The 225,022-nt window shown below is 70.4% G+C and carries 208 protein-coding genes, 1 other RNA gene and 3 pseudogenes; 90 read left to right on the top strand and 122 right to left on the bottom strand.

The genetic code is table 11. From position 1 onward, the window contains the following. Positions 1 to 176 precede the first annotated feature (176 nt). Positions 177 to 845 carry a hypothetical protein gene (locus ABD355_RS41990; RefSeq protein ID WP_344406534.1) on the top strand — a complete coding sequence of 223 codons (669 nt, stop codon included), beginning with the start codon at positions 177 to 179 and terminating at the stop codon, positions 843 to 845. A 5-nt stretch (positions 846 to 850) separates the two neighbouring features. Beyond that, positions 851 to 1,300 carry a hypothetical protein gene (locus ABD355_RS41985; protein WP_344406532.1) on the top strand — a complete coding sequence of 150 codons (450 nt, stop codon included), beginning with the start codon at positions 851 to 853 and terminating at the stop codon, positions 1,298 to 1,300. On the opposite strand, the gene ABD355_RS41980 is transcribed toward ABD355_RS41985, so the two are convergent. Next, entirely contained in the window at positions 1,289 to 1,759 is a 471-nt protein-coding gene (locus tag ABD355_RS41980) for a DnaJ family domain-containing protein (protein ID WP_344406531.1), read from the bottom strand. The two genes, ABD355_RS41985 and ABD355_RS41980, sit on opposite strands and share 12 nt — an antisense overlap. Before the next feature lie 81 nt (positions 1,760 to 1,840). On the opposite strand from ABD355_RS41980, the gene ABD355_RS41975 reads away from it, so the two are divergent. Beyond that, a complete protein-coding gene (locus ABD355_RS41975) occupies positions 1,841 to 2,233 on the top strand; it encodes a hypothetical protein (protein WP_344406529.1) in 393 nt (130 codons plus the stop codon). Positions 2,234 to 2,255: 22 nt separating this feature from the next. Here ABD355_RS41975 and ABD355_RS41970 read toward each other — a convergent pair whose 3' ends face one another. After that, the gene (locus ABD355_RS41970; protein ID WP_344406528.1) at positions 2,256 to 2,927 is read right to left on the bottom strand and encodes an O-methyltransferase; all 672 of its coding nucleotides are present in this window, start codon (positions 2,925 to 2,927) and stop codon (positions 2,256 to 2,258) included. Between the two features lie 101 nt (positions 2,928 to 3,028). Then, positions 3,029 to 4,162, bottom strand: a complete 1,134-nt coding sequence (locus ABD355_RS41965; protein WP_344406527.1) for a DUF2330 domain-containing protein — start codon at positions 4,160 to 4,162, stop codon at positions 3,029 to 3,031. 160 nt (positions 4,163 to 4,322) lie between these two features. Between ABD355_RS41965 and ABD355_RS41960 the strand changes: the two genes are divergently transcribed. Continuing rightward, positions 4,323 to 6,305: a bifunctional glycosyltransferase 87/phosphatase PAP2 family protein gene (locus tag ABD355_RS41960; RefSeq protein WP_344406525.1), complete on the top strand. Its 1,983-nt coding sequence runs from the start codon at positions 4,323 to 4,325 to the stop codon at positions 6,303 to 6,305. Here ABD355_RS41960 and ABD355_RS41955 read toward each other — a convergent pair. Further along, positions 6,287 to 7,522 carry a cytochrome P450 gene (locus tag ABD355_RS41955; RefSeq protein ID WP_344406524.1) on the bottom strand — a complete coding sequence of 412 codons (1,236 nt, stop codon included), beginning with the start codon at positions 7,520 to 7,522 and terminating at the stop codon, positions 6,287 to 6,289. The two genes, ABD355_RS41960 and ABD355_RS41955, sit on opposite strands and share 19 nt — an antisense overlap. Before the next feature lie 249 nt (positions 7,523 to 7,771). Here ABD355_RS41955 and ABD355_RS41950 point away from each other — a divergent pair, with 249 nt between their 5' ends. The 5 genes from ABD355_RS41950 (at position 7,772) to ABD355_RS41930 (ending at position 10,717) form a co-directional block, all read left to right on the top strand. Then, a complete protein-coding gene (locus tag ABD355_RS41950; protein WP_344406523.1) occupies positions 7,772 to 8,941 on the top strand; it encodes a steroid 3-ketoacyl-CoA thiolase in 1,170 nt (389 codons plus the stop codon). Positions 8,942 to 8,987: 46 nt separating this feature from the next. After that, positions 8,988 to 9,227, top strand: a complete 240-nt coding sequence (locus ABD355_RS41945) for a hypothetical protein (RefSeq protein ID WP_344406522.1) — start codon at positions 8,988 to 8,990, stop codon at positions 9,225 to 9,227. Between the two features lie 98 nt (positions 9,228 to 9,325). Further along, entirely contained in the window at positions 9,326 to 9,868 is a 543-nt protein-coding gene (locus ABD355_RS41940) for a GNAT family N-acetyltransferase (RefSeq protein WP_344406521.1), read from the top strand. A 55-nt stretch (positions 9,869 to 9,923) separates the two neighbouring features. Continuing rightward, positions 9,924 to 10,382 carry a hypothetical protein gene (locus ABD355_RS41935; protein ID WP_344406519.1) on the top strand — a complete coding sequence of 153 codons (459 nt, stop codon included), beginning with the start codon at positions 9,924 to 9,926 and terminating at the stop codon, positions 10,380 to 10,382. Beyond that, positions 10,379 to 10,717: a pyridoxamine 5'-phosphate oxidase family protein gene (locus ABD355_RS41930; RefSeq protein ID WP_344406518.1), complete on the top strand. Its 339-nt coding sequence runs from the start codon at positions 10,379 to 10,381 to the stop codon at positions 10,715 to 10,717. Before ABD355_RS41935 ends, ABD355_RS41930 begins: the two co-directional genes overlap by 4 nt. Positions 10,718 to 10,748: 31 nt before the next feature. On the opposite strand, the gene ABD355_RS41925 is transcribed toward ABD355_RS41930, so the two are convergent. Then, positions 10,749 to 13,028 (bottom strand): ATP-binding protein, encoded by a 2,280-nt coding sequence (locus ABD355_RS41925; RefSeq protein WP_344406517.1) that lies wholly within the window; start codon positions 13,026 to 13,028, stop codon positions 10,749 to 10,751. Between the two features lie 163 nt (positions 13,029 to 13,191). Between ABD355_RS41925 and ABD355_RS41920 the strand changes: the two genes are divergently transcribed. Beyond that, positions 13,192 to 14,025: an alpha/beta fold hydrolase gene (locus tag ABD355_RS41920; protein WP_344406516.1), complete on the top strand. Its 834-nt coding sequence runs from the start codon at positions 13,192 to 13,194 to the stop codon at positions 14,023 to 14,025. 19 nt (positions 14,026 to 14,044) lie between these two features. Here the strand turns inward: ABD355_RS41920 and ABD355_RS41915 are convergent, their stop codons facing one another. Next, positions 14,045 to 14,725: a YoaK family protein gene (locus ABD355_RS41915; protein WP_344406515.1), complete on the bottom strand. Its 681-nt coding sequence runs from the start codon at positions 14,723 to 14,725 to the stop codon at positions 14,045 to 14,047. 109 nt (positions 14,726 to 14,834) lie between these two features. Here ABD355_RS41915 and ABD355_RS41910 point away from each other — a divergent pair, with 109 nt between their 5' ends. Beyond that, on the top strand, positions 14,835 to 16,091 hold the full coding sequence (locus ABD355_RS41910) for an alpha/beta hydrolase family protein (RefSeq protein WP_344406514.1): 1,257 nt from the start codon (positions 14,835 to 14,837) through the stop codon (positions 16,089 to 16,091). A 15-nt stretch (positions 16,092 to 16,106) separates the two neighbouring features. Here the strand turns inward: ABD355_RS41910 and ABD355_RS41905 are convergent, their stop codons facing one another. The 6 genes from ABD355_RS41905 to ABD355_RS41880 all read right to left on the bottom strand — a co-directional run bounded on the left by ABD355_RS41905 (position 16,107) and on the right by ABD355_RS41880 (position 22,366). Further along, complete coding sequence (locus tag ABD355_RS41905; protein ID WP_344406512.1) at positions 16,107 to 16,526, bottom strand: aggregation-promoting factor C-terminal-like domain-containing protein; 420 nt, start codon at positions 16,524 to 16,526, stop codon at positions 16,107 to 16,109. Between the two features lie 307 nt (positions 16,527 to 16,833). Beyond that, complete coding sequence (locus ABD355_RS41900; RefSeq protein WP_344406510.1) at positions 16,834 to 17,646, bottom strand: ECF transporter S component; 813 nt, start codon at positions 17,644 to 17,646, stop codon at positions 16,834 to 16,836. Continuing rightward, the gene (locus ABD355_RS41895; RefSeq protein WP_344406509.1) at positions 17,643 to 19,370 is read right to left on the bottom strand and encodes an ABC transporter ATP-binding protein; all 1,728 of its coding nucleotides are present in this window, start codon (positions 19,368 to 19,370) and stop codon (positions 17,643 to 17,645) included. The genes ABD355_RS41900 and ABD355_RS41895 overlap by 4 nt, the downstream gene beginning before the upstream one ends. Beyond that, positions 19,367 to 20,548 carry a CbiQ family ECF transporter T component gene (locus ABD355_RS41890; RefSeq protein WP_425585856.1) on the bottom strand — a complete coding sequence of 394 codons (1,182 nt, stop codon included), beginning with the start codon at positions 20,546 to 20,548 and terminating at the stop codon, positions 19,367 to 19,369. The genes ABD355_RS41895 and ABD355_RS41890 overlap by 4 nt, the downstream gene beginning before the upstream one ends. Beyond that, on the bottom strand, positions 20,541 to 21,176 hold the full coding sequence (locus tag ABD355_RS41885; RefSeq protein WP_344406508.1) for an SCO2322 family protein: 636 nt from the start codon (positions 21,174 to 21,176) through the stop codon (positions 20,541 to 20,543). Before ABD355_RS41885 ends, ABD355_RS41890 begins: the two co-directional genes overlap by 8 nt. Beyond that, positions 21,173 to 22,366: an SCO2321 family membrane protein gene (locus ABD355_RS41880; protein ID WP_344406506.1), complete on the bottom strand. Its 1,194-nt coding sequence runs from the start codon at positions 22,364 to 22,366 to the stop codon at positions 21,173 to 21,175. Before ABD355_RS41880 ends, ABD355_RS41885 begins: the two co-directional genes overlap by 4 nt. A 292-nt stretch (positions 22,367 to 22,658) precedes the next feature. Here ABD355_RS41880 and ABD355_RS41875 point away from each other — a divergent pair, with 292 nt between their 5' ends. Next, positions 22,659 to 23,306, top strand: coding sequence for a phosphotransferase (locus ABD355_RS41875; RefSeq protein WP_344406505.1), 648 nt, complete (start codon positions 22,659 to 22,661; stop codon positions 23,304 to 23,306). A gap of 9 nt (positions 23,307 to 23,315) precedes the next feature. Here ABD355_RS41875 and ABD355_RS41870 read toward each other — a convergent pair whose 3' ends face one another. The 3 genes and pseudogenes from ABD355_RS41870 to ABD355_RS41860 all read right to left on the bottom strand — a co-directional run bounded on the left by ABD355_RS41870 (position 23,316) and on the right by ABD355_RS41860 (position 25,241). Beyond that, a complete protein-coding gene (locus ABD355_RS41870; protein ID WP_344406719.1) occupies positions 23,316 to 23,651 on the bottom strand; it encodes a RidA family protein in 336 nt (111 codons plus the stop codon). A gap of 72 nt (positions 23,652 to 23,723) precedes the next feature. After that, positions 23,724 to 24,170, bottom strand: a pseudogene (locus ABD355_RS41865) (nuclear transport factor 2 family protein); the annotation flags it as partial. 42 nt (positions 24,171 to 24,212) lie between these two features. Beyond that, entirely contained in the window at positions 24,213 to 25,241 is a 1,029-nt protein-coding gene (locus ABD355_RS41860) for a Strvi_7410 family MBL fold metallo-hydrolase (RefSeq protein WP_344406504.1), read from the bottom strand. A gap of 190 nt (positions 25,242 to 25,431) precedes the next feature. Between ABD355_RS41860 and ABD355_RS41855 the strand changes: the two genes are divergently transcribed. From ABD355_RS41855 to ABD355_RS41845, 3 genes are all read left to right on the top strand, one after another. After that, positions 25,432 to 26,889, top strand: coding sequence for an aldehyde dehydrogenase (locus ABD355_RS41855; RefSeq protein ID WP_344406503.1), 1,458 nt, complete (start codon positions 25,432 to 25,434; stop codon positions 26,887 to 26,889). A 4-nt stretch (positions 26,890 to 26,893) separates the two neighbouring features. After that, positions 26,894 to 27,166, top strand: a complete 273-nt coding sequence (locus ABD355_RS41850) for a ferredoxin (RefSeq protein WP_344406502.1) — start codon at positions 26,894 to 26,896, stop codon at positions 27,164 to 27,166. 312 nt (positions 27,167 to 27,478) lie between these two features. Then, on the top strand, positions 27,479 to 28,342 hold the full coding sequence (locus ABD355_RS41845) for a tetratricopeptide repeat protein (protein ID WP_344406501.1): 864 nt from the start codon (positions 27,479 to 27,481) through the stop codon (positions 28,340 to 28,342). A gap of 203 nt (positions 28,343 to 28,545) precedes the next feature. Here ABD355_RS41845 and ABD355_RS41840 read toward each other — a convergent pair whose 3' ends face one another. Next, positions 28,546 to 29,196, bottom strand: a complete 651-nt coding sequence (locus ABD355_RS41840) for a TetR family transcriptional regulator (protein ID WP_344406500.1) — start codon at positions 29,194 to 29,196, stop codon at positions 28,546 to 28,548. Positions 29,197 to 29,405: 209 nt separating this feature from the next. Between ABD355_RS41840 and ABD355_RS41835 the strand changes: the two genes are divergently transcribed. Genes ABD355_RS41835 through ABD355_RS41825 form a run of 3 tightly spaced genes read left to right on the top strand, consistent with a single transcriptional unit; the run spans position 29,406 to position 32,607 of the window. Next, positions 29,406 to 30,812: a glycosyltransferase family 4 protein gene (locus ABD355_RS41835; protein WP_344406499.1), complete on the top strand. Its 1,407-nt coding sequence runs from the start codon at positions 29,406 to 29,408 to the stop codon at positions 30,810 to 30,812. Next, the gene (locus ABD355_RS41830; RefSeq protein ID WP_115908450.1) at positions 30,806 to 31,540 is read left to right on the top strand and encodes a class I SAM-dependent methyltransferase; all 735 of its coding nucleotides are present in this window, start codon (positions 30,806 to 30,808) and stop codon (positions 31,538 to 31,540) included. Before ABD355_RS41835 ends, ABD355_RS41830 begins: the two co-directional genes overlap by 7 nt. After that, positions 31,537 to 32,607, top strand: coding sequence for a prenyltransferase/squalene oxidase repeat-containing protein (locus ABD355_RS41825; protein ID WP_344406498.1), 1,071 nt, complete (start codon positions 31,537 to 31,539; stop codon positions 32,605 to 32,607). The genes ABD355_RS41830 and ABD355_RS41825 overlap by 4 nt, the downstream gene beginning before the upstream one ends. Before the next feature lie 25 nt (positions 32,608 to 32,632). On the opposite strand, the gene ABD355_RS41820 is transcribed toward ABD355_RS41825, so the two are convergent. The 4 genes from ABD355_RS41820 to ABD355_RS41805 all read right to left on the bottom strand — a co-directional run bounded on the left by ABD355_RS41820 (position 32,633) and on the right by ABD355_RS41805 (position 35,932). Then, entirely contained in the window at positions 32,633 to 32,920 is a 288-nt protein-coding gene (locus ABD355_RS41820; RefSeq protein ID WP_344406496.1) for a hypothetical protein, read from the bottom strand. A gap of 48 nt (positions 32,921 to 32,968) precedes the next feature. Then, positions 32,969 to 33,979, bottom strand: a complete 1,011-nt coding sequence (locus ABD355_RS41815; RefSeq protein ID WP_344406495.1) for an LLM class F420-dependent oxidoreductase — start codon at positions 33,977 to 33,979, stop codon at positions 32,969 to 32,971. Between the two features lie 118 nt (positions 33,980 to 34,097). Further along, positions 34,098 to 34,877 carry a DUF5336 domain-containing protein gene (locus tag ABD355_RS41810; RefSeq protein WP_344406494.1) on the bottom strand — a complete coding sequence of 260 codons (780 nt, stop codon included), beginning with the start codon at positions 34,875 to 34,877 and terminating at the stop codon, positions 34,098 to 34,100. Positions 34,878 to 34,960: 83 nt separating this feature from the next. Next, positions 34,961 to 35,932, bottom strand: a complete 972-nt coding sequence (locus ABD355_RS41805) for an N-acetylmuramoyl-L-alanine amidase (protein WP_344406493.1) — start codon at positions 35,930 to 35,932, stop codon at positions 34,961 to 34,963. Between the two features lie 74 nt (positions 35,933 to 36,006). Between ABD355_RS41805 and ABD355_RS41800 the strand changes: the two genes are divergently transcribed. Together ABD355_RS41800 and ABD355_RS41795 are read left to right on the top strand one after the other, a co-directional pair. Then, positions 36,007 to 36,282: a type II toxin-antitoxin system Phd/YefM family antitoxin gene (locus ABD355_RS41800; RefSeq protein WP_344406492.1), complete on the top strand. Its 276-nt coding sequence runs from the start codon at positions 36,007 to 36,009 to the stop codon at positions 36,280 to 36,282. Then, complete coding sequence (locus tag ABD355_RS41795; protein ID WP_344406491.1) at positions 36,279 to 36,539, top strand: Txe/YoeB family addiction module toxin; 261 nt, start codon at positions 36,279 to 36,281, stop codon at positions 36,537 to 36,539. The genes ABD355_RS41800 and ABD355_RS41795 overlap by 4 nt, the downstream gene beginning before the upstream one ends. 13 nt (positions 36,540 to 36,552) lie before the next feature. Here the strand turns inward: ABD355_RS41795 and ABD355_RS41790 are convergent, their stop codons facing one another. Beyond that, complete coding sequence (locus tag ABD355_RS41790; RefSeq protein WP_344406490.1) at positions 36,553 to 37,203, bottom strand: class I SAM-dependent methyltransferase; 651 nt, start codon at positions 37,201 to 37,203, stop codon at positions 36,553 to 36,555. A 183-nt stretch (positions 37,204 to 37,386) separates the two neighbouring features. Beyond that, the gene (locus ABD355_RS41785; protein ID WP_344406489.1) at positions 37,387 to 39,120 is read right to left on the bottom strand and encodes an MFS transporter; all 1,734 of its coding nucleotides are present in this window, start codon (positions 39,118 to 39,120) and stop codon (positions 37,387 to 37,389) included. Positions 39,121 to 39,335: 215 nt separating this feature from the next. Here ABD355_RS41785 and ABD355_RS41780 point away from each other — a divergent pair, with 215 nt between their 5' ends. The 4 genes from ABD355_RS41780 (at position 39,336) to ABD355_RS41765 (ending at position 43,451) form a co-directional block, all read left to right on the top strand. Then, positions 39,336 to 40,526, top strand: a complete 1,191-nt coding sequence (locus ABD355_RS41780) for a lipid-transfer protein (protein ID WP_344406488.1) — start codon at positions 39,336 to 39,338, stop codon at positions 40,524 to 40,526. 64 nt (positions 40,527 to 40,590) lie between these two features. Next, positions 40,591 to 42,030 carry an MFS transporter gene (locus ABD355_RS41775; protein ID WP_344406486.1) on the top strand — a complete coding sequence of 480 codons (1,440 nt, stop codon included), beginning with the start codon at positions 40,591 to 40,593 and terminating at the stop codon, positions 42,028 to 42,030. A 51-nt stretch (positions 42,031 to 42,081) separates the two neighbouring features. Beyond that, positions 42,082 to 42,624: a SigE family RNA polymerase sigma factor gene (locus ABD355_RS41770; RefSeq protein WP_115908458.1), complete on the top strand. Its 543-nt coding sequence runs from the start codon at positions 42,082 to 42,084 to the stop codon at positions 42,622 to 42,624. Next, on the top strand, positions 42,624 to 43,451 hold the full coding sequence (locus ABD355_RS41765; protein WP_344406485.1) for a hypothetical protein: 828 nt from the start codon (positions 42,624 to 42,626) through the stop codon (positions 43,449 to 43,451). Before ABD355_RS41770 ends, ABD355_RS41765 begins: the two co-directional genes overlap by 1 nt. 19 nt (positions 43,452 to 43,470) lie before the next feature. On the opposite strand, the gene ABD355_RS41760 is transcribed toward ABD355_RS41765, so the two are convergent. Next, a complete protein-coding gene (locus ABD355_RS41760; protein WP_344406718.1) occupies positions 43,471 to 44,103 on the bottom strand; it encodes a response regulator in 633 nt (210 codons plus the stop codon). A 261-nt stretch (positions 44,104 to 44,364) separates the two neighbouring features. Here ABD355_RS41760 and ABD355_RS41755 point away from each other — a divergent pair, with 261 nt between their 5' ends. Then, positions 44,365 to 45,912, top strand: a complete 1,548-nt coding sequence (locus ABD355_RS41755; RefSeq protein WP_425585855.1) for an alpha-L-arabinofuranosidase B — start codon at positions 44,365 to 44,367, stop codon at positions 45,910 to 45,912. Here ABD355_RS41755 and ABD355_RS41750 read toward each other — a convergent pair. From ABD355_RS41750 to ABD355_RS41740, 3 genes are read right to left on the bottom strand one after another with little or no spacing between them, the layout of a single operon-like run. Continuing rightward, entirely contained in the window at positions 45,890 to 47,173 is a 1,284-nt protein-coding gene (locus ABD355_RS41750; protein ID WP_344406484.1) for a sensor histidine kinase, read from the bottom strand. The genes ABD355_RS41755 and ABD355_RS41750 overlap by 23 nt on opposite strands. A gap of 17 nt (positions 47,174 to 47,190) precedes the next feature. Then, positions 47,191 to 47,907, bottom strand: a complete 717-nt coding sequence (locus ABD355_RS41745) for an ABC transporter permease (RefSeq protein ID WP_344406483.1) — start codon at positions 47,905 to 47,907, stop codon at positions 47,191 to 47,193. Next, positions 47,907 to 48,842, bottom strand: coding sequence for an ABC transporter ATP-binding protein (locus ABD355_RS41740; protein WP_344406482.1), 936 nt, complete (start codon positions 48,840 to 48,842; stop codon positions 47,907 to 47,909). The genes ABD355_RS41745 and ABD355_RS41740 overlap by 1 nt, the downstream gene beginning before the upstream one ends. Before the next feature lie 255 nt (positions 48,843 to 49,097). Here ABD355_RS41740 and ABD355_RS41735 point away from each other — a divergent pair, with 255 nt between their 5' ends. Genes ABD355_RS41735 through ABD355_RS41725 form a run of 3 tightly spaced genes read left to right on the top strand, consistent with a single transcriptional unit; the run spans position 49,098 to position 52,035 of the window. After that, positions 49,098 to 49,955: a MaoC/PaaZ C-terminal domain-containing protein gene (locus ABD355_RS41735; RefSeq protein ID WP_344406481.1), complete on the top strand. Its 858-nt coding sequence runs from the start codon at positions 49,098 to 49,100 to the stop codon at positions 49,953 to 49,955. 29 nt (positions 49,956 to 49,984) lie between these two features. Beyond that, positions 49,985 to 51,061, top strand: coding sequence for a Zn-dependent alcohol dehydrogenase (locus ABD355_RS41730; protein WP_344406479.1), 1,077 nt, complete (start codon positions 49,985 to 49,987; stop codon positions 51,059 to 51,061). After that, positions 51,046 to 52,035, top strand: a complete 990-nt coding sequence (locus tag ABD355_RS41725) for a 3-oxoacyl-ACP reductase (RefSeq protein WP_425585854.1) — start codon at positions 51,046 to 51,048, stop codon at positions 52,033 to 52,035. The genes ABD355_RS41730 and ABD355_RS41725 overlap by 16 nt, the downstream gene beginning before the upstream one ends. Positions 52,036 to 52,091: 56 nt before the next feature. Here ABD355_RS41725 and ABD355_RS41720 read toward each other — a convergent pair whose 3' ends face one another. Both ABD355_RS41720 and ABD355_RS41715 read right to left on the bottom strand, forming a co-directional pair. Further along, on the bottom strand, positions 52,092 to 52,247 hold the full coding sequence (locus tag ABD355_RS41720) for a hypothetical protein (RefSeq protein WP_099928441.1): 156 nt from the start codon (positions 52,245 to 52,247) through the stop codon (positions 52,092 to 52,094). A gap of 96 nt (positions 52,248 to 52,343) precedes the next feature. Then, the gene (locus ABD355_RS41715; RefSeq protein ID WP_344406477.1) at positions 52,344 to 53,522 is read right to left on the bottom strand and encodes a hypothetical protein; all 1,179 of its coding nucleotides are present in this window, start codon (positions 53,520 to 53,522) and stop codon (positions 52,344 to 52,346) included. Positions 53,523 to 53,743: 221 nt separating this feature from the next. Here ABD355_RS41715 and ABD355_RS41710 point away from each other — a divergent pair, with 221 nt between their 5' ends. From ABD355_RS41710 to ABD355_RS41700, 3 genes are read left to right on the top strand one after another with little or no spacing between them, the layout of a single operon-like run. Then, entirely contained in the window at positions 53,744 to 54,595 is an 852-nt protein-coding gene (locus ABD355_RS41710) for a Nif3-like dinuclear metal center hexameric protein (RefSeq protein ID WP_344406476.1), read from the top strand. Further along, the gene (locus ABD355_RS41705; protein WP_344406716.1) at positions 54,592 to 55,335 is read left to right on the top strand and encodes a zinc ribbon domain-containing protein; all 744 of its coding nucleotides are present in this window, start codon (positions 54,592 to 54,594) and stop codon (positions 55,333 to 55,335) included. The genes ABD355_RS41710 and ABD355_RS41705 overlap by 4 nt, the downstream gene beginning before the upstream one ends. A gap of 11 nt (positions 55,336 to 55,346) precedes the next feature. Further along, a complete protein-coding gene (locus tag ABD355_RS41700; protein WP_344406475.1) occupies positions 55,347 to 56,537 on the top strand; it encodes a bifunctional RNase H/acid phosphatase in 1,191 nt (396 codons plus the stop codon). Here the strand turns inward: ABD355_RS41700 and eda are convergent. Together eda and yaaA are read right to left on the bottom strand one after the other, a co-directional pair. After that, positions 56,512 to 57,147 carry a bifunctional 4-hydroxy-2-oxoglutarate aldolase/2-dehydro-3-deoxy-phosphogluconate aldolase gene (gene eda, locus ABD355_RS41695; RefSeq protein WP_344406474.1) on the bottom strand — a complete coding sequence of 212 codons (636 nt, stop codon included), beginning with the start codon at positions 57,145 to 57,147 and terminating at the stop codon, positions 56,512 to 56,514. The two genes, ABD355_RS41700 and eda, sit on opposite strands and share 26 nt — an antisense overlap. Before the next feature lie 69 nt (positions 57,148 to 57,216). Continuing rightward, the gene (yaaA, locus tag ABD355_RS41690; RefSeq protein WP_344406472.1) at positions 57,217 to 57,999 is read right to left on the bottom strand and encodes a peroxide stress protein YaaA; all 783 of its coding nucleotides are present in this window, start codon (positions 57,997 to 57,999) and stop codon (positions 57,217 to 57,219) included. Positions 58,000 to 58,261: 262 nt separating this feature from the next. Between yaaA and ABD355_RS41685 the strand changes: the two genes are divergently transcribed. Then, the gene (locus ABD355_RS41685) at positions 58,262 to 59,695 is read left to right on the top strand and encodes an RNB domain-containing ribonuclease (RefSeq protein WP_344406471.1); all 1,434 of its coding nucleotides are present in this window, start codon (positions 58,262 to 58,264) and stop codon (positions 59,693 to 59,695) included. On the opposite strand, the gene ABD355_RS41680 is transcribed toward ABD355_RS41685, so the two are convergent. Further along, positions 59,646 to 60,215, bottom strand: a complete 570-nt coding sequence (locus tag ABD355_RS41680) for a hypothetical protein (protein ID WP_344406715.1) — start codon at positions 60,213 to 60,215, stop codon at positions 59,646 to 59,648. The genes ABD355_RS41685 and ABD355_RS41680 overlap by 50 nt on opposite strands. Before the next feature lie 56 nt (positions 60,216 to 60,271). Beyond that, positions 60,272 to 61,027, bottom strand: coding sequence for a MerR family transcriptional regulator (locus tag ABD355_RS41675; RefSeq protein ID WP_344406470.1), 756 nt, complete (start codon positions 61,025 to 61,027; stop codon positions 60,272 to 60,274). A gap of 163 nt (positions 61,028 to 61,190) precedes the next feature. On the opposite strand from ABD355_RS41675, the gene ABD355_RS41670 reads away from it, so the two are divergent. Beyond that, a complete protein-coding gene (locus ABD355_RS41670; RefSeq protein WP_344406469.1) occupies positions 61,191 to 61,769 on the top strand; it encodes a Uma2 family endonuclease in 579 nt (192 codons plus the stop codon). A gap of 65 nt (positions 61,770 to 61,834) precedes the next feature. Here ABD355_RS41670 and ABD355_RS41665 read toward each other — a convergent pair whose 3' ends face one another. Further along, positions 61,835 to 63,424 (bottom strand): FAD-dependent monooxygenase, encoded by a 1,590-nt coding sequence (locus ABD355_RS41665; protein ID WP_344406468.1) that lies wholly within the window; start codon positions 63,422 to 63,424, stop codon positions 61,835 to 61,837. Positions 63,425 to 63,471: 47 nt separating this feature from the next. Between ABD355_RS41665 and ABD355_RS41660 the strand changes: the two genes are divergently transcribed. The 4 genes and pseudogenes from ABD355_RS41660 to rnpB all read left to right on the top strand — a co-directional run bounded on the left by ABD355_RS41660 (position 63,472) and on the right by rnpB (position 66,341). Beyond that, a complete protein-coding gene (locus tag ABD355_RS41660) occupies positions 63,472 to 64,104 on the top strand; it encodes a TetR/AcrR family transcriptional regulator (protein WP_344406466.1) in 633 nt (210 codons plus the stop codon). A 90-nt stretch (positions 64,105 to 64,194) separates the two neighbouring features. Continuing rightward, positions 64,195 to 65,016 (top strand): helix-turn-helix domain-containing protein, encoded by an 822-nt coding sequence (locus tag ABD355_RS41655; protein ID WP_344406465.1) that lies wholly within the window; start codon positions 64,195 to 64,197, stop codon positions 65,014 to 65,016. A 22-nt stretch (positions 65,017 to 65,038) separates the two neighbouring features. Then, a pseudogene (locus ABD355_RS44815) lies at positions 65,039 to 65,821 on the top strand (DMT family transporter); the annotation flags it as partial. Between the two features lie 118 nt (positions 65,822 to 65,939). Then, positions 65,940 to 66,341, top strand: an RNA gene (rnpB, locus tag ABD355_RS41650) — RNase P RNA component class A. A 165-nt stretch (positions 66,342 to 66,506) separates the two neighbouring features. Here the strand turns inward: rnpB and ABD355_RS41645 are convergent. Further along, entirely contained in the window at positions 66,507 to 66,728 is a 222-nt protein-coding gene (locus tag ABD355_RS41645; protein WP_344406463.1) for a DUF397 domain-containing protein, read from the bottom strand. Beyond that, on the bottom strand, positions 66,725 to 67,591 hold the full coding sequence (locus ABD355_RS41640) for a helix-turn-helix domain-containing protein (RefSeq protein WP_344406462.1): 867 nt from the start codon (positions 67,589 to 67,591) through the stop codon (positions 66,725 to 66,727). Before ABD355_RS41640 ends, ABD355_RS41645 begins: the two co-directional genes overlap by 4 nt. Positions 67,592 to 67,740: 149 nt before the next feature. Between ABD355_RS41640 and ABD355_RS41635 the strand changes: the two genes are divergently transcribed. Further along, positions 67,741 to 68,250 (top strand): ATP-binding protein, encoded by a 510-nt coding sequence (locus ABD355_RS41635; protein ID WP_344406461.1) that lies wholly within the window; start codon positions 67,741 to 67,743, stop codon positions 68,248 to 68,250. Positions 68,251 to 68,410: 160 nt separating this feature from the next. On the opposite strand, the gene ABD355_RS41630 is transcribed toward ABD355_RS41635, so the two are convergent. From ABD355_RS41630 to ABD355_RS41620, 3 genes are all read right to left on the bottom strand, one after another. Next, the gene (locus tag ABD355_RS41630; protein WP_344406460.1) at positions 68,411 to 70,303 is read right to left on the bottom strand and encodes a DNA/RNA helicase domain-containing protein; all 1,893 of its coding nucleotides are present in this window, start codon (positions 70,301 to 70,303) and stop codon (positions 68,411 to 68,413) included. A gap of 175 nt (positions 70,304 to 70,478) precedes the next feature. Further along, complete coding sequence (locus ABD355_RS41625) at positions 70,479 to 71,054, bottom strand: HD domain-containing protein (protein ID WP_344406459.1); 576 nt, start codon at positions 71,052 to 71,054, stop codon at positions 70,479 to 70,481. A gap of 13 nt (positions 71,055 to 71,067) precedes the next feature. Beyond that, positions 71,068 to 72,183, bottom strand: coding sequence for a helix-turn-helix domain-containing protein (locus ABD355_RS41620; protein WP_344406457.1), 1,116 nt, complete (start codon positions 72,181 to 72,183; stop codon positions 71,068 to 71,070). A 122-nt stretch (positions 72,184 to 72,305) separates the two neighbouring features. Between ABD355_RS41620 and ABD355_RS41615 the strand changes: the two genes are divergently transcribed. The 4 genes from ABD355_RS41615 (at position 72,306) to ABD355_RS41600 (ending at position 75,606) form a co-directional block, all read left to right on the top strand. Next, complete coding sequence (locus ABD355_RS41615; protein ID WP_344406455.1) at positions 72,306 to 72,938, top strand: hypothetical protein; 633 nt, start codon at positions 72,306 to 72,308, stop codon at positions 72,936 to 72,938. Continuing rightward, positions 72,931 to 73,299, top strand: coding sequence for a DUF6415 family natural product biosynthesis protein (locus tag ABD355_RS41610; protein WP_344406454.1), 369 nt, complete (start codon positions 72,931 to 72,933; stop codon positions 73,297 to 73,299). The genes ABD355_RS41615 and ABD355_RS41610 overlap by 8 nt, the downstream gene beginning before the upstream one ends. Positions 73,300 to 73,380: 81 nt before the next feature. Further along, the gene (locus ABD355_RS41605) at positions 73,381 to 74,499 is read left to right on the top strand and encodes a radical SAM protein (RefSeq protein WP_344406453.1); all 1,119 of its coding nucleotides are present in this window, start codon (positions 73,381 to 73,383) and stop codon (positions 74,497 to 74,499) included. 297 nt (positions 74,500 to 74,796) lie between these two features. Beyond that, on the top strand, positions 74,797 to 75,606 hold the full coding sequence (locus tag ABD355_RS41600) for a phosphotransferase family protein (RefSeq protein WP_344406452.1): 810 nt from the start codon (positions 74,797 to 74,799) through the stop codon (positions 75,604 to 75,606). A 288-nt stretch (positions 75,607 to 75,894) separates the two neighbouring features. Here ABD355_RS41600 and ABD355_RS41595 read toward each other — a convergent pair whose 3' ends face one another. From ABD355_RS41595 to ABD355_RS41535, 13 genes are all read right to left on the bottom strand, one after another. Continuing rightward, entirely contained in the window at positions 75,895 to 76,413 is a 519-nt protein-coding gene (locus tag ABD355_RS41595; RefSeq protein ID WP_344406451.1) for a hypothetical protein, read from the bottom strand. Positions 76,414 to 76,545: 132 nt separating this feature from the next. Beyond that, positions 76,546 to 77,967, bottom strand: a complete 1,422-nt coding sequence (locus ABD355_RS41590) for a DUF6177 family protein (protein ID WP_344406449.1) — start codon at positions 77,965 to 77,967, stop codon at positions 76,546 to 76,548. Next, positions 77,964 to 81,974, bottom strand: a complete 4,011-nt coding sequence (eccCa, locus tag ABD355_RS41585) for a type VII secretion protein EccCa (protein ID WP_344406448.1) — start codon at positions 81,972 to 81,974, stop codon at positions 77,964 to 77,966. Before eccCa ends, ABD355_RS41590 begins: the two co-directional genes overlap by 4 nt. Beyond that, positions 81,971 to 83,404, bottom strand: coding sequence for a CpaE/TadZ family protein (locus ABD355_RS41580; protein ID WP_344406447.1), 1,434 nt, complete (start codon positions 83,402 to 83,404; stop codon positions 81,971 to 81,973). Before ABD355_RS41580 ends, eccCa begins: the two co-directional genes overlap by 4 nt. A gap of 16 nt (positions 83,405 to 83,420) precedes the next feature. Next, positions 83,421 to 84,770, bottom strand: coding sequence for a type VII secretion integral membrane protein EccD (gene eccD / locus ABD355_RS41575; protein ID WP_425585853.1), 1,350 nt, complete (start codon positions 84,768 to 84,770; stop codon positions 83,421 to 83,423). A 13-nt stretch (positions 84,771 to 84,783) separates the two neighbouring features. After that, entirely contained in the window at positions 84,784 to 85,077 is a 294-nt protein-coding gene (locus tag ABD355_RS41570; protein ID WP_344406446.1) for a hypothetical protein, read from the bottom strand. A 121-nt stretch (positions 85,078 to 85,198) separates the two neighbouring features. Beyond that, positions 85,199 to 86,065 (bottom strand): immunity 49 family protein, encoded by an 867-nt coding sequence (locus tag ABD355_RS41565; RefSeq protein WP_344406445.1) that lies wholly within the window; start codon positions 86,063 to 86,065, stop codon positions 85,199 to 85,201. Between the two features lie 3 nt (positions 86,066 to 86,068). Continuing rightward, positions 86,069 to 86,443 (bottom strand): hypothetical protein, encoded by a 375-nt coding sequence (locus ABD355_RS41560; RefSeq protein WP_344406712.1) that lies wholly within the window; start codon positions 86,441 to 86,443, stop codon positions 86,069 to 86,071. 101 nt (positions 86,444 to 86,544) lie between these two features. After that, positions 86,545 to 88,701 (bottom strand): ICP22 family protein, encoded by a 2,157-nt coding sequence (locus ABD355_RS41555; protein WP_344406443.1) that lies wholly within the window; start codon positions 88,699 to 88,701, stop codon positions 86,545 to 86,547. Between the two features lie 83 nt (positions 88,702 to 88,784). Then, complete coding sequence (locus ABD355_RS41550; RefSeq protein ID WP_344406442.1) at positions 88,785 to 89,183, bottom strand: DUF6507 family protein; 399 nt, start codon at positions 89,181 to 89,183, stop codon at positions 88,785 to 88,787. Between the two features lie 60 nt (positions 89,184 to 89,243). After that, entirely contained in the window at positions 89,244 to 89,555 is a 312-nt protein-coding gene (locus tag ABD355_RS41545; protein WP_344406441.1) for a pore-forming ESAT-6 family protein, read from the bottom strand. Positions 89,556 to 89,617: 62 nt separating this feature from the next. Then, a complete protein-coding gene (locus ABD355_RS41540) occupies positions 89,618 to 89,950 on the bottom strand; it encodes a hypothetical protein (protein WP_344406440.1) in 333 nt (110 codons plus the stop codon). A gap of 261 nt (positions 89,951 to 90,211) precedes the next feature. Further along, a complete protein-coding gene (locus ABD355_RS41535; protein ID WP_344406439.1) occupies positions 90,212 to 90,700 on the bottom strand; it encodes a hypothetical protein in 489 nt (162 codons plus the stop codon). A 159-nt stretch (positions 90,701 to 90,859) separates the two neighbouring features. Between ABD355_RS41535 and ABD355_RS41530 the strand changes: the two genes are divergently transcribed. Next, positions 90,860 to 91,894 carry a sulfotransferase gene (locus ABD355_RS41530; protein WP_344406711.1) on the top strand — a complete coding sequence of 345 codons (1,035 nt, stop codon included), beginning with the start codon at positions 90,860 to 90,862 and terminating at the stop codon, positions 91,892 to 91,894. A 56-nt stretch (positions 91,895 to 91,950) separates the two neighbouring features. Here the strand turns inward: ABD355_RS41530 and ABD355_RS41525 are convergent, their stop codons facing one another. Both ABD355_RS41525 and ABD355_RS41520 read right to left on the bottom strand, forming a co-directional pair. Further along, complete coding sequence (locus ABD355_RS41525) at positions 91,951 to 94,569, bottom strand: LamG-like jellyroll fold domain-containing protein (RefSeq protein WP_344406438.1); 2,619 nt, start codon at positions 94,567 to 94,569, stop codon at positions 91,951 to 91,953. Between the two features lie 304 nt (positions 94,570 to 94,873). Then, on the bottom strand, positions 94,874 to 96,370 hold the full coding sequence (locus tag ABD355_RS41520) for an arabinofuranosidase catalytic domain-containing protein (protein WP_344406437.1): 1,497 nt from the start codon (positions 96,368 to 96,370) through the stop codon (positions 94,874 to 94,876). A gap of 568 nt (positions 96,371 to 96,938) precedes the next feature. On the opposite strand from ABD355_RS41520, the gene ABD355_RS41515 reads away from it, so the two are divergent. After that, a complete protein-coding gene (locus tag ABD355_RS41515) occupies positions 96,939 to 97,946 on the top strand; it encodes a LacI family DNA-binding transcriptional regulator (protein ID WP_344406436.1) in 1,008 nt (335 codons plus the stop codon). A 106-nt stretch (positions 97,947 to 98,052) separates the two neighbouring features. Here the strand turns inward: ABD355_RS41515 and ABD355_RS41510 are convergent, their stop codons facing one another. From ABD355_RS41510 to ABD355_RS41500, 3 genes are all read right to left on the bottom strand, one after another. Beyond that, the gene (locus tag ABD355_RS41510; RefSeq protein ID WP_344406434.1) at positions 98,053 to 99,720 is read right to left on the bottom strand and encodes an AMP-binding protein; all 1,668 of its coding nucleotides are present in this window, start codon (positions 99,718 to 99,720) and stop codon (positions 98,053 to 98,055) included. A gap of 67 nt (positions 99,721 to 99,787) precedes the next feature. Then, a complete protein-coding gene (locus ABD355_RS41505) occupies positions 99,788 to 100,144 on the bottom strand; it encodes a MazG-like family protein (RefSeq protein WP_344406433.1) in 357 nt (118 codons plus the stop codon). Positions 100,145 to 100,166: 22 nt separating this feature from the next. Then, complete coding sequence (locus ABD355_RS41500) at positions 100,167 to 100,733, bottom strand: DoxX family membrane protein (RefSeq protein WP_344406431.1); 567 nt, start codon at positions 100,731 to 100,733, stop codon at positions 100,167 to 100,169. Positions 100,734 to 100,903: 170 nt separating this feature from the next. On the opposite strand from ABD355_RS41500, the gene ABD355_RS41495 reads away from it, so the two are divergent. Both ABD355_RS41495 and ABD355_RS41490 read left to right on the top strand, forming a co-directional pair. Continuing rightward, positions 100,904 to 101,230 carry a nuclear transport factor 2-like protein gene (locus ABD355_RS41495; RefSeq protein ID WP_344406430.1) on the top strand — a complete coding sequence of 109 codons (327 nt, stop codon included), beginning with the start codon at positions 100,904 to 100,906 and terminating at the stop codon, positions 101,228 to 101,230. Positions 101,231 to 101,288: 58 nt separating this feature from the next. Further along, the gene (locus tag ABD355_RS41490) at positions 101,289 to 102,269 is read left to right on the top strand and encodes an aldo/keto reductase (protein WP_344406429.1); all 981 of its coding nucleotides are present in this window, start codon (positions 101,289 to 101,291) and stop codon (positions 102,267 to 102,269) included. Between the two features lie 35 nt (positions 102,270 to 102,304). Here ABD355_RS41490 and ABD355_RS41485 read toward each other — a convergent pair whose 3' ends face one another. Continuing rightward, positions 102,305 to 102,445: a hypothetical protein gene (locus tag ABD355_RS41485; RefSeq protein ID WP_344406426.1), complete on the bottom strand. Its 141-nt coding sequence runs from the start codon at positions 102,443 to 102,445 to the stop codon at positions 102,305 to 102,307. A 271-nt stretch (positions 102,446 to 102,716) separates the two neighbouring features. On the opposite strand from ABD355_RS41485, the gene ABD355_RS41480 reads away from it, so the two are divergent. Beyond that, positions 102,717 to 103,865 carry a D-alanyl-D-alanine carboxypeptidase family protein gene (locus ABD355_RS41480; RefSeq protein WP_344406425.1) on the top strand — a complete coding sequence of 383 codons (1,149 nt, stop codon included), beginning with the start codon at positions 102,717 to 102,719 and terminating at the stop codon, positions 103,863 to 103,865. Between the two features lie 281 nt (positions 103,866 to 104,146). Here the strand turns inward: ABD355_RS41480 and ABD355_RS41475 are convergent, their stop codons facing one another. Continuing rightward, the gene (locus ABD355_RS41475; protein WP_344406424.1) at positions 104,147 to 104,932 is read right to left on the bottom strand and encodes an SDR family oxidoreductase; all 786 of its coding nucleotides are present in this window, start codon (positions 104,930 to 104,932) and stop codon (positions 104,147 to 104,149) included. Positions 104,933 to 105,074: 142 nt separating this feature from the next. On the opposite strand from ABD355_RS41475, the gene ABD355_RS41470 reads away from it, so the two are divergent. The 5 genes from ABD355_RS41470 (at position 105,075) to ABD355_RS41450 (ending at position 110,211) form a co-directional block, all read left to right on the top strand. Continuing rightward, positions 105,075 to 106,388, top strand: coding sequence for a multidrug effflux MFS transporter (locus ABD355_RS41470; RefSeq protein WP_344406423.1), 1,314 nt, complete (start codon positions 105,075 to 105,077; stop codon positions 106,386 to 106,388). After that, positions 106,340 to 107,515: a serine hydrolase domain-containing protein gene (locus ABD355_RS41465; protein ID WP_344406422.1), complete on the top strand. Its 1,176-nt coding sequence runs from the start codon at positions 106,340 to 106,342 to the stop codon at positions 107,513 to 107,515. The genes ABD355_RS41470 and ABD355_RS41465 overlap by 49 nt, the downstream gene beginning before the upstream one ends. Positions 107,516 to 107,739: 224 nt before the next feature. Next, a complete protein-coding gene (locus ABD355_RS41460) occupies positions 107,740 to 108,735 on the top strand; it encodes a small ribosomal subunit Rsm22 family protein (protein ID WP_344406420.1) in 996 nt (331 codons plus the stop codon). 39 nt (positions 108,736 to 108,774) lie between these two features. Next, on the top strand, positions 108,775 to 109,437 hold the full coding sequence (locus ABD355_RS41455) for a TetR/AcrR family transcriptional regulator (protein ID WP_344406419.1): 663 nt from the start codon (positions 108,775 to 108,777) through the stop codon (positions 109,435 to 109,437). A gap of 39 nt (positions 109,438 to 109,476) precedes the next feature. Next, a complete protein-coding gene (locus ABD355_RS41450) occupies positions 109,477 to 110,211 on the top strand; it encodes a bifunctional DNA primase/polymerase (RefSeq protein ID WP_344406416.1) in 735 nt (244 codons plus the stop codon). A 30-nt stretch (positions 110,212 to 110,241) separates the two neighbouring features. Here the strand turns inward: ABD355_RS41450 and ABD355_RS41445 are convergent, their stop codons facing one another. The 4 genes from ABD355_RS41445 to efeO are packed head-to-tail and all read right to left on the bottom strand — an operon-like array spanning position 110,242 to position 114,511. Then, a complete protein-coding gene (locus ABD355_RS41445) occupies positions 110,242 to 111,243 on the bottom strand; it encodes an SCO2278 family lipoprotein (protein ID WP_344406415.1) in 1,002 nt (333 codons plus the stop codon). Then, complete coding sequence (gene efeU, locus ABD355_RS41440) at positions 111,203 to 112,075, bottom strand: iron uptake transporter permease EfeU (RefSeq protein WP_344406414.1); 873 nt, start codon at positions 112,073 to 112,075, stop codon at positions 111,203 to 111,205. The genes ABD355_RS41445 and efeU overlap by 41 nt, the downstream gene beginning before the upstream one ends. Before the next feature lie 3 nt (positions 112,076 to 112,078). Next, positions 112,079 to 113,356: an iron uptake transporter deferrochelatase/peroxidase subunit gene (gene efeB, locus ABD355_RS41435; RefSeq protein WP_344406413.1), complete on the bottom strand. Its 1,278-nt coding sequence runs from the start codon at positions 113,354 to 113,356 to the stop codon at positions 112,079 to 112,081. Positions 113,357 to 113,371: 15 nt separating this feature from the next. Continuing rightward, positions 113,372 to 114,511, bottom strand: coding sequence for an iron uptake system protein EfeO (gene efeO / locus ABD355_RS41430; protein WP_344406412.1), 1,140 nt, complete (start codon positions 114,509 to 114,511; stop codon positions 113,372 to 113,374). A gap of 240 nt (positions 114,512 to 114,751) precedes the next feature. Here efeO and ABD355_RS41425 point away from each other — a divergent pair, with 240 nt between their 5' ends. Together ABD355_RS41425 and ABD355_RS41420 are read left to right on the top strand one after the other, a co-directional pair. Then, positions 114,752 to 115,636 carry a hypothetical protein gene (locus ABD355_RS41425; RefSeq protein WP_344406411.1) on the top strand — a complete coding sequence of 295 codons (885 nt, stop codon included), beginning with the start codon at positions 114,752 to 114,754 and terminating at the stop codon, positions 115,634 to 115,636. Next, the gene (locus ABD355_RS41420) at positions 115,629 to 116,285 is read left to right on the top strand and encodes a PhzF family phenazine biosynthesis protein (protein WP_344406410.1); all 657 of its coding nucleotides are present in this window, start codon (positions 115,629 to 115,631) and stop codon (positions 116,283 to 116,285) included. Before ABD355_RS41425 ends, ABD355_RS41420 begins: the two co-directional genes overlap by 8 nt. A 10-nt stretch (positions 116,286 to 116,295) precedes the next feature. On the opposite strand, the gene ABD355_RS41415 is transcribed toward ABD355_RS41420, so the two are convergent. Next, complete coding sequence (locus tag ABD355_RS41415; RefSeq protein ID WP_344406409.1) at positions 116,296 to 116,943, bottom strand: biliverdin-producing heme oxygenase; 648 nt, start codon at positions 116,941 to 116,943, stop codon at positions 116,296 to 116,298. Between the two features lie 91 nt (positions 116,944 to 117,034). After that, a complete protein-coding gene (map, locus tag ABD355_RS41410; protein WP_344406407.1) occupies positions 117,035 to 117,892 on the bottom strand; it encodes a type I methionyl aminopeptidase in 858 nt (285 codons plus the stop codon). A gap of 58 nt (positions 117,893 to 117,950) precedes the next feature. Here map and ABD355_RS41405 point away from each other — a divergent pair, with 58 nt between their 5' ends. Further along, positions 117,951 to 118,181: a hypothetical protein gene (locus ABD355_RS41405; RefSeq protein ID WP_266954613.1), complete on the top strand. Its 231-nt coding sequence runs from the start codon at positions 117,951 to 117,953 to the stop codon at positions 118,179 to 118,181. Here the strand turns inward: ABD355_RS41405 and ABD355_RS41400 are convergent, their stop codons facing one another. After that, positions 118,182 to 119,480: an MFS transporter gene (locus tag ABD355_RS41400; RefSeq protein WP_344406405.1), complete on the bottom strand. Its 1,299-nt coding sequence runs from the start codon at positions 119,478 to 119,480 to the stop codon at positions 118,182 to 118,184. A gap of 247 nt (positions 119,481 to 119,727) precedes the next feature. After that, positions 119,728 to 120,330: a hypothetical protein gene (locus ABD355_RS41395; RefSeq protein ID WP_344406404.1), complete on the bottom strand. Its 603-nt coding sequence runs from the start codon at positions 120,328 to 120,330 to the stop codon at positions 119,728 to 119,730. A 167-nt stretch (positions 120,331 to 120,497) separates the two neighbouring features. Here ABD355_RS41395 and npdG point away from each other — a divergent pair, with 167 nt between their 5' ends. Next, complete coding sequence (gene npdG / locus ABD355_RS41390; RefSeq protein WP_344406402.1) at positions 120,498 to 121,214, top strand: NADPH-dependent F420 reductase; 717 nt, start codon at positions 120,498 to 120,500, stop codon at positions 121,212 to 121,214. Positions 121,215 to 121,277: 63 nt separating this feature from the next. Then, the gene (locus ABD355_RS41385; RefSeq protein ID WP_344406401.1) at positions 121,278 to 121,463 is read left to right on the top strand and encodes a hypothetical protein; all 186 of its coding nucleotides are present in this window, start codon (positions 121,278 to 121,280) and stop codon (positions 121,461 to 121,463) included. Here ABD355_RS41385 and ABD355_RS41380 read toward each other — a convergent pair. Continuing rightward, the gene (locus ABD355_RS41380; protein ID WP_344406399.1) at positions 121,453 to 122,253 is read right to left on the bottom strand and encodes a site-2 protease family protein; all 801 of its coding nucleotides are present in this window, start codon (positions 122,251 to 122,253) and stop codon (positions 121,453 to 121,455) included. The two genes, ABD355_RS41385 and ABD355_RS41380, sit on opposite strands and share 11 nt — an antisense overlap. A gap of 220 nt (positions 122,254 to 122,473) precedes the next feature. On the opposite strand from ABD355_RS41380, the gene ABD355_RS41375 reads away from it, so the two are divergent. Then, complete coding sequence (locus ABD355_RS41375; protein WP_344406398.1) at positions 122,474 to 126,553, top strand: AfsR/SARP family transcriptional regulator; 4,080 nt, start codon at positions 122,474 to 122,476, stop codon at positions 126,551 to 126,553. A gap of 25 nt (positions 126,554 to 126,578) precedes the next feature. Here the strand turns inward: ABD355_RS41375 and ABD355_RS41370 are convergent, their stop codons facing one another. From ABD355_RS41370 to panB, 3 genes are all read right to left on the bottom strand, one after another. Then, positions 126,579 to 127,394 carry an ABC transporter permease gene (locus ABD355_RS41370; RefSeq protein ID WP_344406397.1) on the bottom strand — a complete coding sequence of 272 codons (816 nt, stop codon included), beginning with the start codon at positions 127,392 to 127,394 and terminating at the stop codon, positions 126,579 to 126,581. Then, positions 127,391 to 128,416, bottom strand: a complete 1,026-nt coding sequence (locus ABD355_RS41365) for an ATP-binding cassette domain-containing protein (RefSeq protein ID WP_344406396.1) — start codon at positions 128,414 to 128,416, stop codon at positions 127,391 to 127,393. Before ABD355_RS41365 ends, ABD355_RS41370 begins: the two co-directional genes overlap by 4 nt. A 345-nt stretch (positions 128,417 to 128,761) precedes the next feature. After that, the gene (gene panB, locus ABD355_RS41360) at positions 128,762 to 129,637 is read right to left on the bottom strand and encodes a 3-methyl-2-oxobutanoate hydroxymethyltransferase (RefSeq protein WP_344406395.1); all 876 of its coding nucleotides are present in this window, start codon (positions 129,635 to 129,637) and stop codon (positions 128,762 to 128,764) included. Between the two features lie 201 nt (positions 129,638 to 129,838). Between panB and ABD355_RS41355 the strand changes: the two genes are divergently transcribed. The 4 genes from ABD355_RS41355 (at position 129,839) to ABD355_RS41340 (ending at position 134,692) form a co-directional block, all read left to right on the top strand. Beyond that, a complete protein-coding gene (locus tag ABD355_RS41355; RefSeq protein WP_344406394.1) occupies positions 129,839 to 131,428 on the top strand; it encodes an MFS transporter in 1,590 nt (529 codons plus the stop codon). A gap of 63 nt (positions 131,429 to 131,491) precedes the next feature. After that, complete coding sequence (locus tag ABD355_RS41350; RefSeq protein ID WP_344406393.1) at positions 131,492 to 132,133, top strand: TetR/AcrR family transcriptional regulator; 642 nt, start codon at positions 131,492 to 131,494, stop codon at positions 132,131 to 132,133. 277 nt (positions 132,134 to 132,410) lie between these two features. Then, the gene (locus ABD355_RS41345; protein ID WP_425585863.1) at positions 132,411 to 133,370 is read left to right on the top strand and encodes an endonuclease/exonuclease/phosphatase family protein; all 960 of its coding nucleotides are present in this window, start codon (positions 132,411 to 132,413) and stop codon (positions 133,368 to 133,370) included. A 101-nt stretch (positions 133,371 to 133,471) separates the two neighbouring features. Then, a complete protein-coding gene (locus tag ABD355_RS41340) occupies positions 133,472 to 134,692 on the top strand; it encodes an MFS transporter (RefSeq protein WP_344406391.1) in 1,221 nt (406 codons plus the stop codon). 287 nt (positions 134,693 to 134,979) lie between these two features. Here ABD355_RS41340 and ABD355_RS41335 read toward each other — a convergent pair whose 3' ends face one another. The 4 genes from ABD355_RS41335 to ABD355_RS41320 all read right to left on the bottom strand — a co-directional run bounded on the left by ABD355_RS41335 (position 134,980) and on the right by ABD355_RS41320 (position 141,206). Continuing rightward, positions 134,980 to 135,387: a hypothetical protein gene (locus ABD355_RS41335; protein WP_344406390.1), complete on the bottom strand. Its 408-nt coding sequence runs from the start codon at positions 135,385 to 135,387 to the stop codon at positions 134,980 to 134,982. A 34-nt stretch (positions 135,388 to 135,421) separates the two neighbouring features. Then, the gene (locus tag ABD355_RS41330) at positions 135,422 to 140,188 is read right to left on the bottom strand and encodes an RICIN domain-containing protein (protein WP_425585862.1); all 4,767 of its coding nucleotides are present in this window, start codon (positions 140,186 to 140,188) and stop codon (positions 135,422 to 135,424) included. A 431-nt stretch (positions 140,189 to 140,619) separates the two neighbouring features. Further along, entirely contained in the window at positions 140,620 to 140,979 is a 360-nt protein-coding gene (locus ABD355_RS41325; RefSeq protein ID WP_344406387.1) for an ATP-binding protein, read from the bottom strand. Further along, entirely contained in the window at positions 140,976 to 141,206 is a 231-nt protein-coding gene (locus ABD355_RS41320; protein ID WP_344406386.1) for a hypothetical protein, read from the bottom strand. Before ABD355_RS41320 ends, ABD355_RS41325 begins: the two co-directional genes overlap by 4 nt. A gap of 112 nt (positions 141,207 to 141,318) precedes the next feature. On the opposite strand from ABD355_RS41320, the gene ABD355_RS41315 reads away from it, so the two are divergent. Then, positions 141,319 to 142,182, top strand: a complete 864-nt coding sequence (locus tag ABD355_RS41315) for a helix-turn-helix domain-containing protein (RefSeq protein WP_344406385.1) — start codon at positions 141,319 to 141,321, stop codon at positions 142,180 to 142,182. Continuing rightward, positions 142,175 to 142,354 (top strand): DUF397 domain-containing protein, encoded by a 180-nt coding sequence (locus tag ABD355_RS41310; protein ID WP_425585852.1) that lies wholly within the window; start codon positions 142,175 to 142,177, stop codon positions 142,352 to 142,354. The genes ABD355_RS41315 and ABD355_RS41310 overlap by 8 nt, the downstream gene beginning before the upstream one ends. Before the next feature lie 134 nt (positions 142,355 to 142,488). Here ABD355_RS41310 and ABD355_RS41305 read toward each other — a convergent pair whose 3' ends face one another. The 4 genes from ABD355_RS41305 to ABD355_RS41290 all read right to left on the bottom strand — a co-directional run bounded on the left by ABD355_RS41305 (position 142,489) and on the right by ABD355_RS41290 (position 148,213). Further along, on the bottom strand, positions 142,489 to 144,525 hold the full coding sequence (locus tag ABD355_RS41305; RefSeq protein WP_344406382.1) for an NAD(+) synthase: 2,037 nt from the start codon (positions 144,523 to 144,525) through the stop codon (positions 142,489 to 142,491). Between the two features lie 228 nt (positions 144,526 to 144,753). Further along, positions 144,754 to 146,691 (bottom strand): S53 family peptidase, encoded by a 1,938-nt coding sequence (locus ABD355_RS41300; RefSeq protein ID WP_344406381.1) that lies wholly within the window; start codon positions 146,689 to 146,691, stop codon positions 144,754 to 144,756. Positions 146,692 to 146,904: 213 nt separating this feature from the next. Beyond that, entirely contained in the window at positions 146,905 to 147,537 is a 633-nt protein-coding gene (locus ABD355_RS41295) for a DUF305 domain-containing protein (protein WP_344406379.1), read from the bottom strand. A gap of 1 nt (position 147,538) precedes the next feature. Continuing rightward, on the bottom strand, positions 147,539 to 148,213 hold the full coding sequence (locus ABD355_RS41290) for a thioredoxin-like domain-containing protein (protein ID WP_344406378.1): 675 nt from the start codon (positions 148,211 to 148,213) through the stop codon (positions 147,539 to 147,541). Between the two features lie 353 nt (positions 148,214 to 148,566). Between ABD355_RS41290 and ABD355_RS41285 the strand changes: the two genes are divergently transcribed. Together ABD355_RS41285 and ABD355_RS41280 are read left to right on the top strand one after the other, a co-directional pair. Then, entirely contained in the window at positions 148,567 to 149,928 is a 1,362-nt protein-coding gene (locus ABD355_RS41285) for a glutamine synthetase family protein (protein WP_099934097.1), read from the top strand. Positions 149,929 to 150,190: 262 nt separating this feature from the next. Further along, positions 150,191 to 150,643, top strand: coding sequence for a hypothetical protein (locus ABD355_RS41280; RefSeq protein ID WP_344406377.1), 453 nt, complete (start codon positions 150,191 to 150,193; stop codon positions 150,641 to 150,643). A 62-nt stretch (positions 150,644 to 150,705) separates the two neighbouring features. On the opposite strand, the gene ABD355_RS41275 is transcribed toward ABD355_RS41280, so the two are convergent. Next, positions 150,706 to 151,146: a VOC family protein gene (locus tag ABD355_RS41275; protein WP_344406376.1), complete on the bottom strand. Its 441-nt coding sequence runs from the start codon at positions 151,144 to 151,146 to the stop codon at positions 150,706 to 150,708. Between the two features lie 34 nt (positions 151,147 to 151,180). Then, entirely contained in the window at positions 151,181 to 151,693 is a 513-nt protein-coding gene (locus ABD355_RS41270; RefSeq protein ID WP_344406375.1) for a pyridoxamine 5'-phosphate oxidase family protein, read from the bottom strand. Positions 151,694 to 151,865: 172 nt separating this feature from the next. Between ABD355_RS41270 and ABD355_RS41265 the strand changes: the two genes are divergently transcribed. Further along, positions 151,866 to 154,862: a bifunctional [glutamine synthetase] adenylyltransferase/[glutamine synthetase]-adenylyl-L-tyrosine phosphorylase gene (locus ABD355_RS41265; protein ID WP_344406374.1), complete on the top strand. Its 2,997-nt coding sequence runs from the start codon at positions 151,866 to 151,868 to the stop codon at positions 154,860 to 154,862. Positions 154,863 to 154,918: 56 nt separating this feature from the next. Here ABD355_RS41265 and ABD355_RS41260 read toward each other — a convergent pair whose 3' ends face one another. Next, complete coding sequence (locus ABD355_RS41260) at positions 154,919 to 155,827, bottom strand: phosphatase PAP2 family protein (protein ID WP_344406373.1); 909 nt, start codon at positions 155,825 to 155,827, stop codon at positions 154,919 to 154,921. A gap of 131 nt (positions 155,828 to 155,958) precedes the next feature. After that, positions 155,959 to 156,993 (bottom strand): LacI family DNA-binding transcriptional regulator, encoded by a 1,035-nt coding sequence (locus ABD355_RS41255; RefSeq protein ID WP_344406372.1) that lies wholly within the window; start codon positions 156,991 to 156,993, stop codon positions 155,959 to 155,961. Between the two features lie 429 nt (positions 156,994 to 157,422). Here ABD355_RS41255 and ABD355_RS41250 point away from each other — a divergent pair, with 429 nt between their 5' ends. From ABD355_RS41250 to ABD355_RS41230, 5 genes are all read left to right on the top strand, one after another. Next, complete coding sequence (locus tag ABD355_RS41250; RefSeq protein ID WP_344406371.1) at positions 157,423 to 158,694, top strand: extracellular solute-binding protein; 1,272 nt, start codon at positions 157,423 to 157,425, stop codon at positions 158,692 to 158,694. A gap of 133 nt (positions 158,695 to 158,827) precedes the next feature. Further along, positions 158,828 to 159,832 (top strand): carbohydrate ABC transporter permease, encoded by a 1,005-nt coding sequence (locus ABD355_RS41245; RefSeq protein WP_030932381.1) that lies wholly within the window; start codon positions 158,828 to 158,830, stop codon positions 159,830 to 159,832. Between the two features lie 13 nt (positions 159,833 to 159,845). Next, positions 159,846 to 160,757, top strand: coding sequence for a sugar ABC transporter permease (locus tag ABD355_RS41240; RefSeq protein WP_344406370.1), 912 nt, complete (start codon positions 159,846 to 159,848; stop codon positions 160,755 to 160,757). Between the two features lie 238 nt (positions 160,758 to 160,995). Then, complete coding sequence (locus ABD355_RS41235; protein ID WP_344406368.1) at positions 160,996 to 162,684, top strand: glycoside hydrolase family 13 protein; 1,689 nt, start codon at positions 160,996 to 160,998, stop codon at positions 162,682 to 162,684. 258 nt (positions 162,685 to 162,942) lie between these two features. Then, complete coding sequence (locus ABD355_RS41230) at positions 162,943 to 163,839, top strand: LysR family transcriptional regulator (protein ID WP_344406367.1); 897 nt, start codon at positions 162,943 to 162,945, stop codon at positions 163,837 to 163,839. An 84-nt stretch (positions 163,840 to 163,923) separates the two neighbouring features. Here the strand turns inward: ABD355_RS41230 and ABD355_RS41225 are convergent, their stop codons facing one another. After that, positions 163,924 to 164,700 carry an SDR family oxidoreductase gene (locus tag ABD355_RS41225; RefSeq protein ID WP_344406365.1) on the bottom strand — a complete coding sequence of 259 codons (777 nt, stop codon included), beginning with the start codon at positions 164,698 to 164,700 and terminating at the stop codon, positions 163,924 to 163,926. Positions 164,701 to 165,112: 412 nt separating this feature from the next. Between ABD355_RS41225 and ABD355_RS41220 the strand changes: the two genes are divergently transcribed. Beyond that, positions 165,113 to 166,471, top strand: a complete 1,359-nt coding sequence (locus ABD355_RS41220) for an alpha-amylase (protein ID WP_344406710.1) — start codon at positions 165,113 to 165,115, stop codon at positions 166,469 to 166,471. Between the two features lie 136 nt (positions 166,472 to 166,607). Then, entirely contained in the window at positions 166,608 to 168,008 is a 1,401-nt protein-coding gene (locus ABD355_RS41215; protein WP_344406364.1) for a glycoside hydrolase family 30 protein, read from the top strand. Positions 168,009 to 168,015: 7 nt separating this feature from the next. Here the strand turns inward: ABD355_RS41215 and ABD355_RS41210 are convergent, their stop codons facing one another. Next, the gene (locus tag ABD355_RS41210) at positions 168,016 to 170,088 is read right to left on the bottom strand and encodes a carbohydrate-binding module family 20 domain-containing protein (protein WP_344406363.1); all 2,073 of its coding nucleotides are present in this window, start codon (positions 170,086 to 170,088) and stop codon (positions 168,016 to 168,018) included. A 190-nt stretch (positions 170,089 to 170,278) separates the two neighbouring features. Here ABD355_RS41210 and pulA point away from each other — a divergent pair, with 190 nt between their 5' ends. The 3 genes from pulA to ABD355_RS41195 all read left to right on the top strand — a co-directional run bounded on the left by pulA (position 170,279) and on the right by ABD355_RS41195 (position 177,746). Continuing rightward, positions 170,279 to 175,654: a pullulanase-type alpha-1,6-glucosidase gene (gene pulA / locus ABD355_RS41205; RefSeq protein WP_344406362.1), complete on the top strand. Its 5,376-nt coding sequence runs from the start codon at positions 170,279 to 170,281 to the stop codon at positions 175,652 to 175,654. Positions 175,655 to 175,725: 71 nt separating this feature from the next. Continuing rightward, entirely contained in the window at positions 175,726 to 177,348 is a 1,623-nt protein-coding gene (locus tag ABD355_RS41200; RefSeq protein WP_344406361.1) for a SpoIIE family protein phosphatase, read from the top strand. 38 nt (positions 177,349 to 177,386) lie between these two features. Then, positions 177,387 to 177,746, top strand: coding sequence for a 5-carboxymethyl-2-hydroxymuconate Delta-isomerase (locus tag ABD355_RS41195; protein WP_344406360.1), 360 nt, complete (start codon positions 177,387 to 177,389; stop codon positions 177,744 to 177,746). Positions 177,747 to 177,752: 6 nt separating this feature from the next. Here the strand turns inward: ABD355_RS41195 and ABD355_RS41190 are convergent, their stop codons facing one another. From ABD355_RS41190 to ABD355_RS41170, 5 genes are all read right to left on the bottom strand, one after another. Continuing rightward, on the bottom strand, positions 177,753 to 178,469 hold the full coding sequence (locus tag ABD355_RS41190; protein WP_344406359.1) for a TetR/AcrR family transcriptional regulator: 717 nt from the start codon (positions 178,467 to 178,469) through the stop codon (positions 177,753 to 177,755). Positions 178,470 to 178,525: 56 nt separating this feature from the next. Beyond that, on the bottom strand, positions 178,526 to 179,566 hold the full coding sequence (locus tag ABD355_RS41185) for a PDR/VanB family oxidoreductase (protein WP_344406358.1): 1,041 nt from the start codon (positions 179,564 to 179,566) through the stop codon (positions 178,526 to 178,528). Further along, a complete protein-coding gene (locus ABD355_RS41180) occupies positions 179,566 to 180,459 on the bottom strand; it encodes a metal-dependent hydrolase (protein WP_344406357.1) in 894 nt (297 codons plus the stop codon). The genes ABD355_RS41185 and ABD355_RS41180 overlap by 1 nt, the downstream gene beginning before the upstream one ends. 204 nt (positions 180,460 to 180,663) lie before the next feature. After that, a complete protein-coding gene (locus ABD355_RS41175; RefSeq protein WP_344406356.1) occupies positions 180,664 to 182,583 on the bottom strand; it encodes a hypothetical protein in 1,920 nt (639 codons plus the stop codon). A gap of 49 nt (positions 182,584 to 182,632) precedes the next feature. Next, positions 182,633 to 183,160: a tetratricopeptide repeat protein gene (locus ABD355_RS41170; protein WP_344406355.1), complete on the bottom strand. Its 528-nt coding sequence runs from the start codon at positions 183,158 to 183,160 to the stop codon at positions 182,633 to 182,635. Between the two features lie 163 nt (positions 183,161 to 183,323). Between ABD355_RS41170 and ABD355_RS41165 the strand changes: the two genes are divergently transcribed. Further along, complete coding sequence (locus ABD355_RS41165) at positions 183,324 to 183,740, top strand: hypothetical protein (protein WP_344406354.1); 417 nt, start codon at positions 183,324 to 183,326, stop codon at positions 183,738 to 183,740. 65 nt (positions 183,741 to 183,805) lie between these two features. On the opposite strand, the gene ABD355_RS41160 is transcribed toward ABD355_RS41165, so the two are convergent. From ABD355_RS41160 to ABD355_RS41125, 7 genes are all read right to left on the bottom strand, one after another. After that, entirely contained in the window at positions 183,806 to 185,347 is a 1,542-nt protein-coding gene (locus tag ABD355_RS41160; RefSeq protein WP_344406353.1) for a DUF1996 domain-containing protein, read from the bottom strand. A gap of 189 nt (positions 185,348 to 185,536) precedes the next feature. After that, entirely contained in the window at positions 185,537 to 186,190 is a 654-nt protein-coding gene (locus ABD355_RS41155; RefSeq protein WP_344406352.1) for a LuxR C-terminal-related transcriptional regulator, read from the bottom strand. Further along, positions 186,175 to 187,446: a sensor histidine kinase gene (locus tag ABD355_RS41150; protein ID WP_344406351.1), complete on the bottom strand. Its 1,272-nt coding sequence runs from the start codon at positions 187,444 to 187,446 to the stop codon at positions 186,175 to 186,177. The genes ABD355_RS41155 and ABD355_RS41150 overlap by 16 nt, the downstream gene beginning before the upstream one ends. A gap of 178 nt (positions 187,447 to 187,624) precedes the next feature. Beyond that, on the bottom strand, positions 187,625 to 188,617 hold the full coding sequence (locus ABD355_RS41145) for an SDR family oxidoreductase (RefSeq protein WP_344406350.1): 993 nt from the start codon (positions 188,615 to 188,617) through the stop codon (positions 187,625 to 187,627). 78 nt (positions 188,618 to 188,695) lie between these two features. After that, positions 188,696 to 189,253, bottom strand: a complete 558-nt coding sequence (locus ABD355_RS41140; protein WP_344406348.1) for a winged helix-turn-helix domain-containing protein — start codon at positions 189,251 to 189,253, stop codon at positions 188,696 to 188,698. 316 nt (positions 189,254 to 189,569) lie between these two features. Then, on the bottom strand, positions 189,570 to 190,601 hold the full coding sequence (gene glnII / locus ABD355_RS41130) for a glutamine synthetase (protein ID WP_344406347.1): 1,032 nt from the start codon (positions 190,599 to 190,601) through the stop codon (positions 189,570 to 189,572). A 274-nt stretch (positions 190,602 to 190,875) separates the two neighbouring features. Then, positions 190,876 to 191,304, bottom strand: a complete 429-nt coding sequence (locus tag ABD355_RS41125; protein ID WP_344406708.1) for a MarR family winged helix-turn-helix transcriptional regulator — start codon at positions 191,302 to 191,304, stop codon at positions 190,876 to 190,878. 90 nt (positions 191,305 to 191,394) lie between these two features. Between ABD355_RS41125 and ABD355_RS41120 the strand changes: the two genes are divergently transcribed. Then, the gene (locus ABD355_RS41120; protein WP_344406345.1) at positions 191,395 to 192,273 is read left to right on the top strand and encodes an alpha/beta fold hydrolase; all 879 of its coding nucleotides are present in this window, start codon (positions 191,395 to 191,397) and stop codon (positions 192,271 to 192,273) included. A 3-nt stretch (positions 192,274 to 192,276) separates the two neighbouring features. On the opposite strand, the gene ABD355_RS41115 is transcribed toward ABD355_RS41120, so the two are convergent. Both ABD355_RS41115 and ABD355_RS41110 read right to left on the bottom strand, forming a co-directional pair. After that, the gene (locus tag ABD355_RS41115) at positions 192,277 to 193,005 is read right to left on the bottom strand and encodes an RlpA-like double-psi beta-barrel domain-containing protein (RefSeq protein ID WP_344406343.1); all 729 of its coding nucleotides are present in this window, start codon (positions 193,003 to 193,005) and stop codon (positions 192,277 to 192,279) included. Positions 193,006 to 193,156: 151 nt separating this feature from the next. Then, positions 193,157 to 193,516, bottom strand: a complete 360-nt coding sequence (locus ABD355_RS41110) for an arsenate reductase family protein (protein WP_344406342.1) — start codon at positions 193,514 to 193,516, stop codon at positions 193,157 to 193,159. 153 nt (positions 193,517 to 193,669) lie between these two features. On the opposite strand from ABD355_RS41110, the gene ABD355_RS41105 reads away from it, so the two are divergent. Beyond that, on the top strand, positions 193,670 to 193,978 hold the full coding sequence (locus tag ABD355_RS41105) for a hypothetical protein (RefSeq protein ID WP_099928355.1): 309 nt from the start codon (positions 193,670 to 193,672) through the stop codon (positions 193,976 to 193,978). A 147-nt stretch (positions 193,979 to 194,125) separates the two neighbouring features. Here the strand turns inward: ABD355_RS41105 and ABD355_RS41100 are convergent, their stop codons facing one another. Then, complete coding sequence (locus tag ABD355_RS41100; RefSeq protein ID WP_344406341.1) at positions 194,126 to 195,316, bottom strand: winged helix DNA-binding domain-containing protein; 1,191 nt, start codon at positions 195,314 to 195,316, stop codon at positions 194,126 to 194,128. Positions 195,317 to 195,883: 567 nt separating this feature from the next. Between ABD355_RS41100 and ABD355_RS41095 the strand changes: the two genes are divergently transcribed. From ABD355_RS41095 to ABD355_RS41070, 6 genes are all read left to right on the top strand, one after another. Next, positions 195,884 to 197,224: a DUF2252 domain-containing protein gene (locus ABD355_RS41095; protein WP_344406339.1), complete on the top strand. Its 1,341-nt coding sequence runs from the start codon at positions 195,884 to 195,886 to the stop codon at positions 197,222 to 197,224. Between the two features lie 50 nt (positions 197,225 to 197,274). Further along, positions 197,275 to 197,874, top strand: a complete 600-nt coding sequence (locus ABD355_RS41090; protein WP_344406338.1) for a chemotaxis protein CheB — start codon at positions 197,275 to 197,277, stop codon at positions 197,872 to 197,874. A gap of 20 nt (positions 197,875 to 197,894) precedes the next feature. Beyond that, complete coding sequence (locus ABD355_RS41085) at positions 197,895 to 199,763, top strand: CheR family methyltransferase (protein WP_344406336.1); 1,869 nt, start codon at positions 197,895 to 197,897, stop codon at positions 199,761 to 199,763. Between the two features lie 24 nt (positions 199,764 to 199,787). Beyond that, a complete protein-coding gene (locus ABD355_RS41080; RefSeq protein ID WP_344406334.1) occupies positions 199,788 to 200,651 on the top strand; it encodes a GAF and ANTAR domain-containing protein in 864 nt (287 codons plus the stop codon). 101 nt (positions 200,652 to 200,752) lie between these two features. Continuing rightward, a complete protein-coding gene (locus ABD355_RS41075; protein ID WP_344406333.1) occupies positions 200,753 to 201,487 on the top strand; it encodes an ANTAR domain-containing protein in 735 nt (244 codons plus the stop codon). A gap of 222 nt (positions 201,488 to 201,709) precedes the next feature. Continuing rightward, the gene (locus ABD355_RS41070; protein WP_344406331.1) at positions 201,710 to 202,003 is read left to right on the top strand and encodes a hypothetical protein; all 294 of its coding nucleotides are present in this window, start codon (positions 201,710 to 201,712) and stop codon (positions 202,001 to 202,003) included. Positions 202,004 to 202,034: 31 nt separating this feature from the next. Here the strand turns inward: ABD355_RS41070 and pspAB are convergent, their stop codons facing one another. The 4 genes from pspAB to glnA form a co-directional block, all read right to left on the bottom strand. Further along, positions 202,035 to 202,619 (bottom strand): PspA-associated protein PspAB, encoded by a 585-nt coding sequence (pspAB, locus tag ABD355_RS41065; protein ID WP_344406330.1) that lies wholly within the window; start codon positions 202,617 to 202,619, stop codon positions 202,035 to 202,037. Between the two features lies 1 nt (position 202,620). Further along, positions 202,621 to 203,538 carry a zinc metalloprotease HtpX gene (htpX, locus tag ABD355_RS41060; RefSeq protein WP_115908569.1) on the bottom strand — a complete coding sequence of 306 codons (918 nt, stop codon included), beginning with the start codon at positions 203,536 to 203,538 and terminating at the stop codon, positions 202,621 to 202,623. 113 nt (positions 203,539 to 203,651) lie between these two features. Continuing rightward, positions 203,652 to 203,915, bottom strand: coding sequence for an SCO2583/SCO2584 N-terminal domain-containing protein (locus tag ABD355_RS41055; RefSeq protein WP_344406328.1), 264 nt, complete (start codon positions 203,913 to 203,915; stop codon positions 203,652 to 203,654). 113 nt (positions 203,916 to 204,028) lie between these two features. Then, complete coding sequence (gene glnA / locus ABD355_RS41050) at positions 204,029 to 205,438, bottom strand: type I glutamate--ammonia ligase (protein ID WP_344406327.1); 1,410 nt, start codon at positions 205,436 to 205,438, stop codon at positions 204,029 to 204,031. Positions 205,439 to 205,636: 198 nt separating this feature from the next. Here glnA and ABD355_RS41045 point away from each other — a divergent pair, with 198 nt between their 5' ends. Further along, on the top strand, positions 205,637 to 206,104 hold the full coding sequence (locus ABD355_RS41045) for an RDD family protein (protein ID WP_344406326.1): 468 nt from the start codon (positions 205,637 to 205,639) through the stop codon (positions 206,102 to 206,104). A 76-nt stretch (positions 206,105 to 206,180) separates the two neighbouring features. On the opposite strand, the gene ABD355_RS41040 is transcribed toward ABD355_RS41045, so the two are convergent. From ABD355_RS41040 to lipB, 4 genes are all read right to left on the bottom strand, one after another. Beyond that, positions 206,181 to 206,882: a DUF4191 domain-containing protein gene (locus tag ABD355_RS41040; protein ID WP_344406325.1), complete on the bottom strand. Its 702-nt coding sequence runs from the start codon at positions 206,880 to 206,882 to the stop codon at positions 206,181 to 206,183. 60 nt (positions 206,883 to 206,942) lie between these two features. Continuing rightward, entirely contained in the window at positions 206,943 to 207,146 is a 204-nt protein-coding gene (locus ABD355_RS41035) for an SCO2195 family GlnR-regulated protein (RefSeq protein WP_344406323.1), read from the bottom strand. 280 nt (positions 207,147 to 207,426) lie between these two features. Further along, the gene (lipA, locus tag ABD355_RS41030) at positions 207,427 to 208,392 is read right to left on the bottom strand and encodes a lipoyl synthase (protein ID WP_344406322.1); all 966 of its coding nucleotides are present in this window, start codon (positions 208,390 to 208,392) and stop codon (positions 207,427 to 207,429) included. Between the two features lie 107 nt (positions 208,393 to 208,499). After that, a complete protein-coding gene (lipB, locus tag ABD355_RS41025) occupies positions 208,500 to 209,297 on the bottom strand; it encodes a lipoyl(octanoyl) transferase LipB (protein WP_344406320.1) in 798 nt (265 codons plus the stop codon). A 254-nt stretch (positions 209,298 to 209,551) separates the two neighbouring features. Here lipB and ABD355_RS41020 point away from each other — a divergent pair, with 254 nt between their 5' ends. Continuing rightward, positions 209,552 to 210,988, top strand: coding sequence for an NsdA family TPR-like regulatory protein (locus tag ABD355_RS41020; RefSeq protein ID WP_344406319.1), 1,437 nt, complete (start codon positions 209,552 to 209,554; stop codon positions 210,986 to 210,988). A 93-nt stretch (positions 210,989 to 211,081) separates the two neighbouring features. Here the strand turns inward: ABD355_RS41020 and ABD355_RS41015 are convergent, their stop codons facing one another. From ABD355_RS41015 to ABD355_RS40995, 4 genes and pseudogenes are all read right to left on the bottom strand, one after another. After that, positions 211,082 to 212,431, bottom strand: coding sequence for an NAD(P)/FAD-dependent oxidoreductase (locus ABD355_RS41015; protein WP_344406318.1), 1,350 nt, complete (start codon positions 212,429 to 212,431; stop codon positions 211,082 to 211,084). Between the two features lie 389 nt (positions 212,432 to 212,820). Next, positions 212,821 to 212,964: pseudogene (locus tag ABD355_RS41005) on the bottom strand (DUF1731 domain-containing protein); the annotation flags it as partial. Between the two features lie 67 nt (positions 212,965 to 213,031). Then, positions 213,032 to 213,256, bottom strand: coding sequence for a DUF1731 domain-containing protein (locus ABD355_RS41000; RefSeq protein WP_425585851.1), 225 nt, complete (start codon positions 213,254 to 213,256; stop codon positions 213,032 to 213,034). Positions 213,257 to 213,337: 81 nt separating this feature from the next. Next, positions 213,338 to 214,240: a TIGR01777 family oxidoreductase gene (locus ABD355_RS40995; protein ID WP_344406317.1), complete on the bottom strand. Its 903-nt coding sequence runs from the start codon at positions 214,238 to 214,240 to the stop codon at positions 213,338 to 213,340. Between the two features lie 38 nt (positions 214,241 to 214,278). Here ABD355_RS40995 and ABD355_RS40990 point away from each other — a divergent pair, with 38 nt between their 5' ends. After that, positions 214,279 to 214,767, top strand: coding sequence for a GNAT family N-acetyltransferase (locus tag ABD355_RS40990; protein WP_344406316.1), 489 nt, complete (start codon positions 214,279 to 214,281; stop codon positions 214,765 to 214,767). A 10-nt stretch (positions 214,768 to 214,777) separates the two neighbouring features. Here the strand turns inward: ABD355_RS40990 and ABD355_RS40985 are convergent, their stop codons facing one another. From ABD355_RS40985 to ABD355_RS40975, 3 genes are all read right to left on the bottom strand, one after another. Next, positions 214,778 to 215,962 carry a MarP family serine protease gene (locus tag ABD355_RS40985; protein ID WP_344406315.1) on the bottom strand — a complete coding sequence of 395 codons (1,185 nt, stop codon included), beginning with the start codon at positions 215,960 to 215,962 and terminating at the stop codon, positions 214,778 to 214,780. A gap of 401 nt (positions 215,963 to 216,363) precedes the next feature. Then, complete coding sequence (locus ABD355_RS40980; protein ID WP_344406313.1) at positions 216,364 to 216,747, bottom strand: GNAT family N-acetyltransferase; 384 nt, start codon at positions 216,745 to 216,747, stop codon at positions 216,364 to 216,366. Then, positions 216,666 to 216,881 carry a hypothetical protein gene (locus tag ABD355_RS40975; protein WP_344406737.1) on the bottom strand — a complete coding sequence of 72 codons (216 nt, stop codon included), beginning with the start codon at positions 216,879 to 216,881 and terminating at the stop codon, positions 216,666 to 216,668. Before ABD355_RS40975 ends, ABD355_RS40980 begins: the two co-directional genes overlap by 82 nt. Positions 216,882 to 216,976: 95 nt before the next feature. Here ABD355_RS40975 and ABD355_RS40970 point away from each other — a divergent pair, with 95 nt between their 5' ends. Continuing rightward, complete coding sequence (locus ABD355_RS40970) at positions 216,977 to 217,201, top strand: hypothetical protein (RefSeq protein ID WP_344406311.1); 225 nt, start codon at positions 216,977 to 216,979, stop codon at positions 217,199 to 217,201. A gap of 3 nt (positions 217,202 to 217,204) precedes the next feature. On the opposite strand, the gene ABD355_RS40965 is transcribed toward ABD355_RS40970, so the two are convergent. From ABD355_RS40965 to sucB, 8 genes are all read right to left on the bottom strand, one after another. After that, positions 217,205 to 217,327 (bottom strand): hypothetical protein, encoded by a 123-nt coding sequence (locus ABD355_RS40965; protein ID WP_344406310.1) that lies wholly within the window; start codon positions 217,325 to 217,327, stop codon positions 217,205 to 217,207. 57 nt (positions 217,328 to 217,384) lie between these two features. Then, entirely contained in the window at positions 217,385 to 217,510 is a 126-nt protein-coding gene (locus tag ABD355_RS40960) for a hypothetical protein (protein WP_344406308.1), read from the bottom strand. Between the two features lie 110 nt (positions 217,511 to 217,620). Further along, positions 217,621 to 218,160: a carboxymuconolactone decarboxylase family protein gene (locus ABD355_RS40955; protein WP_344406307.1), complete on the bottom strand. Its 540-nt coding sequence runs from the start codon at positions 218,158 to 218,160 to the stop codon at positions 217,621 to 217,623. 58 nt (positions 218,161 to 218,218) lie between these two features. After that, positions 218,219 to 218,737: a DUF4240 domain-containing protein gene (locus ABD355_RS40950; RefSeq protein WP_344406706.1), complete on the bottom strand. Its 519-nt coding sequence runs from the start codon at positions 218,735 to 218,737 to the stop codon at positions 218,219 to 218,221. A gap of 56 nt (positions 218,738 to 218,793) precedes the next feature. Continuing rightward, on the bottom strand, positions 218,794 to 219,771 hold the full coding sequence (locus tag ABD355_RS40945; RefSeq protein WP_344406306.1) for a helix-turn-helix transcriptional regulator: 978 nt from the start codon (positions 219,769 to 219,771) through the stop codon (positions 218,794 to 218,796). A gap of 258 nt (positions 219,772 to 220,029) precedes the next feature. Next, positions 220,030 to 222,732, bottom strand: a complete 2,703-nt coding sequence (aceE, locus tag ABD355_RS40940) for a pyruvate dehydrogenase (acetyl-transferring), homodimeric type (RefSeq protein WP_344406305.1) — start codon at positions 222,730 to 222,732, stop codon at positions 220,030 to 220,032. A gap of 285 nt (positions 222,733 to 223,017) precedes the next feature. Further along, positions 223,018 to 223,641 carry a GntR family transcriptional regulator gene (locus tag ABD355_RS40935; protein ID WP_266954484.1) on the bottom strand — a complete coding sequence of 208 codons (624 nt, stop codon included), beginning with the start codon at positions 223,639 to 223,641 and terminating at the stop codon, positions 223,018 to 223,020. 343 nt (positions 223,642 to 223,984) lie between these two features. After that, the coding region (gene sucB / locus ABD355_RS40930; protein WP_344406301.1) for a 2-oxoglutarate dehydrogenase, E2 component, dihydrolipoamide succinyltransferase at positions 223,985 to 225,022 on the bottom strand (1,038 nt) is incomplete at its 5' end.

Raw genomic sequence — 225,022 nt, 5'->3', positions numbered from 1 at the left:
TACGCTTCCGAACCCCTGTACCCCTGCGTCGATCGACGCCCCGCCGAATCGACACACCTCCGGTACGAATCCGGAGCCGCGCGAGCCGAGGAGCGGGCGGCCGCCGTTTGAGGGGTGGCTTGTGGGCAACCCGGACGAGGAACCGGCCCGAGGGGCCGACACACCGGAAGGCACCCATGTCCACTGGCATGATCATCGCTCTGATCGTGATCGTGGCGGCCGTGGTCGTTGTCGCGGCCGCCCTCATCCTGCGTGCCCGGGGCGGGTACGGCGGCCGGGACCTGAAGCGGCGCTTCGGGCCCGAGTACGACCGGACGCTGGCCCGGCACGACGGGGACGCCAAGGCCGCCGAGCGTGAGCTCACGGAGCGCGTGCAGCGGCACGGATCGCTGCGCGAGCAGCCGCTGGAGCCGGCACGGCGCGAGGAGTTCACGGCCCGCTGGACGGCCGCGCAGGAGCGCTTCGTCGACGCGCCGCGGGAAGCGGTCGCCGAGGCCGACCGGCTGCTCGCGGAGCTCGCCGCCCTCCGTGGCTTCCCCGACGACAGCCACTACGAGGAACAGCTCGCCGCGCTCTCCGTCCACCACGCCGACCACGTCCACGGCTACCGGCACGTCCACCGTGTCGCCCGCGTCGTGAGCGGGCAGGACGGCGACCGGGCCGACACGGAGGAGATGCGCGAGGCCATGGTCGAGGCCCGGGCCCTGTTCGAGGACCTGACCGCCCCGCCCCGCAGCACCGACAAGGCCCCGGCGTTCACCGCCGGCCGCACCAAGGCCCACAAGCACGAGAGCAGCGGCCATCTGCCCTGGGCCCTCAACCGACGCCATGCCAAGGGGAGTTGAGGAACATGACGGACGCGACGACCGGCCCCGCCGCCGAAGGCACCGAGACCGAGGACAGGACCAACCGCACCACGGTGGCACCCACCCCGCAGGAGGTCACGGAGGAGGCGGACCAGGGCGGGACTCACGAGGGCACGGCCCTCGGCCGGCCCACCGGCACTCCCGGCACCGCTGCCACCACCACGCCCGCCGGCGGCCGTCTCCTCCCGCAGGACGAGTGCGACAAGCTGGATCTCCGTCTTCGCCAGGCCGTCTCCGGGTTCGTGGACGGGCCCCGGGACTCCGTCGAGGAGGCCGACCACGTGGTCGAGGAGATCGCCGGACGGTTCACCGAGGCCCTGACCCGGCGCCGCCGCACCCTGCGCATGTCCTGGCAGGACGGCGAGGACACCGAGCAACTCCGGCTGGCCCTGCGGGACTACCGCAATCTGGCGGAACGACTCCTACACGGGTGACCCGTTCGAGGTACCCGGAGTGCCCGAAGCACCCGTACCCCTCTGCGCGTCCCTCGCCGTCGCCCGGCGCTCCCGCCACTCCCGTACGACCTCTTCGACGTCGTACGGCTTCATCCCGAGCGGGGGGCCGGGCGGCGGCTTGAACATCATGTCGCGGATCTTGACGTTGACGTCGGTGACGAGCTTCCGCGCGATCCGCTCCGAGGGCGCCGCATACGCCGCCGCCAGCGCATCCTCGGCCTCCTTGCGCAGGGCGAGCGTGGGCGGCAGCACGGACAGGCCCTCGCGGGCCATCTTCTGCTTCACCCACCACAGTTCGTCGTACGAGGTGTCGGTTCCGGCGGGCAACGGCTTGCCCGCGCCGGGCAGTTGGGCGAACTCGCCGCGTCTTTCGGCATCGCGGATCTGTTTGTCGACCCAGGACTCGAACGGCACACCCGGTGGCTTTCGCTCGGTCATGACTCCATTGTGCCGGACGCGGCATGCCCGGGCGATTTATCATGCGGCCGCCGTGTTAGGACACTTCAAGAGGAGCAGCGCGTGCTCGAACTGACCATGGCCACCGTCTCCGGGGCGGAAGAGGGGGCCACGGCCGGCATGCTCATGGCCGACGCACCCAGTGAGCCCGGCGCCGTGCTGCGGGTGGGGCGGGACACCTCCGTGTGCCGCCTTGCCACGCCCGACGACTGGCTGTTCATCTCCCGGGTCCACCTGGAGTTCCTGTGCGGCCCCGAGGGGACCTGGCAGCTGACCTGGCTGCGCGGCTCACAGCCCGACCCGTCCTCCGAGGTCCGGCTGATCGTCGGCGAGTACGCACAGCCGCTCGCCTACGGCGGGACCGTGGCGCTGCCCAGGGGCGGCAGCGGCGAGATCGTCGTCCAGGACCGCACCGCCCCGCGCAGCGTCAACGTCGGTTTCTACCACGAGTTCTGAGCGGCAGCCGAGGACGCAAGGGCTACGCCAGCACGCGCGCCAGCGCGAAGCCGTCGTGGCCCTTGCCGCCCACCGTCTGGATCGCCGTGCCGCTCAACCGCGGGTGCGAGCCGATCAGTTCGACGGCGGCGCGGCTGCCCAGCACGTCGGGCGCCTTGCTGTCCGCGTCGGCGACCCGGCCGCCGCGTACGACGTTGTCCACGACGATCAGGCTGCCCGCGCTGGTGAGTCTGAGGGCCCACTCCACATAGTTCGGGTTGTTGACCTTGTCGGCGTCGATGAAGACCAGGTCGAAGGGGGGCGGGTTCTCGTCGGCCAGCTTGGGCAGCGACTCCAGGGCGGGGCCGACCCGCACCTCGACGATCCGCTCCAGGCCCGCCCGCGCGATGTTGCGGGCGGTGACCTCGGCGTGCTTCGGGTTGTACTCGAGCGAGATCAGCCGGCCGTCCTCGGGCAGCGCGCGGGCCAGCCAGATGGTGCTGTAGCCGCCGAGGGTGCCGATCTCCAGGATGCTGCGGGCACCCTGGATCTGGGCGAGGAGCTGCAGGAACTTCCCTTGCAGCGGGGTGACCGCGACCTGCGGGAGCTCGGCGGCGTCGCTGTCGCGGAGGGCCGCTTCGAGGGCGTCGTCGTTCCATGAGAGGTGGGTGGTGAAGTACTCGTCCACGTCGTCCCAGAGCTGCGACTCGCTCATTCGCTGTGCCTCCCGTGTGACTGCTTAGCGCTTCTAACTAGCTGCCCTAATGAATATAGCCGCGGGCCGGTGCCCCGTCAGGGAGATCATGACGGCCGGGTTCAGCTGATCGGTGGAGGCGCGTGCACCGGCGACGGAGGCGGCACCGGGCGCCGGGAACGCCGTACGGCGAACACCGTCACGGCCGTGACGGCGAGGGCCAAGGAGCCGACGACCGTCAGCAGCCACGCCGGGATCCCGGCCACCGTACGCAGCCGGTCCTCGTAGATCACCTGCTGGAACGGGGTGTCCGCGGATGCCCGGCGCAGTACGTGATCGCCGGAGATCGACGGCGGGTACGGGAACTCCTGGCCGATCGCGGTCAGGAAGGGGGTGCCCGCGGCCAGCCTGGCCAGCGGGCCCGACTTCGCGGTGACGCGTCCGGCGTAGCTGACGCGGGGCCGCTCGCCGCCGATCGCGGAGCGGGTCTCCATGCGGTGCGCGGCGAGGACGTACAGGCCCAGGGACTGCGGGGTGCGGGCGAGGCGGGACAGGCGCATCGGGTAGACGGGCTGCCCGGACGCGAAGGTGAGGTGCAGCGGGTCGAGCCTGCCGTTCAGCGGGGTGTTCGCGGTGTCGGGGGAGAGGCGGACGGCGACGTACTCCCAGCGGCGGCTGACATACGGCTGGAGGGCGTCCTGCAGCCGGGGCGGCATGGCGAAGCCGTTGGTGTCGAGCCAGGTGTTCAGGGCGGCCGGGTCGGTGGCGGTCAGGCGGGCCACGTCGAAGGGGCCGAGCTTCTGACGGCCGACCACGCCCACGCCGGGCGCGGCGGCACCGGCCCCGGGCGGCCCGGCCGCGCTGCCGCCGTCGCCGGTGACCAGCGGCCAGTCGCCGCCCTGCGGCCAGAAGTGGTAGCGGTCGCGGTGCACGGGGGCGGTGGTGGCGGCGAGCTGGCTGAACAGTGCCGGATCGCCGAGCCCGACCGTCGCCCGGTGCGGGACCGGCATGATCCAGGCGGCCCGGTCGGCGTCCCCGCCCACCGTCAGGCCCATCACGATCTGCTCCCGGCTCCCGTCCCAGCGCACGACGGACTCCTCACGGCTCACGCTCACCCGCCGCTGCCCGTCGGGGATCATCGCGCCGCAGCCGCACGCGTACGCCGGTGCGATCAATGACCCCAGCTGTGTCGCAAACAGGGTCACCACGATCGCCAGTAACCGCGCGCGCGTGCATTTCCGCAGGAAACAGGCCATTCCCCGAAAGCCTCCGTGCTGCCGTGGACAGAGGTTCACACGCTACGGGGGCCACGGCGGTTCCGGAGGCGATCCCACATCGGGCGCACTATGGTCATTCCGACAAATCGGGCGCGCGCAGGGTGCGAAAAGGAGCGAAGGGGCGGGAGGCCGACCAGGCGTGGCGAACGTGGAGCACAGGGGGCGACCCGCGGAGACCTTCGGAGCGACAGCCGTCGAGGGAGCTCCCAGACGCCTGCATGCGGTCCGCCTCGGCCTGTGGCTCGTCGCGGCCGTGCTCGCCGTACGCCAGGTGGCCGTCGTCCTCACCACCCCCAGTGGTGAACGGCTGACGGATCTGGAGACGTGGGTCGGCCCCCACGGTGTCCTGTCCCTCACCCGGGCGGCCGAACAGGCTCTCGGCTGGGGCTGGACCTTCGGCACCCTGCTGCTGGTGGTCGCGCTGGGCCTGGTCGCGGCCCGGGCGCTGCCGCAGCCGGTGAGCCGGCGGACCTCCCTGTTCGCCGCGCCGCTCGCGATCAGCCTGCTGATGCTCTCACTGCCGGTCCGCAACACGCTGTGGCTCGGACAGACCAGCATCGTCCCGGTGCTGCTGGTACTGGTCGGCTGCTTCGTCGTCCGCGGTGAACGCAGCAGCGGTCTGCTGATCGGGCTCGCGGCCGCCTTCCAGCCCACCGTGCTGCTCTTCGCCCCGCTGCTGTGGCTCACCGGGCGCCGCCGCGCCGCGACCGCCACCGGGATCACGTTCGCCGCCTGCACGGTGCTCGCGTGGGCCGCGATGCCGCACGACTCGTCCGCCTACTGGGTGCACCACATCGCGGGCGCCGGTCTCGGCGACAGGGCCGACGACCTCGCCAACCAGTCCCTGCACGGCGCGCTGCTCCGGCTCGGACTCTCCGGCCCTGTGGAGCTCGTCCTGTTCCTCGCCCTGGGCACGGCGGTCGCCGTGCTCGGGGTGCGCCGCGCCGTGCGCTACGCGCGCGACGGACAGCTGCTCCTCGCGGTCGCCGTCACCGGCTGCGCGGCGATCGCGGTGTCGCCGACGGCCTGGCAGCACCAGCTGCTGTGGGTGCTGCTCGCGGTGGTCGGACGGGTGGGCAGGCGGGCCTCCGACCGGTATGTGTGGCCGGTCGCCGTCATCCTGGTGATGACACTGCCGGCGACGATGCTGCTGCCGCACATGGAGCGGCTGTACCCGCTGCGGGACAACATGGTGCTGGTCGCCGCCCTCGCCGCGGCCACCGCCGTGCCGTTCCTGTCCCGCACCTCGCCGTACTACCGCTCCCCGATCCCGACGGAGCACGCCGTCCCGGTCCCGGCCCGCTTCCGGCACGTACCCGTCGTCCCGTTCCTGCGGCGGGTCCTCACCCGCCCGAACCTGCTCCTCGAAGTCCTCCTGATGCGCGTCACCTACGCCGCCTACCAGCAGATCCGGCTCGGGGTGACCGCCGACCGGGCCACCGCGGAACACCACGGCCACCAGATCCACCGGATCGAGCAGTGGCTGTCCGTCGACTTCGAGCACTGGGTCAACCACGCCGTGGTCAAGGTCGGCTGGCTGCGCGGCTTCCTCGACTACTACTACCTGTCGTTCCACTTCGGCGTACCGCTGACCATCCTCGCCGTGCTCTATGTGCGGCGCCCCGTGGACTACCGCTGGGCGCGCTCGGCGCTGGGCCTGGCGACCGGCTTCGGGCTGATGGGCTTCTGGCTGTATCCGCTGGCGCCGCCGCGCCTGATGCCGGGGCTCGGCTTCATCGACACGGTGCACGGCGTCCAGGACTTCTCCAAACCGGACTACGGCACGCTGACGGAGTTCACCAACCAGTACGCGGCCATGCCGTCCCTGCACTTCGCATGGGCGCTGTGGTGCGGCGTCGTGATCGCGGTCCTGGCGCCGTGGTGGATGAAGCCCGTGGGGATGCTGCATCCGCTGTTCACGCTGTCCTCGATCATCGCGACCGGCAACCACTGGTTCCTGGACGTGGTCGGCGGCGCCACCGTGGTCGGGGCGGCTTTCGGGCTGCAGTACCTGCTGTCGGGCCCGCGGGCGACCACCCCGGCATGGACGGGCCGGCGGCGCCGGGAGGCCGCCGGCCCGAGACCATCGTCAGCCGGACACGGTCAACGGACCTCGACCTGAAGGTGCTTGACGCCGTTGATCCACGCCGAGCGCAGCCGGGACGGGTCGCCGGCCAGGGTGAGGCCCGGCAGGGCGTCGGCGATCGCGTTGAAGATCAGGTCGATCTCCAGGACGGCCAGGGACTTGCCCAGGCAGTAGTGCGGGCCTCCGCCCCCGAACCCGAGATGCGGGTTGGGGTCGCGCAGGATGTCGAACGCGTCGGGGTCGGTGAAGACCTCCGGATCGTGGTTGGCGGAGGCGTAGAAGATCCCGACCCGGTCCCCCTTCTTGATCAGCTTGCCGCCCAGTTCGGTGTCCTGGGTGGCCGTCCGCTGGAAGGAGTTGACCGGGGTCGCCCAGCGCACGATCTCCTCGGCGGCGGTCTGAGGGCGCTCCCGCTTGTACAGCTCCCACTGCTCGGGATGGGTCAGGAACGCATGCATCCCATGGGTGATGGCGTTACGGGTCGTCTCGTTGCCCGCGACGGCCAGCATCAACACGAAGAAGCCGAACTCGTCGGAGTTGAGATTGCCCTCGTCCTCGGCCGCCACCAGCGTGGTCACGATGTCCTTCGCCGGGCACTGCTTGCGGTCGGCGGCCATGTTCATGGCGTAGGCGATCAGCTCGGTGGCCGACTGGGCGCCGACCTCCTCGGTGATGGCGTACTCCGGGTCGTCGTACGAGATCATCTTGTTGGACCAGTCGAAGATCTTGGCCCGGTCGTCCTGTGGGATGCCGATGAGCTCGGCGATCGCCTGCAGGGGCAGTTCGCAGGCGACCTCGGTGACGAAGTCGAAGGGGCCCCTCTGCGCGCGGGCGGTGTGCGCGATGGTGTGGGCGCGCTCGCGCAGCCGGTCCTCCAGCGCCCGTATGGCACGCGGGGTGAAGACGCGCTGCACGATCTGGCGGACCCGGGTGTGCTCCGGCGGGTCCATGTTGAGCAGGATCAGCCGCTGGGCGTCGATGGCGTCGCGCTCGATGTGCTCGTTGAAGCGGATGATCGCCGTGTTGAGGTACGAGGAGAACAGCTCCGGGTGGGTGGAGACGTACTTGACGTCCGCGTGCCGGGTGACGGCCCAGTATCCCTCGTCCTGGAAGCCGGCGATGTTGCCCGACTGCGGGATCCAGCGGACCGGTTCGGCCCGCCGCAGCTCGGCGAACTCCGGCAGGGGCACACGGTGGTGCAGCAGGTCGGGGTCGGTGAAGTCGAACCCGTCGGGGAGAGCTGGACAGGACATGGGCGACTCCGGCTCGGATTCTGACGGACCATCAGTTCTCAGGGTTGCCGTGAAGGTAGTAACGGGTTCTACAAGAGGCAAGAGGTGCGACAAGCTGAATTGGGGCCGTATTGCATGCACGACTCTTGCGGTTGTGGACGGGCTGTCAGCAGACTGCTGCCAGAACTAGAACACGTACTAGTTCAGCGTGGCGGGGCCGGCCGGGACGCCCCCGCGCCGCGCGGGTACCGGAGGAGAGGATCCCCCACCATGGCCGCGGAACCCGTGATCGTAGAAGCCGTACGCACTCCCATCGGCAAGCGCGGCGGCGCGCTCGCCAACCTCCACCCCGCCTACCTTTTGGGCGAGACCTACCGTGAACTCCTCGGCCGCACCGGCATGCCCGCCGACGCGGTCGAACAGATCGTCGGCGGTACGGTGACGCACGCCGGCGAGCAGTCCATGAACCCCGCGCGCACGGCCTGGCTGACCATGGGGCTGCCGTACGAGACGGCGGCGACGACGGTCGACTGCCAGTGCGGCTCCTCGCAGCAGGCCTCGCACATGGTGGCCAACATGGTCGCCGCGGGCGTGATCGACGTCGGTATCTCCTGCGGGGTCGAGGCGATGTCGCGGGTGCCGCTGGGCTCGGGTTCGAAGCACGGCCCGGGAAAGCCGTTCCCCGACGAGTGGAACGTGGACCTGCCGAACCAGTTCGAGGCGGCGGAGCGGATCGCGCGCCATCGGGGCCTGACGCGCGAGAACGTCGACTCGCTGGGCCTGATCTCGCAGGAGCGGGCCGCCGCGGCCTGGGCCGAGGAGCGCTTCAAGCGGGAGACGTTCGCCGTCCAGGTGCCCACCACCGAGCAGGAGCAGCGCGCCGGACAGGGCATGTGGCGGCTCGTCGACCGGGACGAGGGACTGCGCGACACGACCATGGAGGGGCTCGCGGGCCTGAAGCCGGTCATGCCGACGGCCATCCATACGGCGGGCAACTCCTCGCAGATCAGCGACGGAGCGGCGGCGATCATGTGGGCGTCCAAGCGGATGGCCCGCGCGCTGAAGCTGAAGCCGCGGGCGCGGATCGTGGCCCAGGCGCTGGTCGGCGCCGACCCGCACTTCCACCTCGACGGACCGATCGACGCGACGCGCGCGGTGCTGGGCAAGGCGGGCATGTCCCTGAAGGACATCGACGTCGTCGAGATCAACGAGGCGTTCGCGTCGGTGGTGTTGAGCTGGGCGCAGGTCTTCGAGCAGGACCTGGAGAAGGTCAACGTCAACGGCGGTGCGATCGCGCTCGGGCATCCGGTGGGGGCCACCGGGGCGCGGCTCATCACCACGGCACTTCATGAACTGGAGCGGACGGACAAGGAGTTCGCGCTCATCACGATGTGTGCGGGAGGCGGGCTGGCCACGGGCACGATCATTCAGCGCCTGTAGGTGTAAGTCGGTAGCGCGGATTGACGCGGACTGGTCAACTTACCCAATGCTGATCAACGTAATCCTCCGCGTCCTGCCCTTCTACCTCCGCGAACCCATCATCATCGCCGTCTGTCTGTCCTTCGCCGGACTGGCCCTCTACTACTTCGTGCAGGTAGGGGGCTGGGGGCGGGGCGGCTTCGGGCTGCTGTTCCTGGCGATCGCGGTGCTGCGCGCCTCCTTCTTCCGCAAGGAGTGGAGAGCCCACCAGGCGGCGAAGGCGGGGGGTGTCGGACCTCAGGCGTAGCGCCGCGCCACCGGCCCGGCGGGGTTCTTGCGGCGGCGTCCCACGGCCGGCGGTGGTAGGACGGTGTGGTTCGACTGTGCGAGGTGAGGCGGTGAACCATGGTGGAGACCGAAATCGGCGGCCCCGTGACGGTGCGTGAGATGACGCCGGAGGACGAGCCGGGGGTGGCCGCTCTGTTCGCGGCCTGCGAGGACTACTTCGTCGCCGCGACCGGCGATCCGGCGCTCCCGGCGGATGTGCAGAGCCTGTACTACGCGCTGCCCGAGGGCGCGGACCCCGACCAGAAGCGGCTGCTGGTGATGTGCCGGGGCGAGAGCGTCCTCGGGCTGGTCGACGTCGTGGACCGGCACCCCGATGTCGTCGGCTGCTCGGTGGGGACGTTCCTCGTCGCCCCCGAGGCGCGGCGCGCGGGCATCGGCACGCACGTCGCTCGCCGGTTGCTGGAGGAGGCGGCCGGGCGCGGGATGCGGCACGTGACCGCCACCTGTCCGTCGGGGTGGGAGCCGGGCCTGGGCTTCCTGCGGAGCCTCGGCTTCGAGATCGGACCGCCGCGGGAGGCGTCCGGCGGGACCGTGGGCAACCGGCTGCGGCGGCCGGAGGAGACCGGGCTGTGCACGGCACGGTTGCGGCAGACCCGCTGAGCGATGAGTTTCGTCCGCCGCTGCCGTCTGCCCGGACGAGAGGGAGGTGCTGGCGATGGATGCAGCGGCACGGCAGGAAGCCTTGAAACGGTTGGACGTCCTGGTCGGGGAGTGGGTGGTGGAGGCCGAGTTCCCCGGGCTCGAGGTGCCTGCGGGGCACAGTGTGTTCGAGTGGGCCCTGGACGGACAGTTCCTGATCCAACGGACCCAGGCGCCGAACCCCGCCCCGGACAGCATGGCGATCATCGCCGTCGACCCGGAGACGGGCGGCTACACGCAGCACTACTACGACTCGCGGGGCGTCGTCCGCCTGTACGCAATGACCTTCGTCGACGGGATCTGGCAGCTGCTGCGGAACACCCCGGACTTCTCGCCCCTGAACTTCCGGCAGCGGTACGCCGCGCAGGTCGGCGAGGACGGAAACACCATCCGCGGTGTCTGGGAGATGTGGCGGAACGACTCCGACGGCTGGCAGCAGGACTTTCCCCTCTCCTATCGGAGGATCCGCCGGTGAACCCCGCCGAGACCGCACGCGGCATCATCGACGCGAACCGGTACCTGGTGCTCGCCACCGCCGACGCGGACGGGCGGCCGTGGAGTTCGCCGGTGTACTTCGCCCACGAGGCCCACCGAGAGTTCTTCTGGATCTCCTCACCGGACGCCCTGCACTCCCGCAACATCACCGTGCGGCCCGAGGTGGGGATCTCGGTCTTCGACTCGTCGGCGGCCATCGGCACCGGTCAGGGGGTGTACATGTCCGCCGTCGCCGCACGCCTGGAGGGGGAGGGCCTCGCGCACGGGCTGGACGTCTTCTTCCGGCGTTCCGTTCGGCACGCCGGGCGGGTCTGAACCGCCGAGGACGTCCGGGGCGAGTCCCGGATCATCCGGTGGCGGTCGACCTGGGGTGACGGGCGGCGTCGGCCGGGCGGGTCCGCTCGATCGCGGCCGCCGTCTGTGCAGCGGAGGCTGTGTCGCCGAGCGCGGTGTACAGGGCGTGGGCCCGGGTGTAGTGGGCGTGGGCCTCTGCCAGGTCGCCGCAGTGTTCCAGGGCGGTGGCCAGGCCGGAGAGGACGCGGGCCTGGAGGTGGTCGATGCCCTTGTGGGTGGCGGGGACGGTGACGGCCCGGTAGGCCTCGGCAGCTTCGGGCCAGCGGCGCAGGGCGAGCAGGTCCAGGGCCGTCTCGTGCTGGAGGATGGCCCGCATGTAGTTGTCGAGGTCGGGCACGTCACCGGCCCGGGCGCCGAGCAGGGCGCGGTGGATGGCCAGGGCCTCCTCCGGGCGGCCGGCCTCGCGCAGTGCGCTGCCGCGGGCGCGCTGGGCGACCGCCTTTCCGGTGGCGTCGCCGGTGGCCTCGAAGAGCCGTATGGCGTTCTCGGCCGCCTGCTCCGCCTCCGCGGGGCGTTTCAGGCTCATGCGGGCCCCGGTGAGGTAGGCCCACGCCCAGGCCTGCTGCCCGACGTCGCCGGCCTCGGTCGCCAACGCCAGTGCACGTGCGGCGAGTTGTTCGGCCTTCTCGTACTGGTAGCTGAACGAGTGCGCCCAGGCGAGACAGTTGAACTGGTGGGCCTCGGCCGCCCGGTCCCCGAGCGCCGCAGCGCTCCGGGCGCCGTACGAGAACAGGCTCTGCCACTCGGGCCACTGGTCCCAGCGGTCGGAGAACCAGTACAGGGTGCGTGAGGTGTGGAGGATCTCCCGGTGCCGGCCCGCCTCGAACATGAGGGGCAACGCGCCGACCCAGTGGGGCCGTTCGGCCGTCAGCCACGCCTCCGCCTCGTCGGCCGACGTGGGCGCGAAGGCCGGGAACTCGCCGGTCCACGGCTGAGGCGCACCCGGCGCCTCGAACCAGCGGCCCGCCGCGGATGCCGAGCGCAGCAGCCAGTCCGCCATGCGGAGGCCCACCGACTGTGTCTCCTCCTCGTCGAGTTGCTCACGGGCGAAGAGGCGCACCAGGTCGTGCAGGCCGTACCGGCCCGGTGCCGGCTCCTCCAGCAGGCCGCGGTCGACCAGGACGTCGAGGGAGTCCTCGGCCGTCCACGCGTCCTCGCCGGTCAGGACGGCCGCGAGGCCGGGGCCGGTGTCGGGCCCGGGCAGCAGCGCGAGCCGGCGCAACAGCATCCGGTGGGGGCCGGTTAGCTGGCCGTAGGAGAGGGCGACGGCGCTGCGCACAGCGAGGTCGCCCGCGACCAGGCCGCTCAACCGCCGCTTATCGTCACCGAGTTGGTCGGCCAACCGGGACGGGGTCCAGCCCGGGCGGCTGGAGAGGCGGTTGCCGACGATCCGCAGGGCCAGCGGCAGATGCCCGCACAGTTCGGTCAGCCGGGCGATCGCCTCGGACTGGCCGCCGGTGCGCGGGGCGCCGAGGATGCGCTCCAGCAGCGTCGCCGACTCCCGGCCGCTGAGTCCGCCGAGCCTGATGCGTCGTACGCCTTCCAGTCCGGCCAGCGGCCGTCTGCTGGTGACCAGCACGAAGCTGCCCTCGGCGTCCGGCAGCAGCGGTCTGGTCCGTTCCTCGTCGGCCGCGTCGTCGAGGACGATCAGCGCTCGGCGGGAGGCCAGGGCGGCCCGGTAGACGGCCTCCCGGGCGGCCGGGTCCACCGGGATCCGGTCGGGCGGGTGACCGAGCGCCGTCAGCACCAGCACCAGTGCCTCGGCGGCGGGCAGCGGTGCCTCGCTCATGCCGTGCAGCCGCACACAGACGCAGCCGTCCGGGAAGTGCCCGGCCAGCCGCCGCACGGCCTCCGCGGCGAGCGTCGTCTTGCCCTGCCCGCCCGGCCCGAACAGCACCACGGCCCGGGTGCCGGCGGTGGTGGCGAGCGCCTCCAGATCGGCCAGTTCCCGTTCGCGGCCGGTGAAGTCGGCGACGGTGCGCAGGAGATAGGGCGGTGTGGTGGGGCCGCCGCGTCCGCGGCCGGCGTCGGCCAGCCGCTGTAGGCGCTCGCGCTGTCCGCCGTCCAGTTCGAGGGCGGCGGCGAGCGCGTCCACGGTACGGCGCTGCGGTCCGCGGCTGCGGCCGCGCTCCAGGTCGCCGAGCGCGCGGACGCTCACCCCGGACGCCTCGGACAGCCCTTCCAGGGTCAGCCGGGCGGCCCGGCGCAGGGAGCGCAGCGTGACGCCGAAAGCCGTACCGCTGTGAGAAACATCCGGATCATTTCTGGTCATCACGGCAATTAGAACAAGCATCCATCCGCCATGGAGCCGGAATGTCGGACGCCGTTTGGCCGATCGACCGTACTTCCGCCTGTGGTTCTGCCTGGTGACCACGCATCACCGGTGGTGAGCTGGTGGCCGTTGGCAACGTCCCGCCCATGGAAGGGGAACCGGCATGCCGTACATCACCGTCGGCGAAGAGAACAGCGCACCCATCGAGCTCTACTACGAAGACCACGGCACCGGGCAGCCGGTCGTGCTCATCCACGGCTACCCGCTCGACGGCCACTCCTGGGAGCGGCAGGTGCCCGCCCTGCTGGAGGCCGGTCACCGGGTCATCACCTACGACCGCCGCGGCTTCGGCCGCTCCTCGCAGCCGACCAAGGGCTACGACTACGACACCTTCGCCGCCGACCTGGACAAGGTGCTGACCACGCTGGACCTGACGGACGCCGTCCTGGTCGGCTTCTCGATGGGCACCGGCGAGGTGGGCCGCTACCTGGGCACCTACGGTTCCGGACGGGTGGCCAAGGCCGCCTTCCTGGCGTCGCTGGAGCCCTTCCTGCTCAAGACCGACGACAACCCGGCCGGCGTCGACCAGCAGGTCTTCGACGGCATCCTGGAGGCCGTCAGCAAGGACCGGTACGCCTACTTCACCGCGTTCTACCAGGACTTCTACAACCTGGACGAGACGCTCGGCAGCCGTATCAGCGAGGAGGCCGTGCGCAACAGCTGGAACGTGGCGGCCGGGTCGTCGGCGCACGCCTCGGTGGCCTGTGTGCCGACCTGGATCACCGACTTCCGGGCGGACGTGGCGAAGGTCGACGTGCCGACGCTGATCCTGCACGGCACCGGCGACCGCATCCTGCCGATCGACTCGACCGGGCGGCCCTTCCGCGCCCTGCTGCCCTCCGCCGAGTACGTGGAGATCGAGGGCGCACCGCACGGCCTGCTGTGGACCCACGCGGAGGAGGTCAACGCCGCGCTGCTGTCCTTCCTCAGCAAGTAGGCGGCACCGGGCGTCGGGATCACTCCCGCCCCGACGCCACCACCGCGAGCACACCCGCCGTCACCGCCGCGACCAGCAGCGGAATGCCCAACCCGTGGTGGAGCACCAGCCAGGCGCCGAGCCAGGCGCCGGCGGCCATCGCGACGACCGCCGCCGAACGGCGCGGCGAGCGGCGGCCCGAGCCGCCGCCGGCCCGGGAGTCGGCGGCCAGGCCCGTCAGCGTCATCGTCAGCACGGTCGTCGTGGTGAGGCCGGGGACGTCGAGCTTGCGGACCGTCGCGTTGCGCAGCCCCATCGCGACGGCCGTGAGCCCGATCACGGCATAGCGGGTGGCGGCGGCGTGCGGGGCGGCGAAGGCGGCCGCGGCGGCCCCGCCCACCAGCACCGCCTCGGCGGCGAGCGTCAGCCGCGCCCAGGTGCGCTTCGGACCGTCGCCCAGCCACCGCGTGACCCGCCCTCCGACCACCGCGCCGAGCAGGAAGCAGACCAGCGAGGTCGCGGTGTGCGGTACGGAGAAGCCGGGTGCCCCGGCCGCCGCGAAGCCCAGCACGACCACATTGCCGGTCATGTTCGCAGTGAAGACGTGCCCGAGCCCCAGATAACTCACCGCGTCGATCAACCCGCTGACCACGGTCAGCGCCAACAGCACGAACACCAGGCGCAGTCCGCGGCCATCCTGTCCGCTCTCGCTCTCACTCATGCTCATCAACTCTCCGGGCAGCCGGACGGGCAGGGTGCACTCAAGTCCACCACGGACGCGGGGGCCACTCGGATGCCGACATGAGATGCGCGTCCGTAGCGTCGACGCCATGACCGATCAGACGCGCAAATCCTATGAATCACCGGCCAGTTGGCGGACCCGAAGGGCTCTCGCCGCGGCGGCGGCCCTGCTGCTCGCGGGGCTCGCCGCGGCGCCCGTGGCCACCGCCGCCGAGCAGACGCAGCACGGGACGCGACGCGGAGACCTGGTCTCCGTCACCCCGGTCGCCGACCGCGACGCCGGGCAGGTCAGGAAGTTCGTGACCGACAGGGGCGTCGCCGCCGACCCTGTGCGCTACGGCGTACGGGCGTACCGGCTGACCTACCGGACCGTCGACCCGTACGGAAAGCCCACGACCGCGACCGGCCTGCTGACCCTCCCCAAGGGCGGCGCCCACCGGCTCGACCTGGTGTCCGACACCCACCCCACGATGGTCAAGCGCAGCTACGCGCCCTCCGCGAGCGAGGACTACGGCCGCATCCCGTCCTACCTGAACGCGAGCGCAGGGCGTGCAGTGGCCGCCCCCGACTACCTGGGCCTGGGGGAGGGTCCGGGCCTGCACCCCTACATGGACACCCGCTCCGGCGTCACCGCCTCCGTCGACATGCTGCGCGCCGCCCGTACGGCGGCGCAGCGGCTGGGCCGACCGCTCACCGGGGACGTCTACGCGACCGGCTTCTCACAGGGCGGCCAGGTCGCGATGGCGCTGGGCAACGCGCTGGAGCACGGCGTCGACGGCCGCTTCCGGTTGAAGGCACTCGCGCCGATCGGCGGCCCGTACGACCTGGAGGGCCAGGAGATGCCCGCACTGTTCGACGGCCGGGTCAACGACACCAGCGGGGTGCTCTACATCTCGTACTGGCTGGTCGCGCAGAACCGTCTTCACCCGATCTACAAGGACCCGGCGGAGGTCTTCCGCGCCCCGTACGCGAGCCGTGTCGAGGGCCTCTACGACGGAAACCACGAGGAGGACGACGTCATCAAGGCGCTCGCCCCCACAGTGAAGGACCTGCTGACGCCCGCCTCCCAGGAGCGGCTGCGGCACCCGTCCGGCGGGCTGCTGGAGGCGATGCGCGCCGCCGATCACACCTGCGACTGGAAACCGGACGTACCGGTGCGGCTGTACGCCGGTGCGGGCGACACCGACGTGCCCATCGGCAACGCCCGCTCATGCGCCCGCACCCTCGCCGGTCAGGGAACGAGGGTGCGGGTGGTCGATCAGGGAGCCGTGGACCACGTCGGCTCCTTCGACGTGTCGGCCCCGCAGGTGGTGCGGTTCTTCGACGGCGTACGGGCTCGGGGCTGAGCCGGGTGCGGCGGCTCAGTACCAGTTGTGGGCCTGCCAGAAGGCCCAGGCGGCGGCCGGGCTGCCGTAGCGGGAGTTCATGTAGTCCAGGCCCCACTTGATCTGGGTCCTGGGGTTGGTCTTCCAGTCCGAGCCGGCGCTGGCCATCTTCGAGCCCGGGAGGGCCTGGACCAGGCCGTAGGCGCCGGAGGAGGAGTTGGTGGCGGTGACGTTCCAGCCGCTCTCGCGCTCGACGATCTTGCTGAAGGCGTTGTACTGCGCCGCGCTCGGGATCATCTTGTGCGCGATCGCCTGGGCGCTGGCGGCCGAGTCGGCGGTCGCGGCGTGAGCGGGAGCCGCGGTCAGCACCATGCCGGCGGTGGCGGCGGCCACGGCGGCGGAGGCGAGGGCCTTCTTCGGGGACGCGATACGGCGGGCGATGCGGGAGACGAACACGAGGAACCTTTTTCTTCGGGGACAGGGGGTCGCACGCAGTCCCGGGTCCGGGAGACCCGGGGGCATGCGTCGGCGCCGTGGCCCTGAGGGCACATCGGCGCCGTGCGACGTCGTCCAGAGAAGCAGGCTCGGAAGGGGTCCGCAATGACCGTATTTGCTAGTTGTAATCGTATGTGGGTGAGGTGGGGCTCGTGTGATCTGGCTCTCAAAGCGCAGGTCAGAGGCAGTTATGGCGTGGACATGGCTTCCGATTTGCACTACTAGGGCGGCTAGTGGGTGATGTGGGTCATGTGGGGTGGTTCACCGGTCAGCGGGGGTCGAAAGTGACCGCCGTCTCGAACGCCGCACGGCGGGTGGCTCTGCGTAGTGCCCTGAGCACGGCCGGGCCGAGCGTGAGCGTCAGTACGACGGTGACGACCGCCCGGCCCAGGTCCCAGCCCAGCGAGGTGGCCGCGCAGTACGCGAGGAAACGAGCCAGGTTGGCGGGGACGGCGGCCTGCGAGTCGAAGGCGATGCCCGAGGCGAGCGCGCCCATGAAGGGCCAGCCGGCCAGGTTCATGACCGTGCCGTAGGCGAAGGCGGCGAGGAAGCCGTAGCCGGCGAGGAGGGCGAGCTCGCCGCGGCCGCGCAGGCGGTCGGGCCCCGGCAGCAGCCCGGCCCCCATCGTGAACCAGCCCATCGCCAGCATCTGGAACGGCATCCACGGCCCCACACCGCCCGTGAGCAGCGCGGACGCGAACATGGTGAGCGAGCCGAGGGTGAAGCCGAAGCCCGGGCCGAGGACGCGTCCGCTCAGCACCATCAGGAAGAACATCGGCTCGATGCCCGCGGTCCCCGCGCCGAGCGGGCGCAGGGCCGCGCCGGTCGCCGCGAGCACCCCGAGCATGGCGACCGCCTTGGGACCGAGCCCGGACTCCGCGATGGTCGCGGCCACCACGGCTACCAGCAGCACCAGCAGACCCGCGAAGAGCCAGGGGGCGTCCTGGGCGTGGGCGCCGAGCTGTGAGCCGGGCGGGGCGAGGAAGGGCCAACCGAAGGCGGCCACGCCCACGGCGCTGACCAGGGCGAGGGCCGTGAGGGAACGGGGGCCCAGGCGGATGGGGCGGGCCTGCGGTGTCATCCGAGGGCCTCCCGTACCTGCGCGACCGTGAGCCACCGCTGCGGGGCGAGGATCTTGGTGACCTGCGGGGCGAAGGACGGGGACGAGACGACGACCTCGGCCGTCGGCCCGTCGGCGATCACCTCGCCGTCGGCGAGCAGGACCACTCGGTGGGCGAGTTCGGCGGCCAGTTCGACGTCGTGCGTGGCCAGGACGATCGCGTGTCCTTCGGCCGCCAGGTTGCGGAGCAGGGTGACCAGGCGGGCCTTCGCCGCGTAGTCCAGGCCGCGGGTGGGCTCGTCGAGGAGGAGCAGGGGTGGGCGGGCGGTGAGGACGACTGCCAGGGCGAGGGTGAGGCGTTGGCCCTCGGAGAGGTCGCGGGGGTGGGTGTCTTCGGTGACGTCGGTGATCTCGGGGAGGAGGGTCGAGAGGAGGGTGCGGCAGGTGCCGGGGGTGGCGTCGGCGTCGTGGTCGGCTGCGGTGCACTCGGCTGCGACCGTGTCGGCGTAGAGGAGGTCGCGGGGTTCTTGGGGGACCAGGCCTACGTGGCGGATGAGGGTGGGGGGTGGTGTGCGGTGGGGGGTCAGGCCGCCGACGCTTACTGAACCCGTGGTGGGTTCCGCCAGGCCTACGAGGGTGTTGAGGAGGGTGGATTTGCCGGCGCCGTTGCGGCCCATCAGGGCAAGGATTTCGCCCGGGGTGATGGTCAGGTCGACCTGGCGGAGGGCTTGGATGTGGGCTCGGCGGACGGACAGGGCCTGGATTTCCGCGGTGGGTTGGGCTGTGGCCGGGGGTGTGGTGGGGGTGGGCTTGTGGTTGCGGAGGAAGGGGAGCCATCGGCGGGTGGGGGCGGGGTCGCTCGGCCGCGCTTGCGGGGTGCCGCCCCTCTTCGGGTCGGGAGCCGCCCTGGCGGCACGACTGGCCGCAGATGGCGCGAGTTGGTCGCGCAGTGACCCCGCCCGGCGGCGTGCGTCCCTCACCGTCAGGGGGAGGGGGGACCAAGTTGCCAGGCGGCCGAGAGCCACCACCGGCGGGTAGACCGGGGATACGGCCATCATGTCGGCCGGGGAGCCGAGTTGCAGGGGGGCTCCCGGGGCCGGCAGGAGGGCGACCTGGTCTGCGTACTGGATCACCCGTTCCAGGCGGTGTTCCGCCATGAGGACTGTGGTGCCCAGGTCGTGGACCAGGCGTTGCAGGACCGCCAGGACCTCTTCCGCCGCCGCTGGGTCGAGGGCCGACGTCGGTTCGTCGAGGACCAGGACCCGGGGGTGCGGGGTGAGGACCGAGCCGATGGCGACGCGTTGCTGCTGGCCGCCGGAGAGGGTGGCGATGGGGCGGTCGCGGAGGTCGGCGAGGCCGAGGAGATCGAGGGTCTCCTCGACGCGGCGGCGCATCACCTCGGGCGCGAGGCCCAACGACTCCATTCCGTAGGCGAGTTCGTCCTCGACGGTGTCCGTCACGAAGTGGGAGAGCGGGTCCTGGCCCACCGTGCCCACCACGTCCGCGAGTTCGCGCGGCTTGTGCGTACGGGTGTCGCGGCCGGCCACCGTGACGCGCCCCCGCAGGGTGCCGCCCGTGAAGTGCGGGACGAGACCGCTGACCGCGCCGAGGACGGTTGACTTTCCCACCCCCGACGGGCCGACCAGGAGCACCAGTTCGCCTTCCGGGACCTCGAAGTCCACGCCCCGGACGGTGGCTTCGGCGGCCCCCTCGTACGTCACGGAGACATCCTCGAAGCGGATCACGACGGCTCCTTCGGGGCGATGAAGGCGGGCAGCAGGGCGAGGAGTACGGCCGCCGCCGGCCACAGGGGGAGTGTGGGTGCGGCCAGCGGGACGACACCGGGGTGCAGGGCCGCCGGGTCGGTGCCGGCGGCGAGGGTGAGCAGCGCGGCGACCGCGGCACCGGAGGCCGCGACCAGCCAGGCGCGGGCGTCCCACCGGTCCGGGCGGTAACGCGTACGCAGGCTGCGCCGGCCGCCCAGCCGCAGACCGGCGAGGGCCGCGGCGACCCCGGCGAGCAGCAGGGGCAGGCCGTACGTGCCGCCTTCGGCGGTGAGCAGCCCGTACGTCCCCGCGCAGACGCCGAGCAGGCCGCCCAGGGTGAGGGCGGCGGTGGTACGGCGGACGGCGGGCGGGACCTCGGCGGTGCGGCCGTAGCCGCGGGCGTCCATCGCGGCGGCGAGGGCGACCGAACGCTCCAAGGCGCCCTCCAGGACGGGGAGTCCGACCTGCAGCAGCCCGCGGATGCCGCGGTCCGGGCGGCCGCGCAGACGGCGGGCGGCACGCAGCCGCCGGACGTCGGCGATGAGGTTCGGGGCGAAGGTGAGGGCGACCACCACCGCCACGCCGGTCTCGTACAGAGCACCCGGCAGGGACTTGAGGAGGCGGGACGGGTTGGCGAGGGCGTTCGCGGCGCCCACGCAGATGAGGAGCGCGGCCAGCTTCAGGCCGTCGTAGAAGGCGAAGAGGAGCGACTCGGCGGTGACCCTGCCACCCAGGCGGATGCCCTGCGCCCAGTGGGGGAGCGGGAGTTCGGGGAGGGTGGCGATCACGTGGGTGCCGGGGACGGGGGAGCCGAGCGCCACCGCGAAGACGAGACGGATGAGGAGGACGGCGAGGGCGAGTTCGAGGAAGGCGGAGTAGGAGTGGGAACCGGGGGTTCGGGGGCGGCAGGTGGCCACGACGTACGCGGACGCCGCGATGAGGAGGGAGAGGAGGAGGGGGTTGGTGGTGCGGGTGGCTGCGGTGCCCAGGCCCAGGGACCAGAGCCACCAGGCGCCGGGGTGGAGTGGTGCGGGGCCGTGAGGGCGGTGAGCGGTGCTTACCCACGCTTGCGGAGCGCCGCCTCTCCTTGGGGCGGGAGCTGCCCCAGCGGCACGACTGCCCGCAGGGTGCGCGGGCTTGGCAGTGCGGCTACGCATGCCTGCGTCGCCGTGCCTGCCACACGGCTGCTGCGGCCAGCAGTGCGACCGCACCCGCCCCCACGAACAGTCCGACCGACGGGCCGCCCGTCTTGTCCCCCTCCCGCGCGGCAGCGGCCGGCTTCTTCCCGCCGGAGACCTGCTCCCCGCACCCCTTCTCCGGATACCCGGCGATGGCGCACAACAGCGCGTTCGTGTCGTACCGCAGCGGCTTCGCCACCGCAGCCAGCGCATCCGCCGTCGTGCCGTCGGCAGACACCCGCGCACAGACCGTGCGACGGGCCGGCGGTGTCTCCCCGGACGGTGCGTCCGCCGCCGTGCCGAAGTCGAGGACGAGCGCCACGCGCTTCTTGCCCTCCTGCGCGGGCGTCCGCGCACAGATCACCGGGAACGACACCGCACCACGTGGCTTCGCCGCATCGCCGGAGTCCTCGCTCACCGAGAAACGGAAGCCCTGGACGGCGCCGTCGGAGGGGCGGGCGGTGGCGGGGCCCTGGGTGGCGTACGTCCAGTGACCGGCGTCGTAGTCCCAGAAGGACCAGTAGCGGTAACCGGCGGCCTGCGCCTGGCCGCTGCCGGTCAGGGTCAGGAACAGGGCGGCGAGGAGCGGGACCAAGCGGCGTATCACGGCTGTGCCTTCTTCTTGCGGCCGCTGACCAGGAAGCCGACGCCGATGCCGCCGACGAGTCCGACGCCGATCATCCACCAGACGCTGACGCCGGAGTCGTCCCTGTGTGCTGCCTTGTGCCGGTGCCTGGCGGGCGCCGGACCCGTCGCGTTGAGGAGCTTGACCAGGTCCTGACCGCCGAAGTCGTGGACGTCGAAGGTCTCCGCGTGCGCCGCGAGGATCAACTGCGCGTACGCGGCCGGTCCGGCCTGCCGGGCCCACGCCGCGGAGTTGGTCTCCAGCCAGCGCATGGCGTCGGCAGCCTTGTCGCCGTGGCCCGCGGTGGCGAGGGCGAGGACGGCATCGGCCGTGTTTCCGTAGTCGGGCTGGGGCTTGGCGCCGGGCAGCGCCGACGTCAGGTGCCTGTCCTTGGCCAGGGCCTTGACGAGGTACGCGGCACCGTTCTGCGCGGCCTGCTCGCGGTCGGTGGCCTTCTTGCACGTCAAAGTGGCACCGGTGGGTTTCGGGGAGTCCCCGGTCAGCCCCTTGCCGAGGGCGCCCACGACCGCGGCCGCGCTCGCGTCCGCGTTGGCGGACAGCTTGCCCTTCTTGTCCGGCTGGAAGGCGAAGGCGCCCGAGCCGTCCCCGTCGCAGGGGAGGGCGAGCTTCAGCAGCGCGTCGTAGGGGGACTTGCCGTCCTTCACGACCTGGTCCGGCTTCTCGCCCACGGCGGTCAGCGCGCCGATGACGACGGACGTCGAGTTCGCGTCACTGGCTCCGCCCGGGGCGTAGCCCCAGCCGCCGTCCTTGTTCTGCACGGACCTCAGCCAGGAGACCGCCTTGCCGGTGGCGCTCTCGTGTCCGCCTAGCGCGGCGAGCGCCTGCACGGCGGCGCCCGTACTGTTGGTGTCGACCATGAGCTTCGCGTCACAGGCCTTCGCCGGGTCCGCGCGGAACGGCGCGAACGCCCCGTTCGGACACTGCTGTCCCGCCAGCCAGTCCACGGCCTTCGCCGCCGGCTTCACCCCCACGGTGTTCTGCGCGAGCAGCGCCAGCGACTGGCGCCAGACACCGTCGTACTTCGGGTCGGAGGTGCCGTACAGCCCGTCGGGCAGGGACGGCGAGGGGGACGCGGCGAAGGCGGGGACGGCTGCGCCTAGCACGACGGTGGTGGCGGCCAGTACCGCGGCGCTGCGGCGGACGACGTTCATGATCGGCGGGTGCCTCTCCCTGCGGGAGCGGGCAGCACGGGACGACCCCGGCGGCTCGGCTCCGTATGCCTCGACGGTGCCGCGCGCCGACGGGTGCCGACGCACGTGAGCCGGTCACAGCCGCGCGGGGCAATCCGGCTGGCCACCCACGCGGGCGGCTTCACGGTTGCGGGTCAGCGCCGGAATTGCACCGGCTTCCCCCCGTACGGTGTGATGACGACCCGGCCACTGTACCGGCCCGTAGGAACACGCTGAGAGCCGCCTGTGAGGCGCGCGGCGCTATGTTCGGCCCATGACGACGGGGAGACTGCTCGGCACGGGCCGGGTCAACGACGTGTTCGAGCTCGACGCGCAGTGGGTGCTGCGGCGCAACCGCGGGGGGTGGGGTGATGCTCTCGCGGAGGGGACCGTGATGGAGCACGTCCGCGCGCACGGATACCCCGTGCCCCGGGTGCGGCTGTCCGACTCCACGCCCACCGAGCTGGTGATGCAGCGGCTGTCCGGGCCGACCATGTTCGAGGCGTGCCTGGAAGGTTCGCTCGGGGCCGAGGAGGCCGGCGCGACGCTCCTGCGCCGACTGCACGCCCTCCCCGGCCGCCGTTCCGCCGACTGCCGCGTGCTCCACCTCGACCTGCACCCGGACAATGTGATGTTGACGCCCGAGGGCCCGTACGTGATCGACTGGAGCAACACGGAGGAGGGCCACCCGGGCTTGGACTGGGGCATCTCCGCCGTGATCCTCGCGCAGGTCGCCGTCGGGGGCGAACCGCTCGCCGACGCCGCCCGCGCCATGCCGGCGGCCCTCCTCGCCGACCCCTCCCGGCTCACCGACGACGGCCTGACGGAGGCCCGACGGCGGCGCGCGGACAACCCGACGATGAGCCGGGAGGAGGTCGAACTCCTAGGGGCAGCAGAGGAGTTGATACGAAGGATCGCGTAGGGGGCGTGCTCAGCCGACGACGGCCACCGCGTCCACCTCGACCAGCACTCCCTCCCGGACCGGCCACGCCACCACCGTCGTACGCGCGGGCAGGGGCGAGCAGTCCGTGAAGAACTCCCGGTAGACGCGGTTGAACTCGGCGAAGTGGGTGCGGTCGGCCAGATAACAGGTGCAGCGTGTGATCGACCGCCGGTCGCCGCCCGCCGCCGCGACGACGGCCTCGACGTTGGCGAGCACCTGCCGCGCCTGCGCGCCGAAGTCCGCGGGCATCTCGCCGGTCGCCGGATCCAGCGGCCCCTGGCCGGAGGTGAACAGCAGCGGACCGCTGCGGACTCCCTGGGACAGCGGCGGCGCACTGCCGTCGGCGAAGGGGACGTAGGGCGCGCGGTCGGTGCGGACGGGTTCGAGGGGGCCGCGGCCGACGTGCGGGGTCGGGCCGCCGAAGGGGAGGTGCAGGGTGCGGGAGGCGAGCAGCCAGCGGCCGTCGACGCGGCGGAAGGTGTCCTCGTAGTGGCCCACTTGGACGGGCGGTCCTGCCGGGACCATGCCGCCCGTCCAGCCCTCGATCCGGTACGTCGTGAAGTACGACGTGGCCTCGGCCGTGTCCGCCGAGGTCACCTTGGTGCGGATGTTGGACATGACCCGCCGCGAGAGCTTGTCGGCGGGTCGCGCGCCGAAGTACTTCCGCAGCGCCTCCCGGCCCTCGGACCGCCGGCCGTCCCCCGGAGGCGGCCACTCCCACCAGCCGTCCTCCGTGAACAGCTCGGCCACGGAGGCCGGTTCGCCGAGGTCCAGACGGTGGACGAAGTCGAGGATCAGACGCTCGCAGGCGCGTTCGGCGAGGAGTTGCTGCAACGGGTCCATGGGACCGTTCGTACCAGCGGCCGATCACCGGGCGCGACCGCTTTACACCGCCACGTACGTCACCGGGTCGCTCCCCGCCACCGCCTCCGCCCGCCCCAGCTTCACCAGCCGCCGCAGATGCGCCTCGGCCTCCGAGACCGCGATGTTCCGCGACCCGTACGGGATCTGGGCCCAGGGCCGGTTCCACTCCATCCGCTCGGCGACCTGCCACGGGGTGAGCGGCTCGACGAGCAGCGACTGCAGCCCGGTGAGCCGCTCCTCGTGATGGTCCAGCAACTCCCGTACGCGGGCGGGCGCGTCGGCGAACACGTGCTGGTGGGCGGGGAGCACCTCGGCGGGGCCGAGACGGCCGACGCGTTCAAGGGAGTCCAGGTAGTCGCCGAGGGGGTCGGTGACCGTGGTGTCGTCGGGGTCCTCGTACAGGCCGATGTGCGGGGTGATCTCGGGGAGCAGGTGATCGCCGGAGAACAGCCGCCCATGGCCGGGCAGACGGTCCGGATGCTGCTCCTCCAGGTGCAGGCAGACGTGCCCGGGGGTGTGCCCCGGCGTCCAGATCGCGCGCAGCCGGCGGCCCGGGAGGTCGAGCAGCTCGCCGGGGACGATCTCCCGGTCGGGCAGGGCGGGGGAGAAGCCCGGCATTGTGGTGCGGGGGGCCGCGTCGCGCAGCGGCGCCACGTGCTCCTCGGGCGCGCCGGCGGCGATCAGCTTGGCGGTCATGTACGCGAACCAGCGCCCCGGCCGGGTGTCGCGGGTGCGCCGCACGATCGCCGTGTCCGCGGCATGCATGGCGATCCAGGCGCCGGACACTTCACGCACCCTGCCGGAGAGGCCGTGGTGGTCGGGGTGGTGATGGGTGATGACGACGCCGTGCACCTCGCCCACCGCCGCACCGCAGGCCGCCAGCCCCTCGGCGAGCGCGTCCCAGGAGGCGGGGTCGTCCCACCCCGTGTCGACCAGTACGGGGCCGCGGTCGGTGTCGACGACGTAGACCAGCGTATGGCCGAGGGGATTGTCCGGGATGGGGACCTTGATCGACCGGACGCCTCCGCCGTGGTCGTACACCTGCGTCATGGGCTCCCCAATCACCGCGAACCGGCCCGGCTCCGGCCACTATAACTAGAACGCGTTTCGATGGGAGCCCAAGTCACCTGTCCACGCGGTCAACTCCTGTGCGGCCCGTGGACTCCTCCGTGGGGAACTGGTATCAGTGCCGTATCTGATGAACCGTCAGAGACAGGCGCTCCGGGGAGGCAAGTCGGCCATGACCGAGCTCGTGGAACACGGACAGCTGTTCATCGGCGGGGAGTTGACCGACCCCCTCGGCAAGGACGTCATCGAGGTGATCTCGCCGCACACCGAGGAGGTCATCGGGCGGGTGCCGCACGCCTCGCGGGCGGACGTCGACCGGGCCGTCGCCGTCGCCCGCCGCGCCTTCGACGAGGGGCCCTGGCCGCGGATGTCTCTCGACGAGCGGATCGAGGTCGTCACCCGCATCAAGGACGCGATCGCCGTACGGCACGAGGAGATCGCCCGAGTGATCTCCTCCGAGAACGGATCCCCGTACTCCTGGAGCGTCCTCGCGCAGGCGCTCGGCGCGATGATGGTGTGGGACTCGGCGATCACCGTCGCCCGCAACTTCACATACGAGGAGCAGCGCGACGGCGTGCTGGGGAAGATCCTCGTGCGGCGCGAGCCGGTCGGGGTCGTGGCGGCCGTGGTCCCCTGGAACGTCCCGCAGTTCGTCGCGGCCGCCAAGCTCGCGCCCGCGCTGCTCACCGGCTGCACGGTGGTGCTCAAGCCGTCGCCCGAGTCGCCGCTGGACGCCTACATCCTGGCCGACATCACCCGCGAGGCCGGGCTGCCCGAGGGCGTGCTGTCGATCCTCCCCGCCGACCGCGAGGTCAGCGAGTACCTGGTCGGGCACCCCGGGATCGACAAGGTCGCCTTCACCGGTTCGGTGGCGGCGGGCAAGCGTGTGATGGAGGTGGCCTCCCGCAATCTCACCCGCGTGACGCTGGAGTTGGGCGGCAAGTCGGCGGCGGTCGTCCTGCCGGACGCGGACGTGGCCACCACCGTCGCGGGCGTCGTCCCGGCGGCCTGGATGAACAACGGCCAGGCGTGCGTGGCCCAGACCCGCATCCTCCTGCCGCGCTCGCGCTACGAGGAGTTCGCCGAGGCCTTCGCGGCGGCGGCGAGCGCCCTGGTCGTCGGCGACCCGCTGGATGCGGCGACCCAGGTCGGCCCGCTCGTCGCCAAGCGCCAGCAGCAGCGCAACCTCGACTACATCCGCATCGGCCAGGAGGAGGGCGCCAAGATCCTCACCGGCGGCGGCCGCCCGCGGGGCCTGGACCGCGGCTGGTACGTCGAGCCGACCCTCTTCGGCGACGTCGACAACTCGATGCGCATCGCGCGGGAGGAGATCTTCGGCCCGGTCATCTGCCTGCTCCCGTACGGCGACGAGTCCGAGGCCCTGAAGATCGCGAACGACTCCGACTACGGGCTCAGCGGCAGCGTGTGGACGGCGGACGTCGGGCACGGCATCGAAGTCGCACGCCAGGTCCGCACCGGCACGTACTCGGTGAACACCTTCAGCCTCGACATGCTCGGCCCCTTCGGCGGCTACAAGAACTCCGGGCTCGGGCGGGAGTTCGGCCCCGAGGGCTACGGCGAGTACCTCGAACACAAGATGATCCATCTTCCGGCCGGCTGGGAGGGCTGAGCGGATGGGGGTACCTCCCGCGCGAGCGTATTCGAGCCTGGGGGCGGGTGACCGCTGGCACGTCGAGGTCGACCGCTCCATCTGCATCGGCTCGGCCCAGTGCGTCCACCGGGCCACCGGGGCCTTCCGCCTCGACTCCGCCATGCAGTCGCACCCCGTCGAGCCGGAGACCGACGCAACCGAACGCATCCTGGAGGCGGCGGAGAACTGCCCGGTGGAGGCGATCGTGATCACGCTGTTGGGGAGCGGGGAACCGGTGTTCCCGCCGGAGGAGTAGCGCCCGAAAAAGTACCTTTTCAGGGGTTTCATTCCCGGTCGGATGTTCTATTCTGGGAATTGGCCTACGGGACGAGTGAGGGAGTCCGAACCGGAGTAGCCGATTCTGGCGTGAAGCAGTCAGTCCGCTGGGACCGACGTCGACGGTCCGGGCTGAGAGGCCGGAAGGCCGTGGATCGCAAGGTCCACGACGGGAAGGCGACCTCCACTACCTGACCCGGGTAACGCCGGCGAAGGGAACCCGTCTCGTAGGTCCTTCGTGTGCCCGCTACGCTCCTGCGGTTGCCGTAGGAGCGAGCAGGGGCGGGGAAAAGTGCGCAAGTCCGAGGCCGGACAGCTGATCAAGCAGGCTCGTGAGGCCTGGCAGGCCGAGGAGTGGCTGCGCGCCGCCGGTCTCTACGAGCAGGTGCTCGCCCATTTCCCGGACGAGAAACCGAGCGCCGACTGGTGGTACGACGCCGCGCTCGCCCACAAGTTCCTGCGCAACTGGGCGAAGGCCTACGAGCTCGGACGCGAGGCCGCCGCCCGGGCACCGCGCGGCGAGGGCGACCCCGCGTTCTGGAACCTGGGCATCGCGGCGACCATCCAGCGCGACTGGGCGACGGCCCGCGACGCCTGGGCGGGCTTCGGCATCGAACTCCCCGACGGCGAGGGCGAGATCGTCGGCAGCTTCGGCAACGCCTGTGTGCGGCTCGACACCGGCGGCGAGCGCGAGGTCGTGTGGATCGAGCGGCTGTGCCCGACGCGCGGACGGGTGGTCAACGTACCCGTGACCGGAGGGCGGCGGTACGGCGAGATCGTCGTCCACGACGGCGAGCCGAAGGGGGAGCGGATCCTCGACGGCGTGACCTTCCCCGTCTTCGACGAACTGCTCCTCTTCGAGGCGTCCGAGCTGCCCACTCTGGAGGTGACCGTGGCGGCCGGCGAGGCGGACGACCTGCGGGCCCTGCTGGAGCTGTTCGGCGAGCACGGCTACGGCGCCGAACCCGCGAGCGGCGTCCGCGTGCTCTGCGCCTGCTGCAGCGAGGGCACCCACCAGCAGGAACGGAACCTGCCGGCAGGTGCGCAGACGGTGTCCCTCGCGGCCCCCGAGGAGGACGCCCGACGGCTGCTGGCCCAGTGGGCGGACGGCACGGCGATCGGGCGGAGCTGGAGCGGGCTGGCGGCGGTCGGCTGAGGCAGCCTCGCCGGGCGCGGCCGACCGGTCCGCCGCGGGCTGCGATGGGTCGTCGATCGTTGCGGCATCGTTGCGGCTGGTCGCTCCCCCACTCTCGGCTGCACTCAAGCGGGGGCACCCGCTTCGCAGCGGAACTGCACATCGACACGGTCCCGCGCCCCTTCAGGGTGCTGCCGGACCGCGGCCGACTTCCTTCGGGCGCCTCAGGACGGTTTCCCGGACGCCGTCGGATCCGTCAGGTCGATCAGCCGGCACACCGTCTCGATGTCGATCTTGACCTGGGCGATGGAGGCGCGGCCCGAGAGCCAGGTGATCAGGGCCGAGTGCCAGGTGTGTTCGATGACCCGGACCGCGGAGAGCTGCTCGGGAGTCGGGTTCTCCAGGCCCATCGCGTCCAGGATGATCACGGTGGTCTGGCGGGAGACCTGGTCCACCTCGGGCGACACGCTCCGGTCGGCGAAGGTCAGCGCACGCACCATCGCGTCGGCCAGGTGCGGCTCGCGCTGCAGCGCACGGAACGCCCGCATCAGCGTCTCCGCGACCCGCTCGGCCGCCGTCTGGCCCTGCGGCGGCTTCTTCCGCAGCGTCCCGTGCATGTGCTCCAACTGGTCCTGCATCGTGGCGACCAGCAGATGGATCTTGGACGGGAAGTAGCGGTAGAGGGTGCCCAGCGCCACCTGCGAGGACTCGGCCACCTCACGCATCTGCACCGCGTCGAAACCACCCCGGCTGGCCAGCTGCGCGCTCGCGTGCAGGATGCGGCGCCGACGCGCCTCCTGCCGCTCCGTGAGGGGCGGGGAGGCCGGCTGCGAGGTACGTGCTTCCACCTTGGCCACCTTCGCTTGCGCAGGCATGGATCCCGTTCCGTGACAGTCGGTGAGGGCTGGTGATCGCACCGAGTTTGGCAGGGCCTGTGCCGTGGCGCGAATCACCTGATCCACTGCTCACCGCGCCCCTACCTGCCGGTAGATTCAGAGCCTCCTGGACGATCAAGTCTGAAACTTGTTCTAGATTAGCGTCCGGCGTAATCTCGCGGGACAGTGCAGGCAGAAGGGGGCCCAGAGTGACCGCTGAGGCCAGTCAGGCGGGTCCCCAGGAGGACCTCGCCGCCGACGGCGAGCGACCGCTCCACATCGCGCTCCTCACCTATAAAGGGAACCCGTTCTGCGGCGGTCAGGGCGTCTACGTTCGCCATCTCTCGCGCGAGCTGGCCCGCCTCGGCCACCGCGTCGAGGTCATCGGCTCCCAGCCCTACCCCGTGCTCGACGAGGGCGAGGACCACGCCGGCCGGCTGAGCCTGACCGAGTTGCCGAGCCTCGACCTCTACCGCTCCCCGGACCCCTTCCGCACCCCGAAGCGCGACGAGTACCGCGACTGGATCGACGCGCTGGAGGTCGCGACCATGTGGACCGGCGGCTTCCCGGAGCCGCTGACCTTCTCCCTGCGCGCCCGCCGCCATCTCCGCGCCCGCCGCGGCGAGTTCGACGTCGTGCACGACAACCAGACGCTCGGATACGGCCTGTTGGGCGATGTGGGCGCCCCCCTGGTGACCACCATCCACCACCCCATCACCGTCGACCGGCAGCTGGAGCTGGACGCCGCCGAGAACTGGCAGCAGCGCTGGGGCAAACGGCGCTGGTACGCCTTCACGCGCATGCAGAAGCGCGTCGCCCGCCGCCTGCCCTCGGTCCTCACCGTCTCCGGCACCTCACGCGCCGAGATCATCGACCACCTCGGCGTACGGGACGACCGTATCCATGTGGTCCACATCGGCGCCGACACCGACCTCTTCTCGCCGGACCCGTCCGTCCCCGTGGTGCCCGGCCGGATCGTGACCACGTCCAGCGCGGACGTCCCGCTCAAGGGCCTGGTCTTCCTCGTCGAGGCACTCGCGAAGGTCCGCACCGAGTACCCGGACGCCCACCTCGTGGTCGTCGGCAAGCGCCCCACCGAGGGGCCCGTCGCCCACACGGTCGAGCGCTACGGCCTCGAAGGCGCCGTCGAGTTCGTGAAGGGCATCTCGGACGCCGAACTCGTCGACCTGGTCCGCTCGGCCGAGGTCGCCTGCGTGCCGTCCCTGTACGAGGGCTTCTCCCTCCCGGCGGCCGAGGCGATGGCCACGGGCACGCCCCTGGTCGCGACCACCGGCGGCGCGATCCCCGAGGTCGCGGGCCGCGACGGCGAGACGTGCCTGGCGGTGCCGCCGGGTGACCCGGGCGCCCTGGCCGCAGGCCTCAGCCGCCTGCTGGGCGACCCGGAGCTGCGGCTACGGCTCGGCCGCGCCGGCCGTGAGCGCGTACTGCGGCACTTCACCTGGGCCCGCGCCGCCGAGGGAACGGTCGCCCGATACCGCGAGGCCATCACCGGCTCCCCGGCCCCGGAACCCACCGCGGCCAGGCCGCCGAAGACCGTCGTAGAAGCCGTAGAAGAACTAGCCGCCCCCCACCCCGAAAGCAGGGCCACGTGCTGACCGTCGACTTCTCCCGGTTCCCGCTCGCCCCGGGCGACCGCGTCCTGGACCTCGGCTGCGGGGCCGGCCGGCACGCGTTCGAGTGCTACCGGCGCGGCGCCCAGGTCGTGGCGCTCGACCAGAACGGCGAGGAGATCCGCGAGGTCGCGAAGTGGTTCGCCGCGATGAAGGAAGCGGGCGAGGCCCCGGCCGGCGCCACCGCCACGGCGATGGAGGGCGACGCCCTGGCGCTGCCCTTCCCCGACGAGTCCTTCGACGTCGTCATCATCTCCGAGGTCATGGAGCACATCCCGGACGACAAGGGCGTACTCGCCGAGATGGTCCGGGTGCTCAAGCCCGGCGGCCGCATCGCCATCACCGTCCCGCGCTACGGCCCCGAGAAGGTCTGCTGGGCGCTGTCCGACGCCTACCACGAGGTCGAGGGCGGCCACATCCGCATCTACAAGGCGGACGAGCTGCTGGCCAAGATCCGCGAGGCGGGCCTCAAGCCCTACGGCACCCACCACGCGCACGCACTCCACTCCCCCTACTGGTGGCTGAAGTGCGCTTTCGGCGTCGACAACGACAAGGCGCTGCCGGTGAAGGCGTACCACAAGCTCCTGGTCTGGGACATCATGAAGAAGCCGCTGGCCACCAGGGTCGCCGAACAGGCCCTCAACCCTCTGATCGGCAAGAGCTTCGTGGCCTACGCGACCAAGCCCCACCTGCCCTCGGTGGACGCCCGGTGACCACTCCCCGGACAGAACACCTCGTCCTGCCCGGGGTCCTCACCGCCGAGCAGGCTGCCGCGACCGTCCGCGGCATCCTCGCCGTACAGCGGGAGGACGGCGCGATCCCGTGGTTCCGGGGACACCACCTGGACCCCTGGGACCACACCGAGGCCGCGATGGCCCTGGACGCGGCGGGCGAGCACGAGGCCGCCGAGCGGGCGTACGAGTGGCTGGCACGGCACCAGAACGCAGACGGTTCCTGGTACGCGGCCTACGCCGACGGCGACTTCGCGGACGTCACCGACCACGGCCGCGAGACGAACTTCGTCGCGTACATCGCGGTGGGCGTCTGGCACCACTACCTCTCCACGGGCGACGACACCTTCCTGGACCGCATGTGGCCCGCCGTCTACGCGGCCGTCGAATACGTCCTCCGGCTCCAGCAGCCCGGCGGCCAGATCGGCTGGAAGGGCGAGGAGGACGGCAGCTTCACCACCGACGCCCTGCTCACCGGCTCCTCCTCCATCCACCACGCCCTGCGCTGCGCGCTCGCCGTCGCCGAACAGCGCGAAGAGCCCCAGCCGGACTGGGAGCTCGCGGTCGGAGCGCTCCGCCATGCGATCCGTCGCCACCCGGAGCGGTTCCTCGACAAGGACCGCTACTCGATGGACTGGTACTACCCGGTGCTGGGCGGTGCGCTGACGGGTGCGGAGGCCAAGTCCCGCATGGAGGAGGGCTGGGACCGCTTCGTCGTCCCCGGCCTCGGGGTGCGCTGCGTGGTCCCCAATCCCTGGGTGACCGGCGGCGAGTCGGCCGAACTCGCCCTCACCCTCTGGGCGATGGGCGAGTCCGACCGCGCGCTGGACATCCTCCAGTCGATCCAGCACCTGCGGGACCCGGAGACCGGCCTGTACTGGACGGGCTACGTCTTCGAGGACGAGGCGATCTGGCCGCGCGAGCTGACCACCTGGACGGCGGGCTCCCTGCTGCTCGCGGTCGCCGCCCTCGGCGGCCACGAGGCGACGTGCACGGTGTTCGGCGGGGAGCAGCTGCCGAGGGGGCTGGATCCGGACTGCTGCGCCTGATCCCCTGGCGCAGCCGGGTGGATGGTCAGTGCCGCGTCATCCGCCCGGCGATCGCGTGGCCGATGAACAGGTAGACCACCGCTGCCAGGCCGTAACCTGCGACCACGCGGGCCCAGGCCTTGTCGAAGGTGAACAGGTCACGCGACCAGCCGGCCAGCCAGTTGGCCACGTTGTGGACGAACTGCACCAGCTCGTTGGCACGGTTGGCGTCCAACAGGTACATCAGGATCCACAGGCCCAGGATGAGGGCCATGATGTCGGCGACGATCGCTATGACCGCCCCGGCTCGATTGCCGCTGCTGTATCGAGACATGCTTTTCGGATTGCCGCCGGATGCTTTATGAAACCCGAACGGGTTCCCTCAGGAGTTCAGCTCCGCCAGCACCCGCAGCGACTCCCGGTCCGGGGAGAGGGCCAGCAGGTCCGTCACAGGCCCCTTGCGCCACAACTCCAGGCGCTCGGCGATCCGTTCCCGGGGCCCCACCAGGGAGATCTCGTCGGCGAAGGCGTCCGGCACGGCGAGCACGGCCTCCTCGCGCCGCCCGGACAGGAACAGCTCCTGGATGCGGCGGGCCTCCTCCTCGTACCCCATCCTCGCCATCAGGTCGGCGTGGAAGTTGCGCGCCGCGTGGCCCATGCCGCCGATGTAGAAGCCGAGCATGGTCTTCACGGGCAGCAGGCCTTCGCTCACGTCGTCGCAGACCCGGACCTGTGCCATGGGGGCGACGAGGAAGCCCTCGGGGGCGTCGGTGAGCGAGGCCTCGTAGACCTCGGGGCGGGTCGGCGACCAGTAGAGGGGGAGCCAGCCGTCCGCGATACGGGTCGTCTGCGCGATGTTCTTCGGCCCTTCGGCACCGAGGAGGATGGGGAGGCCGGGGCGCAAGGGGTGCGTGATGGACTTGAGGGCCTTGCCGAGCCCTGTCCCGTCCTCGCCTCGATAGGGGTGGGAGTGGAACCGCCCGTCGAGCACGACCGGCCCCTCCCGCCTGAGCACCTGCCGTACGACGTCCACGTACTCCCTGGTCGCGGTCAGCGGCGACTTCGGGAACGGCCGCCCGTACCACCCCTCCACCACCTGCGGCCCCGACAGTCCGAGGCCGAGCATCATGCGCCCGCCGGAGAGGTGGTCGAGGGTGAGCGCGTGCATGGCGGTGGTGGTGGGCGACCGGGCGGCCATCTGCGCAACGGCCGTGCCCAGTCTGATGGTTGATGTCTGCGCCGCGATCCAGGTCAGCGGGGTGAAGACGTCGGACCCCCACGACTCGGCGGTCCACACGGAGTCGTATCCGAGCCGCTCGGCCTCCTGCGCGAGCGGCACATGGTCGGGGGAGGGGCCGCGGCCCCAGTAGCCGAGTGCGAGACCGAGTCGCATGGCGCCTCCATCGGGTACCTGACGGCTAGTCAGCCACGGGCCGGGAGCTGCGACTGTACGACAACGGCCCCCCGCCCGGAAGGGCGAGGGGCCGGCGGCTGCTCGTGGTCGGCGGGTGTCAGCCGCGCTGGATCCCGGAGGTGTCCTGCAGCACACCGCGGCGGCCGTCCTGCGTCTGGGCGACCAGGGCCGGGCCGCGCTGCTCGACGGCCAGGTACCAGGTGCCCGGCGCCAGTTCGGCGATCGGCGTGGGCGAACCGTCCTCCGCGAACAGCGGCCGCGGCACCGGAACGGCGAACCAGAACGGCGAGAAGTCCCCGGCCGGGGGCTGCGCCTGGGTCTGCCCCGGCTGCGGCTGGGCGCCATAGGGCTGCCCGGCCTGCGGCTGCCCGCCGTAGGGCTGCTGCTGCCCGGCACCGGGGTAGCCGTAACCACCGGGGGGCTGGGCGCCGTAGGGCTGGGGGGCGGCGGGCTTGGGGGCGGGGATGAGGGCGGCCTGGAGGGCGGGGACGAGGGGGGTGGCGATGGCGCCGCCGGCCAGGACGAGGGCGGCGATGAAGCCGAGGATGAGACCGGCGCCGGCGCTGAGGCCACCCTTGACGCCGACGAGGGTCCAGAACAGGGCCCAGGCCGTCAGGACCGAGAACGCGGCGCCCACCTGGCCCAGCTCCAGGCCCGCGACCTTGCGCGGCTGCGGCAGGGCGCGATTGACGACGATCAAGGCAGCACCGATGATCCCGCCCACGTAGAGGCCGAGGGCGTCGCCGAGGTACTCCCAGGCGTTCGGGGCGTTGGTGTAGCCATCAGCGGTATAGAAGCTGAGGAACGACGCGATGAAGAGCAACACCGCTGCTCCGATCACCACGCCGTCGCCTCGTGTGAGGGAGCGGATATTCACTTCAGGTCCTTCGTAAGTCGTCTCGTCGTCGGTAGACACTATCGTCCGTCCGAGCAAGGCGTCCGCCGGGATCAGCCCGCTGATCACGAACCGTGCAGGAAACTCACGATTCCATCAGAAATCCCTTGCGCCGCCTTCTGCCGCCACGCACCGCTGGTGAGCAGTGCCGCGTCCTTGCTATCGCGCATGTTCCCGCATTCGATGAACACCTTGGGAACCGTTGACAGATTGAGACCGCCCAGGTCCTTACGCGTGACGAGGCCGGTGCCGTCGCCGACGTAGTTGGAAGGCGGTTCACCAGTGACGCGGACGAAGTTGCCGGCGATGCGCTCGCCGAGGTCGGCGGAGGAGGCGACGATCGGGCGGGTGTCGGCGGCGCCCGCGTGGACGGAGCCGGGAAGGATGACGTGGAAGCCGCGGTTGCCGGCAGCGGAGCCGTCCGCGTGGATGGAGATGGCGGCGTCGGCGTGGGCCCGGTTGCCGATCTGCGCACGCTGGTCCACGCAGGGGCCCCAGGCGGGGGAGCTGCCGTCGTGGGTCAGCTTCACCGTGGCGCCCAGCTTCTCCAGCAGGGCCTTCAGGCGATGGGACACGTCCAGGGTGAACTGGGCTTCCGTGTAGCCCGAGTTGGTGGACGTCCCCGTCGTGTCACATTCCTTCTTGTTCGTGCCGATGTCCACCTGGCGGGCGATCTCGGTGGCGTGCTGGAAGTTGCCGGGGTTGTGGCCGGGGTCGATGAGGACGACCTTGCCCTTGAGGGGACCGGAGGCGGCGGGCGCCGACGAGGTGGCCGAGGCGAGGGTGGGCGCCGGGCTGTTCGGGTTCTTGTCGTCGCCGGCGGGCGAGGAGGCGGGCGCGCCGGACGTCGCCGTCGTGGACGTCCGTACGGTCGCCTGGGCAGTCCCGCCACCATCACCGCCGCTCCCGCCCACGGCCTCGTACACGAGCCACCCGAGCAACGCGCCCGGCACGAGCGCGGCGACCGCCACCGTCAGGGGGCTGCGCCGGGGACGGCGGGGCTGGGGAGGATCGAAGTCCGGGCCTACGTACGACACGGCTGCCACCCTACGGGGCGTCAGGCCGATCCGCAGGCTTCCTGAGCTCGTGTGCCGCTTCTGTGCGGTACCGGATGTCCATCAGCGCCACCGAAGCCAGGAGGACCCTGTTTCCGCTCATCGAGCGCGTCAACACCGATCACACCCCCGTGAGGATCAGCTCGAAGAGCGGCGATGTCGTCTTGATGTCCGCCGATGACTACGACGCGTGGCAGGAGACGGTCCATCTCCTGCGCTCCCCTGCCAACGCCCGACGCCTCATGGAGGCTGTCGCGCGGGACAAGGCAGGTGAGGCGGGCATCGCGAAGTCGATGGATGAGCTCCGCGACCTGGCCGGAGGCGAGGCGTGAGGGGTGTTTCCTTCGATCCGGACGGGTGGGAGGACTTCCTGTACTGGCTTGCCGCCGACCGTAGAACGGCCCGGAGGATCGCGCGGTTGATCGGTGAGATCCAGCGCACGCCCTTCGAGGGGATCGGCAAGCCGGAGCCGCTGAAAGGCGGGATGTCCGGCTACTGGTCTCGACGGATCGACGACGAACGCCGTTTGGTGTACCGGGCAGACGAGAAAGAAGTGAAGATCCTCAAAGCCCGCTATCACTACAGCTGAGACCTGTCGGCGGTCACACCCCCGCGCCAGTCCGTCGCAGGACGCGCAGTGAACCGGTCACCGAGATCTCCGTGAACGCGCCGGACTCCAGTGCCCGCAGGTAGACGCGGTACGGCGCCTGGCCGGTGAACTCGTCCTTCGGGTCCGGGAAGACGTCGTGGATGAGGAGCAGGCCGCCTTCGGCCACATGGGGGGCCCAGCCCTCGTAGTCGGCGGTGGCGTGCTCGTCGGTGTGGCCGCCGTCGATGAAGACCAGGCCGAGGGGGGTCCGCCAGAACTTCGCGATCTGCGGTGAGCGGCCGACCAGCGCCACCACGTGGTCCTCCAGACCGGCGCGGTACAGCGTCCGCCGGAAGGTGGGCAGCGTGTCCATCAGCCCGATCTCCGGGTCGACCGTCTCCGGGTCGTGGTAGTCCCAGCCCGGCTGCTGCTCCTCGCTTCCGCGGTGGTGGTCGAGGGTCAGCGTGGTGACCCCGGTCTCGCGGGCGGCATCCGCGAGCAGGATCGCGGAGCGCCCGCAGTACGTACCGACCTCCAGCAGGGGCAGCCCAAGGCCGCCCGCCTCGACGGCGGCCGCGTAGAGCGCCAGCCCCTCGTCGGCGGGCATGAACCCCTTCGCGGCCTCGAACGCGGCCAGAATCTCCGGCTTGGGTGCCGCGGCCATGGGGTTCCTCCCGGTCGAACGTACGTCTGCGGCCCCCATGCTGCCGCACCCCCGGTCACTGATTCGACAGGGGGTGCAGCACGGTCGTCAGGGCGCGGGGCTGTATCGATATGCGGCTCCGCCGCGTGGGCGCGACCAGCCACGACGGCGAGTCAGCCGCAAACCAACAGAACCAACCGGGTGCTACGCACTCACGGTCTCGCCGGGCAACGCCAGGTCCACCTCCACCGCGTCCTCCCCGGAGTGCGTGGCCGAAGACGCCAGCGGCCCATGCCCCACCGCCCGTGCGGCCAGCACATACGCCCCCTCGGCCGGCACCGCTAGCACATAGCTCCCGTCCTCGTCGGAGACCGCCGCCCCCGCCTGCCGGCCCCGCCGATCGATCAGCGTGACCTTCGCCCGGGCCACCGGAGAGCCGTCGGCACCCAGCACCCGGCCACGGAACCCCCGCAGCACTTCCTCCGCAAGCTCCACGACGGCGTCGTCCTCCTCGCTGCTCGCGAGCAGCTGCGGCGCCCGGTTCGGCTTGGGCAGGAACAGGGCCATCAGCAGACCGACGGCGACCGCGCCGGTCGCGATCAGGAAGGAGACGCGGAAGCCGTGCATGGTCGGGATCTCGACGCCGCCGACGTTGTTCGCGGTGTTGGCCAGCACCATGCCGATGACGGCGCTCGACACGGACGTACCGATGGAACGCATCAGGGTGTTCAGACCGTTCGCCGCACCCGTCTCCGAAGCCGGGACCGCACCGACGATCAGGGCGGGGAGTGAGGAGTACGCGAGGCCGATGCCCGCGCCGAGCACCACCGCGATGACCAGGCTCTGCCATGGCGCGCTCATCAGGCCGAGCCCGGCGCCGTAGCCGATCGCGATGATCAGCAGGCCGAGGATCAAGGTGACCTTGGGGCCGTACTTCGCGGACAGGCGGGCGTAGACCGGCGCCGTGAACATCATCGTCAGGCCCAGCGGGGCCACCAGCAGGCCCGCGACGACCATCGACTGGCCGAGGCCGTAGCCGGTCGCCTTCGGGAGCTGGAGCAGCTGGGGAAGGACGAGGGAGACGACGTAGAAGGAGACACCGACCATGATCGAGGCGAGGTTGGTGAAGAGGACGGCCGGGCGGGCCGTCGTCCGCAGGTCCACCAGCGGGGCCTTCATACGGAGTTCGAGAACGCCCCACAGGACGAGTACGACGGCCGACGCGCCGAACAGGCCGAGCGTCGTGCCGGAGGTCCAGCCCCAGTCGCTGCCCTTGGTGATGGGGAGAAGGAAGAGCACCAGACCCGCCGAGAGGCCGAGTGCGCCGAGCAGGTCGAAGGAGCCCTCGGCGCGCATCGGGGACTCCGGTACGACCAGGAGGGTGAGGAGGATCGAGAGGGCGCCGAGGCCCGCGGCGCCGTAGAAGAGGGCGTGCCAGTCGGCGTGCTGGGCGACCAGGGCCGCGAGCGGCAGGGCGAGGCCGCCGCCGACGCCTATGGAGGAGCTCATCAGGGCCATCGCCGAACCGAGCTTCTCGCGGGGCAGCATGTCGCGCATCAGGCCGATGCCGAGCGGGATGGCGCCCATGGCGAAGCCCTGGAGCGTACGGCCGGCGATCATCGTGAGCAGTTCGCTGGTGAGGGCGCTGATCAGGGCGCCGACCACCATCACGGCGAGGCTGAGGATCAGCATGCGCCGCTTGCCGTAGAGGTCACCGAGGCGGCCCATGATCGGGGTGGCGACGGCTCCCGAGAGAAGTGTCGAGGTCAGGACCCAGGTGGCGTTGCTGGGTGCGGTGCCCAGCAGCTGCGGCAGGTCCTTGATGACCGGGACGAGCAGGGTCTGCATCACCGCGACAACGATGCCCGCGAAGGCGAGTACCGGGACCACGGCCCCGCTCGCCCGCCGGGCGGGCTGTTCGGTCGTCGTGTGCGTCATGGGGTGAGGCCTCCAGGCCGTACGAGAGGAAGAGCTGTGCGAGATAAGTGCTGGGTAAACCTCGTATGCACAGGCAACTATTCCGTTGCTTCGGGTCTCTAATGAATTCTTGACCCGGTCATGGGAATCTGATCGGTCGTCAGGCCTGGTGGGTTGGTGGAACGTGTTCTAGTCTCGCGCGGCATGAAGACATGCCGCGTAAGGCGCACCGCGCCATGAGGGCTTACGTCGTCGGGGTCGGAATGACCCGGTTCGAGAAGCCCGAGACCCGTGACTGGCAGTACTGGGACATGGTGCGGGAGGCCGGTGGTGCCGCCCTGGCCGACGCGGGGGTCTCGTACGGGGATGTGGAACAGGTTCCCGTGGGGTACTGCTTCCAGGCCTCGACCGCCGGGCAGCGCGCCGCCTATGAGCTGGGTCTCACCGGTGTGCCCGTCTACAACGTCAACAACAACTGCGCGACCGGCTCGACCGCCCTGATGCTGGCCCGGCAGCTCGTGGAGGGCGGTTCCTGCGACTGCGTACTGGCGCTGGGCTTCGAGAAGATGAAGAAGGGCGCGCTGGGCACAGGCGCTGACGGAGGGGACTTCGCCACGTCCCCCGTCGCGCGGCACTACGGCGTCATGGCCGCCCGCCACGGCTTCGAGATGACCCCGCCCACCGCTCAGATCTTCGGCGACGCGGCCCGTGAGCACATGGAGCGGTACGGCACGACCGAGACGCAGCTCGCCGCCGTGGCCGCCAAGAACCACCGGCACTCGGCGCACAATCCGTATGCGCAGTTCCGGGACGTGTACGAGGTGGACGACATCCTCGCCGCGCGCACGGTCCACCGGCCCCTGACCAAGCTGCAGTGCTCGCCGACCTCGGACGGCGCGGCGGCCGCAGTCGTCGTCTCCGAACGGTTCGTGGAGCGGCGGGAGCTGGGCGGGAGGGCCGTCGAGATCGTCGCGCAGGCGATGACGACCGACACGGAGGAGTCCTTCGCGTCCGGGTCGTGCATCGACGTCGTGGGGCAGCCGATGTCCCGGGAGGCGGCCCGGCAGGTGTACGAGCGGGCCGGGCTCGGGATCGGCGACGTGGACGTCGTGGAGCTGCACGACTGCTTCTCCGTCAACGAGCTGCTGACGTACGAGGCGCTGGGGATGTGCGGGGAGGGGGAGTCCGGCAAGCTCGTCGAGTCGGGGGCGACGACGTACGGCGGGCGGTGGGTGGTGAACCCGTCCGGCGGGCTGATCTCCAAGGGGCATCCGCTGGGGGCGACCGGGATTGCGCAGGTGGCCGAGCTGGTGTGGCAGCTGAGGGGCGAGGCGGGGGCGCGGCAGGTGCCGGGGGCGCAGGTGGGGCTCGCGCACAACATCGGGCTGGGCGGGGCGGCGGTGGTGACACTCGTACGGGCGGTGTAGGTCCTGCGGAGGAGGACCCCCTGCGGCGAAATCCCGATGCAAGGACCGTAACCCGGTTGAGAGCATGACAGACATGCTGGAAGCCGCTGACGTCACCCGGAGCTCGTCCCGCCGTACCGCCCCACCCACCTGGCTGGTCGTGGCGCTCGCCTGCGCCGGGCAGTTCCTGGTGGTGCTCGATGTGTCGGTCGTCAATGTGGCGCTGCCGTCGATGCGGGCCGACCTGGGGCTGAGCCCGCAGGGGCTGCAGTGGGTGGTGAACGCGTACGCGATCGCCTTCGCCGGGTTCATGCTGCTCGGCGGGCGGGCCGGGGACCTGTACGGGCGCAAGCGGATGTTCCTGGTGGGGCTCGCCCTGTTCACGGCGGCCTCGCTGGGCGGCGGGCTGGCGCAGGAAGGCGGTCAGCTGCTGGTCGCGCGGGCCGTGCAGGGGCTGGGGGCGGCGGTGCTCGCGCCCTCGACGCTGACCATTCTCACCTCGGCCGTTCCGGAGGGGGCCGCGCGGGCGCGGGCGATAGCGACCTGGACCGCGGTGGGCGCCGGTGGTGGAGCGGCCGGCGGGCTGGTCGGCGGGGCGCTGGTGGACGGGCTGTCGTGGCGGTGGGTGCTGCTGATCAACGTGCCGATCGGTGCGCTGGTGCTGGCCGGATCGATGAGGTGGCTGGCGGAGAGCCGCAACGGGGACGGGCGGCGGCTCGATCTGCCGGGCGCGCTGCTGGTGACGGCGGGGCTCGGGACGCTGGCGTACGGGATCTCGCAGACGGAGGCGCAGGGGTGGACGGCGGCGGCCACCCTCGTGCCGCTGGCCGCCGGGCTTGCGCTGATCACGCTGTTCCTGGTCGTGGAGGCGCGCACGGCGGCGCCGCTGATGCCGCTCGGGCTGTTCAGGGTGCGGGCCGTGTCCTCGGCGAACGCGGCGATGTTCGTGAACGGGTCCGCGATGTTCTGCATGTGGTTCTTCATGACGCTGTACGCGCAGAACGTGCTCGGCTACACGCCCTTCGAGGCCGGGCTGGCGCTGGTGCCCAGTTCCCTGGCGGTGCTGCTCGGGTCCAAGTCGGCGCCCCGTTTCCTGCCGGTGTTGGGCGCGCGGAACGTGGCCGTGCTCGGGACGCTCCTGGCGGCGGCGGGCTTCGCCTGGCAGTCGATGATGACGCCGGAGGGCAACTATCTGACGGAGATCATGTTCCCGGGGATCCTGATGATGCTGGGGGCGGGTCTCACGGCCACCCCGCTCGCCGCACTCGCCACGTCCGGGGCGGCTCCGGGGGAGGCCGGGCTGGTGTCGGGGCTGGTCAACACCTCGCGCACCATGGGCGGTTCGCTGGGGCTCGCGGTGATGTCGACGATCGCGGCGACGCGCACGGCGGGCAGCGGTGCTCCGGGGGCGCTCACGGAGGGGTACGCGCTGGTGTTCCGGACCGGCACCGGGGTGCTGCTCGCGGGGGCGGTGCTGATGCTGGTGTGGCTGCCGCGGAGAATTTCGACGAGTTCCGCGGGGTGAGGCAACGATCCGGGCTGTCCATGGACTCCTTCAGACATCTAGGAGGTGCCCATGGGGGATCGCAAGGAAGCTCGGGACAAGGAGTTCCAGAGCTTTGTCACCGGCCGCTGGCCGCGGCTGCTGCGCACGGCATTTCTCCTCACGGGGGAACAGCACGCCGCGGAGGACCTGGTCCAGTCGACGCTGGAGCAGGTCTATGTGGCCTGGCGCCGGGTCGGCTCGGCGGACGACCCGGAGGCGTATGTACGGCGCGTGATGATCAACGCGCATGCGCGCAAACACCGCAGAAAACTGCGGGAGTTCCTGGCGCCGAAGGACGACTCGGGGCTGGCGCGCGAGATCGCCGACACGGGTGACCGCATCGCGCAGGCCGACGACCGGGGCGTCCTGCTGAAGGCGCTCGCCCAACTGCCGGTGCGGCAGCGGGAGGCGGTGGTCCTGCGGTACTGGGAGGACCTCACCGAGACCCAGACGGCGGAGGCGATGGGCTGTTCCGTCGGCGCGGTGAAGAGCAACGCGGCCAAGGGGATCGCGAAACTGCGCGCCATACCGGGACTTGCGGACATGGTGACAAGTGGGGGAGGGCGTAAGTGATGAGCGCGGACCGGGAGACGAACCACGAGATGACGAACACCGACATCGCCCTGCTGCTCGCCGAAGCCGCGGACGGGGTCGAGATCGGTATAGCCCCCACCCAGGCGGTGATCCGCGGTGGGCGGAGGCGCAGGGCCCGGCGCTGGGCGGTGGCGGCGGGTGCGGCGCTGGCGATCGTCGGGACCACGGGAACGGTGGCTCTGGCGGGGCTGCCGGGTGGCGGGGACGGGCACCGGAGGGCGCAGGTGGCCACCCACCCGCCGACGAGTGTGGCGCCGCGGCTCGGCGAGCCGCACCAGACGATGCTGGCGAGGGGTACCGAGGACGGCAAGGAATGGGAGGTCTCCGTCGACGTGTGGGACGCACCGCGCAATGCGACGGAGGCGCAGACCCAGTTGACGGCGATGACCGACTACCGGGAGTTCCCCGGGGACATCGGCAAGGCCTCCGACCTGATCGGCAAGAGCGCCTATTTCGTAACCAGGAGCTACGGGGACGCGCTGAAGTCGGTGGTGATCTTCAACACGCTCGCCAAGGGGGACAGGCAGGCGGGCACGGACCTGGATGTCGGAGCGATCGGGTTGAAGCCGGGCTCCATGCCCTCGCGCCTTGTGATCGGCCGGATCGCCAAGACTGCCCAGCAGGTCACCTGCACCTGGAAGGACGGCACGAGCTCAGTCCTGCACAGGGTGGCGGATTCGGCGAACACCTACGCCAACTACGTCCTCCCGCAGGGCATCCGGTCTGCCGAGGGCTCCTCGGACGGTTGGTTCGTATGCCTGGCACCGAAGGGCACGAGCTATGACACGGCGAAGGTGACCAAGTAACGGGTGACGAGGCAGGGGATCACAACCACCCCTGCTGACGAGCCTCCCGCATCGCCTCCATGCGGTTGCGGGTGCCCGTCTTGCCGATGGCGGACGAGAGGTAGTTGCGGACCGTCGACTCCGACAGATGCAGTTTGGCGGCGATGTCGGCGACCGTCGCACCGTCCACGGACGCCTTGAGCACCTCGCACTCGCGGGCGGTGAGGGGGCTCGGCCCGGCGCTGAGTGCGGCGGCGGCGAGCGCGGGGTCGATCACGGTCTCGCCGGTCAGCACCCGGCGGATCGCGGCGGCCAACTCCTCGACGGGGCCGTCCTTCACGAGGAAGCCGGCCGCACCGGCCTCCATCGCGCGCCGCAGATAGCCGGGCCGCCCGAAGGTGGTGAGGATCAGCACCCGGCAGTCGGGGACCTGCTCGCGCAGCTCGGCCGCCGCGTCCAGGCCGCTCATGCCCGGCAGTTCGATGTCCAGCAGGGCCACGTCGGGCCGGTGGGTCAGCGCGGCGTCCACGATCGCGTCACCCGCCGCGACCTGGGCGACGACCTCCAGGTCCGCCTCCATACCGAGCAGCAGGGCGAGCGCGCCCCGCATCATTCCCTGGTCCTCGGCGAGCAGGACCCGCACGTTCTTCGACGGCCGGTGATCCCGGGGCATCTCGTTCACGGTCCAAGAGTAGGGCGCGGACGGGAGCGTGGCCCGATTAAAGGCTCGTCTAAAGACTTGTCATGGTTCCGTTCCGCGAGTCTTGACGGCCTACCGCTTCGGCCCAACAATCGCGTCTGCATTAGGAGTTCGCCTTTGCAATTCCTGTGCCTGTATCCCCACCCGCAATTGTTCGGCATTTCGATCGTGGAAATAGGTTCGGCATTTCGGTCGAACAGCGTTCGGCATGTCGGACATGAAGGAGGCTCCACCGTGTTCTCCAGGTTCTCCAGACTCAGAACCGCGGCCCTGGCCGCCCTCTCCGCGCTCGTCACCGTGCTGGCGCTCGCCGTCGGCGTGCCGCAGGCGCAGGCGGCGGGCTCCCTGCCCTGCGACATCTACGCCGCCGCGGGCACCCCCTGCGTCGCCGCGCACAGCCTCGTCCGGGCGCTCTACTCGTCGTACAACGGCTCGCTCTACCAGGTGCAGCGGGCCTCGGACGGCGCCAGCGCGAACATCGGGCTGCTGACCGCGGGAGGGTATGCCGACGCGGCCGCCCAGGACTCCTTCTGCTCCGGCACCACCTGCATCATCACCAGGATCTACGACCAGTCCTCACGCCACAACGACCTGACGGTCGAGGGGGCGGGCGGGGCCGGCGCTGCCGACGTCGGCGCACCCGCCGACGCCCTGCCGGTGACCGTCGGCGGGCATCAGGTCTACGGCCTGGAGATCTCGGCCGGCATGGGCTACCGCGACAACGCCACCTCCGGTGTCGCCGTCAACGGGCAGGCCGAGGGGATGTACATGGTGACCTCCGGCACCCATGTCAACGGCAGGTGCTGCTTCGACTACGGCAACGCCGAGACGAACAACAAGGACACCGGCAACGGCCACATGGACGCCATCAACTTCGGCACCGAGTGCTGGTTCTCCCCGTGCTACGGCGGCGGCCCCTGGGTGCAGGCCGACCTGGAGAACGGCCTCTTCCAGTCGGACTCCGGCTACAGCAAGAACACCTCGAACACCGGCACCGGGCCGCTGCCCTTCGTGACGGCTTTGCTGAAGAACAACGGGCAGAACCATTTCGCGCTGAAGTACGGCAATGCGCAATCCGGCAGCCTCACCACGACCTATTCCGGCGGTGAACCGACCACCAGCGGCTACTCGCCCATGCACCAGGAGGGCGCGATCGTCCTCGGCACCGGCGGTGACAACAGCAACGGCTCCATCGGGTCCTTCTTCGAGGGCGTCATGACCTCCGGCATCCCCACGGACGCCGCCGACGACTCGGTGCAGGCGAACATCGTCTCCGTCGGCTACGGCGGCGCGACCGGCTCCACCGGTTCACTGACCCCGGGTTCGGAGATCTCCCTGCGCGCGACGACCTCGTGCTGCACGGGCGACTACATCCGCCACCAGAACAACGCGGCGGTCATCTCCCCGATCACATCGAGCAGTTCGGCGCTCGACAAGGGTGACGCCACCTGGATCGTCCGCCGGGGCCTGGCGAGCAGCTCCTGCGTCTCCTTCGAGTCGCGCAACTACCCAGGTGACTTCCTGCGCCACTACAACTACCAGCTGCTGCGCCAACCCATGGACGGCACCGCGCAGTTCAGATCCGACGCCACCTTCTGCCCGACGACCGGCAAGAGCGGCACCGGGACCTCGTTCGCCTCGTACAACTACCCGACCAAGTTCCTCCGCCACTACGACTACAACGTCTACATAGCGAGCAACGGCGGCTCCAACACCTGGGACAGCTCCACGTCCTGGACGGACGACGTGAGCTGGGTCGTCAGCTCGCCGTGGGCGCCGTAGCCGCCACGGGTTCGGACGCGTCGTCGGCTTCCACCGGGAGTTCGGCGGTGACCGTGAAACCGCCTCGCGGCGACGGGCCGGCCCGCAAGGAGCCGCCGGCCGCCGCGAGGCGTTCCGTCAGTCCCTTGAGTCCGGTGCCGCCGATGCCCGGCAGGGACGGGGAGGAGGGCGTGGAAGGCACGCCCTCCCCGTTGTCCGCGACCGTGAGGCTGACGCGTTCGGGGCTGCTCTGCACGGTGATCTCGCAGCGCGTGGCGCCGGCGTGCCGTACGACGTTCGTGACCGCCTCCCGCACCACCCAGCCCAGCAGTGCCTCGGTCTGCGGGGCGAGGGGCGCGCCGGTGCGGCGGACCACCGGTTCGACGGCCGCCGCGGACAGGGCCGAGCGGGCCCGGTCCAGTTCGGTGGTGAGGCTGCCCTCGCGGTAGCCGGTCACGGCCTCGCGGATCTCGGTCAGCGCCTGGCGGCCGACGGACTCGATGTCGCCGATCTGGGTGAGCGCGGCCTCCAGGTTCCCCGGGGCCAGCCGCCGGGCCGCCTCCGACTTCACCACGATCACCGACAGGGTGTGCCCGAGCAGGTCGTGCAGATCGCGGGAGAAGCGCAGGCGTTCCTTCTCGACCGCCTGGTGCGCCAGCTTCTCGCGGGCGGCCTGCAGTTCGCGTACCGCCTCGGACAGGGAGAGGATCGCGGCGGTGACCATCGTCGACAGGAAGGTGCCGTAGGCGACGTTCGAGGAGGCGCTCCAGCCCGAGCGGAACACGGAGGCCGTCGCCGCGAGCGCGGTCAGTCCGAGGGCGATCTGGCCGAGCCACGGGCCGCGCAGGGCGGAGCCGGTGGCCAGGCCGAGCAGGGGGAAGAAGTACAGCCAGCTGCCGCCGTACCCGAGGGCAAGGCCGCAGGTGATCACGGCCATCAGGGCGAGCGCCACCCGGGTCGCGGGCGCCTCCCGCTTCTCCTTCACGAAGGAGCGGAACGTCACATAGATGTAGAGGGAGTTGAAGGCGAGCAGGCCGAGGCCGCCGATCCACGGATTGGCGGTCTTGCCCTGGATGACGTTGGAGAACGCGCCCATCCCCATCAGCAGCCAGGGCAGCAGCCCGAAGCCGTTCGGCGCCGGGCCCAGGTGCTGCTCGGGCCGCTTCCCGGTCCTGCGCGCCTCCTTCTGTGCGGCCTTGAACTCCCCCATGTCGGCCTTCCAGCGCACCCGCGCCGCCCGCCACACGTGCAGCTGGCAGGTGATCCCTCGCATCCAGGACATGTCCTCGTCCCCCCCGTTCAGGCGGTCCGTCCGGACCGCCGGTACGACAGCACAGCGTACGAACCGAAGGCCAGCAGCCAGAGGGTCAGCACCGCGATCGCGCCAATGGCCGGGGCGCGGCCCTCCGCCGCCGAGGTGCCGAGCTGCGCGAAACGGTAGGTGGGCGTGTACGCCGACAGGGTGCGCAGCCAGTGCGGGAACAGGGTGACCGGGAACCACAGGCCGCCGAGCACCGCGAGCCCCAGGTTGCACGCCATGTTGGTCACGCCGGTGGTCTGCCCGGTCAGCCGGTAGCCGTTGCCCAGGCCCAGCAGGGTGAAGGGCAGCGAGCCCAGCCACAGCAGCGCCGCGACCGCCGCCCACTGCCAGGCCGCCAGCCGTACGCCGTTGAGCAGACCGCCCGCGGCGAGTACCGCGAGGATGGCGGGCAGCACCGTCACCGAGCCGGTCAGCGTGCGGCCGACGACGACCTGGCGCGGGGTCATCGGAGTCACACGCAGCTGCCGCAGCCAGCCGATCGCCCGGTCCTCGGCGACCCCGCCGCCGGTGTTGAGGGCGCAGCCGACGGCGCCGTAGCCCGCCATGCCGACCATCGCGCCGGTCTTCCAACTCCCGTCGCTGGAACCGAGGTTGGTGAACAGCAGATACATCAGCACCGGCATCGCGATCCCGCCGATCACAAAACCCGCGTCCCGCAGGGTCCGGCGTACTTCGAGCCGCAGATAGTCCAGCATCACGCCGCCTCCGTCACCTGTGCGGTCAGAGCCAGGAACGCGTCGTCGAGCGAGGCGGGCGCGACCTCCAGGCGGCGTATCGCGCCCAGTTCCGCCAGTGCGACCACCGTCGCGTCCGGGTCGTCGGTGCGCAGCCGCGCCCGCTCCCCGCGCACCTCCACCGACCGCACACCCGGCAGCAGCTCCAGGCCCTGAGTGCCCCGACCCGCGAGGTCGAAGGCGACCAGGCTGCCGCCCACCGACCGCTTGAGCTGCTCGCCGGTGCCGTCCGCGACGATGCGGCCCCGGTCGATGACGAGGATGCGGTCGGCATGCGCGTCCGCCTCCTCCAGATGGTGCGTGGAGAACAGCACGGTGTGGCCGAGACGGGCGTACGAGCGCATCGACGCCCAGAAGGCGAGCCGCGCCTCCACGTCCAGGGCGGCGGTCGGCTCGTCCAGGACGATCAGCGAGGGGTTGCCGGCGAGCGCCACGGCGAACCGCACGCGCTGCGTCTGACCGCCGGACAGCCGGTCCACGCGCCGCCCCGCCAGTTCAGTGATCCCGGCCAGCTGCAGGGCCCGCGCGACGGGCATCGGGTCCGGGTAGCGGCCGGCCACGAAGGTCACCAGTTCCCGCACGGTGACCCGGAGCACCGCGCGCCCCTCCTGCAGCATCGCGCCGATCCGCCCGGCGCGCACGGACTGCTCCGGAGGAGCGCCGAAGACCCGTACCGTGCCCTCGTCGGGCTCGTTCAGGCCGAGCAGCAGCGAGATGGTCGTCGACTTGCCGGCGCCGTTGCGGCCGAGCAGTGCCACCGTCTCGCCCTGCGATATCTCAAGGTCCACGCCCTGCAGGGCGTGCACGGTGCCGAAGGTCTTGACCGCCCCCGTGAAGGACACGGCGGGCGGCGCCCCGGCCGTCCTCCCACTCGTCGTCCCTGTCGTCTTCGTCATGCCTGCGACGCTACGGAGGGCAGGTCCCCGCCCGGCAGATGCGCTTGTACGGACTCCGGCAGGACAAATGTCACGGCCGGCCGCGCACTCAGCTGACACAGTGTCAGGAGCCTTCACAAGTGCGGAGCGCTGGGCTATACAGAGGGCGCCGGACTGGAACGCGTTCTAGATCGGCACTCGTGACGACCTCGGTCGCGGCCGACGGTGCGGACGGCCGCGCCGAGGTCTTGAACCATCCGAGCCACCAGGAGCCGTATGCCCATCGACGCAGCGAAGGCACTCGCCGCCGAACCCCGTTCCGGCGAGATCACCTGGGACCGCAAGGACGTCCAGCTCTACCACCTCGGCATCGGGGCAGGCAGCCCGGCGACCGATCCCGACGAGCTGCGCTACACCCTGGAGTCCCGGCTGCACGTCCTGCCGAGCTTCGCCACCGTCGCGGGCAACGGCTCGCCCGGGGTGATCAGCGGTCTGTCCATGCCCGGCGTCGACGTCGACCTGGCCCGCGTCCTGCACGGCGGCCAGTCCCTCACCCTGCACCGCCCGATCCCCGTCGAGGGCACCGCGACCGCCACCGGCCGTATCGCCGCCGTCTACGACAAGGGCAAGGCGGCCGTCCTGGTCATGCGCACCGAGGTGGCCGACGCCGACGGCCCCCTGTGGACCAACGACGCCCAGATCTTCGTCCGCGGGGAGGGCGGCTGGGGCGGCGACCGCGGCCCCTCCACCCGCCTGGACCCGCCCACCGGCGACCCCGACCGCACCGTCGAGCGCCCGATCCGCGAGGACCAGGCCCTGCTCTACCGCCTGTCCGGCGACTGGAACCCGCTGCACGCCGACCCCGACTTCGCCAAGACCGCCGGGTTCGAACGGCCCATCCTGCACGGACTGTGCACCTACGGCATGACGCTCAAGGCGGTCGTCGACACGCTGCTCGGCGGGGACGTGACCCGGGTGCGCTCGTACGCCACCCGGTTCGCGGGCGTCGTGTATCCCGGCGAGACCCTGCGCATCCGGATGTGGCAGTCGCCTGAGTCCGTCAGGGTCGCGGTGAGCGCCGTGGAGCGGGACGACGCGCCCGTCCTCGCCGACACGATCGTCGAACACTCTTGATCCAGCAGGCAGTTGAGGGGAGCCGCACCATGCGCGCAGCCGTACTGCACGAGATCGGCCAGGACAAACTCGAGGTCTTCGAGGACGTCGAGGCGACGGGCTTCGGGCCCGGCAAGGTGAGGATCCGGGTGCGGGCCACCGGGCTGTGCCACTCGGACCTGTCCGCGATGAGCGGGGTGCTGCCGCAGCCGGCGCCGTTCGTGCCCGGGCACGAGGGTGCGGGCGAGATAGTCGAAGTCGGCGAAGGCGTCGGCCATCTGAAGGCGGGCGACCGGGTCGTGGTCTGCTGGCTGCCTGCCTGCGGTGCCTGTCCGGCGTGCAGGCGCGGGCAGACCGAGCTGTGCCTGGCCGGGTTCATGAACGCGGGCACCCCCAACTTCCGCCGCCCCGGCGGTGACGTCTTCGGCTTCGCGGGCACCGGCACCTTCGCCGAGGAGGTCGTCGTGGACGCGGGCTGCGCGGTGCCGATCCCGGACGACGTGCCCTTCGACATCGCCGCGCTGATCGGCTGCGGCGTCACGACCGGTCTGGGCGCCGCCCTCAACACCGCCGATGTGGAGGCGGGTTCGTCGGTCGCGGTCATCGGCTGCGGCGGCGTCGGGATCTCCGCGATCCAGGGGGCGCGGCTCAAGGGCGCCGCCGAGATCGTCGCCGTCGACCCGGTCGCCTCGCGCCGCGAGTCCGCCCTCAAGTTCGGCGCCACGAAGGCGGTCTCGCCGGACGAGCTGGCCGACGCCAAGCAGAACGTCACCGGCGGCGAGGGCTTCGACTACGTCTTCGAGGTCGTCGGCAAGTCGGCCACCGCCCGCACCGCCTACGACAACACGCGGCGCGGCGGCACGCTCGTCGTCGTCGGCGCGGGCGCCCTGGACGACTTCCTGCAGCTCAACATGTTCGAGCTGTTCTTCGACGAGAAGCGGATCCTGCCCTCGATGTACGGCGGCGGTGACGTCCTGCGCTCCTACGAGCGGACCATCGCGCTGTGGCGGGCGGGCCGCGTCGACCTGGCGGGCCTGATCACGCACCGGGTGCCGTTGAGCGAGATCAACGAGGCGCTGGACCAGATGCGGACGGGCACGGCGCTGCGCACGTGCATCGAGATCTGACGGGGGTGCCTGTGTCGTTGCCACAGCAAGGGCCACAGCGAGGACCGCTGGAGGGGCTGTCCGCCGTCGTGACGGGTGCCGGTCGCGGCCTCGGCCGGGCCGAGGCGCTCGAACTCGCCCGGCTGGGCGCCGCCGTCGTCGTCAACGACTTCGGGCAGCCGGGCCGGGACGGCTCGGGGGAGGCCTCGGCGGGCCCCGCCGAAGAGGTCGCCGCCGAGATCCGCGCGGCGGGCGGCAAGGCGCTCGCCCACACCGGGGACGTGGCCGACTTCCAGCAGGCGCGAGGCCTGGTGGAGTTGGCGATCGGCGAGTTCGGCCAGCTGGACATCCTGGTCAACAACGCGGGCATCCTGCGCGACCGCATGGTGTTCTCCATGACCGAGGGCGAGTGGGACGCCGTGATCCGGGTCCACCTCAAGGGCCACTTCAACACCACCCACTTCGCGGCCGCGCACTGGCGCGAGCGGTCCAAGGCCGTGGGGGCGCCGGTCTACGGGCGGATCGTCAACACCTCGTCCGAGGCCTTCCTGGCGGGCTCGGCCGGTCAGCCCAACTACGCGGCCGCGAAGGGCGGAATCGTGGGCCTGACCACCTCCACGGCCCTCGCCCTGGCCAAGTACGGCGTCACGGCCAACGCGATCTGCCCGCGCGCCCGCACCCGGATGACCGAGGACGTCTTCGCCGGCTTCGAGCAGCCGGCCGACGGCCTCGACCCGCTCGCCCCCGAGCATGTCGCCCCGCTCGTCGGCTACCTGGCCTCGCCCGCCGCGGCCCGCGTCAACGGCCAGCTGCTCGTCGTGCACGGCGGCATGGTGGCCGTCGTCGACCGGCCGCGGGTGCAGGCGAAGTTCGACAGCAAGCAGGACACCTTCACCTACGACGAGCTGGACGCCGTACTGACTCCGCACTACGCGGACCGGCCGCCGGGGGAGACGTTCGCGGCGGCAGAGGTACTGGGCCTCAAGCGGGCGTAGACATACGAAAGGGGCTCGCACACCGGCCGGTGTGCGAGCCCCTTCCCTGCGTACCCTCAGGCAGCCGCTTCGCTGTCCTCGGCCGGCTTGCGGTGCCGGCCGTGAGGGGCCGTGTCACCGTCCTGGGCCGAATTCGGGCCCCGGTGCCGGCCGTGACCGGCGTCTTCCCGGGACTCGGCGGACAGCGGCTGCATGGTGCTTGTGTCGCTCATCGGAAGGATTCACCCCGTCAACATGATCTTTCAAACAGCCGGGCGAGTTTAACCGGCCACCCTCCTCGCGCATCCAGACGGGCACGCCCATCGGCACTATTTCGTTACAAGACGTCCCAAGGGCGCTTGCTGCAAGGGCACGGGACGCGGTGCGACGGGCTCCGGAGGATCCGGCCGTGCCGGCTCACCCCGTGCCGGATCCTCCGGGCCCGCGCCCCCCGATCCCCCTGCATCCCCCGATTCCCCCGTCTCCCCCGAGGGCGCCGCCACCTGCGCCACGCCGCACGGCACCTCGGCCGTGGCACAGGGCAGTTGGAGCACCCCGTCCCTGGTCCAGACGCCCGCGCCCGCCAACCAGCCGTACGGCGCGGCGAGATGGTGCACCTGCCGCCGGTCCGGCCGCCACAGGCCCACCCAGCTGCCGACGGGCCCGTCGATGCGCAGCGCCACCCCGCAGGACTCCGGCAGCAGTACCTGTCCCGGCTGGATGGCGAAGGGCGTCACGACACAGTCGGGCAGCCGCAGGCACTCCGGGAAGCGCACCGGCAGGGTGCTGCCCAGCACCCCCCAGCCCAGCCGCTCCTCGCCCGGCGAGGGCGCGTCGGAGCGGATCAGCAGCAGCCCGCTGTCCGGGTCGGCGAGCAGCAGCCGGTCGTCGCTGCCCTCGGCGATCTGCAGCAGCGGCGAGACCTCGCCGGCCCGCTCCAGGTCGACCACGACCGCCTTGGTACGGCCGCCGGTCTCCCGGTCGAGCGCCAGCAGCCGCCCCGTGCGGTCCAGCCACACCCCGCCCGAGCAGCGGCCCGGGATCTCCGCCAGCCGCTCCGGCCCGAACGCGCCGCCCGCCACCAGCCACACCGTGCTGGAGCGCCGGCCGACGGCGAGGGCGTACGCCTTCTCGCCGCCCGGCGCGGGCGGCAGCAGCCGCAGCCGGGCACCTTCCTCCGGGCACTCCACCGCGCCGATCAGCAGTTCGCCGGTGCCCGGTCCGGTCGGGTACAGCAGGGAGAACAGATGGCGTCCCGCCGCCCGCCGGTGGATGAGGACCCGGCCGTCGCCCATCGGCTGCACCTCGGTGCCGGGCTCCTCGGGCTGGTTGCCGGGCAGTGGCACGGCGTACGGCTCGGGGCCGTCCAGCGTCCAGCGCTCCGGGAACCAGGAGCCGCCGTCCGGCGCGAGGCGGGCGGCGTAGGCACCGTCCGCGGTGATGGTGCAGCCGGATTGCGGGGCGCCGTCCTCGGGAGCAGCCTCGGGCTCGATCGCACACGCCGTCATGGTCTGGTCACCTCCGGCGACGAAGCTAGTTTTCGCACGCACACACGTGGGACCACGAGGCTCCTGCTTCACACATAAGGGTGGCGGGGGAACGATTCGCCTGAGGAAACGGGGGCGGGTGTGCTGAAGGGGCCGGGGGTGAGGTACCGGGGCACCGATCGCGCTCCAGCCGAACATGGGCACAGGTACAGCGGCACAGATCAGCCAGGTAGCCTTTCAGCGTGCCCCGTCTGTCTGAAGTCATCGCCGCGCTGGAGAACCTGTGGCCCGCCGAGCGGGCCGAGTCCTGGGACGCGGTCGGCACGGTCGTGGGCGACCCCGACCAGGAGGTCACCCGGGTCCTGTTCGCGGTCGACCCCGTGCAGGAGATCGTCGACGAGGCGGTGAAGCTGGGCGCCGACCTGCTGGTCACCCACCACCCGCTCTACCTTCGCGGTACGACGACGGTCGCGGCGTCCCACTTCAAGGGCCGCGTCGTTCACACCCTGATCAAGAACGACATCGCGCTGCACGTCGCCCACACCAACGCGGACACGGCCGACCCCGGAGTCTCGGACGCCCTCGCCGGTGCGCTGGACCTGCGCGTCGTACGCCCCCTGGTGCCGGACCCGGCCGATCCGTCCGGCCGCCGGGGCCTGGGCCGCATCTGCGAGCTGGACCACCCGCTGCCGCTGCGCGAGTTCGCAAAGAGGGCCGCCGCCCGGCTGCCGGCCACCGCGCAGGGCATCCGCGTCGCCGGCGACCCCGAGGCGATCGTCCGCACGGTCGCCGTCAGCGGCGGCTCCGGCGACAGCCTCTTCGACCAGGTGCGCGCGGCCGGTGTCGACGCCTTCCTCACCGCGGACCTGCGCCACCACCCGGCCTCCGAGGCCGTGCTCCAAAGCCCCCTCGCGCTGCTCGACGCGGCGCACTGGGCCACCGAATGGCCCTGGTGCGAGCTGGCCGCCACCCAGCTCGACGAGATCTCCGACCGCCACGGATGGGACCTCAGGGTCCATGTCTCCAAGGCGGTCACCGACCCCTGGACGGCCCACGCGGCCTCCCCCGATCCGACTGCAGGAGCCCCCAACTGAACGCCGCGCCCGCCGACCAGATCCGACTCCTCGACGTCCAGGCACTCGACGTACGCCTGCAGCAGCTCGCGCACCGGCGCAGGTCCCTGCCCGAGCACGCCGAGATCGAGTCGCTCACCAAGGACCTCACCCAGCTGCGCGACCTGCTGGTGGCCGCGCAGACCGAGGAGAGCGACACCGCCCGCGAGCAGACCAAGGCCGAACAGGACGTGGACCAGGTGCGCCAGCGCGCCGCCCGCGACCAGAAGCGCCTGGACTCCGGCGCCGTCACCTCGCCCAAGGACCTGGAGAACCTCCAGCGCGAGATCGCCTCCCTCGCCAAGCGGCAGAGCGACCTGGAGGACGTCGTCCTGGAGGTCATGGAGCGCATCGAGTCCGTGCAGGAGCGGGTCGCCGAGCTCACCGAGCGGGTCTCCTCCGTCCAGTCGAAGATCGACGACGCGACCGCCCGCCGTGACGCCGCCTGCGAGGAGATCGACGGCGAGGTGGCGACGGTGACCAAGGAGCGCGAGGTCATCGCGGGCACCATCCCCGCCGACCTGCTCAAGCTCTACGACAAGCTGCGCGAGCAGCAGGGCGGCATCGGCGCGGCCAAGCTGTACCAGCGCACCTGTCAGGGCTGCCGCCAGGAGCTGGCGATCACCGACATCAACGAGATCCGCGCGGCCGCCCCCGACACGGTGGTGCGCTGCGAGAACTGCCGTCGCATCCTGGTGCGTACGGCCGAGTCCGGCCTCTAGGAGCCTTGACCGTGCGGGAGTTCATCGTCGAGGCCGACGGCGGTTCGCGGGGCAACCCGGGACCCGCGGGCTACGGATCCGTGGTGCTGGACGCGGCGACGGGTCAGACCCTGGTCGAGGCCGCGGAGTACATCGGCGTCGCGACCAACAACGTCGCCGAGTACCGGGGCCTGCTGGCGGGCCTGCGCGCCGCCCACGAACTGGACCCCTCGGCCAGGGTCCGCGTGCGCATGGACTCCAAGCTGGTCGTCGAGCAGATGTCGGGCCGCTGGAAGATCAAGCACCCCGACATGAAGCCACTGGCGACGGTGGCGGCCCGCGTGTTCCCGCCGGACCGGGTGACGTACGAGTGGATCCCGCGGGAGCAGAACAAGCACGCGGACCGGCTGGCGAACGAGGCGATGGACGCGGGCAAGCGCGGCGAGCAGTGGTCGCCGTCGGCTTCGACGGCGGAGCTGGAGGCGGCCGCAGCGAGGACCGCGGTCGCCGAGCCTGCCGCCGCCGACGTCCCGAAGGCCGAGGCCGATGTGCGGGCCGCAACAGCCGTCGCCGGCCCCGGCTGGGCCCCCGCCGACCTGGGCGCGCCCGCGACCTTTGTGCTGCTGCGGCACGGCGAGACCCCGCTGACCCCGCAGAAGCGTTTCTCGGGCAGCGGCGGCACCAACCCCTCCCTGTCCGACGTCGGCCGGGAGCAGGCCGAGCGCGCCGGGGCCGCACTGGCCCGGCGCGGCACCATCCAGGCGATCGTCGCCTCCCCCCTCGCCCGCACCCGCGAGACCGCCGGCATCGTCGCCTCCCACCTCGGCCTGGAGGTGAGCATCGACGACGGACTGCGCGAGACCGACTTCGGCGCCTGGGAGGGCCTCACCTTCGCCGAGGTCCGCGAGCGCTACCCCGACGACCTGAACGCCTGGCTCGCCGACCCGCACGCCCAGCCCTCGGGCGGCGGCGAGAGCTTCGCGGCGACCGCGACCCGTATCGAGGCCACCCGGGAGAAGCTGGTGGCGGCGTACGCGGGCCGCACGGTCCTGCTGGTCTCCCACGTCACGCCGATCAAGACGTTCGTACGGCTGGCCCTGGGCGCCCCGCCGGAGTCCCTGTTCCGCATGGAGCTGTCGGCCGCCGCGCTGTCCGCGGTGGCGTACTACGCGGACGGCAACGCGAGCGTACGGCTGTTCAACGACACGTCCCACCTGCGCTGAGGCCCGCTGCCTCGCGGGCGAGGCCTTCGATCCGCCCCCAGTCGCGGGCCGCGAGGGCGTCCGCCGGGAGCATCCAAGTGCCGCCCACACAGCCGACGTTGGGCAGCGCCAGGTAGTCGGGGGCATTGGCCGGACCGATGCCCCCGGTGGGACAGAACCGCGCCTGCGGCAGCGGCCCCACCAGCGACTTCAGATACGCCGTACCGCCCGCCGCCTGCGCCGGGAAGAACTTCATCTCCCGCACCCCGCGCTCCAGCAGCGCCACCACCTCCGAGGTGGTCGACACCCCCGGCAGGAACGGCACCCCGGACGCCTTCATGGCCTCCAGCAGTACGTCCGTCCAGCCCGGGCTGACCAGGAACCGCGCCCCGGCGGCCACCGAGTCCTTCACCTGCTCCGGCGTGATCACGGTCCCGGCCCCGACCACCGCGTCCGGCACCGCTTCGGCGATCGCCCGGATCGCATCCAGGGCAGCGGGCGTCCGAAGGGTCACCTCGATGGCGGGCAGTCCCCCCGCCACCAGCGCCCGCGCCAGCGGAACGGCGTCGGCGGCGTCCTCCAGGACGACGACGGGCACGACGGGGGCAAGGTCGAGGAGCGATGAGGCCATGCCGACATCGTGCCCGCGCAATGCAGCATGCGCAAAGGCCATTGCGCATGCTGCAACACTCGTCGGCGGCTAGTGGATCTCGTCCACCAACACGTCGAGCATCCACGCCTTCCCGGCCCCCTTCGGAGGCTCCACCTCCACCACGTAACCGAGCTCGCGCAGCGCCTCCACCAGCTCCGCCGGGCCCTTGGGCGCCGCGCCCGCCGCCAGCAGGCTCCGTACGATCCGCCCCTTGGTCGCCTTGTTGAAGTGGCTGACCACCTTGCGGGTGGGCGCGTGCAGCACCCGTACGCTCGCCGTCCGCCCGGCGACCTCGCCCTTCGGCTTCCAGGCGGCCGCGTACGCGGAGGACCGCAGATCCAGCACTAGCCCGTCCCCGGCGGCCTCGGGCAGGACGGCCGCCATCGGCGTCCGCCAGTACGCGCCGAGCGCCCCGATCCCGGGCAGCTTCACACCCATCGAGCAGCGGTAGGAGGGGATGCGGTCGTTGATGCGCACCGCACCCCACAGCCCTGAGAAGACGAGCAGGGAGCGGGTGGCGCGCTTCTTGGCGGCGGCGTCCAGGGAGGCCAGGTCGAGGGCGTCGTACAGCACACCCGTGTAGATCTCCCCGGCGGGCCGCGCCCCGGCACTCCGCAGCTCGGCGTTCTTCGCGACCTCGCCGCGCAGTCCCTCGCTCAGCCCGAGCACCTCGCGCGCCTTCTCCTCGTCCCCGGCGCACAGCTCGACCAGTTCGCCGAGTACGGCCTCACGGGCGGGCGTGAGCCCCGGCAGCGACAGCGACTCCGTCTTCAGCGGGGCGCCACGGCCAGAGGACGCCTTGCCTTCGGAGGGAGGCAGCAGGACAAGCACGGAAGATCTCCTTCTGTTTGAGCTCCCGGACAGCGTACGGGGCCTGCTGTGCTGAGAGCCTGGGGCTGACTCCCGCTCGGGCGCACGCCGCCTGGCACGCACGCTCGCGGCGTTGCCGCAAGGCCCTAGTAGCTCCGCTACGAGGACCTTCCGGCGCCTTGGCTCGCACGCGCCCCCACTCTCGGCTTCGCTCGAGCGGGGGCCCCCCGGACGACGCGCGCTGGTCCGAGCGGGACTCAGACCCAGGCTCTACCCTCGCTGTATGCCCCGCCGCCACATCCGCGTGACCGGCGCCCCCGAAGCCCCCCTCCGGGCCGCCCTCACCGCCCTGCGCACCGAACTCGGCGTCCCCGAGAGCTACCCGCCGGAGGCACTGACAGAGGCCGAGCGATCGGCGAAGACCCCGACGCTCCCCTCCTACGACGCCACGGACATCCCCTTGTTCACCATCGACCCGCCCGCCTCCACCGACCTCGACCAGGCGATGCACCTGTCCCGGCAGGGCGGCGGCTACCGGGTGCGGTACGCCATCGCGGACGTGGCCGCCTTCGTCGTACCCGGGGCGGCGCTGGACGCGGAGACCCACCGGCGGGTGACCACCCTGTACTTCCCGGACGAGCGGATCCCGCTGCACCCGGCGCTGCTCAGCGAGGGCGCCGCGAGTCTGCTGCCCGGCCAGGTCCGCCCGGCGGCCCTCTGGACGATCGACCTGGACGCGGACGCCCGTACGCTCACCGTCGACGTCCGCCGCGCCCTCGTCCGCAGCAGGGCCAGGCTCGACTACGCCGCCGTACAGAAGCAGATCGACGACAAGACGGCCGAGGAGCCGCTGGCGCTGCTCAAGGAGATAGGGGAGGCGCGGGAGCGGCTGGAGGTGGAACGCGGCGGCATCTCGCTCAACGTCCCGGAGCAGGAGGTCATCGAGCGCGACCACACCTACGAGCTGAGCTACCGCGCCGCACTCCCGGCCGACGGCTGGAACGCCCAGATCTCCCTGCTGACGGGGATGGCGGCGGCGGATCTCATGCTGTCGGCGGGCACCGGGGTCCTGCGCACCCTGCCCGCCGCCCCCGATGGCGCCGTCGGCCGACTGCGCCGTACCGCGCACGCCCTGCACATCGACTGGCCGCACCACGTCTCGTACGCGCAGCTCATCCGCTCCCTCGACCCGCACCGCCCGCACCACGCGGCCTTCCTCCAGGAGTGCACGACACTGCTGCGCGGCGCCGGCTACACGGTCTTCAGGGACGGCGCCCTCCCACCCATCACCACGCACGCCGCCGTGGCCGCCCCGTACGCCCACTGCACCGCGCCGTTGCGGCGTCTGGCCGACCGGTACGCCGCCGAGATCTGCCTGGCGGCCGCGGCGGGCGCGCCCCCGCCCGACTGGGTACTGGCCGCCCTGGACGCGCTGCCGCACCAGATGGCCGAGGGCAGCCGCCGCGCGGGCGCGATCGAGCGCGAGTGCGTCGACATCGTGGAGGCGGCGCTGCTGGCGGGCCGGGTGGGTGAGGTGTTCGACGGCTGCGTGGTGGAGGTGGCGGAGGGTCGACCGGGCGTCGGCACCGTCCAGTTGGAGTCCCCGGCGGTCATCGGCCGCATCGAGGGCGACCACCTGCCCCTGGGGGAGCGGCTGCGGGTACGCCTCACGCAGGCAGATCCGGCCTCGGCGAAGGTGCGCTTCGCGCCTGCGTGACGGCACCCGCGAGGGCTTGTCCGAGGGCCTGTACGAGACTGTCGGCATCGTCGGCGTGGAAGCGGACGAGGTGGATGTCGCGCCGACGGCCGAAGAAGCCGAAGTGGGCGACGGGCTCGGCGAGTTCGACGGTGACGGTGGTCTGTGCGCCCACGGGGATGTCGAGTTCGCCGTCGGCGTGTTCGTGGGTGGTGCGCAGCTCGCGGCGCACGGCCGCGATGCGGTCGACCGGTAGGCGCAGATCGACGTGCACGGCGCGACGGATGCGCAGTACGTCGGGGTCGAGCACGTGCGGCCGTACGACGCAGGCCGCGTGCACCCCGACGACGAACACGATGGTGTACACGTCGAGCACGAACACCATCTGGTGCACGGTCGGGTAGTCACGCAGCAGTACGGACATGGTCAGCGTCTCGACCAGGCACACGAAGGCGAACCCGAACATCATCGCGCCCTGCCCCCGCGCATACCCGAACACCCGCCCGCCGCCGGCCCCGTGCGTACGCCGGGCCAGCCACATCGCCAGACTGGCGAGCAGCCGCAGCTCATGCCGGACGAGGACGTACGCCGCCGTCCTCACGACGGCTCCTCGGTGAGTATCCGCAGCGCGAAGCGGAGGGCTTCTGCCTGGGCGGGGGCGAAGTCCGCGTAGAAGGCGCGCATGAAGCTGTTGTCCCCGTCGATCCTCACCTGGGGAACCAGCTCGCGGGGCATGCAGTCGGCGAGGGTGCGGGCGGCCTCCGCCACGCGCGGGTCGGCCGGGTCGGCGTCGGCGAGGTCGTCGAGCAGGGCGTACGCCTCGAGGGCCCGCGCGATCCCCTCGGGCGAGCCGAGGGCGCCGCGCAGCAGATCCACCAGTCGCTCCCGGTCCTCCACGGCCGCCATGGTGTCGATCAGCGCGAGCATCTCGCGGTCCTTGACGGCCATGGGGGAGTCGGCCGCCACCTGCGCCAAGTCCCCGAACAGCGAGGCCAGTTCCGGCGAGACGGGCCCCTCGACGGTCAGCCCGCCCTCCGCCTCCAGCAGCGCCCGCAGCCGCGCCCGCCGCTCCCGGATCGCCGCCTCCTGCCGGGCCAGGTCCTCGTCGAGCTCGGTGAGCACCTCGACGAGATCCTTCCCGGCATCCTCCGCCAGCACGTCCCGCACCTCCGCGAGCCCCATCCCCAACTCGGTCAGCCGCCGAATCCGCGCCAGCACCACGGCATGCCGCAACGTGTAGTCCCGATACCCGTTGCCCAGCCGCTCGGGCTCCGGCAACAGCCCCTGATGGTGGTAGTGCCGCACGGTCCGCGTGGTGACGCCGACGGCCGCGGCGAGTTCTCCGATCCGCATGGGACCAGTACAGAGGCTGACGTCGCGGCAGGGTCAAGCGGGCGGGTCGGCTCCTGACGACCATGGTGATCGTGTGCCACGATCGAGGGAACGGTTCCCGATCTCTTGGACAGGTGATCTTCCGATGTCCCAGTCTGGCGAGCGACCGAAGGAGGGGCGTGACATGACTGCCATGGCCCACGAGCCGCTCACGCAGGAAGAGGTCCTGCTGGAGGGCTTTCTCGCCCTGGACACCCCGGAGGGTTTCCGGGCCGAGTTGATCGAGGGGGAGATCGTTGTGACGCCGCCGCCGGACGGGGAGCACGAGGACTACATCGAACTGATCGTGAACCAGGTGTACAGGCGGTCCCGGACCGACATGCAATTCTCCGGGAACAAGGGGCTGAAGCTGCAGAGCGGGGGTGGCTGCCCGAAGGACCGCGTGATCCCGGACGGTACGTTCGCTCCCAGGAAACTACGGCTCTACCGGCCGGCCGACTCCTGGATGCCCTGCGACGGCGTCGCCCTGGTCCTGGAGGTGACCTCCACCAAGCCCAAGGCCGACCGTGAAGCCAAGCGGCGCTGCTACGCCCGGGGCGGAATCCCCCTCTACCTGCTCGTCGACCGAGAGGCATCCTCGATCACGCTGTTCAGCGACCCCGAGAAGGACGACTACCGCGAGCAGTGCACCCGCCCGCTCGGCAAACCGCTCACCCTCCCCGAACCCTTCGCCTTCGATCTGGAGACCACGGACTTTCTCTGACCGCCGACACCTCGGCCGCCGCGGGCGCCCTTCAGCCTGGTGACCGCGCGCTTCCAGCAGCCCGTCTACGCCCGCGGGGCGGGGTCAGGCACGGCGGAAGCACCGAACCAGAGATCCAGTGCCCGGCCGAGCGCCTCCCCGTCCTCGTCGTCCTCGTCCGCCGCCCAGGCGACGAAGCCGTCCGGGCGTACCAGCAGCCCTGCGAGCCCCGGTCGCTCGCCGCAGGTGACTGTGCGGACGTTCACACGGTCGTCGAATCCCTCGGCGCGGGCGCGGAGCTTGGGGTCGTCGGCCAGGTCAAGGAGCAGGGCGCGGCCGGTGTGCAGATGGTCGGCGAGGCGGGTGCCGTCGGAGAGTTCCAGGTCGGGGGCGCTGCGGCCGACGAGCGGGTGGTCGCCGGGCAGGTCGTAGCGCTGCCAGACACCGGAGATCTTCTTGGCGAAGAACGTCGTGCCGGTGACCGTCCGCGACAGCTCGGCGATCACCTCGCGCAGGGCGCGCGCATGAGACTCGGGCCGCATCAGGGCGATCTGGGCCCGCGTCCAGTCGAGCACCCAGGCACCGATCGGATGCCGTTCGGCGGTGTACGAGTCGAGCAGCCTCTCGGGCGCCCGCCCGCGCACCACGGCCGCGAGCTTCCAGCCCAGGTTCATCGCGTCCCCGATGCCGAGGTTCAGCCCCTGCCCGCCGAACGGCGAGTGCACATGCGCTGCATCGCCCGCCAGCAGTACCCGGCCCTTGCGGTAGCTGCTCGCCTGACGGCAGTTGTCGGTGAACCGGGTCGCCGAGTGCACGGCGGTCACCGTGACCTCCACCCCGGTCACCCGGCACAGGCTGCCCTCCAACTCCCGGGCGGTGATGGGTGCTTCACGGTCGGCCGGGGGCCCGTCGAACTCGACGGTGAGGATCCGCCCCGGCATCGGCCCGTGCACGTACGTCCCCACGTCCGTCGTGTTCCAGCCGGTCTTGAGCCCCTCGGCGCCGGTCATCTCCACGAGCGCCTGATAGCCGGTGATCTCCGGGTCCGTCCCCGGGAAGTCGAACCCGGCGAGCTTGCGCACCCTGCTGCGCCCGCCGTCGCAGCCGACGAGCCAGCCGGCGCGGATCTCCTCCCTCGCGCCCGTCGCGGCATCGGCCACATCGACGACCACCCGGTCCTCGTACATCTCGAACCCGGTCAGCTCGACTCCCCGACGCACCTCCACCCCGAGTTCCTCCGCCCGCCCGGCGAGGATCCGCTCCAGCGTGGCCTGCGGGACGAAACCGACCCGCTCGGCGGGACCCGCTCCGCCGAAGTCGGGGTCGCTCTCGTCCAGCAGCTCACCGTGCAGCCAGATCCCGGCGAAGTGCCCGGCGAACCTGGGCGGCGGCGGTGCGTCCTCGTCCTCGCCCCGCGCGCGGCGGAACTTCCGGAAGCCCTTCATCGCCTCTTCCTGCACCGCGGCCAGCGCGGGCAGTAAGCCCCGCCGGTACAGCGCCTCGGCGGAGGGCAGATTGATCGCGCCGGCCTTGATCGTCTCGTCCACTTCCGTCAGCCGCTCCACGACCAGCACCCGCGCCCCGCCGAGCCCCAGCTCACAGCCGAGCAGCAGGCCCACGGGCCCGGCGCCGGCCACCACCACGTCGTACGTCTTCATGTTCATGAGCTTGTCCATGAGCCGAAGTGTAGTCACTAAAACTTTTTGCTCGCTATAGTTTTCTCATGAGCGAGAAAGACAGGCAGGCGGGAGACGCGGAACTGCCGCTGCGCGAACGCAAGAAGAGGGAGACCCGGCAGCGGATCTCCGACATCGCGACCGGACTGTTCCAGGAGCGCGGCTTCGACGCGGTGACCGTGGCCGAGGTCGCCCGGGCCGCGGACGTGTCCACCATGACCGTCTTCAACTACTTTCCGCGCAAGGAGGACCTCTACCTCGACCGCATCCCGGAAGCCGCCGCGACCTTCGCCGGCGCCGTCCGCGGGCGCCGCCCCGGCGAGACCCCGCTGGCCGCCCTGCGCCGCCTGGCACTCGAACTCCTCGACCAGGGCCACCCGTTGGCCGGCGTGAACGACCGCTTCCCGTCCTTCTGGCGGGTCGTCATGGAGTCGCACGCCCTGCGGGCCCGCGCCCGCGAAGGCCTGGAGGAGGTGGAGACGGCCCTGGCAGAGGCGCTCGCGGAAGCATCCGTCGCCGACCCGCACCTGCTCGCGGCCCTGACCGTCGCCGCCTACCGTTCGGTCTACGTCACCACCGCCCGCCGCCTGCTCGCCGGGGAACCGGCGGCCGAGCTGATCGCGGACCACCGCGCACGCATCGAGGCGGTCTTCGACGTACTGGAGCGGATGCATTCGTAGCGCCCGCGCGGGCGGGCATGGAAAACGGGCCGGAGTTTGTTGCACCCCGTACGACGACGGAGACGTAGACCGAACGGATGGGGGCGCACGGTGAGCGAGCAGGCACTGTGGACCCGCGCGCGCCTCGGCCGCTGCGGGCCGCCCCTCGACCTGCTCACCGCCCGCTTCCAGCGACACGTCTACGCCCCGCACGCGCACGCCGAGTACACCATCGGCGTCTGCGTCGGCGGTTCGGAGGTCATCGACTACCGCGGCGGCCACGTCCGTACCGGCCCCGGCTCGATCGTCGTCCTCGACCCCGGCGAGATGCACACCGGCGGCCCCGAGACCACCACCGACGGCTACGCCTACCGCGCCCTGTACGCCGATCCCGCCCTCCTCGCCGACGGCACCCTCGGCGGCCTCCCGCACTTCCGCGAACCGGTGATCGACGACCCCGAGCTGGTCACCGCCCTCCGCCTCGCCCACACCGAACTCAGCGTTTGCCCGGACCCGTTGGAGACGGAATCCCGCCTCCCCTGGCTGCTGACGGCCCTGGCCCGCCGCCACTCCACGGCCCGCTCGGCGCCGGACGCGCTGCCGGGCGCCGACCACATCGCGTTCGTGGTCCGCGACCGCCTGGCCGACGAACTGCTGGAGCCTCCCTCCCTGGCCGACCTGGCCACCGACCTGGGCCTGTCCCGCTACCAACTCCTACGGGCCTTCCGTACGACGATGGGGATACCGCCGTACGCCTGGCTGGCCCAGCACCGGGTGAACCGGGCGCGCGGGCTGCTGGAGTCGGGCCTGCGCCCGGCCGAGGTGGCCACCCTGGTCGGCTTCGCGGACCAGGCCCACCTGACGCGCTGGTTCCGCCGCGTGCTGGGGGTGACCCCGGCGGCGTACCGCAACAGCGTTCAAGACGCCAGATAGCCGGTGGGCCGATTCTGTCTCCATGACTGCACGCGGCTGGTTCCTGTTCTCCCTGATGGGAGTGGTCTGGGGCATCCCCTACCTGATGATCAAGGTGGCGGTGGACGCCCCCCTGTCCCCGTCGATGGTGGTATTCACGCGCTGCGCACTCGGCGCACTCCTCCTGCTCCCCTTCGCGATACGGCAGGGCGGCCTGATCCGCACGGTCCGCACCCACTGGCTGCCGATGCTGGCCTTCGCGTGCATAGAGATCATCGGCCCGTGGTTCACGCTCACGGACGCGGAACGCCACCTGTCGAGCTCGACGGCGGGCCTGCTGATCGCGGGCGTGCCGATCGTGGGCGTGGTGCTGGCCCGCTTCTTCGGGGATACGGAGCGGCTGGGTCTACGGCGGGGCGCAGGCCTGGCCCTGGGCCTGGCGGGCGTAGGCGTCCTGACCGTCCCCCACCTGACCGGCGGCGACGCCCGCTCCCTGGGGGAGGTCATGCTGACGGTGCTGGGTTACGCGACGGCACCCTTGATCGCGGCCCGCTGGCTGAAGAACGTCCCGACCTTGCAGCTGATAACCCCTTGCCTGGCACTGGCAGCGTTGGTCTACGCAACGCCGGCGGCGGCGACCTGGCCGTCGTCCGTCCCCTCCGCCTCTGTCCTTACGGCCCTGATCGGCCTGGGCGCGATCTGCACGGCACTCGCCTTCGTGGGCTTCCTGGAACTGATCAAGGAAGTGGGCCCGACCCGCGCGACGGTCTTCACGTACGTCAACCCGGCGGTAGCGGTGGCGGCAGGAGCGCTGTTCCTGGGCGAGCCCTTCACCCTCGGCATCGCGATCGCCTTCACCCTGATCCTGGCGGGCTCGGTCCTGGCGACGGCGGCCTCCGGTCCGGCGAAGGGCGGACGCCCGGTAGCATGGTCCACACGGCAGACGAGCCGGGCGGACGGCCGCGTGGAGTCCCCTTGAGGGGTTCCCCGAGGAACGTCCGGGCTCCACAGGGCAGGGTGGTGGCTAACGGCCACCCGGGGTGACCCGCGGGACAGTGCCACAGAAAACAAACCGCCCAGCACTTCGGTGCCGGGTAAGGGTGAAACGGCGGTGTAAGAGACCACCAGTGCCCAGGGTGACCTGGGCAGCTAGGTAAACCCCACCCGGAGCAAGGTCAAAAGGGAGCGCCCAGGTGCTCCTGCGGAGGCGTTAGAGGGCTGCCCGCCCGAGCCCCCGGGTAGACCGCACGAGGCCGGTGGCAACACCGGCCCTAGATGGATGGCCGTCGCCGAGACGTCCGCGAGGACCCTCGGTACAGAACCCGGCGTATAGCCCGACTCGTCTGCCGCCGGGGTTCTGACCCGGCTTTCGGGAAGTTCCCGCGGCAGGATGCCTGCGACTGGAACCTGCGCACACGGCTCCGGAGTCCCTGAGCGACCGCGATGGCGTCGATGACGCGGATGCGTGCCGTCGAGAGGACCACCGGAGGGCGAAGACCAATATGGTGTAGTCAGAGTTCCCCGGAGATGACGCCCTCCCGGAAGGCAGCCCACTCCGAAGCGGTGAAGCAGAGAGGGGCGCGTCGGGGGTTCTTGGAGTCGCGGACCGCCCTTGCGCCGTTGGGGAGTTCTGCGACCTCGACGCAGTCGTGTTCCGCGCCGCTGGCGGATGCCTTCTGCCATATCGCCTCGGTGAGGTCGTACGCGTACAGCTCAGCCTTCAGGTCGTTCACTTCCGGTGGCCCTCTTCCAGCTCGGCGATCCTTGCGAGCGAGTCCTCCACGGGAAGCGCCGTCGCGCGGATGCGTTCGAAGGCCTTGGCGAAGGGCGTCGCGTCGTCGCCCTCAACGTATGTCGCGCCGCTGAGGTTTTCCAAGAGGACTACGGAGGGCATCGGTTGGGGAAAGCCGGTCAGGGTGAAACCGCCGACCACGCCAGGGTGTGAGGTGGAGTCCAGTGGCATCAACTGCACGGTGACGTTCGGCATTTCCGAGACGTCGAGAAGCCGCCGGAGCTGCTCACGCATGATTGCGGGGCGTACGGCGAAGCGCTGGTGGAGTGCCGCTTCGTGGACGATGGCCCAGAGTTCCGGGGCCGTACCCGGGCGGGAGAGCACGGATTGCCGAGCCATCCGTACCTCCGTCAGGGCGGCCACCTCCTCGGGTGTGCGTGACGTCGTGGCGCCGGCGATCGTCTCGCGGGCGTAGGCGGCTGTCTGCAACAGACCGGGGATGACCAGAGGGGACCATGCGTAGATCGTCTCGGCGTCCGATTCGAGGGAGATGTAGTCGGCGTAGGTGGGCGAGACGATCGCGCTGTACGTCTGCCACCAGCCCTTCTTGCCGGCGTCCCGAGCGAGGGCGCTCAGAGCATCCCTTACCTGGGTGTCTTTCACCCCGTAGACCGTCAGCAGGGCCTCCACATCCGCGGGCCTGATCGACTGGGTGGCGCCCTCGATCTTCGAGAGCTTCGGTGCCCTCCAGCCCATGGCTCCGGCAGCGGCATCGAGCGTCATCCCGGCGTCACTGCGAAGGCGACGCAGGCTCGCGCCGAGTCGGCGGCGTCGAACGGTCGGTACGAGTGGTGAGTTGGGCATGTGCGGAGTCTGGCAACGGTTCCGCGTGGATCGCACACCGTAGCGAGAACTTCACTCCTTTGGGTTGGAAGTTTTCTACCTCAGGGAGAAAAGTGCGGCCTTGGCTGAAGCTGGAGCAGTCCAGCCGATCGTCCAGGAGGTTCAACGACATGCACCCCAATCCGCCCCTCGTCGCTCACCCAACGCTCCTCAGCACCACCGCACCCACGCCACCCCTCACACCCACCGCCCTCGGCTTCTATCTCCGTACTCGCCCTCATGGCTTCGTCGCTCATGTTTCCGCCTCGCCTCAGAACCTTTGTGCCGTACGGAGGTTGACCCGTGCCGAACTATTGGCTCGGGGCATTGAGGAGGACGCCGTCGACTCCGCGCAGCTCGTCCTCTCGGAACTTGTCGGCAACTCGGTGCGTGCCTACGGCGATTACGTACCGCTCGTGGTGGAGGTGTACGTCACGGCGTACGGCGTCGCGGTGAACGTCCACGACCCCGACCCAGGCGCGCTGCCGAGGCGCCGGGTTACGCCGCTCGACAGCGCTGAGGCCGAAGACGGGCGCGGGCTGGGCATGGTCGACCTGCTCGCGCCGGGATGGCACGTGCGGAGGTCCACCATTGGGAAGCAGGTGCGTTGCCACGTGCCCACCGAACCAGGGTGGAATTGAGGGACCCGTCCGTCGTCCAGGGCGTAGAGCTGCGTCGTACGGAAGTGCACCGCTCTCATGAGGGCGGCATCGACACCGGACGACGTCTCTCGCGGCCGAGGGCGGCGAAGCGGCTCCACCGCCCGGTGGTACACGACGGGTACCTCTCCCATGCGCGGAACTACACGAGCTGAGGTACCTCCGCCCGCGACGCCGGATGAATCAGCGACCGCAGCTTCTCGCGGGTCTCCGCGTCCGTCGAGTAGAGAATCGTCCCGACCATTCCCCGCGTCAGCAGCACCTTGTACGTGTTGCGGATGAGCCGGTCGACGTCGTCATCCGGCGTCGCCTTGGTGAAAGACGGGTCCTTCGAAGCCGTGCGGTCCACGACCCAGCGGTCCGTTCGCCAGACCAGATCGGGACCGATGATCACGCCCGACCAGTCGTACTCGAAGCCCTGCGCGGTGTAGACACAGCCGACCTGGGTGAAACCGGCCGGGTCCGTGGCCCAAAGGGGTGCGGGCGGGGCGCCGAGCACGGAGCGGTCGCCGTACACGTTCCAGGGGCGAGCCCATTGGCCGATCACCACGTCTGTGGGGAGTGACGTCATATCGGGGGTGATCTTTGTGGTCCACTTCCAGCAGTACCCGGCCGACATGCGGGCGCCGTAGCCCTCCTCCCGGCGCGCGACGAGGAAGTCCTCCAGCTCCTGCGGGGTCTCGGCGGTGAGCAGTTGCAGCTTGCCGTCGGGCTCCCACTGGCTTGGCTTGCCGCCGTCCAGGCCGAGCAGGTCGATGACCCACTTCTCGTACGCGTCGCTGCCGCCGCACCGGAACTGGCCGTCCAGTTCGACCACTGTGCAGTCCAGGCCCTCTGCCGCGGCGGCCCGTTCGATCTCCTGCCTGGTTCCCATCTCGCCGGGACGTACGACCTGGTGCTGGTCGAGCAGGAAGACGGGGACCCGGGCCGCGTCGATGAGTTCCGCCACTTGGGGCCGTCCGGTACGCAGTGCCGCCTTGGTGTAGCGGTTGGCGGAGGTCTTACGCAGACGGTGGGCCTCGTCGCAGATCAGCACGTCGAGGTCGTTGGGCTCGGCGTCCATGAAGCTGTTGAAGTACTTGAACAGCTGCTGCACTTCACGCTTCTTGTGCCCCGCGACCCTGCGCATGGTCTTGGTGAAGGACTGCGACCCGGTTGCGTGCAGCGCGGGTACTCCGCGGCGGTACAGCTCGCCCAGGACCGACAACGCGATCACGCTCTTGCCGGATCCGGGGCCGCCGGTCACCACGACCACCTGCTTGTGGTTGCCGCGCTTGGCTTTACGGACGGCGGACATCACCTTCTCGTACGCGACCCGCTGCTCGGCGATGAGCACGAACTGTTCGCGATCGCGGATCTCTGCTGCCGCGACGGACATCAGCTGCTTCGACGGCCGTACCTTGGCGTCGAGCAGTACGTCGGCCACCTGTGCGCCAGGCTTGGCGGCGAGCCGCGAGCGCAGGAAGTCCAGGAAGGCGCCGCGCTGTTCCCCGGTGTACATCCGGCCGTACTGGTTCTCCTCGACTCCCCGCAGCCCCGCGATCTGGAACTCGGTCGCGTTGTGCAGGAATGCCACGCCGGCCAGCGAGTCGGGCATCCGCTCCAACGCCCCGTTGAAGGACAGCAGATACTCGCAGTAGCCCCGCACCTGCTCGATCGGGTTGAGCACGGGTTGCGCGTATGCGTCGATGCGGCACAGCAGCGGCTCGCCCTCCTCCGGGTAGGCCGCGCTCCACTGCTTGAGTTCGACAACGACGTACGAGGGCTGGCCGGTTGTCGGGTGCACACCGGCGAGCAGGGCGTCCGCACGCTTGCTGGTGAGGGGCAGGCTGTACTCGACGATGACTTCGACGTCGTCGAGCCCGGCCTCGATGAGCGCGTTGACGAGCGCGGGAAGGCTGCGTTGCCAAGACCGTATCTCCGCCTGGGCAGGGCTCCGGCCGTGCTGGTGACGGAAGTTCTCGGTCAGATGCAGCGCCAGCGACCCTTCGAGGAGGCGGGCGGCCACGGACGCCGCGGACTCACGGAACAGCAAGAAATTGCCCCCAGGCAGCACGAAGAAGACTCGTGCGGGTGGGGGCATGTCCTCCGATGTCCGCCGCGCAAGCGGATCAGGAAGCCCGTCGGGCCGCTGAGATGGTGTTCGCCATCCTAGGTGAGCGTGTCGATCACGTGGAGGGGGCGGGGGAGGGTTCAGTCATGCGGAGTCTTCACTCGCCAAGCGCCACGCGCAGCCAGTCCAGGGAACCTGTCTCCAGCACCGCGTCAGCGAGCGCCTGACCTGTCTTGGTGACGATCCGCCGCCGGCTGTTGTCGATCCACCGCTGGGCATTGGCGTAGCCCTGGTCCCGGTATTCGATGCCTTGGATCATGCACTCCAGCTTGTCGGCGTCTCGCGCGCAGATCGCTTCCGGGGACTCCTTGGCCTCGTACTCGGCGACCAAGTCACGTACCGCCTCGGCCAGGAGCTCGGGCATACCGGCCACTTGGTCGGCGGTGATGTCGCGAGGGTCTGCTTCTCCACCGGTGTACTTCTTGCCGAGGTGGTTGACGTCCCCGGTGCGGGTTTCCTGGGAGTCGTGCCAGACGGCAAGGAACGCGGCCCGTGCCGGGTCGGCCCCCTCCAGTTTCGCGATGATCGTTGCCATGAGGGCGGTGCGCCAGGAGTGCTCGGCGACCGACTCAGGATGCTGCACGCCGGCCATCCACCATCCGGTGCGAGCCGTGTTCTTCAGCGTGCCCGCCTCGTACAGGAAACGGGCGACCGCGGTCAGGTCCTCGGACACCGTGGGGCTCCTCTCACGCCTCGGCGAGGCGGATCGCGTACCGGATGCTTTCCAGCTCCCGTCGTCGGCGCAACGAGAGCTCCCGGCTATCCAACATCACGGGGAGGCGATCGCGCAGGGCCCAGGCTGCTGCACCCGATCGGAGCAGGTGGGGGCGGATCTGCAGCAGTGACCACAGGGTGTGGACGTTGAGGTCGACGTAGCCGTGGCGCGGCGCCAGTCCTTGGACGAGGTGTGCGAGGAGCTTGTCGCCGGGCCACGGCCGGGGTGTGCGGTTGGCGATGAAGTCGTCCGACAGCTCCGTGTGCTGCATCTCGCCGACCCAGTAAGCCCAGTAGTTCAGGTTGGCGGCCTCGCCGGCGTCGTCGTCCATGAGCGCGGTGTCAATGAAGTGGCTCATGCGGTCGTGGTCGCCTTGCCGGGCGGCGACGGCCGCGACACTGCGAGAGTTGAGCCAAAGGGTCAGCCAGTCGTTCGGTCGCTCGGAGCGTTGTTGGTGGGCGAGCCAGTCCGCCGCATCGGTCTGTGTGTCGTAGCCGGAGAGGTAGAGGGCTTGGCGGCGTAATAGGAATTGGCCTTCGCCACGGGCCTGTTCGGCGGTGCGCCGCATGGTGGAGAAGAACTCTGTGCGTTCCGGCTGGCTGAGCTGAGGGCCGGTCGGTGCAGGGCCGCGTCGGGGCCGCGGTGGCTCAGGCAAGTCCCGGATGGTCTGCGGCGGTACGCCGTTGAGTGGCCAGGCCAACACCTCGCCGAGTTCTCGCTGCATCACCATCGCCCCCAGCGGGCTTTCCTCGACCGGGACATCACAGTCGAGCACGGTCGACAGGAGGACATCCGCTTCCAGAGCGCGCTCGAGGGCTTGAAGAAGAGCGGACGGGGTGCCCATCTGCATCAGCCGGTGACGGTGCATGAGCATTTGACCCACCGGGACGGAGGTCAGCGGGCGGCGTCCTGTCTCCCAGCCGGCGATGGTGTCCGTGGAGACTGACAGGCGCTCGGCGAGTTCCTCCTGCGTGTAGCCCTGCTGCTCCCTGACGAGACGCAGGACGTACCCCGAGATCAGGCCGGAACGGGGGCGCGTCGGGGTTCCCGTACTGCTGGTCAAGGTTTGGCGTGAACTTGGCCGCATGGGGTGTCCGTTCCCGGGGTTCGAGTGCAAACCACCTGTACTCACAGTCACTTCAGGCTGTGACGCCGGAAATCTACCGTCGTAGCTGTCCCTGACTGAGCGTAATAGGGAGGCAGTTGCCCATGGACCTCGATAACTGCACAAATGGCTCGAACGTGTCACCGCTTACGGCGATGTCGCCCGGTCGACTGCACCGAGTGGCGAGGAGAGGAACCGGACGCACAACACTGGATCCGGAAGACGGAGTGGTCGTACACACCCGCGCCGATCACCAGCTGGACGTCACCGAATGGCTTCTCAAGGCTGCCGACGATCCGGCTCGGGCGCGGGCTGAGTGGCAGACCATGGACGTTGCCCTCCTGCGCTGTGGCGTTCAGTTCTCTGCCATTCGTGTTCCGGCCGACCTCGTGTTCGCGGCTGCCCGTAGCGAGGACCGCGCCCGGGTCGACGACTACCTTGACGCCGCCCTGCTCGGCGGTCCGGTATTCGTCGATCGGCAATCGGCGCGGTACTACTGCCTGGTCCCGGCCGACCCCTGCATGCCCTGGCGGGTACCAGATACGGCCTGCCTCATCGGGGGGACCTATCTCGGCGTCCCGCATCTGAGCATCGACTCGACCCGATACCTGGCCCGATCTTCCTGGTGTGTGCCGCCGGATCGCCCCGAAGCAGTCTGCCAAGTCGACGCGGTTGCACAGATGGCCAACCTGGGCCGTTTCCATTTGGCCGCGCAGAAGGAGCAGCCCGGTGTCTGAAAGCCGGCTGCTCGACTCCGATCTGGCCCGCCAGGCCTGGAGCAAAGCCTTGGAACTGAGCAGTGGGCTGCCCGCCACGATTCCAGATCGGAGTGAGGTCGACACGTTGACGCGCTATTTGCATGGACACGTGGAACTACTGGTCGCCGAGCTGGAAGCGGCGATCGAAGGGCAACACGAAGACACCAGCGACCGCGAGACCGCGCGCTGGCTCCTCATTCGCGCTCGCAAGGCGCTCGATGACGAGCCGAGCTCGGACCATCGAACGGCCGCCGTCCACATGGAAGACCTTGCATTGACCTGCCGGGCTCTGGACGCGCTGTGCCACCAGCAGTCCAGCGCGTCTGCGCTCAGCGGTTAGAGCCCGTGAGCCCCGAGGCCAGCGACACTCCTGGCCAGCCTGCTTCTCCGACTCCCGCCCACGTGACATGCGAGGAACGCCATGCACAGTCTGCTTGCCAGCCCTTTCCTGGGGCAGTACCTGATCCTGCGACCCGGCCATGCCGAGGGCGTCCAGATACACCAGTCGAGCTTCGAGGAACTGCGTGCCGCTGCTGCCGAAGGTCACGTGGTACCGGCTTGGCTACACGACGCGGCCTCCGAGGCGTGGGGGACGACCCTGCCAGAGGACAGGCTCTCAGCAGTGATGCTCGTCCGTGAGCCGTCGCCGTACGGCTTCGTGAAGGCGTCATGGGAGATCAACCTCGGGTGCGACTATGACTGCCGCTTCTGTTACCTCGGCGAGAAGAGGTTTGCCGGTCTGGCGTGGGAGGACAAGAAGCGCCTCCTGGAGATGACGCGTGACGCCGGTGTGCTGTGGCTGCAGATCACCGGAGGTGAGGCCCTGATCGACCCGCAGTTCGCTGCGGCCTACGAATACGCACACGAGCTCGGCCTGATGGTGCAGGTGTCGACGAATGGATCACAGCTTCACAAGACCGCCGTCCGTGACCTGTTCGCCCGATACCGGCCGTACCGGCTGACAGTGAGCCTGTACGGCGCGACCGAGGCAACGTATGAGGCGGTCACCCGCAACCGCGGCGCGTGGATCCGTTTCACCCGTGGCCTTGATGCGGCGCGTGAGGCTGGCCTGCCCGTACGCCTCAACGTGATCGTGTCCGACGCCAACGAGCATGAGTTGGACGCCATGTTGCGGCTTGCCGAGGATCGATGGGGCTTTCCGTACCAGGTGTACTCGAGTATGTCGCCGACGATCGATGGCGAAGCGAACCCGCTCGTCGCGCAGGCCGCCGATCATCTGAGACCGCGCAGCGTCTTCCAGGGCTGCAACGCCGGTCACACCTTCTTCCACGTCAATCCGCACGGCATCGCATCCGTCTGCAAAGTGGGCCGCGATCCGAGCGTGAACCTCATGACTGAAGGCCTCGAAGGCCTTCGTCTGCTCGGCTCCGTCGCCGAGTCCCTACAGCTCCGCACAGGTGGATGCTCCGGCTGCACGACGGCCGCGACATGCAGGACGTGCCGACCGCTGGCGAAGCTCTACCAGGAGGCGGGGGACAACCGATCGCTCTACTGCCAACACGGAGGTTACGGATCATGACTCCACCCACCGCAACGCCAAGCCGACCAGAGCCGGTGATGGTCACCATCGGACGCCGCCCGGACGTGACCGCGACCAGGATCCTGCCCGTACCGGTCCAAATTCCGGCGATCAGCAGGGGGGAGGTCCGGATCATCGGCGACGTTGACATGGAGGTCGCTCAGGCCGCCGGGTGCAACTGCTCGGCCGGTGACGACAACCCGTACTAGCCGAGTCTCCGTCTGACGCTGCCCCGGCCTACGCTGGCCAGGGCAGCGTCCCGCCCGCTCACCACCCGAGGAACCGCGCCCCGTGTCCATGCCTCGTGTCGCCTTCGATGATCTTCCTCCCGCTGTTCGTCAAGCGGTCACCATCCAGACGGGCCGGATCACCACGACCCGTACCGTCGGCGGTGGCATCAACAGCGCCGTCGCTGCCCTCCTCGACACCGAGACCGGCATCGTCTTCGTCAAGGGCATCCCAGCCGACCACCCGCAAGTCGCCTCCCAGAAGAGGGAGATCGCGATCAGCCCCTACCTGCCTGCGGCCTGCCCGAGACTGCTGTGGCACGTGGAAGCAGGCGGCTGGGTGCTTCTCGGCTACGAGGCAGTCGATGGCCGCCACGCCGACTACACGAACAACGACGACCTCACACTCGTGCTGGCCGCGCTCGTCGAGTTGCAAGAGGTCAGCGCACCTGGTGACGTCCACCTGAAGACGGCGGTGGAGCGGTGGGGAAAGTACGCCAAGGAGGGGCAGGCAGAGCTGTTCGCTGGGGAAGCGCTGCTGCACACGGACTTTGCGCCGGACAACGTTCTGATCGACAGTGGTAGAGCCCGCCTGATCGACTGGGCGTGGCCGACCCGGGGCGCGGCGTGGATCGATCCGTTCATGCTTGCGCTGCGGATCATGGAGGCGGGGGCGACAGCCGCCCAGGCGGTCTCCTGGGCGCAGCGTGTTCCGTCCTGGCATGAGTCCGATCCGAAGGCGCTGGGCGCGTTTGCGGCTGCCGTAACTGAGCTGTGGCGGGAGATCGCCGCCGAGGACCCTGCCCCTTGGAAGGTGTCGATGGCCGACCACGCCGCTCGGCTGAAGACTTACGTCTTCGTCACGCGGTGGGCGTTCTAGCCGTCACGAATCACGTGGCTGTCCCCCGCGTACAGCCCGGCCCGGGATCGGTGTCCATGGGGGCGGCCGTTGACATGGGCGCGATCGAAGGTCCCGACCACCCCCGCGCCCCCGGTTCAGAGGGACGCGGAGCGCGTTCTCTCAACCGAGCTGAGTGAGGTCCGGGTCGGTGCCAGGTGCTGCCGCGTCTGCCGGTGGCAGGCCGTCGGGTAGACGCGGACGTCAAGGTCGGCGGCGTTCCATGTCGTGCTGGCGTAGGCCTTGGTGGCGGACGGCGACCGTGCCCCCTCAGGAGAGGTGTGCGGCCGCGGTCTTGTACGAGGCTGCCTGCGCGGGCGTCAGGTAGTGCGAGACGCGGATGACGACCGTGCCGTTGACGTAGTCGTACTCGGTGAGGGCGGGCATCGCCTTGGTGACTGCCTGGATGTACTTGGCGCGGGCTGCCGCATCGGCCGGACTACCGAACACCTCGATGGCGCCGCCGCGTTCGACGTCACCTTTCTCTGTACCGGCCACGTCGGCCGCCTTGATCCTGCTGTCCGTGAAGGTGACCTTCGACGTGTACTGGTTCGGCCGGCCGAGGAGGTGGTTCGGGTCGTTCTCGGCTGTGACCGTGCCGGAGAGCTTCGCGGAGCTGATCTTGCCAGAGATGGACGCAAACGCAGTGCTGGCGGTGAGCGGCTTACTCGCGGTGGCACTGGGTTTCTGCGACGAGCCCGAGCCGCTGTTGGACGTGCCGTTGCTGCACGCGGTGAGTCCCGTGAGGAGGGCGGTGGCGAGCGCGGCGCTGGCGAGGGTTTTGTTCATGCCGGCGATCATGGACGCCCGGCACGTGACGGGTGGGTGGTGTGGCGCAATCGTGACGGACTGTTCGGGGTGAACGAACGCCAGTTCCCCAGGTCCGGGTTGTTCACGCAACAAGACCCAGCGGTTCGGCTGCTATGCCGAACTGGCAACACCCGGGCTGTCCTTGAGGTGGCTGGTCAGCATCTGAAGTGCCGTCCAGGCTTCGGCGTCGGTTCCGTCTCCGAGCGCGTAGTGCAGGGCCGGGTAGCTGGAAGAGCCCAGCTGTCGCGGTTTCGTCGCGAGAGGTGGGCGGCGCGCATGAGTGAGGCCGACGGTGCGTACGTCCCGCGGGCCCAGAGTGAAGGACACCGGGAGGGGTGGCGCTTCCAGGTGTGCGGGCAGGGTGAGGTCGGTGCGGCCGTTGCGGAGAGTGGTGAGCATCGTCGCCAGGCCGTGTGAGCTGACGAGCGTGGCGGCGAGGGATTCCAAGGCGGTTAGGGGCACTTCGGCGGGTGTGGCGTAGCCGAGCGTGAGGGTCGTGTCCTCGGCCACGCCTGCCGTCGTTCGGGTGATGCGGTGGGTGGCGATGGCGGGGTGGTCGGAGTTGCCGATCGCGATGAGGTGGGTCGGGGCGGGGGCTCGGTCGCGGGCGAGGTCGGTCAGCTGGCGTGGGGACCAGGGGAGGTTGACCGGTTCCGCCGTACCCCAGCCCGTAGGCGCCGCCCCAGTGAGGTGGCGCCAGGCTGCCTCCAGGGCGCGGCCGAGTACGAGGTCGGTCTCGGGCGCGTGCACCGTGCGGAACGAAACCGCGAGTTGCCGCTGCTCAGCAGGTGTGCTCGCTGCCGTGAAGGCATCGGCGACCGTGCTGTCGGTCGGCGCGAACGTGCCATCTCGCCAAGCGAGTTGTACGCCGGAGAGGCCGTCGTAGTAGCCGCCCGCCGGGTTCTGGATCACCCAGCGGTTCGGTGCGCCGCCCAGTGCGGTGCGCAGCGGCAGTGTGAGGCGGACGTGGGGTGGTGTGACCAGGTGGAAGGCACGGCTTGTTCGTGCGGCGGTGCGGAGTAGGTCCGACAGCCAGGCGGTGAGAGGGGCGAGTGGGCGGTCGGCCAGGACGACCGCGGTCGAGTCGGTCAGGACGTCGACGATGGGGAGTGCCGGGGCAGGTGTCTGCGGCTGGGCGCCCGTCGAGTCGTCCGGGATCGGGACGTGCGCCGTGTGTGCGGCGCCGGGCGGCCAGCTGGTTCCGCCGAGCAGCATCGTCAGGCGCCCGCACACAGACCCCGCGAAGCGCTCAGCCTCGGGTACGGCCGTGGAGGCGCGGGTCTCCGTCCACCAGAACGGCAGCTCGGGCGCGGTTACTTGACCGCCGAGGAGGCGTTCCGCCTCGCCTGGGACATGGACCAGGACCGGTGCCTCGACCGAGATCAGTGGGCGCCCGCCCGTCGTGCACAGCTGTAGGACCGCGCCGTCGTCCGTGGCGGTCAGGCTCAGCTCCGGGCCGCCGGCGTGCAGACCGGCCAGGAGTGAGCGGGTGTCGGGCATCTTCGGGGTGAGCGCGATGACGTCCTTGGTCACGCCGGGTTCTCCACGGGGTCGGTCTCGGGCGCGAGGGCGGTCTGGATCAGTTGGTGGCGGCGGCCGCGGCGGACCAGGGTGCCCCGGCCGGGCGGCTGCGGGGAGGCGTACAGGCCGGGGAAGAGCTGGCCCTCCGTACGGTCGCCCGTCATCACCAGAGCCGTGGCGCCGGTCTCCCGCAGGGTCGTCAGGAACGGCTCGTAGAGCGCGCGCGAGGCGCCCGCGACGCGGCGGGCGACGACGAAGTGCAATCCGATGTCCTGGGCCGAGGAGATGTAGGGCAGGAACGGGTCGAGGGGCTGCTGGCCGGCGGCGGTGAGGATGTCGTAGTCGTCGACGAGGATCACGATCCGGGGACCGGTGAAGGCCGGTTTGTCATTCATCGTGTCCGGGTCGGCGCTTTCCGGGAGTCGTTTCTCCAGTTCGGTCGCGATGCCGGTGGCGAGGGCGGCGGACAGTTTGGCGTTGTGTGCGTAGCCGCCGCGGTACGGCTCCGGGATCACGCCGCGCAGGCCGCGCCGCGGGTCGAAGATGCCGAAGACGAGCTCGTCGTCGCCGTATCGGTCCACGAGTGCGCGGGAGATGAGCTTGAGGAGGTTGGTCTTGCCGCATTCGTTGTCGCCCAGGACGAGCAGGTGCTGGTCGGTGCCGAACAGGTCGAGGACGGCGGGGGACAGGGCCTCCTGGTCGACGCCGATCGGGATCGCGCGCGGTACCTCGGCGGTGGAGGGCAGGCGTTGGGCGGGTAGGCGGGTCGGCAACACCCGTACGGGAGCCGCCTGTTCGCCGTGCCAGGTGGCGCGCACCGAGCGTATGGCGTCCTCCAGGGCCGGCCCCAGGTCCGTGGCCTGGGCGAGCGCGTCGAGGCGCGGCAGGGCGACGTGTGCGAACAGTTTGCCGTCGGTGAGGGCGCGGCCGGGGGTGTCGGCGGCCAGGGTCTCGGAGAGTTTGCGGTCGACGGAGGAGTCGGCGGGGTCGTTGAGGCGCAGTTCGATCCGGCTGCCGAACATCGACTGGGTGGCGATGCGTACGTCGTTCCAGCGGAGCATGCCCGCGACGACGTGGATGCCGTAGCCGCTGCCGCGTTTGAGGACGTCGGATACGGCGTCCTCCAGGTCGGCGAACTCGTCGCGCAGCGCGCCGAATCCGTCGACGAGCAGGACGACATCCGTGGAGCCGAGTTCGGGCAGCTCGCCCTTGGCGCGCAGGGTGCGCAGCTGGTCGACGGAGTCGATGCCGTGTTCACGGAAGAGGGCCTCGCGTTCGGCGAGCATGGTGCGCACCTCGGCGACCGTGCGGGCGGCGCGCTCGTGATCGGCGCGCCCCGCGATCCCACCGACGTGCGGCAGGCCGGACAGCGCGCTCAGACCGCCGCCGACCAGGTCGAGACCGTAGAGCGCGACGTCGTGCGGGGTGTGGGTGACGGCGAGGGAGAGGGCCAGGGTGCGCAGCAGGGTCGTCTTGCCGGACTGTGGGCCGCCGATGACGGCCGTGTGTCCGCCTGCGGTGTTCAGGTCGTGCATCCAGCGGCCCTGCCACTGCCGGGCTGGGTCGTCCAAGACTCCTAGCGGAATCCGCAACGGGCCTTCCCTGCGGGCGAGTTGCAGACCGTCCGCCGATGCCTGCACCGGCCCGGCCGCTCCCGTCAGGGTCACCGCGTCGGGCAGCGGTGGTAGCCAGATCCGCCGCACCGGTCCGGCCGCGTCCGCGAGCTGGTTCACGACGGTGGACAGGACGGTGGGTCCGCTGTCGCGCTCGCGTGGCACGGCCGCGCCGTCGTGTCCCGCCGTCGGCCCGGTCGGCGTCTCCAGCGTGTTGTACGGCGGGTACGGCCAGGCCAGCGGCTCGTCGTCGGCGACCGCATCGCGCTGCACCGGTCCGCGGTAGGCGCCGGAGACGTAGCCGGCCTTGAACCGTGTGTACGTGGACGTGTCGACCTTCAGATAGCCGAAGCCCGGCAGCGGGGGCAGGTTGAAGGCGTCTGTGGTCTCCAGGACCGTACGCGACTCGTCGGCCGAGAAGGTGCGCAGCCCCAGTCGGTACGACAGATAGGTCTCCAGGCCCTTGAGCTTCCCGCCCTCGATGCGCTGGCTGGACAGCAGCAGATGTACGCCGATGGAGCGGCCGATGCGGCCGATGGAGAGGAACAGGTCGATGAAGTCCGGTTTGGCGGTGATCAGTTCGCCGAATTCGTCGATCACGACGAACAGGTGCGGGAGGGGTTCGAGGTCCGGACGTGCGGTGGCGCGCAGCGCCCGGTAGTGCCCGATGTCGGCGATGTTCCCCGCATCCTTGAGGACCTGCTGGCGGCGTTTGATCTCACCGGCCAGTGAGGTGTGCACGCGCTCGACGAGACCGGCTTGGTTCTCCAGGTTGGTGATGACGCCCGCCACGTGCGGCAGGCCCGTGAACGGGGCGAAGGTGGCGCCGCCCTTGTAGTCGACGAGCACCATCGCCAGATCCTCGGGCGGATGCGTCGTCACCAGCGCGAGCACGAGACTGCGCAGCAGCTCGCTCTTGCCGGAACCGGTGGCGCCCACACACAACCCGTGGGGCCCCATGCCCAGTTCGGACGACTCCTTCAGGTCGAGCAGCACCGGCTCGTGGCGGTCGTCCAGGCCGATCGGCACCCGCAGGAAGTCACGCTCACCACGCGGTGCCCACTGCCGGGCCAGGTCCAGGGCGGCCGGCTCGTCGATGCCGAGCAGCTGGGGGAAGTCGACCGGGCCGGACACCGGCGTGCCGTCGGCCGCCGACTCCGGGGACAGGCGCAGTGGCGCCAGCATCCGGGCCAGCCCTTCGCCGCCGGCGGCGCTGACCGGATCCAGGACGCCGGAGACTCGTACGACGTGCTCGCCCCGCAGATCGTCGACGGTGACCCGCTCCCCGTCGACGGTGATCCGCACGGCGACCTGATCGGGCTCGTGCACCTGCTCGGCGAGCAAGTGCACAACGGTCACGCCCATGTCGGCGAGGGCAACGGCCGCGTCGGGGCGGGGCAGTTCGGTCGCGTTGTGGCCGTAGTCGTCGCTCACCACGAGCAGCCGGCTGCCGAGACTCAGCGCGGTGCGGTCGGACAGGCCACGGCGCACTTCAGCGGCGTAAGAGGAACGCTTCTTCAGGTCGCCGGCGACGACCCGCGCCAACTGGGCGAGATCGGGCGCGATGCGCCTGGCGGCCACCGGCCCGTCCAGCTCGTCCGGATGCAGGACGTGCGGCAGCCACTTCGCCCACTCCCACTCCGTCATGTGCTCCCCGGGCACGCCCAGGGCGAGTGCGACGTCGTCGGGCGCGTGCGTGACGGCGGCCTGTACGAGCAGCGCCCGAGCGACGCGCAGGACGCCCTCGCGGTCGCCGACCACGCTCACGTTGCCCGCGCGGTCCAGCGGAACCGTCAGCGGATGGTCGGTCGTGGTCGCGAACCGGGCCTGCAGCGCCCGCGCCTCGTTGAGCATGAACGGGTCCGGCGGCGTGAGCACCCCGCTCGCCGAGTTCTGCCCGACCACCACGTCCTGTACGGGTACGTCGCCGACGCCGATGCGTACTTGAAGGAAGTCGGCGTCCGTACGCCGCCGTTCCCAGAGCCGCGCCGGATCGCGCACCAGGTCGTACAGGGCCGACGGCGGAGGGTTCAACTCCCGTGCGGCCTGCCTCCGTACCCGCTCGGCCGTGCCCAACTCCTCGCGCAGTTCCTCCAGATACTCCAGATACCGTTCGCGCTGCACTCTCCGCTGGCGCTGTGCCTTGCCGCGCTGCGACAAGAACAGCGCCACGGCCCCGAGCAGCGCGATGACGAGCACGACCGCGCCGAGGCCAGCGAACTGGCTGGACCGGATGACGGTCATCATCACCACGGACGACATGACACCGGCCATCGGCAGCAGTGCCGTGGCGGCGGTGCCCATCTTTCCCTCGGGCAGGTTCGGCGGTGGCTCGATGGTGCGTGCCTCGGCCGCGGGCAGCGGGCGGGTGGCCCGGGCCGGGCGGTGGATCAGGTGTTGCGTCATCGGACTCGCACCGCCCGCTGCAGCGCCTGGGCCGCGAGCTGCGTGGCCGCGCGGCGCGTGCCCGAGCCGAGCAGCTGGGTACGGATGGGTCCGCCGGCCGCGAGATGCCGGTCGTAAGGCAGGTGCACGATGCTGACCCCTGTTTCGCGCAGATGCGCTGTGGCCGTCTTCAGGTCGAGGTTCTGGTCGGGTGTTCCCGAGGTGAGGGCGACGACGGTGGACGCGAGGGCCTCGTGCGGCAACTGGGCGAGCCAGTCGAGAACGACGCGTGTACCGCCGACGCCCTCGGCGGTGAGCGGGGCGACCACTACGCGGGCGTGTGCGGTGTCCATCGCGGTACGGGCCACTTCACCGGGCAGGGTCTCGCAGTCCACGACGGTGACGGAGAAGTAGCGGCGCAGCGCCAGCGTCACTGTGCGGTAGGTGCGGATGTCCAGCGGGGGGCCGAGGCGTCCCTGGCTGGCGGGCAGCAACCAGCCGCCGTCCGTGACCGGCACCAAGTACCCGGTGATGTCAGTGAGATGCATCTGGGGCGTGAGGATGTGGGCCAGTTCGGTGCACGACCAGCGCACCGAATCGGCGCCGAGCCGCACCGGCAGTGTGCCGAGCGCGGCGTCCGCCTCCAGGGCGAGCACCGGATCGTGCCGATAGTGGTTGAACGTGCGGGCGAGCAGCGCGGCGGTTGTCGTCTTGCCGACGCCACCCCTGATCGACGTCACGGCGATCACCCGGCCCGTGGTGACCGGCTGCTGCAGTTCCCGTCCGATCCGGGTCTCCTCGGCGACCTCCTGGGAGGCCGACGAGGTCAGCCGGCGGATGGTTTGTCCGGTCCGGCGCGCCATGGAGTCGCCGTGGGCCGGTTTGCCGAGCGCGAGCGCGAGGCGGGGGTCGATGGTGGGGACGGATTCGGGGGTGGGGAAGGGGAGGGCGGGGGTGGCGGGGCGGTGACGGGTGATGGGGCTGCCGCTTGCGGCTGGTGGGGCTGCGGAGGGAACGGCGGGGTGGGCGGCCGGGATGGCTTGCCCTTGGGGATTCCGCGCAGGCGCCGGCTGGGCAAGGGCGTTGCTGTTCGGTGTGGCGTGGGGAGTGAAAGGACGAGGCTGGGACACAGGCTGGGGGAGCTGCTCCGCCGACCCGGTCGGGTTCGCGGGCGTCTCCCGCGGTATGTCACCGGCTGTTGCAGCCGAGTCGGTGTGCGGGACAGACGGCTGCCCCGGATTGGGACGCGGTTCGTCGGTGTGACGGACCGGGAGCGGGGCCTTGGCGCCTTCCGCTTCCTTCTGGCTCGCCGTAGTACCGCGCTCGAAGCCGCCGGGCTCCGAGGCGTCGTTCGCGGTGGCCGCGGTTTTCGGAGCGGCCGGCGTCGGCGCGCTGCCCCGCAGTTCGCGCAGCACCTCCTCCTGCCAACCGCCGCCCTGAGCCCTGGTCATGCCTGCCGCCTCACGCTCACGCGAAGGTGCCGAGCAGTCGCCCGTACACCCCGAAGGCGCCGATCACCAGCGGAAACAGTGCGATCACTCCGACCGACTCGAGTACGTCGCCGAACCGGCGCAGCCGCACCCGTACATGCTCGGGCGGCTGCACCACGAGCACGGCCAGCGGCACGACCGCCAGCACCACCAGCGCCGCGAGCGGCCCGACCGCACCGGAGCGCTCCAGCCATACCCAGGCCAGCCGAACCGCCACCACCGCGGCCGCCACGAGCAGCGCGACGACCTCAGGGACCAGCGGATACGCCCGTGCCCGCAGCGCGAGCACCAGCGTGACGGCCAGCGCGAGCAGCACCGTCCACACCGTGGTCGTACGCAGTACGAGCGCCCCGGCGACGGCGGCGGAAAGGGCCGTCACGATCGTCGCGAGGGCGAGCCCGCGGTGGGTGGCCGCGAGCGCCGTCGACACCTGATAGCGGCTCACCGAGGCGCCGCCCGAGCGCCGGTCGTCGAGCCCCGAGAGCCCGGACGCCATCAACGCCAAGCGAGGCAGCAGTCCCAAAACGACCACTGACACGACGGCGAGCAACGCCGCGGCCCGTCCCGCCGGCTGGAAGGCGAGCGCGCCTTCCCAGCACAGCCCGCTCCCGAGGATCGCAGCAGCCCCGAAGACGCCGCCGCGTCCGAGTGGCGAGCACCACCCGAGCAGCAGCAGCGAGACGGCCACCGTTCCGGCGACACCCGCCAGCCGCACCGCGCCCGACCAGTCCTGGGCATCGGCCAGGCTCCACACGCCGAACACGCCAAGGGCTCCACCGGTGACGAGGAGTGTGCCGGCGAGCCCGCGCAGTCCGGCCCGGCCGAACGCCGCACCAGCGGCTGCGGCGAGCGCGGCGATGACGAGGAGGACGGCACCCACAGTCTGCGCGGCGAACGCCTGGCGTGCTAGGAAGGAGGCGGCGAGCGCCCACCCGACCGTCGCGCTCCCGGCGACAACGCGTCGCGCGGCGGGCCGCCATCGCCAGGCCCGTATGTCGAGATCGTCGGCGGCCTCATCGGTCACGTCGTGGACGACGGGAGCGGACGGCGCGTCCTCGACACGCACGAGCCGCAATACCGCCCCGTCGGCCACGGCCGCCGACTCCAAGGTGGCGTCCGGGTCCAGGACACTGCCGTCGGCCGCCACCAGATGACGCGTTTGCGGCCGCGTACCAATCCGATCGTCCAGCAGCCGCATCACCTCGGGAAGCAGCCGCCCGATCGGCTCCTGCGACGGCAGTACAAGATCGACCCGCCGTCGCTCACCAACCAGAGTGACCCGGCTCAACGCCAGCCCCGCACGGCTCGATGCCCCCGTAGAAATCACGCGTTCGAACTTATCACCGGGCGGAAGGCGCACCGATCGGTGTTTCGGCAGACGGTGAGGACGGTGCCGTAGTCGAGGTCCCGTACGGACTCGAGGCCTTGCCCAGAACTCGATGCGAAACGAAAGACCACCCCACGCACCCGGCACACAACACCGCGGCGATCACCACACCCGCAAACACCTTGCCCAGCCGCTCGTCCACGGTGCGGCGCTGCCGCTGGCCGCCGAACAGCACGGCATCGCGGAGCCGACGCCGCCGGACGGAAACCGACTCGAGGAGCTGGCTGTCGTAGTCCTGGGCTGGCATGGCTCAATTCCGAATCGTTGGTGGCGCGACGGCCTGGACGTAGATCACCGCTTCCTGCCCTATCGACCATTACGTCCTTCATGTTGATGTGCCGGCGTCCAAGGCGGGAGGCTCCGGCGTATCACGTGGGGAATTCACCGACCCACGTCCGTTCCAAGAGATGCTTGGGCAGGTACTCGGACTCGACTTCGACAGGGATGTCTGCGTCGAAGGCCATGCAGGCGATGGCCAGTGGGCCCAGTGCCACTAGTCCTTCGCTGCTCGTGGGCCGTGTGGCATCGCCAGTCCAGTACTCGCGGTGCCAGGTGACCGCGTCTGCCAGGGCCGCGTTGAACGGTTCCGGCTCTTGCCGCTGGTAGCGATGGAAGATCTCCAGCGGCGGGTAGAGGATCTTGAGCATGAGTTCGGCACTGGCGATGTGTGGCGCCGCTGGGTCTGTGCCGTTGATGGCGGTGGTCAGCGTGTCCCAGGTCTCCTGGCGGCCGAACCAGGCGTTCTGCAGCGTCTCCACCCACGCATAGATGTACTCGTCGAACTCCACACCGGAGGCGCGAAGGAACGAGGCGGGAATACGCGCCAGTTGGTCGAGGCGCGCGTTGTCCCTGCAGATCACAGCCAGGTAGTACGAGGTGAGCCAATTGCCCGCGTGCAGGTATTCCTGAGGACCGGTCGCGGGGAGGTTCTTGATCTCACCTTTGCTCCCGATACGGCACGGAACGAGGCCTTCCGCGGCGACCCCTGAGATGAACAAGCCTGAGCCCACCTGCATCGCGGTGACCCACGCCTCCCATGTCGGGAACTCCCCTGCTGAGGGATCCGTCAGACAGGTCCACTTTGCGACGGTCAGTGCGTAATCCAGAGCGTCGAAACGGTCGAACTCTGAGGTCTCGAGTTCCGAGAGCGCCTCTATGGTGCTCTGGATGATCGGTGCCATGGTTTCATCCACGTTGTCCACGGGGAAGTTGTGGCGGGTCACGGTTGACGTCACTGACTACTCCGCGCTGGCAGTAGTCAGCCTCAGTGTGAGCTCTGCGCTGGCCAACATGCGCGTGATCTCGATGGGTAGATTGTTGAACTCAGTCATTACGACGTCGGCTGGATCGACTCGTCGAGTCTGGCCATCTCGTCCCCGCGCCTCGATGACATAGCGATAACCGCGTGGCGCATTGGGATCGTTGGCTACGACCCAGTGAGCGCCGTGCCGCTGGATGAGGTAGTCGGCCACGTAGAAGAGCAGATCCGTGTGGAGTGTGACCCAGTCGGACTGCTCGAACTCGTTGAGCGGGAGCTTGGACACATAGTCCTGCAGGGGCGGGATCAACTGCTGAGGGTCGCGTGAGTACACCTCTGGCGGCACCCCGAGCATGTCAGCCACATCCACTATGACCCGCCGCCCATGTCCAGCCCACTCTGTTGCGTCAGGGCTTGGTGGCGTTGCCATGTCGGATACCTTTCATTGTGGTTGGCTCACTTAGGGGCAGGCCCGAATTCGATGAAAATTATTCGTGCCTGGACAAGATAGTTTCGAAGTTGCTGCGATGGCGGTGCGTGGAGAAATACCCACCGAGGATCAAACGTGGGGTCTTTTCTCCGCAGTGTCAAGTCTTTATTGATCTGCTCCTTGATGCCCGGGCTCAGGGGCACTTCGCCCTTGACTGCCTTGGTGCCACCGCCTTCGAGCTTAACGGTGCGCCACTCCAGGTAGTGCTTGACCTCGACGGCCAGCGTACGCCCGTCTGCAGTCCGGACCGGCACGTCCACATGTCGTCCGCCGGGAGTTTCCACCGGGTGGTAAGGGTGCTGGTGTGGGGCCACGGGATAGTGCTGTTCGGGGCCTCCGCCGAACATCTCCCGGACATAGTCCTCGGCGCCTTTGTACCGGGCACGGCTGTGGCGCATGTTCCGCATCTCCCGCAAGGTCCGCTCGGCGGTACCTGCTGGAAGTTCAGGTCTGCTGAAGTCAGGTTGTGCTGGGTCTCCGTGGTGCGCCTGCTCCTCAGCGCCGACTCCGTGATCCTCCGCTTCTGCATCGTGCCTGTCATGCGCGTGGTCTTGGCCATGGTGCGGCTGTTCACTCCTGTGTCCCGACTCGCCGTGACCACCGCCAGTCGAAGCACTGTGGCTCCTCGTCGACGCATCTCCCGAGCCGTGTGAAGCGCCACTCTCACCTGCCGATGGGCGCTCGGAGGCAGTCGAGCCCGGCCCAACGTCTCGTGCGCCACTCCCGGTAACAGGCTCGCCGGCGTGACCCGCATCGGCGACAGAGTTTGTCGCCGCGTGAGCGCCGACGAGTTCAGGCTCTCGTGTCCCTGCTGCCAGTGTGTGCGGTGTGGACTCCAGGGTTTGGCGTTCGACGGCCGACGCCTCGACCTTGGCCTCCGTGACGTGTTGCCGCAGGCTGCCGTCGGCATTGAGGACGTGGCCGTTGCTGGTGAGGTAGACCGGGTTGCCCTTGGCGTCGACGTACTCGATGGCGTTGTCGGGCACCGAGGCCGGGCGTTCCGCGAGGGGCATTGGGTGTTCAGCGGGCGTGTACCTGTCGGCGACGTTCGCCATGTCCAGGTACGTGCCGCTGTGGAGATTCTTCAGCGTGGTGAAGGTGTCGCCGACCTTGATGAAGGCGAACTTGCCCACCTTGCCGATGTACGTCATCGGGTCGATGGCCCGGCCGACCTTGCCGACCACCGAGAGGGTGCGGGCCGCGGCGCCGGCCTTGCCGGCTCCGCTGGCCGCGCTGCCGATGCCCTCGGTGCCGGCCACGGTCAGGACGTTGAAGCCGAACGCGCCGGCCGCGCGGGCCGGGTTGGTCTTCCACTGGTCGTAGGCGAGGAAGCCTTTCACCGCCTGGGTGTGGACCTTGCGCGACTCGCGCAGCCAGGAGGGCAGTTGGTCGTCCGGAATCAGCCACCAGGTACCCAGCGTCGCGCTGGTGAGGGAGGTGGCGGTGCCCAGCTTGGCGAGGTTCTTCCAGGCCTCGCCGGCCGCGCCCCAGCCGTCCGAGCCGAACAAGGTGCCCAGGCCATGGAGGGTGCCGATGACACCGTCGTGCCAGACACCGTCCCACACCTGCCCGGTCTGGTGGACCAGCCAGGACCAGCCCTCGTACTCACGCTCGACCGGTGCTCCCCAGGGGGTTTCCTTGGCGTGGTCGAGGTCGTCGGCGTTGTAGCCGTACGTGTTCTTGCCGTGGGAGCCGTCGTCGGCGCTCAGCCCTGCTCCGCCGATCAGCGCCATGATCTTGTTGTAGGCGGTGCGTTCGGCGGCCTGGAAGGCGGCGACCGTGTGGTTGACGTCGTGCCACAGGTCGTTGTTGTGGTCGACCTTGTCCTGGTCCTTGCGCCAGTCGTCGTCCCCGGTCACCGAGTTCACGAACGCCGTGGCGTCGGCCTTGAGTGCGTCCAACTTCTGTACCAGCGGCTGGACTTCGAAGCTGTAGTCCGACAGGGCCGTGGCGACCTTCTCCAGGTCGTCGGCGAACGCGTCCGACTTCTGCTTCACCGGCAGCGTGGTGGCGAACAGCTGCTCCGCCTCCGGCGCCGAATAAAACGCGGACAGGCCCTGGAACTGGGTGTGCACATCCGAGCCGGACGCCCGGAACTGGCCCGCGTCCGCGGTCAGGAGCATCACATCGGTGTCCAGGGTGGCCAGGTCGCCGATGAAGTGCGGGATCCCCGACGGGTCTATGAGCTTCGCCTCGTCGCCCACCGCTACTGGCCCTCCCGGGGACGACCCGCCTCACCCTTGCCGGGCATGTCCACCTTGGGTTCCTTGGCCGCCGCCTGTTGGGCGTTCGCCGCCTGCTCCAGAGCGCCGGCCATGTAGTGGCGGGTGGCCTCGTCCGCTCCGTTCAGGGACTTCGAAGTCCGTTCGGCGATGTAGAGGAGATCCCGGCTCCAGCGTTCCGCGAACTGGGCCAGTGCCGAACCGACCAGCCCGGCTGTGCTGGTGTACGGCCCGTACTGACTGGTCAGAGTCCCCGCCGCGGAGGCGGCTTCCTGGAGACTGCCCTGCATCGCCGAGCCCGCGTCCGACATGTCCTTCGCCGCGGCCGCCGTCTTGGACAGCACGCCGTACACCCCGGCCGGATGGATGTCCCACCCCGTCACGACATTCCCCCTCGTCCCCGTACCTGCCGGGCATCTGCCCGCCGCCCGCCTGCCGCTGTGTCAGCCGATGTTGTCGACCGCCGCCTTGGCCTTGGCCAGGGTCGACTGGGCGGTGCCGTCGTTCTGTTCCAGCGTCGAGCGGACCAGCCGGATGATCTCGCGGACCTCGCTGGCCGCGCGGTGCCAGCGGACTTCCTTGCCGTGGTACTCGTCGGCGACGCCGTCCGCGGTGAAGTCGGCCATCGCGGCCTTGACCGCGCGGTCGCGGTCGGCCAGTACGCGCTCCAGCTGGCCGATGACGCCGGCGAGGCTGCCCTGGACCTCGGCGGAGGCGCCGGTGTCGTAGGAGCGCCGGTCCTGGTTCTGGGCCATGATCGAGTGTCCCCCTGAAGTTGGTGATGGATAAAGCGACTTGACGGCTGTCGCTACGGCGCTCAGCGGGCGCCGAAGCGGGCCGCGTCGAAGTTGGCGGCGCTCATGTTGTGCTGGGCGTTGTCGCCCAGTTCCACATCACCGGTACCGAACGCGGTGTCCATGCCGGACTGACCGCCCAGGATCGCGCCGAGCGAGCTGTTCAGCTCGTTGGTGATCTCGTCGGCATGCGCCTTGAACGCGTCGAACGCGGCTTTGCCCGCCCCGTTGAACTTCCCCTCGAGCGGTTCCGCCGACTGGATCAGCAGTCGGATCAGCGCGCCCAGGTCCTCGCTGGAACCGACGGTGCTCTTGCCGAGCTCCGACAGGGTCGTCGACCCCATGTCGAACTTCATCAACCCACCCCCGTAAGTGTGTTGTGTGCTATTGCTGCATGGCCGTCACGAGGTGATGGTGTGTCACGCACGCCTCACAGCTCGTCGAACATCCTCTCGTATCACACGTTGCAGACGCAACGCAGAAGGTGGCGAAGTGGCGTGATCTAGTTCATGAGGGGCCGTGAAAGAACGTGTGGGCTGCAGGGCGGCCGGTGCCTCTCCCGGGTGACTGTGCTCGTCTTCGGTGCTCGACGAGGGCATAGCTCCGCTGCCGAAACGTCAGGTGCGGTCGTGTCGGATCAAAGTGTCGTAGGTGCCGAAGTCGGGCACCGACTCCCAGTTGCCGGCGACGTCAATGCCGTGGCGGCTTTCCCTGGACTCCTCGCCGTCGACCTCTACAGTGCGCCGAATGGTGCCCTCCGTCGTGAACTCGTACGACTCCGTGCGCTGCGCGTCCGCGTATCCGCCTCGCTCCTCAGAACCGCCGTAGTCGTACGAGGTTGCTGTCTCCAGAAAAAGGGAGCCATCGATGAGGGTGAAGGTGTAGTCGAGAGAGTCACGTCCGTGCTCGTCCATGAAAATGACTGTGGCGTAACCGGTCTCCAGCCGCATTTCCACGCGTAGCGCCGGGGTGGAGTGCTCATCGGCGGATGCGACAGCGGTGTACAGCTCGCCGGACGCATGCCGGGCCTGAGCTTGCTCGGGCGTGAGTGAGTTCATGGGCGCCTCGGTGAGGTTGTTCCACTGCTCGCAGTAAGTCCAGATCATCGCTGATTCAGCCCGTGCCCTCCGGTAACCAGACGTCTCGAGCGGGCGCATTGCGGGCATGCCCCCCGCCGCCCCGTAAAGTAACGCCGTTACCGAGTCGGACGGCCCGCACACACGTGAACGGCCCCCGAAGACCGGCGGACCATGCGAAAGGTGACCATGCGCTCCTTGACCTTCGTCATCGGTACCGGACGCAGCGGTTCGACCGCGCTGTCGCGCATCCTCAATGCCCACCCGGACGTGCTGAGCCTCAATGAGTTCATGGCCTCGGTGGGTGACGCGGCCTTCCCGGAAGGGGACTTGAGCGGCGAGGAGTTCTGGCAGACGCTCTACGAACCCGCCCCGCACTTCGAGCGGATGATCCGCAGTGGGCTGCCGTTGCCGGAGTTTCTCTATACGCGTCGGCCCGGGAGGTACACGGCGGAGACCACCGGGATCCCCGCGCTCTCCCTCATGGTGCTGCCCCACCTCACGGACGACCCGGACGGGCTTCTCGACGAGCTCGGTGCAGCGGTGGTCCGCTGGCCCCAACGGATCGCCGCAGAGCACCATCAGGCGCTGTTCGGCCTGCTGTGCGCGCGGTTCGGGCGGACCGCCGTCGTGGAGCGGTCCGGCTACTCGACCGGCTGGGCGCCCGGACTGCGGGCCGCGTTCCCGCACGCGCGGTTCGTGCACATGTTCCGGGACGGGCCGGACTGCGCCCTGTCCATGAGCCGTCATCCCGGATACCGCACGATCTCCTTGCTGCGCGAGATCAAGGCACAAGCCGGCATCGGCAGTCTGGGTGACCTGACGCCCGAGCACGTTCGTGCGCTGCCCGCGGACCTGGCACCGCTGCTCGACGAGCGCTTCGATCCCGCCCTCGTACGCGACCGGGACATCCCTCTGCGGACGTTCGGCGCCCTGTGGTCGGAGCTCGTCACCGAGGGCACGCGGTTTCTCAGCGGATTGCCCGCCGACCAGCGCAGCACGCTCTCGTACGAGGACCTCCTGGAGCATACGGACGAGGAGTTGACCCGTCTGGCCGACTTCATCGGCGTCGCGCCCCTGCCCGAGTGGCTGCTCACCGCATCCGCCCTGCTCGACCACAGCCGCCGCGGGTCCGCCCGGAGGCTGCCCGCGGCCGAGTTCGACGAACTCAGCGAGAGCTGCGCCCCAGGCACCCGTGTGCTGGAGGGGTGTCCGGGGCGCTGACCGGCGTGCGCGTGGGACGTCCGCCTCCCGCACGGGACGCAGACGTCCGCGCCGTATCAGGTCAGGGTGAGTTCCAGGACCGTCACGGAGAGCGCCGGCACGGTGCTCGTGAATGTCGCCGCGGCGCCCGTGACCGTACTGGTAGTGGGGACGAGGGTGTCGGGGGACGTCAGGGTGTTGGTCGTGGTGCGTGAAGGGCCCGTCAGGACGGTTGCCGTGGCGTTCCTTCTGACACCCTTCGCCAATCCCTTCAGTTCGACCGGCACATTCACCTTCTCCGTCCCGGAGTTGACCACCGCGAGGTAGAGACGGTTCCCGGCGCGGGTGGCGACGGTGGAGACGGCGGGCAGCGCGCGTGCGGTGGCCGGGAGCACCGTGTTGCCCAGCTTGCTCGTCAGCATGTGCTGGGCCCAGTAGCTGGGCGAGACGTAGCTGGTGAGGTTGTCGTAGGCGATCAGGTTGGTCGCCCACACGTTGTTCTTGACGTGGGAGAAGAGCGGGGCATAGCACTCCATCAGGACCTGGTCCGAGTTGCGGATCAGGCCGGCCAGCCATGCGGCGTCGCCCAGCGCGGCATTGAGGTCGGGGGTGGGGCGGCCCTCCTGCGCGGCCCATTCCCCGACGAAGACCTTCGTCGAAGCGCGGTCCCGGTTGTCGTACTTGTGGGTGGCCGACTGGGCGGCGGACGGTGCGAGGTAGTAGTGCTCGTCGATCAGGTCCGGCGTGCGGCTCGTCACCGTCGTCGTGGCGATCAGCTTCAGGTGCGGGTACTTCGTCTTGATCGCGTCGTGGAAGGCCGTGAACCGGGCGTCGTAGGAGCCCGAGGAGTCGAACCAGTCCTCGTTGCCGATCTCCACGAACTCCAGCGGGAACGGTTTCGGGTGGCCGTCGGCCGCGCGCTTCGCACCCCAGGTGCTGGTCACGGGGCCGGTGACGTACTCGATCTCGTCGAGGGCGTCCTGGATGTACGGCTTGAGGGCGTCGCCGGTGACGTGTTCGCCCTTCAGCGTGTAGCCGGCGAAGACGGCCAGGACCGGCTGGGCGTGCATGTCCTCGACCCATTCCAGGTATTCGAGGAGACCGAGGCCGTCCGTGGACCAGTAGCCCCAGGCGTCGTCCATGTGGCCGGGGCGCTCCCAGACCGGGCCGATGGTGTTCTTCCAGTTGAAGCGGGTCGCGATCGTGTTGCCCTCCAGGAAGTTTCCGCCGGGGAAGCGCAGGAACTTCGGCTTCAGGGCGACCAGCTTCTCCATCAGGTCGATGCGCAGGCCGTTGGGGCGGTTGTTGTAGGTGGGCGGGAAGAGGGAGACGTGCTGGAGCCACACGGTCGCGCCCGCGGCGGCGGGGTCCGTGGTGGTCACGGTCAGCCTCGCGTCGCCGGTCACGGGGGCGCCCGAGCCGGTGCGCAGGGTCAGTTCGAAGGGGCGGTTGCCGAACTCGGTGCCGATGTGGGGCACACGAGCGGACGCGTACACCGTCGCGCCGTCCGCCGACTCGATGGCCACCGTGAGGGGACCGATTCGGCGCGACGCCTTGGCGAAGAGGCGGGCCGTGTAGGTGGTTCGGGGGCGTACGGGGATGCCCCAGAAACCGTCGTTGGCCACTCCGGCCCGGCTGCCGGCTCCGGTTCCGCTCGGCAGTACGACCTTGAGGGAACGCGTGAGTACGTCGTTGAGGGGCGTGGTGGTGTCGAGGGCGAGGGTCGTGCCGCCGACGGCGGACCAGTGCACGGGTGAGGTGTCGCTGGCCATCATCGAGCGGTTCTGCACCAGTTCGGCGTAGATGCCGCCCTCGCCGGAGTGGTTGATGTCCTCGAACATCAGGCCGGGCAGGATGGGGGACACGGCGTGGGCGGGGTGCGCGACGTCCACGCTGAGCAGCGGGGTCGTGGTCTCCACCGGCACCCCGGCCAGCGTGGCGACCTGGTCGGAGGTGAGGGCGGTCGGGAACATCCACACGTCGTCGATCAGGCCGTGCCACTGGTCGACGTGCCCGCCGCCGTAGAGCGCCCGGCCGATCGCGGTGTCGCCGGTGCCGGCCCAGCCCGCGGTGTAGTCGGCCTGGCCCTCCAGCACACCGTTGACGTAGAGGCGGGTGACGCCGGCCGAGGGGTCGCTGACGCCGACGAGGTGGGTCCACGTGCCGGTGGTGGGGGCGGACGCGGCGGCCGCCACGGCGGCGCCCTGGGTGGCGTCCGAGGCGAGCCGGGCGAAGGCGAAGGTGCCGGTGTCGTCGCGCAGGCCCAGGTAGAAGGCGCTGACGACCTGGCCGTCGATGCTGACGGCGGTCTGGTAGCCGCCCAGCTGGCTGAGATTGACCCAGGCGGCCACCGAGAACGCCTTGGAGGTGTCGAGGGCGGGCCCGGAAGCGGTGGCGTTGCCGCCGGCGGTGAGGCTCAGGCTGTGGGCGCCGACCTTGCCGGTGTCCCAGCCGGCCGCTCCCTGGAGGGTCGCGCCGTGGCCGTTGCCGGTGGCGTCGGCGGCGGCGGTGCCGGAGCCCTCGTCGAAGGTCCAGTGCGCGGCCGCGGCGGGGAGGTCCGAGGCGGTGGCGTCCGTGGCCGCGCCGGAGCGTTCGGCGGCCCGGGCCGGAGCGGCAGCGGCGAAGGTCCCGGCCAGCGAGGCGGCGCCGAGGGCTGTCAGGACGGTTCTGCGGGGGAGTCCGGCTTGTGAAGGCATGCGGGGTTCCTTTGCGAGACGGATTCATCGGGACAGGGACGACTGCGTGGGGGCGTGGTCGGGGAGGGGAGCATGGGCGGGAGGTGGGGTGAGGCGAGACGGGGCCCTTCCGCGGCGCGCCTCGGCCGCGTCCGGAGGCAGCTGGACGGGCGCGGCCCGGTCGCGGATCGGCGGGCTCCGGGCCGGCTGTGGAGGGGTCGGGTCGGCAAGTGGCGCGGCCCCTGCATCGATCGCGTCGGCGGGACAGACGCCGACGGTCCGCCGTCGGGGAAGCCGGCGGACCATCGGCGAGCGGGTCGTCGGGTCAGGGGGCGATGTCCCACTGCTGGCAGGCGTTGTCCAGCTGGGCCCACTGGCGGACGAGCGTGCCGTTCGCGGTGCCGCAGTTGGTCACGTCCAGCGTCATGCCGCTGTTGACGTTGCTGATCGTGTAGTGGCTGCCGGCCGGGGTGACGTCCCACTGCTGGCAGGTGTTGGCCAGCGACGACCAGAGCTGCGTCGCGGTGCCGTTGCCGATGCCGCAGTTCTTGTCGTCCAGGACCGTGCCGCTGTTGACGTTGGTGATGGTGTAGTGGCCGTTGCCCGCACTGGAGAACTTCCACTGCTGGCAGGTGTTGCCGAGGGAGGCCCACAGCTGCACGGCCGTACCGTTCGCCGTCCCGCAGTTCTGGGCGTCCAGCACCTTGCCGCTGTTGGCGTTGGTCAGCCGGTAGGCGGTGCCGGTGACCGGGAAGGTCTGGGCGGCCTGGGTGTAGCCGACCGAGACGATGTCGGCCTGCACGGCGTTGTCGGCCGCGTCGGTCGGGTAGCCCGAGGTCATGACGCCCTCGAAGAACGAGCCGTCGGACCAGTTGCTGTCGTCACCGCCGGTGCCCAGGACGATGGCGCCCTCCTTGGACATCGGGATGTAGCCGCCGGTGGTCGGCAGGCTGCCGTTGTAGTCGGTCTTGAGGGAGCCCGACTGGGCGTTGCCGTCCTTGATGGCGTACGTACTGGTGCCGTTGTTCTTCAGCAGGGCCGTGACGAAAGCACTGGAGTTGCCGGTGTTGTTGCCGTTGGTGCCGTTGCCGCCGGCGAACAGGCCGTTCTCCAGGTCGCCCATGACCCAGGGGCCGGAGCCGGAGCAGGGCGAGAACCAGCACTCGGTGCCGAAGTTGACGGCGTCCATGTGGCCGTTTCCGGTGTCCTTGCTGTTGGTCTCGGCGTTGCCGTAGTCGAAGCAGCAGTTGCCGTCGACGTGGTGGCCGCTGGTGACCATGTAGGTGCCCTCCGGCCGGCTGCCGGTGGCGATGCCGTTGGTGCTGTTGTCGCGGTAGCCGACGCCGGCCTGGACGGAGACGCCGTAGACCTTGTGACCGCCGGCCGTCACGGGCAGGGCGTTGGCGATGGCGCCGACGTCCTGCCCGCCGTTGCCGCCCGGGCCCTCGATCGTGAGGTGGTTGCCCTTGCCGCTCTGGTCGAAGATCTCGGTGATGATGCACTCGGTGCCGGAGCAGAAGGAGTCCTGGGCCGCGGCGTTGGCGTAGCCGCCGGCGCTGAGCGTCCCGATGTTCGTCGTGGCGTTGTCGGAGAGGCGTTTGACCTGGTAGAGCGCTCCGCTGTACGAGGCGAGCAGGGCCCGGGTGGTGCTGTGCGCGGCGACACAGGGCGTGCCCGCGGCGGCGTACACGTCACACGGGAGGGACGAGGCGGCCTGGGCCGTGCCCGCGGTGCCGATGGTCGCGGCCAGGATGCCGGCGACGAGTGCGAGGACCGCGCCCACCGCCCTCAGCCGGAGAGCTGTCAGGCGTCTGACTGTCACTGTGAACCTCTTCCGTCTTGCGTTCTTCGCCGGCTCGGCGCCACATGGGCGAGGGAATTGTGCGCGCTAACAATCGAGGCTGTCGTAAGCCGCCGCTCATCCGAGCTCTCTGGGGGTGGGGGGAGGGGAAGCGGCCGGAGTGCGTGGTGCTCGCAGGTCAGAAAGGTGGTCCGGTCTCCACCGGGGCGTTGCGCATATGGCGTTCTCGGGCAGCGGGGGTGATCGCCCGGTCTCGCGACTCCGTCTTTTTACGCCGCCATGAACAGACGGTCAACTCTCTTGAATGGTCAAGAAAAGGGAAACTGTGGGTGTGAACTCCCTGTGGTCCGGCCTGTGTTCTTGGTCCGGCGGAGCCCTTCCTGAAGGAGAATTCGCTGTTCACTGGGCTCTTGAGCCTCTGAAAGGCTCCGTCGGCAAGCCGAGCGCGAGCGTCGGGAGCCTTGACCCCGCCAGATTGTGTGCGTTAACAATTCCCCGCGGCGGGTCGGCCCCACCCGGAGGAGCTACCGATCGGAAACAATGGCAGCGATGAAGGAGGTGGATCGTCGACACGGAACGCGCACCGGTGATGGCGGACGTGGCCCGGCTCGCGGGTGTCTCGCACCAGACCGTCTCGCGGGTGCTCCACGACCACCCGAACGTACGGCCCACCACCCGGGACCGGGTGCTCGCCGCGGTCCGTGAACTCGGCTACCGCCCCAACGCCGCCGCCCGCACCCTGGCAACCCGCCGCACCCGCACCCTGGGTGTGATCAGCTTCAACACCACGCTGTACGGCCCGGCCTGCATGCTCTACGGCATCGAACAGGCGGCCAGACAGTACGAGTACTTCGTCACCGTGGCCGCCGTGGGCGCTCTCGACCGGCGTTCGGTACTGGACGCCGTGGACCGGCTTCGGGGCCAGGGCGTGGAGGGCATCATCGTGATCGCGCCGCAGAGCACCGCGGTCGCGGCACTGGGGAACGTACCGCCGGACGTGCCCCTGGTGGCGGTCGGCTGTGGCACCCACACCGAACTGGCCTCGGTCGCCGTGGACAACGAAGCGGGTGCCGAACTCGCCACCAACTACCTGCTCGACCTCGGCCATCGCACGGTGCACCACCTGGTCGGGCCGCGTTCCTGGCTCGACGCGCAGGAGCGCGAGGCCGGATGGCGCAGCGCCCTGGAGAAGCGGGCCGCCGCTGTGACGGAACCGCTGGCCGGCGCCGACTGGACGGCTCGCACCGGATACGAGCTCGGGCGCCGGATCGCCGCCGACCCCGAGGTCACGGCGGTGTTCTGCGCCAACGACCACATGGCCCTCGGCCTGCTGCGGGCCCTCCAGCAGGCGGGGCGCAGAGTGCCCGAGGACATCAGCGTCGTCGGGTTCGACAACATGCCGGAGACCGAGTACTTCGGTCCCTCGCTGACCAGCGTCCACCAGGATTTCGACGAACTCGGCAGACGGGCCGTGGGGGCGCTGATCGAGATCGTCGGCGCCCCCGAGTCACGGCTCCCGGCGGCCGCGGAAACACCTCACATCGTCATCCCGCCCACGCTCGTGGTGCGAACTTCGGCGACCCGGCCCCGCCCCTGACGCATAAGTCTCAAACGGAGCGCCATCGGTTGGGCGCATCCCTTCATGGCGCGCGTCATGATGGTCCGCACCCACCGTCGGCTTGCCCTCGCCGCCGGGAACGACGTCACCTGGGCAGTCGGCCCGCCGCGTACTCCTCCCGGAGCGTGTTCTTGCGGATCTTGCCTGAGCCGGTCAGGGGGAAGCCCTCGACGAACACCCAGGTGCGGGGCGTCTTGTGCGGGGCCAGATGGGCGCGTACGTGGGCGAAGAGTTCCTTCTCCAGCACGGTCTCATCCACCGTCTCGCCCGCCGTGTGATCCGGGGTGAGGCGGATGAAGGCCGCGACCCGCTCGCCCCAGACCGGGTCAGGTACGCCCACCACCGCGGCCTCGGCCACCGCGGGGTGTTCGGCCAGGACCTGTTCGATCTCGCGCGGGTAGATGTTCTCGCCACCGCGGATGATCATGTCTTTCAGGCGGCCTTCGATACGGCAGTAGCCGCGCTCGTCCATCGACGCGAGGTCGCCGGTGTGCAGCCAGCCGTCGGGGTCGATGGCGGCCGCGGTCGCGTCCGGGGCGTCGAGGTAGCCGGTCATGACGTGGTAGCCGCGGGTGCAGAGTTCGCCCGTGGTCCCGGGCGGTACGACCGCTCCTGCCGCGTCCACGATCTTCACCTCCGTCAGCGGGAGGGGCCTGCCCACCGTGTGGGCGCGGTCTTCCGGGGTGTCGTCGAGGCGGGTGATCGTGATGCCCGGGGACGCCTCCGTCTGGGCGTAGATGATGGCCATCGGGACGCCGAAGACCTCCTCGATCCGGCGGACCAGTTCGGGTGGCACCGAGGCGCCGCCCGACAGGATGTAGCGGAGGGAGGAGAGGTCGGTGCGGGGGAGTGCCGGGTGTTCGAGCATGGCGATCAGCATCGTCGGCACGCCTCCCATCACCGCGCAGCTTTCGGACTCGGTCAGTTCGAGCATCAGGCCCGGCTCGAAGTGCGGGGGCAGGACGTGGGTGCCCAGGCTGATGATCGAGGCCAGGGTGGCCAGTACGCAGCCCGCCGTGTGGAACAGCGGCATCGGGTTGAGCGCCGCCTCGCCGGGCTGCAGCCCGAACGTGCGGACGTAGGCCAGGCGCGCGTTGTTGGTGATCCCGCGATGGTGCAGGATCACGCCCTTCGGGATGCCGGTCGTGCCCGAGGTGTACTGGATCTGGGCCGGTGCCGAGGCGTCGACCTCCGGTAGCGCGCGGTCGGGGGAGGCCTCGGCGCAGAAATCCGCCCAGTCCTCGAACAGCACGCTCGTGTGCAGATCGGGCAGGTCGGCGCGGATGTCGGCCAGCGTGCGGGCCATCGGATTGCCACGGTACTCGCGGCGCAGGAAAACGCCCGCCGCCCGGGAATGGCCGAGCACGTGGCGCAACTCCGCCTCGCGCAGGGCCGGGTTGACGGTGACGAGCGTGATGTCAGCGAGCGCGGCGGCGAGTTCGAGGATCACCCACTCCGGGATGTTGTTCGCCCACACCGCCACCCGATCGCCCGGCGAGAAACGGCCGAGCAGGGCCCGCGCCGCGCGCTCGGACTCGTCGAGCAGTTCGGCATACGTCCACCGGCGGCGCTCGGCGGGGTTCGGCACACCCTCGACCAGGGCGACCGTGTCCGGTGCCAGCCGGGCCGCGCGGCGCAGCAGTGATCCGACGGTCTCGTCCAGGAGTTCCTCGCCGGACTCGCCCGCGCAGTACGACGTTGCCACCATGTCAGCCCCCGGAATGCTGTGCGCCATGTGTCTCGGATCGGACACGGCGTCAGTATCCGGACCTCGGCCCGCGATACGCCAGACCGCCCGCCCGATTCCCGTGCCCGCGCGGCTACGCGGACCGCCCCAGGGAGCGCGCGGTCACCTTCGCCAGATGCCGGGTGAACACCTCCCGGGTGTCCGGCGTCAGTGTGCGCAGAGCCACCAGAGCCGTGATGACGACATCGCAGAGCTCGCCCTGGACGTCCTCCCAGGTGTGGGTGATCCCCTTGCGTGGGTTCTGGCCGGTCGCGCCGATCACGGCCTCCGCGACCTCGCCGACCTCCTCCGACAGCTTGAGCATGCGCAGGACCATGCCCTCCTGGCCGCCGTGCGGACGGTTGGCGTCGAGCCACGTCCACAGATCGTCCACGGCTGCCCACATGTCGGGGGAGGTCGGGGTCTCGGGGGACAGGGGCTGATCAGTCATGGGCCCAGCCTGCCCGACCGGGTCACTCCCTGAACAGCGCCTCCTCCTCCGCGAACAGGGCCTCCTGCTCGTCCGGCTTCTTGTCCCGCAGCCGCTTGTTCCGCGCCCCCACGACCAGCGTGGTGGCCGCCGCCGTCACGCCCAGTGCCGTCGGGACCATCCAGCCGCGGTCGAAGACATGGCCGAGCGCGTGGTCGAGGGAGAGACGGCCGGGGCCGGCGACCGCGAGGCCGGTGGCGGCCAGGGCGAGGGTGGCCGCGTACTCGTAGCCGCCCTCCGCGTTGAAGAAGCCGCTCGGGGCGTGCACCGCGGACGCCCCGGCCATCGCGCCGGCCGCCGCCGCGCCCGCTGCCGGGGTCGCCAGGCCCAGCGCCAGCAGCGTGCCGCCGCCGGCCTCCGCGAGGCCCGCCGCCGTGGCGCTCGCCTTGCCGGGCATGTAGCCGACCGACTCCATGAACTGGCCGGTCCCCTCGATGCCGTGTCCGCCGAACCAGCCGAACAGCTTCTGCGCGCCGTGCGCCGCCAGCACGCCGCCGGCACCCAGCCGGAGCAGCAGCAGGCCCAGATCACGCCGGTCGTAAGAGCTCATGATTTCTCCCGGGACAGACAACGGGTCCGGACAACCGATCCGGACAACCGGTCCGGACAAACAGGAACACTCCCCTCCGCGTGTCCACCGTCCCACTCCTCACACCTCCCGGACCCCTCCGCGCAGCCGTTCGGGTGGCGGGTCCCGGCGGGCGGTGTGACTCTGCTGGCATGACGATTCAGCCAGCCAAACTCAGCGACCCGGCCGTCCGCGCGTTCGTCACCGCCGTCAACGCCCACGACCGGGACGCCTTCCTGGCCCTCCTTGCGGAGGACGCGACCATGGCGGACGACGGCGCCGACCGGGACCTCGCCGACTGGATCGACCGGGAGATCTTCTCCTCCAACGGTCACCTGGACGTCGACAACGAGTCCCAGGGCGGCCGCGCCCTCCTCGCCCACTACCGCAACGACGCCTGGGGCGAGATGCGCACCCGCTGGAACTTCACCATCGACGACGACGGCCGCATCTCCCGCTTCGAGACCGGCCAGGCGTAAGACACACGCGTACTACCCCTTGCCTTCGTGCGCGCTCCAACTCCTACCGTTCTCGGTCATGGAGACGAACAGGACCCTCGGTCGCAGTGGCATCCGGGTAAGCGGTCTCGGTTTCGGCTGCTGGGCCATCGGAGGCGAGTGGCAGAACACGGAGGGACAGCCGCTGGGTTGGGGCAAGGTCGACGACGACGAGTCCGTACGGGCGATCCGGCGCGCCCTCGACCTCGGCGTGACCTTCTTCGACACCGCGGACACCTACGGCACCGGACACAGCGAGCGCATCCTCGGACGCGCACTCGGCAAGCGCCGCGCCGATGTCGTCGTAGCCACCAAGTGGGGCAACGTCTTCGACGAGGCAACCCGCACCCTCACCGGCCGCGACGACTCCCCGGCGCACGCCCGCCGCGCGCTGGCCGCGTCGCTGAAGCGGCTGGAGAGCGACTACGTCGACCTCTACCAACTGCACATCTCCGACGCCGACCCCGAGCGGGCCGCCGAACTGCGGGACCTGTGCGAGGAGTTCGTACAAGAGGGGCTGATCCGCGCCTACGCCTGGAGCACCGACGACCCGGCCCGCGCCGCCGTGTTCGCCGAGGGGGAGCACTGCGCGGCCGTGCAGCATGCGGCCAACGTGCTGCAGGACGCGCCCGAGATGTTCGCGCTGTGCGAGGAGTCGGGGCTCGCGAGCATCAACCGCAGCCCGCTGGCCATGGGACTGCTGGCAGGGAAGCGTCAAGGCGCCCTGGAGGCGGGCGACATCCGCAGCAGGCCGCCGGCCTGGCTGGAGGGCTTCAGCGAGGGCTCCGGAGCCGATTCGGACTGGGTCGCCCGTATCGACGCGCTCCGGGAGATCCTCACCAGCGGCGGCCGTACCCTCGCCCAGGGCGCCCTCGCCTGGCTGTGGGCGCGCAGTCCCCGCACCGTCCCGATCCCCGGCTTCCGTTCGGTCGCGCAGGCCGAGCAGAACGCCGGCGCGATCGCGAAGGGGCCGCTCACCGCCGAGCAGCTGGCCGAGGTCGACCGGATCCTCGGACGGTGAGCGACAGCCCCGTCAGGAGCGCACGCCCTGTTCCGTCAGCGTGATCTGGCCCGCCGTGATGGTCGTGGACGGTCCAGGCCGCCGCCGGTGGGGCGGGGGGTGTTGGCGGAGAGCGCGATCTTCATCGTGTTGGAGGCCGAGAGCGACTTGAGGACCTTGTCCTGAGTCTGTGTCATGCCGGCCGCCGGTGATGACCAGCGCGATTCCGGGCGCCAGACCCAGTTCGGCTTGAGATAGATGCCAAACATCCCGTTCACGAAGGTTCTTGGCGCCCGCTGTGGGCGCTGCCACAAGCCAGGGAGAAACCTTTGAGCCAGACTGAGTAAAAGATGTGTCAGGGCTGAGAAAGTCGGATGCCGGGTCAGAATTCCGTAAGACAGGCAATTCCTATGCCGTGGACGGCGTACTGCCAGGAAACTGCTGTTGGGTGGGTGTTACGGTCCCGGGATGCACGGTTCTTCTCCGCTGTCCCGGCGTGCCGCTCTCGGCCTTGCCGCAGCCGCCATTCCGCTTGCCTCGGCGACTCCCGCATCCGCTGCCGGCACCGTCGTCGGCGGTGAGCGACTCGCCCGTAAGGGAATTCAGGTGAGCGGCGCCACAGGTCTGCCCGGGAAACTCACCGCAAGTGCCTGGATCGTCGCCGACTGCGAGAGCGGAGAGGTGCTCGCCTCGTTCGCGGCGCACCGGCGCCTGCCGCCCGCGTCCACCCTGAAGATGCTGTTCGCGGACACCGTCCTGAAGAAGTTCCAGCGCGGTCAGCGGTACAAGGTGACCGACGCCGACCTGGCCGACATCCCCGCCGGTTCCAGCCTGGTCGGGGTCAAGCCCGGGATCACGTACACCGTCGAGCAGCTCTGGCAGGGCGTCTTCCTGCGCTCGGGAAACGACGCCGTGCATGTGCTCGCCCATATGAACGGGGGAGTGGCGAAGACGGTCGCCGAGATGCAGGCCAAGGCCGAGGACCTGCAGGCCCTGGACACCCATGTGGTCAGCCCCGACGGCTTCGACCACAAGGGCCAGCTGTCCTCCGCCTACGACCTCACCCTCTTCGCCCGGCACGGACTGAAGAACCCCGACTTCCGCGAGTACTGCCACACCAGGATCGCGAACTTCCCGGCCGGCGGCAGGAAGACCTTCCAGATCCAGAACACCGACCGTCTGCTCACCGGCGCGTGGGGCCTGAAGACGTACGACGGCCTCATCGGCGTCAAGAACGGTTACACCAGCAACGCGGGCAACACCTTCACCGGTGCCGCCACCCGCGGCGGCCGGACCCTGCTGGCCACCGTGATGCACCCCAAGGCCGGCTCCAACGCCGTCTACGAGGAGACGGCCGCACTGCTCGACTGGGGCTTCACGCACGGCGGTTCGGCCGAACCGGTGGGCACGCTGGTCGAGCCGATCAGCGAGGGCGGGGCCAGGGTGACACCCACCCGCAAGACGGCACAGGCGGCGGCCGGTGCCCCGGGCGCGGGGTCGGACGACCCCTCGGCCTGGCGGCTGCTGGAGGGCGCGGGCGGCACGATCGCCCTGCTCGCGGGCGGCGTCTGGGCGCTGCGCAGACGCGGCAAGGGCGGCGGCAGACACGCCAACTGACGGGCCCGGCAGCCAACCGACCGACGAGTCAGCGGACTGACGTTCGCGGCAGCCGTTCCCTGCACCGGTGCGTACCTCGCGGTCCCACGCGAGATCCACCCCCACCCGATGCGATGGAACGGCTGCCGCCTCCCCCCTCGGTTTGGCCTACGGAACTGCACTCCCCCAAGTGTGAAGCTCTTGTGGAGGAGATTTGAGCATAAGTCCACGACCGGCTGCAATGGTCCGGACGCACTAATTCCGCTTGTGCAAGTTGACGATTTGAGGATCCGCAGGTCCGGTCAGCCCCGGCCCACATACGGCATCGCGGTCGCCAGAACCGTCGCGAACTGCACATTCGCCTCCAACGGCAGCTCGGCCATGTGCCGCACCGTGCGCGCCACATCGGCGACATCCATCACCGGCTCGGGCGCGATCTCGCCGTTGGCCTGCAGCGCTCCGGTCTGCATCCGCGCGGTCATGTCGGTGGCCGCGTTGCCGATGTCGATCTGCCCGACCGCGATGTTGTAGGGCCGCCCGTCCAGCGAGAGCGACTTGGTGAGCCCGGTCAGCGCGTGCTTGGTCGCCGTGTAGGCGACGGAGTGCGGCCGAGGCGTATGGGCGGAGATCGAACCGTTGTTGATGATCCGTCCGCCCTGCGGGTCCTGCGCCTTCATCTGCCGGTAGGCCGCCTGCGCGCACAGGAACGCCCCGTTGAGGTTGGTGTCCACCACATGCCGCCAGGCCTCGTACTCCAGCTCCTCGACCGGCACCCCGCCGGGGCCGAACGTCCCCGCGTTGTTGAACAGCAGATCCACCCGCCCGAACCGCTCGACCGCGGCGGCGAACAGTGCGGCCACGTCCTCCGGTCGTGAGACGTCGGTCCGTACGGCGAGACAGGAGCCGCCCGGCACCAGCGCCGCCGTCTCCTCCAGCGTTTCGGGGCGCCGCCCCGCCAGCGCCACCGACCAGCCCGCGCGGAGCAGCTCCACGGCAACCGCCCGCCCGATGCCGGAGCCGGCACCGGTCACCACCGCGACCCTCGACCGCCCGCCGGTCCCCTGCTTCTCAGTCTCCATGGCATTCATGGGCCCGCAGCGTAGGCGAGGGTCCGGCATACGGGACGAGACCGTCCGCCATCCGGGTCCTGGCGGCGGGAGGGACAAGTGACATTCGGCACTGTGTGCGAGCTGAGACCATAGGGGGGAGCACTCGGAGAGGGAGGGGCGCATGCCCGAGCAGGGGGCGTCGGCACCGGACATGTCGACACCGCACATACAACAGGCGGCCGGACCGGGAACGGAACCGGCCGCCGCCCGTACCGTTCCCCGTACCGGACTGCTTGTCACCCTGATCCTCGGCGGCCTCACCGCAACGCCCCCGCTGGCGATGGACATGTACCTGCCGTCGCTCCCCGAGGTCACCAACTCCCTGCACGCACCCGCGGCCACCGTCCAGCTCACGCTCACCGCCTGCCTGCTCGGCATGGCGCTCGGACAGCTGGTGGCCGGACCGATGAGCGACCGGTGGGGCCGCCGTCGGCCCCTGCTGATCGGCATGATCGCCTACGTCGTCTCGACCGTCCTGTGCGCCTTCGCGCCGACCGTCGAGCTGCTGGTCGCGTTCCGGCTCGCGCAGGGGCTGGCGGGCGCGGCGGGGATCGTCATCGCGCGCGCCGTGGTCCGCGACCTGTACGACGGCGTGGCGATGGCCCGCTTCTTCTCCACCCTCATGCTGATCGGCGGGGTCGCCCCGATCGTCGCGCCACTGATCGGCGGGCAGATCCTGCGGGTGACGGACTGGCGGGGTGTGTTCGTGGTGCTCACGGTGGTGGGCACCGTGCTGACCGCCTTCGTCTGGACGAAACTGCCGGAGACCCTCCCCGCGGCCGAGCGGCACGGCGGGGGAGTGGGCGAGGCGCTGCACTCGATGCGCCGCCTCCTCGCCGACCTGCCCTTCACCGGTTTCATGCTCACCGGCGGGTTCGCGTTCGCGGCACTGTTCGCCTACATATCGGCCTCGCCGTACGTGATCCAGGAGATCTACGGCGCCTCCCCGCAGACGTTCAGCCTGCTGTTCGGGCTGAACTCGGTGGGGCTGGTGGCCGTGGGCCAGATCAACGGAAAGCTGCTGGTCGGAAGGGTTCGCCTGGACCGGGCGCTGGGCGCGGGCCTGCTCGTCGTCATCGCCGCCGCGACCGCCCTCCTGCTCATGTCCACCGGAGTCTTCGGCAAGGTCGGCCTGGCGCCCGTCGCCGCGGCCCTCTTCGTGCTGATGTCCGCGATGGGAGTGACCCTGCCCAACGCCCAGGCCCTCGCCCTGATGCGCACCAAGCACGCGGCCGGGTCGGCGTCCGCGCTGCTCGGCACCTCCTCGTTCCTCATCGGCGCCGTCGCCTCCCCGCTGGTCGGGGTCGCCGGAGAGCACACCGCCGTCCCGATGGCCGTCGTCCAACTGGCCGCGGCGCTGGTGGCACTGGGCTGCTTCGTGGGAATGTGCCGACGCCGGAGCGGGCGTACGAGCGTGGAAGGAGCGGGGAGCTGAGCGCACCGAGACTGCGCAGGGACAGTCCCGAGCGGGCCGGACTCGACCCCGGCGAACTCCGCCACCTCGTCCAGGAGGTCCACGACCTCACCACCGGGGACCGCCCCTGGGCCGCGGGTACCGTCGTCGTCGCCGGGCGCGGGCCGGTGATCGCCGTCGAGGAGGCGGCCGGCTGGGCCGTCAGGTACTCGGCCTACGACCCCGACACGGACCGTGGTGTCGAGCTCCCGCCCTCGGACCGGGTCCCGATGACCGTCGACACACCGGTCGATGTGGCCTCCCTCACCAAGCTGTTCACCGCGGTCGCCGCCGTGCAGCAGATCGAGCGGGGCACGCTCGGGATCGATGCGCGGGTCGGGGCGTATCTGCCCGAGTTCCGTGCGGCGGTCCGGCACGGGATCACCGTGCGGGAGCTGCTCACCCATACCTCCGGGCTGCGGCCCGAACTTCCGCTGTACGACTGTGCCGACGACGCGGAGCGGCTGGAGAGGCTGCGGGCGGAGGTGCCGATCGGGGTGCCCGGCACGTACACGTACTCCGACCTCAACTTTCTGCTGCTCCAGTTTGTTCTGGAACGAGTCTCCGGGCGCACGCTGGACGTCCTGATCCACGAAGGGATCACCCGTCCGCTGGGGATGCTGTCCACGGACTTCGGGCCCTGTCCCGGGGCGGCGGCCACGGAGGACCAGCGGCGGCCGTGGGCCAAGGCCGACCGGGGGATGGTGCGTGGTGTCGTCCACGACGAGAACGCCTGGGCGCTGGGCGGCATCGCGGGCCACGCCGGCCTCTTCTCGACGGGGCGTGACCTGGCGGTGTTCTGCCGCACGCTCCTCGCGGGCGGCTCCTACGGGCCCGCCCGCATCCTGGGCACGGACTTCGTGGAACTGCTGCTGACCCCGCCGGGGCTCGGCTTCGCCGTCGACCAGTCCTGGTTCATGGGGGAGCTGGCGGGGCGGGGGGCGGCGGGGCACACGGGGTTCACGGGGACGTCGGTGGTGCTGGATCCGGCGACGGACACGTTCTTGGTGCTGCTGGCGAATGCGGTGCATCCGCGGCGGCGGGGTCCCGACAGCCGCCCCCGCGCGGCGGCGGCGACGCGTCTGGCGCGGGCGGTGTACCGGGCTTGATCTTTCGCCCCCGCCGCCCCTTCCCGTCCCGACCCGGGGGGCTCCGCCCCCGGACCCCCGCTCCTCAAACGCCGGAGGGGCTGATTTTTCGCCGGCCGGGGCTTGATCTTTCAGCCCGTCCGGCGTTTGAGGACGAGGCCGTTCAGGCCGAAGCGGGGGTCTGGGGGCGGCAGCCCCCAGGGACGGGACGGGTAGGGGCGGCGGGGGCGAAATAGAATCGGTGGGTGAACGACCCCGTAGCCCCGGCCGAAGCCCTGCGCCGCAGTCTTGCCGGCCTCCTCGACGGGCTCCCGCCCAAGCAGGCCGCCCAGGCCGTCGACCGCCTCATCGCCAACTACCGCGGAGCCACCCCCACCGACGCCCCCATCCTCCGCGACCGCGCAGACGTGGCCGCCTACGCCGCCTACCGCATGCCCGCCACCTTCGAGGCGGTGCACGCCGCGCTGGAGGCGTTCGCCGACGCCGTGCCCGGCTGGACACCCGGCAGCCACACCGACCTCGGCGGCGGCACCGGCGCCGCCACCTGGGCCGTCACCGCCACCTGGGACGGCACCCGCCCGGTCACCGTCCTCGACTGGGCCGAGCCCGCCCTCGCCCTCGGCAAACAGCTCGCCACCGCCAACCCCGCCCTGCAGCAGGCCACTTGGCGACGCGCCCGCATCGGCACCGCCCTCACCCTCGACGACACGGACCTCCTCACCGTCTCCTACGTCCTCAACGAACTCACCGAAGCCGACCGCACCGCCCTCGTGGACGCCGCAGCGGCCGCCGCCCAGGCCGTCGTGATCGTCGAGGCCGGCACCCCCGCCGGGTACAGCCGGGTCATCGAAGCCCGCGACCGCCTGATCGCCGCCGGTTTCCACATCGCCGCCCCCTGCCCGCACAGCGCCGGCTGCCCGATCGTCCCCGGCGAGGACTGGTGTCACTTCGCGGCAAGGGTCAGCCGTTCCTCCCTGCACCGCCAGGTCAAGGGCGGCTCCCTGTCCTACGAGGACGAGAAGTTCAGCTACGTCGCCGCCGCCCGCTTCCCGGTCGCCCCGGCGCCCAACCGTGTCGTACGCAAGCCGCAGATCCGCAAGGGCCAGGTGCTCCTGGACCTCTGCGGGACCGAACCCTCCCTCGGCCGCACCACGGTCACCAAACGCCATGGCGACCTGTACAAGGCCGCCCGGGACGCGGACTGGGGCGACCCCTGGCCGCCGTACACCTCTCAGTCGTAGAACCGCAGGCCGTTGCACACGAGCCGGTACCGTCGGTCCATGGTCAAGAAGCCCGCCCCCGACGCCACCCGCCGCAGCGAGAGGTCCCGTCGCGCGATCTACGACGCCGCCCTCGCACTGGTCGGTGAGATCGGCTACCCGAGGACGACCATCGAGGGCATCGCCGCCCGGGCCGGCGTCGGCAAGCAGACGATCTACCGGTGGTGGGGGTCGAAGGCCGACGTCCTGCTGGAGGCGTTCCTCGACCTCAGTGCGCGGGCGGCGCGGGAGGCGGGCCAGGAGCCTTACGTCATCCCGGACACCGGCGACCTCGCCGCCGACCTCAAGGCCGTGCTGCGGATCACCGTCGACCAGCTGAAGGACCCCCGCTTCGAGGTGCCCTCCCGGGCGCTGGCCGCCGAAGGCCTCGTCAACGAGCAGCTCGGCCGGGAGTTCGTGGCCAAGCTCCTCGAACCCTCGCTCCAGCTGTACGTCGACCGGCTGCGTTCCGCGCAGGAAGCCGGTCAGGTCCGCCCCGAGGTCGACCCGCGCATCGCCCTGGAGCTCTTCGTCTCACCCCTCGCCCAGCGCTGGCTGCAGCACACGGGACCGATCTCGTACGCCTACACGGACACCCTCGTCGAGTACGCCCTGCACGGTCTTGCCCCTCGTACCCCGGATGTCCCTTCTGGCACCCCGGAGCACGGCGCGGTGCGACCATAGGGCATGCTGTTGCGCACGACAGCGAGGCGAGGGTGATGGATGAGCGCGGAGTTGGGCGGCCGGAACGGCCGGCAGGGCAAACTCTCCCAGTGGCTGCGTGGCCGCCGCCCGAAGGAGACCGGCGCCGACGACGCCGGCCGTGAGGCCCTGCTGCTCGCCGCCGCCGGAGCGGGTCTGCCGCTCGCCCCCGCCGCGCATCCCGCCCCCGGCTACCGCTGCTCCTGCGACCGCGTGGGGTGTCCCACACCGGCCCGGCATCCGGTGTCGTTCGCCTGGCAGACGCAGTCCACCACCGACCGCGCCCAGATCGAGCGCTGGGCGCGCCACCAGCCGCAGGCCAACTTCATCACCGCGACCGGCATGGTGCACGACGTGCTCGACATGCCCCTGGAGGCGGGCCGGGAGGCCTTGGAGCGGCTGCTTGCCGCCGGCATCGAGGTCGGACCCGTCGCCGAGAGCGACGACGGGCGCCTGCTGTTCTTCACCCTTACCAGGGGTACCCCCGAGGACGAGGACGAGTGGTGGCCGTGCGAGCTGGACTGCCATCCGGAGACGATGGACGAGCATCCGGGGCTGCGCTGGCACTGCCGTGGCTCGTACGTCCTGGTACCGCCTGCCCGGTTGCCCGGCGACCAGAGTGTGCACTGGGTACGGGGGCTTGAACATCCGCTGCCGGATCCTCTGAGCCTGCTGGAGATTCTCACGGACGCCGGTGCGCGGTATGCGGGTGAGGAGCCCGACCACGCGGGTGCGGCCTGGCCCCTGCGGCACTGAGCGTAAGGGGCGCTCCCCAACCGCAGCCGCCTACGAACCCTGTGCGGATGTCAGGCCCTCCAACCGGGCCAGGACCGACACCTGGTCGCTCCCCGCGCCCCGCTGTGGGTCCAGGGCAACCCCGTTCGACATGTACTCCAGCGTCAGCGACTGCTTGACCTCGCCGGTGGTCAGTGCCTTCACGCTTGCCGTCTGTGCGGGGATCGAGGTGCCCTCGGCGGCGGTCTGCTTCTCGTAGCGGCGGTTGGTGAAGAAGACCAGTGCACCGCCGTCCGCCGTGCGCAGTGCCAGGGGGGCGTAGCTGCCGCTGATGAGCGGCTCGTCGATGAACTGCGTGACCAGACCCGGCTTCTTGGACAGCTTCTTGCGCTCGGCGCGCCACTGGTCGGTGTGCGGACCCGGGGCGAAGACCTTCCCGCCGTTCTTCAGGTAGGACGCGTAGTCCTTGCTCAAGTCCCCCGGCGGGACGGCGAATTCGATGGAGTTCGCCGGTACGGCCTCGGCCCAGCCGGCCGCGTCCTTCTTCACCTTCGGCAGCGTGCCGGGGCGGATGAGCGTCAGATACGCCACCTTCCACGGCCGGCCCAGACCGTCGCGGTGGAACACCAGCAGCCAGTGCAGATTGCCGCCCTTGTTGCCCTGGGCCTCCGCGACGAACCAGCGGGGCCAGCCCGCCTTCTTGGGGATCGTGTACGTCACGTCGGTCAGCTGCAGCGGTGTGTGCGCCGGATTGCCGGACGGGCTGAGCGTGTGACCGGCCTTGAGGCGGGCCGCGTCGATGTCGCCCAGGGCGCCGGTGACATGGTCGGCGTCGAGCGAACTGTCGTACGCCTTGTCCGCCTTGTTGTACGCGGACGTGAACTGCTCAAGCGCCTTGGCCGCTTCGGCGCGGGTGGAGGAGGGGAGCACCTCGCGCTCCCCGTGCACCACCACACAACCGCTCGCCGTCAACGACAAAGCGGTCACCGAGGCCGCAATCAGTGCGCTTCGCTCAAGCCTGCGGAGCCTTCGAGGGCCGCGATCCCTGCTCATCAGGTGTCTTCACCTTCCCCTTCCCGGAGGCGAACCCTACCGGGGCGAAGAACAGCGCGAGCGTCGGGATCAGGTACAGCAGCCACACCGTGACCTGAAGGACGGTCGGGTCCGGCTGGAAGTTGAAGACGCCCTTGAGGAGGGTGCCGTACCAGCTGTCCGGCGGGATGGTGTCGCTGATGTCGAACGCGAGGTGCGTCAGGCCGGGGATCCAGTCGGCCTCCTGGAGGTCGTGGAAGCCGTACGCCAGCACGCCCGCGGCCACCACGACCAGCATGCCGCCGGTCCAGGTGAAGAACTTCGCGAGGTTGATCTTCAGGGCGCCGCGGTAGAACAGCCAGCCCAGGAAGACCGCGGTGGCCAGGCCCAGCGCCACGCCGATCAGGGGGCGCGGGGTGCCGTCGCTGGCCGCGTGCACCGAGGCCCACACGAACAGGGCGGTCTCCAGGCCCTCACGGCCGACGGCGAGGAACGCGGTGGCGACCAGGGCGCCCGTGCCCATGGCGAGGGCCGCGTCCAGTTTGCCGTGCAGCTCCGACTTCAGATGCCGGGCGGTGCGCCGCATCCAGAACACCATCCACGTCACCAGACAGACGGCGACGACGGAGAGCGAGCCGCCGAGGGCCTCCTGCGCCTCGAACGTCAGCTCCTGGGAGCCGAATTCGAGGATGCAGCCGAAGCCCATCGCGATCAGTACGGCGATGGCGATGCCGATCCAGATGGGCCGGATGGCGTCCCGGCGGCCCGTCTTGACCAGGTAGGCGATCAGGATGCAGACGACCAGGCTGGCTTCGAGCCCCTCGCGCAGACCGATCAGGTAGTTGGAGAACACGGCTCACGCCTCCTTGGAGAACAGCGTGCTGCCCCACCAGTCGTCCTTGTCACGGACGCCGGGCGGAACGGCGAACACCGCCGAACCCACGTGCTGGATGTACTCGTTGAGGGCGTCGGTCGCCGACAGCCTGCGCTGCAGCGGGATGAACCCGTTGCGTACGTCCCGCTGGTAGGCGAGGAAGAACAGTCCCGCGTCCAGCCGGCCGAGGCCGTCGGTGCCGTCGGTGAAGGAGTAGCCGCGGCGCAGGATCGTGATCCCGTTGTTGGAGTCGGGGTGCGCGAGCCGGACGTGCGCGGTGGGCTTCATGGCCTTCAGGAACGGCTTGTCGTGCTCCTTGGCCTTGCCGACCGGAGCGCCCTCGCCCTTGTCCCGGCCGAAGACGTCCTCCTGCTCCTGCAGCGAGGTGCGGTCCCAGGTCTCGATGTGCATGCGGATGCGGCGCGCGACGAGATACGAACCGCCGGTCATCCAGTCGGGACCGTCCTTCTCGCCGACCCACACGAACTTCTTCAGACGGTCCGTCTCGGTGCCCGCGATGTTGCGGGTGCCGTCCTTGAAGCCCATCAGGTTGCGCGGGGTCTGCGCGTCCGGGGTCGTCGAGGAGGTCTTGCCGAAGCCCAGCTGCGACCAGCGGATGTTGACCTTGCCGAAGCCGATGCGGGCCAGGTTGCGGATCGCGTGCACGGCGACCTGCGGGTCGTCCGCGCAGGCCTGGATGCACAGGTCGCCGCCGGTGCGGTTCTTGTCGAGGTTCTCGCCGGGGAACTGGGGCAGGTCCACCAACGCCTCCGGGCGGTGGTCCTTCAGCCCGAACTTGTCGAACAGCGAAGGCCCGAAGCCGATCGTCAGCGTCAGCCGCGAGGGCTTGAGTCCCAGCGCCTCACCGGTGTCGTCCGGCGGGGCCTCGGCGAGACCGCCGTACGCGCCCGCCCCGACCGCCTTCCCGCCGGTCATCCGGCGCGCGGCCGCCGTCCAGTCCTTCAGCATCTGCACGAACTCGGCGCGGTCGTCCGTCTGTACGTCGAACGCGGCGAAGTGCAGTCGGTCCTGTACGGGCGTGGCGATGCCGGCCTGGTTCACGCCGTGGAAGGCGACCGCGGCTCCGGCCTCGGCGGCTGTCGGGTCCACGTCGTTGCCGGCGCGGGTCATCGCGACCGCACCGCCGGCCGCGGCGGCACCGAGCGCGAGCCCCGCCCCGCCCCAGCCGATCAGCGAACGTCGGGAGGGGGCCTTGGAGCTGCCTGCCTCGGTGGTGGAGGCTTCCTGGGTGTCCGTCATGGTGTTGTCCGTCCCCTACTTGACGACGGCGGCGGCGAGCTTGGACAGCGGCTCCGCGAGCGCGTTGACCGCGTCCGAGAGCTCCTTGCGCTGCTCCTCGGTGACCTTGTCGTACGACACGAAGCCGTCGGAGGTCTTGTCCGTGCGGTACTTGTCGAGCAGCGTGTTCAGCGCGGCGAACTGCTTGTCGAGCTCGCCGGTCAGCGCCTTGTCGTTGGTCTGTGCGACCGGCTTGAGCAGCTCGTAGGCCTTCTGCGCGCCCTCGACGTTGCCCTTGAAGTCGCTGAGGTCGGTGTGCGAGTAGCGGTCCTCCTCGCCGGTGACCTTGCCGGTGGCGACCTCGTCGAGGAGTTCCTTGGCACCGTTGGCCATGGAGGTCGGGGTGATCACGGCCTTGCCGACCCGCTGCTGCCAGTCCTTCAGATCGGTGACCAGCTGGTCGGCGAGGGTCTTCTGCTCGGCGCCGATCTTCTTGTCCTGCCACAGCGCCTTCTCCAGGGCGTGCCAGCCCGTCCACTTCTGGCCCTTCTCCAGGCCGTCGGCGCGGGTGTCCGTCTTCGGGTCGATGTTGCCGAAGGACTCGGCGATCGGCTCGGTGCGCTCCCAGCCGACCCGGGAGGGGGCATAGGCGTCCTGGGCGGCCTTGAGGTCGCCGGCCTTGACGGCCTTGGCGAAGACCTCCACCTTCGGGATGGTCGCGTCGGCCTGCTCCTGCGCCCACTCGCGGTAGTCGGCAACGGCCTTGTCCAGCTTGGGGTTCCGCTTGGCGGTGGCGCCGGCCCCGGTGACGGTCAGCTTCTGCCGGACGCCGTGGCCCTTCATGCCGGGCCGGCAGGCGATCTCGTACTCGCCCGCCTTCACCTCGGCGGTCAGCGTGTACTTCGTACCGGACCCGATGTTCTCCTTCTCGGAGACGATCCGGTCGTCCGGGAAGAGGATCTCGACCTCGGTCGCCTGGGAGCCCTTGTTCTCGATCTTCAGTGTGACCTGTCCGGCCGGCACCGACTTGGTGGAGGTGTCGCACTTGGAGTCGGCCGCGGTCACCTGGATCGCGGCGTCACCGTCGCCCTTGCTCTTCTCCGTGCACCCGGTCACGGCGGTCAGCGCCGCCGCGGTGGCGACGGCGGTGACGACGGAGAGTCTGGCGGCTCGCATGCAGGCTCCTGAGGCTGGCGAAAAATCGCGTGTCGAGCCTCACCCAGGATTGGTGAGGCTCGCCTAACTTATCTAAGGCTTGCCTGCGTAATACCCAGCCATGCGGTGATTCAGCTCTCATGGACGGTGTATGAGCACGGCGCGATCACGGTGACTCAAAACGAATCCCAAGGGAAAGTCAAGGAATGGTCAAGTGGTATGCCGCAGACGGTGTGCACGGGAGTGCGTAAGACTGTGCCCATGAACAGGGGACGCCGTGAACTCCTCGGGCCGGGGCGGCTCGTACTGCAGGTGCAGGACCGCCCTGACCCGCCGTTGCGTTTCGAGACGGCGGGGGACGGCCGGATCCTGCTGCGGCAGGAGGAGCGACCCGTGCTGCTGGGCCGGACGGCGGGCGACGGCTGCTGCAGGGAGCTGTATCTGCACGGCCTCGACGGCTACCGCTCACCGCTCCCGCCCCTGCGCTCGACGTTCATGCGGTCGTCGGTCAACTGGGTTCACCAGTACGCCCGTTGGCTGGAGGAAGCGGACGGAACACCGTTCCAGGACGGACGCTGGGAACTGGCCCACCGGCCCGTCTTCCAACCGGGAGTCTGGACCGAGGACTTCCCACGGGACTGGCCGGCCGCCCGGCTGGACCTGTACTGCGGGGGAGGCTGGCACGGCGTCCTGCCCCTGCGCCGGCTCTCACCCCCGGACGCGGCGCGCGTGAAGGCGTACCGCAAGCACGCCCGCGAGGGCACCCTCGCGCCCGTACTCCTGTGGTGGGTGACCTTCCTCGACGGCTGGGTCATCCTCGACGGCCACGACCGGGCGGTGGCCGCGCTCGCGGAGGGTCGGACGCCGGAGGGCGTGGAGCTGAGCCGGGTCCCGGACGAGGAGGACTGGCGTCGAGTGGCGGACGAGGTGACCGAGGGGCACGAGCACCGCATGGCGCAGCTGGCGGGCCACCCCGACGAGCCCGGTGTCGACCGCCGGCGGGCCACCCTGGAGCGGGCGTACGCCGAGACCCTCGCCACCCTCCCCTACGGCGTGGGCCCCACCCCCTTCCTGCCCCTCTCCGGTGGCCCCGCCACCTGGGAAGACCTCGCAGCCCGGGCAATGTTTCAATGCCCCCGTGACTGACTACGACGTGCTCCGCGTCTTCTGTGCCCCGAACGGCGGCTACGGCAACGAACTCGGTGTCGTCCGCGAGGGATCCGTCATGCCCGACCGGGCGGAGCGGCAGGCGTTCGCCGCGAAGCTAGGGTTCAGCGAGACCGTGTTCGTCGACGACCCCGAGCGCGGAGTCGTCGACATCTACACCCCCACCCTGCGCCTGCCCTTCGCCGGCCACCCCTGCGTCGGTGCGGCCTGGCTCCTCGACGTGGACGAACTGGTCACCCCGGCCGGGCTCGTCGGGGCGCGCCAGGACGGGGAGTTCAGCTGGATCGAGGCCCGCGCGGAGTGGGCCCCGCCGCGCACCTTGCGCCAGTACGCCACGGCCGCCGAGGTCGACGACCTGCCCGTCCCGCCGAAGGGGGAGTGGATCTACGCCTGGGCCTGGGAGGACGAGCCGGCGGGACGGGTGCGCGCGCGTGGGTTTCCCGGCCGGGACGACGGCATCGACGAGGACGAGGCCACCGGGGCGGCCGCGCTGCTCCTCACCGAGCGGCTGGGTCGGGCGCTGAACATCACCCAGGGGGCGGGGTCGCAGATCCTTACGGCTCCGCAGCCGTACGGGTGGGTCGAGATCGGGGGGCGTGTGTATCTGGAGCGTCAGCCGGAACGCTAGGGCCCGCTCCCTAGGCGCTCAGCGGGAACTCCTCTCCCAGGGCCCGGAACACCGCCGTGTTCAAGGCGAACGCCTGCTTGCACTCTGCGACGATCCGCTGCTTCTCCAGGTCGTCCGCCCGGATCCCGTCCAGCAGTTCCCGGTAACCCCTCTTGAAAGCAGCCGGGTTGGTGATTCGCTCGAACACGTAGAAGCGGACCCCGTCGCCCTTCCGGTCGAAGCCCCACGTCTTCTCCGCCTTGTCCCGGATGATCTGGCCGCCGGAGAGGTCCCCGAGGTAGCGGGTGTAGTGGTGGGCGACGTAACCCGCGGGCCACTGCTCCGCACACTCCCGGACGCGGGCCGCATACGCCTTTGTCGCCGGCAGCGCGGCCAGCCCCGCCCGCCACCCGGCACCCCGCAGATGGGCCAGGTCCCGCTCCAGCGCCGCCAGCCGGAAGAGTTCCGGCCGGATGAAGGGCCCGGCGACAGGATCGGAAGCCAGCCGCGCGGCTTCGGTCTCCAGAGCCTCGTAGACGAACCACAGCTGCTCGGTGTAGCGCGCGTATGCCTCCACGCCCAGCCGGCCGCCCAGCAGGTCGCTCATGAACGTCGAGGTCTCCGCCTCCGTGTGCTGCTCGTGGGACGCGGTGCGGATGACGGTCGAGAAGGAGTCCATGGGCCCCGTCTTCCAAGGTTGCCGACAAGCTGTCGGTAAAAGCGTACAAGAAAAGGCCCGCCCCGGCAGCAGGGCGGGCCTTCGAAGATCGCTACGGCAGGGTGAGGATCTCCGCCCCCGACTCCGTCACCACCAGCGTGTGCTCGAACTGGGCCGTCCGCTTGCGGTCCTTCGTGACGACCGTCCAGCCGTCGTCCCACATGTCGTACTCGTGCGTCCCGAGCGTCAGCATCGGCTCGATCGTGAACGTCATCCCGGGCTGCATGACGGTCGTCGCGTGCGGGCTGTCGTAGTGCGGAATGATCAGGCCGGAGTGGAAGGACGAGTTGATGCCGTGGCCGGTGAAGTCGCGGACCACGCCGTAGCCGAACCTCTTCGCGTACGACTCGATGACCCGGCCGATGATGTTGATCTGGCGGCCCGGCTTGACCGCCTTGATCGCGCGGTTCAACGACTCGCGGGTCCGCTCCACCAGCAGCCTCGACTCCTCGTCGACGTCGCCGACCAGATAGGTCGCGTTGTTGTCGCCGTGCACACCGCCGATGTACGCCGTCACGTCGAGGTTGACGATGTCGCCGTCGCGCAGCACCGTCGAGTCCGGAATGCCGTGGCAGATCACCTCGTTGACCGAGGTGCACAGGGACTTGGGGAAGCCGCGGTAGCCGAGCGTCGACGGGTAGGCGCCGTGGTCGCACATGTAGTCGTGGGCCACCTTGTCCAGTTCGTCGGTGGTGACGCCCGGCGCGATGAGCTTCGCCGCTTCCTCCATCGCCTGCGCGGCGATCCGGCCGGCGACCCGCATCGCCTCGATCGTCTCGGGCGTCTGCACCTCCGGTCCGGTGTACGGCGTCGGAGCGGGCTTGCCGACGTACTCGGGACGGCGGATGTTTCCGGGTACGGGACGGGTGGGGGACAGCTCCCCTGGTACGAGCAGCGACTGGCCAGACATGCCAGTGAGTCTAACGAGCGGGCGTGGGGGAACATGTCCGTGGCGAGAGGAGCAGGTCATGCCCTTGTTCAAGAAGCGCACGGTCGGCAAGCCGGGCGAGTGGTACTACTGCCTGGAGCACAAGAAGGTCGAAGAGGGGCCGGAGTGCCCCGCCAAGGACCGTTTCGGGCCGTACGCCTCCCGGCAGGAGGCCGAGCACGCGATGCAGACGGCGCGCGAGCGCAACCTCGAGTGGGAGAACGACCCCAAGTGGCACGACGCCCCTGCCGGAACCCCTGACGACGACTGATCAGGCCTGCGCCGCAGTCTGTGCCGGTGCGGCTGCCGTCCGCTGGTCGCGCAGCCGCAGCGCGTGCTCGTTCGTACGCACGTCGTACGTCATCAGCCTCGGCAGGCACAGCGCCAGCAGCCCCACCGCGCCCGCGCAGAGCAGTCCGCCGGACCAGACGGAGGTCCGTACGCCCCACCAGGCGGCGAAGCCCCCGGAGCGGACCTGGCCGACGGTCGGCCCGACCGAGTACGACAGCAGCTCGATCCCGGCGAGCCGGCCGCGCAGCTCGTCCGGGATCGTCTGGTTCCACATGGCCCCGCGGAAGATCCCGCTGACCATGTCGCAGCCGCCGGCCACGGTCAGGAACAGCAGCACCAGCCATACGTTGCCGACGACGCCGGCGGCCGCGATCGCCAGCCCCCACAGCGCGGCCGACAGCACCACCATCCGCCCGTGCCGGTGCACCCGTGAGGTCCAGCCGCCGGTCAGCCCCACCAGCATCGACCCGAACGGGACCGCCGCGTACATCAGGCCCAGCGCCCAGTTCGCGTTCAGCTCGTCGGCGAGGAAGGGCAGTACGGCGAGCGGCATCGCGAGGAACATCGCGGCGAGGTCGACGGCGTAGGTGCCGAGGAGTTCCTTGCGGCTCCACGCGTAGCGGGCGCCCTCCGCGATGGCCTTCAGCGAGGGCTTCGCGGCCTCGTGGGCGGCGGGGGAGGCGGCGATGCGGACCATAAGAAGCACGGAGACGACGAAGGTCGCGAGGTCCGCGCCGTACGCCCAGCCGAGCCCCGCGTACGCCACGACCACGCCCGCCAGCGCCGGCCCCGCGACGCCGCCGACCGTCCAGCGCAGGGAGTTCAGGGCGGAGGCGGCGGGCAGGTGCTCGTGGGCCACGATCCGGGGCCAGAGGGAGTCGATGGCCGGGCGTTGCACGGAGACGAGGGCGGAGGACAGGGCGGCGACGGCGTACAGCGGCCAGACGGCCGGGTGCGGGAGCAGGGCGTTGGCGAGCAGGGCCGCGCTGAGCAGGCCCTGTCCGGCCTCGGTCCACACGATCAGCTTCCGCTTGTCGAGTGCGTCGGCGAGGGCGCCGCCGTACAGCCCGAACACGAGCAGGGGCAGCAGTTCTACGGCTCCGATCGCGCCGACCGCTGCCGCGGAGCCGGTGAGCTCCTTGAGTTGCACCGGCAGCGCGACGAACGTCAGGAAGCTCCCGAAGTTCGAGATCGTCCCCGAGACCCACAGCCGTCGGAAGTCGCGGGAGTTCCGCCAGGGGGTGAGGTCGGGGAGGAGGTTGCGCAGGACGGTGGTCACGATGGGCCATGGTCTGCGGCGGCGCCCACCACAAGCAACCGTTTTTCGCCCCCGCCGCCCCTTCCCGTCCCGACCCGGGGGCCAGCCCCCGGACCCCCGCTCCTCAAACGCCGGACGGGCTGAATTTTTTCAGCCCGTCCGGCGTTTGAGGACGAGGCCGTTCAGGCCGAAAGCGGGGGTCTGGGGGCGGCAGCCCCCAGGGGACGGGAATGGGAAGGGGCGGCGGGGGCGAAATCCTCGGGCGAGGTCACCAGCGCGCAGGCGGCGGGGCCGTCAGTTGTTCCGCCAGACGGTACAGGCGATCCCGCAGGCGCCGGTTTCCCCGAGGCGCCGGCAGCGCGTTCTCACCGGCCGCCGCACTCACCAGGTGCTGCACAGTGTCCAGGTCCAGCTCGGACCCCTCCGGGACAGCCAACGATTCGTGAGCCATGGCAGCGAGCTCACCCTCTCCCGCCCCCAGCGCCAACACCGTCGCCCCGGCCCGCCGCACGTCATGCACCCGCTCCAGCAGCGGCCCCTCCGGCCCCCCGGGCGAAACCACCAGCAGCGTCTCACCGCGCCGCGCAGCCGCCAACCGCCCCAGCCCCACCGCCAGATGCGCCGGATCCGACGCACGCGCCCCATGCCGTACGAGCGTAGGAGTCAGCTCCGGCGTCCCCGACCACGCCGCCTCGTCCACCAGATGCGCCGCCAGATGCCACGGCTCGTACTCCTCCGTGCCCACCAGCAGCAGCCCCCCGCCGTGCGACACCACCGACCCGCGCAGCACCCCCGCGAACCGCCGCGCGGCCCCCAACCACTCGGTACCGGCGAGCACTTCACGCAGCAACGCGACACGTACGGCGTCCATGCCTGCGCATCCTGCACCAGTCGGCCACCGGTGACCCGGCGTTCACCCCGAATTCGCCCGACCTGACGACACTGCGCCGACGCCCGCGCCGCGACGACTGCGACGGCTGCCCGTGACGCGGCTCACCTGACCGACAGCGTCCGCCGGGGCGGACGTAAAGTCGGCCCATGACCTCTACCGACAGTGCTGCACAGACCCCCGCGAAGGCCCCCGCCAAGGACCCCTGGGACCTGCCCGACGTCTCCGGGCTCGTCGTCGGCGTCCTCGGTGGGACCGGGCCGCAGGGCAAGGGCCTCGCCTACCGGCTGGCCAGGGCCGGCCAGAAGGTGATCATCGGCTCGCGTGCCGCCGAGCGCGCCCAGGCCGCCGCGGACGAGCTCGGGCACGGCATCGAGGGCGCAGACAACGCCGAGGCCGCGCGCCGCAGCGACGTCGTCATCGTCGCCGTGCCGTGGGACGGCCACGGCAAGACGCTGGAGTCGCTGCGCGAGGAACTGGCCGGCAAGCTCGTCGTCGACTGCGTCAACCCGCTCGGCTTCGACAAGAAGGGCGCCTACGCGATCAAGCCGGAGGAGGGCAGCGCGGCCGAGCAGGCCGCCGCCCTGCTGCCGGACTCCCGGGTCACCGCCGCCTTCCACCATCTGTCGGCGGTCCTCCTCCAGGACCCCGAGATCGCCGAGATCGACACCGATGTGATGGTGCTGGGGGAGGAGCGGGCCGACGTCGAGATCGTGCAGGCGCTGGCCGGGCGCATCCCCGGCATGCGCGGCATCTTCGCAGGACGGCTGCGCAACGCCCACCAGGTCGAGTCGCTGGTCGCCAACCTGATCTCCGTGAACCGCAGGTACAAGGCACACGCCGGGCTCCGCGTCACGGACGTATGAGCGGATGGGGGACACTGGACGCCGTAACGGTGTCCCCCGGCCCGCCGACAGGAGTCGAACGAAATGCCCCGCCTTGGCCTCTACGCCCTGATCGTCTTTGTGCTCGCCGTGGCCGCGGCCGTGGTCTCCTTCGCGCAGGGCAGCTGGCTGGGGATCGTGTGGATCCTGCTCGCGGGGCTGTCCAGCAACATGTGCTGGTACTACTGGAAGCGGGGCCGGGCCGAGCGCCGGTCCTCCGTCACTGGCTGACCGAGCAGAACTCGTTCGTGCCCTGCCAGAAGCGGTAGAGCTCCTGGCCGCAGTACGTGCCGAAGTCGCTGATTCCGAGGCTGCGCAGGATCGCGTCGATCACGTCGAAGAACGCGGTGTTGATCGACGGCACCCACAGCAGCGCGAACACGAACAGCAGGCCGAACGGCGCGAAGGGCTCCACCTGCCGCTTGATCTTGTACGACAGCCAGGGCTCGATGACGCCGTAGCCGTCCAGGCCGGGCACCGGCAGGAAGTTCAGGATGGCGGCCGTGACCTGGAGCAGGGCGAGGAAGGCCAGCGCGAACTGGAAGTCGCGCGGCACACCGTCCAGCGCGTGCAGCCAGAACGGGGCGGTGCACACGGCCGCGAACAGCACGTTCGTCAGCGGTCCGGCCGCCGAGATGAGACTGTGCCGCCAGCGGCCGCGGATGCGGTTGCGCTCGATGAACACCGCGCCGCCGGGCAGACCGATCCCGCCCATGATCACGAACAGCACCGGGAGCACGATGCTCAGCAGCGCGTGCGTGTACTTCATCGGGTTCAGCGTGAGATAGCCCTTCGCGCCGACCGAGATGTCACCGCTGTGCAGGGCGGTACGCGCGTGTGCGTACTCGTGCAGACACAGGGAGACGATCCAGGCCGCCGTGACGAACAGGAACACGGCCACGCCCGGCTGCTCGGCGAACCCGGTCCAGGTGGCCCAGCCCGTGACCGCCGTGACGGCCAGGATCCCCAGGAAGACGGGGCTGATCCGCCGGTCGCTGCGGCTGGTGGTGGCGGTGGTCATGGGACTCCCTGGACAGTGCGTGCACGCGGTGGGACTGCCCGACGGTACCGGGCGTACGTGGAAAACGTCTCGCGGGGGGACGGTGGTTCCGTGCAAGGGTGGGGACATGGGGGATCGGCATGTGTGTACTGCGCGGGCCGGCAGAGAGCACGGTCGCACCGCCCCCTGACCGCGCCGCTCGCCCGGAACCCCATGACCGCCCCCGACGTCAACGGAGACAATGGACCCCGTGCGCTATCGCATCCTCGGCACCACTCAGGCGCTCCGCCCCGACGGCACCCCTGTCCCGGTCGGCGGGGCGCGGCTGCGTGCACTGTTGACCGTGCTGGCGCTGCGTGCCGGGCGTACCGTGCCGGCGGGCGTCCTGGTCGACGAGGTGTGGGACGGTGAGCCGCCCGCCGATGCACCGGGTGCGCTGCAGGCGCTGGTCGGGCGGCTGCGGCGGGCGCTCGGCGCGGACGCCGTCGCCTCCGCGGAGGGCGGCTACCGGCTCGCCGCCCGACCCGACGACGTCGACCTGCACCGCTTCGAGCGGCTGACCGGCGAGGGCATGCGCGCGCTGGCCGACGGTGACCCCGCCAAGGCGGCCGTCGTGCTCGACGACGCCCTCGGCCTGTGGCGCGGGCCCGCCCTGGCCGACCTCCCCGACCGCACCGCGGAGGCGGCCCGCTGGGACACCCGCCGCCTCGACGCCCTGCGCACCCGCCACACCGCCGCCCTCGCCCTGGGCCACGCCGAGCAGTCCCTGCCCGAACTGACCGCCCTGTGCGACACCCACCCCCTCGACGAACCCCTCCAGGCCCTACGCCTGCGCGCCCTCCGCGACGCGGGCCGCACGGCGGAGGCCCTGGCCGCCTTCGAGGACGTACGACGCCTCCTGGCAGACCGCCTGGGAGCGGACCCGGGAAGCGAACTGAGGTCGCTGTACGGGGAGTTGCTGCGGCCGGATGAACGGGGCCGCGGGCTTGGCGCCGACGCTGCGGCGGGTGGTCCCGGGCGGCCCTTCGGCAAGGGGTCGGGGGAGCGGGAGACACGCGTGCACGGTGGCGCCGGTGCCTCATGGGGTGGTCCTGAGGGGTCGGAGGAGCGGCCGTCAGCGGACGATGGGGACTCGTCAGCGCGCGGTCGCGTGACCGGCGTTCCGTCGGGTGGTCCCGGGTGGGATGGCGGTGAGGGGCCGGGAGAGTGGTCGCGGTCGGAGGCGCGGGTGCGTGGCCGCGGTGCTGGTGCGTCGTCCGGTGGTCTCGGGCGGGACGGCGGTGAGGGGTCAGAGGATGGGGGCTCGTCAGGGCGCGGTCGCGTGGCCGGCGTTTCGTCGGGTGGTCCCGGGTGGGATGGCGGTGAGGGGCCGGGGGAGTGGTCGCGGTCGGAGGCGTGGGTGCGTGGCCGCGGTGCTGGTGCGTCGTCCGGTGGTCTCGGGCGGGACGGCGGTGAGGGGGCAGAGGATGGGGGCTCGTCAGGGCGCGGTCGCGTGACCGGCGTTCCGTCGGGTGGTCCCGGGTGGGATGGCGGTGAGGGGCCGGGGGAGTGGTCGGAGGCGTGGGTGCGTGGCCGCGGTGCTGGTGCGTCGTCCGGTGGTCGTGAGCGGTCGGGAGAGCGGGACGCGCGGGCACGTGGGAGGCGTGCCGACGCCCCATCGGACGGCCACGGCTGGAACAGCGCTAGGCCGGCGGTCGGTTGGCGGGATGCCGTTGTCGGCGGAGGTACGGACGGCGCGAGGCCCGGGGCCGCGGTCGGCGGTCTGTCGGGGCAGGGGCCCCTCGTCCATGGGGCGGCTGCCGATGCCGCCCGGCCTCCCGGCAACCTCCGCGCCCGCCTCACCTCCTTCGTCGGGCGGGAGGCCGACATCGAGGCCATCCGGGGCGATCTCGCGGCGGCCCGGCTGGTGACGTTGCTCGGGCCCGGTGGGGCCGGGAAGACGCGGCTGTCGCAGGAGGCCGCCGAGACCGTGCGGTATGCGGCTCGGGACGGGGTGTGGCTGGCCGAGCTGGCGCCCGTCGACGACCCGGACGCCGTACCGGAGGCCGTGCTGACCGCCGTCGGGGCCCGCGAGACCGTGCTGTACGGCGCGGGGGCCGAGGCGATGCGGGCGGCAGGCGCCGAGCGGCACGACGACCCCCTCGAGCGGCTCGCCGAACACTGCGGGCGGCGGCGCATGCTGATCGTCCTCGACAACTGCGAGCACGTCGTCGAGGCCGCCGCCCGGCTGGTGGAGGAGCTGCTCGAACGGTGCCCGGAGCTGACGGTGCTGGCCACCAGCCGTGAACCCCTGGGCGTACCGGGGGAGTTGCTGCGCCCCGTGGAGCCGCTGCCCGAGCCGGTCGCGCTGCGCCTGCTCGCCGACCGGGGCGCGGCCGCCAGGCCCGGGTTCCGGACGGACGAGGATCCCGAGGCATGTGCCGAGATCTGCCGGCGGCTCGACGGGCTGCCTCTGGCCATCGAGCTGGCCGCCGCCCGGCTCCGTATGCTGACGCCCCGCCAGATCGCCGACCGGCTCGACGACCGCTTCCGGCTGCTGACCTCCGGCAGCCGCACCGTCCTGCCCCGCCAGCAGACCCTGCGCGCGGTCGTCGACTGGTCCTGGGATCTGCTCGACGAGGAGGAGAAGGAGGTGCTGCGGCGGCTCTCCGTCTTCGCGGGCGGCTGTGATCTCGCCGCCGCCGAGGCCGTCTGCGGACCCGCGGCCCTGGAAGCCCTTGGTTCGCTCGTCGACAAGTCCCTTGTGGTGGCCTCCCCTTCGGGTGACGGAGGCATGCGCTACCGGCTGCTCGAAACCGTCGCCGAGTACGCGGGCGAGCGCCTCGACGAGGCCGGGCGGCGCCCGGAGACCGAGCGGGCGCACCTGACGTACTACCGCGAACTCGCCCGCACCACCGACCCGTTGCTGCGCGGCCCCGGTCAGCTCACCGCCATCCGGCTGCTGGAGCGCGAGTACGAGAACCTGCGCACCGCCCTGCGCCACGCCGTCACCGAGCGCGACGAACAGGAGGCCCTCTGCCTCATCCTGTCGCTGTCCTGGTACTGGCAGATGCGGGACGCGCGCATCGAGGCCCGCAACTGGTGCGTCGAGGTCATGGCCCTCGGCCCCGACCCCTTCGCCGCCCCCGCCCGGCCCGCCGAACCGCTCTGGCAGCGCTGCACCGACGTCCCGCCCCCACTGTCGGGCGAACTCCTCGCCGAGGCCCGGCGTGGCGTCCACCTCGCCCATCTGGCCTGCATGGACACCGAGTTGGAGGCCTGGGAGTCCCCGCAGGCGAAGGAGAAACTGCGCACTATAACCGAGGTCTACCGGCCCGGCCTCCCGCAGAACTGCCGTACCCCCGGCATCCTCTGGTTCTACGCCGTGATGCTGACCGGCAACGTGGAGCGGCTGCCGGGCATCCTCGACGCGAGCGTCGACACCTGCCGTGCCACCCCCGGCATGGAGTGGGAACTCGCCGCCACCCTGCAGATGCGCGCCAACCTCCTCGCCAACCGCAGCGACTGGGCGGGCGACGCCCGGCGCGACGCCGACGAGTCGCTGGAGATCTACCGGCGGATCGGCGACCTGTGGGGCACCGCCGAGGCGCTGTCCGCCCGCGGTGAGGCCCATGAACGCATCGGCGAGTACGCGGCGGCCGCTGCCGACTACGAGGCGGCGATGGAACGCGCCGAACTCCTCGGCGCCCGCGCCCAGATGGCCGTGCTGGGCGCCCGGCTCGGCAGCGCGCTGCTGGAGGCGGGCGAGACGGAGCGGGGCGAACAGCTGCTGCGCGAGGTGATCGAGCGGAAGGACGGCTCGGGCAACGAGGCCATGCCCGCCGCCCGGATGTTCCTCGCGAGCCGACTGGCCACTGTCGGCCGTATCGCCGAGGCGCGCGAGCAACTGCGGCTGCTGCGCGAGGAGTTCACGATCGCCCACTTCGTCGTCTTCGATGCCTTCATCCTCGGCTCGGAGGCCTTCGTGGAGGCGGCCGACGGCCACTACGAGCAGTCCCTGGACAAGGCCCGGCAGGCGCTGCAACGGGCCGGCGACCCGCTGTCCGAAGCCATAGCCCCACATATGCGCCCCCTGTACCTGGCCCTCGCCGCGATCGGCCTCGCCGGTGCCGACGGCGGCGGCCGGGCCCGGGACGCCGCCCGCTGCATCGGGGCCGCGCGGACCCTGCTGCCGGCCGGCCATGTCGCGACGGCCATGGAGCGCGACGTGTACGCCCGCGCCGAACGGATCGCCCGCGCGGCCCTCGGCGACGAGGCCTACGAGGCCGCCCACGCGGAGGGCGGCGGCCTCTCCGCCGAGGAGGCCGCCGCCCTGGTCTGACGCGGACCGAGGCACACCGGCTGCGTCAGCTCTTGGTACGGAACTTGTGGATCGCGTACGGCGCAGCCACCGCGGTGATCGCCACGGACCAGGCGAGCGTGACCCACAGATCGTGCGCGACCGGGCCGCCCACCATCAGTCCGCGCGCCGCGTCGGCGAGCGTGGACAGCGGGTTGTAGTCGGTGAAGGCCTGCAGCCAGCCCGGCATGTTCTTCGTCGGCGAGAAGATCGACGAGCCGAACTGCAGCGGGAAGAGCACCAGGAAGCCCATCGCCTGCACGGACTGCGCGTTCTTGAGGACCACGCCCAGGGTGAGGAACACCCACATGATCGACGAGGCGAACACCGTGGCGAGTCCGACGGCCGCGAACAGCCCGACCCAGTGGTGGATGTCGAACCCGACCAGCACGGCGACGATCATGAGCACGGTCGTGGCGAACAGCATCCGCGCCAGCTCGACCGCGATCTTCGCGAACAGCACCGAGCCGCGTCCGATCGGCAGGGTGCGGAAGCGGTCCATGACACCGGAGTTGAAGTCCTGACTGAATCCGGTGCCGACGCCCTGGGACAGCGACATGCTCATCATCGCGATCATGCCGGGGATGACGTACTGGACGTACCCGTGCTGCCCGCCACCCAGGGCCAACCCGATCGAGCCGCCGAAGACGTACACGAACAGCAGGGTGAAGATGACCGGCATCAGCAGCGCGTCGAACATCGACTCGGGGTCCTGCTTGATCCACAGCAGGTTCCGGCGGATCAGGGCGCCGGTGTGGCGCAGATGGCCGCGCAGCGGGATGTGCGCGTCGGTGGCCGGAGCGGTGGCGGTTGCCGCGCTCATACGGCGACCTCCTCGAGGGTGTCGGTGGGTGCGGCGTCCTGCGGGGCACTGGCACGGTGGCCGGTGAGGGACAGGAACACCTCGTCCAGGCTGGGCAGTTCGGTGGTGATGGAGCTGATCGTGATGCCCTCCGCGAGGACCACGCCGGCCACCGCGGTCAGCTGTTCGTCGCTGAGGATCGGCACGAGCACGGACCCGCTCTCGGTGTCGACGGTCGTCGAGGCGAGTCCGGTGATGCCGAGGCCGTCGAGGGTGGCGGCGAGCGGCCGCAGCTGCTGCGGGTCGGCGGGGCGCACCCGCAGGGTCCGTCCGCCCACCTTGGCCTTGAGCTCGTCGATCCCACCGCCCGCGATGACCTTGCCGCGGTCCACGACGGTCAGTTCGGTGGCGAGCTGCTCGGCCTCCTCCATGTACTGGGTGGTGAGCAGCACGGTCACGCCCTCGCCGACCATGGCCTTGACCTCGTCCCACACCTCGTTGCGGGTGCGCGGGTCGAGTCCGGTGGTCGGCTCGTCGAGGAACAGCACCTCGGGCCGCCCGATCATCGAGGCGGCGAGGTCGAGGCGCCGTCGCATACCGCCGGAGTAGGTGCTCGCGGGCCGCCTGGCGGCCTCGGTCAGTGAGAACCGCTCCAGCAGCTCGTCGGCACGCGCGCGTGCCTCCTTGCGGGGCAGGTCGAGCAGCCGCCCGATCATGTAGAGGTTCTCCCAGCCGGGGAGCTTCTCGTCTACGGAGGCGTACTGTCCGGTCAGGCCTATCACCCGGCGCAGCTGCCGGGGCTGGTGCAGTACGTCGTATCCGGCGACGGTCGCCTGCCCCGAGGTGGGTGCGAGCAGCGTGGACAGGATCCGCACCAGGGTGGTCTTGCCGGCGCCGTTGGGCCCGAGCACACCCATCACGGTGCCCTCACGCACATCCAGGTCCACGCCGTCCAGCGCCTTGGTCTCGCCGTAGTGCTTGACCAGCCCCCGCACGGTGACGGCGGCGTTTCCGCCGCTGGGGTCGTTGTCGATTCGCGTCATGCCACGAAGGTGACAGCCCCGACCGACAAACGACCGACAGCCCACCGACACGGCTTTGTCGGCGCCTACAGACCGCCGACAGTTTCGCCCCCGCCGCCCCTACCCGTCCCTGGGGGCTGCGCCCCCAGACCCCCGCTTCGGCCTGAACGGCCTCGTCCTCGAACGCCGGACGGGCTGAAAAGATCAACCCGGCCGGCGAAAAATCAGCCCCTCCGGCGTTTGAGGAGCGAGGGGTCCGGGGGCGGAGCCCCCCGGGTCGGGACGGGAAGGGGCGGCGGGGGCGAGAAAAAACGGCAGCCCGTCGACGGGGGAAGATCGACGGGCTGCCTCTGTGCCGCTGTGGCTCTAGTGGACGGAGTTCTCCTCCGACGGGAACACCCCGCCGACCACGTCCTCCGCGAACTCCTTCACCGCGTTCCCCATGACCTCACGCAGGTTGGCGTACTTCTTGACGAACTTCGGCACCCGACCGGAGGTCAGCCCCAGCATGTCCGTCCACACCAGCACCTGCGCATCCGTCTCGGGTCCGGCCCCGATCCCGACGGTCGGAATGTGCAGCACCCGCGTCACCTCGGCCGCCAGCTCCGCCGGCACCAGTTCCAGCACCACCGCGAACGCCCCGGCGTCCTGCACGGCCTTCGCGTCCCGCAGCAGTTGCTGCGCCGCCTCCTCGCCGCGCCCCTGCACCCGGTAGCCCATCGCGTTCACGGACTGCGGGGTCAGCCCGATGTGGGCCATGACCGGGATACCGGACTCGACAAGCAGCCGGATCTGTTCGTGCGACCGCTCCCCGCCCTCCAGCTTCACGGCACCCACCCCGGCGTCCTTCACCAGCCGGGTCGCCGAGCGCAGCGCCTGCACCGGACCCTCCTGGTAGGAGCCGAAGGGGAGGTCGCCGACGATCAGGGCGCGCTGCGTACCGCGTACGACGGCCGCGGACAGCATGGTCATCTCGTCCATGGTGACGGGCACGGTCGTCTCGTACCCGAGGTGGCAGTTGCCCGCCGAGTCGCCGACGAGGATCACCGGGATGCCGGCCTCGTCGAAGACGGACGCGGTCATCGCGTCGTAGGCGGTGAGCATGGGCCACTTCTCGCCGCGTTCCTTGGCGAGGGCGATGTCGCGAACGGTGATACGGCGTGTGCCCTTGCCCCCGTACAGCGCCTTGCTGCCGTCGGAGGGCCTGTTCTGGACAGTCTGGGCAGCCGAAAGCTGCGTCATTGCAACGGCTCCTTCAGTCATCTCGAGGCGCCCTGACGGCGTCCCCGGATCACTCCCATGGTGGCACTTCGTGCCAGCCAGGGCCAGAGGGAACTCCGTCACGTAGGCACGGATGCCGTAGGCACCGGCGGGCGTAAGGTCCAGGTAAAAGATTTACGATACGGCACCGTCTCGTATCGGAATTCGCCTAGCCTGGAGGGCATGACGACTCCACCCGTTTCCGCACCCCGGATACCCGAGGCGGTGCACCGGCGTCGCTGGGCCATCCTCGGCGTCCTGATGCTCAGCCTGCTGATCGTGGTGCTCGACAACTCGATCCTGAACGTCGCCATCAAGACGATCTCCACCCCGGCCCCGACCGGGCTGGGCGCCACCCAGAGCGAGCTGGAGTGGGCGATCAACGCCTACACGCTCGTCTTCGCGGGTCTGCTGTTCACCTCGGGCCTCATCGGCGATCGGGTGGGCCGCAAGAAGGTGCTGCTCGGCGGTCTCGTCGTGTTCGGCGTCGGCTCCGCGCTCGCCGCCGAGTCCGGCTCGCCCGGCCAGCTGATCGCCTACCGCGCCCTGATGGCCCTCGGCGCGGCCTTCGTCATGCCGGCCACCCTCGCCGTCCTCATGAACGTCTTCGAGCGCGAGGAGCAGCCCAAGGCCATCGGGATCTGGGCCGGCGGCGTCGGCCTCGCCATCGCCATCGGCCCGATCACCGGCGGTGTCCTCCTCGACCACTTCTGGTGGGGCTCGGTCTTCCTCATCAACGTGCCGATCGTGCTCCTCGCGCTCGCCCTGATGATCTGGCTCGTCCCCGACTCCCGCGACCCGCGGCCGGGCCGGCTCGACCCCATCGGCGTCCTGCTGTCCGTCGTGGGCCTGGTCCTGCTCGTCTACGGCATCATCAAGGGCGGCGAGCTCGCCGACTTCACGGACGCCCAGGTGCTGTCGACCATCGCCGCCGGTCTCGTCGTACTCACCGCGTTCGTCGTCTTCGAGAAGCGCAGCGACCACCCCTCGCTCGACGTGACGTACTTCAAGAACAAGGTGTTCTCGGCCGCCATGGCCGCCATCGCGCTGGTCTTCTTCGCGCTGATGGGCGTCACGTTCTTCGCCGTGTTCTACACCCAGAGCGTGCGCGGCTACTCGCCGCTGCAGTCCGGTCTGCTGATGCTGCCGCTGGCCGCCGCGCAGATGATCTTCGCGCCGCGGGCCCGGCTGATCGTCGACCGGTTCGGCAACAAGGTCACCACCGGGGTCGGACTGCTGCTGCTCGCCGGGATGCTCGCCGCGTTCGCGGGCTTCGAGGCGGACACCCCGATCTGGGTCCTGGAGGTCGTGTTCTTCCTCATGGGCGCCGGCATGGCTCACGTCATGACCCCGACCAGCGTCGTCATCATGCAGTCCCTGCCGCGCGAGAAGGCCGGCTCCGCGTCCGCGCTGAGCAACACCTTCCGCCAGGTCGGCGGCGCCCTCGGCATCGCGGTCCTCGGCTCGGTGCTGTCGACGGCGTATCGCACCGGCATCGAGGGCAAGCTCGGCCACCTCCCGGCCGGGCTGCGGGAGACGGCCGGCGAGTCCATCGAGGCCACCCTCGGTGTCGCGGCGAAGCTCGGCCCGCAGGGCAGGGCCCTGGTCGCCCCGGCCAACGACGCCTTCCTGCACGCCATGCACGTCACCGCGCTGTGCGGCACGGTCGTCGCGATCGTCGGGGCGCTCGTGGCCTTCGTGTTCCTGCCCGGGAAGCCGCCGGCCCGTCAGGGGGGCGAGGAGAAGCAGGAGTTGGTGGCCGCGGCGGAATAGCGTCTTCCGCCGCACTGGGGGGCAACGGGGAGAATTGCTCCAGCTCAACGAAGGGACGCAGAAGTGAGCCTCGCCGACAGTCCGGCCCCTCCCGGGGCGCCCGCACGCGGACGCCCCCGCAGTGAGGCGGTCGAACGCGCCGTCATAGAGGGGGTGCTGAAGCTCCTGGAGGACGGCGTCCCGCTCGCCGAACTCTCCATCGAGCGCATCGCCCGCACGGCGGGCGTCGGCAAGGCCACCATCTACCGCCGCTGGAGCGGCAAGGAGGAGCTCTTCGTCGACGTCGTACGCGCCGCCGAGCCCCCGGACCCCGAACTCCCCGGTACGTCCATGCGCGACGACCTGGTGGCCCTCCTGGAGCAGCTGCGGCAGCGCGGCGTCATGACCCGTACCTCGGTGCTCCTGCACAACGTGTTCGCCCAGATGAAGAGCAGCCCGAAGGTCTGGGCCGCATATCACGCCTCCGTCGTCCGGCCGCGGCGCCGACTGCAGATCGAGATCCTGCGCCGCGGCCAGCAGAACGGCGAACTCCGCGAGGACGTCGACATCGAGCTGGTGAACGACCTGTTCGTCGGCCCCATGCTGCTGCGCACCGTCATGCGCCCGGAGGCGGACGTGGAGACCGACCTCTCCGAGGGACTGTCGGAGCAGATCGTGGACACCCTCCTCGAAGGGCTACGACCCGTCAAATCCTCAACCACCTAGCCCGAATGTGCGCGTTGCGTCACAGAGGGCGCTTTCGCGGGTCGCGTTCGGAACTCACCGCGCCGGGTTCGTCGTCCTCGTGCCCGTACGGCCGTCATGCGACGGCAGGGACGGGCTCGATCATCCCCTAGGGTTTCAGATACGGGGGGACGGACGGGTTGCACGGCAGGCAGTGAGGCGACGCGGTATGGCGCAGCAGGCGTATGTGACGGAGACGGACAACGGCGGCTCGGGGCCCGAGCACCGGGGGGACCGGCTTCGGCGCCTGCTCAACCGCATGGTCTCCGGATGGCGGGGCGACCCCAGAATCTGGCGCCGTGGCCTGGTCGTCGCCGCGCTCGGGGTGATCCTGGCCCTGGTGATGCTGCTGCACGCACGCATCCCCAACCGCATCGGCAACCTGGGCAGCCTCACCGAGACCTTCCTGCCCTGGCTGGGTCTCCTGGTCCCGCTGCTGCTCCTGCTCGCGCTGGTGCGCAGGTCGGCGACCGCGCTGATCGCGGTGGTGCTGCCGGCAGCCGTTTGGCTGAATCTCTTCGGCGGATTGCTGACGGACAAGACCGTCGGCGGCGGCGACCTGACCGTTGCCACGCACAACGTGAACGCCGACAACCCCGACCCTTCGGGAACGGCCCGTGAGGTGGCCGCGTCCGGCGCGGACGTGCTGGCCCTGGAGGAGCTGAACCCGTCGGCGGTGCCGGTGTACGAGAGGGCGCTGGCGTCGACGTACAAGTACCACTCGGTGCAGGGCACCGTCGGGCTGTGGAGCAAGTACCCCATGACCGAGGTCAGGGCCGTCGACATCAAGCTGGGCTGGACGCGCGCCATGCGCGCCACGGTGACCACGCCGGAGGGGGAGGTCGCCTTCTACGTCGCCCACCTGCCGTCCGTGCGGGTGAAGCTGGAGGCCGGGTTCACGGCCCGGCAGCGCGACAAGAGCGCCAACGCGCTCGGCGAGGCCATCGCCCAGGAGCCGCTGAAGCGGAAGGTGCTGCTCGGCGACCTGAACGGCACGATGAACGACCGCTCCCTCAACGGCGTCACCTCCCAGATGCGTTCCACGCAGGGCGCGGCGGGCAGCGGGTTCGGGTTCAGCTGGCCGGCCTCGTTCCCGATGGCGCGGATCGACCAGATCATGGTCCAGGGCATCGAGCCGGTGACCTCGTGGACGCTGCCCAGGACCGGCAGCGACCACCTCCCGATCGCAGCCCGTGTGAGCCTCGCCACCGGCTCGTAACCTCCCGGAATACTGGGCCCGAGAGACTTTGTTCCGTAACTGAACTTAAACTGGTACGGAACTCAGCTCTCCCTTTGACCTTGAAAGGAACAGGCCCCTTCATGCCCCTGGCCCTGCTCGCTCTGGCCGTCGGCGCTTTCGGGATCGGCACCACCGAGTTCGTGATGATGGGCCTGCTGCCCGACGTCGCGGACGACCTGCACGTCTCCCTCCCCACCGCCGGGCACCTGGTCTCGGCGTATGCGCTGGGCGTCGTCATCGGCGCCCCGCTGCTGGCCGCGGTCACCGCGCGGATGTCCCGCCGCACGGTGCTGATCGGTCTGATGGCGCTGTTCGTGGCGGGCAACGCGCTCTCCGCCTTCGCCCCCGGCTACGACTCGCTCCTGGCGGCCCGCTTCCTGAGCGGTCTGCCGCACGGCGCCTTCTTCGGCGTGGGCGCGGTCGTGGCGACGAACCTGGTCGCGCCGGAGCGCAAGGCCCGCTCCGTCTCCTTGATGTTCCTCGGCCTCACGGTCGCCAACATCGCCGGCGTCCCGGTCGCCACAGTCATGGGGCAGCACCTGGGCTGGCGGGCCACGTTCCTCGGCGTCAGCGCGATCGGACTGGCGGCGATCGCCTCCCTGGCGGCGCTGATCCCGCACGACCACACCCACGCGGCCCCGGCGACGGGCCTGCGCGGCGAACTGGCGGCCCTGCGCTCCGTGCCGGTCTGGCTGGCGCTCGGTACGACCGTGGCAGGCTTCGGCGCGCTGTTCGCCGCGTACAGCTACATCACGCCGATGCTGACGGACGCCGCCGGGTACGCCGAGACCAGCGTGACGGTGCTGCTGGCGCTGTTCGGTGTGGGCGCGACGGTGGGCAACCTGCTGGGCGGGCGTCTCGCGGACCACTCCCTGCGGAGGACGCTGTTCGGCGGCCTGGTCTCCCTGGCGGGTGTCCTGGCCCTGTTCCCGCTGCTGATGTCGACGCAGTGGAGCGCGGCCCTGGCGGTGGTCCTGCTCGGCGCGGCGGCCTTCATCACCGGGTCGCCGCTCCAGCTGATGGTCATGGAGAAGGCTTCGGCGGCTCCGTCCCTGGCGTCCTCCGCGAACCAGGCGGCGTTCAACCTGGCGAACGCCGGGGGAGCGTGGATCGGGGGCGTCGCACTGGCGGCGGGCTTCGGAGTCACCTCTCCGGCGCTGGCGGGGGCGGGGCTGGCGGTGCTCGGCCTTGCGGTGGCCGGGGCGGCCTACGCGGTGGACCGGCGGCGGGTTCCTGCGGCGGGGCGGCAGCGCGTGGTTGCCTCGCACGTCCCGCAGGAGGCGGAGGCGCTGCACCGCTGAGGGGGCGGGCGCCGGGGCGGATGCTTCTCGTCCCTGCTGGCCTTGCCCGCTTGCGTCCGCGGAGGCCCCGCCCCCTCGACCCGAGCGGGGGCTGCACCTCCGCGCCGGCTTGGCCACCCCGGCGCTTTGGCCACCGCTCGGAGCTCAGGCACCGCCTCGGCGAAGGCGAGGCTTCGGCCGGCGCCGGTGGTGTCCCTCCGGTCCTTCACCGGCAAAGGGACATGCACGGCGCTGAGGACGCCCCCTCGAATTCACCGGCCAGGGGCGCCCTCATCGTTTGATCCACGTCAGCGGACGCTGCCGTACTCCACGGGGAAGTCCGGGGGCCAGGGCTGGGTGAAGTCGAACAGGGACGGGTCCTCGAACTTGCGGTCCGCCTCGCGCCACGCGGGTTCGGCGGAGACGACGAAGCTGTCCCCGTCCGGTTCGATCATCCAGGTGAAGCCCGCATCCTCCGCGGGGAGGCCATGGCGCTCCTTCAGCACTGCGAACTCCGCCTCCGACGCCCGGCGGACGTGGATCCCCTTCTCGTAGATGGGCTTGAGCAGCATGAGCTCCACATGCCCGAAGTGCACCTCGACGCGGGTGTCTGTTCCGTCGACGGCGGTGGCGTCGCTGCGCAGCAGCAACTGACGGTGCGACGCCGCGAAGCTGACCACCCGGAACAGGCGTCCCTCTCGCACGAAATCCGGCATTCTCTGTGTTCTTCCTGTCCTCGAGGTGTGCGGGTCACTGGGCCCAGTCCGGCTTCGGCATGTCTTTGACGAGGCTCGGCGCCTTGTCGCCCGGCTTGGTGAAGTACCAGTCGATGGCGTCGAAGTCCCGACGTCCCAGGATCACCTTGAGACGCAGCGTCGCCATTTCCCACGCGGTGCCGTTGTTGCTTCCCAGCTCTGCCACGGCCCGCCAGTCGCCGCCCACCAACGGCTTCCCGCGCTCGACGAGCTTGTTCAGGGCTTCCGCGGCGGTCTTCGCGTCCGGAACACCGTCCAGTGAAATGCTCAACTTCACCGACCTATTGTCCAGCGCCTTCTCGACGCCGGCCATCCAGATCGGACGCCCGTCACCGTTGGGGGCCGGCCTGCCGAGAAGTTTGTTGTTGAACGTCCGTGCGCCCGGGCCGCTCAGGCCGCCGGTGCCGCCCAGCGTCTCCGCGGCCAGCCTGTCGGAGTACGGATTTATCCCCAGAACAATGTGGTCGCCGTCCTTGACGAGCTCATTGACGATTTGCTCGAGGCACTCGTTGTGCACCAGGACCGGCGTCGACCCCGTGTACACGTAGTACGTGTGGTTTCGCGCGACCTCGAAGTTGAAGACCTCGACGGATCCCTTGACGACCGTGGTGCCAAGGACCTGCGTGGAGCCGCCGTCCCGCGCCTCAAGGGTGTCACCGGCGCGCAGTTCGCCGGCCTCGACCCAACCCCGATCACGTACCCAGAAGCGGTGCGAGTCAGTCGCTTCGACCTGGCCGACGGCGGTTCTGATCCGGATCAGGGAGTTGACGGTGTGACGGAACAGGTTCAACACCGGCTGCAGGGACTTCTTGCCCGTGACCTGGTCCTGCGACCAGACCCGGTCACCGATCTTGATGTCCTCGATGGATTTGGGACCGTTTTCCGTCGCCACCTTGGTGCCGGCCGGGAAGCACCTGGTCAGCGCGAGCTTTGAGGTGATTCCTTCGATGGCGGCGTCGGTGAGACCGGCGGTGCGTAGGGCCTTCCATGCGTCGTCGATGGCGATGCCGGTTCTCATGGCCGCGTCGAAAGCCGTCACGGCGTCCTTGATGGCCTTGACGGCGACGTTGCCGAAGACGAGGGTGCCAATGTCGAAGACGGCCCATCCGCAGTTGCCCAGGGTTCCGCCACCACCTGTGGTGATTCTGTCCCAGCAGCCGGTGAAGTCTTCGGTGAGGGCCTTGACGAATCCCTTGGCGACGGCGTCGTTGAACTCCTGCGGCGTGATCGTGTAGGTGACCTTTTGGGTCTGAGGCTTCAGCTCCAGGCTGTGGAGGAACAGGGTTTCGGACGCGGGACATCCGGACTGCACGTCCGGGATGTCCGTAGCCGTACAGAGGTAGATGTCGACGAAGGGCTTGGCGGTGATGTTCGCGGTGATGACGCAGTCACCGACGTGGACGATGGGGTTGCAGTTTTCCTTGTGCAGGATTTCCGGATCGCCGACGGGTTCCATCCGCGTCTTGTAGAAGACACCACCGACGCCGGCAGCGCCGTTCTCGATCTGGCCGTTGCGGTTCTTGGTTTCTGTTCGCCGGGCCGCGTCCTGGGCTTCCTTGGCGTATTTGGCGGCGTCCTTGGCGGCCTGTTCGGCTTCGGTGGCGGCTGTGTCGGCGCGGTCGGCGGCGGCGCGGGCGTCCTTGGCGTCCTGTTCGGCCTGGGTGGCTGCGGTGCGGGCGGCTTCGGCGTCGAGGGCTGCGGCGTCGGCTGAGTCGCGGGCGTCCTTGGCGTAGCCCTCGGCGTTTCCGGCGGCGGTGTCGGCGGCTGCCGCGTCGTCGGCGGCCTGTTTGTCGTAGTCGATGGTGCGGGCCAGGGATTCCTGGGCTGCTGCTGCGGCCTTGGCGGCGTCGGCCGCGTAGCCGAGGGCCTGCTTGGAGTAGGTGCGGGCATCCGCCGCGTACTGGGCCGCGTTGGCCGCGTGCTGGTAGGCCTCCTTGGCGTCGCCCTTGGCCTGGTCGGCGAGGCTCTTGGCCGCGTCCGCCTCGGCCTGGGCGTTCTTGGCGTGGGCGTCTGCGACCGCCTGCTGCTGGTCGGCTATGGACTTGGACGCCTGGCCGGTCAGGACGACCAGACCGGCGGCGGAGTCGGTGTCGACGTAGGCCGAGCCGAGTTGGATGGCGTCGTTGGCCGGGTTGGCGACCTGTTCGGCTGCCTTGCCCGCGTCCACGGCGGCCTGCGCGGTGACATGGGCGTATCCCGCGGCCTTCGCGGAGGCCGCGAGGGCGTTGCCGGCCTCGGTGTTGGCTGCGTCGGCCTGGGTCTTGGCGTCCTTGGCGTGCGCTTCGGCCTCGTCGGCCAGCTTGACCGCGGTCTTTGCTTCGGTGGCGGCGTCCTGGGAGGCCTTGATGGCGTCGGCTGCGGCGCTGGTGGCGGTCTTCACCGCGGCGTCGGCCTTCAGCTTGTCGGCCTGGGCGGCGTCGGCGTCGGAGCGGGCGCGTTTGGCGGCTGCCTCGGCGCGGGTGGCGGCTGCGTCGGCGTCGGCGGCTGCCTGGGTGGCTGCGTCGGCGTCCGCGCGGGCGTTCTTCGCGGCGGTCTCGGCGTCGTCGGCGGCCTTGTCGGCGTCGTTGGCGGCGGTGCGGGCGGCGGTCGCGGCGTCCCCGGAGTCGAGGGAGTCGGCGTAGGCGTCCTTGGCGTCGGCCTTGGCGCGAGCTGCGGCGGCCTTCTGCTCGGCGTCCCAGGCGTCGTCGCGTTTGGCCTTGGCGTTGTCGCGGGCCTTGACTGCGTCGTCGCGTTTGCCTTCGGCGGTCTTCTCGGCGGCGTCGGCCTTGTCCTTGGCGTCCTTGGCCGCCGTTGCCTGCTGCTGTGCGGCGGTCTTGTCGGCCGCGGCCTCGGCCTGTTTGGCCGCTGCGGTCTCCTTCTCGGCCTTGGCGGTCTTCTCCTGCGCCTCGGCGTCCAGACGCTTGGCGTGGGCATCGGCGGCGGCCACCTTCGCATCGCCCTCGGCCTTGAGCGCGGTGGTGAGCTTGGCCTCGGCGGTTTCCTTGTCGGCCTTGGCGTTGTCCCGGTGGACCTTCGCCGCATCCGCGGCCGCCTTGGCCTGTTCCTCGGCGGCCTTCGCGGCCTCCTTGCGAAACTCCGCCTTGACCTGCGCCGCCTGGGCGAGCGCCCGCTGGGCGATCGTCGCGCTGTCACCGGCCGAGGCGCGGGTTGCGGCCTCGGCCGTCTCGCCGGCCTTCTCCATCGCCTGGAGCGCTGCCACCGCGCCCCGGGTCACTTGTGTCTTCTGCTGACCCACCAGCAGACCACGCCCCCGCGGCGCACCAGCCGCGTCCGCGATGCCGTAGGCGGCCTGAAGAGCTGCGGCCGAGCTGGTTCCGGCCTTCTGCGCGGCTGCCAACTGCGCCTGGAGGACAGCGAGTTGCTTCTTCGCGCCCGCCTGAGCGGCCGAGATGCCGGCGGTGGCCTTGGTGAACTGGGCCTTGGTCGGGTAGTCCAGCTTGTCCGTGCCGTCATGTCCCTTGGGGACGATGCGGATCTTCTGCGCGTCGGTGCCGTTGCAGGTGTACAGCTGGGCGTCGTTGCCGTTCGTGAACGTGTGCAGGTCCAGGCACTTGTCGGTGGCGGCGTTGCGCAGTTCACCGGCGGCGCGGACGTCGAACTGCCACTGCTGCGGCGCGCTGCCGTTGCACGACCAGAGCCGGATCTTCGTACCGTTGGCGTCGTTGCCGTTCTGCACGTCCAGGCACTTGCGCGCGTTGGTGTTGTACAGGGAGTAGCCGCCGTCGTACAGGCCCCCGAACTTCCACTCCTGGGCGGCGCTGTTGTTGCAGGTGTAGATCTGCACCGGGGTGCCGTTGGCCGTCCCGCTGCCCTGGACGTCCAGGCACTTGCCCTGGGCCGCCTCCACCCGCATCACCAGCGAGGAGTCGCCGATCCAGCCGATGCCGCCCGGGGACCAGTAGTCCTGCCAGCGGGTGAGGTGGTCGGCGACCCAGGAGTGCCCCAGCATGTCGCTGAGCGCCTTCGCGCCCTTGGCCAGGGCGTCGACGGCACTCTTGTTCGCGTCCAGGATCAGGTTGCGCTGGGCGGCCTGGGAGGAGACCTCCTGCTGCCACTCGCCGGCCGCGGTGGAGGTGACGTCGCCCAGCACGTTGTCCGGGTCCAGCGGATCACGCCAACCGCACGCCGCGAACCGGGACTTCACGTCCTCGACCGCTATGCGGTACTCCGGAGTGCCGGGCTGCGGAGCGGTACGCGGGAAACCACCCGAGGACAGGAAGATGCGCGCGTCGTCCGCGCCCGCGTTCGTGGCGGGGCCGCCGTGCATCCACTGGAAGGCGCTGTGCTCGGCCAGCGCCCGGTTCCACTCCTGCTGGGTGGTGCCGGCCGGGTCCGGGTCCTTGCCGTAGAGCGGGTTGCCGACGGCGTCGACGGCCTTGAGGGTCGCGTCGTCGGCCTTGGGAGTGTCGTCCTGGTAGAAGTCGTAGTCGTTCATCCAGAACCGGTCGGCGACCCACTTGCCCAGACCCGTCTGATTGTCAAAGCTCTGCTCGCCGTCGGGCGGCCAGTGGAACGCGGCGTCCGTGAACCCGCCCGGAGTTGCCAGGCCGTCGAGAGGCTTCTTCCAGCCGTCCCGCTGAGCAGCGAGATCGTCCGTCTGCTTGCTCGCCGCGTCCCGGTCTTTCTGGTACGCGACAGCAAGCGGCGTCTGCTCCCAGTTCTTCCGGTCCGCCAGGACGTGGAGTTTGTCGGCGGGCTGGTTGAGGCCGTCCTGCGCGGTCGCGGCCATCGACGGCCCGCCGAGCCGCAGCACGTGCGACATCAGGCACTGGTCCTGCCGCAACTGCTCGGCGGAGGTGTCCTGATACCAGGGGTAGGAATCGCTCGCCGGTTCGGCGTGCAGGCCGGCCAGGCTGGGCTGAACCGCCACACCGGCCAAAACGGCCAGCGCGGCAACTGAGGTGACAGCGGACGTGAGTCTTCGTGATCTTCGAGTTCCGGGCAGCCGGAACCAGGGTTTGGGGTGCAAGGAAGCATTCCGTTCTGCATTCAGCCAGGGGTGCAGGCCGGAAAGGCGTATGACGGCATGGCGACGCGACCCCTCCCCGTGAGCGACGGCGTTCCCCCGGTCGCTGACTGATGTGCGCCTACGGAGTGGTCAGGCTCCGCCGATGCGCGGCATCACTGTAGACATACACAGAAGTGTTCGTACAGGTGATTCTTTGTGGTTTCTGTGTACGGACGACTGACCGACTACCGCCCCGGTGTGGCCAGCTCGCACCAGACCGTCTTGCGGTCCCTTCCCTGGTCAACGCCCCAACATCGGGCGAGTATGTCGACCAGGGCCAGGCCCCGGCCGGACTCGGCCGTGCCGGTGGCGGACAGGAGGACCGGCAGGGCGCGCGGGTCGGGGTCGGTGACCTCGATACGGGTGTGGCCGCCGGATGTGCCGGTGACGCGGATCGTCACTGGGGTGCCCTCGCCGAGGTGGTCGATGACGTTCGTCAGCAACTCCGTTACGCACAAGCGGACTTCGAAGTCGTGGGTGCGGAGGTGGTGGCGCAACTCCGGTACGGCCTTCGGGGTGGCGAGCAGGTCGAGTTCGAACGTCACTGCTCGGCTGCCGTCTTCCGGAGAGCGGTGGCCAGCGTCTGGGCCGTTGAGGTGTTGCAGTTCCCGAGTGCGATGAGGCCGGCGGGCGCTGTGTGTGTACCGGCGAAGCTCGGGAGGTCCACGCGCAGGGAGGGCAACGTGATGCCGTGCAGGGCGAGCGCAGTGCGGAGTTCCTCCACGCAGAGGGTCACGTCGTAGGCCGAGGCCGTGGGGGAGTGGTCGGGCATGGGGGCCTTCCTCTTGCTGTGCGTTGTGTGACGAACTCCTCACAGGTTGTCGTTGAGATCGCTACCGTGAAAGGGGTTTCGCGTTCGCGAGCGGGACAGCGGAAGGTGAACGATGGCACGGCGCACGGACATTGACGGCTCGATGAGCGTCCCGACGTTCTACGGCAAGGAGTTGAGGTGGAAGCGGGAAGCCGCGGGGATGTCGTTGGAGGCGTTTCTTGAGGGCAGCTTCTACGGCAAGACGTATCTCAGTGACATCGAGCGCGGCGAGCGCCGGATGCCGTTGGATCTGGCCCGGCACGCGGATCGGAAGCTGAACACCGACGGGTTCTTCGAGCGGAACTGCGAGGATGTGCGGAAGGCGCGGCGCGCCGGTCACGCCGAGTATTTCGAGAAGGTCCTGGACGCGGAGAAGCACGCCCTGACCATCGAGGAGTGGTGCCCGATGCTCTTCCCCGGGCTGCTCCAGACTCCCGCCTACGCCCGGGCCGTCATCCTGGCGGGCCTCCCGCTGTCCGCCGATGCCGAGGTGGAGGAGAAGGTCAGCGCCCGGATGGCGCGCGCCGACCTCTTCGAGGCGGACCACCACACCCCTGAGTACTGGGTGATCCTGCACGAGTCGCTGATCACCGACCCGCTCCTGGCGCCCCAGGGCATGGCAGAACAGCTTGACCGCATCGTCGAGTTGGCAGAGCGTCGCCGGATCACTTCGCAGGTTCTGTTGCGAAAGTGCGTGGCGCACCCGTTCATGACCGGCTCGGCGAAGATCATGACCTTCGCCGATGCCCCGCCGCTGTTCTACACGGAGGCCCTGCACAGCGGTGACACCATCGATGATCCAGCTCTCGTGGGGGACTACCGCAAGTCGTACGATCGGCTCCGGGCCGTCGCGCTGTCACCTGACGCGTCCCTGGACATGATCAAAGCTGCGGCAGAGGACTATCGAAATGGCAAGCGCCCGGATCGACTTGAGTGAAGCGCTCTGGCTCAAGAGCAGCTACAGCAACGCAAGCGGCGGCGACTGCGTCGAAGTCGCCCACAACATCCCTGGCCTCGTCCCCGTCCGCGACTCCAAGGCCCCCCAAGCCCCCGCCCTCATCCTCACCGCCGCCGCCTGGGTGCCCTTCGTCGCCTCGCTCAAGGGGTGAACTGGGTCCGGGGGGCAATCTTCAGCCCGTCCGGCGTTTGAGGACGAGGCCCTCGGGCCGATGGGGGTCTGGGGGCGCAGCCCCCAGGGCCGCACACCCCCACCCACTCGCACCGGGCCACCACCCGCACTGGACTAGTCGAACCGCGAAAGATCCCGCAGCCAAACCGTCGCCGAACCGTCCGACGGCGCCCGCCAATCCCCCCGCGGCGACAGCGAACCCCCCGCCGACACCTTCGGCCCATTGGGCATCGCCGACCGCTTGAACTGGGCGAACGCGAAGAACCGGCGGCAGAAGACCTCCAACCACTGCCGGATCTCCGGCAGGTCGTACGCGACCCGCTTGGCGTCGGGGAAGCCCGGCGGCCAGCCGCCCGCGTCCGCGTCGTGCCAGGCGTGCCAGGCCAGGAAGGCGATCTTCGACGGCCGGAAGCCGTACCGCAGCACGTGGAACAGCGTGAAGTCGTGTAGCGCGTAGGGCCCGATCTTCGACTCGGTCGACTGCATCTCCTCGCCCGGCACCAGCTCCGGGCTGATCTCGGTGTCGAGGATCGCGGCCAGGATCTTCCCCGTCTCCTCGTCGAACTGCCGGCTGCTGATGACCCAGCGGATGAGGTGCTGGATCAGGGTTTTCGGCACCCCGCCGTTGACGTTGTAGTGGCTCATCTGGTCGCCCACGCCGTACGTGGACCAGCCGAGCGCCAGCTCCGACAGGTCACCGGTGCCGAGCACGATGCCGCCGCGCTGGTTGGCGAGCCGGAACAGGTAGTCGGTGCGCAGGCCCGCCTGGACGTTCTCGAAGGTGACGTCGTACACCGGCTCACCCGAGGCGAAGGGATGCCCCATCTCCTGCAGCATCAGCCGCGCCGTCGGCGTGATGTCCAGCTCGGCCGCGGTGACGCCCAAAGAGCGCATCAGCGCGTGCGCGTTGTCCTTGGTGTGGTCGCTGGTGGCGAAGCCGGGCAGCGTCCAGGCCAGGATGTCGCTGCGCGGCCGCCCCGCACGGTCCATCGCCCGCGCGGCGACGATCAGCGCATGCGTGGAGTCCAGGCCGCCGGACACGCCGATGACCACCTTCGGGCCGCCGATCGAGGCGAGCCGTTGCTGGAGGCCCGCCACCTGGATGTTGTACGCCTCGTAGCAGTCAAGGGCGAGACGCTCGGCGTCGGCCGGGACGAACGGGAAGCGTTCCAGGCGGCGGCGCAGCCCGAGGTCCGTCAGCGGCGGGTCGAGCTTGAAGCCGACCGTACGGAAGTCATCGGTCCGCTCCCGGTGCGTACGGCGGTTGTCGTCGAAGGTGCCCATCCGCTGCCGCTCCTGGCGCAGCAGGTCGAGGTCCACGTCGGCCACCGCGTACTCGTCGCCGAGCGGGAAGCGCTCCGTCTCCGCCAGCAGCGCGCCGTTCTCGTAGACCATGGCCTGGCCGTCCCAGGACAGGTCGGTGGTCGACTCGCCGAGGCCGGCCGCCGCGTAGACGTAGGCGGCCAGGCAACGGGAGGACGCCGAGCGGCACAACAGCTTGCGGTCCTCGGCGCGCCCCACCGTGATCGGGCTGCCCGAGAGGTTGACCAGGACGGTCGCGCCGGCGAGGGCCGCCTCTGCGCTCGGCGGCACCGGCACCCACATGTCCTCGCAGATCTCCGCGTGCAGCACGAGCCCGGGGACGTCGTCGGCGGCGAACAGCAGGTCCACGCCGAACGGCACGTCAAAGCCGCCGACCCGGATCGATCCACCGCGCTCGTCCGCCCCGTCGCCGATCTGCCGGCGCTCGTAGAACTCCCGGTAGTACGGCGGATACGACTTCGGCACGACACCCAGGACCCGGCCGCGGTGCACGATCACCGCGCAGTTGTAGACCCGGTTGCGGTGGCGCAGCGGGGCCCCGACGACCAGCATCGGCAGTAGGTCCGCCGACCCCGCGACCACCTCCTGAAGGGCCTCGTCGACCGTGTCGAGCAGGGCGTCCTGCAGCAGCAGATCCTCGATGGAGTAGCCGCACAGCACCATCTCCGGGAAGACGGCGACGGCCACACCCTCCTCGGCGCACCGGCGCGCGTGACGCAGAACCGCTTCGGCGTTGGCGAGCGGCTCGGCGATGACGGTGTGACCCGTACACGCCGCGACGCGCGCGAAGCCGTGCTGATAGATCGACCAGAAGTTCAATTCAGGCACGGGCCCAGTGTAATCGTCAGAGCGACGCGATCGCTGGGCGCGGGGTGTGCGTCACCCCACGCACGCCGAAGGGGCGCGGGATGACCACATCCCGCGCCCCTCTGGGCGGGGCCGCGAAGTCGGTGCGGTTCGACCGCGTCCCAAAGGGGCGCGGGGAACTGCGCGACCAGCCACGACGCACCCGCAGGCAACGCACTGGAGCGCCGAGCTGCCGTTACCGGCAGAACCTCAGGGCTTGCGGTACGAGTCGACGTAGCCGTTCGCGGGCGAGCCCACGCCGGTGACGTCGTCGTAGCCCTTGACCGCGGACAGCGAGCTGTCCTTGCCGAGGCTGCGGACCGAGGTGACGAGACCGCCGGTGGCGTCGTAGCCGTTGGCGAAGTCCACGCGGGCCTCCGCCAGGCCGGAGCCGGTCGGGTTGTCGGTCACGTCGTGGAACACGCCCTTGCCGTACCGGGCGTAGATCTCCGGGTTGGCGAAGCCGAGCGCCTTGCCGTGCGCCTCCTGGGCCAGCGCCTGGACGGCCGCGATGACCGGAGCGGCGAGCGAGGTGCCGCCGATGCGGTACTCGTCGTACGCCTGGGTCTTCCCGTCCGGCAGGGTCTGGGTCTGGCCGACCAGGAAGCCGGTGTTCGGGTCGGCGATCGCCGCGATGTCCGGGACCACGCGGTTGCCGTCGGCGCTGTTGGCCGTGGCGAGCGCGTTCGGGACGACACCCTTCTGGTAGTAGGGCTCGGCGACCGTCTTGCTGGTGCCGCCGCCCGCACCCGAGGTGAACGCGCCGGGGAAGTTGGTCCAGCTCTTGCCGTCCGCGGACAGCAGGGCCTTCTCGGTGCCCCAGCCGGTTTCCCACTGGTAGTTGTTGCTCTTGCCGACCGCCAGCGAGGTACCGCCGACCGCCGTCACCCAGGCCGAGTTGGCGGGGGTGTCGACCTGCTTCGTACCGGTGTTGGCGACCTCGTCGCCGTTGTCACCGGAGGAGAAGTAGAAGCCGATGCCCTCGACCGCGCCGAACTGGAACACCTGGTCGTAGGCGGCCGCGAGGTCCGGCGTCTGGTTGGCCTCGATGTCGCCCCACGAGTTGGAGACGATGTCGGCGAGGTGGTTGTCGACCACCTTGCTCAGCGCGTCCAGCAGGTCGTTGTCCATGCACGAGGCGGCACCGACGTAGGTGACGTCCGCGGCCGGCGCGACCGCGTGCACGGCCTCGACGTCCAGGGTCTCCTCGCCGTACCAGCCGGCCGCCTTGCAGTCCTTGACGTTCGTGTAGCTCTTCGGCAGGGACTGGTGCAGCTGCCCGGTCGTCCACTTGGCGTCACCGTGCTTGCCGGCGTACGTCTGCGCGTCGAACGCGATGGACGGCGAGGCGTAAGCGTCCGTGATGGCGACCTTGACGCCCTTGCCGGTGTAGCTGCCCGCACCGTAGGCGGCGCGCAGCTGCTTGCCGGTGTAGCCCTGGATCGCGTACGGGATCTTCGAACCGTAGGCGTCGGGCAGCGTGCTCGCGGTGTTCGAGCCGTAGTACGAGGAGAACGGCCCGGAGTTGCGGAACACGGTCTCCGGCGGCGGCAGCTGGTCGTCGTGGGTCGACTTGTGCGGCGCGTTGTCCAGGCCGGTGACGGTCAGGACGGCGCCCTTGAGGCTGTCCGGGACGGTGGCCGCCTTGGCCGGGGCCCGGTAGGTCTTCGAGCCCTTGGTGTAGTTGTGCAGCTGGGTGCCGAACGCCTTCTCGGCGGCGGCCACGTCACCGGTGACGGAGACGTAGTGCTGCGTGACGCCGGTGACCGTCAGGCCCGCGGACTTCAGCCACGACTTGACCGCGGCCACCTGGGCCTTGGTCGCGCCGAATCGGGCCTGGGCCTTCTTGGCGCTGAGGTACTTGCCGTACGAGGCAGAGCTCGGGTCGGACACGGCCTTCGCGTACTCGGCGAGGCCGGCGGCGTCCTTGCCCGCGAAATACACCCGGGCGGAGACCTGGGCGTTGTCCGAGGTGGCGCCCTTGTCCGCCTTGGCCGTCGCCCACGCGGGCTTGGTGCCCACGAGTGCGTCCCGGCCGGGGTTGTCCGCGGCGTGCGCCGCGGGTATGCCGAGCGCCAGCGCACCGGCGATCATGGGCAGTGTCGCTGCCATGCTCACGGTGCGCAGACTGGCGCGGTTGGATCTCATAGAACCCCCTGCGATGCGGTTCTTCGCATGTGTGGTCGGTCGTCACTGTGATCCGCGTAGACAACCCGCTCCGCGGCGGAGGCGCGGGCAGTGGATCAAGCGATGGGGGCCACTCTTTCGATGAACCGTTCATGCCAGGGGAATGGGTAAGCCAAGAGAAACCCAAGGAACCGTCATCCAGGGCGATTTGGGGCTTTCGTTCCGGCTGGAGGGTTATGAACGCGCTTTCGCCCCGCGCTCCTTGAGCATGTCCGCCATCAGCGCGATCTCCGACTGCTGAGCGTCGACCATGCCCTGCGCGAGACTCTTCTCCACCCCGACCTTGCACTTGGCGACGCAGCCCTCGGCCATGTGGATACCGCCCTTGTGATGGTCCGTCATGAGCTGCAGATAGAAGACCTCGGCCTGCTTTCCGTTGAGCGTGCCGAGCTTCTTCAGCTCCGTGTCCGTCGCCATGCCGGGCATCAGCGAGCCGTCGCCGCGCTCGGGCATGTCGCCCATGCCCATCCACGACATCGGCGGCTTCGCCGACACCTTCGGCAGCCCCCACAGATCCAGCCAGCCCAGCAGCATGCCGCGCTGGTTGGCCTGCGTCTGCGCGATGTCGTAGGCGAGCCGCCGCACCTCCGCGTTCTGCGTACGGTCGCGCACGATGTACGACATCTCGACGGCCTGCTGGTGATGCACCGCCATGTCCCGCGCGAACCCCGCGTCCGCGGAGTCCGCGGTGGGCGTGCTGATGCCCGGGTCCGACCCGCCGTCCTCGGCGACCGCGTAGGTGATCGCACCCGCGGCGACGAGCGCGGCCGCCGTCGCCCCCGCGATCCAGCCGATGTGCTTCTTCATGTCACATCGTCCCGCCGGTGCAGGAGGCACCCGGCTCGGGCGTCTGCTTGCCCTGCACATACGTCTCGAAGAACTTGGCGACCTTCGGGTCGTCGGCGCTCGTCACGCTCAGCTGGTGCCCCCACGCCGACAGCTCGATCGGGGAGCTCTGGTTCTGGTAGGGGCTCATCAGCGTGTACGGCGTCTGCTTCACCTTCGCCGCCAGCTTGTCCACGTCGGACTTCTTCGCCTTGTCGGTGTACGTCACCCAGACCGCGCCGTGCTCCAGGGCGTGCACGGCGTTCTCGTCGTGCACGGCCTTGGTGTAGACGTCGCCGTTGCAGTTCAGCCACACCTGGTTGTGGTTGCCGCCGACCGGCGGGTGCATCGGGTAGTTGACGGTCCCGGTGACATGGGTGCGGGCCAGCTTGCCCGTCCAGGTCCGCACTCCGTCCTTGCCGGTGACGAAGTGCCCCTTGCCGTCACCCGAGGACGTCGTATCGCTCGCCGTGTCGTTCTTCTTGCCGTCCTGCGACTTCACGATGAAGACACCGCCGACCACCAGAGCGGCGACGACCAGCACGCTCGCGCCGATCGTCAGGATCCGGTTGCGCCGCTCGCGGGCCTGCTCGGCACGCCGCATCTCCTCTATTCGCGCCTTGCGTGCCGCGCTGCTGCTCTTCTTGGCGGTGGCCATCGCAGTGTCCTTCTGGGGGAATCGGGTGGGGAGTGCAAAAAAATGTCGGTCGGGTCGCCTGATCGTAGTGGGAGACCAGTGATGTTTTGCAGACGGGGCAAGGGAAAGCCGGGTCTGCGGAGGCACTCGTTACCTTCTGCCGGACCTCCCATTACGGATGTCGGTCCGAGCAGGCAAGATGGGCGGTGAGCAGTACACCCGTCGTTGGTGAGGCGTTCAGACCGCGGTCGGCCGGCCGATCATGGTCGGCAACGCGCACGAAATGCTGTTGTGGTGTGATGCTCAGGTGCCCGACCGCCTCCTGCGGGACAGGGAGACAGGCGGCCTGACCAGCAAGGATGGGGAAGCGGAAGATGGACAAGCAGCAGGAGTTCGTGCTCCGGACACTGGAGGAGCGCGACATCCGGTTCGTACGGCTGTGGTTCACGGACGTGCTGGGCTTCCTCAAGTCCGTCGCCGTGGCCCCCGCCGAGCTGGAACAGGCCTTCGACGAGGGCATCGGCTTCGACGGCTCGGCCATCGAGGGCTTCGCCCGGGTCTACGAGTCCGACATGATCGCCAAGCCGGACCCGTCGACCTTCCAGATCCTGCCCTGGCGCGCCGAGGCCCCCGGCACCGCCCGCATGTTCTGCGACATCCTCATGCCGGACGGCTCCCCGTCCTTCGCCGACCCGCGCTACGTCCTCAAGCGCGCCCTCACGCGCGGCTCCGACCTGGGCTTCACCTTCTACACCCACCCGGAGATCGAGTTCTTCCTGCTGAAGGACCGCCCGCTGGACGGCACGCGCCCGACGCCCGCCGACAACTCCGGCTACTTCGACCACACCCCGCAGAACATCGGCATGGACTTCCGCCGCCAGGCGATCACCATGCTGGAGTCGATGGGCATCTCGGTCGAGTTCTCGCACCACGAGGGCGCCCCCGGCCAGCAGGAGATCGACCTCCGCTACGCCGACGCGCTGTCCACGGCGGACAACATCATGACGTTCCGCCTGGTCATGAAGCAGGTGGCGCTGGAGCAGGGCGTCCAGGCGACCTTCATGCCGAAGCCCTTCTCGGAGCACCCCGGCTCCGGCATGCACACGCACCTGTCCCTCTTCGAGGGCGACCGCAACGCGTTCTACGAGTCGGGTTCGGAGTACCAGCTCTCCAAGGTCGGCCGCTCCTTCATCGCGGGCCTGCTCAAGCACGCGGCGGAGATCTCCGCCGTCACCAACCAGTGGGTCAACTCCTACAAGCGCATCTGGGGCGGCTCGGAGCGCACCGCCGGCGCCGGCGGCGAGGCCCCCTCCTACATCTGCTGGGGCCACAACAACCGCTCGGCCCTGGTCCGCGTCCCGATGTACAAGCCCGGCAAGACCGGCTCCGCGCGCGTGGAGGTCCGCTCCCTCGACTCCGGCGCCAACCCGTACCTGGCGTACGCCGTCCTCCTGGCGGCAGGCCTCAAGGGCATCGAGGAGGGCTACGAACTCCCTCCGGGCGCCGAGGACGACGTCTGGGCCCTTTCGGATGCCGAGCGGCGCGCGATGGGCATCGAACCGCTCCCGCAGAACCTGGGCGAGGCCCTGACCCTCATGGAGCGCAGCGACCTGGTCGCCGAGACCCTGGGCGAGCACGTCTTCGACTTCTTCCTGCGCAACAAGCGCCAGGAGTGGGAGGAGTACCGCTCCGAGGTCACCGCCTTCGAGCTGCGGAAGAACCTGCCGGTGCTGTAGGCGCAGGTCAGAGCGGGTTTCCGCTGATTCGGCGGATGGGGCCGACGGTCACGGACCGTCGGCCCCGCGGCGTCTCACCGGCCCTGGGCCGCCGGTGCCTCCGGCACCCGGCGCGCGTGGCCTCCTCGGCGCGACGCTGTGCCTCCGTGCGCGGTACCCGCGCGCCTTCTCGCGCTGTCGTGTCGCGCGGGATACCGGAAGGCATCGGGGCTCTTGGGTGTCGGGTACGGTCCCGAGGCCGTAGCCGCCCCAGGAGGCTGCCATGAACGCCATCACGATCCGCCGCCGCAGAAGTGCGGCGGTACTCGGTGCGCTGGCGCTGGCCGTGGCCGGCGGACTGGTCTGCGCAGCACCCGCCGCCGCCCAGTCGGTCGGCACGCTCGACACACCGGCGGGCCCCATCACGCAGGGAGCGAACGTCCAAGTGACCTGGACCCTCATTCCCGGGGCCCAGGACACCTTCGTTGCGAACGCCGCCGCCGGAGGCGTGGAGGTGGACGCGGGCACCCTGTCGTTCACCGCCGGCAGCGGCGGAGAGCAGACCGTGGTCATCCCCCTCACCAAGGTCGGCGAGGTCACCGACGGTGAACAGATCCAGGTGACCGTGAGCGACACCCAGTCCGAGGGCGGCGCCGTCGTCGACGAGGATGCCGTCACCGCCACGCTGACCTGCCACCCCAACCCCGACCGCCCGGGATGGATGCGCTGCCAGTGATCCCTGTCGGTGCCCCCCGGCCCTGCTCACCCCATCCGGACGGTGAAGCGCTGAGGCGGCGGCTACTGCCGCTGGGCGGCCAGGTCGGCCAGCACCTTGTGCAGCGGTTCCGCCTCCCGGCGCCTGTACTCCTGGACCGCCCAGCCGTTGCCGTCCGGGTCCTTGAAGTACATGAAGGTGGCGCCGTCCTGCGGGGCGAACTGGACCGGTTCGCTGATGTCCAGGCCTCGGGCGGTGAGTTCCTCGTAGGCCGCCTTCGCGTCCGTCACGCACAGCTGCATGCCGTGGTACGTCCCCGGCTGCGGCGTCCCGGTCGGCACCTGCAGCCCGTCGACCAGCGCGATCGAACACCCCGACCCGGGCGGGGTGAGCTGCACGATCCGCACTCCCTCCATCACCTCGCCGTCCAGGTCCACATGGAAGCCGACCTTGTCCCGGTAGAACTCCTTGGCCCGGTCCACGTCCGAGACCGGCAGCAGGATCACTTCGAGGCTCATGTCCATGGAGCGGCTCCTTCTTCGTCGCGTCGGTCGTACGTCACTCGAATCGCCACCGCGTCTGGCTGAACGGCTCCCCCTTACCGAAGCCGAAAACGGTGCGGGGCGCCACAGAGAATACGAACGCAGGCCCGCCACCGTGGTGGAACGCCCCGTCCCGTACCTCGAAGTGCCAGAAGCTGCCGTACTTGGCCTCCCAGGCGGCGGCCAGTTCGCGCAGCCGGTCCTCCTCGGCCACGCGCACCGCCTCGCCCTCCACGACCAGGTCGTAGCCCTTGTTCCAGGTGTTGCTGCCGGTCGTCAGCACGACCTGCGGATTGGCCGCGAGGTTCTTCGCCTTGCGCTCCTCGGGGCCCGTGCAGAAGTGCAGTGCGCCGTCCGCCCACACGGCGGGCAGCGGTGTCACGTGCGGCCGTCCCTCCGGCCGCACCGTCGAGATCCAGAACAGCTCGGCCTCCGCCAGCAGCGCCTCGGCCTCGGACCAGGCGGTCGCGGTGGCCTGCGGGTCGCTGTACAGCGTGTCGAGACGGGTCTGCGGGTCGTGGTCCGCCATGGGCTGCCGCTCCTCGTACCGGAGAATCCGTGCAGGGAATCCCTGCGAAGTCCTTGCGAAGAGAAGACCGCGTCCGCCGGGCGAACTCATCGGTCCTTCCGCCCCGGCGCTCGTGTCAGAGTCTCCGGTTAGGCTCGGGCCAGTACGACCTTGATCCGACAGGAGGACGGGGATGACGGTGCCCGGGCGCAGGAGCAGTACCTTCACGCGGCTGCTGCGGCACGGATTCACCGATCCCTCCGCCGCCGAGCGGCTGCTGGACAGCATGGAGCTCATGCCCGTGCGGGACGACCCGGTGCTGCTCGACGCGCTGGGTGCGACCGCCGACCCGGACCTGGCGCTGCTCGGTCTGGTACGGCTCCTGGAGGCCCAGCCGGGGCCCACCGCGCGCCGCGAGCTGCTCGACACGCTGATAGCGGCCAAGCCACTGCGCGACCGGCTGCTCGGCGTGCTCGGGGCCTCCGCCGCGCTCGCCGACCATCTGGCCCGGCACCCGCGCGACTGGGAGGCGCTGGTCACCTACGAGCCGCGGGACCTGCACCCGGGGGTGGAGGAGTTCGAGCGGGGCCTCGCGGAGGCCGGCGACCCCGTCTCGCTGCGCATCGCCTACCGCCGCTGCCTGCTGTCCATCGCCGCCCGCGACGTGTGCGGCACCACCGACCTCGCCGAGACCGCCGCCGAACTCGCCGACCTCGCCACCGCCACCCTGCGCGCCGCCCTCGCCATCGCCCGCGCCGCCGCCCCCGAAGACGCCGCGCTGTGCCGGCTCGCGGTCATCGCGATGGGCAAGTGCGGCGGCCATGAGCTCAACTACGTCTCCGACGTCGACGTGATCTTCGTGGGCGAGGCCGTCGACGGGGCCGACGAGGGCAAGGCCCTGCGCTCCGCCACCAAGCTCGCCTCCCACATGATGCGGATCTGCTCGGAGACGACCGTGGAGGGGTCGATCTGGCCCGTCGACGCCAATCTGCGGCCCGAGGGCCGCAACGGCCCGCTGGTCCGCACCCTCTCCAGCCACCTCGCCTACTACCAGCGCTGGGCCAAGACCTGGGAGTTCCAGGCCCTGCTCAAGGCCCGACCGGTGGCCGGCGACATCGAGCTCGGCGAGGAGTACGTCGCCGCCCTCGAACCCCTCGTCTGGAAGGCCGCCGAGCGGGAGAACTTCGTCGCCGACGTCCAGAAGATGCGCCGCCGGGTCGTCGAGAACATTCCCGCCGCCGAGATCGACCGTGAGCTGAAGCTCGGACCCGGAGGCCTGAGGGACGTCGAGTTCGCCGTACAGCTGCTGCAGTTGGTGCACGGGCGGGCGGACGCGGCGCTGCGCAGCGGCACCACGCTGGACGCCCTGCAGGCGCTGGCGGCGGGCGGGTACGTGGGGCGCGCCGACGCCGTGCAGCTCGACGAGGCATACCGCTTCCTGCGGTCCATGGAGCATCGGATCCAGCTGTACCGGCTGCGGCGCACCCACCTAGTCCCCGAGGACGAGGCCGACCAGCGGCGCATCGGACGCTCGCTCGGCCTGCGCGTCGACCCGGTCGCCGAGCTCAACCGCGAATGGCGGCGGCACGCGGCCGTCGTACGCCGGCTGCACGAGAAGCTCTTCTACCGCCCGCTGCTCGACGCGGTCGCCCAACTCGCCCCCGGCGAGGCCCGGTTGAGCCCGGAGGCGGCCCGGGAGCGGCTGGTCGCGCTCGGATACGGCGACCCGGCCGCCGCCCTGCGGCACCTGGAGGCGCTGGCCTCCGGAGTGACCAGAAAGGCCGCCATCCAGCGGACCCTGCTGCCCGTGCTCCTCGGCTGGTTCGCGGACTCCGCCGACCCGGACGCGGGCCTGCTCAACTTCCGCAAGGTCTCCGACGCGCTCGGCAAGACGCCCTGGTATCTGCGGCTGCTGCGGGACGAGGGCGCGGCGGCCGAGAACCTCGCCCGCGTGCTGTCCGCCGGCCGCCTCGCCCCCGACCTGCTGATGCGCGCCCCCGAGGCGGTGGCCCTGCTCGGGGACGGCGACGGCGGGGGGCTGGAGCCGCGCGAGCGGGCCCAGCTGGAGCAGGAGATCCTCGCCGCCGTCGGCCGCGCGGAGAACGCGCAGCATGCGGTCACCGCGGCCCGCGGCGTCCGTCGCCGCGAGCTGTTCCGTACGGCCGCCGCCGACATCGTCGGCTCCTACGGCACCGAGACCCAGCCGGCCGAGGCCGACCAGGGCGCGCTGGTGGACCTGGTGGGCGGCGCGGTGTCCGACCTGACGGCGGCGACCCTCGCCGGGACCCTGCGCGCCGTGGTGCGCGACGGCTGGGGCGACACCCTGCCGACCCGGTTCGCCGTGATCGGCATGGGCCGCTTCGGGGGCCACGAGCTGGGCTACGGCTCCGACGCGGACGTGATCTTCGTGCACGAGCCGTGCGAGGGCGTGCCCGAGCAGGAGGCCTCGCAGGCAGCCAACCGGGTCGTCTCCGAGATGCGGCGGCTGCTGCAGATCCCGAGCGCGGACCCGCCGCTGCTGATCGACGCGGACCTGCGGCCCGAGGGCAAGTCCGGCCCGCTGGTACGGACACTGAAGTCGTACGAGGCCTACTACCGCCGCTGGTCCCTGGTCTGGGAGTCGCAGGCGCTGCTGCGGGCCGAGCCGGTCGCCGGGGACGAGGAGCTGGGGCGGTCCTTCATCGAGCTGATCGATCCGCTGCGGTATCCGGCGGAGGGGCTCGGGGACGACGCCATACGGGAGATCCGCCGCCTGAAGGCCCGTATGGAGTCCGAGCGGCTGCCCCGCGGCGCCGACCCCAAGCTGCACACCAAGCTGGGGCCCGGCGGTCTGTCCGACGTCGAATGGACCGTACAGCTGCTGCAGCTGCAGCACGGCTGGTCCGAGCCGGGACTGCGCACCACCCGCACCCGTCAGGCGCTGGCGGCCGCGGCCGCCGCCGAGCTGATCTCGGCGGAGGACGCGTCGATACTGGACGAGGCATGGGTCCTGGCCACCCGCGTGCGCAACGCCGTGATGCTGGTGCGCGGCCGTGCGGGGGACACCTTCCCTTCGGGAGGGCGCGAACTTGCCGCCGTGGGGCGGTACTTGGGGTACGGGGACGGGCATGTGGGCGACATGCTGGACGCTTATCGCCGCACGGCGCGGCGGGCTCGGGCCGTGGTGGAGGTGCTGTTCTACGGAGCGTAGGGACGGGTTTCGGCTGCGGGTGCGTTGTGGTTGCTCGCGCAGTTCCCCGCGCCCCTTCAGGGGCGCGGGGCCGTGTCCGAGATGCGGCTACCGCCGCGTGGGCGCGACCGGCCACGACGGCGCTGCAGACGATTGACTCGCGGACCCGGCACTTCCGGCAGCGCATACGGCAGTGCTCCGTACCAGACCCGGGCCACCGCGAAGCCGAACGCCAGGCACAGCAGACCGCCCACCGCGTCCAGCCAGAAGTGATTGGCGGTAGCCACAATCACCGTCAGTGTCACCACGGGGTACAAAAGTCCGAGAACCCGTACCCACGGCACCCTGGCCAGCGCGAAGATCGTCAACCCGCACCACACCGACCACCCGATGTGCATGGACGGCATCGCGGCGTACTGGTTCGACATGTGCTTCAGGTCCCCGGAGGCCATCGACCCCCAGGTCTGATGGATCATGACCGTGTCGATGAAGGTGCTGCCGTTCATGAGCCGCGGCGGCGCCAGCGGATACAGGTAGTAACCGACCAGCGCCACGCCCGTGGTCGCGAACAGCACCAGGCGCGTCGCCGCATACCGGCCCGGATGACTACGGTAGAGCCACACCAGCACACCCAGCGTCACCACGAAGTGCAGCGTCGCATAGTAGTAGTTCATGCCGACGATCAGCCAAGTCACCGAGTTCACCGCGTGGTTGACCGACTCTTCGACGGCGATGCCGAGATGGTGCTCCATCCGCCACAGCCAGTCGGCATTGCTCAGCGCCTGGTCGCGCTGTTCCGGCACCGCGTTGCGGATCAGTGAGTACGTCCAGTAACTCACCGCGATCAGAACGATCTCGAACCAGAGGCGGGGCCGGCGCGGCGTGCGCAGCCGGCGCAGGAGTCCCGGGCCGTTCGCGGCCGTGAGGGAGTCGGGAGCGGCCGTCTGTGCACGGTCGTCCAGACTGGTCACGGTCGAGTCACCCATGGGCACAAAGTCTGCCAGAAACGCCTTCTGCGACCGATCATCCCGCGGTCGGGTTCAGGCCGCATGTTCTACAACAGACGGACGTGCGCACCTACTCCCGACGCACTGCACAAACTCGAAAGTTCTCCGCCCTAGGGACGATTTCGGTCCCCGGGCGCCGAAGCGGTCGAACCACGCACCACCAGCTCCGGCATGAACACGAACTCACTGTGGGGCGCAGGCGTCCCGCCGATCTCCTCCAGCAACGTACGCACCGCCGCCTGCCCCATCGCCGGGACCGGCTTGCGGATCGTCGTCAGCGGCGGGTCCGTGAAAGCGATCAACGGAGAGTCGTCGAAGCCCACCACCGAGACATCCCGCGGGACTTCGAGGCCGAGCTGCCGCGCCGCCCGTATCGCGCCGAGCGCCATCATGTCGCTCGCGCACACCACCGCCGTGCAGTCACGGCCGATCAGCGCGGTGGCGGCGGCCTGGCCGCCCTCCAGGGTGTACAGCGAGTGCTGGACGAGTTCCGTCTCGATCGTCTGCGCGCTCAGGCCGGTCTGGTCCTGCATCGAGCGGACGAAGCCCTCGATCTTGCGCTGCACCGGTACGAAGCGTTTGGGGCCGAGGGCGAGACCGATCCGCACATGCCCCAGCGACACCAGGTGCGTGACCGCCAGCGTCATCGCCGCGCGGTCGTCGGGGGAGATGAACGGCGCCTGCACCTTCGGCGAGAAACCGTCCACCAGCACATACGGCACGCCCTGCGCGCGCAGGCGCTCGTAGCGCTCCATGTCGGCGGTGGTGTCGGCGTGCAGTCCGGAGACGTAGATGATGCCGGCGACTCCGCGGTCGACCAGCATCTCCGTCAGCTCGTCCTCGGTGGATCCGCCGGGGGTCTGGGTGGCGAGCACCGGGGTGTAGCCCTGCCGGGTCAGGGCCTGGCCGATCACCTGGGCCAGCGCAGGGAAGATCGGGTTCTCCAGCTCCGGGGTTATCAGGCCCACCAGGCCCTCGCTGCGCTGCCGCAGCCGCACCGGGCGCTCGTAGCCCAGCACGTCGAGTGCGGCGAGCACGGACTGGCGGGTGGTGGCGGCGACGCCCGGCTTGCCGTTGAGGACGCGGCTGACGGTCGCTTCGCTCACCCCCGCCTGAGCAGCGATGTCGGCAAGCCGTGTGGTCACAGGGGTGGACTGTACCGGCCGACCGTCACTTTGCACACCAATCGGGCGCCGGGCGCGAGCTGTTGCACGGCCCCGAGCGGGTTGCTGCGTCATCGCGGTCCCTCGTGTTCTGGTGGGCGCCTGGTTCGGCAAGAGCTTGCAGAGTCTTGCACAAGACTCCCACTCCCCGCTCAGCGGCTTCAATACTCGGTTGCGCGGGGGTCGAGGAGAGGTCACGGGCGGGTAACTCTCGCCCCGCCTTGCAATTTTTTGCTGCAAGACCTTTCGCGCAGCTTTCAACGCTGTTACGTTCACGTCGCCCGGCGGCGTCCCCCACTCTCGAATCCACTCGAGCGGGAGGGGCCCCCATCGGCGCAGTCGGCACGACGGCAGGAACGGCAGACGGGGCCGCACCTGCACCACACGGGCTTTCACCCTCAAGGAGAACTCATGCGGCGTGGCATAGCGGCCACCGCGCTGGTGGCGTCCTTCGCCCTCGCGGCGACGGCCTGCGGCGGAAGCGACAGCGGCAACAAGGCCAGCGGTCCGGTCACCATCACCTGGTGGGACACCTCCAACGCCACCAATGAGGCGCCGACGTACAAGGCCCTGGTCAGCCAGTTCGAGGCCGCCAACAAGGACATCAAGGTCAAGTACGTCAACGTCCCCTTCGACCAGGCGCAGAACAAGTTCGACACCGCCGCCGGCTCCAAGGGCGCCCCGGACGTGCTGCGTTCCGAGGTCGGCTGGACCCCCGCCTTCGCCAAGAAGGGCTACTTCCTGCCGCTGGACGGCACCGAGGCCCTGGCGGACCAGAGCAAGTTCCGCTCGAACCTGATCGAGCAGGCCAAGTACGACGGCAAGGTCTACGGCGTCCCCCTGGTCACCGACACCCTCGCCCTCGTCTACAACAAGGCGATCTTCAAGAAGGCCGGCATCACCACGCCCCCCAAGACCTGGGACGAGCTGAAGGCCGACTCCGCCAAGATCGACTCCAAGGCCAAGGTCTACGGCTACTGGGGCTCCACCCAGGCCTACTACGCGCAGACCTTCCTCTACGGCGAGGGCACCGACACCGTCGACGCCACCGCCAAGAAGATCACCGTGAACTCGGCCCCCGCGAAGAAGGCCTACGGCACCTGGCTGAGCCTCTTCAAGGGACAGGGCCTGCACAAGGCCGACACCACCGCCGACGCCTACGCCCACATCCAGGACGCGTTCGTCAACGGCAAGGTCGCCTCGATCATCCAGGGCCCCTGGGAGATCACGAACTTCTACAAGGGCTCCGCCTTCAAGGACAAGTCCAACCTCGGCATCGCCACCGTCCCGGCCGGCTCCACCGGCAAGGCGGGCGCCCCCACCGGCGGCCACAACCTGTCCGTCTACGCCGGCTCGGACTCCGCCCACCAGAAGGCGGCGCTGAAGTTCGTCAACTTCATGACCTCCGCGAAGTCCCAGACGGAGATCGCCCTGAAGAACTCCACGCTGCCGACCCGCGACGACGCCTACACCGCCGAGGTCAAGGCCGACCCGGGCATCGCCGGCTTCCAGACGGTCCTGCCCGCCGCCCAGCCGCGCCCGGCGCTGCCCGAGTACAGCTCGCTGTGGACCCCGCTGGACACCGAGCTGACCTCCATCGCCGGCGGCAAGGAGTCCCTCGACAAGGGCCTGAGCAACGCCGAGCTCGCCATGGCCAAGCTGGTGCCCGACTTCAGCAAGTGAGCCCCGAGTGACCGTCGGGTCCGCCATCACATGGGGGGACGGACCCGGCGGTCACCGGCCTGCGCCCAGCCGCCCGCCACTTTGACCGCCGTAGAACTTCCCAGGCCGTAGAACTCCCCAGAAGGTGTCGAACATGACAGTCGCCATCGACCGCGCCACCGGCAAACGCCACGGTGACCGCGCGCCGCGGCCCGGGTTGGGCGGGCGCCTCAAGCGCAGCTACCAGAAGTACTGGTACGCGTACGCGATGATCGCCCCGGTGATCGTCGTACTCGGTGCCCTCGTGCTGTACCCGCTGGTGTACGGCCTGTATCTGACGCTCACGGACGCCAACAGTCTCAACACCGCGCGCACGATCGGCGTCAACCACATCGACGCCACCTACAAGTTCATCGGGCTCGACAACTACAAGGACATCCTGTTCGGCCCGACGGCCTACGACCGCTTCTGGTCGCACTTCATCTGGACGATCGTCTGGACGGCTCTGTGTGTCGCCCTGCACTACACGATCGGACTCGGCCTCGCGCTGCTGCTCAACCAGAAGCTGCGCGGCCGCACCTTCTACCGGCTGATCCTCATCCTGCCGTGGGCCGTGCCGACCTTCGTGACCGTCTTCGGGTGGCGGTTCATGCTCGCCGACGGCGGCATCGTCAACCTGGCGCTCGACGCGCTGCACCTGCCGTCACCCGACTGGCTCGAGGACACCTTCTGGCAGCGGTTCGCCGCGATCATGGTCAACACCTGGTGCGGTGTGCCGTTCATGATGGTCTCCCTGCTCGGCGGGCTGCAGTCCATCGACGCCTCCCTGTACGAGGCCGCCGAGATGGACGGCGCCACCGCCTGGCAGCGGTTCCGCTACGTCACCCTGCCGGGTCTGAGGTCCGTCAGCTCCACCGTCGTCCTGCTCGGCATCATCTGGACCTTCAACCAGTTCGCCGTGATCTTCCTGCTGTTCGGCAACACCGCCCCGGACGCCCAGATCCTCGTCACCTGGGCGTACTACCTGGGCTTCGGACAGCAACCGCGTGACTTCGCACAGTCCGCCGCCTACGGCATCCTGCTGCTGGCCATCCTGATCGTCTTCACCTCCTTCTACCGCCGCTGGCTGAACCGCAATGAGCAGCAGCTCGCGATCTGAGGCAGGAGTCCCCATGAGCACCACCACCGCCCCGACCTCCACCGCGGCGACAGGACACAGCGCCGCGGAAGCCGGCCCGCGCAAGGTGCGCGGCCGCGGCGAGCGCAGCCGTACGGCGTCCCTCGCCTCGCACGGCATCCTGACCGTCGCGAGCCTGATCGCCTTCTTCCCGGTCGCCTGGCTGGTCTATCTGTCCCTCGGCCCGGACAAGGACGACTACCTCCACCCGGGCGGCATCTGGTCGAAGATGACGTTCTCGAACTACTCCTTCGTGCTGAAGCACACGGAGTTCTTCGACTGGCTGAAGAGCTCGCTGATCGTCTCGCTCGGCACCACGGTCATCGGCGTGCTGATCGCCGCCACCACCGGCTACGCCGTCTCCCGGATGCGCTTCCCCGGCTACAAGAAGTTCATGTGGGTGCTCCTGGTCACCCAGATGTTCCCGGTGGCCGTCCTGATGGTGCCGATGTATCAGATCCTGTCGGACCTGCAGCTCATCGACAGCTACCTTGGACTCATCCTCGTCTACTGCTCCACCGCGGTGCCCTACTGCGCCTGGCTGCTCAAGGGCTACTTCGACACGATCCCGTTCGAGATCGACGAGGCCGGGCGCGTCGACGGGCTGACCCCCTTCGGCACGTTCGCGCGACTGATCCTGCCGCTCGCCAAGCCGGGTCTGGCGGTCGCCGCCTTCTACAGCTTCCTCACCGCCTTCGGCGAGGTCGCGTTCGCGTCGACGTTCATGCTGTCCGACACGAAGTACACCTTCGCGGTCGGTCTGCAGACCTTCGTCAGCGAGCACGACGCTCAGCGCAACCTGATGGCCGCCACCGCGGTGCTGATCGCCATACCCGTGTCCGCGTTCTTCTATCTCGTGCAGAAGAACCTGGTGACCGGGCTCACCGCGGGCGGCACGAAGGGATAGCGCCGTTGGGGAACTGGCCGTCATTTGTCCGCGGCTCCGTCGTGGCCGGTCGCGCCCGCGCGGCGGTAGCCGCAAATTCAACACAGTCCCGCGCCCCTTCGGGGCCGCTGCCCCGAACCCCCTGAGACCCGAGGCGGCCGCGGTGTCCATCCGACCCCGCTGTCATCGCGGCCGCCTCGCCAACACTCGACGTATGCACACCACTGACCCAATGACTCCGTTACGTACCAAGGACGCCATGAGCCAGCAGCACTCCCTCATCGCCCCGGCACCGAACCCCGCCGAAGCCAAGCGCAGCGACCGCCGCAGCGACTGGTGGCGGAACGCGGTGATCTACCAGGTCTATCCGCGCAGCTTCGCCGACAGCAACGGTGACGGCATGGGCGATCTGGAAGGCGTACGCTCCCGACTCCCGTATCTGCGCGACCTCGGCGTGGACGCCGTGTGGCTCAGCCCCTTCTACGCCTCGCCGCAGGCCGACGCCGGCTACGACGTCGCCGACTACCGGGCCGTGGACGCCATGTTCGGCAACCTCCTGGACGCCGACGCGCTGATCCGCGAGGCCCACGAGCTGAGCCTGAGGGTCATCGTCGACCTCGTCCCCAACCACTCCTCCGACCAGCACGAGTGGTTCAAGCGGGCGCTGCGGGAGGGCCCCGGATCGCCGCTCCGGGACCGGTATCACTTCCGCCCGGGCAAGGGAGAAAGCGGCGAACTCCCGCCCAACGACTGGGAGTCCATCTTCGGCGGCCCGGCCTGGACCCGCGTCACCGAGCCGGACGGCACACCCGGGGAGTGGTACCTGCACCTGTTCGCCCCCGAGCAGCCCGACTTCAACTGGGAGCACCCGGCGGTCGGCGACGAGTTCCGCTCGATCCTGCGCTTCTGGCTCGACATGGGCGTCGACGGCTTCCGCATCGATGTGGCCCACGGCCTGGTCAAGGCGGAGGGCCTGCCCGACCTCGGCTCCCACGAGCAGCTGAAGCTGCTGGGCAACGATGTCATGCCGTTCTTCGACCAGGACGGCGTGCACGAGATCTACCGCCAGTGGCGCACCATCCTCGACGAGTACTCCGGCGAGCGCATCTTCGTCGCGGAGGCCTGGACGCCGACCGTCGAGCGCACGGCGAACTACGTCCGCCCCGACGAACTGCACCAGGCCTTCAACTTCCAGTACCTGTCGACCGATTGGGACGCGGACGAACTCCGCAAGGTCGTCGACCGCACGCTGGAAGCGATGCGCCCGGTGGGCGCCCCCGCCACCTGGGTGCTCTCCAACCACGACGTCACCCGACACGCCACCCGCTTCGCCAACCCGCCCGGCCTCGGCACCCAGATCCGCCTGGCCGGCGACCGCGCGCTGGGCCTCAGGCGCGCCAGGGCCGCCACCCTGCTGATGCTGGCGCTGCCCGGATCGGCGTACGTCTACCAGGGCGAGGAGCTCGGCCTCCCGGACGTCGTCGACCTTCCGGACGAGGTGCGCCAGGACCCGGCCTACTTCCGCGGGGCCGGCCAGGACGGCTTCCGCGACGGCTGCCGGGTGCCGATCCCGTGGACGCGCACCGGATCCTCGTACGGCTTCGGAGACGGCGGCAGCTGGCTCCCGCAGCCCGACGGCTGGGGCGAGCTGAGCGTCGAGGCGCAGACCGGCGTCCCCGGCTCGACCCTGGAGCTGTACCGCTCCGCCCTCGCCGTCCGCCGCGAACAGCCCGACCTGGGCGCGGGCGACACGGTGGAGTGGCTGCGCGCCCCCGAGGGCGTGCTCGCCTTCCGGCGCGGGGAGTTCGTGTGCGTCGCGAACACCGGCGGCGAAGCGGTGACGACTCCGGCGTACGGCCGCGTCCTGCTCACCAGCGGCGAGGTCACCGAGGCGGACGGCGAGACGAAGGTCCCGGCGGACACGACGGTGTGGTTCACGACGGCCTGACCGATCCCGTCAACCGCACCCGGGCCCGCTGCCTTTCCCGGGGAAGGCAGCGGGCCGGGAACGGGAGCGCCCAGCCCTTCCTCCTCCAGGAATCCCGCCTGCCGGGCGAGATGACGACCCACCGGAACCGACCCGGCAAAGGGCCGGAGGACCGACACCACGATCACACGGGAATCTCCGCCGGCGGAACTGAGTTACCTGCGATCACAACCATCACGACGGAGGGCTGCGGTCCATGCAGGGAAGGGACGGGAGCCGATGAGCCTTCGCCAGTTCGAGTACGCGTTGGCCGTTGCCGAGGAGGGGTCGGTGACGGCGGCGGCGGAGCTGCTGCGCGTCGCTCAACCCTCGGTGTCCCAGCAGATCCGCGGCCTGGAGCGGGAGCTCGGCGTGGAACTGTTCGCCCGTACGCCGGCCGGGTTGGTGCCCACCGTCGTCGGCCGCGCGTTTCTGCGGGAGGCGGAGGTCGCGGTGAGCGCGGCGCGGCGGGCGCGGGCGACGGCGCGGGCCGGCGCCGACGATCTGGTGGGCGAGCTGGTGGTCGCCGTGCAGATGGGCTTCGGCACACGCCAGCTGCCCGGCGCACTGAGCGCCCTGCGTCAGCGCTATCCGCGCCTTGAGGTCACCGTCTTCGAGGAGCCCAGCTCCGCCGAACTGGAGCGGCTGTGCCGCCGGGGTGTGCTGAACCTCGCCCTGATGGCGGCGTGCGAGCGCAGCCCCGCCGACGCCCACCACCTCGGCGACGAGGAGTTCGTCGTGGTGCTGGGCGCCGGGCACCCGCAGCTCGCCGCGGACCGGGTCGAGCTGCGGGAACTGGAGGGAGAGCCGTGGGTGAGGTTCGACCGCGACAGCGCGCTGGACGGCGTGCTGCTGAACGTGCTGCGGGAGAACGAGCTGACCCCGATGACGGCCGCCCGTGTGTCCCAGACGGCGACAGCCGTGCGCTGGGCCGCCCACGGGCTGGGCGTGACGCTCGTCCCGGCCTCCGCGGTGCCCCCGGGGCACGAACACCTCGTACGTCCGGTGTCCCCGGTCGTGTCCCAGCCGGTCATCGCCGTGCTCCGGCCCGGCGCGGGCCCGGCGGAGACGGCCCTGCTCGAATTCCTGCGCAAGGAGACCTGGCCCGAGTCCGTTTTCCTGTCGCCGGTTTCCTGACGGCCCGGCAGGGAAGCGGGGCGCCGCGGAATTCTTTGCGTGAATTCCTTCCGCCGGAAACAGCGTCCCGGGATGCCGTAGGCGTCAACCCCTGGGGAATTCGCCGCCGTCCACGACGAGATTGCTCCCGGTCAGCCAGCTCGCCCGGTCGGACACCAGGAACAGCACCGCGTGGGCGATGTCGTCGGGCCGGCCGTCGCGGCCCAGCGGGGTGGTGTCGTCGGCGTTGGTCCGACCGGGCGCCAGGTCCAGGCGCGCCCACTGCTCACGCGTCGCTTCGCCGCCGGGGGTGGCGGTTCTGCCGGGAGTCACGGTGTTGACCCGGATCCCGTGCGGGGCCAGCTCCAGGGACAGTCCCCGGCTGTAGTTCTCCAGCGCCGCCTTCGCCGCCGTGTAGTGCAGGAAAGGCCCTGCGGGGGCGAGGACCGCGGCCGAGGAGACGTGCACGATCACGCCCGAACCCCGGTCCTGCATGCCCGGTACCAGCAGCGAGTCCAGCCGCACCGACGCCAGGTAGTTCAGGTCCAGTGCCTCCTGCCACTCCTCGTCGGGAATGGCCGAGGCCCCCTTGTACGGTTGTGCCCCGCCCGCGTTGTGGACCAGGATGTCCACCCCGCCGAGCACCTCCTGCGCGGCCGCGGCGATCGCCTTCGCGCCGGCGCGTGTCCGCACGTCGGCCGTCACGAAGGCGGCACCCTCCGGCACCGTGCTCGACGCCGACCTGGCGGTGGTGAGCACTTCGGCGCCCGCGTCCAGGAGTTGGCGCACCACGGCCGCTCCGATTCCGCGTGAGCCACCCGTGACGAGGGCTCGCTTTCCCGCGAGCTCTCGCTTTTCCGATCCGTTCTCGATCGTGGTCATTCCACCGGTCCTCTCGATTGCGTAATGGTCCGCTCGACAGAAACTACGTACGGCAATCGGCGAGAGGCAAAGACGAAATGTCAGCACACGGTATAGGCAGTTCCTATGGCTTCCCGGGCGCCTCCGTCGGCACGGACGGTCGGCCTCCGGGGTGTCAACCGGCCACGAGAAGGGGGCGGTTGTGAAGGGCGGGTCAGGGTCGATGTGAAAGTTCTTGCTCCGGCTTTCAACTCTCTTGCTGTAAACCTTTCGTTAGCGGTACGTTCACGCCGGCGCCCGGCAACGGAGCCGCGCCGCGGCGCAGGGGAGACCCGACTGAGCCGCTCTCGCAAGGAGTTCGCCTGTGACATCGACCAGTTCGGCGCCCCCGAAGCGCCACAGGAAGCGACGCCGGACCGCTCTCGCGGCCACCCTGACCGCGCTCTCCGCCGCGGCAGCCGCGGCCCTGTGGGCCCCCGGCAGCATCGCATCCGCCTCCCCGCCCGGCACCAAGGACGTCACCGCCGTCCTCTTCGAGTGGAACTTCGCCTCCGTCGCCAAGGAGTGCACCACCACCCTCGGTCCCGCCGGCTACGGCTACGTCCAGGTCAGCCCGCCCGCCGAGCACATACAGGGCTCGCAGTGGTGGACCTCGTACCAGCCGGTGAGCTACAAGATCGCGGGGCGGCTCGGTGATGCGACCGCCTTCAAGAACATGATCGACACCTGTCATGCGGCAGGGGTGAAGGTCGTCGTCGACACGGTCATCAACCACATGACGGCGGGCAGCGGCACCGGCACCGGCGGCTCCTCATACACGAAGTACAACTACCCGGGCCTGTACTCCTCCGCCGACATGGACGACTGCACCTCCACGGTCAGCGACTACACCAACCGCGCCAACGTCCAGAACTGCGAACTCGTCGGCCTCGCCGACCTGGACACCGGCGAGGAGCACGTCCGCGCCACCATCGCCGGCTACATGAACAGCCTCCTCGGATACGGCGCCGACGGCTTCCGCATCGACGCCGCCAAGCACATCCCGGCGGCCGACCTCGCCAACATCAAGTCCCGGCTGACCAACCCGTCGGTGTACTGGAAGCAGGAGGTCATCTACGGCGCCGGAGAGGCCGTCCAGCCCACCGAGTACACGGGCAACGGAGACGTCCAGGAGTTCCGCTACGCCTACGACCTCAAGCGGGTCTTCAACAACGAGAAGCTGGCCTACCTCACCAACTACGGCGAGGGCTGGGGCTATATGAACAGCTCGGTGGCGGGCGTCTTCGTGGACAACCACGACACCGAGCGCAACGGCTCGACCCTGAACTACAAGGACGGCGCGAACTACACCCTCGCCAACGTCTTCATGCTCGCCTACCCCTACGGCGCCCCCGACATCAACTCCGGCTACGAATGGTCCGACAAGGACGCAGGACCGCCCAACAACGGCCAGGTCAACGCCTGCTGGCAGGACGGCTGGAAGTGCCAGCACGCCTGGCCGGAGATCATCCGCATGGTCGCCTTCCGCAACGCCACCCGCGGCCAGTCGGTGACCAACTGGTGGGACAACGGCAACAACGCCATCGCCTTCGGTCGCGGCGGCAAGGGCTACGTCGCGATCAACCACGAGGCCGGCAGCCTGACCCGCACCTACCAGACGTCGCTGCCCGCGGGGACGTACTGCAACGTCCAGAACAACACCAGCGTGACGGTCGACTCCAACGGCCGGTTCACCGCCACCCTGGGCTCCAACACCGCCCTCGCGATCTATGCGGGCAAGGCGAGCTGCTGAGCGACGGAAAACAGCGGATCCACAGTCATCAAAGTCATCGAAGGGGAAGGTGGGATTGACGCTCATCGAGTGTCGTCCTACGTTCCCTGATGTCTGTGGGAGCGCTCCCAGGTGGCGTTCCCGTGAAGGGAGCATCATGCAGCGCAGGTTCAGAAAGTGGGCGTTGACGTCCTTGGCGGCTCTACTGACGGCCGCCGGCACCACCGCGGCCGCCCTGCCGCAGCCGGCGGCCGCCACCACGGCGACCATCAACGGCTCGACCACGTACCAGCCGATCGACGGCTTCGGATTCTCCGAGCACTTCGGACGGGCCGCCATCATGAACGGCTCGCAGGGCTTATCCGCCCAGCACCAGAAGGAGATCCTCGACCTGCTGCTCGACCGCAGCACCGGCGCGGGGCTCAGCATCCTGCGCCTGGGCATCGACTCCGGCATCCAGCCCAGCGACCCCGGCGGCCCGAACGCGACCCCCAAGTACACCTGGGACGGCGTCGACAAGGGCCAGGTGTGGCTGGCCAAGCAGGCCAGGGCGTACGGCGTGAACCGCTTCTACGCCGACGCCTGGACCGCCCCCGGCTATATGAAGACCAACGGCACGGACGCCAACGGCGGCACCCTGTGCGGCCTGACCGGCGCGACCTGCGCGAGCGGCGACTGGAGGAAGGCGTACGCGAACTTCCTGGTCCAGTACGCCAGGTTCTACCGGCAGGAGGGCATCGGGATCACCGACCTCGGGTTCACCAACGAGCCCGACTGGACGGCGACGTACGACTCCATGCGCCTGACCCCCGCCCAGGCCGTCGAGTTCATCAAGACCTTCGGGCCGATCGCACGCGCCGCCGGGTACAAGGTCGCCTGCTGCGACTCCTTCGGCTGGGACCAGGAGAAGGCCTACAGCAGCGCGATCGAGGCGGACCCGACGGCACGCGGTTACGTCAGCACCCACACCGGCCACACCTACGCCAGCAAGGTCGACGGCCCCCTGCCGACCCGGAAACGCAGCTGGATGTCGGAGTGGTCCCCCGACGGCACCACCTGGAACGAGAACTGGGACGACGGCAGCGGCTACGACGGCTTCACCGTCGCCTCCGCCATCCACGACGCCCTCACCAAGGGCAACACCAGCGGCTACGTCTACTGGTACGGCGCCTCCGTCGGCGCCACCCGCGGCCTGATCCAGATGGACGGCGACAACTACCACGTCTCCAAGCGCCTGTGGGCGCTGGCCAACTACAGCCGCTTCATCCGCCCGGGAGCCACCCGCATCGGCGCCACGACCTCCGACTCCGCCCTCGAACTGTCGGCGTTCCGCAACACCGACGGCACGGTGACCGTCGTAGCGCTGAACACCTCCACCAGCGCCACTCCGGTGACCTTCGACCTCAAGAACACCAAAATCGCCAAGGGGACGGCGACCCCGTACCTGACCGACGCCACACACAGCACGGCACGGCAGCAGACCGTGGCGATCAGCGGAAGTTCACTGACCACCACGGTTCCGGCCAGGGCGCTGGTCACCTACACCGTCAGGCGATAGCGCCCGCTCACTTCCAGGTGTCGCTGGTGGTGTATCCGGACGAACTGCCCGTGGTGTACGAGCGGTTCGTCCCGGACTCCCAGGTGACGTTTCCGGAGCTGTCCTTCTTCACGTACTTGTAGGTGAAGGCCGTGCTCTTGGGGACGATGACCAGCTTGCTCCAGGTCGGGTAGGAGGCCGACGACAGCGGGATCGCGTCGCTCGTGTTCCAGGAGCCGAGCGAGGCGATCGAGCCGACGACGTAGACATTGGTGCCGTAGTCCGTCGTCGCGTACTCGTTGAAGGTGACGTCGGTGGCGTCGGCGTCCGCCACGTTCCAGGAGTTGTTCAGGTTGATCGCCGCAGTGGTGGCGGCAGACGATCGGTTGGCGTTCGACTCCCAGGTGACGTTTCCGGACGAATCCTTCTTGATGTACTTGTAGGTGAAGGACGTGTTGGTCGGCACGCTCACCGCGCCCGACCAGATCGGGTACCCGGACGACGAGAGCTTGATCGCCTTCGAGGTGTCCCAGCCGCCCAGCGCCGAGATGGAGCCCACCACGTACACGTTGGTGCCGCTCGTCGTGGCCGCGTACTCGTTGAAGGTCGCGGTCACCGTGGAGCCGGAGGAACCGCCGCCCGTGTCGTCGCAGCCGACCGTGCAGGTGTAGGACGCGTTGTAGAAGGCGACCGCGCTCTTCGCCGGGACGGTGATCGAGGCGCTGCCGCCCGACACCGTCACCGTGCTCCGGCCGCCGTCGACCACGTTCTTGTACGTGCCGTCGGCCATGCCCGTGGTGAAGGTGTACGTGGCCGACGAGGAGCCGTTGTTCAGGGCGAAGAAGCCCGCGCCCGAGCGCCCGAAGCCGATCACGTTCGACGACATGGTCTGCCAGTCGGAGACGGCGGCGCTGTCGACGGCGTTGTGCCAGGCCACCATGCCGACCACCGCGGTGTCGCGGTCCAGGCAGTACCAGGCGCCGCCGGCGCAGTCGGTGTCGGTCACGAAGCCGGAAGAGTTCGGTGGGGCCTGGTCGCTCTGGGTCCACTCCCAGCTGGCGTACACCGTCGGGGTCGACCACTTGTAGGCGAGCTGGAAGAGGTTGGCGAGCTTGTAGGTGTCGCCGTCCTTGTAGCTCAGGTGCAGGCCGTTGCGTTCGGTGTCGTGGTTGGTCACGAAGGACACCGAGTCGGCGGCCGGGAGGATGCCGGAGGAGGACAGGGAGGACAGGTCGCTCACGTTGCCCTGGAACGCGGACTTCAGCCTGCTCGCGTAGGTGAAGTCCAGGACGTCGCCCGAGGCGTAGTAGTCGCCGGGCTGCGGGGTCGAGCCGGGGTAGACCTCCTGGAAGACGTACGGCGCCGTCCCGGACGTCGTGTTCGTCAGCTTGGACTCGATCGCCGCGAGGTCGGCCTCGGGGATGTGCTTGGCCGCGTCGACGCGGAAACCGTCGACGCCGAGGGCGAGCTGGGAGTTCAGGTAGTCGGCGAGGCCCGTGCGGACGTGGTCCGAGCCGGTCCTGAGGTCCGGCAGCCCGAGCAGCTCGCAGTTCTGGACCTGGGTGAGGTTCGAGTAGTCCTGGATGGTCAGGTCGGAGGTCGGGCAGTCCGAGGAGTCGTGGTAGTCCGCGCGGTTCCACTCGGGAGTGTCGTACTTGCTGGTGATCGTCGTGCCGTTGTAGCCGGTGCCGGTCTGGGCGGCGGTGTGGTTGACGACCGCGTCCGTGTAGACCTTGACGCCTGCCTTGTGGCAGGCGGTGATCATCGAGGCGAACTGGGCCTTGGTGCCGAAGCGGCTGTTGAGGTCGTAGGAGTAGGGCTGGTAGACGTCCCACCAGTAGTAGGACGACTGCTTGAGCGACTCGGCGGGCGGGGCGACCTGGACCGCGCCGTAGCCGGCCGGGCCCAGAACGTTGGTGCACTCGGAGGCAATGGAGTCCCAGTTCCATTCCCAGAGGTTGGCGATGACGTCGCCCTTGGCGGACGTGTCCGCGTGGGCGGTGGTGGCGGGCAGGGCTATTGCGCCGGCGAGTGCCAGCGCGCCGGCGGCCGCGGCACTGGCCGTGCGCCGGAAGACACCCGGGGGTCGGTGTCCGGTCATGTGCGGCTCCCATGAAGGGTGTTTGAGTTTCAACCAGTCGTGAGAGTGGGGGAGTTGAGAAGGGCACGTCAAGATTGGCGTTGAAAGTTCTTGCTATGAGTTTCAAGACTCTTGCTGTAACGCTTGCGTCAGCGGTACGGTCACGCGGGGTCGGACCCAAGAGAGCCGCTGTCGCTAGGAGTTCACACCGGTGATACAAGTCAGACGGGTCGCGGCCGTCACCGTCGCCGCGCTCGCCGCAGCCCTGATCCAGCCACTCGGGGCCCAGGCGGACTCCCCGCCCCCGCCGCCCTCCGACGCGAAGCTCGCCGCCACGCCCGCCCGGCACGACGACACCCGTGAGCAGTTCTACTTCGTCATGCCGGACCGTTTCGCCAACGGGGATGCCGGCAATGACAGGGGCGGCCTCACGGGTTCGCGGCTCAGCACCGGCTACGACCCCACCGACAAGGGCTTCTACCAGGGCGGCGACCTCAAGGGCCTGACCAAGAAGCTCGACTACATCAAGGGCCTGGGCACCACCGCCATCTGGATGGCCCCGATCTTCAAGAACCGCCCCGTGCAGGGGACGGGCAGCAACGCCTCGGCCGGCTACCACGGCTACTGGATCACGGACTTCACGCAGGTCGACCCGCACTTCGGGACCAACAAGGACCTGCAGACCCTCATCTCCAAGGCGCACGCCAAGGGCATGAAGGTCTTCTTCGACGTCATCACCAACCACACCGCCGATGTCGTCGACTACAAGGAGAAGTCCTACGACTACCTCTCCAAGGGCGCCTTCCCGTACCTGACCAAGGACGGCCGCCCCTTCGACGACGCCGACTACGCGGACGGCAGCAAGACGTTCCCCGCCGTCGACGCCGGCTCCTTCCCGCGCACGCCCACCGTCGCCGCCGCGGACAAGAACGCCAAGGTCCCGGCCTGGCTCAACGACCCGACGATGTACCACAACCGCGGTGACTCCACCTTCGCCGGTGAGAGCGCCACCTACGGGGACTTCGGCGGCCTCGACGACCTGTGGACCGAGCGTCCCGAGGTCGTACACGGCATGGAGAAGATCTACGAGCGCTGGGTGCGCGACTTCGACATCGACGGCTTCCGGATCGACACGGTCAAGCACGTCGACATGGACTTCTGGACCCAGTGGGCGACCGCCCTCGACGCCTACGCGGCCAAGCAGGGGCGCAAGAACTTCTTCATGTTCGGCGAGGTCTACTCCGCCGACACCTCGATCACTTCGCCGTACGTCACCCAGGGCCGCCTTGACGCCACCCTCGACTTCCCCTTCCAGGACGCGGCCCGCAGCTACGCCTCCCAGGGCGGCAGCGCGCAGAAGCTCGCCTCGCTCTTCGGCGACGACTACAAGTACACGACCGACAAGGCCAACGCGTACGAGCAGGTCACCTTCCTCGGCAACCACGACATGGGCCGCATCGGGTACTTCCTGAAACAGGACAACCCCAAGGCCACCGATGCCGAGATCCTCAAGAAGGACGAGCTCGCCAACGAGGTGATGTTCCTCAGCCGAGGCAACCCCGTCGTCTACTACGGCGACGAGCAGGGCTTCACCGGCTCCGGCGGCGACAAGGACGCCCGCCAGACCATGTTCGCCTCCAAGGTCGCCGACTACCTCGACGACGACGAGATCGGCACCGACCGCACCCACGCGAGCGACTCGTACGACACGAGCGCGCCGCTCTACCGGCAGATCGCTGAGCTGAGCAAGCTGCGCAAGGACAACCCCGCCCTCATGGACGGCGTCCAGACGCAGCGGTACGCGGCCGACGGCTCCGGTGTCTACGCGTTCTCCCGTACGGACGCCAGGACCGGCCAGGAGTACGTCGTCGCCCTCAACAACGCCGGCGAGGCGAAGACGGCGACCTTCGCGACCGGCTCGGCGGACATGAAGTTCCGCGGGATCCACGGGACTTCGGACGATGTCACCTCCGACGCCGACAAGAAGATCACGGTCACCGTCCCGGCCGGCTCGGCGATCGTCCTCAAGGCGGCGGGCAGGCTCGCCGAGCCGACCACCGCACCCACCCTCACCCTGAAGGCCCCCGACGCCGGTGCCACCGGCACCGTGGAACTCTCCGCGGATGTCGCCGGCGGACAGCTCGACCGCGTCGTCTTCGCCGCGCAGGTCGGCGCCGGCAAGTGGCAGGTCCTGGGCTCCGCCGACCACGCCCCGTACAAGGTCACGCAGACCATCGGCAAGGGCGTACCGGCCGGAACCGCCCTGCGTTACAAGGCAGTCGCCATCGACACCGCCGGGCACACGGCGAGCGCCACCGCCGCCTCCACCACCGGCACCCCGCCCGCCGCGGAGACCCCCACCGCCTCCTCCCGCGACTACGCGATCGTCCACTACAAGCGCACCGACGGCGACTACGACAAGTGGGGCCTGTACGCCTGGGGCGACCTCGCCGACGGCGAGTCGACCACCTGGCCGGCCGGGCACCCCTTCGTCGGCCGTGACGCGTACGGCGCCTTCGCCTACGTCAAGCTGAAGCCGGGCGCCTCCAGCATCGGGTTCCTGGTCGTCGACAAGGACGGCAACAAGGACGTCTCCACCGACCGCACCATCGACGTCACCAAGACCGGCGAGGTCTGGGTCGAGCAGGGCAAGGAGGCCGTACAGACGACCCGCCCCGACTACCCGGCGCAGGACAGGACCAAGGCGGTCATCCACTACCACCGCGCCGACGGGAACTACGACGGCTGGGGACTGCACGTCTGGACCGGCGCCGCGAACCCCACGGACTGGTCGAGCCCGCTGAAGCCGGTGAGGACCGACGCCTACGGCGCGGTCTTCGAGGTGCCGCTCAGCGACGGTGCCACGAGCCTCAGTTACATCATCCACAAGGGCGACGAGAAGGACCTCCCGGCCGACCAGTCGCTGGACCTCAAGTCCAACGGCTACGAGGTGTGGCTGTTGAACGGGCAGGACAAGTACCTGCTGCCGCAGCCCGCGGGCTCCGCCGCCGCGCTCGACCTGAGCACCTCCAAGGCGATCTGGATCGACCGGAACACGGTCGCCTGGAACGGCTCCGACGCCGCCGCCTCCACCCAGCTGCTCTACTCCCACGACGGCTCGATCGCCGTCAAGGACTCCGCGCTGACCAGCGACGACGAGCGCTGGCTGCGCCTTGCGAAGACCACCCTCACCGACGCCCAGAAGGCCAGGTTCCCGTATCTCAAGGACTACACGGCCTGGTCCGTCGACCCGCGCGACCGGGACCGGGTGCGCGAGGCCCTCGACGGCCAGATCGTCGCCTCCCAGCGGGCCGCGAACGGCGCCGTGCTGGCGGCGACCGGCGTCCAGATCGCCGGCGTACTCGACGACGTGTACGCGAGCGCGACCAAGGCCGAGCTGGGGCCGACGTTCCACAAGGGCCGTCCCACGCTCGCCGTGTGGGCGCCGACCGCGCAGAGCGTGGCACTGGAGCTCGACGGCTCGCTCAAGACGATGAAGCGCGACGACTCCACCGGCGTCTGGTCCGTCACCGGCCCGGCGTCCTGGAAGAACAAGCCCTACCGGTACGTCGTCAAGGTGTGGGCGCCCAGCGTCCGCAAGGTCGTCACCAACAAGGTCACCGACCCGTACTCGCTCGCCCTCACCGCGAACTCCGAGCGCAGCCTCGTCGTCGACCTGGACGACAGGTCCCTCGCGCCGAGCGGCTGGTCGAGCCTGGCCAAGCCCAAGGCCGTACCGCTGAAGGACGCCCAGATCCAGGAACTGCACATCCGGGACTTCTCCGTCGCGGACAAGACCGTGCCGGCCAAGGACCAGGGCACCTACCTCGCCTTCACCGACCGGAACAGCGACGGCTCCAGGCACCTGCGGCAACTCGCGAAGTCGGGCACGTCGTACGTCCATCTGCTGCCCGCCTTCGACTTCGCGACCGTCCCGGAGAAGAAGGCGGACCAGGCGAGAACGGACTGCGACCTCGCCTCCTACGCCGCCGACTCCGACAAGCAGCAGGCGTGCGTCGCGAAGACCGCCGCGAAGGACGCCTACAACTGGGGCTACGACCCCTTCCACTACACGGTCCCCGAGGGCTCGTACGCGACCGACCCGGACGGCAGCGGCCGTACCGTCGAGTTCCGCAAGATGGTGAAGGGACTCAACCAGGACGGGCTGCGGGTCGTCATGGACGTCGTCTACAACCACACGGCGGCCGCCGGTCAGGCCGACACCAGCGTCCTCGACAAGGTGGTGCCCGGCTACTACCAGCGGCTCCTCGCGGACGGCTCGGTCGCGAACAGCACCTGCTGTGCGAACACGGCCACCGAGAACTCCATGATGGGCAAGCTGGTCGTCGACTCGGTCGTCACCTGGGCCAAGGAGTACAAGGTCGACGGCTTCCGCTTCGACCTCATGGGACACCAGCCGAAGGCCAACATCCTCGCCGTGCGCAAGGCGCTCGACGCGCTGACCCTCGCGAAGGACGGCGTCGACGGCAAGAAGATCATCATGTACGGCGAGGGCTGGAACTTCGGCGAGGTCGCCGACGACGCCCGCTTCGTGCAGGCCACCCAGAAGAACATGGCGGGGACCGGCATCGCGACCTTCTCCGACCGTGCCCGGGACGCCGTGCGCGGCGGTAGCCCCTTCGACTCCGACCCCGGTGTCCAGGGCTTCGCCTCCGGCCTGTACACCGACCCCAACGCGTCCGCCGCGAACGGCACTTCGGCCGAGCAGAAGGCCCGCCTCCTGCACTACCAGGACCTGATCAAGGTCGGTCTGTCCGGAAACCTCGCCAAGTACCGCTTCACCGACACCGACGGCAAGGAGGTCACCGGCGCCGAGGTCGACTACAACGGTCAGCCGGCCGGTTACGCGGACGCGCCCGGAGACGCCGTCGCCTACGCGGACGCGCACGACAACGAGTCGCTCTTCGACGCCCTCACCTACAAGCTGCCCGCCTCGACCAGCGCGGCCGACCGGGCCAGGATGCAGGTCCTCGCGATGGCGACGGCCACCCTCTCGCAGGGCCCGTCCCTCTCACAGGCGGGCTCCGACCTGCTGCGTTCCAAGTCCCTGGACCGCAACTCGTTCGACAGCGGCGACTGGTTCAACGCCATCCACTGGAACTGCACGGACGGCAACGGCTTCGGGCGGGGGCTGCCGATGGCGGCCGACAACCAGTCCAAGTGGCCGTACGCCAAGCCGCTGCTGAGCTCGGTGCGGGTCGGCTGCCCGCAGATCGAGGGGGCCTCGGCCGCCTACCAGGACCTTTTGAAGATCCGTTCGACGGACGGCGTGTTCTCGCTCGACACGGCCGCGCAGGTGCAGTCGAAGCTGTCCTTCCCGCTGTCCGGCAAGGACGAGACACCCGGTGTGATCACCATGAAGCTGGGTGACCTGGTCGTCGTCTTCAACGCGACGCCGAGCAGACAGGAGCAGCGCGTCGACTCCCTGGCCGGAACCGGCTACCGGCTGCACCCCGTGCAGGCGGCGGGCGCCGACCCTATCGTCAAGAGCTCTTCCTATGAGCGGGAATCGGGCACGTTCGCCGTTCCGGGTCGCAGTGTCGCAATATTCTCCCGGATCTCCTGAAAGGGGCATTACTTTGGTGGGGCAGGCCGAACCCCGGTCTGCCTCACCGGCGTTGTCCCCAGGGCTGGAAGATGGACCTCAACGGCAAGCTGACAGACACGACCGTGCTGGTCGTGGACGACGTCGCGGCCAGCCGGTACGCGATGGGGACGGTGCTGCGCCGGGCCGGACACCAGGTCGTACCGGTCGCCACCGGCCAGCAGGCACTCGTCGAACTCGACGTACGGCTGCGCAAGGGCGCCCTGCCCGACGTGGCCCTCGTCGACATCGACCTGCCCGACATGAGCGGCTTCGACCTGTGCCGGCGGCTCAAGGAACGGCCGCACATGGCGGGCCTGCCCGTGGTGCACTTCTCGGCCGCCGCCGTGGCACCGGCCGACCGCTGCCAGGGGCTGGACATGGGCGCCGAGACCTATCTGACGGTGCCCGCCGAGCCCGAGGAGATCGAGGCGGTGGTCCGCTCCGCGGTGCGCACCGCCCGGCTGCGGGCCGACGACCAGGCGCTGGTACGGCGGCTGACCATGCTCTCCCAGGCGATCGTCACCATCCAGGCGGCGCGCTCCCTGCAGGAACTCGCCGACGCCGCCGCCGACGGCACCGCGCGGCTCATCGGCGGTCCCGCCGCCGTCTTCGTCCTCGGCCCGGACGACGAGCTGTACAGCGGCCTCTCCCGGGACCGCACCTCCCTCGCCCTGCCGGACGCGGGCGCCCACCGCACCGTGGCCGGACTGCTGCGGCGGCTCACCCGCGGACAGGCGGGGGTGCAGATCACCACCGTGCCCGCGCCGCTGTGGCCCGCCGGGTTCTTCCGGCCCGGCATGCAGCACGACGCCCGGCTGGCACTGGTCCTCACCCAGGACGGCCAGGCCCCCGTGTGCCTGGCCACGCCCACTCGCGGGGTGCGCAGGGTGAACCCCGAGGAGGAAGCCCTGGTGGCCCAGCTGGCGCAGGCCGCCGCGCTCGCCGCCGAGCCGCTGCTCATGTACCAGGTCGAGCGGCATGTCGCCCTCACCCTCCAGCACAGCTTCCTGCCCCAGCCGCACCGGCTGCCCGAACTGCCCGGCATCGACGTCGAGGTCCGCTACGTACCGGCCTCCCGCGAGACCGAGATCGGCGGCGACTTCTACGCGGCCCTGCGCACCGACGAGGGCGTGCTCACCGCGGTCGGCGACGTCGTCGGGCACTCGCTGGAGGCGGCCACCGTCATGGTCGAGATCCGGCATGCGCTGCGCGCCTACTGCGTCGAGGAGAGCGACCCGGCCGTGCTCGCCGAGCGGCTCGACCGGATGCTGCAGCACTACCACCCGGAGGTCACAGCCACCGTCTGCCTGGCGCTGATCGACCCCGGGACCGGCCGTACCCGGATCGCCAACGCGGGCCACATCCCGCCGCTGATCCTGAGCAACAACGGAGACGCCGAGTACGCCAAGGCCGACGGCCCGCTGCTCGGCCTGGGGCTGCCGCACCCGCCGCCCACCGAGCTGTTCCTGGAGCCCGGCGACCGGCTCCTCATGGTCACCGACGGTCTGATCGAGACCCGGGGCACCGACCTGAGCCTCTCGATGGAGCAGCTCCGTTCGGCTGCCGTCGGCGCGCTGCCCGGCCTGCACGCCCTGTGCGACACCCTGCTGGCCTGCTTCGGGCACGACCGCGAGGACGACATCGCGATGCTCGCGCTTCAGCTGAGGAATTAGGCTGCTCCTGTCGCTGCCGTCCTGGAACAGGAGTGCCCATGCCGCAGATCACCGTCGACCACTCGAAGGCGATCCACTTCGACCGGGAGGGCTTCGCCCACGACCTGCACACCGCGCTCGTCGATATCGCGGCCGCCAAGCCGGAGGCCTGCAAGACACAGTTCCGCGCGTCCGAGGTCACCGCGTTCGGCTACGAGGACCCCCTGGACCACGGCCACGCCGTGGTGCACGTCATGATCGGACTGCTTGCCGGCCGCACCGAGGAGACGAAGGCGAAGCTCACCGAGACCGTCCTCGAGCTGCTGAAGAAGCACGTGGCGGACGACGGCCACGCGGTTCTGCACGCCTCCGCCGAGGTCCGGGACCTCGACCCGTCGTACCGGAAGTTCGAGCGTTAGACGGTCCTACGACGCCAGCGTGAGCAACCGGGCGACCAGGTCCGCGAACGGGCCGTCCGGTGGCTCGTCCTTGAGTATGCGGCGCAGCAGCGCGCCCATCTCGTCGTCGTAGGCCGCGCTCACCGCCGCCAGGGCTGCGAAGTCGTGGACCAGTTGGGCTTCCAGTTCGGCCCGGGGGATGCGGCGGCCGTCCAGCCAGATCAGGGCCGTCGACTCGGCCAGGGAGATCCAGGAGCGCACGACCAGTTCCAGGCGGGCGGGTGGGTCCTGGACGCCCAGGTGCGACAGGATCTGTTCGTAGGCGGCCTGGCGTACGGAGTCGATGAGGGCGTTGGTGGCCGAGGTGTGGCTCATGGAGTGGGCTCCGCCCACGGACACCGCCGGGCCGCCGCGCATCAGTGCCGAGAAACCGGGGCCGTGGTCGTCCACGAAGTCGAAGAAGCGGCGCATCGCCCGCAGCAGCCGCGCGCCCAGCGGGCCCTCCTGCGGCTCCTTGAACCGGCCCGCCAGATCCTCCGCCGCGCGCTTCAACGCGGCCTCGTACAGGCTGAGTTTGCCCGGGAAGTAGTGGTACACCAGCGGGCGGGAGATGCCCGCGGCGGCGGCTATCTCGTCGATGGAGACGTCGTCGGGAGAGCGTTGGCTGAACAGTTCGAGGGCGACGCCGATCAACTGCTGCCGCCGCTCCTCGACTCCCATTCTGCGGCGTACCCCGGTAGTCATGCGAACACCTTACCGATCGGATCCGGCCCGGAACGGTCCGGTCCGGCCATCGGTGTTCACATATCCAGCACGAGACGCTCACTTCGTGCCCGCGAAACGCAGATCAGCATCGAGTCGGCACGCTCGGCGTCCGTCAGCAGCTCGTCCCGGTGCTCCACCTCGCCCTCCAGGACCCGCTGTTGGCACGTTCCGCAGAACCCCTGTTCACAGGAGTAGGCGGTGTTCGGCAGCGCGGCGCGCACGGCGGCCAGCACGGTCGAGTCGGCCGGCACGGTCAACATCCGTCCGCTGCGCCGGAGTTCGACCTCGAAGGCGCCGTTGCCGTCGGTCGACGTACGGGGCGTGAACCGTTCGAGGCGGACCCGCGGGAGCCGTTCCTCCATCGCGGCGATGAGCCCCTCCGGGCCGCAGCAGTACACGGCGGCCTCCTCGGCCGTACCCGCCAACAGGCCGTCGAGATCGGGCAGTCCGTCCTCGTCCTCGGCGACGACGGTCACCCGGTCACCGCCCAGCTTCTCGAGCTCCTCCAGGAACGGCATCGACGCCCGCGTCCGCCCGCCGTACACCAGCCGCCACTTGGCGCCGTCCCCGAGCGCCCGCAGCATCGGCAGCACGGGCGTGATCCCGATGCCGCCCACGACGAAGACGTACGACGGGGCCTCGACGAGCGGGAAGCGGTTCCGCGGCCCGCGCACCTCCAGCTCCATCCCCTCCGTGACCTGCTCGTGCACCTCGCGCGAGCCGCCGCGGCCGTCCTCGACGAGCCGGGTGGCGACGGTGTACGACGAGGTGTCCTCCGGGTCGCCGCACAGCGAGTACTGCCGCACAAGACCCGACGGCAGTACGAGGTCGAGATGCGCGCCGGGCTCCCAGCGCGGCAAGTCCCGCCCTCCCAGGCGCAGTTGTACGACGCCTTCGGCGACCGTCTCGCGCGAGGCGACCAGCAGCTTCAGCGCCCGCGACCGGGGCCGCCCGGAGGTCGGGTTCTCCAGGGCGGGCATCGGCCACAGCGGCGAGGTCCTGATGCGGCGCCGCATCGCCCGTCTGACCAGCATGGCCGTGCCCGCGGCGACCACCACCGTGCGCAGCCTCGGCATCACCGGGCTCCCTTCTCCGCCGCGAGGGCCGCGACCGCAGCGGGCGAGGAGGCGAGATAGGCGACGGCCTGCTCGGTGGAGCCCTCCTGGGAGGGGTGGTAGGCGCGGCTGAGGTAGCGCGGGACGGACCTGAGCATGTCGCCGGTCGCGGGCAGGGTGCCCCGTCTGCCGCGTACGTAGAACTCCTTGAAGCTCGCGCGGCCGTCGATCAGCGTCGGATCGTTCTCCATGAAGAAGCGCGCCCCGCGCTGCCACAGGAACACCAGTGCCGCGAACGCGGTGGCCCAGGTGCGCACCCGCCGCCGGTAGCCGCCGTCGACGTGCTGGAACAGGTCGAAGGCGACGGACCGGTGCTCGACCTCCTCCGCGCCGTGCCAGCGCAGCAGATCCAGCATGGTGGGGTCGGCGCCCCGCCGGTCCAGTTCCTCGGCGTTGAGGACCCAGTTGCCGAGGAACGCGGTGTAGTGCTCGATCGCCGCAATGATCGCCACCCGCTCCATCAGCCACCACGTGCGCGCCCTGCCCGGCGGCAGGGTCCGGTCGCCGAGCAGTTTCTCGAAGAACCAGTCGACCTGCGCGGTGTACGGCGTCGGATCGAGCCCGAGCTCCTTCAGGTGCGGCAGGACCTCGTCGTGGGCCTGTGAGTGCATCGCCTCCTGCCCGATGAACCCCATGACGTCCTCGCGCAGCCGCTCGTCCCGGATGTAGGGCAGCACCTGCTTGTAGACGTGCACGAACCACCGCTCACCGGCGGGCAGCAGCAGATGCAGCACATTGATGGTGTGCGTGGTGAAGGGATCCCCAGGCACCCAGTGCAGCGGGGTCTCCTCCCACGAGAAGGACACCTTCCGCGCCTTGAGGGCGACCCGCTCCGAGGCCTGCTTGTTGGACATGGCGTCAATGTACTGACGGGTAAGTCCGAGCGGAACCCCTCGGCAAGGACTTGTTGACGTCAGTGTCAGCAAGCGGGGAGGGGTTCGGCAGCGCCCCAAAGGGGCGCGGGGCTGTATCCATTTGCGGCTCCGCCGCGGGGCGCGACAAGCCACGACCATGCCGCGGACGGTCGACGGCCCATCGCCGCCCATCCCGCGGAGCGCTCAGTGCAGTCCGCTGATCTGCCGACCGTCCTCCAGGGTCCCCGCCAGCTCGGCCCGCATACCCTGCTTGGTCCGTACGGCCAGCAGGCTGCCCGGGGTGGAGGCGCTGACCCCTCCCGTCGTACTGATCGACGACGTCCCCGGGCTGCCGGCCGCGAGGAGGTACCAGTTCTTCGCCTCCGACTTCCACAGCACTCCGGCGAGCACATGCGGGTCCTTCGCCCCGCACGCCGGTACGTTCTCCGCCTTCGCGGCGACCGCCCCGTACGCCCCGCCCGGCGTGTGGAACTGCGCAAGCACCCGCGTCCCGCCGCCCCGCCAGGTCTCGGCCCGGGTGCACACCCAGTCCGCCACCCCGCTCGCGTCGGGCAGCGGTTGCCGGCCGTACGCCCAGGCGTTGACCGTGCGCACGCCCGCCGAGCGCATCGAGGCCAGCGAGCAGGCGTACGGCGCCCAGGTGTGCAGGGCCGGGGCGCCGGTGACCTCGTGGACGGCGCCTGGCCGTCCGATGGTGAGGTGGGCGGGGACGAGCTCGCCGAGGTCGGTGCTGAGGCGGGTGCCGGTGGCGTCCGTGAGCTGGAGCACCTTCCACGACGTGCAGTCGCCGCTCTCGGCGGCGGGGCCGGCCAGCGGTGCCGTGACGCCGCCGGTCAGGTCGAGGGCCGTCGTGCCGGTGGCCGGCTTGAGGAGGTCCCGCTCGGCGGCCTGCTTCACCCAGGGGGCCGTCAGATAGCGGACGTTGCCGTCCGCCCGGTCCAGGACCAGCGCGTTCGCCTCGGAGCGGTCGGCGCCGTCGACCCGTGCGAAGTCCAGGGCGGCGCCCTTCGTGCCGCTCTTCGGCTCGGCGTACCGGGCGATGCGCAGACCGTCGTAGAGCATCACCACCCGTGCGCTGTCGACGGTCCCGGCGTACAGCAGCTGGGGCGGGCCGGACGGGCCGCCGGAGGGGGTGCCGGGGGTCGCGGAGACCTGGACGCTCTCGCCGGGACGGGCCCAGACGGCGAGGGCGCGGCGCAGCAGGGCCTTGTCGCCGGTGAGGTCGCCGCGGGCGGGCCAGACGGAGAAGTCGGTGCGCGCGGAGGTCGTCCAGGCGGTGGGGGCGACCCGCAGCAGCTTGGCCGGGTCCAGGGCGGCCTCGGCCGCCGGGTTCTGGGCGTACGCGGGGGCGGCGGCACCGTCGGGGGCCCAGCCGTCCCCCGGCAGACCGAACAGCACCCCGCACACGGCGACGGCCGCCGCGGCGGCGAGCGCGGCCCTGGTGTGCTGTCTGCGGCGCATCAGATCGGTGGGCCGGGCGTGCAGTGAGCAGGGGTCGAACTCGGGGGAGTCGAGCAGGGCGTACTGCTCCGGGACCTCGTCGGCCTCCCGGAGTGCGTCCTGCGGGTCCTCGCAGCCGGCGGCGGTCAGCACCTTGGCCACGTCACCGTCGGGAAGTTTCTCCAGGCCGCGCAGGACGTAGGCGGCGCGGGCGGGGCCGGACAGGGCGGACAGCCGCTGGTCCAGGGCGAGTTCGTCGGCACCGCCGGAGCGCGGGAACAGGCGCAGGCCCCACACCTGGGGGAGCAGCGGCGGCAGCTGGGACCGCCTGGGGAGCGCCGTGCGCTTCAGCGGCAGGCCCGCCTCCAGTGCCGTACGCAGCACCTGGAGGCGGACGAAGGCGTATCCCGGGTCGCCGTTGCGCCCGGTCGAGCGGGCCGGGATCGCGGGTGCCTGTGCCCGGCCGCGGGGCAGGGCGCGCTGGGTGAGGGCGTGTGCGGTCACCACGCGCCGGTTGCGGCCGAGGCTCGGCGGCAGCACCAGGTAGGCGAGCCGGACCAGCCGCGGATAGTGCTCGACGAGCGCGGCCTCGGCCTGTTCGACGTCGACGGCCAGGTCGGAAGGGGACGGTGCGGGGCGCGGGGCGACATCCTGTGACTGCACGTTCAGCAAAACGAGCGAATCATGGGATAGTCACCGCCGCCCGGGCGACTCAGTCCTCGGGCTCGACGAGCGCCCGCGCGTAGTTCGCCATCGAGCGCTGGTAGCGGGGGAGATGCGGCGCCAGGGCGCCGAGCACCAGGGAGAGCCCTTCGCGGTCCCGGCCGAGACTGGACAGGCACAGCGCCAGACATGCCCGTACCGCGTCGTCCAACTCGTCGGAGGGCGCCTCCAGTTCCGGTGTCAGCAGCTTGACGCCCTCCTCCGCCTGCCCGATGTTCCTGAGCGAACTGGACAGCTGGATCTTGGCCCTGCGGCCCTTGTACGGGCTGACCTCGCTCAGCCCGCGCGCCAGCGCCTCCCGGTACAGCGGTACGGCCTTGTCCGAGTGCCCGGTGGAGTCCCAGGCACAGGCCTGCTCGAAGAGGCCGAGCGGGCTGCCCTCCGGGACCTCGGCGGCGAGGGCGTCGATCACGGCCCGGAAGTCGGCGGCCCGCTCTTCCGGATAGTCGTCGAGGGTGGCCCAGGCGGCGGTCACGCGATCTTCCCAGTCTTGATTCACGGGAGCACTTTCGCACACGCGTGCACAGCGGACAGCCGTATTTTTGAGCGCCCCAGCCTTCACGGCCGTATCGAAGGGGACGGGCCCTCAGGGCCTGGCCGGCACATTCCCGCCTGCCTCGCGGCGGACGACGGGAATGTGCCGGTCAGGCCCGGGCCAGCAGAGCGACCCGGAGGAACAGATGAGGTTGACCCGACCGATGCTCGCCGTGGCCACTGCCGCGGGCGTCCTGGCGCTGGCGGGCTGTGGAACCGGAAACAGCGACGCGGCCGCCAAGGTGCCGACCGCCGCCACCGGCTCTCTGGAGAGCCTGGCCGCCAAGGTGAAGTGCAAGCCGGACATGCAGATCGACTCCGACGAGGTCCGCCAGGCCATCTGCACGACCTCCGACGGCAAGTTCGTCTTCGCCACCTTCGCCACCGACCGCGGCCAGCGCGAGTGGATCAACGACGCGAAGGACTACGGAGGCTTCTACCTCGTCGGCCGCAAGTGGGTCGCCGTCGGCGAGGACAAGGTGGTCAAGGCGCTGCAGCACACGCTCGGCGGCGACGAGGAGATCGGCACCAACCACAGCGCGCACACCGGCCACAACGGCTGAGCTTCGCGGCACATACGAAAAGCGGGCGGTGGGAGATTCCCACCGCCCGCTTTCCTAGGGGCTCGTCACTGGCAACGCTGCCCGCTGTTGATGCAGTTGGCGATCTTGTTCGCCAGGTTGTTCTTGAAGACCGCGATGAAGTCGTCGTGGTCGGTGGCCGCCTTGTGCAGCTGCTCGGGGAAGCCGTCCACCGCGTAGGCGTTCTTCACCTGGCCGTTCTGCAGGACCGGCGGGTTGATCTTGTACACCAGACGCATCGTCAGCTGCGGGATCGCCTTGAAGCCGTTCTGGCAGTTGCCGTTGGCGTCGGCGAAGGCGACGTGCGTGCGGTGGTTGGCGCTGTCGATGTTCTTGCCGTCCCAGCAGGACTGGAAGGCGAAGGTGCGCACCACGTTGCTGCCCTGCGGGCAGATCGGGTACTGCGTCGTCAGCTGGACCTTGTTCTCGAAGCCGGTGCAGCTCCAGTGCGCGTTGGCGTTCGCCAGACCGTTGGTCGTGGTCTTGGCGTCACCGGTGATGATGCGCAGGAACTGGGGCATCGCCGTGACCTTGCTGGTCGGGCTGCCGACGTACTTGATCTGCGCCTGGATCGGCGTCAGGATCTTGCCGACGTTGCCTTCCTTGCCACCGCCGTCGGCGTTCTGGTCGAAGTCCTGCGTGCCGTCCTGGATACGCACCACCGGCCAGTAGTAGGCCGACAGGTCGCCCTGGTTCTGGCAGCTGGTCTGGTCCGCGATCAGCGTGTTGTTGTTCGCGAACGCGTTGACCTTCTGGTTGCCGACGTAGTCGTGCAGGTGGTGCGCGCCGTTGGTCACTCCGGGAGCCACGATCACGTTGTCCGTGTTGTGGTTCTTGTTGGCGTTCACACCGCACTTGGTGATGAAGACGCCCTTCGAGGCGTTGCCGTTGGCCCGCGGCTTCGCGGCGACGTTCGGCTGGACCTTGGTGATGTCCACGAAGTCGGCCGCGACCGGGCCGTTGCCGGCCTGACCGCCGATGTTCTGGCCGGCCCCGGCCTGCCCGTTGCCCTGCTGCTGGCCACCGTTCTGCTGCTGGCCGCCATTTTGCTGCTGGCCGCCGTTCTGCTGCTGGCCGCCGTTCTGGTTGTTCTGACCACCGGCCGTGGTCTGGTTGGCGGTCTGCGTGGTGCAGGCGGCGAGCGCGCTCAGCCCGGCCGCGTCGACCTGGCCGCCGACCCGCTGGATGTCGATCCGGATCCGGTTGAGGGTCGCGGCTCGCTTGTCCTTGAGAGGGCCGACGATCGCGTTCTGCACGAAGTTCGCGTCGCCCGCCTGCGCCTGCCGGGTGGAGGCGAGCCGGGTGTAGGCCTCGGTGACCTGCTTGTCGAGGTTCGCCAGCTCCGTGGCCACACCCTGCTGGGCCCTGGCCGGCACGTTCGTCAGCTTCTGCTGGACGTCGGGGCAGGCGATCGTGGCGACCTGACCGGCGGCGGCCTTGGTCTGGTTCTGCCCCGAGTTGTTGGACTCGTGCGCCGAGGCGTAGAAGTTCGCCCAGATCAGCCCGCCCCCACCGAGCGCTAGGGCCGCCGATGCGGCTATGGCCTTGGTGGCCAGCGGCGTACGGCGTTTTCGTGTGTTGCGTCCCATGGAACTCCTCTGACTTCCTTGCGGGCTTGGCGGGGCATCGAGGCGCCCGACAGGAGTGAAGCGGCGCCTTCTCATACGCGCGTGGCCCCAGGGGTGTTCAGCAGCCCCACAAACAAATCAGAGGTTTACCGGGCCTTTGCGACCCAACCGCCGCCTGAGCAGCGGAAGTTACGGAGAATCAGCAACCGCTTACTGGTCCCGGTCCAGATAGGCGAGAACCGCCAGGACGCGACGGTTGTCGTCGTCGGAGACCTCCAGGTCCAGTTTGGTGAAGATGTTGGAGGTGTGTTTGGCAATGGCCCGTTCTGTCACCACCAGCTGCCCGGCGATCGCCGCGTTGGAGCGGCCCTGCGCCATCAGTTCCAGCACCTCCCGCTCCCGGGGTGTCAGCCGCGCGAGCGGCCGGTCGTCGGCGGCCCGCCGCGAGAGCAGCTGCTGGATCACCTGCGGGTCCATGGCCGTACCGCCGGCCGCGACCCGCCGTACGGCGTCCACGAACTGGTCCGCGTCGAACACCCGGTCCTTCAGCAGATACCCGACTCCGCCGCTGCCGTCGGCGAGCAGCTCGCGCGCGTACAACTGCTCCACGTGCTGCGAGAGCACCAGCACGGGCAGCCCGGGTCTGTCCCGGCGGGCCTGCAGTGCACACTGCAGCCCCTCGTCGGTGTGCGTGGGCGGCAGGCGTACGTCGACCACGGCGACGTCCGGCTCCAGCTCGGCCAGCGCCCGGGCGAGTTCGGGGCCGGACTCGACGGCCGCGGCGATCTCGAAGTCGTAGGCCTCCAGAAGCCGTACCAGACCGTCGCGCAGCAGGAAGAGGTCTTCGGCTAGGACAACGCGCAAGGGATCTCCACGGTGACCATGGTGGGACCGCCCGCGGGAGAGCTGACGGCCAGGACGCCGTCGAATGTACCCAGGCGCCGCTCGACTCCGGCGAGACCCGAACCGGCTCCGATCGCCGCGCCGCCCTTGCCGTTGTCGGTGACGCTGATGCGCAGCTTGTCCTCGCTGTGATGCAGGTCGATCCAGATGCGGTCGGCGCCGGAGTGCTTGACCGCGTTGGTGAGCACCTCGCTCACCGCGAAGTACGCGGCCGACTCCACCGGCGCGTCCGCGCGGCCCGCCAGCTCGACGTTCACCTCGGTGGGCAGCGGCAGCCGCAGCGCCAACGCCCTCACGGCGTCGCCGAGTCCGCGCTCGGCCAGCACCGGCGGGTGGATGCCGCGCACCAGGTCGCGCAGCTCGGCGAGCGCGTCCACGGAGGACTGCCGGGTCTGCGCGAGGAGCTGCTTGGCCTTCGCCGGGTCCTTGTCGAGGAGCATCTCGATGGTGCCCAGGTCCATGCCCATGGCCACCAGCCGCGCCTGCGCCCCGTCGTGCAGATCCCGCTCGATACGGCGCAGTTCGGCGGCGGAGGTGTCGACGGCGTCCTTCCGGGTCTCGGTCAACACCTGTACCCGCTCGGCCAGTTCGGCCTGGCTCGCGCCGAGCACGGCCCGGGTGAGCCGGAAGTGGGCGGTCAGCAGCCGCGGGGCGAGCGGGAAGGCGAAGGCGAGGATCACGAGGGCCAGGGCACCGGCGCCGAACGCGGAGGCCTGGTCGGTGACGTGCACGAAGCCGTACCAGTACCCGCCGTACTCGGAGAGCGGCCGCCACAGCCCGGCGGCGACCGCGAAGCCCTCCAGGGGGTACAGGAGAAGGACGGCCGGCAGCAGTGCGGTGATGTACCCCGCCGTCATGTCGACCTGCAGCCACCTCAGATCGCGCCAGACCGCGGGGTCACGGAGGAGGGCGTACGTCCGCGTCCAGGGACTGGCGCCTTCGGGTATCGGCCGGTACGCCGACGGGATCCGCATTCCGCACCACTGGGCCGCGAGCCCCCGCCGCCAGTCGGCGAACGACCGCACCCTCGCCAGCACCCACGGCGTCGTGACGAGCCCGATGCCGATCGGGACGAGCGAGATCGACACAAGGGCCAGCGTGAACCACAGAACCGCTCCGGGAAGGCTCACCAGGGCCAGCACGAACCCCCGCCCGGCCGCCACGGCAACGGCCCGCACCCTCGCGGAGAGGGAGCTGCTTTTCGTGTTGGTGTTCATGGCAGAGAGTCTGACCGAGCGCGGCGGGGGCGGTCACGGGGTCAGACCCCCGGGTCGGGGGGTGGTGCCAGGTACACCCCCGGGGAGGGCACCGCCCTTGTCTTCAGGGGCGCGGGGCTGTGTCGATATGCGGCTCCGCCGCGTGGGCGCGATCAACCACCACCGGCCCGCAGCGTGATCACTGCCCCAGTACCTTCGCCTCCACCACCGGATCCAGCCCCACCGGCGGCCGCCCCGGCCGTACGGGCGCCGTGCCGCCGATCCCCTGGAGCCAACGCCAGGTATCGGCGACCGTCTCCTCGACGGGCCGGCACCGCAGCCCCGAAGCCAGCGCACGCGAAACGTCCCCGCTGTGCATGGAGTCATGCATGTCGGTGCCCGGCGGCACCCAGACCGGCAGCTGGGTCCACGGCGCGATACCCGCATCGAGGATCACCCCGGGGTCGACCCACCGCAGCTCCGCGTCCGAGCCCGTGACGGCCACGCACGCGTCCAGCAGGCTGCCCATGGTGGCATGCCCCTGCTCGCTGACCATGTTGTACGGCCCGCTCAACTCCCGCTCGACCGAGCCGAGGATCCACTCCGCCATGTCCCGCACGTCGACGTACTGGAGCGGCAGCTCCCGCGGCCCCGGGGCGAGGACCGGCCCGCCCCGCGCGATCCGCTCCAGCCACCAGGGCAGCCGCCCGATGTTCTCGTACGGACCGAGGATCAACCCGGCCCGTACGAGCACGGACCGGTCCGCCCCGAACGCCTCGACGACGGCGATCTCCGCACCCCGTTTGTCCCGTGCGTAGTCCGTCTGCTCGGCGTCGGGCTCGGCACCTTCGACCAGCGGAGCGCTCTCGTCGTGCCCGGCCGGTGCGGGCCATGCGTACACCGAGCAGGTCGACACATACACATACCGCCCGACACGACCCCGCAGCAGCCGTGCAGCGCTGTGCACCGCCCGGGGCGCCGCCGACCAGGTGTCGACGACGACGTCCCACTCGCCTTCCGCGAGGGCGGCGAGCCCGTCAGGCGCGGTGCGGTCGCCGATCAACGCCCGTACCCCGGCCGGGACCTGGTGCCGTCCCCGGTTGAGGACGGTCACCTCCCAGCCGCGCCCGAGGGCCGCCTCCACGACGGCCCGTCCCGCGAACTCCGTTCCACCCAGCACCAGAAGTCTCATGCCGGTGAGCCTGCCCGGTCGGCCCGCGGGACGGAACGGCAATCTGCCGTCAGCAGAGGACGAACGGCCGGTGGACGGTCAACGGCCGGTCGGCGGCGTGTACTTGTACCCGACCCGCCGCACCGTCTGGATCGTCCCGCGGTGCTCGGCGCCCAGCTTGCGGCGCAGTCGCGCGATGTGGACGTCGACGGTGCGGCCGTCGCCCACATGGCCGTACCCCCACACCGTGGTGACCAGCTGGTCGCGGGTGTGCACCCGGTGCGGATGTGCCACGAGATGCGCGAGCAGCTCGAACTCCAGGTAGGTGAGGTCGAGTTCGCGCCCGTCCACCTCGGCGGTGCGCTGCACGGAGTCGATCCGGACGAGCGGGTTGCCGGCGGCTTCGGGGACGCCGGTCTCGGCGAGGTGCGGGCGATCGGCCGGGATGAGGACGAGGTATCCGACCATCGGCGGCTGTCCCGGCAGTGCAGGCAGGGTGTGCTGGGGTGCGGGCAGCCAGGTGGCGCCCGGGGGGAGGAACTCCGAGACGTCGAGTACCTCGTCCCGGCCCACGGCGCGCAGCCGATGGCGTGTGCCGTTCGCGGAGGGGGAGGGGGTGTCGAGTGTGGCGGCGGGCAGAGAACGAATGGTTGCCATGAGAGGTCAGCTCTTTCGCGCGAGAGGTTCGTCGGGGACGTACGTCGTGTCGCGCTGGCCGAAGGCCGGGGTGTACGGCTTTAGAGGGCCGGCGCGTTCATCGCGCGGCAACACACCCGGTCGAAGTCGTGGTGCTGACGGGAAGGCCAGAACGGCTCGAGGTCATGGCGACCCGTCGCGGTGTGGTTCTTGAAGCTGGCCATGACCTCATTGAAGCAGACACCGGCCCCGACGAGGACCCTTCTCTCACTACTTGGACGGCAAAAGGGGCGCCCACCGCGAACGGTGGGCGCCCCTTTTGCCGGAAAGCGGGGGATCAGACCTGGCCGGCCTTCTCCAGCGCGGAGCAGCAGGTGTCGACGAGCAGCCGCGTCACGACGTACGGGTCGACGTTGGCGTTCGGGCGGCGGTCCTCGATGTAGCCCTTGCCGTCCTTCTCGACCTGCCACGGGATACGGACCGAGGCGCCGCGGTTGGAGACGCCGTAGGAGTACTCGTTCCACGGGGCGGTCTCGTGCAGACCGGTCAGGCGGTCGTCGATGCCGGCGCCGTAGTTCTTGACGTGGTCGAGCGGCTTGGAGCCCTCGCCCAGCGACTCGGCGGCGGTGATGATCGCGTCGTAGCTCTCGCGCATCGCCTTGGTGGAGAAGTTGGTGTGCGCGCCGGCGCCGTTCCAGTCGCCCTTCACCGGCTTCGGGTCCAGCGTCGCGGAGACGCCGAAGTCCTCGGCGGTGCGGTAGAGCAGCCAGCGGGCCACCCACAGGTGGTCGGAGACCTCCAGCGGGGAGACCGGACCGACCTGGAACTCCCACTGGCCGGGCATGACCTCGGCGTTGATGCCGGAGATGGCGAGGCCGGCGGCGAGGCAGTTCTCCAGGTGGGCCTCGACGATGTCACGGCCGAAGATCTCGTCGGCGCCGACACCGCAGTAGTAGCCCCCCTGCGGGGCCGGGAAGCCGCCCTTGGGGAAGCCGAGCGGGTAGCCGTCCTGGAAGAAGGTGTACTCCTGCTCGATGCCGAAGATCGGCTCCTGCGCGGCGAACTTCTCGGCGACCTCGGCCAGCGCGGCGCGGGTGTTGGACTCGTGCGGCGTGAAGTCGATGTTGAGGACCTCGCACAGGACGAGGACGTCGTCGCCGCCGCGGATCGGGTCCGGGCAGGTGAAGACCGGCTTGAGGACACGGTCCGAGGAGTGGCCCTCGGCCTGGTTCGTGGAGGACCCGTCGAAGCCCCAGATCGGCAGCGCGTCCAGACCGGCGGGCTCACCCGCGATGATCTTCGTCTTGGAACGGAGCTTGGCGGTCGGCTGGGTGCCGTCGATCCAGATGTACTCAGCCTTGAAGGTCACGGGCCACTTCCTTCGGGGATGTGTCTACGCACTTGCGGGTGCTGCGGCGCTGCGGCACTGAGGCGCCGCGGTGGATGACCGCGAGCCTGTCAACAGGCGATTTCCCGGCCATTGCTCGAGTGTGAACCCCGTGTTACCTGGCGGTGGTGTGGCGCGATTCACGGTGTGAGGGCGGGTGGGGCACAGCAAGTCGACAGGTCGACGTGGCCGGCGGGCGCGCACGGGCTGTCGTACGGCGGCTCGTATGCGATGGGGTTTGCAGGGGGCCGGAGGGTCAGCCACCGGTCGCGGCCGCGTCCCGCACCCCGGCGAGGAACCCCTTGATCGCGGCCAGCTCCCGCTCGTCGTACCCCTGCAGCAGCTCCACCGTCTGCTCGATCAGGGGTCCGAAGGACGACCACCCGAGTTCCACCGCACGCTCGGTCACCTCGATGAGGACCTTGCGCCGGTCCCTTGGGTCGCGGACCCGCCGCACATGACCGGCCCGCTCCAGCCGGTCGACCAGCGCGGTGGTCCCTGCGGAGTTCAGTCCGAGCGTGGTGCCGAGCCGCCCCGCAGTCATCTCCTCGCCCGCACGGGAGGCGTCCATGAGGGCGATCAGGGCGCGTACGTCCGTGGGGTGCATGCCGTTGCGGGATGCGAACCGGGCGCTGTGCAGGGCGAGTTCGACGGTCGCCGCACGCAGCAGGTGGACGACCTCCATCTCCGGGCCCCGGGGGTTCGGCACGGGCTTCCTCCGACTATTATCTCGTTCGTCGAGTATCTCGCTCAACGAGATAATAAGGGGGTTCCGGTGTCTGCTCGCAGCACCTACGACATGGACGGCTTCCTCGCCGCCTACGACAAGGTCATGGCCAAGTGGCCCGCCGAGCGTGAGGCGGTGACCGTCCCCACGCCCTTCGGGACGACGTACGTCAACATGTGCGGCCCTCTCCACGCCCCCGCGGTCGTGCTGCTCCCCGGCGGCGGGGGAGCGACCTCCGCCAGTTGGTACGCGCAGGCCGCCGACCTGGCCCGCACCCACCGCGTGTTCGCCGTCGACCTGCCCGGCTGCGCGGGCCGCGGCACCGAGGCCGGCGACCGCCACCCCCGTACGGTCGCCGACCTGGTGGTCTGGCTGGACGCAGTCCTGGACGGCCTCGGCCTGGCGGAGACGGACCTGGGCGGGCACTCGTACGGCGGCTGGATCGCCCTGCACCACGCGCTGCACGCACGCGCACGCGTGCGCCGCCTCTTCCTCCTGGACCCCACCCAGTGCTTCGCCGGTTACCGGCCCGCGTATCTCCTGCACGCCCTGCCGCTGGTGCTGCGTCCCTCGCCCCGCCGGGTCCGTGCCCTGCTGGAGTGGGAGACCGGGGGAGCGGCCGGGGGAGTGCCCCTCGACCCCGACTGTCTCCGCCTCCAGGAGGCGGCCGCCGGCTTCCCCTCCGTCGCGAAGCCGGTGACCGGTCCGCGCCCGGCGCCGGACGCGCTGCGCGGGCTGGACCTGCCGGTCCTGCTGCTCCTGGCCGGGAACAGCAGGACCTGTGACACGTACGAGGTGGCGGCGAAGGCGGATGCGCTGCTGCCGCGCGTGGAGACGGTCGTGGTCCCCGACGTCTCCCATCATGCGCTGCCGCAGTCCGCACCCGCCGACCTGGGCCGCCGCCTCACGGAGTTCCTGGGTCCTTGAGCCTCACCCCACCTTCTCGATCAGCGCATGACGGATCAGGAACTTGCCGGGCTCCCGGACCTGTTCGAAGGCTGCGTTGTTGAGCAGGGCACAACTGCCGGAGACCGAGGTGACCTTCACCGTCGTGGACTTGTTGTTGTCCAGGTTGGTGACCTTCAGCGTCGTCCCCGCCGGGAACTGGTTGCTGGAGGCCGCAGGTGCGCCGCCCTCGCCCGAGAGGGTGACGGTGGAGCCGTTGCACACCTGCTGCCCCGAGGCGGCAGCGCCACCACCCGCGTTCCCGTTCGCGTTTCCCGCGGGTGCCGAGGCCGACTGCGAGGGCTGCGCGGACTGCTGTGCGCCCCCCGCCTGCTGGCCGGCCGCCTGCTGTCCCGCACCGCTCTGCGCCGGCTGCGTCGCCTGGGAGCCCTGAGCCGACTCCCCAACGGTGCAACCGGACGCCTTCTGCTGGACCTTGATCTGCGCGATGACCGCCTCGCGGTTGGCGATCCGGGCCGCGGACTGGGCGTCCGGGTTGGCCTTCTGCCCGTCGATGAACTTCTGGTTGTTGCCGAGGGCGGTGGCGAGCCCCTGGCAGACGTTCGAGTCCGCGGCCGACAGGGTCTTGGCCTGGGGACTCTGTGCGGCGTTCGAGGTGCTCGCCATGACGAAGGCGCCGCCTCCCGCCACCGCCGCCGCGCTCACCAGCAGCGCGATCTTCTTCTTCGTACCGAGACTTCTCCTACGCGACATGCGCGCCTCCTGCGAGGTAGGGGAGCGTACGCCGCTATGTACGAGATACCGAACGAAGTTACTCAGTGGTTACAGGAGTCACTGAAGTAACCTACGTCACAGGAAAGTTGAAGCCGGCTCACAGCGCCGGCCTCGCTTCCTGCTGTCGGCCCTATCGGGACAGGGCGTCGCGTACGGCCTCGTCGGTGCGGCCGACCACCGCGGTGCCGTCGTCGGCGGTGATGATCGGGCGCTGGATCAGCTTGGGGTGCTCGGCGAGCGCCTTGATCCACCGTGCGCGCGACGAGTCGTCCCGCGGCCACTCCTTGAGTCCGAGCTCCTTGGCGTCGGCTTCCTGGGTGCGGGTGATGTCCCACGGTTCGAGGCCGAGACGGTCGAGCACGTCCCTGATCTCGTCCTCGCTCGGTACGTCCTCCAGATAGCGGCGGACGGTGTAGTCGGCGCCCTCGGCGTCGAGCAGGCTGATGGCGCTGCGGCACTTGGAACAGGCCGGGTTGATCCAGATCTCCATGGGGTCAAAGGTACCTCTGAGGTCCCCTCAAAGCCGCTGTGGCCAGGGCCTTTTGTCAGTGCCGGGCGGTACACTAGAAGAAGTGTTCGAGGGTGTGGGGGGTGCCGAAACCCCCGTTCGTTCCCACACCCTCACCGCGACAGGAGGATGCCTGTGCCCGCTGCCGCACTGAAGCCGAAGCCGACCCAGTCCACCGCCAAGCACCCCGTCCTGCTCGACCTGCCCTACGCCCCCGTGGAGAAGCGCCCGCTGCCGCCGGGCCGTCCGCGCGAGTGGTATGTCACGCACAACCGCCGCCTCAAGGCGATGCGGCTCGCCATCGCCCTGCTCGACAGGGGGGTGTACGTACCGAACCAGGCCCGCAACGAGACGATTCGCAGCACGGCCGAACTGATCGGCGTCCACCCGCCGTCGGACACGACGTGCCACATGGTGCGGGCGCTGATGCGGTATTCGCGTTGAGCGTGGTGCCGGGTGCCCCGAGCTTGCGGGGTGCCCGGCACATGCGTGGCCGTGGTGCTGGGGGCTCCACCCCCAGACCCCCGTTCGGCCCTCAAGGGGCCTCGTCCTCGAACTCCCCACGACGGGCTGAAGATGCGCGACCGGCGCTCAGAGCTTTCCCGCCAACTCCTTCTCCAGCGGCGTCCGGAACCGTGGGGTCACCTTTGCCGCCCCCACCCACCCCCGTAGCCGCTCCGCCTCTGCCGCGACAGCCGCCTCGGCCTCGCGTCCCACGCCGTCCTTGTCGAGCAGTCGCCAGACGATCTCACCGTCGGGACGCTGAGCCCATCCGCCCACCACTCGGCCGTTCCACCACACCGTCGGCCCCACATTGCCGCTGTAGTCGAACAACGACGGTCGCAGTTCGGGCGCCAGATACCAGTCCCGCTCGCGCCACCCCATCGCCGTCGGATCCAGCGCGGGCAGCAGTGCGGCCCACGGCCCGTCCGGGCCGGCCACCGGCTCGACGTCACCGTCGACGACGTACCCCACGCCCTCGTCCAGAGACACCTCCTGCGCGCCGATCGCCGCCAGCGCACGCCGCACGTCCGTGACCTTCCAACCCGTCCACCACTTCAGATCGGCCTCCGTGGCGGGCCCGCATGCCGCGAGCCAGCGGCCGAGCAGCACCGACTGCGCCTCGGCCACATCGAGTTCGGGGTGCGGCGGGGCCACGGCCCAGCGGAACTGGCTGGACGTCCACGAGCCGAGCGGCCGCCCCCGTACGACCTTGCCCTCCACGCCCAGCACCCTCAGCAGCCGGGTCGAAACGGTGTGGACGCCCTCGTAGCTCTTGCCGGCGGAATACACGAACTTCTCTCTCAACCGCGGCTCGTCCTCGGCGAGTTCGGCCGCGGTCGCCTGCCCGCGGCGCGCCAGGGCCGCCAGCGCCGACTCCTCGACGTCCTTCAGCCAGGCCGCGTCCGGCGCCCCGGCCTTCGCCATGTCCTTGAGCAGAGAGGCCCGCTCCCGCCCGGCGACCGTGAGTCCGGTCGAGGCGTGCACGACGGCGGTGAGGTCGGTCGGGAACACGAACACCGTGTGCCGCATGCCGTGCATCCGCACCAGTGAGCGGTCCGTGTACAGCGCCCGCTCGGTCTCCGCCACGGTCCGCGCCGAGTCCGCGAGCCGCGCGCCCACGGCCAGATGCACCGTGGCCGGGTCCGACCCGTGCAGCGCCACCAGCGTGCCGGCGACCTCCTCCGGACTGTCCCCCCGTGCGACCGGAGCCAGAAGCTGCCGCAACGCAAGCCGCGCCCGCCGCTCCGCCACCCCGACGTACCGCCCACCGCCACCCATCCCAGCCTCCCCGCCACACCATCCGTGCCCTCATCCTGCAACACCCCACTGACAATCGACGCCCCTCCCACCGCCCAGGCCGACCGGGCCTCGCTCTCCCAGCCCGTCCGGCGTTTGAGGACGAGGCCGTTCAGGGGGCGGCAGCCTCGCGGGCCTGCGCTCTCCCGGCTGGCGTTGCCCTTCCAGCCCGTCCGGCGTTTGAGGACGAGGCCGTTCAGGCCGAAAGGCGGGGGTCTGGGGGCGCAGCCCCCAGGGACGGGACGGGTAGGGGCGGCGGGGGCGAGAAAGCCTGTGTCGCGCGCGGCGCTTTTGAGGTTGTGCCGCGAGGCGCCGGCCGGGGCCCACGCTGCGCGCCGCAGGCTGACTGCGGCCCGCGTGCCCGCGCGCGGCCTTCCCTCCGCGCCTGCGCCGAGCGCGGCCGACCCCGGCCCCGCAAACCAACGTCACCCGATCGCCGTCCCCCGCATGCGCACACCCCCGCCCCCGCCTTCACTGCGATCAGGAGGCGATGGCAGGCGACCGCACCGGAGGCGTGATGGGCAGGCGCGGTGTATCGCGGTGGGTGGCGTGAGTACGTTCGTCGTTCGTGCCGAACGGGGGAAGGCCGCCCGCCGGCGGGTGGCGCGGTCCGCGCATGCCGGGTGGGTTCCGCCCGTCGACCGGGCCGACCCCGTCGCCGTACTGCAGCGGCAGGGACGTGACCGGCTGCCGGAGCTGCTGCCGATCCGGTACGGGCGGATGACCGCATCGCCGTTCGCGTTCCTGCGCGGTTCGGCCGCCGTGATGGCCGCCGACCTCGCCTCCCGGCCGCACACCGGCCTGACCGTGCAACTGTGCGGCGACGCCCACCTGCTGAACTTCGGTCTGTACGCCTCCCCGGAGCGGGCGCTTCTCTTCGATCTCAACGACTTCGACGAGACGTTTCCCGGGCCCTTCGAGTGGGACGTCGAGCGGCTGGCCGCCTCCGTCGCCGTGGCTGGGCGGGCGAACGGGCACGCCGAGGCCAAGGTGCGGCGCGCGACGCTGGAGGCGGTGGCCGCCTATCGGACCGCGATGCGGCGACTGGCCGGGCGGGGCGAGCTCGCCGTCTGGTACGAGCGCATCGACGCCGACAGCCTGCTGCCCCTCGTCCGCTCCGCCGGCCGCCGCAGACAGGTCGCCTCCAGCCTCACCCGGGCCCGCCGCCGCACCAGCCTGCAGGCCCTCGGCAAGCTGACGGAGGTGGTCGACGGGCGCCGCCGGATCATCCACGACCCACCGCTCCTCGAACCCGCCGGCGCCTCCGACATGGCCTCCCTGCGCAAGATCTTCAGCGACTACCGTTCCACCCTCTCCGAGGAGCGGCGCCTGCTCCTGGACCGCTACCGCTTCGTGGACGCCGCCCGCAAGGTCGTCGGCGTCGGCAGCGTCGGCCTGCGCTGCTTCGTCGTCCTCCTGACGGGACGCGATCACAGCGACCCGCTGTTCCTGCAGATCAAGGAGGCCCGGAAGTCCGTGTGGGAAGAACATCTGCCGCACGGACCGTACGTCCATCCCGGGCACCGCGTCGTCGCAGGTCAGCGGCTGCTGCAGGCGGCGAGTGACATCTTCCTGGGGTGGATGAGCGGGCCGCAGGGGCGCGCCTTCTACTGGCGGCAGCTGCGCGACATGAAGGGTTCCGCGGACGTGGCCGGCATGAGCCCGGCCGATCTGCTCGGATACGCCCGCCTCTGCGGCACCGCCCTGGCCCGCGCCCACGCCCGCTCCGGCGACCGCATCGCCATCGCCGCGTATCTCGGCGGCGCCGACACCTTCGAGCAGGCCGTCGCCGACTTCGCCCTCGCCTACGCCGACCAGACCGCCGCGGACCACGCGGCCCTGCGCGCGGCCGTCGCCGCAGGCGTGGTCGCGGCGGCCCCCGAGGCGTGATCACACCGCACGACCTGCCTCACCCCGCCCAGGAGACCTACGCTGACCGAGTGCAGCTTTCCGAGCCCCCGACGGACGGTTTCGAGGCCGTCGCCGTAGCCTCCTCGGCCGGCGGTATCAACGGCCTGATCACGCTGCTCGCCGCCCTGGACTCCGGGTTCCCGGCGCCGATCCTGGTCGTGCAGCACCTGGACCCCCGCCACCGCACCGTGATCGCGGAGGTCCTGGACCGCCGTACGGAGCTGGATGTGAAGCTCGCCGAGGACCAGGAGCGGACCCGGCCCGGCGCCGTCTACATCGCCCCGCCCGACCGGCACCTCCTCGTCCGCCCCGGAGGCCTGCTCGCCCTCAGCGACAGCGAACTCGTCCACTTCGTGCGACCCTCCGCCGACCTCCTGTTCGAGTCCGTCGCGGGGGCGTACGGGCCGCGGGCCATCGCCTGTGTGCTCACCGGAACCGGCCGGGACGGTGCGATGGGCGTGGACGCCGTCAAGTCGCGCGGCGGCACCGTGATCGTCCAGGACCCGGCGACGGCGGAGTTCAGGGGTATGCCGGAGGCGGCCGTGGGTACTGGCTCAGTGGACTTCGTGCTACCTCTGGAGGAGATCGCCGCGCTGATCCGCGGGTTGGTCGAGACCAAGAGGCAGTAGCAGAGAAGCAGGCGGCAGTGATGGTTGACCGACAGCCGGACGTGGAGACCGACGAGGAACTGGAGGAGCTTCTCGGCTTTCTCCGGGACGCCCGCGGCTTCGACTTCACCGGATACAAACGCTCCTCGCTGGGCCGCCGCGTCCGCAAGCGGATGGCGGACACACAGATCGCGTCGTACACCGACTACCGCGACCGCCTGGAGACCAATGCGGATGAATTCGACGCCCTGTTCAACACCATCCTCATCAACGTCACGTCCTTCTTCCGCGACCCCGAGGCGTGGACCTTCCTGCAACGCGAGGTGATCCCCGAGCTGCTCGCCCAGAGCGGGACGGAGGACGAGATCCGGGTGTGGAGCGCGGGCTGCTCCAGCGGCGAGGAGGCCTACTCCCTGGCGATCATGTTCGCCGAGACGCTGGGCCTCGAGGAGACCCTGCAACGGGTCAAGATCTACGGCACCGACGTCGACGACGAGGCGCTGCGCGACGCCCGCACCGGCCTGTACCCGGCCAAGGTCCTCGAACCGCTCGCACCCGAACTGCGCGACAAGTACTTCGAGCAGAACGGCTCCCGTTACGGCTTCCGCTCCGACCTGCGCCGCAGGGTGATCTTCGGCCGCCACGACATCACCCGCGACGCCCCGATCTCCCGCCTGGACCTGCTGATCTGCCGCAACACGCTGATGTACTTCAACGTCGAGGCGCAGACCCAGATCGTCGACCGCTTCCACTTCGCACTGCGCGAGGGCGGCTTCCTCTTCCTCGGCAAGGCCGAGATGCTGCTCAACGACGCCGACCGGTTCGAGGTCCTGAGCATGCGGCAGCGTGTGTTCCGGCGCCGCCCAGGCGAGGCCACTCCGCCGTACCAGCCCGCGCCGGTGAAGATCAGGGCAGGAATGAGCGGCGAACTGCACAGCATGGCCCGCAACCGGCAGCTGCGCGATCTCATCCTCGACGCTGCCCCCAGCGCCGCCATCGCCGTCGACTCGGAGGGGACGGTGATCCTCATCAACAGCCACGCGCGCGTGCAGTTCGGTCTCACGGCGAACGACATCGGGCGCCCCTTCCAGGACCTGGAGATCTCCTACCGCCCCGTCGAACTGCGCTCCCTGATCGAGCAGGCCACCCATGAGCGGCGCACCCTGCGGGTCAACGGCGCCGAACGCCGGGTCGCCGACGACGTCCAGTACTTCGACATCCTCGTCCAGCCGGTGTCCGGCCCCGACGGCCTGGCGGCCGCCACCCAGGTCACCTTCACCGACGTCACTCTCGCCACCCAGCTCAAGTCCGAGGTCAAGCGCGTACGAGAGGATCTCGAAACGGCGTACGAGGAGCTCCAGTCCACCAACGAGGAGTTGGAGACCACGAACGAGGAACTGCAGTCGAGCATCGAGGAGCTGGAGACCACCAACGAGGAACTCCAGTCCACCAACGAGGAGTTGGAGACCACCAATGAGGAACTCCAGTCCGGGAACGAGGAACTGGAGACCATGAACGAGGAGATGCGGGTCCGCACCGAGGAGCTGGACGAGGCCCGCACCTTCCTGGAGGCCGTTCTCACCTCCATCGCCGCCGGGGTCGTCGTCCTCGACCAGGGCCTGAAGGTGAAGAGCTGGAACCGCGGCGCCGTCGAACTGTGGGGCCTGCGCCCCGACGAGGTCCTCGACCAGCCCTTCTACGGTCTCGACTTCGGACTGCCCACCGTGAAACTGCGCGAGACGATCGAGCGCTGCGTCGAGACCGGCATACGGGGCGAGCCATTGCCCGTGGCGGCCGTCAACCGACTTGGCCGGGCGATCACGTGCGTGGTGCAGTGCAGCCCCTTCGACGGACACAACGGCGGGGTCGTCCTGCTCATGGAAGAAGGCCGGACGAACGGCTCCGAGTGAGAACCCGAAGCGTACGATTCCGGTATGGCCACCGGAGGTGAGGTCTCGGACCTCATTGCTTCCGCCGAGCGGAAGGCCTCTGTGGCGCGGGTCCGTTCGGAGCGCGAGAGCAGCCACGCCGAGCAGCACGAGCTCCATGCCGGGCAGGCTCCCACCGAGGTGCTGAGAGACGCCCATCTGCGGATCGCGGCGATCCACCGGTCGACGGCGGACCGCCATCTGACCGCGGCACGGCTGCAGGACGACTACGTGGCCCGGCTCAGCAGCTGGTCGGGTGAGCGCAGTGCCCCGCAGCCCCTGTTCATGTCGGGGGTGGCGGCGGCCTGCGGCACCAGCAGCGCCGCCGTCACCCTGGTCGGAGCCACCCTCGACCAGCTCGGCCTGGCCGCCTCCGACGAGTCGGCCCGCGCCGCCCAGGAGCTGGAGTTCCTGCTCGGCGAGGGCCCGGCCCGGGACGCCACCAGCGAGGTCCGCCCGGTGACCGCGGACGGCTCGGCGCTGCTCGACCGCTGGCCCGGATACGGGCCCGCCGTGGCCGAACTGGGCATCGGCGCGGTGGCCGCCGTACCGCTCAGCCTGTCCGGCGCCTGCGTCGGCGCCCTCGCGGTCTTCGACCCCGTACAGGGCGTCACCGACCCGGACCCCTTCGCCGAGGTCGCCGAGGCACTGACCCGCTCGATGATCCTCGGCGCGGACGGCGATCCCGGTATGTACGGCGCCACCGACCTGCGCGCCAAGGTGCACCAGGCCGCCGGCATGGTCTCCGTGCACCTCGACTGCCCGGTGGCCGACGCACTGGAACTGATCAAGGCACATGCCTTCGCCGAGGGCACCTCCGCGCACCTCGTGGCGGAGCGCATCCTGCGGGGCGAGCTGCGTCTCGGCTAGGCGGGAGGACGCCGGGACGCGGACAGGGAAGACTGCGGACACGGTTCGCGACCGATGGTCCGAGAAGCGAATCGATGAGAGGCCGAAGGGAAAGCGAGCTGATGAGCACGATGTCCCCGTCGCAGCAGCGGCTGGCACAGGCGTTCGTCGACCTGGCCGCCAGCCCGGTCACGGAGGCCTCCGATCCGAGCGGGCTCCTCGCGGCCCTCGCCGCGCACGGAAGCGAACTGCTCGGCGGCTGCGCCGCGGTCGTGCTGTACGCCCCCGACGACCCCGTCCACGCCGAGGTGGCCGGCACCGGCGAGGAGCAGCTGCGCCTGGTGCGCGACGCCGTCACCTGGGGCGAGGGTCCGGGGCCGGAAGCCCGCCGCACCGGCCGTCCGGTGCCGGACACCGCCCTCGACGGCGACCGGGCCCGCCGGGACTGGCCGCGCTATGTGGCCCGGGCCCGGGCGCTGGGCTACGGCAGGGTCGCCGCGCTGCCCCTGCGCGCCGGCGAGGACACCCTGGGCGCCTTGGTGCTGCTGGGCCGCGGCAGCACCCCCCTGCACCCGGACCTCCTGGCGCTGGGCCAGTCCCTCGCCGACGCCGCCGGCTGGACCCTGCAGCGGGAGCGCCAGCTGCGCGAGAGCCGGGCGCTGGCCGACCAGCTGGGCCAGGCGCTGACCAGCCGTATCGTCATCGAACAGGCCAAGGGCACGCTCGCCGCCCGGCACTCCATCACGGTTGACGAGGCCTTCCGCGTCCTGCGCTCCCACGCCCGCTCCCACCGCCGCCGCCTGACGGAGGTGGCCCGCGAGGTGGTGGAACGGAAGCTGGACCTGCAGACGGACTGAGCGCCCGTACAGCCGGAAAACAGGATGCACGCCCGGTGACCGTCTCCCTACGCTGGACATGCATGGCGGAGCTGCCCACCACCGCTTGCCGCAGGACAGGCATCACCCTGCGGACTCGGGGCTACTCTCTACGCACCGACGGACGGACGCCCATCCCCCAGCGCCCCGTCGGACGAGAAAACCATCACCGCTCACTCATCCACGCTCAAACGGAGGCCCGTCATGGGCACCATCGTCATAGCCGGGACCGCCGTCCTGGTGCTCTTAGGATTCGGAAACCACGTCTGGTGGCTGGCCGCGGTAGCCGTGCTCTTCCTGTACACGCAGTACGGGCGGAGCAGCACCAAGGGCGGCTCGGCCTCCTCGCAGTCGTCGGGGGGATCCTCGTCGGGGTCGATGCCCGCCACGTACCAGGCCTACCGCAAGCGCCGTGACATGCAGGCCAAGTGGGAGCGCCGCTACGCTCGCGAACGCCCCCTGGAGTCGCGCCGCCAGCAGCGCGAGAAGAGCAAGTGAGACGACGTGAACCGCTGGTAGGCACCGCCGGTCACAGTCCTGGCGCGCCCCACACCGGGAACCACCGGCTCAGATCCTGCTCCATCCGCAGGTCGTCGGTGAGCGCCGCCTTCACCTGCAGTTCCAGCGCGTTGTCGCGCCGCTGCCCACCGCCGGGCAGCGGCGCGAACGGGTAGAACGTGCCGCGCTTGTAGAGATAGACCAGCGCGAGCCGTCGGCCACCCTCGTCCTGGAAACCGGCCAGGGAGCACAGCAGTTGCGGCCCGAAGCCGTTGACCTCCATCGAGCTGTTCACCGCGTGCAGATCGGTGACCAGCTCGGACAGCTGACCGGGGGAGCGGCGCGAGACCAGCCAGGAGTAGCCGTACCCGTCCTGGCTGAGCTCCACCGGGGGTCCGTCCCGGTCGGCGTCCGCGTCAAGGAGGGCCTGGACCTCCCGGTGCGTCTGCTCGAAGGCCCCGCCCTCGACCGTCGCGAAGCACACCGCACCCGTGCCGGTCGGTGTGAAGCCGGCCGCGGCCTCGAGGGTCACGGCCGCCGACGGCAGCGCGAAGAGCTGGTCGAGATCGGGCAGGACCGGTTTCGTACGGCCGAGCAGAATGTCCAGGAGCCCCATGTCACCCCTTTCCGGGTGTTGCCGCCTCACCCAACTCGGCGGAGATCCGCCCCAGTTGGTCGAGCCGCTGCTCCAGGCTCGGGTGCGTGGAGAAGAACCGCTCGATGCCGGGCTCCTTGCCGGCCGCCGGGGTGAAGTAGAAGGCGTTGAAGGCCTGCGCCGTCCGCAGGTCCTTGGTCGGGATCCGCGCGATGTCGCCGGAGACCTTGGTCAGCGCGGAGGCCAGCGCCGAGGGCCGTCCGGTGAGCAGCGCCGCCGCCCGGTCCGCGGCCAGCTCCCGGTACCTCGACAGCGCCCTGATCAGCAGGAAACTGATCGCGTACACGGCCGCCGACACACCCATCACGGCGGCGAAGACGGCAGCGGTGTTCTGGTCCCGGCGGCCCCCGCCGAACAGCTGCGAGTAGAAGGCGAACCGTACGATCAGGCCCGCGATCACGCCGAGGAACGACGCGATCGTGATCACGGCGACGTCCTTGTGCGCCACGTGCGACAGCTCGTGCGCGAGCACACCCTCCAGCTCCGCGGGCTCCAGCCGCCGCAGCAGCCCGGTCGTCACACACACCACCGCATGGTCGGCGTTGCGCCCGGTCGCGAACGCGTTCGGCATGTCCATCTCGGACACCGCCACCACCGGCTTGGGCATGTCGGCGATCGCACACAGCCGGTCGACCACCGCGTGCAGCTCGGGATACTCCTCGCGCTCCACGACCCGCCCGCGCATGGCGAACATCGCGATCCGGTCGGAGAACCAGAACTGCGCGACGAACATCGCCGCCACCAGCACCACGACCAGCAGCCACGACTTCAGCAACACGATCAACGCGGCGACGAAGGCCACGTACAACAACCCGAGCAGGAACATCGTGACCGTCATCCGCACGGTCAACCGCCGGTCGCTCCGGAAGCGGCTCTGCATCTGCCTCACCCCGCAGTCAGGCACTCGTCCCACTGCCAGTGTGCACCCAGCCACCGCCATGAAGTGGTCCCGAACGGCTCTAGGAGCCGCAAAAGGTCCCTGTGAGAGGCCTCTCAGTACGGGGCCCGGAACTGCGCCCACCCGAGCAGCACGATGATCGCCGCCACACTGCCCAGCACGATCGCCGTCGACACCCACGAGGACCGCCGCGGCGCCACCGGCTCGGGATCCGCACGGAACGGCTGCGGCTCCGGCGGGTTCTCCTTCCACCGCGCGGCCAGCATCCGGGCCCGCGCCGAGGGCTCCTTGTGCTGCGCGTCGTCCGCCCACCTCAGGTCGAACTCGCGCTCCTGGTCGTCGTGTTCGCGCTCCGGCATCCCGTCCACCCCCGTGTCATGTCATCGGCAGAGGCAGAATAGAACATACGCCCGCGCCCCCGCTGTCGGTACGACAACGGGGGCGCGGGCGCAGTGCCTGGGACAGGCGTCGATCACACGTCGAAGTAGAGCTCGAACTCGTGCGGGTGCGGACGCAGCTGCAGCGGAGCGATCTCGTTCGCGCGCTTGTAGTCGATCCACGTCTCGATCAGGTCGGACGTGAAGACGTCACCGGCGAGCAGGAACTCGTGGTCGGCCTCGAGGGAGTCGAGGACGGCCGGGAGCGAGGTCGGGACCTGCGGGACGCCCGCGTGCTCCTCGGGGGCCAGCTCGTAGAGGTCCTTGTCGATCGGCTCGGCCGGCTCGATCTTGTTCTTGATGCCGTCCAGACCCGCCAGCAGCAGGGCCGAGAAGGCCAGGTACGGGTTGCCGGAGGAGTCGGGCGCACGGAACTCGACGCGCTTGGCCTTCGGGTTGGAGCCCGTGATCGGGATACGCATGGCAGCGGAGCGGTTGCGCTGCGAGTACACCAGGTTGACCGGCGCCTCGAAGCCCGGCACCAGACGGTGGTAGGAGTTCACCGTCGGGTTGGTGAAGGCCAGCAGCGACGGGGCGTGCTTGAGGATGCCGCCGATGTAGTAGCGGGCGGTGTCCGACAGGCCCGCGTAGCCGGCCTCGTCGTAGAACAGCGGGTCGCCGTTGGCCCACAGCGACTGGTGGACGTGCATGCCCGAGCCGTTGTCACCGAAGATCGGCTTCGGCATGAAGGTCGCGGTCTTGCCGTTGCGCCAGGCGACGTTCTTCACGATGTACTTGAAGAGCTGCAGGTCGTCGGCCGCGGCGAGCAGCGTGTTGAACTTGTAGTTGATCTCGGCCTGGCCGGCGGTGCCCACCTCGTGGTGCTGGCGCTCGACCTGGAGGCCGGAGTTGGCCAGCTCCAGGGAGATCTCGGCACGCAGGTCGGCGAAGTGGTCGACCGGCGGGGTCGGGAAGTAGCCGCCCTTGTAACGGACCTTGTAACCACGGTTGTCCTCGAGGGCACCGGTGTTCCAGGCGCCGGCCTCGGAGTCGATGTGGTAGAAGGCCTCGTTCGCGGAGGTCTGGAAGCGCACGCTGTCGAAGACGTAGAACTCGGCCTCGGGGCCGAAGTACGCGGTGTCGGCGATACCGGTGGACGCCAGGTACGCCTCCGCCTTCTTCGCCACGTTGCGCGGGTCACGGGAGTACTGCTCGCCCGTGATCGGGTCGTGGATGAAGAAGTTGATGTTGACCGTCTTGTCGCGGCGGAACGGGTCGACGCGCGCGGTGGACAGGTCGGCGCGGAGCGCCATGTCGGACTCGTGGATGGCCTGGAAGCCGCGGATCGAGGAGCCGTCGAAGGCCAGCTCCTCGGCCGGGTCGAAGGCCTCTGCCGGCACCGTGAAGTGCTGCATCACACCGGGCAGGTCGCAGAAGCGGACGTCGATGAACTTGACGTCCTCGTCCGCGATGAACTTCTTGGCCTCGTCGGCGTTCTGGAACATCCAGCTCCTCCTACTCCCGACCGCCTCGCCGGGGTGGTAGTTCGTTCGTGCGGCCAGTGCGGTGGCACACGCTGTCCCCGACACTAGGGACGGGTGATTTCTCGGGCGTGACCCATTTGTTTCGCACAAGTTAACCGGAGCTGGTCCGCTCTACCCCCACCTGTCCGTATCGCGAAACGGGCGCAGTACCGTGGACGCGTGGACAACAGGGATGCAATCGGCTCATGGCTCTCGGGCCCCCGCGCGGCCGCAGAGGAAGCCGGTGTCGACTTCGGATACCGCGGCCAGCAGCTCGGTCTGCCGGAGGAGGGGCCGGGCTCCATCGCCCGCCCGGGCCGCCGGTTCGGCGCCCTCGTCGTGGACTGGGGGCTGTGCCTCTTGATCGCATACGGTCTGATCACGCACGGCTACGACCAGGCGACCGGCAACTGGGCCCTGCTCATCTTCTTCCTGCTCGGCGTGCTGACCGTCGGCACGATCGGCTTCACCCCCGGTAAGCGCCTCTTCGGCCTCCGCGTGGTCGCCCTCGACACCGGCAGCCCCAGCCCCCTCCGCGCCACCCTCCGCACGGCCCTGCTGTGCATCGCGATCCCGGCCCTGATCTGGGACCGAGACGGCAGGGGCCTCCACGACCGCCTGGCCCGCACGGTCGAGGTCCGCGTCTGAACCTCCTACGACGAAGGGGCCGCTCCGGATCTCGGTCCGGGGCGGCCCCTTCGTCGTAGGAGCTCGTGCGAGGAGGTCAGCGGGCCTTCGGCCCACCCCTCGGCAGCTTCATGCCCTTGGGCATCGGACCCTTCGGCAGCGGCATATTGCTCATCAGGTCACCCATGGCCCGCAGCCGGTCATTGGTGGCCGTCACCTGCGGCCCGGTGAGCACACGCGGAAGCTTCAGCATCGTGGTCCGCAGCTTCTTCAGCGCGACCTGCCCGTCTCCCGTGCCGACGATGACGTCGTGCACCGGTACGTCCGCGACGATGCGGTTCATCTTCTTCTTCTCGGCGGCCAGCAGGCTCTTCACCCGGTTCGGGTTGCCCTCGGCGACCAGGACGATGCCGGCCTTGCCGACGGCCCGGTGCACCACGTCCTGGCTGCGGTTCATCGCCACCGCGGGCGTCGTCGTCCAGCCCCGGCCGATGTTGTCCAGGACCGCCGCGGCCGCGCCCGGCTGGCCCTCCATCTGCCCGAAGGCCGCCCGCTCGGCCCGGCGCCCGAACACGATCGCCGTTCCGAGGAAGGCGAGCAGCAGGCCCAGAATGCCGAGATAGATGGGGTGACCGATCAAGAAACCGATCGCGAGGAAAACACCGAAGATGCCGATGCCGACAGCCGCGAGTACAAGACCGATCTTCTTGTCGGCCTTGCGGGTCATCTTGTAGGTCAGAGCGATCTGCTTCAGTCGCCCGGGGTTCGCAGCGTCCGCTGCAGGTTCCTTCCTCGCCATGCCACGAAGTCTACGTGGCCCCGGGAGCGCCGTACGACGGCACTGTCCGGAGGGTGGGATTCAGGGGCGCACGACGAAGGTGGTCTGCTCCATGACGCGCTGGGCCTCGACCCGGTCCTTGGCGCGGCGGCGGTCCTCCAGGACGGAGGTCCAGGCGTTGCGGCGGGCGGTGCGCTGACCACTGCTCATGAGCAGCGACTCGACTGCACGCAGTGCAGTGGTGAACGACGGGATTGCGGTGGCGCGAACCGGCGCGGCCTGCATGGTGGAGGTCCCCCCTCGGGATACGGGCACTGGGTGCTGGTGTACGTGGCGTGAGTCCAGCGTCACTGATTGGTGTTACCAGGGCGTGACCGACCGGTCAAACACCCATGAAGCCTTGATGCGACGAGCGCAAACAGCGACGCGGCCCTGACATGGGCCCTCATCTGCGAGGACTGTCAGGACCGCGTCGAATCGGCCGTTACCGGCGGGTAGTTTCTTGTGCCCAGATTCACACAGAGTGGTGGCACTCCGTGCCATCCGGCGGCGGTTCGTCCGGGCTTCAGACGGCCTGCGAAGCGACGTACGCGCCCCGCTTCTCGACGGCCATCTGGTACAGCCGGCCGGCCCGGTAGGAGGACCGGACCAGCGGGCCGGACATCACACCGGAGAAGCCGATCTGCTCGGCCTCCTCCTTCAGTTCAACGAACTCGTGCGGCTTCACCCAGCGCTCCACGGGGTGGTGGCGCACGGAGGGCCTCAGGTACTGGGTGATGGTGACCAGTTCGCAGCCCGCCTCGTGCAGCTGCCGCAGCGCGTCGCTGACCTCCTCGCGGGTCTCGCCCATGCCGAGGATGAGGTTCGACTTGGTGACGAGCCCGTAGTCGCGAGCGGCCGTGATGACCTTCAGCGAGCGGTCGTAGCGGAAGCCCGGGCGGATGCGCTTGAAGATCCGGGGGACCGTCTCGACGTTGTGCGCGAAGACCTCGGGCCGGGAGGAGAAGACCTCTTCGAGCTGCTCGGGGATCGCGTTGAAGTCGGGGGCGAGCAGTTCGACCTTCGTGCGCCCGGCCTCGCGGCCCGCGGTCTGCGCGTGGATCTGGCGGACCGTCTCCGCGTACAGCCAGGCGCCGCCGTCCTCCAGGTCGTCGCGGGCGACGCCGGTGATGGTGGCGTAGTTCAGGTCCATGGTGACCACGGACTCGCCGACGCGGCGCGGCTCGTCACGGTCGAGGGCCTCGGGCTTGCCGGTGTCGATCTGGCAGAAGTCGCAGCGCCGGGTGCACTGGTCGCCGCCGATGAGGAAGGTCGCCTCGCGGTCCTCCCAGCACTCGTAGATGTTCGGGCAGCCGGCTTCCTGGCAGACCGTGTGCAGGCCCTCGCTCTTCACGAGGTTCTGCATCTTGGTGTACTCGGGGCCCATTTTCGCCCGGGTCTTGATCCACTCGGGCTTGCGCTCGATGGGGGTCTGGCTGTTGCGGACCTCCAGGCGCAGCATCTTGCGTCCGTCGGGGGTGACTGCGGACACAGCGGCTCCCTGTAGCTTCGATTCGTCGGCGTACACCAGCGTACGCCCGTGATGTATGCGGTCTTCCGCCTGGGGCAACCTCGGGCAGCGGGGGTGCATTCCCCTCGTTACGCAGAGGCCCGTTCAATCTCCCGCGGCTTCAGGTCCGCGTTCTCCAGTACGTCCCTCAAGTGCCGTTCCACGACCGGCAGCACCTCCGCGATCGTCACGTCGCGGCCCAGCTCGCCGGCGAGGGAGGCGACGCCCGCGTCGCGGATGCCGCACGGGATGATGCGGTCGAACCACCGGTTGTCCGGGTTCACGTTCAGTGCGAAGCCGTGCATCGTGACGCCCTTGGCCACGCGGATGCCGATCGCCGCGATCTTGCGGTCCTCGCGGCGCTGGCCGGCGTTGGACGGCGCGTACTCCGGACCGTTCATCCGCGGGTCGAACTCCTCGTCGTGCAGACGGGGGTCGAAGTCCAGGGACAGCCCGCCGAGCGACGGACGCTGCTCCACCGGATCGCCGAGGACCCACACCCCGCTGCGGCCCTCGACCCGCGTGGTCTCCACCCCGAACTCCGCGCAGGTGCGGATCAGGGCCTCCTCCAGGCGCCGTACATGGGCCACCACGTCCACCGGGCGCGGGAGCTTCTGGATGGGGTAGCCGACCAACTGGCCCGGGCCGTGCCAGGTGATCTTGCCGCCGCGGTCCACGTCGATGACGGGGGTGCCGTCCAGGGGGCGTTCGCTGTCCGCCGTGCGGCGGCCCGCCGTGTACACCGGCGGGTGCTCCAGGAGCAGCACGGTGTCGGGGATCTCGTCGGCGAAGCGGGCCGCGTGCACCCGGCGTTGCTCGTCCCACGCCGTCTGGTACTCGACGGCCTCGGTACCGAATCCCATGCGGACGAACCGCAGCTCACTCACGGCAAGCGCCTCCCTAGAAGGTCGTAAGGCACGAAACGCGCCTACGCCACTGTACGACTGACCGTCTTGCGTCAGCCCCGTGGCCAATCCTCACACGATCGGATGAACGAGGGTCGAAATGTGCGACCACCTGCTCACTCTCCGCTACATTCGCGCCGTTCACAGAGGCCATAAGGGCTGCTCACAGGCAATCCGGGCACACAGGGCCGACATGAGGTCCCGGTAGGCCCGAAAGGCAGGAGACCGCACCGCAGATGACGGAACGACCCGCGCAGCGCACTCCCAACCGCCAGCTCGCCGCGCTCATCGCAGAAGCCGGGTTCTCCAACGCGGGTCTCGCCCGCCGAGTCGACCAGCTCGGCCTCGAACACGGGCTTGATCTCAGATACGACAAGACGTCGGTCACCCGCTGGCTGCGCGGGCAGCAGCCCCGCGGCACCACTCCCGCCCTGATCGCCGAGGTCTTCACCCGCCGCCTCGGCCGCCGCCTCACCGCCCAGGACCTCGGCCTCGACGCCTGTGCGCCGGTGTACGCCGGGCTCGAGTTCGCCGCGGCCCCCGAGGAGGCCGTCGACATCGTCGGCGGCCTGTGGCGCAAGGACTCCGGTTCGCACGCCGAGCTCCGCAAGATCGCGTTCACGCCCGCCGGTCTGGTCGTGCCCAGCCGGGACTGGCTGATCGGCCGCGCCGACGACAAGGTGGCCCGGGGCGAACAGCCCGCCCGGGTCCCCGCCCAGGGCCGCCCGGTGGTGCCCCGCCAGCGCGGCCAGGCCGAACGCGGCCCCGGCCAGAAGGTCACCGCAGGCGACATCGCCGCACTCCGCTCGGTCGGCGAACTGTTCCGCGCCCTCGACGACAAGTACGGCGGCGGCCACGCCCGCCAGGCCCTGGTGCGCTACCTGGAGCACGAGTGCGAGCCGATGCTGCGCGGCACCTACGGCGAGCAGACCGGCCGCCGGCTGTTCGGCGCGGCCGCCGATCTGACCCGGCTCGCTGGCTGGACGTCGTACGACATCGCCGCGCATGGCCTCGCGCAGCGGTACTTCGTGCAGGCACTGCGGCTCTCCCAGGCGGCCGGGGACCGCGCGTACGGCTCCTACGTGCTCGTCACCATGAGCCGTCAGGCCGTGTACCTGGGGCACGGGCGGGAGGCCGTGCAGCTGGCGCGGGTCGCCCAGCAGGGCGTCGGGACCAATGCCCCGCCGGTGGTGCAGGCGCTGCTGCACTCGGCCGAGGCGCGCGGGCACGGGGTGCTCGGCGAGGTGCGCAACTGCACCGCCTCGCTGGTACGGGCGGAGCGGGCCCTGGAGGCCGCCCGATCCGGTGACGAGGTGCCCTACTGGGCGCGGTTCTTCGACGAGGCGCAGCTTGCCGACGAGTTCGGGCACGCGCACCGGGATCTGCAGCAGTTCCGTGCGGCTGCGCAGCATGCGGAGCGGTCGCTGCAGTTGCGTGCGCCTGCGTATGCGCGCAGCCGGCTGTTCTGCCGGGTGGTGCTCGCCTCCGCCCGCCTGGGCCTGGGGGAGCTCGATCAGGCCTGTGCGTTGGGGGCGGAGGCGGCCAGTGCTGCGGCGGAGATGCGGTCTGTGCGGGCGGTCGAATATGTGCGGGAGTTCGAGCGGCGGTTGGAGCCGTACAAGGATGCGGCGCCTGTGCGGGGGTATCGCGACAAGGTCGCGGCACTTGGGTGACTATTCGCCGTAACTCCGGGTGCCCTGTGTCTCGTGCGGCGATCGTCGTGGTTTCTCGCGCAGTTCCCCGCGCCCCTGACGGGGCGCGGTTGCTCACGCTGCCTGCTTGACTGCGCTGCTTGGTGGGTCTGCCCGGTGCATCGAGCCCGCTGCTCCCAGGTCCGTGAGGATGGCTGTCGTGGCCCTGTGGGCCGAGTGGAGGGCTCCCTGGACTGTGCTGGTGGCTCGGTGGTCGCCGCAGACGTAGAGGCCTGCCAGGAGGCGTACGGGGCGGCGCAGGTCGTGTGGGGGGCGCATGGCGGGGACGGCCTCGGGGGTGTGGTGGACGGCGAGGGTTTCCCAGCGGGCGGTGGGGGTGCCGTAGAGGCGGGAGAGGTGCATGCGTACGGCGGTGTCCAGTTCCGGTGGGGGTGGGCCGAGGACCGTGGAGGAGATGAGGGCGCGGCCCGCGGGGGCGCGGCTCGGGTCCACCGCGCTGACGATCGCGGTGTGGGCGACCGGGCCGCTGCGGTCGGCGTCCAGGAGGAGGGAGGCGCCGGTGGTCGGGGGCTCGTCCGTGGTGTGGTGAAGGACGGTCAGTGGGTGGAAGTCCGGTACGCGCAAGCCGGGGAGCAGGTCGGCGGCGGCGCGGGCGTCCGTCGCCAGAAGGACCGCGCGGCAGCGGATCTCGCCGTGTTCGGCGGTCGTGACGGCGCTGGTCGAGACCGAGGTGACGCGGACGCCGGTGTGGACCGTGCCGGGCGGCAGGGCTCGGGCGAGCAGCTCCGGGAGCATCTCGGCGCCGCCCTCCGGCAGGCACAGGCGCCCGCATGCGAAGGCGCGCAGCGCCAGATCGGCGCACCGGCTGGAGGTGGTCAGGTCCGGGTCGCAGAGCAGGGCGGCCAGCAGCGGGCGCAGGAAGCTGTCGACCGTGCGGGCGGGGACACCGCGGGCCGTGAGGGCCTGGGCGGCGGGCAACTCCGGACGGGACAGCAGGCGTTCGATGGGGAGCGTGGCGAGCCGGGACAGGGCGTTGCCGAGGCGGGCCTGGTCCACGGCGGTGCCGAGCGGGGCCGCGGTCCGGGAGGCGCTCTTGGTAGGGGCGCTCGCGAGGGCGCGTACGGCATGGAGTGCGCCCCTTGCGCCCCCCGCGGCCGCCGGGGCGCCCGCGGGGTGGTGGCGTCCGTCGCTGTGCAGCAGAACGCCGGGCGCGAACGGGCGCAGCACGAGCGCGTCCAGCCCGGGGGTGAGCCGTAGCTCGGGATACGCCGTGGACAGCAGTTGGCCGATCCGGTCGAGCCGGAACCCGTCGACCTTCTCCGTCGACATGCGGCCCCCCACGCAAGGGGCGGCCTCCAGGACCGCGGTCGTCACTCCTGCGCTGGTCAGCCGATGCGCGGCGGAGAGTCCGGCAACCCCGGCTCCCACGATCACGACGTCCGCCTGGTACGCGGGCTCAAGCACGTGCCCCTCCTCGAGGTTGCGCGGCCGGTGGAGACGTCATGCCCCCAACTGGCTCCGGGGATACCCGAGTTCGGGTCGAGGTTAGGGCCGCGATCGGTCAAGTGCAGTCGCGCATGAACAGAGCACGGTCGCACAACGGTCGCATACGCTCACACCTTCATTCTTACGCCTCCGGCCGCCCGAGCCCTACGGCTCCGCAAGCGCGGCCGTGAGTGCCCCTTCGATGTCCGGGAACGAGCCGGACTCCAGCAGCCGCTTCCGCATCACGCGTGCGCTGCCGAGCACGTCCCCCGGCCGTCTCGCCGCGCATGGTCCGCAGTGTGGGTGTGGGTGCGGAGACGGCGTTGACCGGCGCAGTACGTGGCCCATGGCCTCGGGGCGCCTCTGTCCTACGGCCCCGTGAGCGCGGCTTTGAGGGCTCCTTCGATGTCGGGGGCCGCGAAGGTGAAGCTGGGCTCCGGGAGTCGTTTCGGCAGCACGCGTGCGGTGCCGAGGACGTCCCTGGCCGTTTCGCCGCGCTTGGTTCGCAGTGTGGGTGTGGGTGCGGAGACAGGGTCGGCCGGCGCAGTAGGTGGCCCATGGCCTTGTGGCGCCTCCGTCCTACGGCCCCGTGAGCGCGGCTTTGAGGGCTCCTTCGATGTCGGGGGCCGCGAAGGTGAAGCTGGGCTCCGGGAGTCGTTTCGGCAGTACGCGTGCGGTGCCGAGGACGTCCCTGGCCGTTTCGCCGCGCTTGGTTCGCAGTATGGGTGTGGGTGCGGAGACAGCGTTGACCGGCGCAGTACGTGGCCCATGGCCTCGTGGCGCGTGCGCTGCCGAGCACGTCACCAGGCCATTTTGCCGAGCGCGGTCCGCAGTGCGGGCGCAGCGTTGGCGGGTGCAGGGCGCGTCCCGTGACCGTGTTGAGCCCTACGGCTGTGTGAGCGCGGCTTTGAGTGCCCCTTCGATGTCCGGGAACGTGAACGTGAAGCCGGACTCCAGGAGTCGTTTCGGCAGGACCCGTGCGCTGCCGAGGACGTCCCCGGCCATTTCGCCGAGCGCGGTTCGCAGTACGGGGGCCGGTACGGGGAACAGTGTCGGGCGGTGCAGTACGCGGCCCATGGCTGTGGTGATCTCGCGGTTGGTGAGCGGGTTCGGGGCCGTGAGGTTGAACGGTCCGGACAGGTCGGCGTCGATCAGATGGCGGATGGCGGCCACCTCGTCGTGCAGCGCGATGTACGACCAGTACTGGCGGCCGTCGCCCATGCGTCCGCCGAGGCCCGCCTTGAACAGCGGGAACAGCCGGCCCCAGGCGCCGCCGCCGCGGGCCACGACGAGGCCCGTACGGGTGAACACCGTCCGTACGCCCGCCTCCCGCGCGGGGGCCGCGGCGCCCTCCCACTCCACGCACAGCTCCGGCAGGAACCCGCTCCCGGGCGGTGCGCTCTCGTCGACCGCCCGGTCGCCGGTCTCCCCGTAGTAGCCCATCGCGCTGCCGTTCACGAACACCCGCGGCTTCACGTCCAGCGCGGCGATCGCCCCGGCCAGCGCGGCGGTGCCGAGCACCCGGCTGCTGCGGATCCGCGTCTTGTACTCGTCCGTCCAGCGGTGGTCGCCCACACCGGCGCCGGCGAGGTTCACCACGACGTCGCACCCGGCGAGCGCGGCGGGATCCACGCGCCCGCCCTCCGGGTCCCAGCGGACCTCGTCCTTCGCCCGGGGCGCCCGGCGCACCAGCCGTACCACCTCGTGCCCGTCCGCGGTCAGGGACCGCACCAGGGCGCCGCCGATGAGCCCGGACGCACCGGCCACCGCGATTCGGGAACGTTCCATGGGCCCATTCTGCTCGGCGGACTCATAAGGTGGCCGTCATGCCGGTTCCGTTCATACGCCACGCAACCCTCGGCGACGAGGAGACACTGGGGCGCCTCGACCGTGTCACCTGGTCCCCGCTGCACTCCGTGCAGCCGCGCCCCCAACCGCCGTACGAGCCCTTCTACAACGAGCGCTTCGGGCCCCGGGACCATCTGGTCGCGGAGCTCGACGGGGAGGTCGTCGGCTACATCCGGCTGGCCCATCCCACCCCGCTCGTCTGCAACGCCCACGTCCGGCAGATCCAGGGCCTCGTCGTCGCCGAGCAGGCGCGGGGCGTCGGCGTCGGGCGGGCGCTGCTGCGGGCGGTGCGGGAGGAGGCCCGCAATCAGGGCGCGCGCCGGCTCACGCTGCGCGTCCTCGGCCACAACACCCCGGCCCGCAAGCTGTACGAGGCCGAGGGGTTCGTCGTCGAGGGGATCCTGCCCGGCGAGTTCCTGCTGGAGGGCGAGTACGTCGACGACGTGCTCATGGGGTGCAGTCTGTGACCCGCCCGCCCTACGACGTGACCAGGTCGCCCGTGTCCACCGACGCCGTCGCGTTCTCCGCGCGCCGGGCGTCGGAGGCCACCTCCGCCGCCGTCAGGACGTAACCCGTCTCGTTGTCGGACGTCGAGCGGGCGAAGACCACGCCGTAGACGCGGCCGTCGGTCGTCAGCAGAGGGCCGCCGGAGTTGCCGGGGCGGACGGTCGAGCGGATCGAGTAGATCTCGCGGGTCACCGTGGCATCGCTGTAGATGTTCTGGCCGGTCGCCTGCACCCGGTTCGCGACCGTCGCCGCCTGGAGGTTGAGGTCGCCGTCCTGCGGATAGCCGGCCACGACCGCCGAGTCGCCGCGGGCGGCGCCGTCGTCGAACTTCAGGACCGGCGCGCCCAGCCCGGGCACATACAGAACGGCCACGTCCCTGTTGGGGTCGAAGAGCACCACCCGTGCCTCGTACGTCCTCCCCACCCCGCCGATCCGCACGTTCGGGTCGTTGATGCCGGCCACCACGTGCGCGTTGGTCATCACATGGTCGCGGGCGTACACGAACCCGCTGCCCTCGCGGCCCTGGGTGCCGGAGACGCCCTCGATCTTCACCGTGCTGCGCTTGGCCGCGTCGGTGGCGCTCGCCGTGACGCTGTCGCCGGTGGGCTTGGCGACCTCGGCCGTCGACTCGTTCTCGAACGGGTTGAACACCTGCGGGAAGCCCGCCTGGGTGAGCGCGGAGGTGGCCCGGGAGAACCAGGCGGGGGTGGTGTCCGGCATGGCGTCCTGCACGGCACCGAGCAGCGCCGAGTCCCGGATCGCGGTCGTGAGCAGCGGCGACGAGGAGGCGCCCAGGACGCTCGCGGCGACCCAGGCCACGATCAGCACGGCGACCGAGTTGGCCGCCGCACCGCCGACCCCGTCGGCCACCCTGAGCGGACCCCGGTCCAGTTCCCGGCGCAGCCTGAGCGCGAGACGCCCCGCCAGCTCGTGGACCACGACGGCAGGGAGCAGCACGGTCAGCACCGCGGTCACCGTCGCCTGGGCCGTGCCCGCCGTCACCAGGTCCATCATCCAGGGCAGGATCCACACGCCGAGCACCGCGCCGCCCACGAACCCGGCGAGCGAGACACAGCCGGCCACCAGTCCGCGCCGGTAGCCCGATGCCGCGTAGGCCACGACCACCAGCAACAGCAGGATGTCGAGCAGGTCCACAGAGCCGCCTTTCTCTCAGACCCCTTAGTACGCGCGGGACGGCCCCAGTGATCAGCCACGCGCGCGTGCATGAGGAGAAACGCCCCGGACCAGGACGATGGTTCCACCGGGTGGCACAGCACACATCGCGGACGGAGCGGATCCGGCCGAGAGCGGAGCCCTGCCCGCCCGAAGACCGCGAGCCCCCCGTCACGCGCGCCGCGCCCAAGCGGCGGGGCCGCCCGTCTCCCGCGCATGCCGCTCGTCTGCCTGCCGGGGCTGGCCGGCGGCCTCGGACCGGCCCGGTGCACGGACGGCATCGGACACCCGGGCTCGAAACCCGGCCGGCACACCCAGCCGGCCCCGCGCCACGGGTATCGCCGCCCTCGGCACCTTCACCGCCCGCGATGGCGGGCCCGTCCTCACCTGCGCCGAGATACGCCCCCAGCGCCCGCTGCAGCACCTTGCCCCGGCTGCCCACCGGGCGCTTCCACTCGCCGAGGTACTCCACCGCCCGGCCGCCCACGCCCGTCGGTGAAACGGAGGCGGTTCAGCAGCCGGTTCCCCGTGAGGACTGGGGCGACGGAGCGCAGGTCGTCCGTCGTGACACCCGCCGCCCGCGCGTCGCACAGCATCCGCCACAACAGCGAGCTGCTGGGCCGCAGTTCACGCCCTCGGCGGCCGGACGCGGCGTAGGAGTGCCAGGCGCGGGAACCGACGTTGATCATGAGCGCGGCGGAGAGCACCTCGCCGTCGTACTCGGCGAGATACAGCCGCGACCGGTCCCCGTCCTGCCCTCGAACCAACCGACGCTCTCCGCCTGCCGGTCGGGCTTCACATCGCCCCACTCGGGGAACTGGAGGTGGCTCGCGTCGGGGTACCGCCGCAGCCGGGCCAGGTGTTCCTCGCGCGTGATCTCCCTTACGTACGGGCTGGTCATGGGCGGACCCTCACAGGATTCTCGTAGCCGCCTCACGGATCTTCCCGAGGCGCCCTCCCTATCGTCATGCACACGCACTGACTGGAGGTGGGGAAGTGAACAGTCACAGCAACACCACGCACAAGACCGAGGCCCGCTCCCGGACCGCCCACGGCCCCTGGGCGGCGCTCTGCGCGGCCGCGGCCGCCGTCCTGGGCCCGGCCGCCGTCACCGCGTCCGCGCTCGACCAGGCCAACGCCGCGCCGATGTACCACGCGGTCAAGGCCGAGCAGACGCAGGCGTACATCCCCTCGAACCCGACCCGCCGGCGCACGGCCTGACCCTCAGTCGGGGGTGCCGCCCGCGAGTCCCAGGAACTGCTCCCCGGACGGGTAGATGTCCACCCCGAGCCCGTTCAGCAGGCCCGCCGGCATGATGTAGTAGCCGGTCGTGGGGCCCCAGCCCAAACGCAGGCCGGTCGGCGCGGGGAGATCGCGGGGCGACCTGGGCGGACGGCCTGACTCTCAGTCGGGGGTGCCGCCCGCGAGTCCCAGGAACTGCTCTCCGGACGGGTCGATGTCCACCCCGAGCCCGTTCAGCAGGCCCGCCGGCATGATGTAGTAGCCAGTGGTGGTGACGATCTCGACCACCTGCCGGTCGGTGCTGCATTTTCCGGGGGATGACCCCCGGACCCCCAGCCCAAACGCAGGCCGGTCGGCGCGGGGAGATCGCGGGGCGACCTGGGCGGACGGCCTGACTCTCAGTCGGGGGTGCCGCCCACGAGTCCCAGGAACTGCTCCCCGGACGGGTCGATGTCCACCCCGAGCCCGTTCAGCAGGCCCGCCAGCATGACGTAGTAGCCGGTCGTGGTGACGATCTCGACCACCTGCCGGTCGGTGAAGCACGCGCGAAGAGCCGCCAGCGTGCCCTCGGACAGGGTGTGCCGGGACACCAGCTCGAAGGCCGCCCTCAGTGCCGCCGACTCGGGCTCGTCGAACTCCGGCCCGTCGGCGCGCCGTTCGGCCACCGCCGCCAGCTGCTCGGGCGTCACCCCCGCGTTCAGGGCGATCGGGCGGTGCTGGACGGACCCGTACGCGCACTGCGTCGCGGCCGCGACCGCCATCACGACCAGCTCGCGCAACCGGACCGAAAGCGTCGACTCGCGCAGTACGGCCAGGCCCAGCTCGATCGCCGGGCCCGTCAGCGGCGGGGCGTGCGAGAGCATGCGGAAGGCGTTGAGCGGCACGGGCAGCCGGGCGACGGCGTCGGACGGCCGCTCCGGGTACGGGATTCGAGCCATGGTCCCCCTCATCGAACCGGTCCCACCGGACCGCTGGTCCCAGTGAACCGGTGAAACGTCACTCCCGGAACCGTTCCCACAGTTTCGGGTAGCGCTCCGCCAGCACCCGCTCGTTCTCGAAGTCGAGCGGCGTGCCCGCCGGCTCGGAGGCCGCGGCCGGGATGCCCAGGTCGGGGGCGACGGTACCGGTGAGCTGCTCGTAGGCCTCGTCCGCCGCGTAGCCCAGTTCCTCCCCGTCCCCGTCGATCTCCTCGTCGAAGTCGTCCAGGAGGTCGGCCAGGGCGTCGGGCTGGTGCACGGCCCCCTCGTACACCTCCCGCCCCTGTCCGATCAGCCAGCACCGGAAGAAGTCGAAGGCGTCGTCGCTCGCCCCGTCGAGCAGCACCCAGGCGGCACCCCACAGATCCCAGCTGTACGCCCGGTTGTAGCGGGACTCGAAGTGCCGGGCGAAGTCCAGGACCGTCTCCGGGTCGAGCTCCACAAGCCGCTCCACCAGCAGGTCCGCCTGCTCCTCGGGGTCGCCCTCGGCGGCCTCGCGGGCGGCGTCCACCAGCTCCCAGAACTCCGACTCTTCCATCACGGGTCCAGCATCGGCCCTGGACGGGTGGGGCGCACGTGGAGTGTGGCGGATTGTTATGTCCCGTACAGCAGGCCCAGCCGTGCCGCGTCGTCGGCGAAACGCGCCCGCAGGCTGTCCGGCGCCAGCACCTCCACCTCCGGGCCGAGCCCCGCGAGCTGCGCATGGGCGACCTCCTCGGACTCCACGGGGAGCGTGACGGTCAGCCAACCGCCCTCGTCCGGGGTGCCAGCGGCCGCCAGTGCCTCCCGGGCGGAGACGGGATCGACGGCGTACGGCAGTCTCCGCGCCCCGGCCGCCGACAGCCGCACCACGACCTCGGCCCGCAGGATCGACCGCGCGAACTGCTCGGCCCGTTCCTCCCAGAAGGCGGGAAGGTCGAACTCCTCCTCGCGTACGAAACGCTCCGCGGAGGCGGCCACCGCCGTGAACCGGTCGATCCGGTAGACGCGGTACGGCCCATGGTCCTGCGCCACCCGCGCACACACGTACCAGACCCCCGCCTTCAGCACGAGTCCGTAGGGCTCCAGTTCCCGCTCCACCTCGGTCTCCCGGCTCCGGTAGCGGGCGGTGATCCGGCGGTCGTCCCACACGGCATCGGCCACGGCGGGCAGCAGCTCGGGTGCCTTCGGCTCCGTGAACCAGTTCGGCGCGTCCAGGTGGAAGCGCTGCGCGGCGCTCTTCGAGGCGTCGCGCAGGGAGGGCAGCAGCGCCGCCGACACCTTCAGCCGGGCCGCCGAGGCCGCGTCCTCCAGCCCCATCTCCCGCAGCGCCCCCGGCACACCGGACAGGAACAGCGCCTCGGCCTCACCGCGCGCCAGCCCGGTCAGCCGGGTGCGGTAGCCGCCGATGAGCCGGTACCCGCCGGCGCGGCCCCGGTCCGCGTACACCGGGACCCCGGCCTCCGACAACGCCTGCGCATCCCGTGTGACGGTCCGCTCGGACACCTCCAGCTCCCGAGCGAGCTCGGCGGCGGTCATGGAGGGCCGGGACTGCAGAAGGAGCACCATCTTGATGAGGCGGGCGGCACGCATGCGTTCATTCTGCCGAGGCTCTGCGGGTGGGGTACGTGGTCGGGTGCGGGCCCGGATGTGGCTGGTCGCGCAGTTCCCCGCAACCCTAAAAGAAGGGCACGCCTGGGCGGACCTGCTTTTGAGGGCGCGGGGCTGTATCGATATGCGGCTGCGCCGCGTGAGCGCGATCGGCCCCCACCGGCCCGCAGCCGACAAGCGACCGGAAAGCCGTGAAGGGGCCCACGGCCAGCCGCCGGGGCCCCTTCACCACCGCCGGGCCTACAGCCCGTACTTCTCCCGGGCTTCCTTCACGGCAGTCGCCTTCACCTCGCCGCGGCGGGCCAGCTGGGCCAGGGCGGCCACGACGATCGACTGGGCGTCGACGCCGAAGTGCCGGCGGGCCGCCTCACGGGTGTCCGACAGACCGAAGCCGTCCGCGCCCAGCGAGGAGTAGTCCTGGTCCACCCACTGCGCGATCTGGTCCGGAACCTGCCGCATGTAGTCGGAGACGGCCAGCACCGGGCCCTCCGCGCCGTGCAGCGCCTGACGGACGTACGGCACCCGCTCCTCGCCCCGCAGCAGGGCCGCGTCGGCCTCCAGGGCGTCGCGCCGCAGCTCCGTCCAGGAGGTCGCCGACCAGACGTCGGCCGCGATGCCCCACTCCTGCGCGAGCAGCTTCTGCGCCTCCAGCACCCAGTGGATCGCCGTACCGGAACCCAGCAGCTGGATGCGCGGGGCGTTGGCCACCGGCGAGAGCCCGGCCGACTCCGCCGTGTTGAAGCGGTACAGGCCCTTGACGATGCCCTCGTCGATGCCGAGGCCGGCCGGCTTCGCGGGCTGCGGCAGCGGCTCGTTGTAGACGGTGAGGTAGTAGAAGACGTTCGGGTCCTCGCCCGGCGCCGCCTCGCCGTACATCCGGCGCAGACCGTCCTTGACGATCGTCGCCACCTCGTACGCGAACGCCGGGTCGTACGTCAGCGCCGCCGGGTTCGTCGCGGCGATCACCGGCGAGTGGCCGTCGGCGTGCTGCAGGCCCTCGCCCGTCAGGGTCGTACGGCCGGCCGTCGCACCGACCAGGAAGCCGCGGCCGAGCTGGTCGCCGAGCTGCCACATCTGGTCGGCCGTACGCTGCCAGCCGAACATCGAGTAGAAGATGTAGAACGGGATCATCGCCTCGCCGTGCGTGGCGTACGCGGTGGACGCGGCGATGAAGTCGGCCATCGAACCGGCCTCGGTGATCCCCTCGTTGAGGATCTGGCCGTTCTTGGCCTCCTTGTAGTACATCAGCTGGTCGCGGTCGACCGGCTCGTACGTCTGGCCCTTGGGGGAGTAGATCCCGAGGGACGGGAACAGCGACTCCATGCCGAAGGTGCGCGCCTCGTCGGGGACGATCGGCACCCAGCGCTTGCCGGTCTCCTTGTCGCGGACCAGGTCCTTGATCAGGCGTACGAAGGCCATGGTGGTGGCCACGTTCTGCGTGCCGGAGCCCTTGTCGAAGGAGGCGAAGGCCTTCTCGGCGGGGGCGGGCAGGGGGGCGAGCGCGTGCGTACGGCGGGCCGGGGCCGGGCCGCCGAGAGCGGCGCGCCGCTCCTGGAGGTAGCGGACCTCGGGGGAGTCGGCGCCCGGGTGGCCGTAGGGCACCTGACCGTCGACGAACTGGCTGTCCGAGATGGGGAGTTCGAGAAGGTCACGCATCTTCTTGAACTCGTCCACCGTCAGCTTCTTCATCTGGTGGTTGGCGTTCTTCGACGCGAAGCCCTCACCGAGCGTGTAGCCCTTGACGGTCTGGGCCAGGATCACGGTCGGGGAGCCCTTGTGGTCGAGGGCGGCCTTGTAGGCGGCGTAGACCTTGCGGGCCTCGTGGCCGCCGCGCGAGAGGTGGAAGCACTCGAGGATCTTGTCGTCGCTCAGCAGCTTCGCCATCTCGGCGAGCGCCGGGTCCTTGCCGAAGAAGTCCTCGCGGATGTAGGCCGCGTCGCGCGTCTGGTACGTCTGCACCTGGGCGTCCGGTACCTCGCGCAGCCGGCGTACCAGCGCGCCCGTGGTGTCGAGCTGGAACAGCTCGTCCCAGGCCGTGCCCCACAGCGTCTTCACGACGTTCCAGCCCGCACCGCGGAACTGGGCCTCCAGCTCCTGCACGATCTTGAAGTTCGCGCGGACCGGGCCGTCGAGACGCTGCAGGTTGCAGTTGATGACGAAGGTGAGGTTGTCCAGGCCCTCACGGCTGGCGAGTGCGAGTGCCGCCGTCGACTCCGGCTCGTCCATCTCGCCGTCGCCGAGGAACGCCCAGACGTGGGACGAGGAGACGTCCTTGATGCCGCGCGCCGTCAGATAGCGGTTGAAGCGGGCCTGGTAGATCGCCGACAGCGGGCCGAGGCCCATGGAGACCGTCGGGAACTCCCAGAGCCAGGGCAGGCGCCGCGGATGCGGGTACGAGGGCAGGCCGCTGCCGCCGGCCTCCTGGCGGAAGTTGTCGAGGTGTGCCTCGGTCAGCCGGCCGTCGAGGAAGGCGCGGGCGTAGATGCCGGGGGAGGCGTGGCCCTGGATGTAGAGCTGGTCGCCCGAGCCGTCGGCCTCCTTGCCCTTGAAGAAGTGGTTGAAGCCGGTCTCGTACAGCCAGGCCGCGGAGGCGAAGGTGGCGATGTGGCCGCCGACGCCGTGTTTCGCGCCCCGGGTGACCATCGCGGCCGCGTTCCAGCGGTTCCACGCGGTGATCCTGCGCTCCATCTCCTCGTCACCGGGCACGCCCGGCTCGGCGGCGGTGGGGATGGTGTTGACGTAGTCCGTCTCGAGGAGCTTGGGCAGCGCGATACCGGTGCCCTCCGCGCGCTCCAGCGTGCGGCGCATCAGGTACGCGGCACGGTGCGGGCCCGCCGCCTTGGCGACCGCGTCCAGGGAGGCCTGCCATTCGGCGGTCTCCTCGGGGTCCCGGTCGGGGAGCTGGTCGAGCTCGCTCGGCTGGATGGCGTTGGGGTCGGTCATGTCGCCGCCTTCCTCAGTCGAAGGGGGTTCCCTCATCGGTAAAGGGTTCGGGGGTGCCCTTGGTCTTTGGCAGGACAGGGCTGAGGGCCCTGGTGCGGTAACACCGTGCGGCTTCCGCCGCGTGGCCCGCCGGTGACTCTAACTCCCTGATCGATGATCGATCAAAGGCTTGCAGGCAAAACTTCTCGATTACGAGAAAGTAGGCACGCGGTGCCTTTCGAACGGGCACCCGGTGCCGTGATTTTCGGGGGTTTCCGCAGGTGAGCGTACGTATGCTCGGCTGTGTCAGGCCCGCGGCGCGCACCCCAGCACATGCGCCTTCACCAGTTCCGCGATCCTCGGGTCACGCCTGCGGAACGCCTGGACGAGCTCCTCGTGCTCCTCCGCGTACGACTGCTGCACCGTCCCCAGCCAGCGGATCGACAGCGCCGTGAACACCTCGATGCCCAGGCCCTCCCAGGTGTGCAGCAGCACCGAGTTGCCCGCGGCGCGCACCAGTTCACGGTGGAAGGCGACCGTGTGCCGTACCTGGCCCGTGCCGTCGGCGTTGCGGTCGGCGTCGTAGAGGGCGACGACGTGCGGTTCCAGGGCCGAGCAGTCCTCCGCCAGCTTCTCCGCGGCCAGCTCCGCCGCGATCGCCTCCAGGCCGGCCCGGACCGGGTAGCTCTCCTCCAGGTCGGCCGCCGTCAGGTTGCGCACCCGCACGCCCTTGTTCGGCGCGGACTCGATCAGCCGCAGCGACTCCAGCTCGCGCAGCGCCTCCCGCACCGGCGTCTGGCTGACCTCCAGCTCGGTCGCGATCCGTCGCTCCACGATCCGCTCGCCCGGCTTCCAGCGCCCGCTGACGATCCCCTCCACGATGTGCTCGCGGATCTGTTCGCGCAGCGAGTGGACGACGGGCGCGGTCATGAGGGCTCCTTAGGGAGGGGCCGCCCATCGGCCCCTGGGGCGTTTGACGTTTAGACAATACGGCCGGTTCGCTCCGCGGGTGGGGCCGACGAGGGTGCTTTTCGTGCAGGTGAGACGAGACTTACACCTCCGGTGGTCGGGCGGGGGCGCCTATGAGCTCGGGCTCGACTGTTGTTCGCGGGTGCGGGTCAGTGGGGGTTGATCGCGCCCACGCGGCGGAGCCGCAAGTCGATTCAGCCCCGCGCCCCTTTTGGGGCGGCGCGGTCAGCCCTTTGCTGCACAATGCGACGGCGCCCCGCCGGGAGGAGATCCGGGCGGGGCGCCGTGCGGGCTGATCGGAAGGTCAGAGGCCGAGCTCGACCTCGAACTCGCCCGCCTCCAGGATCGCCTTGACCGCGGTCAGGTAACGGGCCGCGTCGGCGCCGTCCACCAGACGGTGGTCGTAGGAGAGGGTCAGGTAGGTCATGTCGCGGACGCCGATGACCGTGCCCTCCTCGGTCTCGATGACCGCCGGGCGCTTGACCGTGGCACCGATGCCGAGGATCGCGACCTGGCCCGGCGGCACGATGATCGTGTCGAAGAGCGCGCCGCGCGAACCCGTGTTGGAGATGGTGAAGGTCGCACCGGACAGCTCGTCCGGGGTGATCTTGTTGGCGCGGACCTTGCCGGCCAGCTCCGCCGTGGCCTTCGCGATGCCGGCGATGTTCAGGTCGCCCGCGTGCTTGATGACCGGGGTCATCAGGCCCTTCTCGGAGTCCACCGCGATTCCGATGCTCTCGGAGTCGAAGTAGGTGATCGTGCCCTCGGCCTCGTTGATCTTGGCGTTGATGACCGGGTGGGCCTTCAGCGCCTGGGCCGCCGCCTTCACGAAGAACGGCATCGGAGAGAGCTTGACGCCCTCACGGGCCGCGAAGGAGTCCTTCGCCTTGGCACGCAGCTTCATCAGACGCGTGACGTCGACCTCGACGACCGAGGACAGCTGCGCCTGCTCGTGCAGCGCCTTGACCATGTTGTCGCCGATGACCTTGCGGATGCGCGGCATCTTGACGGTCTGGCCGCGGAGCGGAGAGGCCTCCAGGGCCGGCGCCTTCTTGGCCGGAGCGGCTGCGGCGGCGGGAGCCGGAGCGGCGGCGGCGGCCTTCGCGGCCTCGGCGGCGGCGATGACGTCCTGCTTGCGGATACGGCCGCCGACGCCGGTGCCCTTGACGGAGCCCAGGTCGACGCCGTTCTCCGCGGCGAGCTTGCGCACCAGCGGGGTGACGTAGGCGCCCTCGTCGGTGGCGGCCGCGGCGGGGGCGGGCGCGGCCGGGGTCACCGGAGCCGGAGCGGCCGGCGCGGGCGCCGGGGCGGCCGGGGCCGGAGCGGCGGCGACCGGGGCGGG

It is taken from the genome of Streptomyces longisporus, from assembly GCF_039532765.1.
Taxonomy (GTDB): domain Bacteria; phylum Actinomycetota; class Actinomycetes; order Streptomycetales; family Streptomycetaceae; genus Streptomyces; species Streptomyces longisporus.
The sequence above is the reverse complement of the archived record's forward strand: the minus strand, read 5'-3'. Positions and strand labels throughout refer to the sequence as shown.

What these genes read in the sequence shown, in the direction of transcription:
- ABD355_RS41980 (WP_344406531.1), bottom strand. Translation starts at nt 1,759, where the DNA reads ATGACCGAGCGAAAGCCACCGGGTGTGCCGTTCGAGTCCTGGGTCGAC.
- eccCa (WP_344406448.1), bottom strand. Translation starts at nt 81,974, where the DNA reads ATGACGCAACACCTGATCCACCGCCCGGCCCGGGCCACCCGCCCGCTG.
- ABD355_RS41100 (WP_344406341.1), bottom strand. Translation starts at nt 195,316, where the DNA reads ATGGGTGGCGGTGGGCGGTACGTCGGGGTGGCGGAGCGGCGGGCGCGG.
- ABD355_RS41055 (WP_344406328.1), bottom strand. Translation starts at nt 203,915, where the DNA reads ATGCCGGAGCGCGAACACGACGACCAGGAGCGCGAGTTCGACCTGAGG.
- ABD355_RS41715 (WP_344406477.1), bottom strand. Translation starts at nt 53,522, where the DNA reads ATGACGGCGTGTGCGATCGAGCCCGAGGCTGCTCCCGAGGACGGCGCC.
- ABD355_RS41280 (WP_344406377.1), top strand. Translation starts at nt 150,191, where the DNA reads ATGAACGCCATCACGATCCGCCGCCGCAGAAGTGCGGCGGTACTCGGT.
- ABD355_RS41750 (WP_344406484.1), bottom strand. Translation starts at nt 47,173, where the DNA reads ATGTCCTGGATGCGAGGGATCACCTGCCAGCTGCACGTGTGGCGGGCG.
- ABD355_RS41595 (WP_344406451.1), bottom strand. Translation starts at nt 76,413, where the DNA reads ATGAACAAAACCCTCGCCAGCGCCGCGCTCGCCACCGCCCTCCTCACG.
- ABD355_RS41615 (WP_344406455.1), top strand. Translation starts at nt 72,306, where the DNA reads ATGGACCTCGATAACTGCACAAATGGCTCGAACGTGTCACCGCTTACG.
- ABD355_RS41745 (WP_344406483.1), bottom strand. Translation starts at nt 47,907, where the DNA reads ATGCTGGACTATCTGCGGCTCGAAGTACGCCGGACCCTGCGGGACGCG.
- ABD355_RS41200 (WP_344406361.1), top strand. Translation starts at nt 175,726, where the DNA reads ATGGACCTCAACGGCAAGCTGACAGACACGACCGTGCTGGTCGTGGAC.
- ABD355_RS41125 (WP_344406708.1), bottom strand. Translation starts at nt 191,304, where the DNA reads ATGGAGGTCGTCCACCTGCTGCGTGCGGCGACCGTCGAACTCGCCCTG.
- ABD355_RS41020 (WP_344406319.1), top strand. Translation starts at nt 209,552, where the DNA reads ATGACGGAACGACCCGCGCAGCGCACTCCCAACCGCCAGCTCGCCGCG.
- ABD355_RS41545 (WP_344406441.1), bottom strand. Translation starts at nt 89,555, where the DNA reads ATGGCCCAGAACCAGGACCGGCGCTCCTACGACACCGGCGCCTCCGCC.
- ABD355_RS41345 (WP_425585863.1), top strand. Translation starts at nt 132,411, where the DNA reads ATGGTCTCCGGATGGCGGGGCGACCCCAGAATCTGGCGCCGTGGCCTG.
- ABD355_RS41185 (WP_344406358.1), bottom strand. Translation starts at nt 179,566, where the DNA reads ATGCCGAGGCTGCGCACGGTGGTGGTCGCCGCGGGCACGGCCATGCTG.
- ABD355_RS41160 (WP_344406353.1), bottom strand. Translation starts at nt 185,347, where the DNA reads ATGGGACGCAACACACGAAAACGCCGTACGCCGCTGGCCACCAAGGCC.
- ABD355_RS41150 (WP_344406351.1), bottom strand. Translation starts at nt 187,446, where the DNA reads ATGAACACCAACACGAAAAGCAGCTCCCTCTCCGCGAGGGTGCGGGCC.
- ABD355_RS41445 (WP_344406415.1), bottom strand. Translation starts at nt 111,243, where the DNA reads ATGAGCAGGGATCGCGGCCCTCGAAGGCTCCGCAGGCTTGAGCGAAGC.
- ABD355_RS41770 (WP_115908458.1), top strand. Translation starts at nt 42,082, where the DNA reads ATGGGGGATCGCAAGGAAGCTCGGGACAAGGAGTTCCAGAGCTTTGTC.
- ABD355_RS41740 (WP_344406482.1), bottom strand. Translation starts at nt 48,842, where the DNA reads ATGACGAAGACGACAGGGACGACGAGTGGGAGGACGGCCGGGGCGCCG.
- ABD355_RS41470 (WP_344406423.1), top strand. Translation starts at nt 105,075, where the DNA reads ATGCCCGAGCAGGGGGCGTCGGCACCGGACATGTCGACACCGCACATA.
- ABD355_RS41275 (WP_344406376.1), bottom strand. Translation starts at nt 151,146, where the DNA reads ATGGACATGAGCCTCGAAGTGATCCTGCTGCCGGTCTCGGACGTGGAC.
- ABD355_RS41490 (WP_344406429.1), top strand. Translation starts at nt 101,289, where the DNA reads ATGGAGACGAACAGGACCCTCGGTCGCAGTGGCATCCGGGTAAGCGGT.
- ABD355_RS41070 (WP_344406331.1), top strand. Translation starts at nt 201,710, where the DNA reads ATGGGCACCATCGTCATAGCCGGGACCGCCGTCCTGGTGCTCTTAGGA.
- ABD355_RS41085 (WP_344406336.1), top strand. Translation starts at nt 197,895, where the DNA reads ATGGTTGACCGACAGCCGGACGTGGAGACCGACGAGGAACTGGAGGAG.
- ABD355_RS41040 (WP_344406325.1), bottom strand. Translation starts at nt 206,882, where the DNA reads ATGGCGAGGAAGGAACCTGCAGCGGACGCTGCGAACCCCGGGCGACTG.
- aceE (WP_344406305.1), bottom strand. Translation starts at nt 222,732, where the DNA reads ATGACCGACCCCAACGCCATCCAGCCGAGCGAGCTCGACCAGCTCCCC.
- ABD355_RS41475 (WP_344406424.1), bottom strand. Translation starts at nt 104,932, where the DNA reads ATGAATGCCATGGAGACTGAGAAGCAGGGGACCGGCGGGCGGTCGAGG.
- ABD355_RS41660 (WP_344406466.1), top strand. Translation starts at nt 63,472, where the DNA reads ATGAGCGAGAAAGACAGGCAGGCGGGAGACGCGGAACTGCCGCTGCGC.
- ABD355_RS41560 (WP_344406712.1), bottom strand. Translation starts at nt 86,443, where the DNA reads ATGCTCGGGGTGCCGCCAGAGGTGTACTCACGCGACCCTCAGCAGTTG.
- ABD355_RS41800 (WP_344406492.1), top strand. Translation starts at nt 36,007, where the DNA reads ATGTCCATCAGCGCCACCGAAGCCAGGAGGACCCTGTTTCCGCTCATC.
- ABD355_RS41665 (WP_344406468.1), bottom strand. Translation starts at nt 63,424, where the DNA reads ATGGACAAGCTCATGAACATGAAGACGTACGACGTGGTGGTGGCCGGC.
- ABD355_RS41450 (WP_344406416.1), top strand. Translation starts at nt 109,477, where the DNA reads ATGAGCGCGGAGTTGGGCGGCCGGAACGGCCGGCAGGGCAAACTCTCC.
- ABD355_RS41535 (WP_344406439.1), bottom strand. Translation starts at nt 90,700, where the DNA reads ATGATCTGGACTTACTGCGAGCAGTGGAACAACCTCACCGAGGCGCCC.
- ABD355_RS41860 (WP_344406504.1), bottom strand. Translation starts at nt 25,241, where the DNA reads ATGACGCAGGTGTACGACCACGGCGGAGGCGTCCGGTCGATCAAGGTC.
- ABD355_RS41370 (WP_344406397.1), bottom strand. Translation starts at nt 127,394, where the DNA reads ATGAGCGCGGCAACCGCCACCGCTCCGGCCACCGACGCGCACATCCCG.
- ABD355_RS41680 (WP_344406715.1), bottom strand. Translation starts at nt 60,215, where the DNA reads ATGTGGCTGGCCCGGCGTACGCACGGGGCCGGCGGCGGGCGGGTGTTC.
- ABD355_RS41530 (WP_344406711.1), top strand. Translation starts at nt 90,860, where the DNA reads ATGCGCTCCTTGACCTTCGTCATCGGTACCGGACGCAGCGGTTCGACC.
- ABD355_RS41985 (WP_344406532.1), top strand. Translation starts at nt 851, where the DNA reads ATGACGGACGCGACGACCGGCCCCGCCGCCGAAGGCACCGAGACCGAG.
- ABD355_RS41730 (WP_344406479.1), top strand. Translation starts at nt 49,985, where the DNA reads ATGCGCGCAGCCGTACTGCACGAGATCGGCCAGGACAAACTCGAGGTC.
- ABD355_RS41495 (WP_344406430.1), top strand. Translation starts at nt 100,904, where the DNA reads ATGACGATTCAGCCAGCCAAACTCAGCGACCCGGCCGTCCGCGCGTTC.
- ABD355_RS41580 (WP_344406447.1), bottom strand. Translation starts at nt 83,404, where the DNA reads ATGACCAGGGCTCAGGGCGGCGGTTGGCAGGAGGAGGTGCTGCGCGAA.
- ABD355_RS41685 (WP_344406471.1), top strand. Translation starts at nt 58,262, where the DNA reads ATGCCCCGCCGCCACATCCGCGTGACCGGCGCCCCCGAAGCCCCCCTC.
- ABD355_RS41295 (WP_344406379.1), bottom strand. Translation starts at nt 147,537, where the DNA reads ATGAAGAAGCACATCGGCTGGATCGCGGGGGCGACGGCGGCCGCGCTC.
- ABD355_RS41290 (WP_344406378.1), bottom strand. Translation starts at nt 148,213, where the DNA reads ATGGCCACCGCCAAGAAGAGCAGCAGCGCGGCACGCAAGGCGCGAATA.
- ABD355_RS41075 (WP_344406333.1), top strand. Translation starts at nt 200,753, where the DNA reads ATGAGCACGATGTCCCCGTCGCAGCAGCGGCTGGCACAGGCGTTCGTC.
- ABD355_RS41515 (WP_344406436.1), top strand. Translation starts at nt 96,939, where the DNA reads ATGGCGGACGTGGCCCGGCTCGCGGGTGTCTCGCACCAGACCGTCTCG.
- ABD355_RS41165 (WP_344406354.1), top strand. Translation starts at nt 183,324, where the DNA reads ATGAGGTTGACCCGACCGATGCTCGCCGTGGCCACTGCCGCGGGCGTC.
- ABD355_RS41300 (WP_344406381.1), bottom strand. Translation starts at nt 146,691, where the DNA reads ATGAGATCCAACCGCGCCAGTCTGCGCACCGTGAGCATGGCAGCGACA.
- ABD355_RS41240 (WP_344406370.1), top strand. Translation starts at nt 159,846, where the DNA reads ATGAGCACCACCACCGCCCCGACCTCCACCGCGGCGACAGGACACAGC.
- ABD355_RS41485 (WP_344406426.1), bottom strand. Translation starts at nt 102,445, where the DNA reads ATGACACAGACTCAGGACAAGGTCCTCAAGTCGCTCTCGGCCTCCAAC.
- ABD355_RS41110 (WP_344406342.1), bottom strand. Translation starts at nt 193,516, where the DNA reads ATGGAGATCTGGATCAACCCGGCCTGTTCCAAGTGCCGCAGCGCCATC.
- ABD355_RS41570 (WP_344406446.1), bottom strand. Translation starts at nt 85,077, where the DNA reads ATGCCAGCCCAGGACTACGACAGCCAGCTCCTCGAGTCGGTTTCCGTC.
- ABD355_RS41525 (WP_344406438.1), bottom strand. Translation starts at nt 94,569, where the DNA reads ATGCCTTCACAAGCCGGACTCCCCCGCAGAACCGTCCTGACAGCCCTC.
- ABD355_RS41035 (WP_344406323.1), bottom strand. Translation starts at nt 207,146, where the DNA reads ATGCAGGCCGCGCCGGTTCGCGCCACCGCAATCCCGTCGTTCACCACT.
- ABD355_RS41145 (WP_344406350.1), bottom strand. Translation starts at nt 188,617, where the DNA reads ATGAGACTTCTGGTGCTGGGTGGAACGGAGTTCGCGGGACGGGCCGTC.
- ABD355_RS41635 (WP_344406461.1), top strand. Translation starts at nt 67,741, where the DNA reads ATGCACCCCAATCCGCCCCTCGTCGCTCACCCAACGCTCCTCAGCACC.
- ABD355_RS41760 (WP_344406718.1), bottom strand. Translation starts at nt 44,103, where the DNA reads ATGCCCCGGGATCACCGGCCGTCGAAGAACGTGCGGGTCCTGCTCGCC.
- ABD355_RS41600 (WP_344406452.1), top strand. Translation starts at nt 74,797, where the DNA reads ATGCCTCGTGTCGCCTTCGATGATCTTCCTCCCGCTGTTCGTCAAGCG.
- map (WP_344406407.1), bottom strand. Translation starts at nt 117,892, where the DNA reads ATGTCTGGCCAGTCGCTGCTCGTACCAGGGGAGCTGTCCCCCACCCGT.
- ABD355_RS41955 (WP_344406524.1), bottom strand. Translation starts at nt 7,522, where the DNA reads ATGTCCTGTCCAGCTCTCCCCGACGGGTTCGACTTCACCGACCCCGAC.
- ABD355_RS41455 (WP_344406419.1), top strand. Translation starts at nt 108,775, where the DNA reads ATGGTCAAGAAGCCCGCCCCCGACGCCACCCGCCGCAGCGAGAGGTCC.
- efeO (WP_344406412.1), bottom strand. Translation starts at nt 114,511, where the DNA reads ATGCGAGCCGCCAGACTCTCCGTCGTCACCGCCGTCGCCACCGCGGCG.
- ABD355_RS41230 (WP_344406367.1), top strand. Translation starts at nt 162,943, where the DNA reads ATGAGCCTTCGCCAGTTCGAGTACGCGTTGGCCGTTGCCGAGGAGGGG.
- ABD355_RS41890 (WP_425585856.1), bottom strand. Translation starts at nt 20,548, where the DNA reads ATGCGTAGCCGCACTGCCAAGCCCGCGCACCCTGCGGGCAGTCGTGCC.
- ABD355_RS41540 (WP_344406440.1), bottom strand. Translation starts at nt 89,950, where the DNA reads ATGAAGTTCGACATGGGGTCGACGACCCTGTCGGAGCTCGGCAAGAGC.
- ABD355_RS41250 (WP_344406371.1), top strand. Translation starts at nt 157,423, where the DNA reads ATGCGGCGTGGCATAGCGGCCACCGCGCTGGTGGCGTCCTTCGCCCTC.
- efeB (WP_344406413.1), bottom strand. Translation starts at nt 113,356, where the DNA reads ATGACGGACACCCAGGAAGCCTCCACCACCGAGGCAGGCAGCTCCAAG.
- ABD355_RS41785 (WP_344406489.1), bottom strand. Translation starts at nt 39,120, where the DNA reads ATGACGCACACGACGACCGAACAGCCCGCCCGGCGGGCGAGCGGGGCC.
- ABD355_RS41340 (WP_344406391.1), top strand. Translation starts at nt 133,472, where the DNA reads ATGCCCCTGGCCCTGCTCGCTCTGGCCGTCGGCGCTTTCGGGATCGGC.
- ABD355_RS41425 (WP_344406411.1), top strand. Translation starts at nt 114,752, where the DNA reads ATGAACAGGGGACGCCGTGAACTCCTCGGGCCGGGGCGGCTCGTACTG.
- ABD355_RS41330 (WP_425585862.1), bottom strand. Translation starts at nt 140,188, where the DNA reads ATGTCGCACGTGCTGCGGCTCGGCGGGCCGTCGATGGCCGCGACCGCG.
- ABD355_RS41270 (WP_344406375.1), bottom strand. Translation starts at nt 151,693, where the DNA reads ATGGCGGACCACGACCCGCAGACCCGTCTCGACACGCTGTACAGCGAC.
- ABD355_RS41940 (WP_344406521.1), top strand. Translation starts at nt 9,326, where the DNA reads ATGGTGGAGACCGAAATCGGCGGCCCCGTGACGGTGCGTGAGATGACG.
- ABD355_RS41115 (WP_344406343.1), bottom strand. Translation starts at nt 193,005, where the DNA reads ATGTCGCGTAGGAGAAGTCTCGGTACGAAGAAGAAGATCGCGCTGCTG.
- ABD355_RS41320 (WP_344406386.1), bottom strand. Translation starts at nt 141,206, where the DNA reads ATGCCCGACCACTCCCCCACGGCCTCGGCCTACGACGTGACCCTCTGC.
- ABD355_RS41195 (WP_344406360.1), top strand. Translation starts at nt 177,387, where the DNA reads ATGCCGCAGATCACCGTCGACCACTCGAAGGCGATCCACTTCGACCGG.
- ABD355_RS41875 (WP_344406505.1), top strand. Translation starts at nt 22,659, where the DNA reads ATGACGACGGGGAGACTGCTCGGCACGGGCCGGGTCAACGACGTGTTC.
- ABD355_RS41970 (WP_344406528.1), bottom strand. Translation starts at nt 2,927, where the DNA reads ATGAGCGAGTCGCAGCTCTGGGACGACGTGGACGAGTACTTCACCACC.
- glnA (WP_344406327.1), bottom strand. Translation starts at nt 205,438, where the DNA reads ATGTTCCAGAACGCCGACGAGGCCAAGAAGTTCATCGCGGACGAGGAC.
- ABD355_RS41375 (WP_344406398.1), top strand. Translation starts at nt 122,474, where the DNA reads ATGGACCCCGTGCGCTATCGCATCCTCGGCACCACTCAGGCGCTCCGC.
- ABD355_RS41720 (WP_099928441.1), bottom strand. Translation starts at nt 52,247, where the DNA reads ATGAGCGACACAAGCACCATGCAGCCGCTGTCCGCCGAGTCCCGGGAA.
- ABD355_RS41880 (WP_344406506.1), bottom strand. Translation starts at nt 22,366, where the DNA reads ATGAACGTCGTCCGCCGCAGCGCCGCGGTACTGGCCGCCACCACCGTC.
- ABD355_RS41260 (WP_344406373.1), bottom strand. Translation starts at nt 155,827, where the DNA reads ATGGGTGACTCGACCGTGACCAGTCTGGACGACCGTGCACAGACGGCC.
- ABD355_RS41900 (WP_344406510.1), bottom strand. Translation starts at nt 17,646, where the DNA reads ATGACACCGCAGGCCCGCCCCATCCGCCTGGGCCCCCGTTCCCTCACG.
- ABD355_RS41790 (WP_344406490.1), bottom strand. Translation starts at nt 37,203, where the DNA reads ATGGCCGCGGCACCCAAGCCGGAGATTCTGGCCGCGTTCGAGGCCGCG.
- ABD355_RS41385 (WP_344406401.1), top strand. Translation starts at nt 121,278, where the DNA reads ATGCCCCGCCTTGGCCTCTACGCCCTGATCGTCTTTGTGCTCGCCGTG.
- ABD355_RS41180 (WP_344406357.1), bottom strand. Translation starts at nt 180,459, where the DNA reads ATGTCCAACAAGCAGGCCTCGGAGCGGGTCGCCCTCAAGGCGCGGAAG.
- ABD355_RS41380 (WP_344406399.1), bottom strand. Translation starts at nt 122,253, where the DNA reads ATGACCACCGCCACCACCAGCCGCAGCGACCGGCGGATCAGCCCCGTC.
- eda (WP_344406474.1), bottom strand. Translation starts at nt 57,147, where the DNA reads ATGGCCTCATCGCTCCTCGACCTTGCCCCCGTCGTGCCCGTCGTCGTC.
- ABD355_RS41080 (WP_344406334.1), top strand. Translation starts at nt 199,788, where the DNA reads ATGGCCACCGGAGGTGAGGTCTCGGACCTCATTGCTTCCGCCGAGCGG.
- ABD355_RS41415 (WP_344406409.1), bottom strand. Translation starts at nt 116,943, where the DNA reads ATGGACTCCTTCTCGACCGTCATCCGCACCGCGTCCCACGAGCAGCAC.
- ABD355_RS41965 (WP_344406527.1), bottom strand. Translation starts at nt 4,162, where the DNA reads ATGGCCTGTTTCCTGCGGAAATGCACGCGCGCGCGGTTACTGGCGATC.
- ABD355_RS41335 (WP_344406390.1), bottom strand. Translation starts at nt 135,387, where the DNA reads ATGCCGGATTTCGTGCGAGAGGGACGCCTGTTCCGGGTGGTCAGCTTC.
- ABD355_RS41950 (WP_344406523.1), top strand. Translation starts at nt 7,772, where the DNA reads ATGGCCGCGGAACCCGTGATCGTAGAAGCCGTACGCACTCCCATCGGC.
- ABD355_RS41850 (WP_344406502.1), top strand. Translation starts at nt 26,894, where the DNA reads ATGGGGGTACCTCCCGCGCGAGCGTATTCGAGCCTGGGGGCGGGTGAC.
- ABD355_RS41265 (WP_344406374.1), top strand. Translation starts at nt 151,866, where the DNA reads ATGACGGTGCCCGGGCGCAGGAGCAGTACCTTCACGCGGCTGCTGCGG.
- pspAB (WP_344406330.1), bottom strand. Translation starts at nt 202,619, where the DNA reads ATGGGGCTCCTGGACATTCTGCTCGGCCGTACGAAACCGGTCCTGCCC.
- ABD355_RS41925 (WP_344406517.1), bottom strand. Translation starts at nt 13,028, where the DNA reads ATGACCAGAAATGATCCGGATGTTTCTCACAGCGGTACGGCTTTCGGC.
- ABD355_RS40935 (WP_266954484.1), bottom strand. Translation starts at nt 223,641, where the DNA reads ATGACCGCGCCCGTCGTCCACTCGCTGCGCGAACAGATCCGCGAGCAC.
- ABD355_RS41190 (WP_344406359.1), bottom strand. Translation starts at nt 178,469, where the DNA reads ATGACTACCGGGGTACGCCGCAGAATGGGAGTCGAGGAGCGGCGGCAG.
- ABD355_RS41990 (WP_344406534.1), top strand. Translation starts at nt 177, where the DNA reads ATGTCCACTGGCATGATCATCGCTCTGATCGTGATCGTGGCGGCCGTG.
- ABD355_RS41840 (WP_344406500.1), bottom strand. Translation starts at nt 29,196, where the DNA reads ATGCCTGCGCAAGCGAAGGTGGCCAAGGTGGAAGCACGTACCTCGCAG.
- ABD355_RS41480 (WP_344406425.1), top strand. Translation starts at nt 102,717, where the DNA reads ATGCACGGTTCTTCTCCGCTGTCCCGGCGTGCCGCTCTCGGCCTTGCC.
- ABD355_RS40995 (WP_344406317.1), bottom strand. Translation starts at nt 214,240, where the DNA reads ATGGAACGTTCCCGAATCGCGGTGGCCGGTGCGTCCGGGCTCATCGGC.
- ABD355_RS41235 (WP_344406368.1), top strand. Translation starts at nt 160,996, where the DNA reads ATGAGCCAGCAGCACTCCCTCATCGCCCCGGCACCGAACCCCGCCGAA.
- ABD355_RS41910 (WP_344406514.1), top strand. Translation starts at nt 14,835, where the DNA reads ATGACCGATCAGACGCGCAAATCCTATGAATCACCGGCCAGTTGGCGG.
- ABD355_RS41225 (WP_344406365.1), bottom strand. Translation starts at nt 164,700, where the DNA reads ATGACCACGATCGAGAACGGATCGGAAAAGCGAGAGCTCGCGGGAAAG.
- ABD355_RS41915 (WP_344406515.1), bottom strand. Translation starts at nt 14,725, where the DNA reads ATGAGTGAGAGCGAGAGCGGACAGGATGGCCGCGGACTGCGCCTGGTG.
- ABD355_RS41605 (WP_344406453.1), top strand. Translation starts at nt 73,381, where the DNA reads ATGCACAGTCTGCTTGCCAGCCCTTTCCTGGGGCAGTACCTGATCCTG.
- ABD355_RS41775 (WP_344406486.1), top strand. Translation starts at nt 40,591, where the DNA reads ATGACAGACATGCTGGAAGCCGCTGACGTCACCCGGAGCTCGTCCCGC.
- ABD355_RS41355 (WP_344406394.1), top strand. Translation starts at nt 129,839, where the DNA reads ATGACGACTCCACCCGTTTCCGCACCCCGGATACCCGAGGCGGTGCAC.
- ABD355_RS40950 (WP_344406706.1), bottom strand. Translation starts at nt 218,737, where the DNA reads ATGGAAGAGTCGGAGTTCTGGGAGCTGGTGGACGCCGCCCGCGAGGCC.
- panB (WP_344406395.1), bottom strand. Translation starts at nt 129,637, where the DNA reads ATGACGCAGCTTTCGGCTGCCCAGACTGTCCAGAACAGGCCCTCCGAC.
- ABD355_RS41670 (WP_344406469.1), top strand. Translation starts at nt 61,191, where the DNA reads ATGACTGCCATGGCCCACGAGCCGCTCACGCAGGAAGAGGTCCTGCTG.
- ABD355_RS40975 (WP_344406737.1), bottom strand. Translation starts at nt 216,881, where the DNA reads ATGACCAGCCCGTACGTAAGGGAGATCACGCGCGAGGAACACCTGGCC.
- ABD355_RS41505 (WP_344406433.1), bottom strand. Translation starts at nt 100,144, where the DNA reads ATGACTGATCAGCCCCTGTCCCCCGAGACCCCGACCTCCCCCGACATG.
- ABD355_RS41820 (WP_344406496.1), bottom strand. Translation starts at nt 32,920, where the DNA reads ATGTCTCGATACAGCAGCGGCAATCGAGCCGGGGCGGTCATAGCGATC.
- ABD355_RS41675 (WP_344406470.1), bottom strand. Translation starts at nt 61,027, where the DNA reads ATGCGGATCGGAGAACTCGCCGCGGCCGTCGGCGTCACCACGCGGACC.
- ABD355_RS40945 (WP_344406306.1), bottom strand. Translation starts at nt 219,771, where the DNA reads ATGCGTGCCGCCCGCCTCATCAAGATGGTGCTCCTTCTGCAGTCCCGG.
- ABD355_RS41945 (WP_344406522.1), top strand. Translation starts at nt 8,988, where the DNA reads ATGCTGATCAACGTAATCCTCCGCGTCCTGCCCTTCTACCTCCGCGAA.
- ABD355_RS41215 (WP_344406364.1), top strand. Translation starts at nt 166,608, where the DNA reads ATGCAGCGCAGGTTCAGAAAGTGGGCGTTGACGTCCTTGGCGGCTCTA.
- ABD355_RS41855 (WP_344406503.1), top strand. Translation starts at nt 25,432, where the DNA reads ATGACCGAGCTCGTGGAACACGGACAGCTGTTCATCGGCGGGGAGTTG.
- ABD355_RS41780 (WP_344406488.1), top strand. Translation starts at nt 39,336, where the DNA reads ATGAGGGCTTACGTCGTCGGGGTCGGAATGACCCGGTTCGAGAAGCCC.
- htpX (WP_115908569.1), bottom strand. Translation starts at nt 203,538, where the DNA reads ATGCAGAGCCGCTTCCGGAGCGACCGGCGGTTGACCGTGCGGATGACG.
- ABD355_RS40955 (WP_344406307.1), bottom strand. Translation starts at nt 218,160, where the DNA reads ATGGCTCGAATCCCGTACCCGGAGCGGCCGTCCGACGCCGTCGCCCGG.
- ABD355_RS41210 (WP_344406363.1), bottom strand. Translation starts at nt 170,088, where the DNA reads ATGACCGGACACCGACCCCCGGGTGTCTTCCGGCGCACGGCCAGTGCC.
- ABD355_RS41500 (WP_344406431.1), bottom strand. Translation starts at nt 100,733, where the DNA reads ATGAGCTCTTACGACCGGCGTGATCTGGGCCTGCTGCTGCTCCGGCTG.
- ABD355_RS41245 (WP_030932381.1), top strand. Translation starts at nt 158,828, where the DNA reads ATGACAGTCGCCATCGACCGCGCCACCGGCAAACGCCACGGTGACCGC.
- ABD355_RS41285 (WP_099934097.1), top strand. Translation starts at nt 148,567, where the DNA reads ATGGACAAGCAGCAGGAGTTCGTGCTCCGGACACTGGAGGAGCGCGAC.
- ABD355_RS41815 (WP_344406495.1), bottom strand. Translation starts at nt 33,979, where the DNA reads ATGCGACTCGGTCTCGCACTCGGCTACTGGGGCCGCGGCCCCTCCCCC.
- ABD355_RS41620 (WP_344406457.1), bottom strand. Translation starts at nt 72,183, where the DNA reads ATGCGGCCAAGTTCACGCCAAACCTTGACCAGCAGTACGGGAACCCCG.
- ABD355_RS41405 (WP_266954613.1), top strand. Translation starts at nt 117,951, where the DNA reads ATGCCCTTGTTCAAGAAGCGCACGGTCGGCAAGCCGGGCGAGTGGTAC.
- ABD355_RS41640 (WP_344406462.1), bottom strand. Translation starts at nt 67,591, where the DNA reads ATGCCCAACTCACCACTCGTACCGACCGTTCGACGCCGCCGACTCGGC.
- ABD355_RS41395 (WP_344406404.1), bottom strand. Translation starts at nt 120,330, where the DNA reads ATGGACGCCGTACGTGTCGCGTTGCTGCGTGAAGTGCTCGCCGGTACC.
- ABD355_RS41735 (WP_344406481.1), top strand. Translation starts at nt 49,098, where the DNA reads ATGCCCATCGACGCAGCGAAGGCACTCGCCGCCGAACCCCGTTCCGGC.
- ABD355_RS41920 (WP_344406516.1), top strand. Translation starts at nt 13,192, where the DNA reads ATGCCGTACATCACCGTCGGCGAAGAGAACAGCGCACCCATCGAGCTC.
- ABD355_RS41365 (WP_344406396.1), bottom strand. Translation starts at nt 128,416, where the DNA reads ATGACGCGAATCGACAACGACCCCAGCGGCGGAAACGCCGCCGTCACC.
- ABD355_RS41765 (WP_344406485.1), top strand. Translation starts at nt 42,624, where the DNA reads ATGAGCGCGGACCGGGAGACGAACCACGAGATGACGAACACCGACATC.
- ABD355_RS41140 (WP_344406348.1), bottom strand. Translation starts at nt 189,253, where the DNA reads ATGGCAACCATTCGTTCTCTGCCCGCCGCCACACTCGACACCCCCTCC.
- ABD355_RS41315 (WP_344406385.1), top strand. Translation starts at nt 141,319, where the DNA reads ATGGCACGGCGCACGGACATTGACGGCTCGATGAGCGTCCCGACGTTC.
- npdG (WP_344406402.1), top strand. Translation starts at nt 120,498, where the DNA reads ATGACCTCTACCGACAGTGCTGCACAGACCCCCGCGAAGGCCCCCGCC.
- ABD355_RS41555 (WP_344406443.1), bottom strand. Translation starts at nt 88,701, where the DNA reads ATGCTCCTGACCGCGGACGCGGGCCAGTTCCGGGCGTCCGGCTCGGAT.
- ABD355_RS41935 (WP_344406519.1), top strand. Translation starts at nt 9,924, where the DNA reads ATGGATGCAGCGGCACGGCAGGAAGCCTTGAAACGGTTGGACGTCCTG.
- ABD355_RS40990 (WP_344406316.1), top strand. Translation starts at nt 214,279, where the DNA reads ATGCCGGTTCCGTTCATACGCCACGCAACCCTCGGCGACGAGGAGACA.